200 protein-coding genes, 3 tRNA genes, 1 pseudogene and 2 riboswitches (1 of these 206 only partly in view) are annotated in these 202,452 nt (G+C 60.5%); of the genes and pseudogenes, 77 read left to right on the top strand and 127 right to left on the bottom strand.

Annotation, left to right across the window (positions count from 1 at the left end; all coding sequences use genetic code 11):
* The 3 genes from ABAC402_RS0119810 to ABAC402_RS25050 all read right to left on the bottom strand — a co-directional run.
* Positions 1–541 (bottom strand): calcium-binding protein (locus tag ABAC402_RS0119810; protein WP_031235216.1); only part of this gene is annotated, 541 nt, incomplete at its 3' end.
* Between the two features lie 345 nt (positions 542–886).
* Positions 887–1,108, bottom strand: coding sequence for a hypothetical protein (locus ABAC402_RS25055; RefSeq protein WP_023448419.1), 222 nt, complete (start codon positions 1,106–1,108; stop codon positions 887–889).
* A gap of 181 nt (positions 1,109–1,289) precedes the next feature.
* Positions 1,290–2,741 (bottom strand): sigma-54 dependent transcriptional regulator, encoded by a 1,452-nt coding sequence (locus ABAC402_RS25050; RefSeq protein WP_031235215.1) that lies wholly within the window; start codon positions 2,739–2,741, stop codon positions 1,290–1,292.
* Between the two features lie 210 nt (positions 2,742–2,951).
* Between ABAC402_RS25050 and ABAC402_RS25045 the strand changes: the two genes are divergently transcribed.
* The 10 genes from ABAC402_RS25045 (at position 2,952) to ABAC402_RS25000 (ending at position 12,903) form a co-directional block, all read left to right on the top strand.
* On the top strand, positions 2,952–4,754 hold the full coding sequence (locus ABAC402_RS25045) for a M3 family oligoendopeptidase (RefSeq protein WP_031235214.1): 1,803 nt from the start codon (positions 2,952–2,954) through the stop codon (positions 4,752–4,754).
* 120 nt (positions 4,755–4,874) lie between these two features.
* On the top strand, positions 4,875–6,140 hold the full coding sequence (locus ABAC402_RS25040) for an amidohydrolase family protein (protein WP_023448416.1): 1,266 nt from the start codon (positions 4,875–4,877) through the stop codon (positions 6,138–6,140).
* 204 nt (positions 6,141–6,344) lie between these two features.
* Positions 6,345–7,313 carry a helix-turn-helix domain-containing GNAT family N-acetyltransferase gene (locus tag ABAC402_RS25035; protein ID WP_023448415.1) on the top strand — a complete coding sequence of 323 codons (969 nt, stop codon included), beginning with the start codon at positions 6,345–6,347 and terminating at the stop codon, positions 7,311–7,313.
* 68 nt (positions 7,314–7,381) lie between these two features.
* The gene (locus ABAC402_RS25030) at positions 7,382–7,636 is read left to right on the top strand and encodes an aa3-type cytochrome c oxidase subunit IV (RefSeq protein WP_023448414.1); all 255 of its coding nucleotides are present in this window, start codon (positions 7,382–7,384) and stop codon (positions 7,634–7,636) included.
* 621 nt (positions 7,637–8,257) lie between these two features.
* Positions 8,258–9,391, top strand: a complete 1,134-nt coding sequence (locus ABAC402_RS25020) for a Re/Si-specific NAD(P)(+) transhydrogenase subunit alpha (protein ID WP_023448412.1) — start codon at positions 8,258–8,260, stop codon at positions 9,389–9,391.
* Positions 9,392–9,431: 40 nt separating this feature from the next.
* A complete protein-coding gene (locus ABAC402_RS25015) occupies positions 9,432–9,785 on the top strand; it encodes a proton-translocating transhydrogenase family protein (protein ID WP_023448411.1) in 354 nt (117 codons plus the stop codon).
* A 10-nt stretch (positions 9,786–9,795) separates the two neighbouring features.
* Complete coding sequence (locus ABAC402_RS25010; protein ID WP_023448410.1) at positions 9,796–11,205, top strand: NAD(P)(+) transhydrogenase (Re/Si-specific) subunit beta; 1,410 nt, start codon at positions 9,796–9,798, stop codon at positions 11,203–11,205.
* A 42-nt stretch (positions 11,206–11,247) separates the two neighbouring features.
* Positions 11,248–11,409 (top strand): hypothetical protein, encoded by a 162-nt coding sequence (locus ABAC402_RS39640; protein ID WP_023448409.1) that lies wholly within the window; start codon positions 11,248–11,250, stop codon positions 11,407–11,409.
* Between the two features lie 129 nt (positions 11,410–11,538).
* On the top strand, positions 11,539–12,231 hold the full coding sequence (locus tag ABAC402_RS25005; RefSeq protein ID WP_031235210.1) for a hypothetical protein: 693 nt from the start codon (positions 11,539–11,541) through the stop codon (positions 12,229–12,231).
* Between the two features lie 6 nt (positions 12,232–12,237).
* A complete protein-coding gene (locus ABAC402_RS25000; protein ID WP_023448407.1) occupies positions 12,238–12,903 on the top strand; it encodes a hypothetical protein in 666 nt (221 codons plus the stop codon).
* A 163-nt stretch (positions 12,904–13,066) separates the two neighbouring features.
* Here ABAC402_RS25000 and ABAC402_RS24995 read toward each other — a convergent pair whose 3' ends face one another.
* The 3 genes from ABAC402_RS24995 to rpsU all read right to left on the bottom strand — a co-directional run bounded on the left by ABAC402_RS24995 (position 13,067) and on the right by rpsU (position 14,370).
* A complete protein-coding gene (locus ABAC402_RS24995; RefSeq protein ID WP_023448406.1) occupies positions 13,067–13,564 on the bottom strand; it encodes a hypothetical protein in 498 nt (165 codons plus the stop codon).
* Between the two features lie 89 nt (positions 13,565–13,653).
* The gene (locus tag ABAC402_RS24990; RefSeq protein WP_023448405.1) at positions 13,654–14,031 is read right to left on the bottom strand and encodes an acyl-CoA thioesterase; all 378 of its coding nucleotides are present in this window, start codon (positions 14,029–14,031) and stop codon (positions 13,654–13,656) included.
* Between the two features lie 87 nt (positions 14,032–14,118).
* Positions 14,119–14,370 (bottom strand): 30S ribosomal protein S21, encoded by a 252-nt coding sequence (rpsU, locus tag ABAC402_RS24985; protein WP_023448404.1) that lies wholly within the window; start codon positions 14,368–14,370, stop codon positions 14,119–14,121.
* A 253-nt stretch (positions 14,371–14,623) separates the two neighbouring features.
* On the opposite strand from rpsU, the gene ABAC402_RS0119805 reads away from it, so the two are divergent.
* Positions 14,624–15,295, top strand: coding sequence for a COQ9 family protein (locus ABAC402_RS0119805; RefSeq protein ID WP_040409822.1), 672 nt, complete (start codon positions 14,624–14,626; stop codon positions 15,293–15,295).
* Between the two features lie 191 nt (positions 15,296–15,486).
* Here ABAC402_RS0119805 and ABAC402_RS24980 read toward each other — a convergent pair whose 3' ends face one another.
* The 3 genes from ABAC402_RS24980 to purE are packed head-to-tail and all read right to left on the bottom strand — an operon-like array spanning position 15,487 to position 17,344.
* Entirely contained in the window at positions 15,487–15,768 is a 282-nt protein-coding gene (locus ABAC402_RS24980; protein ID WP_023448402.1) for a YciI family protein, read from the bottom strand.
* On the bottom strand, positions 15,768–16,853 hold the full coding sequence (locus ABAC402_RS24975) for a 5-(carboxyamino)imidazole ribonucleotide synthase (RefSeq protein WP_023448401.1): 1,086 nt from the start codon (positions 16,851–16,853) through the stop codon (positions 15,768–15,770). The genes ABAC402_RS24980 and ABAC402_RS24975 overlap by 1 nt, the downstream gene beginning before the upstream one ends.
* Positions 16,853–17,344: a 5-(carboxyamino)imidazole ribonucleotide mutase gene (gene purE, locus ABAC402_RS24970; protein ID WP_023448400.1), complete on the bottom strand. Its 492-nt coding sequence runs from the start codon at positions 17,342–17,344 to the stop codon at positions 16,853–16,855. Before purE ends, ABAC402_RS24975 begins: the two co-directional genes overlap by 1 nt.
* A 255-nt stretch (positions 17,345–17,599) precedes the next feature.
* Here purE and ABAC402_RS24965 point away from each other — a divergent pair, with 255 nt between their 5' ends.
* From ABAC402_RS24965 to ABAC402_RS41210, 3 genes are read left to right on the top strand one after another with little or no spacing between them, the layout of a single operon-like run.
* A complete protein-coding gene (locus ABAC402_RS24965; protein ID WP_235079909.1) occupies positions 17,600–18,463 on the top strand; it encodes a GGDEF domain-containing protein in 864 nt (287 codons plus the stop codon).
* A gap of 1 nt (position 18,464) precedes the next feature.
* Positions 18,465–18,704 carry a VOC family protein gene (locus ABAC402_RS41215; RefSeq protein ID WP_023448398.1) on the top strand — a complete coding sequence of 80 codons (240 nt, stop codon included), beginning with the start codon at positions 18,465–18,467 and terminating at the stop codon, positions 18,702–18,704.
* On the top strand, positions 18,695–18,862 hold the full coding sequence (locus tag ABAC402_RS41210) for a VOC family protein (RefSeq protein ID WP_369751338.1): 168 nt from the start codon (positions 18,695–18,697) through the stop codon (positions 18,860–18,862). The genes ABAC402_RS41215 and ABAC402_RS41210 overlap by 10 nt, the downstream gene beginning before the upstream one ends.
* A gap of 190 nt (positions 18,863–19,052) precedes the next feature.
* Here the strand turns inward: ABAC402_RS41210 and ABAC402_RS24955 are convergent, their stop codons facing one another.
* The gene (locus ABAC402_RS24955) at positions 19,053–20,213 is read right to left on the bottom strand and encodes a deoxyguanosinetriphosphate triphosphohydrolase (RefSeq protein ID WP_023448397.1); all 1,161 of its coding nucleotides are present in this window, start codon (positions 20,211–20,213) and stop codon (positions 19,053–19,055) included.
* Between the two features lie 216 nt (positions 20,214–20,429).
* Between ABAC402_RS24955 and ABAC402_RS24950 the strand changes: the two genes are divergently transcribed.
* The 6 genes from ABAC402_RS24950 (at position 20,430) to ABAC402_RS40565 (ending at position 24,510) form a co-directional block, all read left to right on the top strand.
* Positions 20,430–20,759 carry an iron-sulfur cluster assembly accessory protein gene (locus tag ABAC402_RS24950; RefSeq protein ID WP_023448396.1) on the top strand — a complete coding sequence of 110 codons (330 nt, stop codon included), beginning with the start codon at positions 20,430–20,432 and terminating at the stop codon, positions 20,757–20,759.
* Positions 20,760–20,801: 42 nt separating this feature from the next.
* Positions 20,802–21,590 carry an exodeoxyribonuclease III gene (locus ABAC402_RS24945; protein ID WP_023448395.1) on the top strand — a complete coding sequence of 263 codons (789 nt, stop codon included), beginning with the start codon at positions 20,802–20,804 and terminating at the stop codon, positions 21,588–21,590.
* 399 nt (positions 21,591–21,989) lie between these two features.
* Positions 21,990–22,670, top strand: a complete 681-nt coding sequence (locus ABAC402_RS24940) for a hypothetical protein (protein WP_023448393.1) — start codon at positions 21,990–21,992, stop codon at positions 22,668–22,670.
* Positions 22,671–22,745: 75 nt separating this feature from the next.
* Complete coding sequence (locus tag ABAC402_RS24935) at positions 22,746–23,477, top strand: hypothetical protein (RefSeq protein ID WP_023448392.1); 732 nt, start codon at positions 22,746–22,748, stop codon at positions 23,475–23,477.
* A gap of 76 nt (positions 23,478–23,553) precedes the next feature.
* Positions 23,554–24,240 (top strand): NnrU family protein, encoded by a 687-nt coding sequence (locus ABAC402_RS24930; RefSeq protein WP_023448391.1) that lies wholly within the window; start codon positions 23,554–23,556, stop codon positions 24,238–24,240.
* Positions 24,241–24,333: 93 nt separating this feature from the next.
* Positions 24,334–24,510, top strand: a complete 177-nt coding sequence (locus ABAC402_RS40565) for a hypothetical protein (protein WP_023448390.1) — start codon at positions 24,334–24,336, stop codon at positions 24,508–24,510.
* Between the two features lie 231 nt (positions 24,511–24,741).
* Here ABAC402_RS40565 and ABAC402_RS24920 read toward each other — a convergent pair whose 3' ends face one another.
* A complete protein-coding gene (locus tag ABAC402_RS24920; RefSeq protein WP_023448389.1) occupies positions 24,742–25,680 on the bottom strand; it encodes a Gfo/Idh/MocA family protein in 939 nt (312 codons plus the stop codon).
* 207 nt (positions 25,681–25,887) lie between these two features.
* Between ABAC402_RS24920 and ABAC402_RS24915 the strand changes: the two genes are divergently transcribed.
* Positions 25,888–26,781: a hypothetical protein gene (locus tag ABAC402_RS24915; RefSeq protein WP_023448388.1), complete on the top strand. Its 894-nt coding sequence runs from the start codon at positions 25,888–25,890 to the stop codon at positions 26,779–26,781.
* Here ABAC402_RS24915 and ABAC402_RS39125 read toward each other — a convergent pair.
* Entirely contained in the window at positions 26,770–27,165 is a 396-nt protein-coding gene (locus ABAC402_RS39125) for a MerR family transcriptional regulator (protein WP_023448387.1), read from the bottom strand. The two genes, ABAC402_RS24915 and ABAC402_RS39125, sit on opposite strands and share 12 nt — an antisense overlap.
* Positions 27,166–27,237: 72 nt before the next feature.
* Here ABAC402_RS39125 and ABAC402_RS40110 point away from each other — a divergent pair, with 72 nt between their 5' ends.
* Positions 27,238–27,492, top strand: coding sequence for a hypothetical protein (locus ABAC402_RS40110; RefSeq protein ID WP_155847306.1), 255 nt, complete (start codon positions 27,238–27,240; stop codon positions 27,490–27,492).
* A 4-nt stretch (positions 27,493–27,496) separates the two neighbouring features.
* Positions 27,497–27,832 (top strand): YnfA family protein, encoded by a 336-nt coding sequence (locus ABAC402_RS24905; RefSeq protein ID WP_031235204.1) that lies wholly within the window; start codon positions 27,497–27,499, stop codon positions 27,830–27,832.
* A gap of 17 nt (positions 27,833–27,849) precedes the next feature.
* On the opposite strand, the gene ABAC402_RS24900 is transcribed toward ABAC402_RS24905, so the two are convergent.
* From ABAC402_RS24900 to glmU, 8 genes are all read right to left on the bottom strand, one after another.
* Positions 27,850–28,605 (bottom strand): SDR family NAD(P)-dependent oxidoreductase, encoded by a 756-nt coding sequence (locus ABAC402_RS24900; protein WP_023448384.1) that lies wholly within the window; start codon positions 28,603–28,605, stop codon positions 27,850–27,852.
* A gap of 34 nt (positions 28,606–28,639) precedes the next feature.
* The gene (locus ABAC402_RS24895; protein WP_023448383.1) at positions 28,640–30,037 is read right to left on the bottom strand and encodes an MATE family efflux transporter; all 1,398 of its coding nucleotides are present in this window, start codon (positions 30,035–30,037) and stop codon (positions 28,640–28,642) included.
* 487 nt (positions 30,038–30,524) lie between these two features.
* The gene (locus tag ABAC402_RS24890; protein ID WP_023448382.1) at positions 30,525–32,618 is read right to left on the bottom strand and encodes an oligopeptidase B; all 2,094 of its coding nucleotides are present in this window, start codon (positions 32,616–32,618) and stop codon (positions 30,525–30,527) included.
* 65 nt (positions 32,619–32,683) lie between these two features.
* Complete coding sequence (locus ABAC402_RS24885; protein ID WP_023448381.1) at positions 32,684–34,057, bottom strand: class II 3-deoxy-7-phosphoheptulonate synthase; 1,374 nt, start codon at positions 34,055–34,057, stop codon at positions 32,684–32,686.
* Between the two features lie 156 nt (positions 34,058–34,213).
* Entirely contained in the window at positions 34,214–35,545 is a 1,332-nt protein-coding gene (locus ABAC402_RS24880) for an O-antigen ligase (protein ID WP_023448380.1), read from the bottom strand.
* Positions 35,542–36,915 carry a glutathione-disulfide reductase gene (gene gorA / locus ABAC402_RS24875; RefSeq protein ID WP_023448379.1) on the bottom strand — a complete coding sequence of 458 codons (1,374 nt, stop codon included), beginning with the start codon at positions 36,913–36,915 and terminating at the stop codon, positions 35,542–35,544. The genes ABAC402_RS24880 and gorA overlap by 4 nt, the downstream gene beginning before the upstream one ends.
* A 277-nt stretch (positions 36,916–37,192) precedes the next feature.
* Complete coding sequence (rpiA, locus tag ABAC402_RS24870; protein ID WP_023448377.1) at positions 37,193–37,885, bottom strand: ribose-5-phosphate isomerase RpiA; 693 nt, start codon at positions 37,883–37,885, stop codon at positions 37,193–37,195.
* Positions 37,882–39,282, bottom strand: coding sequence for a bifunctional UDP-N-acetylglucosamine diphosphorylase/glucosamine-1-phosphate N-acetyltransferase GlmU (gene glmU, locus ABAC402_RS24865; RefSeq protein ID WP_023448376.1), 1,401 nt, complete (start codon positions 39,280–39,282; stop codon positions 37,882–37,884). Before glmU ends, rpiA begins: the two co-directional genes overlap by 4 nt.
* Before the next feature lie 211 nt (positions 39,283–39,493).
* On the opposite strand from glmU, the gene ABAC402_RS24860 reads away from it, so the two are divergent.
* Positions 39,494–40,204, top strand: coding sequence for an HAD-IA family hydrolase (locus ABAC402_RS24860; RefSeq protein WP_023448375.1), 711 nt, complete (start codon positions 39,494–39,496; stop codon positions 40,202–40,204).
* A 24-nt stretch (positions 40,205–40,228) separates the two neighbouring features.
* Positions 40,229–40,303, top strand: a tRNA-Val gene (locus ABAC402_RS24855).
* 153 nt (positions 40,304–40,456) lie between these two features.
* Here the strand turns inward: ABAC402_RS24855 and ABAC402_RS24850 are convergent.
* The gene (locus tag ABAC402_RS24850; protein WP_023448374.1) at positions 40,457–41,110 is read right to left on the bottom strand and encodes a hypothetical protein; all 654 of its coding nucleotides are present in this window, start codon (positions 41,108–41,110) and stop codon (positions 40,457–40,459) included.
* An 86-nt stretch (positions 41,111–41,196) separates the two neighbouring features.
* Here ABAC402_RS24850 and ABAC402_RS24845 point away from each other — a divergent pair, with 86 nt between their 5' ends.
* A complete protein-coding gene (locus ABAC402_RS24845; protein ID WP_023448373.1) occupies positions 41,197–41,412 on the top strand; it encodes a hypothetical protein in 216 nt (71 codons plus the stop codon).
* A 3-nt stretch (positions 41,413–41,415) separates the two neighbouring features.
* Here the strand turns inward: ABAC402_RS24845 and ABAC402_RS24840 are convergent, their stop codons facing one another.
* On the bottom strand, positions 41,416–43,218 hold the full coding sequence (locus ABAC402_RS24840) for a monovalent cation:proton antiporter-2 (CPA2) family protein (protein ID WP_023448372.1): 1,803 nt from the start codon (positions 43,216–43,218) through the stop codon (positions 41,416–41,418).
* Between the two features lie 192 nt (positions 43,219–43,410).
* On the opposite strand from ABAC402_RS24840, the gene ABAC402_RS24830 reads away from it, so the two are divergent.
* The 9 genes from ABAC402_RS24830 to hemF all read left to right on the top strand — a co-directional run bounded on the left by ABAC402_RS24830 (position 43,411) and on the right by hemF (position 51,375).
* Positions 43,411–43,869, top strand: a complete 459-nt coding sequence (locus ABAC402_RS24830; RefSeq protein ID WP_155847305.1) for a hypothetical protein — start codon at positions 43,411–43,413, stop codon at positions 43,867–43,869.
* A gap of 62 nt (positions 43,870–43,931) precedes the next feature.
* Positions 43,932–44,735, top strand: coding sequence for a family 16 glycosylhydrolase (locus ABAC402_RS24825; protein WP_023448369.1), 804 nt, complete (start codon positions 43,932–43,934; stop codon positions 44,733–44,735).
* On the top strand, positions 44,735–45,490 hold the full coding sequence (locus ABAC402_RS24820; protein WP_023448368.1) for a class I SAM-dependent methyltransferase: 756 nt from the start codon (positions 44,735–44,737) through the stop codon (positions 45,488–45,490). Before ABAC402_RS24825 ends, ABAC402_RS24820 begins: the two co-directional genes overlap by 1 nt.
* Before the next feature lie 32 nt (positions 45,491–45,522).
* Positions 45,523–46,338, top strand: coding sequence for an N-formylglutamate deformylase (hutG, locus tag ABAC402_RS24815; RefSeq protein WP_031235202.1), 816 nt, complete (start codon positions 45,523–45,525; stop codon positions 46,336–46,338).
* A gap of 44 nt (positions 46,339–46,382) precedes the next feature.
* Complete coding sequence (locus tag ABAC402_RS24810) at positions 46,383–47,300, top strand: bifunctional 5,10-methylenetetrahydrofolate dehydrogenase/5,10-methenyltetrahydrofolate cyclohydrolase (protein ID WP_023448366.1); 918 nt, start codon at positions 46,383–46,385, stop codon at positions 47,298–47,300.
* A complete protein-coding gene (locus ABAC402_RS24805; protein WP_023448365.1) occupies positions 47,300–48,520 on the top strand; it encodes an NAD(P)/FAD-dependent oxidoreductase in 1,221 nt (406 codons plus the stop codon). Before ABAC402_RS24810 ends, ABAC402_RS24805 begins: the two co-directional genes overlap by 1 nt.
* 133 nt (positions 48,521–48,653) lie before the next feature.
* Entirely contained in the window at positions 48,654–49,373 is a 720-nt protein-coding gene (locus ABAC402_RS24800) for a CoA transferase subunit A (protein WP_031235201.1), read from the top strand.
* Between the two features lie 159 nt (positions 49,374–49,532).
* Positions 49,533–50,180 (top strand): 3-oxoacid CoA-transferase subunit B, encoded by a 648-nt coding sequence (locus ABAC402_RS24795; protein ID WP_023448363.1) that lies wholly within the window; start codon positions 49,533–49,535, stop codon positions 50,178–50,180.
* 310 nt (positions 50,181–50,490) lie between these two features.
* A complete protein-coding gene (hemF, locus tag ABAC402_RS24790) occupies positions 50,491–51,375 on the top strand; it encodes an oxygen-dependent coproporphyrinogen oxidase (RefSeq protein ID WP_023448361.1) in 885 nt (294 codons plus the stop codon).
* 43 nt (positions 51,376–51,418) lie between these two features.
* On the opposite strand, the gene ABAC402_RS24785 is transcribed toward hemF, so the two are convergent.
* The 5 genes from ABAC402_RS24785 to ABAC402_RS24765 all read right to left on the bottom strand — a co-directional run bounded on the left by ABAC402_RS24785 (position 51,419) and on the right by ABAC402_RS24765 (position 56,420).
* Positions 51,419–52,141, bottom strand: coding sequence for a type 1 glutamine amidotransferase (locus ABAC402_RS24785; protein WP_023448360.1), 723 nt, complete (start codon positions 52,139–52,141; stop codon positions 51,419–51,421).
* A gap of 184 nt (positions 52,142–52,325) precedes the next feature.
* On the bottom strand, positions 52,326–53,459 hold the full coding sequence (locus tag ABAC402_RS40620) for a M23 family metallopeptidase (protein WP_023448359.1): 1,134 nt from the start codon (positions 53,457–53,459) through the stop codon (positions 52,326–52,328).
* A 168-nt stretch (positions 53,460–53,627) separates the two neighbouring features.
* Positions 53,628–54,842, bottom strand: coding sequence for a CCA tRNA nucleotidyltransferase (locus ABAC402_RS24775; protein ID WP_023448358.1), 1,215 nt, complete (start codon positions 54,840–54,842; stop codon positions 53,628–53,630).
* Between the two features lie 134 nt (positions 54,843–54,976).
* Entirely contained in the window at positions 54,977–55,507 is a 531-nt protein-coding gene (locus ABAC402_RS24770; protein ID WP_023448357.1) for a GNAT family N-acetyltransferase, read from the bottom strand.
* Positions 55,508–55,670: 163 nt separating this feature from the next.
* Positions 55,671–56,420 carry an enoyl-CoA hydratase gene (locus tag ABAC402_RS24765; RefSeq protein ID WP_023448356.1) on the bottom strand — a complete coding sequence of 250 codons (750 nt, stop codon included), beginning with the start codon at positions 56,418–56,420 and terminating at the stop codon, positions 55,671–55,673.
* 174 nt (positions 56,421–56,594) lie between these two features.
* Between ABAC402_RS24765 and ABAC402_RS24760 the strand changes: the two genes are divergently transcribed.
* The gene (locus ABAC402_RS24760) at positions 56,595–58,016 is read left to right on the top strand and encodes a hypothetical protein (RefSeq protein ID WP_023448355.1); all 1,422 of its coding nucleotides are present in this window, start codon (positions 56,595–56,597) and stop codon (positions 58,014–58,016) included.
* Positions 58,017–58,274: 258 nt separating this feature from the next.
* Here the strand turns inward: ABAC402_RS24760 and ABAC402_RS24755 are convergent, their stop codons facing one another.
* Positions 58,275–59,603, bottom strand: coding sequence for a dihydroorotase (locus ABAC402_RS24755; RefSeq protein WP_023448354.1), 1,329 nt, complete (start codon positions 59,601–59,603; stop codon positions 58,275–58,277).
* Positions 59,587–60,798 carry a glycosyltransferase family 9 protein gene (locus ABAC402_RS24750; RefSeq protein WP_023448353.1) on the bottom strand — a complete coding sequence of 404 codons (1,212 nt, stop codon included), beginning with the start codon at positions 60,796–60,798 and terminating at the stop codon, positions 59,587–59,589. The genes ABAC402_RS24755 and ABAC402_RS24750 overlap by 17 nt, the downstream gene beginning before the upstream one ends.
* Positions 60,799–60,861: 63 nt before the next feature.
* Between ABAC402_RS24750 and ABAC402_RS24745 the strand changes: the two genes are divergently transcribed.
* The 5 genes from ABAC402_RS24745 to ABAC402_RS24725 all read left to right on the top strand — a co-directional run bounded on the left by ABAC402_RS24745 (position 60,862) and on the right by ABAC402_RS24725 (position 64,124).
* Positions 60,862–61,701: a folate-binding protein YgfZ gene (locus ABAC402_RS24745; RefSeq protein WP_023448352.1), complete on the top strand. Its 840-nt coding sequence runs from the start codon at positions 60,862–60,864 to the stop codon at positions 61,699–61,701.
* Positions 61,698–62,282 (top strand): DNA-3-methyladenine glycosylase I, encoded by a 585-nt coding sequence (locus ABAC402_RS24740; RefSeq protein ID WP_023448351.1) that lies wholly within the window; start codon positions 61,698–61,700, stop codon positions 62,280–62,282. The genes ABAC402_RS24745 and ABAC402_RS24740 overlap by 4 nt, the downstream gene beginning before the upstream one ends.
* Positions 62,283–62,352: 70 nt before the next feature.
* A complete protein-coding gene (locus ABAC402_RS24735) occupies positions 62,353–63,096 on the top strand; it encodes a DUF805 domain-containing protein (RefSeq protein WP_023448350.1) in 744 nt (247 codons plus the stop codon).
* Positions 63,097–63,128: 32 nt separating this feature from the next.
* On the top strand, positions 63,129–63,743 hold the full coding sequence (locus ABAC402_RS24730; protein ID WP_023448349.1) for a ribonuclease HII: 615 nt from the start codon (positions 63,129–63,131) through the stop codon (positions 63,741–63,743).
* Between the two features lie 3 nt (positions 63,744–63,746).
* Positions 63,747–64,124 (top strand): VOC family protein, encoded by a 378-nt coding sequence (locus ABAC402_RS24725; protein ID WP_023448348.1) that lies wholly within the window; start codon positions 63,747–63,749, stop codon positions 64,122–64,124.
* A 135-nt stretch (positions 64,125–64,259) separates the two neighbouring features.
* On the opposite strand, the gene ABAC402_RS24720 is transcribed toward ABAC402_RS24725, so the two are convergent.
* Entirely contained in the window at positions 64,260–64,811 is a 552-nt protein-coding gene (locus ABAC402_RS24720; protein WP_023448347.1) for a hypothetical protein, read from the bottom strand.
* Positions 64,812–65,049: 238 nt separating this feature from the next.
* Between ABAC402_RS24720 and ABAC402_RS24715 the strand changes: the two genes are divergently transcribed.
* Complete coding sequence (locus ABAC402_RS24715) at positions 65,050–66,174, top strand: site-specific DNA-methyltransferase (RefSeq protein ID WP_023448346.1); 1,125 nt, start codon at positions 65,050–65,052, stop codon at positions 66,172–66,174.
* Between the two features lie 7 nt (positions 66,175–66,181).
* Here the strand turns inward: ABAC402_RS24715 and ABAC402_RS39120 are convergent, their stop codons facing one another.
* The 4 genes from ABAC402_RS39120 to ABAC402_RS24700 form a co-directional block, all read right to left on the bottom strand.
* Positions 66,182–67,153, bottom strand: a complete 972-nt coding sequence (locus ABAC402_RS39120) for an RDD family protein (RefSeq protein WP_162148502.1) — start codon at positions 67,151–67,153, stop codon at positions 66,182–66,184.
* Positions 67,154–67,620: 467 nt separating this feature from the next.
* Positions 67,621–67,962, bottom strand: coding sequence for a hypothetical protein (locus ABAC402_RS24710; RefSeq protein WP_155847304.1), 342 nt, complete (start codon positions 67,960–67,962; stop codon positions 67,621–67,623).
* Between the two features lie 173 nt (positions 67,963–68,135).
* Positions 68,136–68,549, bottom strand: a complete 414-nt coding sequence (locus ABAC402_RS24705) for a hypothetical protein (RefSeq protein ID WP_023448343.1) — start codon at positions 68,547–68,549, stop codon at positions 68,136–68,138.
* A gap of 60 nt (positions 68,550–68,609) precedes the next feature.
* A complete protein-coding gene (locus tag ABAC402_RS24700; RefSeq protein ID WP_023448342.1) occupies positions 68,610–69,689 on the bottom strand; it encodes an A/G-specific adenine glycosylase in 1,080 nt (359 codons plus the stop codon).
* A 2-nt stretch (positions 69,690–69,691) separates the two neighbouring features.
* On the opposite strand from ABAC402_RS24700, the gene ABAC402_RS24695 reads away from it, so the two are divergent.
* From ABAC402_RS24695 to ABAC402_RS24660, 9 genes are all read left to right on the top strand, one after another.
* Entirely contained in the window at positions 69,692–70,276 is a 585-nt protein-coding gene (locus ABAC402_RS24695) for a DUF721 domain-containing protein (protein ID WP_023448341.1), read from the top strand.
* A gap of 121 nt (positions 70,277–70,397) precedes the next feature.
* Complete coding sequence (locus tag ABAC402_RS24690; RefSeq protein WP_031235195.1) at positions 70,398–71,030, top strand: DsbA family protein; 633 nt, start codon at positions 70,398–70,400, stop codon at positions 71,028–71,030.
* A 6-nt stretch (positions 71,031–71,036) separates the two neighbouring features.
* A complete protein-coding gene (locus ABAC402_RS0119770; RefSeq protein WP_023448339.1) occupies positions 71,037–71,714 on the top strand; it encodes a DsbA family protein in 678 nt (225 codons plus the stop codon).
* A 96-nt stretch (positions 71,715–71,810) separates the two neighbouring features.
* The gene (smc, locus tag ABAC402_RS24685; RefSeq protein ID WP_023448338.1) at positions 71,811–75,281 is read left to right on the top strand and encodes a chromosome segregation protein SMC; all 3,471 of its coding nucleotides are present in this window, start codon (positions 71,811–71,813) and stop codon (positions 75,279–75,281) included.
* Positions 75,282–75,519: 238 nt separating this feature from the next.
* A complete protein-coding gene (locus ABAC402_RS24680; RefSeq protein ID WP_235079907.1) occupies positions 75,520–75,822 on the top strand; it encodes an AtpZ/AtpI family protein in 303 nt (100 codons plus the stop codon).
* Positions 75,823–75,886: 64 nt separating this feature from the next.
* Positions 75,887–76,648, top strand: coding sequence for a F0F1 ATP synthase subunit A (locus ABAC402_RS24675; RefSeq protein WP_023448336.1), 762 nt, complete (start codon positions 75,887–75,889; stop codon positions 76,646–76,648).
* Positions 76,649–76,680: 32 nt separating this feature from the next.
* A complete protein-coding gene (locus tag ABAC402_RS24670; RefSeq protein WP_023448335.1) occupies positions 76,681–76,929 on the top strand; it encodes a F0F1 ATP synthase subunit C in 249 nt (82 codons plus the stop codon).
* A gap of 57 nt (positions 76,930–76,986) precedes the next feature.
* A complete protein-coding gene (locus tag ABAC402_RS24665; RefSeq protein ID WP_031235191.1) occupies positions 76,987–77,688 on the top strand; it encodes an ATP synthase F0 subunit B' in 702 nt (233 codons plus the stop codon).
* Entirely contained in the window at positions 77,688–78,179 is a 492-nt protein-coding gene (locus ABAC402_RS24660; protein WP_023448333.1) for an ATP synthase subunit B, read from the top strand. Before ABAC402_RS24665 ends, ABAC402_RS24660 begins: the two co-directional genes overlap by 1 nt.
* A gap of 15 nt (positions 78,180–78,194) precedes the next feature.
* Here the strand turns inward: ABAC402_RS24660 and ABAC402_RS24655 are convergent, their stop codons facing one another.
* The 9 genes from ABAC402_RS24655 to ABAC402_RS24615 all read right to left on the bottom strand — a co-directional run bounded on the left by ABAC402_RS24655 (position 78,195) and on the right by ABAC402_RS24615 (position 87,453).
* Positions 78,195–78,623, bottom strand: a complete 429-nt coding sequence (locus ABAC402_RS24655; RefSeq protein ID WP_023448332.1) for a hypothetical protein — start codon at positions 78,621–78,623, stop codon at positions 78,195–78,197.
* Between the two features lie 103 nt (positions 78,624–78,726).
* On the bottom strand, positions 78,727–79,113 hold the full coding sequence (locus tag ABAC402_RS24650) for a hypothetical protein (protein WP_023448331.1): 387 nt from the start codon (positions 79,111–79,113) through the stop codon (positions 78,727–78,729).
* A gap of 164 nt (positions 79,114–79,277) precedes the next feature.
* Positions 79,278–80,819, bottom strand: coding sequence for an aminomethyl-transferring glycine dehydrogenase subunit GcvPB (gene gcvPB, locus ABAC402_RS24645; RefSeq protein WP_031235190.1), 1,542 nt, complete (start codon positions 80,817–80,819; stop codon positions 79,278–79,280).
* 8 nt (positions 80,820–80,827) lie between these two features.
* Positions 80,828–82,168 (bottom strand): aminomethyl-transferring glycine dehydrogenase subunit GcvPA, encoded by a 1,341-nt coding sequence (gcvPA, locus tag ABAC402_RS24640; RefSeq protein WP_023448329.1) that lies wholly within the window; start codon positions 82,166–82,168, stop codon positions 80,828–80,830.
* 11 nt (positions 82,169–82,179) lie between these two features.
* Positions 82,180–82,545 carry a glycine cleavage system protein GcvH gene (gene gcvH, locus ABAC402_RS24635; RefSeq protein ID WP_023448328.1) on the bottom strand — a complete coding sequence of 122 codons (366 nt, stop codon included), beginning with the start codon at positions 82,543–82,545 and terminating at the stop codon, positions 82,180–82,182.
* A gap of 12 nt (positions 82,546–82,557) precedes the next feature.
* Positions 82,558–83,679 carry a glycine cleavage system aminomethyltransferase GcvT gene (gene gcvT / locus ABAC402_RS24630; protein ID WP_023448327.1) on the bottom strand — a complete coding sequence of 374 codons (1,122 nt, stop codon included), beginning with the start codon at positions 83,677–83,679 and terminating at the stop codon, positions 82,558–82,560.
* Between the two features lie 108 nt (positions 83,680–83,787).
* Positions 83,788–83,879: riboswitch (glycine riboswitch) on the bottom strand.
* A 29-nt stretch (positions 83,880–83,908) separates the two neighbouring features.
* Complete coding sequence (locus ABAC402_RS24625; RefSeq protein ID WP_023448326.1) at positions 83,909–84,631, bottom strand: NYN domain-containing protein; 723 nt, start codon at positions 84,629–84,631, stop codon at positions 83,909–83,911.
* Between the two features lie 266 nt (positions 84,632–84,897).
* Positions 84,898–86,724 (bottom strand): arginine--tRNA ligase, encoded by a 1,827-nt coding sequence (gene argS, locus ABAC402_RS24620; RefSeq protein WP_023448325.1) that lies wholly within the window; start codon positions 86,722–86,724, stop codon positions 84,898–84,900.
* 72 nt (positions 86,725–86,796) lie between these two features.
* Entirely contained in the window at positions 86,797–87,453 is a 657-nt protein-coding gene (locus ABAC402_RS24615) for a hypothetical protein (protein WP_023448324.1), read from the bottom strand.
* 197 nt (positions 87,454–87,650) lie between these two features.
* Here ABAC402_RS24615 and ispH point away from each other — a divergent pair, with 197 nt between their 5' ends.
* Positions 87,651–88,628: a 4-hydroxy-3-methylbut-2-enyl diphosphate reductase gene (gene ispH / locus ABAC402_RS24610; RefSeq protein ID WP_023448323.1), complete on the top strand. Its 978-nt coding sequence runs from the start codon at positions 87,651–87,653 to the stop codon at positions 88,626–88,628.
* A 264-nt stretch (positions 88,629–88,892) separates the two neighbouring features.
* Positions 88,893–89,348, top strand: coding sequence for a ribonuclease HI (gene rnhA, locus ABAC402_RS24605; protein WP_023448322.1), 456 nt, complete (start codon positions 88,893–88,895; stop codon positions 89,346–89,348).
* Here rnhA and ABAC402_RS24600 read toward each other — a convergent pair.
* Both ABAC402_RS24600 and ABAC402_RS24595 read right to left on the bottom strand, forming a co-directional pair.
* Positions 89,345–89,737, bottom strand: coding sequence for a zf-TFIIB domain-containing protein (locus tag ABAC402_RS24600; protein WP_023448321.1), 393 nt, complete (start codon positions 89,735–89,737; stop codon positions 89,345–89,347). The two genes, rnhA and ABAC402_RS24600, sit on opposite strands and share 4 nt — an antisense overlap.
* A 51-nt stretch (positions 89,738–89,788) precedes the next feature.
* Positions 89,789–90,319: a gamma carbonic anhydrase family protein gene (locus ABAC402_RS24595; RefSeq protein WP_031235186.1), complete on the bottom strand. Its 531-nt coding sequence runs from the start codon at positions 90,317–90,319 to the stop codon at positions 89,789–89,791.
* 451 nt (positions 90,320–90,770) lie between these two features.
* Between ABAC402_RS24595 and ABAC402_RS24590 the strand changes: the two genes are divergently transcribed.
* The gene (locus ABAC402_RS24590; RefSeq protein ID WP_023448319.1) at positions 90,771–91,553 is read left to right on the top strand and encodes a PhoH family protein; all 783 of its coding nucleotides are present in this window, start codon (positions 90,771–90,773) and stop codon (positions 91,551–91,553) included.
* Between the two features lie 125 nt (positions 91,554–91,678).
* Here the strand turns inward: ABAC402_RS24590 and ABAC402_RS24585 are convergent.
* The 3 genes from ABAC402_RS24585 to ABAC402_RS24575 all read right to left on the bottom strand — a co-directional run bounded on the left by ABAC402_RS24585 (position 91,679) and on the right by ABAC402_RS24575 (position 94,112).
* A tRNA-Leu gene (locus ABAC402_RS24585) sits at positions 91,679–91,762 on the bottom strand.
* Positions 91,763–91,847: 85 nt separating this feature from the next.
* Positions 91,848–93,314: a M20/M25/M40 family metallo-hydrolase gene (locus ABAC402_RS24580; protein ID WP_023448318.1), complete on the bottom strand. Its 1,467-nt coding sequence runs from the start codon at positions 93,312–93,314 to the stop codon at positions 91,848–91,850.
* A 9-nt stretch (positions 93,315–93,323) separates the two neighbouring features.
* Complete coding sequence (locus ABAC402_RS24575; protein WP_023448317.1) at positions 93,324–94,112, bottom strand: molybdopterin-binding protein; 789 nt, start codon at positions 94,110–94,112, stop codon at positions 93,324–93,326.
* A 14-nt stretch (positions 94,113–94,126) separates the two neighbouring features.
* Between ABAC402_RS24575 and sfsA the strand changes: the two genes are divergently transcribed.
* On the top strand, positions 94,127–94,837 hold the full coding sequence (gene sfsA, locus ABAC402_RS24570) for a DNA/RNA nuclease SfsA (RefSeq protein WP_023448316.1): 711 nt from the start codon (positions 94,127–94,129) through the stop codon (positions 94,835–94,837).
* A 12-nt stretch (positions 94,838–94,849) separates the two neighbouring features.
* On the opposite strand, the gene ABAC402_RS24565 is transcribed toward sfsA, so the two are convergent.
* Positions 94,850–95,476 (bottom strand): SPOR domain-containing protein, encoded by a 627-nt coding sequence (locus tag ABAC402_RS24565; RefSeq protein WP_162148501.1) that lies wholly within the window; start codon positions 95,474–95,476, stop codon positions 94,850–94,852.
* Between the two features lie 64 nt (positions 95,477–95,540).
* Between ABAC402_RS24565 and panC the strand changes: the two genes are divergently transcribed.
* Entirely contained in the window at positions 95,541–96,395 is an 855-nt protein-coding gene (gene panC / locus ABAC402_RS24560) for a pantoate--beta-alanine ligase (protein ID WP_031235184.1), read from the top strand.
* A 314-nt stretch (positions 96,396–96,709) separates the two neighbouring features.
* Here panC and ABAC402_RS24555 read toward each other — a convergent pair whose 3' ends face one another.
* Complete coding sequence (locus ABAC402_RS24555; RefSeq protein ID WP_023448313.1) at positions 96,710–97,114, bottom strand: DUF1489 family protein; 405 nt, start codon at positions 97,112–97,114, stop codon at positions 96,710–96,712.
* A gap of 171 nt (positions 97,115–97,285) precedes the next feature.
* Between ABAC402_RS24555 and ABAC402_RS24550 the strand changes: the two genes are divergently transcribed.
* Complete coding sequence (locus ABAC402_RS24550; protein WP_023448312.1) at positions 97,286–99,130, top strand: patatin-like phospholipase family protein; 1,845 nt, start codon at positions 97,286–97,288, stop codon at positions 99,128–99,130.
* A gap of 268 nt (positions 99,131–99,398) precedes the next feature.
* Here ABAC402_RS24550 and ABAC402_RS40420 read toward each other — a convergent pair whose 3' ends face one another.
* The 4 genes from ABAC402_RS40420 to ABAC402_RS24530 all read right to left on the bottom strand — a co-directional run bounded on the left by ABAC402_RS40420 (position 99,399) and on the right by ABAC402_RS24530 (position 104,319).
* A complete protein-coding gene (locus ABAC402_RS40420) occupies positions 99,399–101,984 on the bottom strand; it encodes a glycoside hydrolase family protein (protein WP_023448311.1) in 2,586 nt (861 codons plus the stop codon).
* 137 nt (positions 101,985–102,121) lie between these two features.
* A complete protein-coding gene (mgtE, locus tag ABAC402_RS24540) occupies positions 102,122–103,621 on the bottom strand; it encodes a magnesium transporter (RefSeq protein WP_023448310.1) in 1,500 nt (499 codons plus the stop codon).
* 172 nt (positions 103,622–103,793) lie between these two features.
* Positions 103,794–103,878 (bottom strand) — tRNA-Leu (locus ABAC402_RS24535).
* A 183-nt stretch (positions 103,879–104,061) separates the two neighbouring features.
* The gene (locus ABAC402_RS24530; protein WP_031235182.1) at positions 104,062–104,319 is read right to left on the bottom strand and encodes a FliM/FliN family flagellar motor switch protein; all 258 of its coding nucleotides are present in this window, start codon (positions 104,317–104,319) and stop codon (positions 104,062–104,064) included.
* A gap of 260 nt (positions 104,320–104,579) precedes the next feature.
* On the opposite strand from ABAC402_RS24530, the gene lipB reads away from it, so the two are divergent.
* On the top strand, positions 104,580–105,431 hold the full coding sequence (gene lipB / locus ABAC402_RS24525; RefSeq protein ID WP_023448308.1) for a lipoyl(octanoyl) transferase LipB: 852 nt from the start codon (positions 104,580–104,582) through the stop codon (positions 105,429–105,431).
* 232 nt (positions 105,432–105,663) lie between these two features.
* Here lipB and ABAC402_RS24520 read toward each other — a convergent pair whose 3' ends face one another.
* The 50 genes from ABAC402_RS24520 to rpsL all read right to left on the bottom strand — a co-directional run bounded on the left by ABAC402_RS24520 (position 105,664) and on the right by rpsL (position 148,431).
* Positions 105,664–106,071, bottom strand: coding sequence for a DUF805 domain-containing protein (locus ABAC402_RS24520; RefSeq protein ID WP_023448307.1), 408 nt, complete (start codon positions 106,069–106,071; stop codon positions 105,664–105,666).
* A 69-nt stretch (positions 106,072–106,140) separates the two neighbouring features.
* Positions 106,141–107,292, bottom strand: a complete 1,152-nt coding sequence (locus ABAC402_RS24515; protein ID WP_023448306.1) for a VWA domain-containing protein — start codon at positions 107,290–107,292, stop codon at positions 106,141–106,143.
* Between the two features lie 401 nt (positions 107,293–107,693).
* Positions 107,694–109,421: a TadE/TadG family type IV pilus assembly protein gene (locus ABAC402_RS24510; RefSeq protein ID WP_031235180.1), complete on the bottom strand. Its 1,728-nt coding sequence runs from the start codon at positions 109,419–109,421 to the stop codon at positions 107,694–107,696.
* A gap of 233 nt (positions 109,422–109,654) precedes the next feature.
* A complete protein-coding gene (locus tag ABAC402_RS24505; RefSeq protein WP_031235179.1) occupies positions 109,655–110,458 on the bottom strand; it encodes an RluA family pseudouridine synthase in 804 nt (267 codons plus the stop codon).
* A gap of 38 nt (positions 110,459–110,496) precedes the next feature.
* Positions 110,497–110,937, bottom strand: coding sequence for a DUF805 domain-containing protein (locus tag ABAC402_RS0119755; RefSeq protein WP_162148500.1), 441 nt, complete (start codon positions 110,935–110,937; stop codon positions 110,497–110,499).
* Between the two features lie 112 nt (positions 110,938–111,049).
* Positions 111,050–112,417, bottom strand: coding sequence for a replication-associated recombination protein A (locus ABAC402_RS24500; protein WP_023448302.1), 1,368 nt, complete (start codon positions 112,415–112,417; stop codon positions 111,050–111,052).
* A 156-nt stretch (positions 112,418–112,573) separates the two neighbouring features.
* Complete coding sequence (locus tag ABAC402_RS24495; RefSeq protein ID WP_023448301.1) at positions 112,574–113,749, bottom strand: RNA polymerase sigma factor; 1,176 nt, start codon at positions 113,747–113,749, stop codon at positions 112,574–112,576.
* Between the two features lie 47 nt (positions 113,750–113,796).
* Entirely contained in the window at positions 113,797–114,150 is a 354-nt protein-coding gene (locus tag ABAC402_RS24490; RefSeq protein WP_023448300.1) for a YciI family protein, read from the bottom strand.
* 220 nt (positions 114,151–114,370) lie between these two features.
* Complete coding sequence (locus tag ABAC402_RS24485; RefSeq protein ID WP_023448299.1) at positions 114,371–114,889, bottom strand: SRPBCC family protein; 519 nt, start codon at positions 114,887–114,889, stop codon at positions 114,371–114,373.
* Positions 114,890–115,010: 121 nt separating this feature from the next.
* The gene (locus ABAC402_RS24480; protein ID WP_023448298.1) at positions 115,011–116,993 is read right to left on the bottom strand and encodes a M61 family metallopeptidase; all 1,983 of its coding nucleotides are present in this window, start codon (positions 116,991–116,993) and stop codon (positions 115,011–115,013) included.
* Positions 116,994–117,118: 125 nt separating this feature from the next.
* The gene (locus tag ABAC402_RS24475) at positions 117,119–119,794 is read right to left on the bottom strand and encodes a TonB-dependent receptor (RefSeq protein ID WP_023448297.1); all 2,676 of its coding nucleotides are present in this window, start codon (positions 119,792–119,794) and stop codon (positions 117,119–117,121) included.
* A gap of 168 nt (positions 119,795–119,962) precedes the next feature.
* The gene (locus ABAC402_RS24470; protein ID WP_023448296.1) at positions 119,963–121,378 is read right to left on the bottom strand and encodes a Do family serine endopeptidase; all 1,416 of its coding nucleotides are present in this window, start codon (positions 121,376–121,378) and stop codon (positions 119,963–119,965) included.
* Positions 121,379–121,487: 109 nt separating this feature from the next.
* Positions 121,488–122,780, bottom strand: a complete 1,293-nt coding sequence (locus ABAC402_RS24465; protein ID WP_023448295.1) for a TCR/Tet family MFS transporter — start codon at positions 122,778–122,780, stop codon at positions 121,488–121,490.
* Between the two features lie 110 nt (positions 122,781–122,890).
* Positions 122,891–123,937, bottom strand: a complete 1,047-nt coding sequence (locus tag ABAC402_RS24460; protein ID WP_023448294.1) for an aspartate-semialdehyde dehydrogenase — start codon at positions 123,935–123,937, stop codon at positions 122,891–122,893.
* Between the two features lie 219 nt (positions 123,938–124,156).
* Entirely contained in the window at positions 124,157–125,383 is a 1,227-nt protein-coding gene (locus ABAC402_RS24455) for an ectonucleotide pyrophosphatase/phosphodiesterase (RefSeq protein WP_023448293.1), read from the bottom strand.
* Between the two features lie 227 nt (positions 125,384–125,610).
* Positions 125,611–125,766 carry a hypothetical protein gene (locus ABAC402_RS40100; RefSeq protein ID WP_023448292.1) on the bottom strand — a complete coding sequence of 52 codons (156 nt, stop codon included), beginning with the start codon at positions 125,764–125,766 and terminating at the stop codon, positions 125,611–125,613.
* Positions 125,767–126,125: 359 nt separating this feature from the next.
* Positions 126,126–126,542 (bottom strand): 50S ribosomal protein L17, encoded by a 417-nt coding sequence (gene rplQ / locus ABAC402_RS24450; protein WP_023448291.1) that lies wholly within the window; start codon positions 126,540–126,542, stop codon positions 126,126–126,128.
* A 380-nt stretch (positions 126,543–126,922) separates the two neighbouring features.
* Complete coding sequence (locus tag ABAC402_RS24445) at positions 126,923–127,939, bottom strand: DNA-directed RNA polymerase subunit alpha (protein ID WP_023448290.1); 1,017 nt, start codon at positions 127,937–127,939, stop codon at positions 126,923–126,925.
* A gap of 81 nt (positions 127,940–128,020) precedes the next feature.
* Positions 128,021–128,410, bottom strand: a complete 390-nt coding sequence (gene rpsK / locus ABAC402_RS24440; protein WP_006273914.1) for a 30S ribosomal protein S11 — start codon at positions 128,408–128,410, stop codon at positions 128,021–128,023.
* Positions 128,411–128,419: 9 nt separating this feature from the next.
* The gene (gene rpsM / locus ABAC402_RS24435; RefSeq protein ID WP_023448289.1) at positions 128,420–128,788 is read right to left on the bottom strand and encodes a 30S ribosomal protein S13; all 369 of its coding nucleotides are present in this window, start codon (positions 128,786–128,788) and stop codon (positions 128,420–128,422) included.
* 237 nt (positions 128,789–129,025) lie between these two features.
* A complete protein-coding gene (locus tag ABAC402_RS24430; protein WP_023448288.1) occupies positions 129,026–129,610 on the bottom strand; it encodes an adenylate kinase in 585 nt (194 codons plus the stop codon).
* On the bottom strand, positions 129,607–131,004 hold the full coding sequence (secY, locus tag ABAC402_RS24425) for a preprotein translocase subunit SecY (RefSeq protein WP_023448287.1): 1,398 nt from the start codon (positions 131,002–131,004) through the stop codon (positions 129,607–129,609). The genes ABAC402_RS24430 and secY overlap by 4 nt, the downstream gene beginning before the upstream one ends.
* A gap of 116 nt (positions 131,005–131,120) precedes the next feature.
* Positions 131,121–131,600: a 50S ribosomal protein L15 gene (gene rplO, locus ABAC402_RS24420; protein ID WP_023448286.1), complete on the bottom strand. Its 480-nt coding sequence runs from the start codon at positions 131,598–131,600 to the stop codon at positions 131,121–131,123.
* A 176-nt stretch (positions 131,601–131,776) separates the two neighbouring features.
* Complete coding sequence (gene rpmD, locus ABAC402_RS24415; protein ID WP_023448285.1) at positions 131,777–131,968, bottom strand: 50S ribosomal protein L30; 192 nt, start codon at positions 131,966–131,968, stop codon at positions 131,777–131,779.
* 3 nt (positions 131,969–131,971) lie between these two features.
* Positions 131,972–132,547 carry a 30S ribosomal protein S5 gene (rpsE, locus tag ABAC402_RS24410; RefSeq protein WP_023448284.1) on the bottom strand — a complete coding sequence of 192 codons (576 nt, stop codon included), beginning with the start codon at positions 132,545–132,547 and terminating at the stop codon, positions 131,972–131,974.
* A 65-nt stretch (positions 132,548–132,612) separates the two neighbouring features.
* Entirely contained in the window at positions 132,613–132,966 is a 354-nt protein-coding gene (rplR, locus tag ABAC402_RS24405) for a 50S ribosomal protein L18 (protein WP_023448283.1), read from the bottom strand.
* Positions 132,967–132,969: 3 nt separating this feature from the next.
* A complete protein-coding gene (rplF, locus tag ABAC402_RS24400; RefSeq protein WP_023448282.1) occupies positions 132,970–133,503 on the bottom strand; it encodes a 50S ribosomal protein L6 in 534 nt (177 codons plus the stop codon).
* 39 nt (positions 133,504–133,542) lie between these two features.
* On the bottom strand, positions 133,543–133,941 hold the full coding sequence (rpsH, locus tag ABAC402_RS24395) for a 30S ribosomal protein S8 (protein WP_006273905.1): 399 nt from the start codon (positions 133,939–133,941) through the stop codon (positions 133,543–133,545).
* Positions 133,942–133,956: 15 nt separating this feature from the next.
* The gene (rpsN, locus tag ABAC402_RS24390) at positions 133,957–134,262 is read right to left on the bottom strand and encodes a 30S ribosomal protein S14 (RefSeq protein WP_006273904.1); all 306 of its coding nucleotides are present in this window, start codon (positions 134,260–134,262) and stop codon (positions 133,957–133,959) included.
* A 20-nt stretch (positions 134,263–134,282) separates the two neighbouring features.
* Positions 134,283–134,855: a 50S ribosomal protein L5 gene (gene rplE / locus ABAC402_RS24385; RefSeq protein ID WP_023448281.1), complete on the bottom strand. Its 573-nt coding sequence runs from the start codon at positions 134,853–134,855 to the stop codon at positions 134,283–134,285.
* Positions 134,848–135,162, bottom strand: coding sequence for a 50S ribosomal protein L24 (gene rplX, locus ABAC402_RS24380; RefSeq protein ID WP_023448280.1), 315 nt, complete (start codon positions 135,160–135,162; stop codon positions 134,848–134,850). Before rplX ends, rplE begins: the two co-directional genes overlap by 8 nt.
* A gap of 36 nt (positions 135,163–135,198) precedes the next feature.
* Positions 135,199–135,567: a 50S ribosomal protein L14 gene (gene rplN / locus ABAC402_RS24375; RefSeq protein WP_006273901.1), complete on the bottom strand. Its 369-nt coding sequence runs from the start codon at positions 135,565–135,567 to the stop codon at positions 135,199–135,201.
* 12 nt (positions 135,568–135,579) lie between these two features.
* Entirely contained in the window at positions 135,580–135,819 is a 240-nt protein-coding gene (gene rpsQ, locus ABAC402_RS24370) for a 30S ribosomal protein S17 (protein WP_023448279.1), read from the bottom strand.
* Between the two features lie 13 nt (positions 135,820–135,832).
* On the bottom strand, positions 135,833–136,039 hold the full coding sequence (gene rpmC, locus ABAC402_RS24365) for a 50S ribosomal protein L29 (RefSeq protein ID WP_023448278.1): 207 nt from the start codon (positions 136,037–136,039) through the stop codon (positions 135,833–135,835).
* Between the two features lie 5 nt (positions 136,040–136,044).
* Complete coding sequence (gene rplP / locus ABAC402_RS24360) at positions 136,045–136,479, bottom strand: 50S ribosomal protein L16 (RefSeq protein ID WP_023448277.1); 435 nt, start codon at positions 136,477–136,479, stop codon at positions 136,045–136,047.
* 3 nt (positions 136,480–136,482) lie between these two features.
* Positions 136,483–137,244 (bottom strand): 30S ribosomal protein S3, encoded by a 762-nt coding sequence (gene rpsC / locus ABAC402_RS24355; protein WP_023448276.1) that lies wholly within the window; start codon positions 137,242–137,244, stop codon positions 136,483–136,485.
* Positions 137,244–137,627 carry a 50S ribosomal protein L22 gene (gene rplV / locus ABAC402_RS24350; protein WP_023448275.1) on the bottom strand — a complete coding sequence of 128 codons (384 nt, stop codon included), beginning with the start codon at positions 137,625–137,627 and terminating at the stop codon, positions 137,244–137,246. The genes rpsC and rplV overlap by 1 nt, the downstream gene beginning before the upstream one ends.
* Position 137,628: 1 nt before the next feature.
* On the bottom strand, positions 137,629–137,907 hold the full coding sequence (gene rpsS, locus ABAC402_RS24345; RefSeq protein ID WP_023452147.1) for a 30S ribosomal protein S19: 279 nt from the start codon (positions 137,905–137,907) through the stop codon (positions 137,629–137,631).
* A gap of 3 nt (positions 137,908–137,910) precedes the next feature.
* Positions 137,911–138,747, bottom strand: coding sequence for a 50S ribosomal protein L2 (rplB, locus tag ABAC402_RS24340; protein WP_031235168.1), 837 nt, complete (start codon positions 138,745–138,747; stop codon positions 137,911–137,913).
* 15 nt (positions 138,748–138,762) lie between these two features.
* Positions 138,763–139,059, bottom strand: coding sequence for a 50S ribosomal protein L23 (locus ABAC402_RS24335; protein ID WP_023448273.1), 297 nt, complete (start codon positions 139,057–139,059; stop codon positions 138,763–138,765).
* A 3-nt stretch (positions 139,060–139,062) separates the two neighbouring features.
* The gene (rplD, locus tag ABAC402_RS24330) at positions 139,063–139,734 is read right to left on the bottom strand and encodes a 50S ribosomal protein L4 (RefSeq protein WP_023448272.1); all 672 of its coding nucleotides are present in this window, start codon (positions 139,732–139,734) and stop codon (positions 139,063–139,065) included.
* 2 nt (positions 139,735–139,736) lie between these two features.
* The gene (rplC, locus tag ABAC402_RS24325; RefSeq protein WP_031235166.1) at positions 139,737–140,465 is read right to left on the bottom strand and encodes a 50S ribosomal protein L3; all 729 of its coding nucleotides are present in this window, start codon (positions 140,463–140,465) and stop codon (positions 139,737–139,739) included.
* 11 nt (positions 140,466–140,476) lie between these two features.
* Positions 140,477–140,785 (bottom strand): 30S ribosomal protein S10, encoded by a 309-nt coding sequence (gene rpsJ / locus ABAC402_RS24320; RefSeq protein WP_006273890.1) that lies wholly within the window; start codon positions 140,783–140,785, stop codon positions 140,477–140,479.
* Between the two features lie 561 nt (positions 140,786–141,346).
* On the bottom strand, positions 141,347–142,540 hold the full coding sequence (locus ABAC402_RS24315) for a GNAT family N-acetyltransferase (RefSeq protein WP_023448270.1): 1,194 nt from the start codon (positions 142,538–142,540) through the stop codon (positions 141,347–141,349).
* A 77-nt stretch (positions 142,541–142,617) separates the two neighbouring features.
* Entirely contained in the window at positions 142,618–143,250 is a 633-nt protein-coding gene (locus ABAC402_RS24310; protein ID WP_023448269.1) for a glutathione S-transferase family protein, read from the bottom strand.
* Complete coding sequence (locus tag ABAC402_RS24305; RefSeq protein ID WP_023448268.1) at positions 143,247–143,753, bottom strand: MarR family winged helix-turn-helix transcriptional regulator; 507 nt, start codon at positions 143,751–143,753, stop codon at positions 143,247–143,249. Before ABAC402_RS24305 ends, ABAC402_RS24310 begins: the two co-directional genes overlap by 4 nt.
* Before the next feature lie 304 nt (positions 143,754–144,057).
* A complete protein-coding gene (gene tuf, locus ABAC402_RS24300; protein ID WP_023448267.1) occupies positions 144,058–145,248 on the bottom strand; it encodes an elongation factor Tu in 1,191 nt (396 codons plus the stop codon).
* Positions 145,249–145,346: 98 nt separating this feature from the next.
* A complete protein-coding gene (gene fusA / locus ABAC402_RS24295; RefSeq protein ID WP_023448266.1) occupies positions 145,347–147,425 on the bottom strand; it encodes an elongation factor G in 2,079 nt (692 codons plus the stop codon).
* 148 nt (positions 147,426–147,573) lie between these two features.
* Positions 147,574–148,047, bottom strand: coding sequence for a 30S ribosomal protein S7 (gene rpsG / locus ABAC402_RS24290; RefSeq protein ID WP_023448265.1), 474 nt, complete (start codon positions 148,045–148,047; stop codon positions 147,574–147,576).
* 12 nt (positions 148,048–148,059) lie between these two features.
* On the bottom strand, positions 148,060–148,431 hold the full coding sequence (rpsL, locus tag ABAC402_RS24285) for a 30S ribosomal protein S12 (RefSeq protein ID WP_023448264.1): 372 nt from the start codon (positions 148,429–148,431) through the stop codon (positions 148,060–148,062).
* 619 nt (positions 148,432–149,050) lie between these two features.
* Between rpsL and ABAC402_RS24280 the strand changes: the two genes are divergently transcribed.
* Entirely contained in the window at positions 149,051–149,458 is a 408-nt protein-coding gene (locus tag ABAC402_RS24280) for a hypothetical protein (protein WP_155847303.1), read from the top strand.
* On the opposite strand, the gene ABAC402_RS24275 is transcribed toward ABAC402_RS24280, so the two are convergent.
* The 3 genes from ABAC402_RS24275 to ABAC402_RS24265 all read right to left on the bottom strand — a co-directional run bounded on the left by ABAC402_RS24275 (position 149,455) and on the right by ABAC402_RS24265 (position 152,878).
* Positions 149,455–151,128 (bottom strand): alpha-amylase family glycosyl hydrolase, encoded by a 1,674-nt coding sequence (locus ABAC402_RS24275; protein WP_023448262.1) that lies wholly within the window; start codon positions 151,126–151,128, stop codon positions 149,455–149,457. The genes ABAC402_RS24280 and ABAC402_RS24275 overlap by 4 nt on opposite strands.
* A 336-nt stretch (positions 151,129–151,464) precedes the next feature.
* Entirely contained in the window at positions 151,465–152,304 is an 840-nt protein-coding gene (locus ABAC402_RS24270) for a TIGR00266 family protein (protein WP_023448261.1), read from the bottom strand.
* A gap of 82 nt (positions 152,305–152,386) precedes the next feature.
* On the bottom strand, positions 152,387–152,878 hold the full coding sequence (locus tag ABAC402_RS24265; protein ID WP_023448260.1) for a hypothetical protein: 492 nt from the start codon (positions 152,876–152,878) through the stop codon (positions 152,387–152,389).
* A 161-nt stretch (positions 152,879–153,039) separates the two neighbouring features.
* Positions 153,040–153,155, top strand: a riboswitch (TPP riboswitch).
* A gap of 187 nt (positions 153,156–153,342) precedes the next feature.
* Here ABAC402_RS24265 and thiC point away from each other — a divergent pair.
* Both thiC and ABAC402_RS24255 read left to right on the top strand, forming a co-directional pair.
* Entirely contained in the window at positions 153,343–155,184 is a 1,842-nt protein-coding gene (gene thiC / locus ABAC402_RS24260; RefSeq protein ID WP_031235163.1) for a phosphomethylpyrimidine synthase ThiC, read from the top strand.
* Positions 155,185–155,310: 126 nt separating this feature from the next.
* Positions 155,311–155,682, top strand: coding sequence for an endonuclease domain-containing protein (locus tag ABAC402_RS24255; RefSeq protein WP_023448258.1), 372 nt, complete (start codon positions 155,311–155,313; stop codon positions 155,680–155,682).
* A 155-nt stretch (positions 155,683–155,837) separates the two neighbouring features.
* Here the strand turns inward: ABAC402_RS24255 and ABAC402_RS24250 are convergent, their stop codons facing one another.
* The 5 genes from ABAC402_RS24250 to ABAC402_RS24230 form a co-directional block, all read right to left on the bottom strand.
* On the bottom strand, positions 155,838–156,644 hold the full coding sequence (locus ABAC402_RS24250; RefSeq protein ID WP_235079906.1) for a catalase-related domain-containing protein: 807 nt from the start codon (positions 156,642–156,644) through the stop codon (positions 155,838–155,840).
* Positions 156,645–156,869: 225 nt separating this feature from the next.
* On the bottom strand, positions 156,870–157,379 hold the full coding sequence (gene tssD / locus ABAC402_RS24245; protein WP_023448256.1) for a type VI secretion system tube protein TssD: 510 nt from the start codon (positions 157,377–157,379) through the stop codon (positions 156,870–156,872).
* 92 nt (positions 157,380–157,471) lie between these two features.
* Entirely contained in the window at positions 157,472–158,275 is an 804-nt protein-coding gene (locus ABAC402_RS24240; protein ID WP_031235161.1) for an N-acyl homoserine lactonase family protein, read from the bottom strand.
* 72 nt (positions 158,276–158,347) lie between these two features.
* Entirely contained in the window at positions 158,348–160,045 is a 1,698-nt protein-coding gene (locus ABAC402_RS24235; protein ID WP_023448254.1) for a hypothetical protein, read from the bottom strand.
* 106 nt (positions 160,046–160,151) lie between these two features.
* Positions 160,152–160,388 carry a hypothetical protein gene (locus tag ABAC402_RS24230; RefSeq protein WP_023448253.1) on the bottom strand — a complete coding sequence of 79 codons (237 nt, stop codon included), beginning with the start codon at positions 160,386–160,388 and terminating at the stop codon, positions 160,152–160,154.
* 248 nt (positions 160,389–160,636) lie between these two features.
* Here ABAC402_RS24230 and ABAC402_RS24225 point away from each other — a divergent pair, with 248 nt between their 5' ends.
* Complete coding sequence (locus ABAC402_RS24225) at positions 160,637–161,353, top strand: TIGR02594 family protein (protein WP_023448252.1); 717 nt, start codon at positions 160,637–160,639, stop codon at positions 161,351–161,353.
* On the opposite strand, the gene ABAC402_RS24220 is transcribed toward ABAC402_RS24225, so the two are convergent.
* Entirely contained in the window at positions 161,341–162,132 is a 792-nt protein-coding gene (locus ABAC402_RS24220) for a M12 family metallopeptidase (protein WP_023448251.1), read from the bottom strand. The genes ABAC402_RS24225 and ABAC402_RS24220 overlap by 13 nt on opposite strands.
* A gap of 373 nt (positions 162,133–162,505) precedes the next feature.
* On the opposite strand from ABAC402_RS24220, the gene ABAC402_RS0119750 reads away from it, so the two are divergent.
* On the top strand, positions 162,506–162,940 hold the full coding sequence (locus ABAC402_RS0119750) for a DUF1493 family protein (RefSeq protein ID WP_155847302.1): 435 nt from the start codon (positions 162,506–162,508) through the stop codon (positions 162,938–162,940).
* Between the two features lie 3 nt (positions 162,941–162,943).
* Here the strand turns inward: ABAC402_RS0119750 and ABAC402_RS24215 are convergent, their stop codons facing one another.
* On the bottom strand, positions 162,944–164,206 hold the full coding sequence (locus tag ABAC402_RS24215; protein WP_023448249.1) for a DUF3422 domain-containing protein: 1,263 nt from the start codon (positions 164,204–164,206) through the stop codon (positions 162,944–162,946).
* Positions 164,207–164,367: 161 nt separating this feature from the next.
* Here ABAC402_RS24215 and ABAC402_RS24210 point away from each other — a divergent pair, with 161 nt between their 5' ends.
* Entirely contained in the window at positions 164,368–164,700 is a 333-nt protein-coding gene (locus tag ABAC402_RS24210) for a hypothetical protein (protein WP_023448248.1), read from the top strand.
* Here ABAC402_RS24210 and ABAC402_RS24205 read toward each other — a convergent pair.
* The 4 genes from ABAC402_RS24205 to ABAC402_RS24190 are packed head-to-tail and all read right to left on the bottom strand — an operon-like array spanning position 164,697 to position 172,054.
* Positions 164,697–167,282, bottom strand: coding sequence for a glycosyl hydrolase 115 family protein (locus ABAC402_RS24205; RefSeq protein ID WP_023448247.1), 2,586 nt, complete (start codon positions 167,280–167,282; stop codon positions 164,697–164,699). The two genes, ABAC402_RS24210 and ABAC402_RS24205, sit on opposite strands and share 4 nt — an antisense overlap.
* A 21-nt stretch (positions 167,283–167,303) precedes the next feature.
* Positions 167,304–168,779, bottom strand: a complete 1,476-nt coding sequence (locus ABAC402_RS24200) for a DUF5597 domain-containing protein (protein WP_031235159.1) — start codon at positions 168,777–168,779, stop codon at positions 167,304–167,306.
* A gap of 2 nt (positions 168,780–168,781) precedes the next feature.
* A complete protein-coding gene (locus ABAC402_RS24195) occupies positions 168,782–169,615 on the bottom strand; it encodes a GDSL-type esterase/lipase family protein (RefSeq protein ID WP_023448245.1) in 834 nt (277 codons plus the stop codon).
* Between the two features lie 18 nt (positions 169,616–169,633).
* Positions 169,634–172,054, bottom strand: a complete 2,421-nt coding sequence (locus tag ABAC402_RS24190) for a glycoside hydrolase family 3 N-terminal domain-containing protein (protein ID WP_023448244.1) — start codon at positions 172,052–172,054, stop codon at positions 169,634–169,636.
* 172 nt (positions 172,055–172,226) lie between these two features.
* On the opposite strand from ABAC402_RS24190, the gene ABAC402_RS24185 reads away from it, so the two are divergent.
* Genes ABAC402_RS24185 through ABAC402_RS24175 form a run of 3 tightly spaced genes read left to right on the top strand, consistent with a single transcriptional unit; the run spans position 172,227 to position 175,601 of the window.
* Entirely contained in the window at positions 172,227–173,342 is a 1,116-nt protein-coding gene (locus ABAC402_RS24185) for an endo-1,4-beta-xylanase (protein WP_023448243.1), read from the top strand.
* Between the two features lie 3 nt (positions 173,343–173,345).
* A complete protein-coding gene (locus tag ABAC402_RS24180) occupies positions 173,346–175,031 on the top strand; it encodes a glycoside hydrolase family 43 protein (RefSeq protein ID WP_023448242.1) in 1,686 nt (561 codons plus the stop codon).
* Between the two features lie 48 nt (positions 175,032–175,079).
* Entirely contained in the window at positions 175,080–175,601 is a 522-nt protein-coding gene (locus ABAC402_RS24175; protein ID WP_023448241.1) for a hypothetical protein, read from the top strand.
* A 184-nt stretch (positions 175,602–175,785) separates the two neighbouring features.
* Here ABAC402_RS24175 and ABAC402_RS39110 read toward each other — a convergent pair whose 3' ends face one another.
* Complete coding sequence (locus ABAC402_RS39110) at positions 175,786–180,891, bottom strand: FG-GAP repeat protein (protein WP_023448240.1); 5,106 nt, start codon at positions 180,889–180,891, stop codon at positions 175,786–175,788.
* Between the two features lie 147 nt (positions 180,892–181,038).
* Here ABAC402_RS39110 and ABAC402_RS24170 point away from each other — a divergent pair, with 147 nt between their 5' ends.
* The 3 genes from ABAC402_RS24170 (at position 181,039) to ABAC402_RS24160 (ending at position 185,166) form a co-directional block, all read left to right on the top strand.
* Positions 181,039–181,698, top strand: coding sequence for a response regulator transcription factor (locus ABAC402_RS24170; protein WP_023448239.1), 660 nt, complete (start codon positions 181,039–181,041; stop codon positions 181,696–181,698).
* Positions 181,695–183,080, top strand: a complete 1,386-nt coding sequence (locus ABAC402_RS24165) for a HAMP domain-containing sensor histidine kinase (protein WP_023448238.1) — start codon at positions 181,695–181,697, stop codon at positions 183,078–183,080. Before ABAC402_RS24170 ends, ABAC402_RS24165 begins: the two co-directional genes overlap by 4 nt.
* Before the next feature lie 223 nt (positions 183,081–183,303).
* Positions 183,304–185,166: an autotransporter domain-containing protein gene (locus ABAC402_RS24160; protein WP_023448237.1), complete on the top strand. Its 1,863-nt coding sequence runs from the start codon at positions 183,304–183,306 to the stop codon at positions 185,164–185,166.
* Between the two features lie 76 nt (positions 185,167–185,242).
* Here the strand turns inward: ABAC402_RS24160 and ABAC402_RS39105 are convergent, their stop codons facing one another.
* A complete protein-coding gene (locus ABAC402_RS39105) occupies positions 185,243–186,580 on the bottom strand; it encodes a helix-turn-helix domain-containing protein (RefSeq protein ID WP_162148499.1) in 1,338 nt (445 codons plus the stop codon).
* A gap of 486 nt (positions 186,581–187,066) precedes the next feature.
* Here ABAC402_RS39105 and ABAC402_RS24150 point away from each other — a divergent pair, with 486 nt between their 5' ends.
* Complete coding sequence (locus ABAC402_RS24150) at positions 187,067–187,357, top strand: hypothetical protein (RefSeq protein ID WP_023448235.1); 291 nt, start codon at positions 187,067–187,069, stop codon at positions 187,355–187,357.
* A gap of 172 nt (positions 187,358–187,529) precedes the next feature.
* On the opposite strand, the gene ABAC402_RS39100 is transcribed toward ABAC402_RS24150, so the two are convergent.
* The 3 genes from ABAC402_RS39100 to gmd are packed head-to-tail and all read right to left on the bottom strand — an operon-like array spanning position 187,530 to position 191,058.
* Positions 187,530–189,014: a discoidin domain-containing protein gene (locus ABAC402_RS39100; RefSeq protein WP_023448234.1), complete on the bottom strand. Its 1,485-nt coding sequence runs from the start codon at positions 189,012–189,014 to the stop codon at positions 187,530–187,532.
* Between the two features lie 22 nt (positions 189,015–189,036).
* Positions 189,037–189,996 carry a GDP-L-fucose synthase gene (locus ABAC402_RS24145; protein ID WP_023448233.1) on the bottom strand — a complete coding sequence of 320 codons (960 nt, stop codon included), beginning with the start codon at positions 189,994–189,996 and terminating at the stop codon, positions 189,037–189,039.
* Positions 189,997–191,058 carry a GDP-mannose 4,6-dehydratase gene (gene gmd / locus ABAC402_RS24140; protein ID WP_023448232.1) on the bottom strand — a complete coding sequence of 354 codons (1,062 nt, stop codon included), beginning with the start codon at positions 191,056–191,058 and terminating at the stop codon, positions 189,997–189,999. It lies immediately after the preceding gene.
* Positions 191,059–192,098: 1,040 nt separating this feature from the next.
* Here gmd and ABAC402_RS24130 point away from each other — a divergent pair.
* Both ABAC402_RS24130 and ABAC402_RS24125 read left to right on the top strand, forming a co-directional pair.
* Positions 192,099–192,329, top strand: coding sequence for a hypothetical protein (locus tag ABAC402_RS24130; RefSeq protein ID WP_023448229.1), 231 nt, complete (start codon positions 192,099–192,101; stop codon positions 192,327–192,329).
* A gap of 18 nt (positions 192,330–192,347) precedes the next feature.
* A pseudogene (locus ABAC402_RS24125) lies at positions 192,348–193,205 on the top strand (serine hydrolase domain-containing protein); the annotation flags it as partial.
* Positions 193,206–194,232: 1,027 nt separating this feature from the next.
* On the opposite strand, the gene ABAC402_RS24120 reads toward ABAC402_RS24125, so the two are convergent.
* The 4 genes from ABAC402_RS24120 to ABAC402_RS24105 form a co-directional block, all read right to left on the bottom strand.
* Positions 194,233–194,607 carry a hypothetical protein gene (locus ABAC402_RS24120; protein ID WP_155847301.1) on the bottom strand — a complete coding sequence of 125 codons (375 nt, stop codon included), beginning with the start codon at positions 194,605–194,607 and terminating at the stop codon, positions 194,233–194,235.
* 90 nt (positions 194,608–194,697) lie between these two features.
* Positions 194,698–196,851 carry a sialidase family protein gene (locus ABAC402_RS24115; protein WP_023448226.1) on the bottom strand — a complete coding sequence of 718 codons (2,154 nt, stop codon included), beginning with the start codon at positions 196,849–196,851 and terminating at the stop codon, positions 194,698–194,700.
* Complete coding sequence (locus ABAC402_RS24110) at positions 196,848–198,986, bottom strand: sialidase family protein (protein WP_023448225.1); 2,139 nt, start codon at positions 198,984–198,986, stop codon at positions 196,848–196,850. The genes ABAC402_RS24115 and ABAC402_RS24110 overlap by 4 nt, the downstream gene beginning before the upstream one ends.
* Before the next feature lie 172 nt (positions 198,987–199,158).
* The gene (locus tag ABAC402_RS24105) at positions 199,159–199,503 is read right to left on the bottom strand and encodes a metalloregulator ArsR/SmtB family transcription factor (protein WP_023448224.1); all 345 of its coding nucleotides are present in this window, start codon (positions 199,501–199,503) and stop codon (positions 199,159–199,161) included.
* A gap of 154 nt (positions 199,504–199,657) precedes the next feature.
* On the opposite strand from ABAC402_RS24105, the gene ABAC402_RS24100 reads away from it, so the two are divergent.
* From ABAC402_RS24100 to ABAC402_RS24085, 4 genes are all read left to right on the top strand, one after another.
* On the top strand, positions 199,658–200,305 hold the full coding sequence (locus ABAC402_RS24100; RefSeq protein WP_235079905.1) for a DUF4166 domain-containing protein: 648 nt from the start codon (positions 199,658–199,660) through the stop codon (positions 200,303–200,305).
* Between the two features lie 14 nt (positions 200,306–200,319).
* Positions 200,320–201,747, top strand: a complete 1,428-nt coding sequence (locus ABAC402_RS24095) for a TIGR01777 family oxidoreductase (protein ID WP_023448222.1) — start codon at positions 200,320–200,322, stop codon at positions 201,745–201,747.
* Positions 201,748–201,917: 170 nt separating this feature from the next.
* Complete coding sequence (locus tag ABAC402_RS24090) at positions 201,918–202,235, top strand: rhodanese-like domain-containing protein (RefSeq protein ID WP_023448221.1); 318 nt, start codon at positions 201,918–201,920, stop codon at positions 202,233–202,235.
* A gap of 1 nt (position 202,236) precedes the next feature.
* A protein-coding gene (locus ABAC402_RS24085; protein WP_023448220.1) for a cellulase family glycosylhydrolase crosses the window boundary here: on the top strand, positions 202,237–202,452 show its start. 948 nt of this gene lie beyond the right edge of the window; 216 of the gene's 1,164 nt are visible here — the first part of the coding sequence; its start codon is at positions 202,237–202,239; its stop codon lies beyond the right edge, outside the window.

Below are 202,452 nucleotides of genomic sequence, written 5' to 3'. Positions count from 1 at the left end.
TCAGAGTCGTATAGTCGGCGACAAGCGTATCGACGCCACCACCACCATGCCACGTGAAATTCTTCTGGGCGCCGAAGACGAATAACTGGTCATCCCCTAAGCCCGTTGTTAGGTCGACCTCTTCCATATTGCGTACGACGGTACCGTCGACCAGGGTAAAGCCGCCAGAAGTCGCCGCAGTCGCCATATTGTAGGTGACCGCAACGGCCTCATCTGAAAGGTTGAGAACAGCCAGGTCCGAGCCGTCGCCGCCATCTAGGACATCAACACCACTGCCGCCTGACAACCAGTCGTTGCCCGTTCCGCCATTTAGTGTATCATTGCCCGCTTCGCCATAAATTGCATCATGCCCGCCGTTACCTGACAAGAGATCGTTGCCATCGCGGCCACTAATCGAATCAGAGGCTGACCCCGCGCTATATGTGTCATTGCCCGCGGTACCAATGTAATTGGCCTGGATGATCGAAGCGCCTGTAGGTGCGCCGATGCTTTCACCGAACGTACCCATCTTATCGTCCTTAAGACCGCGAAACTTTGCCATGATTGAGCCTCTCCTAAGCACACAGCAGGGCGCCACAACGGCGCACAGCGTTAGTCGGCCACACGCAGTGACCGTTCAGGTTGAAATATGTTGAAAAACTGCGCGCCAATCAGATAACACGCGACGCCGCAAATTACCGCCAAACACCACGCAAGACCGAAACCGCCTCGCAGCCCTCGTCACCCAGCACGCGAGGACCGCCAACAAAACTAACCAATCGAACGCTATTCGCAAGCCGTTTGTAGCCAAAAAACGAAAATATATTCGATTCGCGAAAAAGCTATGCGATTTGAAGCCTTTCGCAGGTGCTAAAAGTTCGCATTCAGAAGATACTTTCGGTTGTTATCACCCAATATACCGGATCGCCTCCACGCGCACGGTTTCCACACCGTTACCGTGTTGCCGCCGCCCAGGTGGATCAGCACGGTGGATCAGCACATTGCCGCCAGCCAGACTCAGGCGATCGGCATTGGCGACACCTCCGGAATAGGCGCTGATATCGAGACGATTGCCTCGAGCCGCCATGAAGTCGCTTACCGTGTACTTGCCGGTGCCCGCAATGCTCACGTCATCCCCCCCCAACAGCGAGTAGCTGATCGAGCTGCGGGTAAGAATTTGATGTCACCACCAAATGTCCGTTGTGCAAAATGAATTACCTATAAAGTGGCACAGAGCACATTTTCACTCAAACATGGAAAAAGCGGCGGGTCACCGACCCGCCGCATAACTTTGCCGCTCTCCAGAACCGTTAGCCCGCTTCCTTGACCAGGCCTTCCAGCCCGCAGTCGCGCACCTTGCGGTACAGGGTCGAACGACCAATCCCTAAGCGCCTGGCCACTTCCGACATATGGCCGGCATAGACGCCAATAGCGTGCTCGATCAGGTCGCGTTCAATGTCTTCCAGCTTGCGCAGGTGACCGGCCGCATCCAGGATCCGTACCGGTGCATCCGGCAGGGCGTTAATCGCCTCGTGATGCGCCTCGACCGTCGCCACGCGCGTTGCGTCTGCTGCCGGCATCGGCATGGCCTGGCCGCTGATCGCCGGGAAGTCGAAGGCCTGAAGGTACGGGCTGTCGGCCAGGACGATGGCGCGGTAGACGGTGTTTTCCAACTGGCGGACATTGCCCGGCCAGTCATAGGCGCACAGCAGTTGCAAGGCTTCGCTGGACACGCCGGTGACGCGCTTGCCTTCTTCGACATTGAAGCGACGGATAAAATGCTCGATCAGGGCCGGAATATCCTCGCGACGTTCGCGCAAAGCTGGCGCCTCGACCGGGAAAACATTGAGACGATAGAACAGGTCTTCGCGGAACCGGCCGGTCTTGACCTGGTCGGCCAGGTTACGGTTGGTCGCCGAAATGATGCGCACATCGACTTTGACCGGGCGCTTGGAGCCGACCGGATCGATCTCACCTTCCTGCAGAGCGCGCAGCAGCTTGACCTGCATGTCCAGCGGCAGTTCACCGACCTCGTCGAGGAACAGGGTGCCGCCATTGGCTTCCTGAAACTTGCCCAGGTGCTTGTCCGAAGCGCCCGTAAACGACCCCTTTTCATGGCCGAACAGGATGGACTCGACCAGGTTCTCCGGGAGAGCACCGCAGTTGACCGCGACAAATGGCTTGCCGGCGCGCTCCGACGAGCCCTGGATGGCGCGCGCAATCAGTTCCTTGCCGACGCCGCTTTCGCCCAGGATCAGGACGGGGATAGACGACTTGGCGGCGCGTTCACCCAGGCGGCGGACCATCTGCATGGTGCCCGAGGTGCCGATCAGGTCATCGAAGGATGTGCGGTTGGTGGTGTGTTTCTTCAGTCGGGTGACCTCTGCGGCCATGTCGCCCATCTGCAGGGCATTGCGCACCGACACCAGAATACGTTCCGGAGACGCCGGCTTGATGAAGAAGTCCTGGGCGCCGGCCTGCATGGCCTTGACCACCGTGTCGATCCCACCCGAAGCGGTCAGGACCACCACCGGCGTACGGATACCGGCGGCGCGAACCTCTTTCAGCGTATCGATGCCCGATTGGCCCGGCATAACCAGGTCGAGAATGACGGCGTCAATCCCGGGCAGGGTCGTCAGGCGATCATAGGCCTGGGCGCCGTTCTCGGCATGCATGACCATGAAGCCCTCGCGTTCGAGCACGGCCTGAATCAGGCGGCGTTGCGTCGGATCGTCGTCACAGATCAGGATCGTCTTGGCCATTTTCAGCACACCATCTCATTTTGAGACGCGCCCCGGGGATGCGAGGTACGTTTGTTTTGAGACAGTTGTAGCCAAAGAGGTTGAACATCGGATTGAAGGAGAGGGTTAATGTCCCGTTTCTGAACGCTTATCCCCAATCGCGCGAGACCCATATCATCCACAACGAGACGAAAAACCTTCTCGATTTCATACCGGTTTTTGGTTATGCCGATGAATATGACACACACGCCAACGAACCTCGATTCCGCCCTTCCCGTCTGGGACCTCACAGACCTCTATTCGGGGCCAGAAGATCCCAAGATCGCGCAGGACTTTGCTTCCGGCGAAGCCCACATCAAGGAACTGGCCAAGCTTCAGGGCTCATTTCTGTCGGCGCGCGGCAATCCGGAGCGCCTGGGTCTGTTGATCGATCAGGCGGCCTCCCTAAGCGAAAAGGCCCTCGAAGACATGGGCGGCGCCCTGGCCTATGCCACCCTGGCCCTGACCATCGACGGCGAAAACCCGCAGATTTCCAAACTCCAATCCGATCTCGGCGCCCAGGCCGCGATGATTTCGGCCGACAGCCTGTTCCTCAATCTGGAACTGAACAAGCTCGACGACTGGGAAATCGAACAGGCCCTTAAGGCGGTTGACAAGGCCCAGAAATGGCGGCCGTGGCTGCGCCGCGTCCGCGCCTCGCGCCCGCACGAACTGTCAGCTGACCTGGAGCGACTCATGCTGGAGCGCGCCCCGGCCGTCGCCCAATGGACGCGCCTGTTCGACGAAACCCTCGTCCGCCTGCGCGCCAAGGTCGGTAAAGAAAGCCTGACCCTGAACGAAGCCCTGACGCGCCTGTCGTCGCCGCAACCAGCCGTGCGCAAGACCGCTGCCGCCGGCCTGACGGAAGCGCTGAAGGACAACGCTCCGGTCCTGGCCCTGGCGCTGAATACGCTCGCTTTCGAAAAGCAAGTCGAAGACCGCTGGCGCAAGTACGAAGCCCCGGCCGCCTCGCGCCACCTGGCCAATGAGGTCGACAAGGACGCCGTCGATGCCATGGCCGATGCCGTCGCTGAGTCCTACACCGCCCTGTCGCACCGCTACTATCGACTCAAGGCGAAAATCCTCGGCAAGAAGCAGCTCGACTTCTGGGATCGCAACGCCCCCCTGACCCAGGAGGTGCAGAAAAAGTACGGCTGGGAAGAGTCGAAAAAGATCGTCCTCGACAGTTTCCGCCAGATGGGCCCGGAATTCGCCGACCGCGCCCAGGTCTTTTTCGACCGGCCATGGATCGACGCCGCCCCGCGCCCGGGCAAGTCATCGGGCGCCTACGCCCACCCCGTGACAGCCAGCCGCCACCCCTATGTCATGCTGAACTTCACCGGCGACCGCCGCGAGGTCCTGACCCTGGCCCACGAACTGGGTCATGCCGTCCATCAGACCCTGTGCCAGCCCCTGGGCTCCATCCTGGCCGACACGCCGCTGACCCTGGCCGAAACGGCGTCGATCTTCGCCGAGGGCCTGGTATTCGAACACCTGGTCTCCGACGCCGCACCCGATGACAAGAAGGCGTTGCTGGCCGGCAAGATCGAGGATGGGCTGAACAGCGTCATCCGCCAGATCGCCTTCCACCGTTTCGAGGAACGCTTCCATGCCGCCCGACAGGATGGTGAAGTCGCTGTGCCGCAGATCAATGCCATCTGGCTGGAGGTCATGGGCGAATCCCTGGGGCCGGCGATCAAGCTGAACGCGGGTTACGAATACTGGTGGGCCTATGTCAGCCACTTCGTTCACGTGCCTTTTTATGTCTACGCCTATGCTTTTGGCGACCTGCTGGTGTCGGCCCTGATGGAAAAGCGGCGTCAGGATCCGAACGGATTCACGCCTCTGTACAAGACCCTGTTGTCGGGCGGCGGAACCAGGACCTATACCGAGGCGCTGGCGCCGTTTGGCATGAACCCGCGCGACAAGGCCTTCTGGAAGATGGGCTGCGCCCGTCTGGAAGGACTGATCGACGGCTTCGAGGTGCTGCTTTAATTTCAGCGATGCAACTTGCTCTTATGAAGGATTTGTGATCGGCTGCCGAAAACCTCATGCCAAAAAGTGGCCGCCACGTTTCGGATAAACATGAGGCATATTAAAAGCCAGGAGCCGATCATGAAAACTATCGCCGCGCTTGCCGTTCTGGCGCTTGCCGCCACCGGCGTCCATGCCAAGACCGTCGCGGTCACCGCGGACCGCATGATCGAGGTCGAGACCGGCAAGGTCATTACTAAACCCGTCGTTGTGATCACCGACGGCCGCATCACCGCTGCCGGATCAGGTGTCGCCATCCCGGCCGGAGCCGAGCGCGTCGACCTGCCCGGCGTCACCTTGCTGCCCGGCCTGATCGACATGCACGTCCATATCGACGCCGATCCCTTGTTCAGTGGCTATACCTATCTGCAATTCTCCGATCGCTTCTGGATGACGGTCGCCGTGGCCAATGCTGAAAAGACCTTGACTGCCGGCTTCACGACCGTGCGCAATGTCGGCTCCTATGAATGGAACGATGTTGGACTACGCGAAGGTATCGACGCCGGCTATGTGCCGGGCCCGCGCATGGATACGGCAGGCTTCGCCTTCGGCGCCACCGGCGGCCATTGCGACGATACCTACTTCCCGGCCTCCTTCAATGCCAAGGAGCCGTTCAATTCTGACAGTCCGGCCGAAGGCGTCAAGGCCGTGCGAACGCTTAGAAAATACGGCGCTACGGTGATCAAGATCTGCGCTACCGCCGGCGTCTTTTCGCGCGGCAAGTCTTCCGGCGCCCAGCAACTGAGCATCGAAGAAATCTCGGCCATCACCAAAGAAGCCCATATGGACGGCCTGCGCGTTGCCGCTCACGCCCACGGCTATGAGGGAATCAAGGCGGCGATTATCGGCGGGGTCGACTCGGTCGAGCATGCTTCGCTGATCGACGACGAAGGCATCAAGCTGGCCATCAAGCACGGCACCTATCTGTCGATGGACATCTACAATACCGACTACACCCAGGCCGAAGGCGCCAAGAACGGCGTCCTGGCCGACAATCTGCGTAAGGACCTCGAACTGGCCGAGGCTCAGCGCCAGAATTTCAAGACGGCGCTAAAGGCCGGCGCGAAGATGATCTACGGCACGGATGCCGGCATCTACCCGCACGGCCAGAACGCCAAACAGTTCGCCGTCATGGTCCGTTACGGCGCCACGCCTTTGCAGGCGATCCAGTCGGCAACGGTCACGGCAGCAGAGGCGCTGGGCTGGGAAAACGACGTCGGCAGCCTGAAACCCGGCCACTATGGCGACCTGGTTGGCGTCGTTGGCGATCCGTTGAGCGACGTGACCGTGCTGGAAAAGCCGGTCTTCGTCATGAAGGGCGGCGAGGTCGTCCGGAAAGAACCGTAGACGGCTATACTGACGGAAAAGTGGTCCACAGATTACACAGATTGCACAGATAAAAGAACGGCGCTTCGCGCCAAAACAGAAAGACTCCGCGGGCATAGCCGGAGTTATGCCACTGAAAAATATGCGTAATCTGAGCATTCTGTGGATCACCCTTACCATCGGAGAACCTTGACTCGCGCCTTTGTGTAATTTATTACGTATTAAATGACGCAAGCGCTTCAAGACCTCGGAATCCTCGCGCTGGGCACCCGTTTCCGGGTGCTGAGCGAAAGCATGATGGCCACCGTCAAAGCTTTTTATGACGAGCACAAACTCGACTTCGAGCCGCGCTGGTTCCCGCTCTTTCGCACGGTCCACAAACAGCCCGGCATCGGCATGATGGCCTTGTCGCAGCAGCTCGGCGTGTCCCACGCGGCCGTCAATGCCTTTTGCAAGCAACTGATTGCAGCCGGCCTCATCAAACTCACACCCGATACCAAAGACGGCCGCATCAAACAGGTCACCCTCACACCGGCCGGTCAGGTCCTGCACACCCGACTGGAACCTGCGTGGTTCGTCCTGCGCCAGGCGCTTGAAACCGCCTTCCCCGGCCACGAAGCCCAACAAATCCTGAACCTGGTCGCCCGGCTGGAGGAGGCCGTCGATGACAAGGCCGTTCCGCGCGGGCTAAAGACCGTCCTGAAACGCGAGCGCATTCTCGATGGCCTCGACATCGTCCCCTTCAACGCCGCCGATCACGACCACCAGCGCTATTTCGAAGCGCTCAATACCGAGTGGCTGGAACAGTATTTCATCGTCGAACCGGTCGATCGCCAGATGTTCGCCGATCCGCACGGCCTGATCATAGCCCCCGGCGGCGCCATATACATGGCCGCCGTCCACGGCCAGATCGTTGGCACCTGCGCCCTGGTCAAACGTACCGACGACGTCTATGAACTGGCCAAGATGGCGGTCTCGGCCGTCTTCCAGGGCAAGGGCATCGGCACCGCCCTGGTGCGGGTCGTCGAGGATCATGCCCGGTCGCTGGGCCTGACCAAGCTCTACCTGGTCTCCTCCGTCAAATTGCCCCACGCCGTGCCGACCTACCGCAAGCTGGGCTATGTTGACAGCGCCGCGGGACTTCACGAGCTCTATCAGCGGTCGGACATCTCGCTGGAAAAGGTCCTCACGTGATTGACCAAAGGCGTGGGCTTTTGTAAGAGCGAGAAGAATCTTTGATTTGCGTAAGTCCGAGGACCCAAATGGCCGACCATCACGATCACGACAGCCACGGCGACTATGTGCGCGGCGAAATGGATATCCACCAGCACCGCGGCACCTATGGCTTGTTCGCAGCCCTCACCAAGTGGGGCAGCCTGAACCTGGCCGTGTTCCTGACCTTCGTCATTATTCTGACCTGCACCAAGCTGGGTCTGATCGCGGCGGGTGTTTGCGCTGTTGTCGTCGGCGTCGCCGGCTGGTTCCTGCTGAAGAAGAAGGCCGACCCGGCCCACTGAGTCTAAACCCGGCGAACCCAAGCGACCATCAGCAGGGGTGGTTCGCCTCTGTTCAGGCATACTCGGGACGTGATACCGGCAACCCGCTTGCTCCCGCACCGGGGATCTGAAGCCGGAAAACCGTCACTAACTTATGACGCGTATCGCGCGGTCGATGAGCTCATGAGCCTCAGAGGACTCTGTTCAGCTTGCCTTAGCCCGAAGTAAAGGTCTTTGACCACGAACATCACGAACAGACACGAACTTTTGGGCTTGCGCCCGCGCCAGGCGCCTTCATTGTCTTTAAGCCTCAAGGCAAACGCGTGATTGCGCAAAACGCGCATCGTCGGACAAATTGCGCGCATCGTTAAATGCGCCTCGCGCGTAACGGCAGAGGCCGAAGCTGCGAACCGCGCATAAACCATAGGAGCATCGGGCAACCCCTGAAGTTCGTATCTGTTCGTATCTGTTCGTGTCTTTCGTGGTCAAAATTCTTTCTTTGGCCCACCGGCACGATGTTTCACGCAACCGTCCTTTGACTCAGCCGTCGTTTGCACCTAACAAACCATAATTCACTTAAGCGACCAGCAGAGTCGCAGCGGGTAATCTTGCGTACCGCTTTGCCATATAAGGGAAAACAACGTGGCCGTTACCATCGCAATTCTCAAGGAATCGCACGCCGGTGAGACTCGCGTCGCCGCGACGCCAGACACGGTGAAGAAATGGACCGGCGCTGGCCATACTGTCCGCGTCCAGAGCGGCGCCGGCCTCAGCGCTTCGGTCAGCGACGAGGCCTATGCCGCTGCCGGCGCCACCACTACCGGCACAACGACTGAAACTCTGGACGGCGCGGACATAGTCCTGAAAGTCCGCCCGCCCCAGTCCAGCGAGATCGCCGCCCTCAAGTCTGGCGCCTCGGTTATCGCTCAACTCGACGCCTATCGCGACAAGGACGCGCTGAATGGCCTGGCCGCCGCCAATGCCAATGCCTATGCCATGGAATTCGTCCCGCGTATCACCCGCGCCCAGGTCATGGACGTTCTGTCGTCCCAGGCCAACCTTGCCGGCTACCGCGCCGTCATCGAAGCTGCCGCCGCCTACGGCAAGGCCTTCCCAATGATGATGACGGCAGCCGGCACCGTTGCCCCGGCCAAGGCCTTTATCATGGGGGTCGGCGTCGCCGGTCTCCAGGCCATCGCCACGGCCCGCCGCCTGGGCGCTGTGGTGACCGCCACCGACGTCCGCCCGGCCACCAAGGAACAGGTCGAATCACTTGGCGGTAAGTTCATCGCCGTCGAAGACGAGGAATTCAGGAACGCCCAGACTGCCGGCGGCTACGCCAAGGAAATGTCGGCCGAATACAAGACCAAACAGGCCGAGCTGATCACCAGCCATATCGGCAAGCAAGACATCGTCATCACCACGGCCCTGATCCCCGGCCGCGCCGCGCCGATCCTGGTCACCAAGGAACAGGTGGCTTCGATGAAACCAGGCTCGATCATCATCGACCTGGCCGCGCCGCAAGGCGGCAATGTCGAGGGTTGCGTCGCCGATCAGGTCGTCGACGTCAACGGCGTCAGGATTATAGGCTTCTCCAACATCGCCGCCACTATCGCCACCGACGCCTCGGCGCTCTACGCCAGGAACCTGCAGGCCTTTGTCGGCCTGCTGATCGACAAGGAAGGCAATCTGGCGCCCGACTACGAGGACGAGATCCTCAAGGCGTCGCTGGTCACCCAGGGCGGCGCGGTCGTCCATCCGAATCTCAAGGGATAACTGCCCTCAAACAGCAACGCGTTAGGGCAAAGGATAAACCATGGAAACCGTATTTCACTTCGCCATCTTCGTTCTGGCCATCTTCGTCGGATACTACGTCGTGTGGAGCGTCACACCGGCCCTGCACACCCCGCTGATGGCCGTTACCAACGCCATCTCGTCGGTCATCATCGTCGGCGCTTTGATCGCCGCGGCGTCGCAGGCCGCCGGCCCAGCCGGCGCCGATATAAACACCTGGGTTGCCAAGGGCGCCGGCGCCATCGCCTCGGCCCTGGCCGCCGTCAACATCTTCGGCGGCTTCATGGTCACCCGACGGATGCTGGCCATGTACAAGAAAAAAGAAAAGAAAACTGAAGGGGGAACACACGAAAGCCCTCAAGCAGTGAAGCGGTAGGGCAACAAAAATGGAACTCATTACTCTCGCCTACCTCGTCTCTGGCGTACTCTTTATCCTGGCCCTGCGTGGTCTGTCGTCGCCTGAAACCTCGCGTCAGGGCAATCTCTACGGCATGGTCGGAATGACCATCGCCGTCGGCGTCACCATCATCGCCCTCCTGCTCAACAACGCCCTTGATCCGGTGACCATCGTCCTGATCCTGGCAGGTATCGCTGCCGGCGGCACCATCGGCACCGTCGTCGCGCGCAAGGTCTCCATGACCGCCATGCCGCAACTGGTCGCCGCCTTCCACTCCCTTGTCGGCATGGCCGCCTGCATGGTCGCCATCGGCGCCCTCTATGCCCCGCGCGCCTTCCATATCGACAACGGCATCGACGGCATCAAGCTTCAGTCGATCATCGAACTGGCCCTGGGCTGCGCCATCGGCGCCATCACCTTCACCGGTTCGGTCATTGCCTACGCCAAGCTCAACGGCAACATGTCGGGCGCTCCGATCATCCTGCCGGCGCGCCACCTGCTCAATATCGCCCTCGGCGTCGCCATCGTCGCCCTTGTCGGCGTCATGATCGCCACCGAAGGCCGCGCCACCTGGGCCTTCTGGGGCATCTTCGTTTTGTCGCTTGTGCTGGGCATAACCCTGATCATCCCCATCGGCGGCGCCGACATGCCCGTCGTCGTTTCGATGCTGAATTCCTATTCCGGATGGGCTGCGGCGGCCCTGGGTTTCACGCTGGAAAACATCGCGCTGATCATCACCGGCGCCCTGGTCGGTTCGTCAGGGGCGATCCTCAGCTACATCATGTGCAAGGCGATGAACCGCAACTTCTTCAGCGTCATCATGGGCGGCTTCGGCGGCGATACCGCAGCGGCCACCGGTGGCAAGGTCGAAACCCGCCCGGTGAAAACGGGCTCGGCCGAAGACGCCGCCTTCATCATGAAGAACGCCTCCAAGGTCATCATCGTGCCGGGCTATGGCATGGCGGTCGCCCAGGCCCAGCACGCCCTGCGCGAAATGGCCGACAAACTGAAGGAAGAAGGCGTCGAGGTGAAATACGCCATCCACCCGGTCGCAGGACGTATGCCCGGCCATATGAACGTGCTGTTGGCCGAAGCCAATGTGCCGTACGATGAGGTCTTCGAACTGGAAGACATCAACAGCGAGTTCGCGACCGCCGATGTGGCCTTTGTTATCGGCGCCAACGACGTCACCAACCCCGCCGCCAAGACCGACCCGACCTCTGCTATCTACGGCATGCCGATCCTGGACGTCGAAAAGGCCCGCACCGTGCTGTTCGTCAAGCGCGGTATGGCAGCGGGCTATGCCGGGGTGGAGAATGAGCTGTTCTTCCGCGACAACACCATGATGCTGTTCGCCGACGCCAAGAAGATGGTCGAAGGGATTGTCAAGGGACTCTGAAGCAAGGAAAGGCAAGGAGGCAAGTCCCCTTGGCCCCATAACATGCAGTATGAATTCCTGAGGACAGAGGCCGACTACGACCAGGCGCTCAAGCGGCTTGAAGCCCTCACGGGTGCGCCCCCGGGTTCGCCCGAAGGCGACGAACTGCAGGCCCTGCTCGAGCTGATTTCTGCCTATGAGGATGACCACTTCCCCGAGGATTGACGCCCCCAGAATTCGTTACAAGGCTTGAACGCCCGCCATCATTCACCCGCCGTTCAGCCACAATTTGGCACGATCGCGTCGCTATGTTACACAGGCGCTCTAACTGGGGCGATGATCGAGGGACCTAAGGTGTTGCGTAATCTTGTCAAGACGGCCGCCGTCGCTGTGTCGGCCGCAATCGTGCTATCCGCCGTGCCGGCCATGGCGCAGGATATGATCAACCAGACTGGCAAGGCGTCCGAAGCCCTGCCCGGCCTGCAAAAATTCCTCAACCTGCCAGCCGATGAGCGCAGCCAGGTCAGTGTCTACTATAACCTGCGCATCAAGAACTGCGACACCTCGAAGGTCACCGCTACCCTGAATGCCGGCGGCAAGGAAACGCCCCTGCGCATCGCCGCCGACGGCCGCATCACCCCTTTGCCGAACCGCGACCAACTCAATGGCGGTGCGACCATCACCATGAACATGCCAAAGACCTGCACCATCGGTCCCAAGATCAAGGTTCACTCGACGCAACCGGCCGGAAAATCGTATGATGCTGCCGGCCTGGCCCTGGGCATCAAACAGGGCAATGGCGCGATGAGCAAGATCGCCGGCGCCATGGCGCTGGCCCTGAAAAAGCTGGACCGCGTCTACTTCGTCGGCGGCGGGGACGGCACGGTCGAGGTCGGCGGCCAGAAAAAGCCACTGCCCAGGACCGGTGCCAACGGCGAATATCCGGCCGGCACGCCCTTTTTCGTGCCGTCGCAGTTTCCGGGCGCCAGCCGCATCAACCTGACCAAAGCGGCCTCGACCGCTCTGTTCGACACGCCTCCGAAATAGGTTGTCATGACATTTGCAAAGGCCGCGGCGGCGGCCCTCCCCCTCGTGCTTATGGCGTCAACAGCCCTGGCTGAAACAAAAAACATTGCAGCGGAAAAGCTGTTTCCGTTCCTGGAAACCTATTACGGCATACCGGCTAATCAGCGCGATCAGTTTTCAATTGCCTATTTTTATCAGTTCGACAGCCTGGACAAAAAGCGGGTGTCCCTCGTCCTGAAGGGACCTTCCGGCGACAAGCCGCTGAGTATCGCCGCCAGTGGCCGTGTTTCACCGTTACCAACGGCTGCCGATCTGAAGGCCAAGCGCGAAATTGCGTTCACGGCACCGAAGGACGGCAAGATGGGAATCGATATCCAGTTGATTCCTAACCTGGCACCCGACGTATCGATGGACGCCGTTCCTTTGGCAATGGCGGTCAAGCAGGCCCGCGACGGCGCCAAGAAGGCGGCCGGCTTATTCAGCCTGGCCGTACCTGATTACAAGGCTGTCTGTTTCGAGGGCGCCAAAAGCGGAACGCTCGCCACCAAGTCGGGCAAGATTTTGACTTTGAAACTGCAAACCTCAGGAAAAGCGCCAGCGCCCTGCTTTTTCCCGGCCGATGCGGCTGACGCAACCCGCATCACGCTCGATCGCACACCAACGGCAATGTTCATCGTCCCTAAACAAAAATAGCACCGTGTCGCAAGGAGATGACGGTTTTCAGCCCGCGAGACGTGCCTGGAGCGGGATAAGTTTTGATGGAATCAAAACCCCGCTCTAAGTTTTTGTTTTATCGCGCAAGTTTTCCGAAAACGGGAGCGCCCGTGCGGTGGTATCCACTTTATCGGATTGCGCTCTAGGCCTGGGCCTTTATCTCTTTTTGGACTGTGATGTACATCCCCAGCCAACCCGCCCCATAGGCGCAGGCGGCGACCAGCAGCGGGCACGTGAAGACAACCCACATGGGAACCGGCAGGCCAATCATGCCGATCAGATAACCGGCATACAGCAGGACACCAACAATCCAGGACGGGAATTGCCCCATCTTTGCGACGCGCACAGCGGTGTAACCGCCGGCCAGAGTGCCGAGGCACCACGACAGTATCTTGATAGCGAAGGCCTCGCCCGGCATGGTCGCGTACAACGCCTTGAGCTGCTCCTTGTCGGCCATGTTGAGAACCGGCGGCGGCGGAAACGTGAAGTCGCCGAGCAGACGCATGGCGGTGTCGATGATGAGTCCAACAAGAAGGCCGACCAGCAGGGCCAGAACAACGACCAGGACCTGACGAGTCTTGGTTTCGTCCCACTCGGAAAGCCATTCCTGAAAACGGCTGAAGAAGGTCGATTTCACCATGTATGCTACCTCGGCCTGTTGTCGGCTTGCCTCCCTCGCAGGGGAGTTTGACGCATTCTTAACACAATTTTAATCTGGCGAAAGGGGGTTCATAACTCAACTGAACGCGGGCGCCCGGTCGCATCGATCGCCACAAACGTAAAAATGGCTTCAGTCACCCGAATCTTGGCGTCGCTGTCGCGCAGCCGGCGGTAGGCATCGACCTTGAGCTTCATCGAGGTACGGCCGATCGACATGACCTTGGCGTAGACGCTGACTTCATCGCCGACCTTGACCGGCGTCAGGAAGGCCATGCCGTCAACGGCAATGGTGGCGACACGGCCACGGGCTGTGCGCGACGCGACATTGCCGGCGGCCAGGTCCATCTGGGCCATCAGCCAGCCGCCGAAGATATCTCCCGACGGATTGGTATCAGCCGGCATGGCGGTGGTCAGAATCGCGAGGTCGTTCGGATCGAGCTGGTCCACAGGGGCTCCAAAGGAAAAATGCGCCGAAGGTCCGCCTTCAACGCCTTTTCGGAATGGTTTTCAAGCAATGACTTGGCAAGCCGTGACTTAAGCCTTGGCAGTCCGAACCGGAGCGGCACCACCTTCGCGCTGGATGCGCTTGCGAGCCAGCTTGCGAGCGCGGCGCACCGCTTCGGCCTGCTGACGGGCGCGCTTCTCGGAGGGCTTTTCATAGTGCACGTGGCGCTTCATTTCACGAAATGAGCCTTCACGTTGCATCTTCTTCTTCAGAGCCTTGAGGGCCTGATCGACGTTGTTGTCACGGACGAAAATCTGTACCAGAGGTCTCTCTCCATTCACGGTTCGGGACTGTCATAGCGGCCGCCCCTGCGAGGCCCCCTTGCGAGGAATAGCCATATCAGTCGAATAAAAAGTTAAGCCCGCAAACCGGTTGGTCTGCGGGAAGGTCGCATGGCCATACATCAGACCCAGAACCATGTCCATACGAAGCGTGCGTGAAAAGGAAGTTCTGTCAGGCTTTTTTGGTATATTGGGACCACCTGCGACATTTTCCGCCCTTGGCGGATGGTCGCACAACGACTATCCTGGCGATATGAGTTCGTACGTTCACTTCTCCGACCTGAAAGACGCTGAATCCTGTTTGGCCGACGCGGTGGCTCGGTTCGTGCCGGATATGGGCCTGAACCGGTCCAGCCTCGACGCCGGCTCCCGCCTGATCCGGATCAGCGACGGTATGCGCGATCTGATCGCACCCAACGGCGCTTCGGACATTGCCGCCATCCTGTGGCGCAGCCATGATCTGGCCCTCGATGACGTCGCCGGTACCATTGCCGGAATGAAGATTCGCGAGAAGATCGCGCATCTGCTCAATCTGCGCCTTGATGCTGCCGCGACGGATGAACGCGTTGCGCGCCGCCTGATGGGGTTCTTCGCCCTGCCCCACCACGCCGCTCTGTTCCACCGCCTGCTGTGGACGACCGCCGGCCGCATCTGGATCCTGGCCGGCGACAAGGCGCTGGACGAAAACCACTATTCCAAGCGCGTGATCGTCTGCGGCATTCTGTCAACAGCGCTGGTGACCCGTCTTAGCCAGGGCCGTGACGCGCAACTCGATCAGGTCCGGCGCAATATTGACGCTGTCATGGCCTATGAAAAGTTCAAGGCGCAACTGCCGGCCAAGCCGGAAGACCTGATGCTCAATCTCGCCAAAAGCCTGGGCCAACTTCGGTTCGGCGTCGAACCCCCGCCAGGCGCCTCCCTTTGAAGGCTTTGCGGTTCTAAGGCTGGGGCTGCCTCGTCATGAGCGGGCCTATACCAGCGAACCGGGACCTGATCCGGCCTGGGTCGCCATGACCGGGTCGGCCCAGAGCGCAATCCGCTAAAGTGGACTCCACCGCACAGGCGTCCGAGGTTTCCGTCTTGCTTGAGAAACAACCGCACCATAGCGTCAGGCAACTATTTCAACCCCGCCAGACCGTCCGCCGTCAGCGTCACGGCGACCTCGGTAAAGTCATAGTCTGCCAAACCCCTGACCGCAAAGGGATCGGTCGCGGCCCACGCCTTGACCTCATCCAGTTCACCGCGCACCAGCAGCATACCGCCGGTACGCGGCACCTTGCGCCCCGCTGCCAGCAGGTGGCCAGATTCGATGCCGGCCGTCAGCCATTCTCGGTGAGCGTCGATATGATGATCGAGGTCTTCGGTGGACACCTTGTAGGTCAGGGTTGCGATAATCATCAGGTCTTGATCCGGTTGATATGGCCCATCTTGCGGCCAGGTCTTGGCCCGTCTTTTGGCGAAAAATCCTTGCCGTAGACATAGAGGCGCGCCCGGGCTTCCGCGGACAGTCGCTCCCAGTCGAGAATATCCGCGCCAAGCAGGTTGGTCATCTCGACCGTACAGCGCGCCGTTGTATCTCCGAGCGGCCAGCCTGCGACGGCGCGGATGTGCTGCTCGAACTGGTCGCACAGGCAGCCGTCCTGGGTCCAATGCCCGGAATTGTGCACACGCGGGGCTATCTCGTTGAGCAGCAAGCGCCCGTCGTTCAACACGAACAACTCAACCGCCAGTACGCCAACATAGTCCAGCCCCTCCAGCACCTTCCTGGCGATAACATGGGCCTGCCCCACCGAATCATTGCCAATCTGGGCTGGCGCCAGGGTTGTCGACAGGATACCACCAACATGGTGGTTTTCGCCGATCGGGAAGGTCGAAACCGCTCCGTCCCAGTTGCGCGCCGCCACGACGGATATCTCTCGCGCAAAGTTGGCCTTGGCCTCCAGGATCGCCGGCCGACCATGCAAGGTGTCAAAGGCCGCTTCCAGGTCGCCAACTGACTTGATCCATACCTGCCCCTTACCGTCATAGCCTTCGCGGCGGGTCTTCAGCAATGACGGCAGGCCCAGATCGGCCACGGCTGCCTTCAGGTCATCGAGGCTGTCAACAGCACGGAAATCCACCGTCTCAATGCCATGATCACGGGCGAAACGCTTTTCCAGCACCCGGTCCTGGGTCATGCGAAGGGCTCTGGACGAAGGCGCCACGGTAGCGCCCAGACTCGAGAGAAAATCGAGACTCGCCGCCGGGACGTTTTCAAATTCGAACGTGATAACATCGCAACGTTCGGCAAGCCGAGCCAGGACGATTTCATCCGTATAGGCGGCAACTTTGGAAGTCAGCGACACCTGGGCCGCCGGCGATTCGGCGTCGGGCCCGAAGATCACAACCTTAAAGCCCAGCCGCGACGCTGCCTGGCTCAGCATCCGGCCCAGTTGGCCGTCGCCCAGAATACCGATCGTTGCCCCCAGTTCCAAAGCCTGCATCAATCTTCCACCGTATCGGGGACATTGTCGGTTTGGGTGGCGCGCAAAGCTTCGACGCGGGCGGTCAGTTCGGGGTCATTTAACGCCAGGATCTGCGCCGCCAGCAGCCCGGCGTTCCTGGCGCCGGCCTCACCCACCGCCAGAGTGCCGACGGGGATCCCCCCCGGCATCTGTACGATGCTGAGCAGCGAGTCGATGCCCTTCAAGCCATCCTTCAGCGGGACTGGGACACCCAGGACGGGCAAGGTGGTCATGGAGGCGGTCATGCCAGGCAGGTGCGCTGCCCCCCCGGCGCCGGCGATGATAACCTTGTATCCGGCAGCCCTGGCGCCAGTGGCAAATTCGACCATGCGTTGGGGCGTGCGGTGGGCTGACACAACTTTCGCGTGGTAGGCAACGCCCAGGGAATCGAGCGCGGCGGCGGCGGCCTTCATGACGTTCCAGTCGGATCGCGACCCCATGATAATGGCGACGGGCGGCGTGGCAGCCATGACAATCCTCTCCAGGCGTTGAAAGTGCGGGGTATATAGGGGAAAAGCCTGGCACTGCAAGCACCGATTTCACCCCGCCTGCGGGGCGTTTACCACCTTATCCGGCTCTGATGTTTTCAGCCTTCAAATCAACGGAAATTGCGCCTGTGACGGCATTGCGCCGCACCCGCGGTTGTGCTTTCATAAGGTGTCAGACGGGCCGTAAATAGCCTGTGCCCGCACACCTCCAGCCCTAGCACGCTTTTGATGCCAGACATGAACCCTTCCCTGCCTGCGCAAGACCAGGAACCCGTTCGACGGGCCACCACGGCGTCGATGCAGATTCTTCTGGCTCAGCATTTCGAAGCCCAGGCGGCTATACCCGCCTATGATCCCGTGCCGGCCTCCGCCGCAATACCGGTGCGCCACGCCCTCAGCATTTCCGAAGAACCGCAAAGATTGCGACCAGAAGAGGCCATCGCTGCGTCATTTGCTCGCCTCGATGCGGCCTTGCATGCAGACCCGCCGGTGGCGCCTGCTTCAGTGGAAGGGCTGCAGAATGAATGGCCCGCCTCTGCCCAGGCGCTGATCGAGTCGCTGATGATGGAGAATGAACGCCTGCGCGAACAGATCCATCAGCAGCGCCTGGACTTGCAATCGGCGCAGGACCAGGCCGACAGCGACGTATTGACACCAACCCTCAACCGCCGGGCTTTTCTGCGCGAGGTTCACCGCGCGATGGCCGACTGCAAGCGCTATGGCGAAGAGGCCTGTCTGATCTATCTCGACATGGACAATTTCAAAGCGATCAATGACGCCTATGGTCACGGCGCCGGCGATGCGGCGCTGATCTATGTCGCCGAGACCTTGAAGATCAGCGTTCGTGAGGGTGATGCCGTCGCCCGCATCGGCGGCGATGAATTTGCCATCCTGCTGCGCCGGGCGGACCTGAAATCCTCGCGTGTCAAGGCCATGAAGCTTGAGGCGGAACTGATGATGGGGACCTTTGAGTATAGGGGCCTGTACCTGAAGGCCGGCGGGTCGTTCGGTGTGCGTGCCTTTGCCGGCCAGACGACGGCGGAAGCCTGGTTGAGTGAGGCCGATGCCGCGATGTTTTTGGTCAAGAAGTCTGCCCGGTGACGTGAAGCTGCACGTTGCCGCTTTGACTGTGCTGGTGCCGGACTATGACGAGGCCATAGCCCATTATTGCGGCGATCTCGGGTTCGACCTGATCGAGGACAGCGACCTGGGCAGCGGCAAGCGCTGGGTGCTTGTGGCGCCGAAGGGTTCGTCCGAGACGCGGTTGCTGCTGGCGCGGGCTGTGAGACAGGAACAGACGGCGCAAATCGGCAATCAGACGGGGGGGGGCGCGTGTTCCTGATACTGTTCACAGACGATTTCGACCGGGATTTTGCGGCGTATCGGGCTGCCGGCGTCGAGTTTCGTGAGCAGCCACGGGTCGAACCTTACGGAAAGGTCTGCGTGTTTCGGGATCGGTTTGGGAATTTGTGGGATCTGTTGCAGCCCGCCAATCCATAAAAAAATGAGAAGAATGATTATGTCTTTCGATAAGCACGATCAGTTTGAAATCTGGTTGATGGACATGGACTATGTCCTTTGACGCTCATTACGGCAGCTGTTGACAGAAGAACCGGCAAATTCATCCGAACTATGTTCGACAATCACCAACGAAGAGACGAGAGTTTCAAACAAACTTGACGCATGTATTTCAGCCGATAAAGCTGAACAGCCTCCGATGTTCCTCGATGGCGAAAGCATCCGTCATGCCGGCAATATAGTCACAAATCACCCGGGCCCGCGCGACTTCCGAATCCTTGGCGCATACAACCTGGAACCATTCGGTCGGCAAGGTATCCGGTTCGTTCATAAACAGGAAAAACATCTCGTTCAGCGTCCGTCGCGCATGCGACCTTGTGCGGTTCAGCTTGTAATGTTTGTACATCCGTTCAAAGAGGAATGCGCGCAGCCGCGTCAGGTCGTCGAATACGCCTTTCGAAAACGCTACCATCTGGCGTTTGGCACTTCGAGCCTCTTCCCCCGACAGAATACCGTCTGCCGCCAACCGTCTCGCCGTTTCGGCCTCAACATCCTCGATCATCGTCCCGATCATCCGCCGCACCCCTTCCAGGCGCAGCATCCGGTTGTCGATATTCGGCCAGTCCTTTTGCACTGAACGCAAGGCTGGCCCGATCAAAGGCACTTCCAGCAAATCTCCGATCGTAAAGAGGTCTGCGCGCAAACCGTCGTCGACGTCGTGATTATTATACGCAATATCATCCGAGATCGCCGCCACCTGGGCCTCCAGCGAGGCGTAGCTGTCCGGCCGCAAATCCCACTGCTCGTTGAAATCGACGATCGCCTTCCACGAGGGCTCGGCCATATGGTGCCCGACCGGCCCGTTGTGCTTGACAATCCCTTCGAGCGTTTCCCAGGTCAGGTTCAAGCCGTCGAACCCCGGATACCGCGTCTCCAGTTTGGTGATCACCCGGAACGTCTGGACATTGTGATCAAAGCCACCCCACGGCTCCATACACTTGTGTAATTCATCCTCTCCGGCGTGACCGAAGGGGGGATGGCCCAGGTCGTGCGACAAGGCGATCGTCTCAGACAGGTCCTCATTCAACTTCATCGAATGGGCCAAAGACCGGGCAATCTGCGCCACTTCCAGCGAATGAGTCAGACGCGTGCGAAAATAGTCACCCTCATTGGCGACAAACACCTGGGTCTTGCCCTTAAGGCGACGAAAAGCGGTGCAATGGATAATGCGGTCCCGGTCGCGCGCAAAAGCGGTGCGGGTGGGACTTTCCGGCTGCGGATGGAGCCGGCCGAGGCTCTTGGTGACGTCTTCGGCGTAAGGTGCCAGGCTCATCAGGCGCGTCTTTCGTCAGAGCGCATACCGAAAAGTGTGGCACACTTTTCGGATAGAGATGCGCGTAAAAGCAAAAACTTAGAGCGCCGATCCGCTTCTTCCGGATCGAAGCGCGCTCTAAGCATATCGCGTCCCTATACAATAAAATGTAACATCGGCCTAAATTTTCGATGTTAAGGGGTGAAAATCCCAGCAAATACCGCCATATTACGCCTTATGAGCCACAACATAACCCTCACTGCCTCCGCCGCGAAGCACCTCAACCAACTCAGTGCCGAAGCCGGCCACGCCGTCATGCTGCGCGTCACTGTCGAAGGCGGCGGCTGTTCCGGCTTTCAGTATGTCCTGGACCTGACCGACACGGCCACGCCCGAAGATTCACAGATCACGCATGAAGGCGCCACGGCCCTTGTCGACGATGTGTCGGCACCTTTAATGGCCGGGTCGATGATCGATTATGTCGAGGAACTGGTGGGCTCGCAGTTCAAAATCCTGAACCCCCTTGCCGTCGCTTCGTGCGGCTGCGGGACGAGTTTTGCGCTGTAACAGTGCTTGCGGGAATCCCCCTGCCCGCCTAAACACGTCGGCATGAAACTCGCTACATGGAACGTTAATTCGGTCAATGCCCGCCTGCCGCTGGTGCTTGAATGGTTCGCGCAGGCCGCGCCCGATGTCTGCGCCCTGCAGGAAATCAAATGCCTGGATGAGAAGTTCCCCTATGAGGCTTTCGAGTCGCTGGGCTATAACTGTGCTGTTTTCGGCCAGAAGACGTGGAATGGCGTCGCCATTCTGTCGAAATTCCCGCTCAGCGACGTCGCCAAAGGCCTGCCCGGCGACGACAGCGACGAACAGTCGCGCTACATCGAAGCCCTAATCGAAGCACCGCACCCCGTGCGCTTCGTCGGCATCTACCTGCCCAATGGCAATCCGCTCGGCACCGACAAATACGCTTACAAGCTGCGCTGGCTGGAGCGCCTGCACGAACGCGCCACAGAGTTGCTGACGCTGGAAGACGCCACTGTCATTACTGGCGACTTTAACATCATCCCGACCAGGGCCGACTGCTGGAAAGAAAGCGTATGGCTGGACGACGCCCTTTACCAGCCGGCCGTGCGCCAGGCGTATCAGGGCCTGAAAAATCTTGGCTATACCGATGCTTTCGATGTTTTGCCGCCGGACGGCAACCGCTACACCTTCTGGGACTACCAGGCCGGCGCCTGGCCAAAGAACGAAGGCATACGCATCGACCACCATCTGCTGTCGCCCCAGGCTGCCGACCGGCTGACTGACCTGGTCATCCACAAGGATACCCGCGGCCGCAGCCATGACGAGGCCAAGCCGTCGGACCATGTCCCCGTCGTTATCGAACTGGCATGACGCCCGCAAATGGCGCCGCAAGCCTTTCGCGCCCTGGCCCTGTCGTTTCCGCAGGCGGAGGCCGCCCCACAGTCTGACAGCACCGACGCCCGTATCCGCAACAAAATTTTCGCCTCGCGCAGCGATCAAGCCATAGCTGTCCTGAAGCTGACGCCCAAACAACAACACATGCTTTGCGAGGCAAGACCCGTGATCTTCAGACCGATTAAGGGCGATTGGGGGGCAAGGGCTGGACCTGTTTTCACACCACCCGGGCTGACGAAGCGACCGCCACCAGCGAGCTTTGGATGGCCTGGCGTAATGTAGCGCCGAAGACCTTGCTCAAATTGCCCACGCAAACCGAATTTTAACGGCTTTCCAACATCTTAAGTTTTTCTTGACCATGAAGGTCCCCTATCCATGGACCATGTCGCGCGCATCCTGCTGTATTTTCTGTTCGCAGGGATTGCTCTGACCCTGATCGCTTCGGGTCTGATGTGGTGGTTCGAAGCTACCCGTCGCCTCCAACGCGCCCTCACAACCGCCCTGGGCAAACCGGCCGACGCCATCGTTTATGACCTCAGCGGCAGTAAGGCGGCGGGGCTGGACTTCACCGCGGGCGACCTGGCGGTCATGTGGAACAACGGCGCTCAAGGCCTGGTCTATGCTTTTGACGAGATCGAAGGCGCCGAGTTGATCGTCGACGAAAGAGTCGTCGCGCGCGCCCAGCGCGGTGAGCCGCGCCGCGTGCTCAATGAAACCCATGCCAATGCCTCACGCGTTACCTTGCGTCTGATGTTCGACGACGTCGAAACGCCAGAGTTTGAACTGAACCTGTTCGGCGAGGTCAGCCACAACCCGGTCCACGCCAAAACCGCCGCGGAAGCCGTCCGTCTGGGCCGAAAATGGCTTTCCCATGTCGATGCGGTGAACAAGCGAATGCCCGCAACGCCGGCAGCCTATCCGGCCGACGACGACGAGCCAGTTGCCGTTGCCCAAAGAACGACATTGCCAAAACCCGCACAAGAATCGACCATCAATGACCCTCCGCCGTGGGACGACGATGTCGAAAACGACACGGACGACGATGAAAAACACTGAATACGCGGTTAAGACTTAACGCGCCGCCGGAACTATGGTTAAATCGAAATAGTATCTCAGCTGATCAGGTTCCCCGTGCCGACCTTTCTGCCTGCCCTTGTCATTCTGTCCGCTGCCGCACTTGCCGTTCTGATTATCCTTTACCGGATCTACGAATCGCGGGTCGAGCAACCAAAGAAACTCGAAGACGAAGTCAAGGAAGCCCTTGGCGGCGCGAGGCCGGATGTCGAGTCGATCGAGCCGGTGCGCAAAGCCGCCTGCGCCATCTCCTACGCTGCCGACAAGATTGTTATCGTCCGCAACTTCGGCAAGCTTCCGACGCGCATCTATACTGTTGCCGATCTGTACGGCCTTGAAGTCTTTGTCGACGGCCGCATCTTCGCGCGCGTCGTCCGCGCCGGTTCAGCCAAGCCGCTGGATACCGGATCCTACAAGGCGATCGACGACATCGCGCCGACGGTCAACGACGTCACGGTACGTCTGATCTTCGACGATCCGATCCAACCCGATTTCCAGCTGATCCTGTGGCGCCCGGACGATGCCCTGACCGCTCGCGCCGAAGGGCCGCGCGCCGCCATGGCCCGGGCCAGAAAGTGGTTCCACCACGTCGAGGCCATTCTGCGCCGTCCGGTCCATGTCAAGGTGCCACCACCCGCCCTCCATGCGCCTGTGCCAGAGCCTGCCAAGGTAGCAGGGCCTGCGCCGGCTTCGTCCGAACCGGCGCCGGCCCTGCCTCCGGCAGCATCGTCATCGCCGAAAAAATCGGAAGGCGATGTGCTTAACGCGCCGCTTATCCCCTACATCTGACGTGCGTTTGCACGGCGCGGCTTGGCGCGGGCGAAAAAGCTGTTAACCTTGCCGCAAAGTAACCTCCGGAACGACCATGTGGACTCTGGCACTAACGTGCGCCTTCTTCCTCTGCATCCATCTGATGATCAGTGGCACCCATCTGAAAGAGCAAATTATCGGTCGTATCGGTGGTATGGCCTATTATATCATCTTCGCGATCCTGTCGGTCGTTAGCCTGATCGGCATGTGCGTGGCCTTTGCCATCGCCCAGGACGACACCCTGAATTTTGTCTTATGGACGGCCCCCCTGCCGCTGAAGATCATCGGCCTCGTCGTGAATTTCGTCGCCTTCTTCCTGGTCATCCTGGGGATTACGACGCCCTCACCGACCAACCTGCTGGCCCTTTGGCAGTTGCCTGACAAGAGTGTCTACGGCGTCATTCGGATTTCGCGGCACCCCGTCCTCGCCGGCATCGGGCTGTGGGCAATTATGCATTTTATCAGCAGCGGGAACCTGGCGAGTTGGCTGTTCTTTGGATCTCTGATCGGTGTTTGTGCCCTTGGCGCCGCCAATATCGACCGCAAACGGCTGGCCCTGATGGGCGAGACCTACGCGTCGATCATGCGCCGCACGTCGATTATTCCCTTCGTCGCCATCATAGACGGCCGCACTGCATTCGCCCCTGAGGAGTTGGGGATTGCACGTATGCTGCTGGCGCTCTCTATGTTCTCGATGTTTGCCGTGTTGCATGAAATGCTCTTTATCGTGCGAGCTTTGTGAGTGCGTGCAAAAACGGTTGATCTTGTCACAAATCTTTGAACAAATAGCCGCTAATATCTGAAAAACAGATGCGTGGGTGGGTGCGTTAGAACTATGAAGCTGTCGGCTTTTACCTTGTTGTTGTTCTTCGTGTCCGTGGCGCTTGCCATAGCCAGCCTGGTCGGCCGTTTCCAGGAGGTCCAGTATCTGACGGAGTATCAGTACTGGCTGATGACCGGAGCCTTCGGCGTCCTGGCGTTCGGGCTCATCTTCAAAGGCCAGTCGCATTAGATGTGAAGCGGCTGAAACCGATAGTCAGCCGACCAGTTCGTAGGCAAGATTTCACCAGGAACTACACGAACGTCAGGCCTCTCCTGTCCGACGCGTATCGGCCCCTGCATAAAGAGGTGGGCGAACTCACGATGCAAGCAAGCACATCGTGAAGTTCGTGTCTGTTCGTGTGGTTCGTGGTTCAAAACCTCGCGAAGGTCGAACCGTCCGCCGAATTCGCAATCTCAAGTGCTAAAACGCTACGTCCTCATCTATCGCAAAGCCCAGGACCAGCGCCTGTTGCGCCTCGACACCGCTGCACAGCGGCCGCTCCCGTTCCCCACGCACCGTGTCGAGGAAGCGGAACACACTGGTCCCCAGCGGATCGCGGGCGATATCGGCCTCGGCAAAATCAGCGTTGAGCGCGAACGGCGTCCCGTTCTCGAACTTACGGTTCAGCAGGTCGATGAATACCGTTCCCGATGGATAGACGATCCGCATGGTCCGCTCACGCATCTGTGCCATGCGTGACGCTGTGAATATCGCCTTCATGCCGTTTTCGAAATCGACCTCTGCGCTGACCTCGTCGGCGCCGACAGCGGAATAACCCTCGTCCTCACGGCGGCGCCCAACCGCCCGCAACCCGCCGGCCTCGCAGCCGGCCAGCGAAATAGCCAGATCCAGGTCATGGATCATCAGGTCCAGCACGACCGATACGTCGAGATTGCGCGTCGATGCTGTACCGTTGCGCACGGCTTCCAACTGCAGCGGAGTTTCCGGCACGCCATACAGGCCGATGGCCTCGAACACGGCACGTTCCTGGTGACCACAGGCCAGCACCAGGCCTTTCTCCTGGGCGAGCGAAACCATGGCCTCTGCATCGCGCGAAGTCACCGTCAAAGGCTTTTCGGTATAGACATGAACACCCTTTTCCAGCGCTGCCAAGGCCACCGCCGCATGGGCAAAGGCCGGCGTGGCAATGGTGACGACATCGATCGACGACAGGAAAACGTCCAGATCGTCACCGCCGAAAGCCTGAACCCCATGGGTCTCCGCCAGCGTCTGGGCGCGGGCAGCATCGAGGTCGTAGATGCCGACAAACGCAATGTCGGAAGCCTGTTTGTACTTGTTGGCGTGATAACCGCCGAATACCCCGGCGCCCGCCACGCCCGCCCGCAACTGTCTGGCCATGCCGTCCTCTTCGCTGTGTCTCATCGTTCGGCGGCCTGTCTAGACCGCTTTGCGGCAAAAATCGAATAGAAACCGCGCTGTTAATCTGTGCACAGCCCTGTGATCCTGCCACAAAGCGCTTTGTGACCTTTCGCAATCGCGTTACAAGCGAGCACTTTTGCGGTCGGCCTGAGCGGCCTCGCGGCGGATTTTCCGAGGGAGTTTTTCGTGCAGCGTCTTTTCGGGGCCTATGTGATCGTCGACTATAGCGCCGCCGAAGGCAAGAAGACGGGCGAGTCGTCTGTGTGGATCGGCGTCATGAAGCGCGATGTCCGTTTCCGCCTGTCCTATGAGGCCTATAACCCGGCCACACGCGCAGAGGCCCAAACCTTGCTGCGCACCATTCTGGGCGACCTGCACAAGCGGGGCGATCGTATCTTCCTTGGGTTTGCCTTCCCGCTCGGCCTGGTTCGCGGCACCACCGGAGGCCTGCAACTGAACGGTTGGAAGGGCCTGTGGGACTTCCTGGCCAAGAATATCGTCGACAAGGCCGACAACAGCAACAACCGCTTCCAGGTCGCCGCCAAGATCAACCGGCTGATCACCGACGAGGCCTGGCCGTTCTGGGGCGCGCCCAAGAACGCGTCGCAGAAGTGGCTGTCGACCCTGAAGCCGGCGTCGTTCGGCGACTTCCCAGAATTCCGGCTGACCGAAGACGCGCTGACCGGCAAGATCAAGAAGACGGCATTACCCAAGAGCCTGTGGCAGATGCACGGGGCCGGCGTAGCCGGTGGCGTTGCCATGTTGGGCATTGTCGCGGTCCGCTCGCTGCTCGAAACCCTGGGCGACAAGGCGCGGCTGTGGCCGTTCCAGGCCGGGTTCGGCACGCCGGAACTCGATGGCGTCAACACCGTAATTGCCGAGGTTTACCCGCCGATGTTTGAAGGCGATGCCCAGTCGGGCGAGGTCAAGGACGCGGCGGCGGTGCGGATTACCGCTGCCGCCCTGGCAGAGTTGGACGACAAGGGCCAACTCGACGCCCTGTTTGGCGCGCCCAAGGGCCTAAGCGAAGCTGATGCCGCCGCGGCTGCGGCCGAAGAAGGCTGGATCCTAGGCGCTTAAGACGCCGAAAATGTCACATGGACCGGCCGCCGGCAAACAGCCGGACTGGCAGTTCGCCATGTGCATGGACAGAGTCAAATCGAGGTCGCGTAAAGCCTCAATCCGCAGGCGGATGGCATCGCGCTGTTCCTGAAAGAATCGGAGGGTTTCGGCGCACGGCTTGCCACCCGCATCCAGCTTCAGCAAGGCCTTGATCCTTTCGAGCGGGACATCGAGATCACGCAGGCGCCGGATAAGCACCAACCGCGCCAGGTCGGGTCGGTCATAGACGCGGTGACCGCTCTCGCGCCGTTCCGCCGGCGGCATCAACCCCTGGGCCTCGTAGAAACGCACGGTAGGTACGGAACATTGCGCCTTGCGCGCCAAAACACCGATCGTGAACATGAAGTTTTTCCTTGAACCTCAACCTACTTGAGGTCCCAGACCGAGGACATCAACCCTTCGGAGTGCCTGATCATGAAAAAAACCGTCCTCGCCCTTATCACCGCCTGTCTGGGCTGCTGCGCCTTGCTCTTCCTGATACCCATCGTCTCCGGCGTAACGGTTGCCGGCCTCAGCTTTTCGGGCCTGAGCCTGGATGTCCTGTTATGCGCTCTCCCCCTTGTCGCGCTGCTTGGGGTCGGCACATATCTGCTTTTGAAAGGACGAAAAAAGACCTGCGCGCATGACGGAAGTTGCGGTTGCAAGCCGCAAAACCCGCAGGCAAGGTAACCGCATGAAATCACTTGCCGTCTATGTCCTGGCAGCGCTTTGCGAGATCGCCGGCTGTTACAGCCTGTGGGCCGTGGTGAAACTGGGCCGATCGCCGTGGTGGCTGGTGCCGGGCGCGCTAAGTCTGGCGGCGTTCGCCTGGCTGTTGACTCTGATCGATAGTTCGGCCGCCGGGCGGGCCTATGCGGCTTATGGCGCCATCTATATCGCGGCGTCGATCGGCTGGATGTGGTTCATGGAAAAGCAGCGGCCCGATCTGTGGGACCTGGGCGGGCTGGTGTTGTGCCTGGCTGGGTCGGCGATGATCCTGTTTGGACCGCGCAATTCGACAAATCTATAATTCCGGAATATTAGAATTTATTGCCCGGCGTAGTACTGCCCGCCATTGACGTGCAAAATCTGTCCCGTGACATAGCCGCTCATGGCGGAGGCGAGAAACAGGACCGGACCGACGCAGTCTTCGGGCGTACCGACGCGGCCCATGGGCACCGAATTGCGCATCGCCTCCATTCTGTCGGCCGGGGTCAGGGCGTGAAACGGCGTTCCGATCACGCCCGGCGCTATGGCATTGACGCGGATATTCTTCTTGGCCAGATCGGTCGCCATGTGGCGAGTCAGGTTATGCACCGCCGCCTTGGCCGTGGCGTAGAGACCGGAGCCCGGACCGCCGCCGTTGCTGCCGGCGATCGAGCCAAGATTGATCACCGCGCCGCCGCCGCGCGCCTCCATCAGCGGCACCGCCGCCTGGGTGCCGGAAATGACCGACCGCAAGTTCAGGTCCATGACCTGATCATAGAAGGTATCGTCCCATTCCATCAGCAGCTTGCGCGACACCAGGGCGCCAGCATTGTTGACCAGGATATCCAGGCCGCCGAGCTTTTGACCGGCCTCGGCGACAACGCCGCGGATACTGTCAGGTGCGTTCATCAGATCGGCCTGGATCAGGTGCGCTTCACCACCATCGGCGCCAATCAGGTCGGCCACGGCCTGGGCGGCATCATGGCTGGCATTGTAGTGAATGGCGACCTTGGCGCCATGGGCAGCAAAGGCTTGCGCGACCGCCGCGCCGATGCCGGTGCTGGCGCCTGTGATCAAAACCAGCTTGCCCTGCAAATCGTCGAGTATCGTCGCCTCCGTTGCAATTGTATTACTTATTAGGCGCTTCGATGGCCGGTGTCGAGAGCGTGGCCGCCTTTTTGTCGAGCCAGAAGAACCGCGCCACCAGCAGGGTGGCCGATAACCAACTCGCTACGGCACAGGCATAGATCAGGCCGGGCACGCCCTGGGCCCAGTGAAGTGCGAACAGATATCCCAGCGGCAGCATGAACATGCCGTAGCTGATATAGTGCAGAACCGGCGCGACCAAAACATCATGCCGGGCGCGCAAAGCCTGGGCGGCGACCACCTGGACGCCGTCGGGAATAAAGAACAGGCACGACAGCAACAGCGCTGTCTGGACGCCGGCGATCAAGGTGGCGTCGGAGGTATAGCCGGCGGCAATCGCCTGTGAACCGATCAAAACGGTCAGAACGACCACCATCATGAACCCGGTCGCCGACAGGAAGCTGACCCGGCCCATCCGGGCAACTCCGGCGGCATCTTTCGCGCCATAGGCCCGGCCGACCAGGACCGAGCAGCCGATCGCCAGCCCCATCGGCACCATGAAGACCAGACTGGCGAAGTTAAGAATGATCGCCCACACGGCCACGGCGGTTTCCGAAATCCGGCCGGCAAAGACGGTCAACCCGGCAAAGGCGGCAACTTCGATGAAGTAGGACGCGCCGGCAGCATAGCCGACCTGACGCTGTTCGCGGGCACCCTGCGGATCTCGCGCATGACGACCCAGCAGATCGTAGATCTTTACGTGTTTAAGCGTGAACAGATAGATCAGCAGCCCGACCGTAAGGGCCATCCGCGCCACCAGAGTCGAGATGGCCGCGCCCATGGCGCCGTCGCTGTCGATGCCAGGGACCTTGACGATGCCCGGCACAAGGACCAGCAACAGCGCGACATTGAGGACATTGCCGCCCCAGGTGAAGACCATGCCGGGGCGCGTCCGGCCCAGGCCTTCGAGGAATTCCGAGACGGCGACGGCGACCATATAGAACGGCATGGACAAGGCGAAGACCAGCAAGGGCGTGCTGGCACCGGCGGCCAGACCTGGCTGGACAGTGGCATGCAGCAACCAAGGACCACCCAGGGTCAGCAGACTCATGGATCCGAAACCGAGGATCAGGGCATAGGCCAGGGCACGCTGGAAGGTTCCGCCGATTCGGTCCGGTTCATCGGCGCCGATGAACTGGGCGGTCTTGACCTGAACGCCTACCAGTAAGCCGATAGAGGTGACCAGGAAGATGCTGGTCGGCGCCCAGGCCAGGGAGTGGTAACCCAGTTCGGCGGCGGAATAGTGGCCTACCACCAGGGTATCGGCCAGCCCCATCATCATGAAGCCCAGGCGCGACATGACGACCGGCCATGACAGACGGTAAAGGGCGGCAAACGCCGCCCTTCCCTCAGGGTTCAACAGTGATAGCAATCCCGACATGGTCGCTCCTGTAACCGAAGTCGCGGTTTAGGGCAATGACGGTCAGGAACTGGCTATGGGCAGCGTTTGACGAGCCGCACGATTGAGCAAATGCATCAGCCCACGAAGCGGCCTCAAGGTAGATTTTTTGAACCACGAACTGCACGAACAGACACGAACTTCAGGACTTGCGTGATAGGTCCGTTGGGCCTTAGAGCGCCGATCCAGTAGAATCGGATCGGCGCTCTAAACTTTTTTTGAAGCTCATTGTTATCCAAAAAGAGCGTCACACTTCTTGGGATGCGCTCTAGCACTTTCTTTGTTCGTGTCTGTTCGTGTGGTTCGTGGTCAAATCTTCTTATACCAAGCCTCATAAAGAATGACGCTTGGTATTCGCATTTTTTCAGCTCAAGCGCCGCATGGCTCCTCGCAAAAGCTCGGGCGCCCGAAGTACGTTCTCTGGCGCGCTTGCCAACCCACGATGAGTCAAGATTTTCGCGGGTTGGTATTACTCCACCTTCAACTGAATCATCATGAAGGCCATGGCTTCGGACAGTTCTTCCCAACGGCGGAAGCGGCCCGACTTGCCGCCGTGGCCGGCTTCCATATTGACGCGGTAGACCAGCGGCGCATGGCCGGTCTTCAGGCTGCGCAGTTTCGCCACCCACTTGGTCGGCTCGTAGTACTGGACCTGACTGTCCCACAGACCCGTCGAGACATAGATCGGCGGATAGGCCTGGGCTGCGACATTGTCGTAAGGCGAATAGGTCATCATGTAGTCGTAGAACGGTTTTTGTTCCGGATTGCCCCACTCGTCATACTCGTTGGTCGTCAGAGGAATCGAGGCGTCCAGCATGGTTGTCACAGCATCAACGAACGGCACCTGGGTGACGATGACGCCGTAGTCGTCAGGCGCCATATTGGCCACCGCTCCCATCAGCAGCCCGCCGGCGCTGCGGCCGAAACCGGCCACGCGTTTCCGGGCGGCATACTTCTGGTCGACCAGGTAGCGGGTCACGTCGATAAAGTCAGTGAAACTGTTCATCTTGTTCATCAGATGGCCGTCGTCATACCACTGGCGGCCCATTTCCTGGCCACCGCGGATATGGGCAATCGCCACCACCATGCCGCGGTCGAGCAAGCTTGGGACTATCGGGTTGAACGACGGGTCCGACGATGCGCCGTAAGCGCCGTAACCGATCTGGTAGACGGCCGCCGTCCCGTCTTTTGAGAAACCCTTCTTGTAGACAAGCGAGACCGGAATCTTGGTGCCGTCACGCGCCGCCGCCCACAGGCGCTCGGTGACATACTGCGTGGCGTCGTAGCCCGGCACGGGCTGGACCTTCAGGGTGCGGCGCTCTCCGGTTTTGACGTTGCTTTCATAGATAGTGTCTGGCGTGGTCAGTGATCCATAGGCATAGCGCACCCAGTCGGACGCCGGATCGGGATTGACGTTAAGACCCATGACATAGGCCGGTTCATCGCTTTGAACCGGCGTCGATACCCCCTCGCTGGTCAGCAAACGCAACCGCTTGTTGCCACCTACCCGCTCCTCGATGGCGACAAAGGCATCGAACGGCTGAAAATTCTCGATAAAGGCATCGGCGCTATGCGGCACAAAATCCGCCCACGTCGTCCGATCCCCAAACCTCTGCGTATCGGGCAAGGTCATCAACTGGTAGTTCTTGGCCCGCCAGTTGGTACGGATCACCCATCGGCCGGTGACATGGTCCGCATTGTACAGGAAGTCGCGCTCGCGCGGCGCGATGACGGCGAAATCGCCGCCGTCGGCCGGAGCGCAGCGTTGCTCTTCGCTCACCGTCGCACGAAGATAGATACAGACATATTTATCCGACGTCGTGCGGCCCAGCGCTATGTAATAGCTGTCGTCGGCCTCTTCGTAGACTAGTCGATCGGCCGACGCTTCCGTGCCGATCACATGCGCCTTGACCCGTTTGGACAGCAGGGTCACCGGGTCCTTGTCGATATAGAAAAGGGTCTTATTGTCGTCGGACCAGACGATGTCCTCGATATTGCTGACCGCAACGTCAAGCATCGCCCCGGTGGCGATATCCTTGACCTTCAGACCGTACTGGCCGCGGCCTACCGTGTCCTCAGCCCAGGCGATCTTCGTCTTGTCCGGACTAACGACCCAGGCGCCGACGCGGAAATAGCCCTTGCCCGCCGCCATCGCATTCTGGTCCAGCAGGATTTCTTCCGGCGCCGTCATCTCGCCCTTGCGCCGGGCGACCACAGCGTAGTCTTTCCCCGCGACATATCGCGTATAGTACCAATAGCCACCCTTCAGGTAGGGCACGCTGGAATCGTCGGGCACCAGGCGGGCGGTGACTTCCTTGTAGAGGGTTTCAGCCAAGGGCTTGCTGTCGGCCAGGACGGTATCGGCATAGGCGTTTTCAGCGCGTAGATAGGCCAGCATCTCCTCGTTCTGGCGCGTGTCGTCGCGCAGCCAATAATAGTCGTCGTTACGTACAGCGCCGAAGGGGGCCTTAATCTCGTAAGGCACCTTCTTCGCCACCGGCGGTTCTGCCGCCAAGGCCGGAAACGCCAGGAACAAGGCCGCAGTCATCCATATTCCGCGCATGAAAAAAGTCTCCGGTGAAGGTTTCACCGGAGACTTGCATATTCATTCCTTTATGGAAAGCTGTATCACGCCGCCTTGACGGCCTTGTCCTTCAACGCATGGAGGCGCTCGGCCACCAGGAAACTCAGTTCCAGCGCCTGGTCGGCATTGAGGCGCGGGTCGCAGTGCGTGTGGTACCGATCGCGCAGGTCCTCTTCCGACAGGGCAAAAGCGCCGCCGGTGCATTCCGTCACGTTTTGGCCGGTCATTTCCAGATGCATGCCGCCCGGATGAACGCTTTCGCCGGCGGCAATATCGACGAACGAACGGACCTCGGCCAGGATGCGGTCGAAGGGTCGCGTCTTGTAGCCATTGGCCGCCTTGACGACATTGCCGTGCATCGGGTCGATCGACCACACAACGGGCACGCCGTGCTTGCGGGTCGCCGCCATCAGCTTCGGCAGGCGTTCGGTGATCTTGTCGGAACCGAAACGACCGATCAGGGTCAGACGGCCCGGAATAGCTTCCGGGTTCAAAGCGTCGATCAGTCGAACCAGGTCGTCAGGCTCCAGGGTCGGGCCGCACTTGACGCCGATCGGGTTCTTGATGCCCTTCATGAAGTTGACGTGGGCGCCATCCAGTTGGCGCGTGCGCTCGCCGATCCACAGCATATGGGCCGAGGTGTCGTACCAGTCGCCCGAGGTCGAATCGACCCGGGTCATGGCCTGCTCGACGTTAAGGAGCAGCGCCTCATGTGAGGTGAAGACGTCGACGCTGCGGATCGAGGGGTGGCTGTCCGAGGTGATGCCGATCGCCGACATGAAGCTCAGCGTCTCGGAGATCTTCTCTGCCAGGGCCTTGTAACGCTCGCCCTGGGGCGAACCGGAGACAAAGCCCAGGGTCCACTTATGGATGTTGTACAGGTCGGCATAGCCGCCATTGGCAAAGGCCCGCAGCAGGTTCAGCGTCGCCGACGACTGGTGATAGGCCTTCAGCAGGCGCTGCGGATCGGGGATGCGCGCTTCCGGCGTGAAGTCCATGCCATTGATATTGTCGCCGCGATAGGACGGCAGGGTGACGCCATCGATGGTCTCGATCGGTGACGAGCGCGGCTTGCCAAACTGGCCGGCGATGCGGCCGACCTTGACCACCGGCCGCCCGCCGGCAAAGGTCAGGACGATCGCCATCTGCAGGATCAGGCGGAAGGTGTCGCGGATATTGTCAGCCGAAAACTCCTTGAAGCTCTCAGCGCAGTCACCGCCTTGAAGCAGGAAAGCGTTGCCGCTGGCAACCTGGCCCAGGGCCGTGGTGAGGCGGCGCGCTTCGCCGGCAAACACCAGCGGCGGGAGGCTCGCCAGTTCGCCCTCTGCCGCGGCCAGGGCCTGCGGATCGGGGTAGTCGTTCGGTATGTGCAGGGCCGGCATTTGGCGCCAGTCCTTCGGAGACCAGATCTTGTTCATTGTAACTGTATTCCACACAGTGTTCGCGCCAACGGAATGTAAGGCACGCCCACCCAAAAACCCAATTTACGCACTCATAGCCACAGTTTCAACCGCAAAACCTTTGAAGACAACGCTGTCTCTGTGAAAAATAACTGTAAATTCCGTCGGTTATAGTTAAGTTCGTAACTTTATCGGCTGACTTGCGGCCTTGAACATCAAAAGGAAGGCCGCCACCATCACCGCGCCGAGGCAATAGTACCACGACCGCCATAAGCCGTAGCTGACCAGATTGATAACGAAATAGCCCGATGCGGCGGCCAGGATATAGGGCACGGCGCGCTGGGCCACGCTCTGGGTTGCAGGCGTCTGCGCCTCTACAGAGCTGATTTCGTGGAAACCGTCGTCTTTCGCTTCGCCGTAGCCTTCCTTTGGGCCAGACAGCCAGAAGAGGACAAACCACAGCGCTCCCAGCAGTACCAGACCGGGGATGCCAAGCTCCATCCAGGCCTGGAGCGACAGGTTATGCGGATGGTTCGGGATCATCGGATCAAAGGTCCGTGCCGTCTCGTAGCCCCAGCCCCACCAAGGCTTTTCCAGAGAGCGCTCCACGGTAAAGGTCCAGATATCGATCCGCGCCGCCCATGACGGCAGGATTTCGGTCTTGATGTGCTGGAACAGGCCCGATCTGATGGCGGCATAGATGGCGACGGGCAGGCCCAGGATGGTCGCGGCGCTCAAGCCGGCCAGCAGCCTGTGCGGCTGAACCCGCCGCAAAGCTTTGGGCCAGTAGCGCACCGCAAAGAAGACGACGCCTGAGGCCGCGAGCGCCAACAGATGGGCATTTGCGTCGGAAGCGACGGCTCCGGCGATGACGGCCATCGCCAACACGCCGATATGACCATATTGGCGCCGATGCTCGAACCACATGGCCAACGGCCAGAACAGCAGCGTCAGGTAGACATTGCAGTTCAACATGTGGACGATCAGCATCTCCGGCCGAGACGCGTCGAAGAGCGGATTGTCCATGGCGGCGAAGGCGTCGTTCAAATGGGTACGCAAACTCATACGACTGAGGCTTTCCAACACCTGAACCACAGAAAGCCCCACCATCAGCCAGCCGAACCAGGTCGCCAGACGCGGCGCCTGCGCGTCCGGCAAGGCATCGAAGCCGGCAATCACCGCCCAGGACACCAGCCAGGCAAAGGTCGGGGCGAACCAGTATTTGGTGGCGAAAGCAGCTGCCAGCCCCTTGCCCTCCAGCAGATAGACGACGAATTCCGATCTCAGGAAACCGAGCAAGACCATGACACCGGTGATGGCGGCGGCGGGCCAGAAGCGCTTTATCCGGCCGAGATAGACCAGCAGCGGAATTCCCCAGATAAACAGCATGGCCGGAAGAGCGGTCGGCACAACCCAGGCAAAGACCGGAAGCCAGGTCAGGCCGAACAGCAACCAAACTTCCGCATAATGCGCCTTAACAGCCTCCCAGGCTCCTTTTGCTGTCACAGCCGCTTATCCTTGATGGTGACCAGTTCTTCCGCCGCGGTCGGGTGGACGGCGCAGGTGGCATCCCACTGCGCCTTGGTCAGCCGCGCCTTGACGGCGATCCCGGCCAACTGGATCATCTCACCCGCGTCGTGGCCGACGATATGGCAGCCGATGACGACGTCGCTGTCGGCCTGGACAATCAGCTTCATGAGGGTGCGGCTCTCGCCACCGACAAAGGCCGTCTTCATCGGCCGGAAGCGCGTCTGGTAGACATCGTAGACGATGCCCTTGGTCTTGGCGTCGTCTTCGCTCAAGCCCACCGTACCGATCTCGGGCTGGGAAAAGACCGCTGTCGGGATGTTACTGTGATCGTAGGCGACCGGATTGTCCTTCAGCGCCGTCTCGACAAAGGCCACGGCCTCGCGAATGGCCACAGGCGTCAGGTTCATGCGGTTGGTGACGTCCCCGATGGCGAAAATATGCGGAACTGCGGTGCGCGAAAAAGCATCGACCGGAATGGCGCCATGGACATCGACCTTGATATCGAGCACGTCCAGATTCAGGCCTTCGGTCTTGGGCTTGCGGCCGGAGGCGTACATCACCTTGCCCGTCGTGAAGCGTTCGCCATTGTTGAGGTGCAGGATAACAGCGTCGCCTTCGGTATGCAGCTTGATCGGATCGACACCGGTCAGGATGCTGATGCCGCGCAGCTTCATTTCGGCGGTCAGATGATCGCGGACATCGCTGTCGAAGCCGCGCAGGATCTTTTCGGCGCGGTACATCAGGGTGACGTCGACGCCCAGGCCGTTCATGATGCCGGCGAACTCTACGGCGATATAGCCGCCGCCGACAATGACCATCTTCTTCGGCAATTCCGGCAGTTCGAACATGTCGTTCGAGGTCAGGGCGTGTTCCAGCACGCCGGGGCAATGTTGTGGCAAGAAGGGCCAACCGCCGGTGGCAATCAGGATAGTCTTGGCCGTCACTTCGCGGGCCGTACCGTCCGATGACGTCAGGATAAGGGTGTGGTCGTCCTTGAACCCGGCATGGCACGGGATAAGTTCGGCACCAGCCCGGGCCAGGTTGGAGCCATAGATGCCGGACAGGCGGGTGACCTCGGCCTGATTATGGGTCTTGAACTGATGCCAGTCGAACTTACCCAGTTGCACGTCCCAGCCGAAACCGCGGGCATAGTCGATATTAGACGGCACTTCCGAGGCATAGACCATGAACTTTTTGGGGACGCAGCCGCGCAGAACGCAGGTGCCGCCCGGGCGGTCTTCCTCGGCGACGCCGACCTTCAGGCCCATATTGGCCGCCAACCGCGCGGCGCGAACACCGCCGGAGCCGGCACCTATCACAAACAGATCGTAGTCATACTCAGACATGGTTCGCCTTTATGGGTCCGCGTATGCGGCTTCGTTTGTAGTATTTGGCCACGGAGAAGACCGACTTCTGGGTTGTTCCGAATCCGCCGCGCAGCGGCATTCGAGCAAGGTTTTTCAACCACGAACCACACGAACAGACACGAACAATAAAGACACAAAAGGCCTAAGCTTTTTCAGAAAACATTGAGCACCCTTGGCACTCGTTCGTGTCTGTTCGTGTGGTTCGTGGTCAATTCTTTCTTTTCTTGTCCGAGCTTTCCGTGTTTAAAAATCCTTCTCATGGTTCGACAATCCTGACACCGTCGGGAGTCGCGATCAACGCCACCTCGGCCAGGTCCAGGAACAGGCCGTGATCGACCACACCCGTCACCGACTTCAGAGCCGCACCCAATCCGCTCGGATCCTCGATCCGCCCGCACGCCACGTCGAAGATAAGATTGCCTCCGTCCGTAATCCATGGCTGGCCGTCTTTTTTGCGCATAACGGGCAGCTTATCAATTTCGAATTCGACCAGGACGTCGCTGACCCGGTTGACCGTGCCCTTCCAGGCGAACGGTTCGACTTCGATCGGCAAAGGGAACTTGCCCAGGACCGGCACGTGCTTGGCGGCATCGGCGATAACCACGCAAGTCTTCGCCAGTTCCCAGATAAGCTTCTCACGCAACAGTGCCCCGCCGCCACCCTTGATCAGGGCCAGGCCTTCACCGACCTCATCGGCGCCGTCGACGCACAGGTCCAGCATGCCAACATCGTTGATATCTTTGATGGCCAGGCCGAGGCTTTCAGCCAATTGCGTGGTCTGAACCGACGTCGAAACGAGGGTCAGTTTCAGCCCTGCCTTGACCTCGCGAGCAACCGCCTTGACAAACCACGCCGCCGTCGATCCGGTGCCTAAGCCCACCTTCATGCCTGGTTTTACATACTTCAGCGCGGCCTCGCCGACCGCTTCCTTTTGCTCATCAACCGTCATGACATTTTTCCTTGCGCTACCGCTGCGCTGCTTGAGCGCGCTTTCGCCGCCTTCTCAGCCAGTTTGCGTTCACGGAAAGTCGCCGCCCAGCTTTCCTTCGCCACCTGCGGCGCGCGAGTCAAAGCCAGGGCATCGGGCGGCACATCCTGGGTGATCACCGAGCCCGAACCAGTGATCGCGCCCTGGCCGATGGTCACCGGCGCCACCAGCGACGAGTTAGAGCCGATAAAGGCGCGGTCTCCGACCACCGTCTTGTGCTTGAAAAAGCCGTCATAGTTACAGAAGATGGTGCCGGCGCCGATATTGGCCCCTGCGCCGACCGAACCGTCGCCGAGATAGCTGAGGTGATTGGCCTTGGCACCCTCGCCGATCGTGACGTTCTTGACCTCGACGAAGTTGCCGATATGAGCGTCCTTGCCGATGTCTGCCCCCGGACGCAGACGCGCGTACGGCCCGATCAGAGCGCCCTCGCCGACCTTGCAGCCTTCCAGGTGCGAGAACGCCCGGATGACGGCACCGGAAGCGACATGAACGCCGTCACCAAAGACCACATTGGGCTCGATCACCACGCCGGCCTCGACCTGAGTATCCCAATTGAAAAACACCGTCTCGGGCGCCGGCATGTGGACGCCATTGTCCATGAAACTGCGACGGACCCCGTCCTGCCACACCTTTTCGATGGCGGCCAGTTCGGCCTGGCTGTTGGCGCCCAGCACCTCGTGCTCCAGCGCCATGGTGACGCGCGGCTGCAAGCCCTGCGCCTTGGCGAGACCGACAACATCGGTAAGATAGTACTCACCCTTGGAGTTCTCGTTTTTGACGTTTCTCAAAAGCTGGAACAATAGTTCGCGATCGCAGGCCAGCACACCGGAGTTGCACGATTTGATGGCGAACTGCTCCTTGCTGGCTTCGCGCGCCTCGACGATCTCATTCAACCGGTCTCCGTCCAGCACCAGCCGGCCGTAGGCGCCCGGATCATGGGCGACGAATCCCAGCACGGCGATATCCGCGGCAGCCGCCAGGGTGAAGACGGGCTCAAGCACTTTGGCCGCCATCAGCGGGCTGTCGCCATAGGTGACGATAACGGTCCCGTCGAAGTCCTGCAAGGCTTCGCGCGCCACATTAACGGCGTGGCCCGTGCCCTGGGGCGGGTCCTGGACAACGATATTGGCCGAGCCGACGCGCTTTTCGGCCGTGGCGCGCACGGCCGGCGAATGGGTTCCGACCACCACGATCACCCGCTCACAGCCGACCTCGAAGGCGGCATCGATGGCGCGGTCCAGCATGGTCCGCCCGCCGATCTTGTGCAGCACCTTGGGAACCGGCGATTTCATGCGCGTACCCTGGCCGGCGGCGAGGATGACGGCGGCCCGGCCCGCGGCGGTGATTTTTTGCATGTGGGCGTCTCTTCTTGCGTTGCGCTGGCCGCCGATTTAGCCCAAAGCCAGCACAAAACAAAGCCCAATACCAACTTGCGCAGAAGAATGACCGTTACGGTGCAAGTTGGTATTTGGTTTTTTCAGCTCAGTCGCCGCATGGCTCGCCGCATTCGCGGCGACGGGCAGTCGCCCCTGCCAGGTTGCGATCGCAACCTGGAGGTAGGGTTAAATGAACCTGGACGGCTATATTCTGGCTTTCGACCTGGACGGCACCCTGGTCGACAGCGCGCCGGACATCATTTCGGCCCTGAACAAGGTGTTGCAAGAGCAAGGCATTACCCCGTTCCACCTCGATGACGCCCGCCCGATGATCGGCCGAGGCGCCATGGAACTGGTGCGCAAAGCGTTTCGACTGGCCGGACATCCATTAGCGCCCGAGGCCGAAGCGCCACTGCTGGCGCGGTTGTTGCAACTATACGAGGTCGATATCGACACCCTGACGCGGCCATTCGAGGGATTGGTGGCGGCTTTGGATGAGTTGGAAGCGGCCGGCGCCCGGTTCTGCGTCTGCACCAACAAACATACACGGCTGTCGGTGTTGCTGATCGAGAAGCTGGGCCTGACAGCGCGTTTCGGCAGCAATCGGGGCGCGGACTCGGTCGAGGACAAGAAGCCGGCGGCCGGGCATCTGCTGGCCTGTATCGACGATATGGGCGGCGATATCGCCCGGGTCATCATGATCGGCGACAGCGAGACGGATTTCCTAACAGCCCAGAATGCCGGCGTACCGTCGATCCTGGTGACGTTCGGCTATTCCGAGCGGCCGATCCGTGAGTTGTCGGCAACGGTGTTCATCGACCACTACAGCGAACTGGTGGCGGCGGTGAAAGCCTGTGCAAATTCGCTAAACCCGCTTGCCACCGGCGAAGTCGCGCGCTAGAAGCGCCCTTCCCCGATATTGGATGGACGCGTAGCTCAGCGGGAGAGCATTCGCTTCACACGCGAAGGGTCACAGGTTCAATCCCTGTCGCGTCCACCATTTCCAAGTTTTCTGCGAAAATCTGAGAATGATTTTCTTGCTTGGCGCTTAGAGGCTTCGCCTCTCGGCGGCGCGCAGCCTGCACTCCCACTTGGTCGCTAGTCGCTTCGCTCCGTCTACAGTTCCGACCTGTTAAGTCCACCCTCTTTTAGCTTATGCTTCGTCGCCTCCCGCTTCTGCGCGGACGGCGACCACCGCAATAGCCTCAAGCATTTCCGCTTGCTCATCGGGTGCGCCGACAACCATAATCGTGCTGACCTCTTCAAGGTCTTTCTCGGGCGTCGATGCAAGCTTCATTTCGACATAGCTGCCTGCTTGAGCGAGGCCATTGCGGCATCGCTGATTGTTCGTTGAATAGTAGAGGCGTTCAATCGTCGCAGCCAGATATTCGCCCAGCTTCGACCGGCCAGGATTGTCCTTTATCTGAATAGTACTCATCGCACTCTTGAGGAGAATGTGCACCCGCATCCCGTCGATCGTCACGACGGAAGGAGATGGCTCAACAAGGGCCAATCTAAAATGGCGTTCAATCTGATCAAAGGTGGTGTCCGTCAATTCATTGACGGAATGGTCCGACGTTACACGTCCGGGCGACGGAAGGTTCCATATCTGGGTGCGTCCGACAACGACTCTCGCCATAGCTTTGCCGTCGGCTTCCCAAAGATTCAGAAAGACTTCGGGACCAAATGACGGGCACAGAAGAATACGCAATTGCTTCCATGGCTGCCCCTTCTGCCATGGCAAATCGAATTTGCCGACGCCAAGCGATTCACAGATGGCATCGGGTGTGTAGGCTTCGGTTCTCATAGTTCCAGTCCTGAAATAATGTCACATACAGCATGCGAGAATCTGCGAAAACTTCCCATTCATATGTATGATGCGACCAGGAACGTATGATCGCCAACATGACCGTTGCAATGACCCACCGCGCCCCAGGGGCTGCCGCATCTGAGGTGATCGCGGATACGCTCAATAAAGGCTATTCGCAGAAGTGGCAGGAGCAATTCTTGAAAAAGGTAGCGCGGGGCATAGCTGCGGCAGAGAGCGACGACTTTGCCACAGCCGCCGACACTGAACGTGTGAAAAACAAGTATCGTAACGCCAGATAATGCTTACCCATCCTGCTTGTCTTCTCTCAGAATTCCTTCTAATTCCTCACGGCTAAGCTTGGCGAAGTTGATCAGGTCCGGCTCGCTGTCGAAGAATTCGAACGACTTCTTCAGCGTAGCAATATCGTGTTGCAGGAACAGGCGCGCCTTGCGCTCGACCTCGGCACGGTCGCGGCCCAGGGCAACCATGGCTTCGCGCGCCAGGGACAGCGATGAGTCCAGCGTCTCGCGATGGTAATAGTCGGCACCCGCCCGATCCAGTTCGTAGGCGTGGCGGCGGTTGCGGGCTCGGGCAAAGATTTTCAGCTTTGGAAAGTGCGCCCTGGCAAGTTTGACGATCTCCAGCGCGCTATCGGCGTCGTCGACGGCCACCACAAGCATCCGCGCCTCGGCTGCCCCTGCCGAACGCAGAAGGTCCAGCCGTGTTGCGTCGCCGAAATAGCCCTTCGAACCGAACTTGCGCAGCAATTCTATCTGGTCGGGATTCTTCTCCAGAACGGTGACCGGCACGCCCTGTCCGATGAGGAAACGGCCGACAATCTGACCGAACCTGCCGAAACCGGCGATGATCACCGGATGATGCTCATCGATCGTGTCGTAGTCCCGTTCCGGCAACTGACTTAGGAAGCGCGGCAGGATGAACTTGCTGTAGAGGGCCACCAGGATCGGCGTCATCGCTATCGACAGCGCGACGACCAGGGTGACGAAACGCTGGGTATCCTTGTCGATAAGGTGCAGTTGACCACCGATCAGGTTCAGCAAGACGAAGGCGAACTCTCCCCCCTGCGACAGGCCGATGGCAAGGCCTAGTCCCTGAGGGCCGCCGACGCCGAAGCGCTCGGCCAGGACGAACAGGATGATGCCCTTGAGCACCATCAAACCCAGGACGGCGGCGATCATGGCGAACGGGTTTTGGGCCAGGATGTTGAAGTCCATGCCCATGCCGACCGAGATGAAGAACAGCCCCAGCAGCAGGCCCTTGAACGGCTCGACATCGGTCTCGATCGTTCGACGATATTCTGAATTGGCCAGCACGACGCCGGCAATAAAGGCGCCGAGCGTCGGCGAGACGCCGACGAGTTCCATCAAAAGCGTAACGCCGACGACCAGGGCCAGGGAGGCCGCGGTGAAAACTTCGCGCAGGTTGGCGCGGGCGATGACCTGGAAGATAAAACGCGAACCATACCTTCCGGCGATGATGACGGCCGCAACGACAGCGATGACGGCCACCGGCTGCAGCCAGGCCGGCCAGTGCGCGATGAGGCTGTGCGAGGCATCCGCGTGGACTCCGGCCATCGCCAGCAGCGGAATGATGATCAGGATGGGAATGACCGCCATGTCCTGGAACAGCAGGACGGCGAACGAGGTTTCCCCGACCAGGGAATGGGTCAGGTTCTTTTCACGCAGCATCTGCATGACCAGGGCGGTCGAGGACATGGACAGCGCCATGCCGACGGCCAGGGACGGCTGCCACGGAAAGCCGATCGCGATGCCGACCGCCATCAGGGCCAGAGAGGTCAGCAGGACTTGCAGACCGCCCAGGCCGAGAATCGACTTGCGCAGCCGCCACAGGATGGCCGGTTCCAGCTCCATGCCGATCAGGAACATCATCATGATGACGCCGAACTCGGCGAAATGCATCACGCGTTCCGAGTCGCCGACAATGCCGGAGATAAACGGCGCGAGGATAACACCGGCGATAAGGTAGCCGAGGACCGATCCCAGCTTCAGCCTCTGCGCCAGAGGCACGACAATACAGCCCGCCAGCAGGAAGACGAAGACACTGAGCAGAAAGTTGAAATTCATGTCGCAGCAAACCTTCCCTTGAATCGCCCGGCCCAATCTAGGGCCTGGAACGGGCAGCGCAAGGCTTTGGCTTGAACGACGACGACGAAACAGTCAATATCGGTACTACGGAGCAGGTTGTCCGCACGGTTATCGCTATACCCGCGGCGCGGCGCGAGCCGCATTCTTCCGCCCGGCACAGGGAAAATGTAGATGCACAAAGCAATCACCACGGCGGTGATCATTCTTGCAGTCAGTTCCCTGGTGGCGTGCGGCAACCCTGCGTCCGATGAAAACATGATCATGGAGGGCCGGAGTATAGCCAGGCGACAGCTTTACAATCCTCCTTCCGCAAAATTTGGGCCTGCCTTTGTGGCACGCAAGGACGATGGCCGGGATTTTGCCGTATGTGGATATATCAACGGCAGGAACAGTTTGCGTGCCTATACCGGCCTCAGGCGATTTGTCGTCACAGGAAAATTCATCGATTCGAAGCCGCATTTTATCGCCGCCCACCTCGATGACGGCAATATGCGCGTAACCAAGAACAATCCACAGGATCCGGAGAACGCCTTGCGGAGGGCTACGCATTTCGAATGGAAAATCTGGAACCCCAACTGCGAATCTCCCAGTCACCCGGCGGCCTACAATGGACAACAGCCGCACGATTGACTTTGTAGGTTTTGCAGGCGCAAGACCTGCTAGCATCATCAAAACGTCAGGGAGTATATGTCATGAAATCCGTTCTCGCCGCCACGCTGGCCGTCGCCTGTTTCGCCTCAGCCGCCTGTGCCGAACCGCCCAAGGGCTATAAGCTGGTCTGGTCGGACGAGTTCGACAAAGGCACCGCGCCCGACCCGGCCAAGTGGAGCTATGACGTCGACCGCAACAAGGACGGCTGGTACAACAACGAAGCTCAGTACTATTCCGCCCATCGCGCCGAAAACAGCCGCATCGAGAACGGTAACCTTATCATCGAGGCGCGCAAGGAAGACCTGTCGATGCTCAGCGACTGGGGCGGCCAGCACTACAGTTCGACGCGTCTGGTCACCCGCGGCCGCGCAGAGTGGACCTATGGCTATTTCGATATCCGCGCCAAATTGCCGTGCGGACGGGGACAATGGCCGGCGATCTGGCTGCTGGGCACAGGACAATGGCCCAATACCGGTGAGATCGACATCATGGAATATGTCGGCCATGAGCCAACCACCATCCACGGAACGACACATTCGGCTGATACCGTGGCGAAAGGCGCCCCCCAGGGCGGCAAGACCGAACTGGCCGATCCGTGCACATCGTTTCATAACTACCAGGCCGAATGGACGAAAGACTCGATCACCTTCCTGCTGGACGGGAAGGCCTATTACCACCGCGAACGGCCAAAGAATGCTTCAAAAGAGGTTTGGCCCTATGACGTGCCGGAGTATCTGATCCTGAACACCGCCATCGGCGGCAACTGGGGCGGCCAACAGGGTGTCGACGACGCGGTCTTCCCAACAAAGTTTGAAATCGACTATGTCCGCGTTTACCAGAAGTAATGTCCGACCACTTCTCAACCGTCGCCGAGGCTTACGCCCAGTCGCGTCCGACCTATCCAAAGGGGTTGTTCCTGTGGCTGGCCCAGGTCGCCCCGGCGCGTGAACTGGTGTGGGATGCCGGTTGCGGCAACGGCCAGGCTTCGCTGGCGCTGAGTGAGCATTTCCACAAGGTCCTTGCGACCGATCTCAGTGCCGACCAAATCGCTCGGGCGCCGCAACGCGACAACATCACGTATCGGGTAGCAACCTGCTTAAGTGGCCTGGCAGACAGTTCAGCCGATCTGGTCACGGTCGCCCAGGCCCTGCACTGGTTCGATCTCGATGCCTTCTATGCAGAGGTTCGGCGTGTCTTAAAGCCCAACGGCGTCATCGCTGTGTGGACCTATGGCGTGTTCGAAATCGACGGCGCGCCTGCCATCGCTGCAGAGGTAAGCCGGCTATATGAAGATGTCGTCGGTCCCTACTGGCCGCCCGAACGGGTCTATCCTGAGACCGGCTATGCCAGCCTCGCCTTTCCGTTCGAAACCCTCGCGACGCCGGCCTTTGTCATGACGGCACAGTGGGACATGGCGCAGCTGCTCGGCTATTTCCGCAGTTGGTCAGCCACGGTACGCATGGAAAAGGCGACGGGCGTAAACCCGATTGACGCTTTTACGCCCGTTCTGGCCAAGGTTTGGGGCGATTCAGCGAAGCGCCACGCCCTGCGCTGGCCACTAAGCGTCAAGGTTGGGACGTTGAAAACTGGCCGCCCTTGACATGGCCGACGCGGAAGGGTTCAAATGAAACCATGCCCGCCCGTGCTCCGCATCCGGACAAAGTTCCGCTCTTCGACTATCACGAAGGCGACGCCCCCCTGGTCGTGGCGGCGCCCCACGTCGGCATGCATATTCCGCTGGACCTCGCCAACACGATGACCGCCGCTGGCCGAGCGATGGGCGAGACCGATTTCCACGTCCATCGTCTGTTCGACTTCGCCCGCGATCTGGGGGCGACCACCCTGTTCGCCACCCATTCGCGCTATGTCGTCGACCTGAACCGCGATCCGAACGGCGGCAACCTCTATCCGGGCAAGTTCGAGACCGGACTATGCCCCCTCAGCGACTTCGACCGCAACCCGCTGTACCCGGACGGTGATGAGCCCGACGCGGCAGAGATTGAGCGTCGTCGCGAGACCTGGTACCGGCCCTACCACGACCACCTGCGCCAGGCGCTCGACCGGGCGGTAGAGCGGCACGGACGGGTCCTGCTGATCGACGCCCATTCCATTCGGCCTGTGATCCCGTCGCTGTTCGACGGCCGTCTGCCCGACCTCAACTTCGGCACCAATTCCGGCGCGACCATGGGTGCGCACCTCCTGACCGTGCTCGATGCCTGGCGTGACGGCCTCACAGGTTACACTCAGGTTCGGGATGGCCGCTTCAAGGGCGGTTATACCACGCGGCACTATGGCGACCCGGCGCGAAACATCCATGCGCTGCAAATCGAAATTGTCCAGGATTGCTACTTGAATTCGGACACCCCTCACCTGTATGACGAGGCCCGCGCCGCACCGTTGTCGAAGGCCCTGCGCCCTCTGATCGACGCGCTTGTATTGGCGCTCTAACATTTCCATATTGATGGAAATGTCTTCTGAACGGAAGGCCCCCAATGCTCACGACCCGCGGTCACATAATCGACGGCGCCGCCTACGCTAAATCCTTGCGCGAAAAGCTTTCCGCGCACGTTTCTGATTTAAAGGAAATATCTGGCAAGACGCCCTGCCTGGTCGTGGTGATCGTCGGCGAAGACCCTGCGTCGCAGATCTACGTCAAGAACAAGGGCGAGCAGACTCAGGCCATTGGCATGGAATCGCGCACCATCCGACTGCCCGACACGACATCTGAAAACGAGTTGCTACGCCTCGTCGACGAACTCAATCGCGATCCAATAGTCAACGGCATCCTGGTCCAATTGCCTTTGCCGGCGCAGATGTCGTCGCTTAAGGTCATCGATGCCATCAACCCCGACAAGGATGTCGATGGCTTCCATGTCACCAATGCGGGCCGGCTGGCCGTTGGCCTGGATGGTATCGTGCCGTGTACGCCGCTGGGCTCGCTGATGCTGCTGAAGGACACGGCCGAAAAGTTCGGCGATCGCTTGTCGGGCAAGAACGCCGTCATCGTCGGCCGCTCCAACATCGTCGGCAAGCCGATGGCACAACTGCTGCTGGCCCAGGACTGCACCGTCACCATCGCCCACTCGCGCACTCAGAACCTGGCCGAGGTGTGCCGCGGCGCCGACATCCTGGTTGCGGCGGTTGGCCGGGCGCACTTCGTCAAGGGCAACTGGGTCAAGGACGGCGCCTATGTTATCGACGTCGGCATCAATCGGATCCAGGTCGATACGCCCGAGGGGCCGAAATCCAAAGTGGTCGGCGACGTCGATTTCGAAGCGGCCAAGGCGAACGCCATGGCCATCACGCCGGTGCCGAAAGGGGTCGGGCCGATGACCATCGCTTGCCTGCTTAACAACACCATCAAGGCGTTTTGTCTGCAGAACCATCTGGCCATTCCGGAGGGTGTCTGATGCCCGGCGGGGTCGTTATTATCGGCGCCGGCCATGGCGGTGGCGCCGCGGCCGGTTTCCTGCGGCAGTATGGTTACGGGGGCGACATCACCCTGGTGGGTGCTGAACCCTATCTGCCGTATCAGCGCCCACCGCTATCCAAGGCCTGGCTGAAGGGCGATTCCGGTCTGGACGATGTGTACCTACGAAATGCAAACTTTTATTCAGATCAAAGCATTGCGACACGGTTAAACATACGTATTAACACGATTTCAGACGGAAGTGTGATGTTAAGCGACGGCGAAACCCTGTCGTTCGACCATCTGATCCTGGCTACGGGCTCCAAGGCGCGTCCGTTCGATATCCCCGGTACCCAGACCGTCCCTCACCACTTGCTCCGCACGATCGAAGATGCCGAGCGGCTAAAGGGCGCGCTGCAACCGGGTCATCGTATTGGCCTGATCGGTGCTGGCTACATCGGTCTCGAGGTCGCCGCCTCCGCGCGGCATCTCGGCTGTGACGCTACCATCTTCGAGCGCGAACATCGCATTCTGGCCCGCGTTGCATCGCGCGTCCTGTCGGACTTCTTTACCGATACGCACACCGGTCGGGGCGTTCGGCTAATGACAGAAGCCTTCGTCACCGAACTGTCCCTGGGTGCCGGCGATGAAAAAGTGGTGCATCTGGCTGACGGTCGAACCTATGCGTTCGACCTGCTCCTGGTCGGTATCGGCGCCCTGCCGGCCGACGAACTGGCCCAGGCAGCGGGGATCGCCTGCGCCAACGGCGTGGTGGTCGACGAACAGGCGCGGACATCACGACCAAATGTCTTTGCCGTCGGCGATGTCACCTCGCGCACCCTGCCGTTTTATGACGGCCGATTCCGCCTGGAAAGCGTTCCCAATGCGCTGGAACAGGCCAAGCAGGCGGCGGCGGCCATCACGGGTCACACGCCGCCGGTGGTCGAGGCGCCATGGTTCTGGTCCGACCAGTACGAGGTCAAGCTGCAGATCGCCGGACTGCTGCGGCCCGATACCCGCGCCGTGGTCCGCGGAGATCCGGCCACCGGTGCCTTCAGCGTCTTCCATCTTGATGGCGACAATCGCCTACTGACCGCCGAATGTGTCAATAAGCCCGGCGACTTCATGGCCGCCAAACTGCTGATCGCCCGCGGCGTTGTGCTGGATGAAATCCTTGTGGCAGATGCAGAAGCGTCGCTGAAATCCTATCTGGCAAAATAGTTCTTCCGCAGCGCACAAATTTGCGCTTTATTCCCCCGGGAGAGCGACTCTACAAATTTCAACGATCGTTCAAGTTTTTCGTGACTTCACCGCGCAAAGACAGTACACGGCCTCAAAACATAAGAGGGACCCGATGCCGACACCCACCTCCCCCAAAGTCTTTCCTGACGCTATGTCTGCGCTCGAAGGCCTGATGTTCGACGGTATGACCGTCATGTCCGGCGGTTTCGGCCTCTGCGGCATACCGGAAAACCTGATTGCCGCCCTGCGCGACAGCGGTACAACGGGCTTAACAGTCATCTCCAACAATGCCGGCGTCGACGGTTTCGGTCTGGGGCAACTGTTGACCCGCCGCCAGATCGCCAAGATGATCAGTTCCTATGTCGGAGAGAATAAGGAGTTCGAGCGGCAGTATCTGGCCGGAGAACTCGAGTTGGAGTTTAATCCGCAGGGCACCTTGGCTGAGCGTATCCGTGCCGGCGGCGCCGGTATTCCGGGCTTCTATACCGCAACCGGAGTCGGCACGATCGTCGCCGATGGCAAGGAACTCAAGGATTTTAATGGCCGCCAGTACGTGCTGGAGACCGGCCTGGTCGCCGACCTCAGCATCATAAAGGCGTGGAAAGGCGATTCCCGCGGCAACCTGGTTTTCCGCAAGACTGCGCGCAACTTCAACCCGATGATGGCGACGGCCGGCAAGGTCTGCGTCGCCGAGGTCGAGGAGATAGTCCCGGTCGGCTCGCTGGATCCCGACAGTATCCATACGCCCGGCATCTATGTCGACCGCATCGTGCAGGCGATTTCTGAGAAACGTATTGAGCAGCGCACCGTGCGTGTGCGGGAGACCGTCTGATGCCCTGGACACGAGATCAACTGGCCGCAGCGCTCAAACAGCGCAGCGATAGCGCGACACAAAAAGGCGAGGCCAACTAATGCCCTGGACACGAGATCAACTGGCCGCAGCGCTCAAACAGCGCAGCGATAGCGCGACACAAAAAGGCGAGGCCATCTAATGCCCTGGACACGAGATCAACTGGCCGAGCGCGCGTCGAAAGAGTTGCAGGACGGCTACTATGTCAATCTGGGTATCGGCATCCCGACCCTGGTCGCCAACCACATTCCTGAAGGGATGACGGTCACCTTCCAATCGGAAAACGGCATGCTCGGCATGGGTGCCTTCCCGTATGAAGAAGAGGTTGACCCCGACCTGATCAATGCGGGTAAGCAGACCATCACCGAGTTGGACGAGACCAGCTATTTCTCGTCGTCGGACAGCTTCGCCATGATCCGCGGTGGTCATATCAACCTGACCATACTTGGCGCGATGGAGGTGGCCGAAAACGGCGACATCGCCAACTGGATGATCCCGGGCAAGCTGGTCAAGGGCATGGGCGGCGCTATGGATCTGGTCGCCGGCGTCAAGCGCGTGGTCGTGGTCATGGAGCATGCCAACAAACACGGCGAGTCCAAGGTGCTGAAGGCCTGTACCCTGCCTTTGACAGGTACGCGGGTGGTCAATCTGATCATTACCAATCTCGGCGTGTTCGAGGTCAAGCCCGACGGATCAGGCCTGGTGCTTATCGAACTGGCGCCCGAGGTCACGCTCGAGGAAATCGCCGCGCACACCGAAGCAGCGTATGACGTAAAGCTTAAGCCTTAGATTTCTATGTATTCGGGGCGTGCCTTACATTGGGTAGCGGCCCCAAAAGAAGACGCAGATTTACAGATTACACCGTTTGCGCAGGCGAGAGCGGGACGACGTTAGGTAGAATCCCCATCGTCCTCCAGGTGTCCCTGGGGCTCCTCGCATTAGCTCGGGCGTACCAGAAACACATGTTGGCGCGCTTGCCAACCTGCCATGCGTCCAGGTTATCGCGGGCCGGTATAAGGTCATTTTGGTTCATTAGAAGACTTTAGGATGTGGCAATTCGGCACTTTGCTGTCGCCGCATTGCAGTTTATAGCGGCGCCATGACCCAAGCCGCGACTGCAACTGATAGCCTCAACCACCGCCAGACCGCTGCCGCCGTCTGGTTTCGCACCCTGCGCGATAACATCTGCGCCGCCTTCGAGGCGCTCGAGGATGAGGCCCCCGAGACGCTCTATGGCGACGATGCCGGCCGTTTCGTCCGCACGCCCTGGGACCGCGCCGAAGGCGGCGGTGGCGAGATGTCGATCCTCAAGGGCCGGCTGTTTGAAAAAGTCGGCGTCCATATCTCAACCGTGCACGGCACGTTTTCGCCGGAGTTCGCCGTGTCGATTCCCGGCGCGGCTGAAGACCCGCGTTTTTTTGCAACCGGTATATCGCTGATCGCTCACCTTACCAATCCGCATGTGCCGGCCGTGCACATGAATACCCGCTTCATTACCACCACGCAAAGCTGGTTCGGAGGTGGGGCCGATTTGACGCCACTGATGGCCGCCGATCGTCACCAGGACGCGCCTGATGCGGTTCTGTTCCATGGCGCGTTCAAGACCGCCTGCGACCGGTTCGATCCGGGTTACTACGAGCGCTTCAAGGCATGGTGCGACGCGTATTTCCATCTGCCCCACCGCAACGAGCCACGCGGTATCGGCGGAATCTTCTACGATCACCTCAACAGCGGTGACCACGACACTGATTTCGCCTTTACCCAGGCTGTGGGTGAGGCCTTCCTCGACATATACCCGCAGATCGTGCGCAATCGAATGAGCCAGCCGTGGAGCGAAGACGAACGCGAGGCGCAACTGATCCAGCGCGGGCGCTATGTCGAGTTCAACCTTCTGTACGACCGCGGCACTTTGTTCGGGCTGAAGACCGGCGGCAATGTCGCCTCGATCATGTCGTCCATGCCCCCCGTGGTGAAGTGGCCATAGAGCGCAATCCGATAAAGTACTGCACACTTTATCGGATTGCGCTCTAGGCGTTGAGAAAACGCGAAATGGCGCCGAGGACCTGATTGCGGCTGGACGGCTTCTTCAGGGTCTCAACCGCATGGTCGACAAGATCAGCATCGATCCGGATGCCGCGGCGGCTGAGCAGCAGGTCACTGGCGAAGCGCTCGCAGAATTCCGGATGGCACTGAAACGACAGGCCCTTGCGGTCGGTGTAGTAGAGGGCGCCGTGTGGCGTAAACTCGGAACCGGCCAGCACGACGGCATTGTCGGGCTTCTTCACTACCTGGTCCTGGTGGGTGACGGCGACGCGGATGGCGCCGTCGTCGGCGGGGCGACCCAGCAGGTCGTCCCAGACATCCCCGGCCGCAATATGGTATTCGTGGAGACCGACGCCCCAGCCCTTGGGCGACTTTTCGACGTGGCCGCCATAGGCCTGGGCCATAACCTGATGGCCGAAACAGATGCCAACCACGGGCACACTAGGCTTGAGGTCGCGCAGCCAGGCGATCAGGTCGCGAATCCACGGTTCATCTTCGTAGACGCCAGACGGCGAGCCGGTAATGATCACGCCCTTCAGATCGAGATGATGTTCAGGCAGTTCGCCTTCCAGCGTGCGGAAGGTCTTGAACGTGCGCCCATCGCCGGCCAGCAGGCTGGCGAACATTGAAGCATAGGTGCCGTAGGTCTGATCCAGACCGGCCGGCGGCACACCGGTTTCCAGAATGGCGATGTATTCGTGACGCATGACCGTCCTGAAGGTCTACAAACTACACAAAGCCTGTGCAAGATCCGGGCCTTGAGACCTTAAAGATGTTCTGTTTTGCGGGTGCGTCAAGGGTGGGATAAATCACGCTTTATGACGATGCTTAGCCGGTTCGGTTTCCAATGCCTTAACTGGCGCCGTCCCGTCGGAACGGCGCCAGCAGAACCTACAACTTCTTGAAGACGGCGGAGTGAGACCCGTTACAGATATTGTGCCAGGTTTCTTTCATGCCTTGACCTTCTGCTTCGGCCTTCTTCGTCGCGTAACCGGCCTGGCTTAGACCGAACCAGCCTTTCCAGTCGCTTTTCACCGGCGACCAGGTGGTGTCGTAGCTGATCTTACCGTTCTTGGCCTTGCAGACGATGGTGTCCATCCAGTAGCCGCTGTCGGCGAAGTGGTCAAAGGCGCGCTGGAAATCGGCCTGGGCTGTCCCGTTCCAGGTCAGTTTCGAGCCAAGCGCATGCGGCGGCCAGAACAGAAGCCTGCCTTCCGGCAGGGGCTTGCCCTTAAGCGGTGTCCAAGGCCCGTTGATGTCGGTGCCGCCATCCAGGATCGGCGTGGTCATCCCGCGGGCGAAGTTCATTGGCTGGGACTTGCCATCTTTTTCCATATGGACGTGGAGGTGTGGGCCCGATGACGAGCCGGAATTGCCGACCAGGCCCAGCTTCTGGCCCTTCTTGACCTTGGGACGGGTGACTCCGGCCTTGATCTCGACATTGGGATGAACGTCCGGCCAGCGGTTGCTGTAGCTGAGCGACTTCGCGAAGCGAACGTCGCGGTTGGGACAAACGCTGGCCGGTATCGAGCCCGGAACGGCGTGGGCGTAGAGGGCGTATACGCCGTTGGTCTGCAGCACCCAGATGTGGTTGCCGCCGCCAGCCATCAAACCGGTTTTCAGGTCCGAAGCGTGCCAGGGCGGATTGGCCATCTTGGGGTCTTCATCGCCGCGTATCGGGCGTGGATTTTCGACCGCATTGGCCCAGCAGCCGACAACCTCGCCGTCCTCCATGGCATAGAAAGGCTTGCCATAAATCAGGTTGGACGTGTTTTTGGGATTCTTGGCGTCGGCATCGGCGTCGACACCGGATTTCAGACCCGACCACTTGCCATCTCCCAGCCACCGCCTGGCGCCGATATCGCGGCCGAGGGACTGAATTCCGGAGGCATGGGTGTCCGTGCGATAGCGTTCGCCGGCCGCCAGGTCTTCGGCGTGCAGTGGCATTTCGTAAGACTGGGCGTTGGCCACGCCGGCGGTCAGCAACGCGGCCAAGCACACCGCGCCGATAACGGGACTGTTCATTCGACTCTCCTCAGATAACTGGTGGGGGAACGAGACGCTACAATGTCGGGATACAGGTATTATTTGGCGCAAACGTGCACTTAAGCTGCTGTCGCCCTTGCCAAGCTATGACGGCAGCTTGGATTGACGCGTAACACAGCGAACTGCCCGGCGAAAGGCCGTCGCAGATTATTCATGAACCGCCGCCAGAGCAGAATCGATGACGGTCTGCGAAAAGTCCGCGGCCAGCCATTCGGCTTCGATCTGTTTCAGCTTCTGACCGACGGCCGGTCCCGGCGTCAGACCACGGGCGATCAAGTCGGCGCCCTTGAGCGGAAACCGCGGCACATCAAGTTCTCCTATCAACCGCAACAAAGTTTCCGGATGGCCGCCATCGTAAGCCGCAACCAGCAGTACGGCGTCCTCGACCGCGCTGCGGCCGTAATGATAAATCAGCCGCGCAACATCGCCCGCCCGGGCGTCTTCGAGCCGAGACACCACCTCGCCGGCGGCGATCAGCCGTTCGCAGATCGCCTGGGAGAATTTTAAACGTGCCTGAAACGCGCGAATGTCATCGCCCGCCAGACCATGGCCGCTGTCGGTCAGTGCCATGAAACGCCGTTCCGGATCGTCGCTTAAACCGATCATGGCCGCCAGTTCAGGCAAGCGCTCGCCGGTAACGCGCCAACCCGGCAGGATCCGCCCCAGTATGCCGCCAGCCTGCATGGCTTCGAAAGCCATCAGAGGTGACGGCAGGGCCAGTGTCTTCATCGTCTCGCTGAAGATGCGCTCGCCCGACAGGCCGTCGATCCCCGACTGGAGCGCGATACAGGCTTCCAGCGAAACCGGATCGACCTCTCGGGCATAGCCGGCGGTAAAACGGAAAAAGCGGAGAATGCGCAAGTAGTCCTCGCGGATGCGGACCTCCGCTTCGCCGATAAAGCGAACGCGACGCTCGGCGATGTCATGAAGTCCCAGCCCGGTCGGGTCATAGACCTCGCCTTCGATATCGGCATAGAGGGAATTGACGTAGAAATCGCGGCGCTCTGCGTCTTTGACCCAGTCGGTGGTGTATTTGACCACAGCCCGGCGGCCGTCGGTCTCGACATCCTGACGCAGTGAGGTGATCTCATAGGACTCGCCATTGATCACCGCAGTGATGGTGCCATAATCCTTCCCGGTCGGGACGTGCCGAATGGCTACCGCCGACAGGGCAGCTTCAGTCTCATCGGGCGCCAGTTGCGTCGACAGGTCGAGATCGCTGCCAGGGACACCCAGCAGGGCATTGCGCACGCAACCGCCGACAAATCGGACACAACCCTTCCCGCCAAGGGCTTCCAGGGCGGCAAAGACGGTCCGGATGCCAGGCGCTTTCATGCTTTCGGTAAGATCTATGCGCATCATGCCCGCGTCTTTAGCAAAGTCGGAGCGCAATGCGATAAAGTTGACGCCACCGCCCAGGCGTCCCCGTTTTCGGAAAAATTGCGCGACAAAAAAGTGTAGGGCGGAGGTTTGATTCCATCAAAACTCATCCCGCTCTAGACGACCTTGACGACCCGACCCATTAATTTCAAGTGATCGTCGCGATAGCGAATAAGCACGCGCTTGGCGTCGACAGGACCCGGCATTTCAATACCTTCGGCCAGTTCGAAACCGAATGGCTTGAAATAGGACTGCGATCCAACGAGGAGCACGGCGCGAAGGCCTTTGTTGAAGGCCGCGTTAACGGACAGGCGCACCAGGCTCTTACCAATCCCCAGTCCCCGGTGGGACGGTTCAACAACGATAGGTCCGAGAAAAACCAGCGGCTCGCGGACATTGGTTTCTTCATTGTAGATGAAGATCGGCCACAGGCGCACAGAACCCAGCAGCCGTTCATGACCCAGGGAACCCGTTGTGGCGGCAAAGCACAGGTCATGGACCGGCTCGGAGCCTTCACGCAGGCGTTCTGCGGTCTTTGAATGGCGCCCGGGACCAAAGACACGGTCTGTCAGCTCGACAACACGACGCGCAGTTTGCGGCGTTTCGAGGCCAATCACATAGTCCAAAGCGAGTGTATCCAGAGCCAAATGCGCCCCCGATGTCGATGGTCATCCCCAGCAGCATTTGCGGGAATATGTCGGATACGGGTTCAGGTCAAATCAATAAACGGCAAAAGGCGAGCAACTTGTGCGTCCGAATGTGACAAAGCGCACCAGTTAAGCGATTGTTTCCCTTGGCGTATAATCGGTTTCATGACTTGTTGAGGAAGGCCTGGAACGCCTTCATGGCTTCTGGACTGGTCAGTAGCTGGCGGAAGACCTGACCTTCGGCCTGGATCACCTGCCACAGGGCGTCGGGGTCGCGCAAAAAACCTTTGGTCTGCTGCACCGCCGCCGGCGAAAGCCGCAACAGCGACCGCGCCAGGTCCATGGCCGTTGCCTCAACGGCATCGGGCGCCACGACCCGGTTGGCCAAGCCCCAGTCGTGCGCCTGCGCAGCCGTCACTGGCTGGCCTTGTGACAACCACTCGAACGCCCGGGCATGACCAATGCGCTGCGGCAGGAGCAGGGTGGATCCCGCCTCCGGCACCAGGCCCAGTTGCAGAAAAGGCAGCCGCAGACGGGCATTATCGCCGGCCACCACCATGTCACAGTGCAGCAGGAGGGTCACACCGACCCCAACGGCCTGGCCCTGGACTCCGGCAATGAGCGGTTTGGAAAAATAGGTCAGCGCCTTGAGAAACTGGAAGACGGGTGCGGAGTCGATGGTCTCACTTTGCATCTCAGCCAGGCCCTGGGCGAAGTCGAGAATGTCATTGCCGGCGCAAAAATCGTCGCCCTCGCCCAGAATGACGGCCGCGCGTACGGCATCGTCACCACTCGCCGCCGTCAGGGCCCCGGTCAGGTCGGTGTACATGGCGCGCGTCAGAGCATTTTTCTTGGCCGGACGATTAAGCCTCAAGGTCAAAACCCCATCAGCCTGCGTTGTAACAATGTCCACTTCACGCCTCCGCTTTTTAGTTTACGTGAACGTTAACGTAAGTCGGAACGGAGTGCAACCGTGACCTGCCGGTGGGACTTGCCTTGCTATAGACATATCCTGTAGATAAGAGGCGGTATCCAACCGCGGTGAGAAGCGCGGCTGGACCTGTACAGGCAGCGGAGACCCTCGCCCATGAATCTTTCCAAGTTTACCGGCGCCCTGATGGCCGCGGGCCTGCTCCTGGCAGCCGGCTTTGGCGCCACGACGTCCTACGCTCAGACGCCCGACGATGAAGTAAAGCCGGCAGACCGCAAGGCGGCGGCGAAGGCCCAGGCCCCCAGTGCTATGGATGTGGCGCCTCAGATCGTGGCCAGCACCAAGGTGAACTGCGAACCGGTGAATGCCCGCGTGGTCGGCCCGACTGAGACCGACAAGGACGGCGCCAAGGTTAAGGCTACCATTTATGAACTGGCCTGCAAGGCCGGGCCGGGCTTTGTCGTGACAGCGATCACGCCGACGGAAACCAAGGAAGCCTTCAGCTGCAACTACCTGGTCAAGATCAAGGACATTCAGCCTGACTCAATTTCCTGCGCCCTGCCGGAAAATTTGCCCGTGCATAAGTGGATCTCCCCGATTGTTAAGACGTTCGTTCCGAGTTGCGAAGTTACCATGATACGCGTGATCGGATCGACCAAGGAACCTCCGTTGATCGACCGCTACGAATTCGGCTGCGCTGCGGGCGCAGGCGGTATCATCGACTATGCCCAGCTCGGCCAAACCGCCGGGACAGAGTACAAGAGTTGCCTGTTGCTCGACGGCACGCCCTCAGCGTGTACTTTCACGACCAAAGCGCAACTGATCGAATCGATGAAGCCGCTGGCTGCCAAGGCCAACCCCAACTGTCAGGTCACCGATGTCCGATTTGTTGGTGTCACCAAAGACAATAATGGCTATTATTATGAGTTTGGCTGCGCGACGCCGCCGGGCTTTATTGCCCTCGCCAATCTCGACACCAGCTACAACCGCATTGTTCCGTGCGCCTCGGCCATGAGCCTGGGCGGCTGCAAGTTCACCGACGCAGGTGTCGCGGCAGCCGATGCCAACGCCTACATGACTGGCGTCCTGAAGGCCGCAGGCCAGGCCTGCACCGTCAAGGACTACAACATCATCGGCACCCAGGAATCGACCAAGCGCGATTATGTCGAGTTTACCTGCCCCGAACAGCCCTTCGGTCTGATCGGCTTCGTGCCGCAACCGGGCAGCGACAGTCAAACACGCGTCTATGACTGCTTCCTTGACCAGGCCGCCCGCAAAATGTGCACCATTGTCACACCCGACAAACTGATGAAGCAATTGGATAAGCTGATCAAGGTCGCCAAGCCGGACAAGGCCTGCGATGTCAAGGAGGTGCGCTACATCGGTGAATCCAGCTCCACCGAGCAGGCTGTCCTGGCCGAGCTGGCGTGCGTCAACAAGCGCGGCTACATCGTCGTGGTCGCGCCAGACCGTCAGACCCTTCTCGAAGCGATCCCCTGCACCGTTGCCAAGGCTCAGAAGCTCGATTCGGTGTGCGAGATTCCCGGCAACGGCACCTACAGCTCGCTAGGAGACTAATACCAATCCTCGATGACATTGGCTCATCGAGGGTCGGCAAGCGCGCCAGTGTACGTTTCTGGGGCGCCCGAGCTTTTGAGAGGAGCCATGGGGGGCGCCTAGCCCGGCGTTTGAGCTGGAGAAAAGCGAATACCAAGCGTCATTCTTTATGAGGCTTGGTATAAGCCGGCCGACGACGATTGAAAAAAATAGCCCGTGAGGTTGAACCTCACGGGCTTTTTTTAACTCCCCCTCCTCAAGAGCGCAGGGCGTTACCGACTATAGCGTTTCCATAAACCGGCACGCTTCGCCCTGCGACGGGCAGACAATCTCGTCGTCGCGCATGACCACCTTGCCGCGAACAATCGTCGCCTTGGGCCAGCCCGTCACCTCCATCCCGTCGAACGGAGTCCAGCCACTGCGTGTGCGCATGTCGGCGTGTCGCAAAACGCGCCTGGCCTTCAGATCGACCAGGGTGATATCGCCGTCATAACCTTCTGCCATGCGGCCCTTGTTGGCGACGCCAAACACACGTTGGGCGCCGGCGGAGGTCAGGTCGACCAGGCGTTCCAGCGACAGTTTCCCTTGCGCGACGTGGTTCAGCATCACCGGCAGCAGGGTCTGTACACCGGGCATGCCCGAAGGCGATTGCGGATAGGGCTTGGCTTTTTCCTCCAAAGTATGGGGGGCGTGGTCCGACCCCACTACGTCGGCGACACCACTGGCAATACCGCGCCACAGGCCATCGACGTGATAGCGGTCGCGGATTGGCGGGTTCATCTGGGCCAGCCCCTTCAGCCGTTCATAGGCCTCCGGCGCTTCCAGCGTCAGGTGCTGCGGCGTGATCTCGACGGTAGCGATATCTTTGTGACCGGCGAGGAACTCGATCTCCTCGCGCGTCGTCACATGCAGGACGTGGATGCGCTTGCCAGCTTCTCGCGCCAGGCGGACAAGGCGATGGGTCGATTGCAGCGCCGACTGTGGGTCGCGGACAAAATCATGGCTGGTCCAGTCGCCTTCGCGCGCCAAAGACCGGCGCTCGGCCAGCCGGTACTCGTCTTCGGAATGGAATGTCGCGCGGCGACGTACGGCACCCAGAACGGCCGCAACGCCGGCGTCGTCGGCGATCAACAGGGTGCCCGTCGATGCGCCCATGAACACCTTGACACCACAACAGCCCGGCAGGCGTTCGAGGTCAGCCAGATGGCTGATGTTTTCGTGCGACCCGCCAACATAAAAAGCGTGATCGCAGTGCATTCGGTGATGGGCGCGCTTCAGCTTGTCGAAGACGGCGTCGTGCGTCGTCGTCGTCGGGTTGGTGTTCGGCATTTCGAATACCGCCACCACCCCGCCCATGACGGCGGCTTGAGATCCCGTCTCGAGGTCTTCCTTCCATTCCAGGCCGGGCTCGCGAAAGTGAACCTGGGTGTCGATCACGCCGGGCATGGCCAGCAGGCCGGTAGCGTCAAAGACATCAGCCGCGGAAGCGCGGCTCAGATCGCCGAACTCGGCGAAACGGCCATCGACAATGCCGATATCGCCCTTGCCCCTGCCGGCATGATTGATGATGTCGGCGTTGCGGATGATCAGGTCAAAGTTTTTCGGCATGTGCAGGCTCCCTCGCCGCTTCGGTTTTCGACGTCCTGGCCCGCCTGGTCACCGGCACATCTTCCATCACGGTATCGGAGACGCCCGGTTCCTTAATGGAATCGTTGTCATGGTCGGACCTGACGGGGGACATACCGGTCTGCGCCAGGGGTGTTGTCGGGACAGGTGTAACCGGATCGTCGTCGAGAACAACAGGTGCTTCGTCCTTGTCTTCAATGATGCCGGGTTCCGGTTTGGGCCGGGCTGTCAATGTGTCAACGGCGTCAAAGACGCTGTCGATCGTCAGATCCAGCATGTGGCAGGCCGATTGTTTCAGCTTTGGATCACCGGCACGAATCTCAGCCAGGCTGCGCGGACCGCGAATAGCATGCATGTTGGGACCCGGCGGCGCATCGGCTTCATCGGATGGACCGTAGAGCCCGAAGGTCGCGATACCCGCCGCCGCCGCCAGCCGCAGCCATATCTCGTCATTGCCAACAAAGGCAGCAGCCTTTTTCAGCACGGCACAGGTTGTCAGCAGATCGAGTTTTCCGGCCATTTCCATGACCTGAACGCGCGGCGTTGCCATCGAAAGCGCCACGGCGGTATCGCGGTCGGCCTCGGCGCCGACGATGAGCAGGTTGTGATTGGCGAAGGGACCGTCTTCACGCATCAATCGCGTCGCCAGCACAGCGAAACGCTCGGTGGGCCATCGCCGTCCCATCCAGGTTGCACCCGGCGCCATGACCAGGAAGGGGGCGGTCAGTCGACCGCTATCGAGCAAGGCTTGCGCCTTGCCGATGCGGGAGTCCGACACCGCCAGGCGCGGCACGACATCCACGTCCTGCAGCGCCAGGGCCTGGCAGATTTGACGCAGGGGGCCGGCGGCCTCGTTGGGATTGACGACGAAGCGGGTCTTGGAGCGGATCATCCGCGACACCATGCTCGGGCCGACATCAACCAGCAGCCCCCACGGTCGTCGGCTCAGCTCGGCCAGTGCGCCCAGGGATTTCAGTTTGAAGATGGCACCATCAAACGCCAGGAGTTCGTCGATGGCGGTTTCGTCCTGGAACAGCTCCGCGGACAGGGTCGTCGTGACCAGGGTAATCCGGGCGTGCGGGATCTCCTGCTTCAGGCGGGGAATTACGCCGCCCAGCGCGATCGCGCGCGCCGGTTCGCACAGCGCCAGCAGCAGAATCGGGAAGCTTGATTTCATGCTATCTACCTAGTCCGATTTACGCCTATATCAAGTCCGCGTCCCGCAATAGACGAACTGCTCATGACCTGCATCGCTCATCTCCCGCACCGCGCCCTGATCCGCATTACCGGTCCCGATTGGGCACCTTTCCTGAAAGGCCTATGCACGGCCCGTATCGACGACCTGATTCGTTCCGATGGCCAAACCTCGGTTGATAAGGCCGTATACGGGGCTTTTTTGCGGCCACAGGGCAAGATGTACGCCGACTGCCTGTTGCTGACGCGCTCTGCTGACGAGATCTGGCTGGATGTTCCTGACTCTGCGCGCGAGGAATTGCTGGCGAAACTGAACATGTACAGGTTGCGCGCCAAGGTCAGGATCGAAGCTCTGGACCAGCCTGTATTCGTGGCCTTCGATGGTCCCTCGCCGGACGGTTTCGTCGCCGACCCGCGAAGCGACATTATCGGGACCGCTGTTGCGTGGGCCTGCGGGGCCAACATTGCCGACGCTGAGGCTTCCGACTGGGCCGCCTTTCGCTACCGCCATGGTCTGGCCGAGGCCGGCTATGATTTCGAAAAAGATGAGTTGTATGCCATCGATGCCAATCTCGATCTTTTGAACGGAATCGACTTCAAGAAGGGCTGCTATGTCGGTCAGGAACTGACCTCGCGGATGAAACGGCGCGGACAGATCAAGAACCGCATATTGCCGTTCCGCTTTGGACATCACCCGCCCGACCGTGACGCCGAAATTCTCAATGATGGCAAACGCGCCGGCAATGTCCTCGCCTGTGGCCTAGGCTGGGGTTTGGCGCTCATGCGCCTGGATCGAATGGAAGGTGCGTTGTTGTGTAGCCAGTGCCCCATCGACCTCGTCATTCCCGCCTGGGTCGCCCCTCACCTCTCCGGCGAGGCCGCATGACCGGACTGATCCGCTGCCGCTGGCCGAAGGACGACGTGCTTTACTGCGCCTATCACGACGAAGAATGGGGCGTGCCTGAGTTCGACTCGCGTGCCCTTTGGGAAAAGTTGGTGCTGGACGGCTTCCAGGCGGGGCTGTCGTGGATCACCATCCTGCGCAAGCGCGACGCCCTGCGTGCGGCCTTTGCCGGCTTCGATCCCGACAGGGTCGCGCGATTCGACGACAACGATATCGAACGGCTGATGAATGACGCTGGCATTATCCGTTCGCGCGCCAAGATCCTGGCGACCATTGACAGTGCCCGCATCACGCTCGACCTGCGCGAAAAAGGCACCGACTTCAGGGACCTGATCTGGGCCATCCAGGATCACAGGCCGCGGATCAACCATTTCGAACATGGTCAGATCCCGGCGCAGACCGACACGTCGCGCGAGTTGGCCAAGCTGCTGAAATCACATGGCTACAAGTTTTGCGGCCCGGTCATTGTCTATGCCTTTATGCAGGCCGTCGGCATGGTCAACGACCACACGGTGACCTGTTTCCGGCATGCAGATGTAAGCAAGATAATGAACGGACTTTAACCCTTTTCTTTTGCCGAAATTTGACGGTCGTCAGCTACCTTCCGTCGCGTCACAGCCAGGAGGCGCTTTAATGCGACTGATGTTCGAACCGCTGCGTAAGTATTTCGATTTCCAGGGCCGCGCCCGGCGTGCCGAATACTGGCAGTTCTGGCTGGCCAATTTCATCCTGTTCTTCGTGCTCGACATCATGAGTATGGCCGCCAGTGGCGGCGGCAAGAGCATGATTGGCATACTCAAGATCCTGCTGGTGCTGGGGCTGGCCATTCCCAACCTGGCGGTCGCCGTCCGGCGCCTGCATGATACCAACCGGACCGGCTGGTGGATCATATTGCCGACTGCGACGCTGCTTATCACCCTGATGATGTTCATCGGTGTCCAGGGCGCGGCCTATATCCAGATGCTCGAGGGCGTCTCCCAGTCCTCCGATTACGAATGGCGCAGCCAATTGGCGGAGGCCGGAGCCTTCCTTGGTACCCTTTTCCTCTGGGTCATCCTGCCGACCTGTGTGGCTTCGCTGGTCATCTTCATCTTCCACGTACTTCCCGGTACGGAGGGTCCCAACCGTTTTGGTGACGATCCGAAAGGCGGCGCAGCGGATATCGCCCGCGTTTTCGATGCCCCCGAGGAAACCGATGCCCGGGCGGCCCATGCCGAACCGCACAAGCCGGTTTTCGACTTCGGCCCGGCACGCGGCGTACCATCGGTGCGGGAGGCGGCACCTTCCCCCGCATCACAGCCGCGCTATCCACCTGCCCCGACGGGCAACCCGCTGGCGCCCGGCGCCATTCGCCCGACCTTCGGCAAAAGGCGGTAGCCGCGATTCAGCAAATCAGGTAGAGGCGGTTCATGGCGGATTTTTCCCATGAACAGCAGTTTGCCGGCCTGGTCTGCGGCGTCGATGAGGCTGGCCGCGGCCCCTGCGCCGGACCGCTCTGCGTCGCTGCCGTCATTTTGGACCCTTCCCGCACGCCCGATGGCATCGACGATTCCAAGGCCTTGACGGAGGCGCGCCGTTTCCAGCTGGAGCCCCTGATCAAGGACGCCGCTATAGCCTGGTCCGTCATTACCATGTCAACGGACGACATCGACAGCATGAACATCCTGGCCGCCACCATGGAGGGCATGAGCCGTGCCGTCCTGGCGCTTGATCCCTGCGCTAACCACGCCCTGATTGACGGTAATCGCTGTCCCAAGCAACTGACTGTTCCGGCAACCGCCGTGGTCGGTGGCGATGCCCTGTCGCTGTCGATTGCCGCGGCCTCGATCCTGGCCAAGACGGCACGCGACCGCATCATGATCGAACTGGACGCCGTTTATCCGCAGTATGGCTTCAAGCGTCATAAGGGCTATCAGGCCCAAACCCATCTCGAAGCGTTGCGGGTCCATGGCCCCTCACCAGTCCACCGCAAATCGTGGGCGACCTTGCGGCAATTGTCGCTGCCGCTGGATGTTGCGGAATAGGTCATGGGCAACTTCATCCGCATTACGCCGTTCATTCACGTGCCGGATCTGGAGCAAGCGGTCGCCTTCTTCGTCGATATCCTGGGGTTTCAGCGCTATCCTCTGCCCCATACCGACTATGCCTATGTCTGGCGCGAGACCGCCGGCGTCCGTCTGTTGCAGAACAAGGGCGATGACGGCGCGCCTCCGGGCAATCGCCGCTTCGCCTACTATATCGATGTCGAGGACGTCGATGCCTTGCACGCCGAACTGAAACCCAAGCTGGACACCCTACCGCAAGGCGATGTCTTCGGCCCAAAGGACCAGCCCTACGGCCAGCGCGAACTGATGATCCTGGCGCCTGATGGCAATTTGATCGTTTTCGGACAGTCAACCGGTTAAATTTGAGCTCCTACTTCTTTTCGCGTCTTCGCGTCTTCGCGTGAGCCTTTTTCCCCGGCTGAGGTATCCCCAATTACTTAAGAAATTTCACGCGAAGACGCAAAGACGCGAAGATCGGAGCGCACGGCGGAGACTTCAGTGTGGCCATTCCTCAGTGAGAACTTCAGGCTTGCCGTCCTTGACACGGATTTCCAGCGAAGGCTTGGCCGGCTTGCCGTCGGCGAACAGCTCGTAGATCACGCTGCCGTCGCTTTCCTTACTCTCGATCACCCGCACCGGCGTCACGGTCTTCGCGGACGCCTTCGCCGCCGCGCGCACATCGGCCGGCGCATCCGCCCAGGCAATATCGCGCTGGATCTCGACGACCTTGAATGCCGCGCCGTCCTGTAGCAGATCGAGTTCGACGTCCGAACCATCCGGCCGCTTGCCTTCGACATCATAGTAGACCCGGCCATCGCGCTCCTTGCGCTTGGCCGCGGAAATCGTCATGCCGGGAATGGCCTTCAGCACCGTCGCCGTGACCCCGGGCGGCAGGTCAGCAGCCGTCATGTCGGTGATGATATCGCCGGCCGGGGCTGACATTTCCGCCACCTCGCTGGCCGAAGCCACCTCCGCCGGCTTTTCATTCGTACATCCGGCCAGTACCAACCCAGCACCGGCCGCGATACACCACATCTTCGTCTTCATATCGCTTCTCCCAGGATGGGGCACAATTCCACGCCCGAGAACGGTCTGCAATACGGAAATGAGAACAAATCGAATCCAAAAGTGAGTCCGAAAAGACTCAGCCACAAGAATTTTTCGCTACCTGATTCCCCTGGAGTCAAGCCTTAAGGTATTTTTAACGCAAAAGGATTCTTGTCTTTGAATCAAGACCTTACCTCCCGTTCGGCAAAAGGCCGACGGATTTGCCGAAAGTGATCCCATGCCGAAGCTCAAAACTGTCCCGGTTGCCCCTGCAAAGTCCCTGGCCGCCCCGCTCAAGCTCGACACCATCCACATCGGCGAATGCATCGAGGTTCTGAAATCCCTCCCCGCCGCCAGCGTCGACCTGGTCTTCGCCGACCCGCCCTATAACCTCCAGCTCGGCGGCGACCTCCTGCGTCCAGACAATTCCAAAGTCGACGCCGTCGACGATGAGTGGGATCAGTTCGCCAGCTTTGAAGTCTATGACAAGTTCACGCGCGAATGGATGCGCGAATGCCGCCGCGTTTTAAAGGACGACGGCGCCATGTGGGTTATCGGCTCGTATCACAACATCTTCCGCCTCGGCGTCGCCATGCAGGACCTGGGCTTCTGGGTCATGAACGACGTCATCTGGCGCAAGGCCAACCCCATGCCCAACTTCAAAGGCACGCGCTTCACCAACGCCCACGAAACCCTGATCTGGGCGACCAAGGCCAAGGGTCAAAAGCGCTATACCTTCAATTACGACGCCTTGAAGGCCTTTAATGAAGACACGCAGATGCGCTCTGACTGGCTCATCTCGCTGTGCACCGGCGAAGAGCGCCTGAAGGACGAGAACGGCAACAAGGCCCATCCAACCCAGAAACCGGAATCCCTGCTGTACCGTGTCCTGCTGGCCTGCTCAAAGCCCGGCCAAGTGGTGCTCGACCCCTTCTTCGGTACCGGCACCACGGGTGCTGCCGCCAAGCGACTGGGCCGTCACTTCATCGGCATCGAGCGCGACGAGACCTATGCCCGCCATGCCCGCGAGCGTATCGCCAAGGTCATCCCGACCACGGCCGAAAACCTCAATGTCGTGGGTTCCAAAAAGTCGGAGCCGCGCATTCCTTTCGGCGCCCTGGTCGAGGCCGGACTGCTGCAACCGGGCGACATGCTTTATACCCCCAAGGGTGACAAGACCGCCAAGATCCGCGCTGACGGTTCGCTGGTCTACGGCGACCTCAGCGGTTCCATTCACAAGATGGGCGCCATGATGGAGCAGTCGCCAGCCTGCAATGGCTGGACCTACTGGCGGTTCAAGACCGACGCCGGCCTCAAGCCGATCGACGATCTGCGCGCACGAATCCGCGGGGATATGAACTAACGCGCCATCATTTCTGCAGGCATTTCACGTCCGCCGTGACGCAATCCGTCGCATATGGCACGCTCCTCGCATTGGTATAACTGGCAATGCCGATATCAAAGCCATTGACGATCTTGACCGTCAGCCTCTGGCCGGGCGCAAACCTGTAGACCTTGACCGTCTCCGCCCCGATCTTTGCCAGCAGGGGATCGGTGTCGACCGGCCATTTGCCGGTCCTGGCAGTGACGATGAGGGTATGGGTCGTCGTCTGCTTGCCATCGGAATAAAGGGTGAATTCACTCTTTTCGACGGAAACCGCGCCGACCTCGGGCAACTTGTCAACCGCGTCGGCAACGCGCTGTTCAGGGGCGAACATCCCTTCGGCCTGTGGCCACCACGTCTTTAGCATCGACGGCCCTGCGATCGCCAGGCCGAGCGACGCCAGCACCAGCAAAGAAGCAACACCGGCATGGACAGCTCCTTTCGGCGCTGGGACCTCGCGGGTTTCGACGTAGACGACGACTGAGCCGGACAAGAGATCGTGGACGAGACGCCGCGCCGGCCATCCGAACAAGATCAGGTAGACCTGCGCCAGACCGATACCGAGGACCGCCGTGATGGCAACGACACTCAGCACTTGCACCACGACCGGGTCGGTTAAATCAAAATTCCAGCCATTGAGCATGGCTGGCCCCACCAGGAAGAGGGCGCGCCAGAAGGCAACGAACAGATTGAGCGGCTTGCCGTTCAGCCCCACAACCTTGATGCCCAACAGCCGCTTGCCAACGGTCTGGCCGCCACCAAAGCCGCTGCCTAAAATGCCGTGATAGAGGATGCCGATGACCAGTCCGATGTATCGGCCGTCCGCTCCCAATGGCGAGACATAGTCCATCGCCGCCCAGCCTATGACGTAGCCCAGGACGCCGAGCAGAACTGAATCAATGAACCACGCGCCGACGCGCGGCCAAAATCCGGCAAACGTTTTTGGTTTGTCTGTCATCATCATCGCCCCCAAGCCAGAGCGCAATGTACCTTACTTTGAACGCTTGGCAAGTTGGCCGCCTGCCGGGCGTTAAGCTGCGTAGAATTGGCTTAACGAACCAGCGCGTTCAGTTTGGCCTTTTTCATGAGCGCCCTCCTCACCGGTTAGCGTGCTTAGTCGCAGCGGCCACCGGCAACGGTCGCCTGCCGCACCAAGCCTTGAGCACTTGCGTCTTCGTTTCGCCTCGAACATTGCGTCCGGTAAACACATGGCGCAACCCTTGCGCCGAAGACGTCAATGACCTTGCGGATGCGGGCTCGCGCGACTCTCCGCTAGTCAATGGGCGGTCACTGAGATCGAAGTCGTCGATCGAAATAACGATACCCCGGGGATGCGATCGCAACTGCGACCGGAGCGATAACCAAAACGGCAAGGCCAGTGAGAACAGCAGGTTGATGAGCAACTGTCGATTCCCAGGATGCTACTCAGCGCGCAGCTACCGATGTCCGGCCCTCAGATCCTTCCAGCCTGAACCAGCAGGTGACCGTCAACAGACGCCCGACTGCACTCTCACCTCGGCGCGTTTGCGTACCCACCACCCATTTGCTGACGCTTTTCACGGCAACGCGGACGAAATTCTGGTCGACCATGTCGTTGTCCTCCGCCGCGCAATCGCTCAAACGGCCGGAGGGGGAAATGACGCACGTGACCTCGAACGATTTGCCCTGGTCTGCCAAGTCGAGATCATCGCCGGACGGCTGATAGTGCGCTGGTTCAGGCTGGTAGATGATCTCCAAATCGTCGATCCCGACCAGGCTTTGCGCCATAACTATGGCCGGACAGGTCAAGGCCAAGGCGGACAGGGCGCCAACACTTGCTGAAAAAAGTGCTTTGAATTTCAATTGCATCATAGCCACTCTCGCGAGTCACACTGAGTTACAAGACGGATACCTTCCATTTTTTGACTAATGCGTCAAATTATAATTGACGTACCTGTCAATTATCTTGTGCTGGCGACGGCGACCACATCTGCTGTCTCGTTGCCGTCACTGCGATTGAACCGGACAGTGACGATGAGCGGACGGCCGGCCGTCGACTGACCCCCGACGGTTTGCGGCGCCACAATCCATTGGCTGACATTGGCCAATGCGATGTCGATGAATTTCTCATCATAGAGTTCGTTCTCGCCGGCTTCGCAGGCCGAAAGTCTTCCATTTGCCGCGATCGTACAGGCAATATCGAAAGACTTGCCATCGTCTTCCAGGTCAAAGGTCGTACCTTCCGGCTGATAGCCGCTGGGTGCCGGCTGATGGAGGATGCGGATATCACCAAAGTATGCCGGCTCGGTCGCAACCGCGGAACCGGCCAGACCCGCTGCGGCAATTGCCGCCGTCGCCATCCACACGCGCTTCATAATCCATCTCCTGAATACTACATCGAAAATAGCGATCTCAGGCCCTTAAACCGATGCGACTTAGGCAGGGGTATGATCAAGACTTAGTAAGGACTTCAGCGCTTTGGTAAACACCGTCGGCAGGGCCTTCACGTGCTCTAACGGCAAGGCCTGCCAACCATTGTGGTGACGCAAGAAGTCGGCAAAAGCGCTGCTCCCGACCCGCGCGATCCAGACCTGCTGGGTCAATGCAAAATGCGTAAACACATGTTCATAGCGCCCGGCATCGGAATAGCCTAAGTCAAACATCGGTTTTACATCGTCGATCTGCCACGGCTCTGCGCGCCATTGCGTATGCGGCAGTCCCAGCATACCGCCCAGCAGGCCCTTAGCTTCACGCCGCTCGACAATCACCGAGACACCATCGGTAACGACGAACACAACACCGTAGCGGCGCGGCTTGGTGACCTTGGCGGCCTTTACCGGATAGCTTTCCGCCTTGCCGTCACGAAAAGCGTCGCAGGCCGCATTCAGGGGACACAACAGGCACAGAGGTGATTTCGGGCGGCAAATCTGGTTCGCCAGGTCCATCAGCGCCTGGGGCCAGTCGCCGGCTCGCTCATCCCTTACCCATCTTACTGCGGCTTCACGAACGAAAGTGCGGCCCGCAGGCAGGGGTGTTGGGATGGCGTAAAGCCGGGCCATGATCCGCTCGATATTGCCGTCGACGACATTGGCCGGCCGGTCGAAAGCGATCGCTGCCACAGCCGCGGCCGTATAGGGCCCGAATCCTGGCAGTTTGAGCAATTCCGCCTCGCTGTCCGGGAATCGCCCGGCGTGGTCACGCTCGACCGTGCGCGCACATTCGAGTAGCCGCCGCGCCCGGGCATAGTAACCAAGCCCGGCCCATTGTGCCATGACCTCGCCGTCCGCCGCCGCCGCCAAATCCGCGACCGTCGGCCACAGCTCCAGGAACCGGGCATAATAGGGCGCAGCATGGGCGGTGGTGGTCTGCTGTAACATTACCTCTGACAGCCACACCCGGTACGGATCCCGCCCACCGTGTCGCCACGGCAGGTCGCGGCCATGGTTGTCGTACCAGGCCAGGAGCTCGGCCCGTAAACGCGAGACAAGGGCCGCATCCTTCTCTATAATTGCCATCTATGAAACGCTCTCTGCCGTCGATCGAAGACTCCCTGCGAATCCTGCGCACCAACCGTACCCGGCGTGCGCCCAAGGCGCCACCGCCGGTACAGAAGCAGGTTCAGCCCATCCTGAAAAGCCTTGAAGCGCGCTTCAAGGGCCTGGATGACCCGGCCCACAAGCTGCAACGGCGGTGGCAGGAAATCGTTGGCGATAAGCTGGCCCGGCTGTGCGAACCGGTCCGCGTCATCAAGGGGCGCCCTGGAAGCGCTGCTGGAAGCCCCCCCGGAAGCCCCCATGGCGGCGCGCTCGAAATCCGCGTCCAGGGCGCCTATGCCCCCTTGATCCAGCATCAGTCGGGTGCCCTGATCGACCGCATCAACCTGTTCCTCGGCGGGAAGTCGGTCGAGCGCCTGCGCATTATTCAAGGACCGCTGGCGACCAAACCACGTACGCCTCCGCCGCCGAAACCCCAACCCCTGACGGCCGCTGAAGACCTCGCCCTGCAGCAGGAACTGGGCGACGTCAGCGACGAAAAAGTCAGGACGGCGCTGCTAAAGTTGGGCCGCTCGGTGCTGCGCAAGCAAAAGCTGACGCGGTCCTGACGGGCGTGCCATAAATTGAGCGTAATCCGTCGCTTTAAAATGCTGTTGACAAAGGGAGCGGCGCACTGTTCTCACAACATAAAGTCGCGGCCGGTCCGCATTCTCAAAACGGGGCTTCCTTATGCACATGTATTTCACCCCCAGCCGCCGCCTGACGGCGATTGCCCTTCTCGCCGGCACGGCTCTGGCCATCGCCGGTTGCAGCAAGACGCCCGACGCGGTTACGGCCGACGACATGAGCAAGGGCGGCGATAATGCCAAGGTAACTTTGATCGAATATGCCTCTGTGACCTGCGTCCACTGCGCTGATTTCAACGAAAAGGTTTTGCCCCAGCTTGAAGAGAAGTACATCAAGACCGGCAAGATCAAATACGTCTATCGCGAATTTCTGACCCCGCCGAACGACGTCTCAGCCGCCGGAACGCTGTTGGCCCGTTGCGCCGGCAAGGACAAGTATTTCGAGGTCATCGACGCGGTCATGCGGTCTCAGAAGGAAATGTTTGCCGATGGCACCGCCGCTAATGCCAAACCCGTCCTGCTGAACATTGCAAAACAGGTCGGTCTTTCGGAAGCGCAGTTCAATGCCTGTATCACCGATCAGAAAGGTCAGGAGCGCCTGCGCAACAACATCGACAAATACATGAAGGAAAGCAACATCGAGTCGACGCCCACTTTCTTCATCAACGGCAAGAAGTTCGAAGGCAAGACCGTCGCCGATTTCGAAAAGGCTTTTGCTGATTTGGGCGTGAAGTAAACGGTGATGGCAGGCCTGTATCTGAAACACGCGTTGGCGGCCGTCATGCTGGGCATAGCCGCCCTGGCTTTGCCCGCAGCAGCTGCGACGCCGGCCAGGCCGAAACCGGTCCAGGCACATGTCATTCCTGCCGCCAAGCCGAACCTTCTGCCCGACATGTCGCTGGGCGACCCCAAGGCACCGATTACCCTTGTCGAATATGCCTCCGCGTCTTGCCCGCACTGCGCCCACTGGAACGAGGAAGTGTGGCCGGAATTCGAAACCAAGTATGTCAAGACTGGCAAGGTCCGCTACATCTTCCGCGAAGTGCTGACCAGCCCGCAGGAATACGCCATGACAGCCTTCATGATCGGTCGATGCGCTGTCGCCCGTAGTCCGGATCCCACCAGTTCGGCACCCTATTTCGCCGTACTGGACAGCTTTTTTTCCGGACAGTCGACCTACTTCAAAACCAATCTGCTCAGCCATGTCATGGCCGAGGTCACGGCCAAAACAGGCATGACCCAGGCTGACATGCAGGCGTGCATCGCCGACGAAAAGGGGTTTTCGGCCTTTTTCGCCAATATGAATGCCCACACGGAAGCTGATGGCGTCGCATCGACTCCGACCTTCTTCGTCAACGGCCGGCGTATCGATGGTCACGAGATGCACGATCTCGACGCTGCCATTGCTGCAGCGAAGTAGGTTTGCTTTCTGCGGGGCCCAGCCTAGTATAGCCGTAAAGAATCGGTAAACTTCCCGCCTTGGGGGTACCATTTCCGCTTTTTTTGGGCCCCGTCCTTGCAGTTTCAAAAGATTAAGCTTTCCGGGTTCAAGTCCTTCGTCGATGCAACCGAGTTTCGCATCGACCCCGGCTTGACGGGCATTGTCGGCCCCAACGGCTGCGGCAAGTCCAACCTGTTGGAAGCCCTGAGATGGGTGATGGGCGCGACCTCGGCCAAGGCGATGCGCGGCGCCGGCATGGACGACGTAATCTTTGCCGGTTCGGACAAGCGGACGTCGCGCAACTGGGCCGAAGTCACCCTGACCATCGACAATTCCGACCGCCTGGCGCCGCAGCCCTTCACCGATCAGCCCATCCTGGAGGTCGCCCGCCGCATCGACCGTGGCGCCGGTTCGTCCTACCGAATCAACGGCAAGGAGGTCCGCGCCCGCGACGTCCAGCTTTTGTTTGCCGATGCTTCGACCGGCGCCAACTCGCCTGCCCTCGTCCGGCAGGGCCAGATTTCGGAACTGATCGCAGCCAAACCGCAGAACCGTCGCCGCGTCCTGGAAGAGGCCGGCGGGGTCTCCGGACTGCACAGTCGCCGCCACGAGGCCGAACTACGACTAACGGCCGCCGAATCCAATCTGTCGCGCCTGGACGACATTGCCCGGGAACTGGATAGCGCTTTGTCGCGCTTGAAGCGCGAAGCCCGTCAGGCCGAAAAGTACAAAAAGATTTCGGCCGAGATCCGCGCCCTGCAAAAGGCCATCCTGCATGCTAAATGGCTGGAGGTCCGAAGCCTTCTGGAAGGCGCAGTCAGCGACATGCAGACCCAGTCCCAGCGGGTCGAGGACTCCGGCCGCGCGGCCACCATCGCCCAAACCACGGCGCTGGACGCCAACGAGGCCATCGCGCCGCTGCGCGAAGAAGAGGCCATCGCCGCCACGGTCAATCACCGTCTGACGGTCGAGAAGGAACGGCTCGACCTCGAAGAAAAACAAGCCGCCGCCGAAATCGAACGGCTCAAAAACGAACTGGGCCGGTTGCGAAGTGACTTCCAGCGCGAACTGGACCTGTCGTCAGACGGTTCGATCCAGTTGGAACGCCTGCAATCCTCCCTCGCCCGCGTCCAGGCCGAGATCGCCGAGGCGCCGTCGCGCGAACCGGAGCTGCGCGCCGCTGTCGATGCCGCCGAAGCCGAACGCCGCCAGGGCGACGCCGCCATCGAAGCCGTGGCCGCCGAGCAGGCCGCTCAGGTCGAGCGGCAGCGGCTGGAATCGGCCCGCCTGACCGAAGCCAAGGCCCGCTTCGACCGCATCGCCGCCCAGCTCCAGACCGCACACAACGAACGCAATGCGCTCGGCACCTTCGACTACACCGCCGTCGACCGATTGAAGGCCGAGGCCGCCCAGGGCCAGACCGAGCTCGATGCCGCCCGCAAAAACGCCGAAGAGCTGGAAGCCGGCCGGGTCGGCCTGGTCAATGCCGAGGCCCAGGCACGCAAAACCTTGCGCGAACTGGAAGACCAACTGGGCCGGATGACTTCCGAAGCCCGCGGCCTGTCGCAGATACTGCAGGGGGGGCAAAAGGCCAATAAGCCCGTGCTCGACGAGGTACGTCCCGACAAGGGTTACGAACTGGCCCTGGCTGCGGCGCTTGGCGACGACCTCAATCTCACCCTGTCTAAGAAGAGCGGAGACGCCCTCGCCTTCTGGAGCGAGGATTTCGAAAGCCGCGCCGCCCACATAGACCTGAAGTCGCTTGGCGTGGCGCCCCTGCGCGACCACGTCCGCGCCCCCGCAGCCCTGGCTCTGCGCCTGTCGACCGTCGGGGTCATCACGGCGGCCGATGCTGAACGCCTGCACGGCCAGCTTCCCGTCGGCGCCCGCCTGGTGTCGAAAGAGGGCGACCTGTGGCGCTGGGACGGGCTGATCGTCCGCGCCAAGGCCCCCAAGCCCGCCGCCGTACGCCTGGCCCAACGCAGCCGTCTCGATGAGCTCGAAGCCGAGATCGCCATGCTCAAGCCGCGCTTCGCCGAGGCCCAAGCCACACAGACGACGGCCGCCGAGGCCCAGCGTAAACACGAGGACATCCTGCGCCAGGCGCGTAACCGCCTGCCCGACCTGGAACGGCTCGTCCGCTCCAAACAGATGGCGCTGGAAGAGCGCCTGCGCGCCCAAACCCATTACGATGCCCGTCTCGAAGGTCTGGAGGCATCGCTGGCCCGCCTGTCCGGCGACCATGGCGAGATGGAGAACCTCTACCGGCTCGCTGTCGCCTCGCAATCGGAGGCCCTCGACACAGGCCGGATGAAATCCACATTGGACGCCGCCCGCCAGATCGCCGAAGGCAAGCGCCAGTCGGTGATGCGCGCCCGCGCCGAACTTGACCAGGAGATGAGCAACCGCGCCGCCCGCGAAAGCCGCGAACGCACCCTGACCCGCGAACTGGGTGACTGGACCCGCCGGACTCAGGATTCGGGCACACGCCTGATAAAGCTGGAAAAGGACCAGGAAGCCACGCGCGCTAATCTCGAAAAGGCCCAGGCGGCGCCGCAGCAGTTCGAATCACGCCGCATCGCCCTGGTCGATCAACTCGACATGGCCCAGAAGCGTCTTTCCGCTGCCCGCGACGCCCTCAATGCCGGCGAAACTGCCCGCCGCGACGCCGACATCAACCTGCGCACCCTCGAGCAGGAAGCCTCCTCCGCCCGCGAAGAACGCGCCGGCGCTCAGGCTCGCCTCGAAGGCATCCAGGGCAAGGCTGCCGACCTCGAGGCGGTGATTCTCGATCAGACCGGCGGCACGCCCGACGACCTTGGTCGTAAACTCAAGGAAGAAGCCATCGCCACCCCGGCCGATGCTTCAGGTGCCGAATCACTACTGTCGGGCCTGGAGCGTGAACGCGACGGCCTTGGCGCCGTCAACCTGCGCGCCGAGGAAGAGGCCGCCGAATACGAAAGCCGGTTGGACACCCTGGGCCGCGAACGGGCCGACCTGATCACCGCCATCGCCAAGTTGCGCGACGGCATCGACGAACTGAACGCCGAAGGCCGCGAACGCCTGCTGGCGGCGTTTGAAATCATCAACGCGCACTTCAAGACCCTGTTTGTCAGCCTGTTCGGCGGCGGTTCGGCCGAACTGCGCCTCGTCGAATCGGAAGATCCCCTCGAAGCCGGGCTGGAAATCTTCGCCTGCCCGCCAGGTAAGCGCCTCAGCACCATGAGCCTGATGTCGGGCGGCGAACAGGCCTTGACCGCCACCGCCCTGATCTTCGGCGTCTTTCTGGCCAATCCGGCGCCGGTTTGCGTGCTCGACGAAGTCGATGCCCCGCTCGACGACGCCAATGTCGACCGCTATTGCCGCCTGCTGGCCGAGATGCGCACCCGCACGCGGACGCGCTTCATTGCCATAACGCACAATCCGGTCACCATGTCGCGCATGGATCGGCTCTTCGGCGTTACCATGGCTGAACGCGGCGTGTCGCAGTTGGTCAGCGTCGATCTGTCGCAGGCCGAAGCCTTGGTGACGGAAGAGGTCGCTTAGTTTTATGTTTTGGGCGCAAATTTGTGCATGTGCGAAGCCGAATAAGCGAAATTTGCCTGCAAAACTGAGAGAAATCGTAACAGATTCCTCGTCTTCAAGCCGGGTTGCACCACAAAAATAGTGGCATTGGCGATTTGTCGCCCCCCGTGCTTGACCTTTGTGAGGGCTTTCAGTAGGTTCCGCCGCGTTCAAGCCGGGGGTGGTTTTTTCGACTGCCTCTGCCTGTGTGGTGCTGACCGTGACAGATGAACCTCCCAATGGGTCCTCGCCGGATGACGAGCTGAAGGACCTTGATGACCGCCTCAAGGCGGCCGAAGCGCGTCAGCGCAAGACGGTCGACCACGGTGCGGAAGTCGGCGCCAACCAGGGCTACCTGGCGCTTGGCGAACTCATGGGCGGCATCGGTGGCGGTCTGGGACTGGGCTGGCTGGTCGATACCTACCTTTTGGGCAGTACGCCCTGGGGCATGATCGCCGGCGCAATATTGGGCATGGTCGTCGCGGTCTATCTGATCGTGAAACGCGGCCAGGCTGAATCCTGAGGCGCCTGCCTCATCCGTGACATTCCACCGGTTCGCGCCGGTACAAAAAGAGGTTGAGGGCTTTATGGCCGATCCGTTGCACCAGTTCCAGATCCAGAAGGTCGCCGAGCTTCCGTCCTTCACGGTTGGCGGTGTCGTGGTCGATATGTCGATCACCAACTCGGTCCTGGCCATGATGATCGCCGTCTCAGTGACCTTGCTGTTCTTCACCCTGACCACAGCCCGCGCCAGCATCATTCCCGGCCGCGGCCAGGTCATGGCCGAAGGCTTGTTTACGCTGATCAACGACATGACCGAATCGATCATCGGCCACGACGGCAAGAAATTCATGCCGTACGTTTTCACGCTGTTTCTGTTCATCCTGAGCTGCAACCTGCTGGGCATGTTCACCTACTTTACCGCCACCTCCCAGGTGGCGGTGACGGTGACCCTGGCGGCAATGACGATCCTGGTCGTCATCGGCGTCGGGGTGCTCAGCCACGGCCTCGGCTTCTTCAAGATGTTCGTACCGTCGGGCGTGCCCTGGTACATTCTGATCATTCTGGTGCCGATCGAAGTCATCGCCTTTGTGATGCGGCCTGTGACACTGACCTTGCGTCTTTTTGGCAATATGCTCGGCGGTCACATCGTTTTGAAGGTGTTTGCCGGCTTTATCGTCACCACGGCCGCCATGGGTATCGGCGGCTGGGCGATTGGCCTTGCATCGCTCAGCACTATGGTCGCGCTGACGACCCTCGAATTCCTGGTCGCCTACCTGCAAGCCCTCGTGTTTGCCGTTTTGACCTGTGTCTATCTCGGTGACGTGGTCAACATCGGCCACCACTAATCCTTTAATCCTACCGCTACGGAGCTACCCCAATGGACGTTCAATCCGCTACCCTCTTTGCCGCCGGCCTCAAGTACATCGGCGCCGGCCTGGCATCCTTCGGCCTGATCGGTGCCGGTATCGGCCTCGGCATCCTGTTCGGCAACTACTATGCCGGCGCCCTGCGCAATCCGTCGGCCGCCAAGGCCCAGCAGACCAACCTGTTCATCGGCATGGCTTTGACCGAAGCCCTGGGTATCTTCGCCTTCGTTATCGCGCTGCTGATCCTGTTCGGCAACTAAGCCCATCCCGTTGTAAGCCCGCGCCGTTAACAGGACGCGGGCCTTCAAGGACCTGTCATGACTGCAGTCCCCACTTCCGCTGCCCCGAACACTGAGGGTGACGTCGCCACCTCTGCACCGGATACTGCTCCGGCGACCACAACCGTGGTTTCCCTTGTGCCGGGCCATGGTGACGACACCCACGCAGCAGGTGGTCAAACCGGCGCCCACGGTGCCGGTGACCACACGACTGGTACCGTAGGGACAACCGAGCATGCTAAAGACCACGGAAGCGGCGGTCTGCCGCAGCTTCAGACGGAGCACTGGGCCGGTCAGATCGTCTGGCTGCTGATCATCTTCACCGTATTCTACACGCTGATGGCGACCGTGTTCACGCCGCGTCTGCGCAAGGTGATTTCGAACCGTGGTTCGACCATCGCCGAAGACCTGGCCAATGCCCGCGCCAATCGCGACGAAGCCGAGGCCCAGGCCAAGGACGCCGCCGCAGAGACCGCCGCAGCCCATACCGCCTCGCGCAAGCTGGCCGCGGAGGCCCTGGCGCGTTCCAATGCTGAGATCGCGGCCCAGACCGCGGCCGAGGATACCAAGCTGAATGCCCGTCTGTCGGAAGCGGAAGCCCGCATCCGCGCCGCGCGCGACACTGCCATGGCCCACGTAACGGAGATCGCCGGTGAAACCGCCCAGGTCCTGGTCGAAAAACTGACCGGCAAGCCGGCGACGGCGGCCGCCCTCAAATCGGCCTTCGGAAAGGTATCGTAATGTTCAACCTCGCTGAAACCGAAACCTGGGTCCGTATCGCCCTCGTTATCTTCTTCCTGATCCTGATCGTGGCCAAGGTGCCCGGCAAGGTCTGGGGTGCGCTGGGTGACACCGGCAAGGCCGTCCGTGCCGAACTGGACGAGGCCGTGCGCATCCGTCAGGAGGCCACCGACCTGCTCAACACGATCAAGGCCCAGCGCGTCGCCGCCGAGCAAAAGGCGCGCGAACTGATCGCCCTGGCTGAAGAAGAAGCGGCGCGCCTGGCCAAGGAAGCCCGCGAGAAGCTGGCGGATTCGATCCAGCGCCGCGAGGCATTGGCCGAACGAAAGATCACTCAGGCGGAAGCCAAGGCGACGGCCGACGTCAAGGCGGCGGCTGTCGATCTGGCAGCACAACTGGCGCAGACCATCCTGGCCGACCGCACAGCAAAGATGGCCAGCGACGCCTCCGTGGATACGGCCATTGGCCAGATCCAGGGACGTTTGAACTAGGGGATATATAACCTTTCAGTTATAAAGGCCCGGAGCTCGCTCCGGGCCTTTTCTTGTTTTCGGCGCCCGGTCATGCCCCATAGCGGTGATGATCCAGACAATCATTCCCATAAGCAGCAGGTAGGCAATTTCGACGAACGACGGCAGCAACGTAATCCAACTCGTAGTCTGCGTCTTTTGGGCGCCAATATAGGTATTGGTGGCCTCGTAGAGACCTCCGTAAACAGCCCACCCCAGTGCGCCATAGCCCATGACGGTCAGAAGCAAAGACTTGGCTTTGGTCCGGCCTTTCAAAGTCACAGCGATAATCACTGAAGCGATCCCGGCAATCACAACCATCATGGTAGACACTTTCGCCACAAGGGTCATGTCCAGAAACACTTCCCATGGCGACGCTGACGCCAGTGTTTCGGCAATCACAGCTAAGTCTATAGTCGTCACCATCACTCTCCCCGACTGTTACCGTCAGGCTATCACGCTTTCGGAGAAAAACAAAAAGCCCCGCCAGACGGACCGGCTGGGCTTTTCAAATCCTATGGTCCGGCAATCAGGCCGCGGCGGGTTGCCAACGGCGGCGGCTGAAACGCATGCCCAGGATGGCCTTGAACTCCTGCCGGATGCGATTCATGAAACGCAAACGGCGCCCCAGGATGTGACGCTCCATACGCAGTGTGCTCAGCCACATCAGGGCGACGACCTTGGCACCAGGTCGCAGCATGGCGCGTACGGGACCAACCAATTTCGGAAAGCGGCGGCTGAGGCGCACGAACCGACGTTTCACCCATACCGAACTGCGCAAAAGCAGGATCAGGCCGAACATGAAAAAGGGAACGCCCATGGGCCCCGGCAGGGGCGCAATCGCAATGCCGAACAACATCAGCAGGATGCCGGCAATGCTCGTCAGGATTTTCAACAACGCAGAAAACGGTTTCACGTGACAGACCTTAAACTTGCACGCCGGATATAGGGATCACCCCCGCAGTGCACAAGACGGAAAACCCTCCATTTTGCTAAATGCGCGCAAGACTCGCTTTTAGACAAAACGGAGGGCCGAAATAAGGCTTACCAAAAAGACATGAATATCGACTGAACGCCGGATTAGCTGAAGATCAGGCGAGGTTGTCTGGCGGCGCGGGTCTCATCCAGTCTTTTCGCAGGCGCGAGGTACGGCGCCCCCTTAAAGCGCGCGACGTCGCCGTTTCGCGCCGCACCGGCCAGAGCTCTCAGGACCGCAATAAACCGGTCCATTTCGGCGCGTGATTCCGTTTCGGTAGGCTCGATCAACATGGCGCCGTGCACGACCAGGGGGAAGTACATGGTCATCGGGTGGAAGCCTTCGTCGATCATCGCCTTGGCGAAGTCAAGCGTAGTGACGCCGGTACCTTCCAGCCAGGAATCATCGAACAGGGCTTCGTGCATGCACGGCCCGTCCGGGAAGGGCACGCTCATCAGATCCGACAGCGACGCCTTGATATAGTTAGCGTTCAGCACGGCATCCTCGGCAACCTTTTTGAGGCCGTCGGCACCATGGCTTAGCATGTAGGTCAGGGCGCGGATATACATGCCCATTTGGCCATGAAACGCGCACATACGACCGAAGTTCGCCGCGCTATCCGCTTCGCCATGCTCCTCGATGACAAAGCCATCACCCGCCGACACCACCCACGGACGCGGCGCGAAGGGGGCCAGGGCAGCCGACAACACCACCGGACCGGCGCCGGGGCCGCCACCGCCGTGAGGCGTCGAAAAGGTCTTATGGAGATTGATGTGCATGGCGTCGACGCCGAGATCGCCCGGACGGACCCGGCCAACAATGGCGTTGAAGTTTGCGCCGTCACAGTAAAAGTAAGCGCCGGCCTCATGGGTCAGGCGCGAGATTTCGAGAATATCGCGTTCGAACAGGCCGCAGGTATTGGGGTTGGTCACCATAATGGCGGCGACGTCTGACCCGAGTTTCGATGCCAGGTCAGCGACATCTACGCGACCATCGGCGGTCTGGGCGACTTCCTTGACCGTATAGCCAACGAAAGCGGCGGTGGCCGGGTTGGTGCCGTGGGCGGAGGTCGGGACCAGCACCGTGCGCCGATGGCCCTGCCCCCTGGCCTCGTGGGCGGCCTTGATCGTCAGCAAGCCGCACAGTTCGCCATGGGCGCCCGCCTTGGGCGACAGGGCAACCGCCGGCATGCCGGTCAGGGTCTTCAACCAGTGCGCCAGGCTGTCCATCAGGGCCAAGGCGCCCTGGACGGTCGATACCGGCTGCAGCGGGTGGATGTCGCCGAGACCGGCAATTCGCGCCATCTTCTCGTTGAGACGCGGATTGTGCTTCATGGTGCACGAGCCCAGCGGATAGAGGGCCAAGTCGATGGCGTGGTTCTTCTGCGACAGGCGGACATAGTGCCGAACGCACTCCGGTTCGGTAAGGCCCGGAAGATTCAGATCGTCGCCGCGGACCAGACCGTCCAGGTCGGACGTGTCTATGGCGATATCGGCGAAATCGACGCCGGTGCGGTGATAGTCATCCCACTCGAAGATCAGCTTTTCGGACTGGAGCAACCCACGGCCGCCCAGCAGGGTGTGAAACGAGGTAGCTTCGACATCGAAATCGGGAGCACTGGGTCGGCCAACTGTGTTCATCTTCATATCACCCATCACAGCACCGCCTTCAAAGCTTGTACAAAAGCATCCATATCTCTGTCGCTGACCGTTTCGGTGGTGGCGACGATGAGGTGATTGTCGAACTCCGGAGCGACGCCCAGGCGCGATACGGGCACCCCACCCAGCACGCCCTGAGCGGCCAGCGCCTCGACGACACCGGCGGCCGCCTTGGGCAGTTTGACGGTGAACTCGTTGAAGAAACGCGGTGTCACCACCTCGACACCCGGAACGGCCGCCAGACGGTCGCGGAGGGCATGAGCCTTGGCATAGTTGATCCTGGCAACCCGTTTCAGCCCTTCCTGACCCAGCAAACTCATATGGATACTGAAGGCCAGCGCACACAAACCTGAGTTCGTACAGATGTTTGAAGTAGCCTTGTCGCGGCGGATATGCTGCTCGCGCGTCGAGAGTGTGAGCACAAAGCCGCGCTCGCCATCGGCATCAACCGTTTCGCCGCACAGTCGGCCCGGCATCTGGCGCAGGTACTTTTCCTTAACCGCAAACAGCCCGACATAGGGGCCGCCAAACGACAAGGGCACACCAATCGACTGGCCTTCGACGGCGACGACATCAGCGCCCATCTCGCCGGGTGATTTCAACAGGCCCAGCGACATGACCTCGGTCACCACCACGATCAGCAATGCGCCTGCAGCCTGGGCTGCGGCGGCGATCTGGGTCAGGTCGGTGGCGGTTCCGAAGACGTTCGGCGTCTGGACGACGACACAGGCCGTATCGGCGTCGATGTGGTTCAACACCTCGGCTTCGTCGTCGATTGCGAGGTCGCACGCCTCGGTCGTTATGCCGACGGCGTGGGCCAGGGTCTCGACCGTTTCGCGATAATGCGGATGCAGCCCGCCCGACAAAACCGCCTTGCTGCGTTTGGTGACGCGTGTAGCCATCAGCACGCCTTCGGCGGCGGCGGTCGAGCCATCATACAGCGAGGCATTAGCCACCGGCATGCCGGTCAGGCGCGCTACCTGGGTCTGAAACTCGAACAGGACCTGGAGCGTGCCCTGTGCGATTTCCGGCTGATACGGCGTATAGCTGGTCAGGAATTCCGAGCGCTGGATGATGTGGTCGACGGTCGCTGGAATATGGTGGCGATAGGCGCCAGCACCGACAAAGAACGGCACCTTCGCCGGGCTGACGTTTTGGGCGGCAAAGGCCTGGAGCTGGGCCTCGACCTCCAGTTCGCCGGTATACACCGGCAAATCGACCGTTCCCGAACGACGGGCCGGCTGCGGTACATCAATAAACAGGTCGTCGATCGAACCGACGCCGATCTTGTCCAGCATCGAGACCCGGTCGGCCTCGCTCAACGGCAGATAACGCATACAAAAACCCCTTACAGCGTGCCCAGATAGGTTTCGTAGGCGTCGCGATCCATCAACGCGTCCAGTTCGGCCGGGTTGGTCAGCTTGATCTTGGCGATCCAGCCTGCGCCTTCGGGCGAGGCATTGACCGTATCCGGGCTGCTGGACAGGTCGGTATTGGCGTCGATGACGTCACCCGACACCGGCGCATAGACGTCGGACGCCGCCTTGACGCTTTCGACCACGGCGAAGCTGTCACCCTTTTTTAGCGCGGTACCCGGTGCCGGAACCTCGACAAACACCACATCGCCTAAAGCGTTGGCGGCATAGGCGGTGATGCCGACCAAGGCGGTGTCACCGGTTACTTCGACCCATTCATGATCCCTGGTGAATTTCATCTGATGGCCCTCTCAAGCTTTCGGTTTGCGGTGATAGCCGTTCGCAACGAACGGCAGAGTGACGATTTGCGCGGCATACGACTTGCCGCGGACTTCCAGTTTCAGCCTGGCTCCGACATCGGACGCGGCCGGTGGCACATAACCCATGGCGATGGAATACCCCAACGACGGCGACGGCACGCCTGACGTGACGATACCCAGTTCAGCACCGTCTTCGCTGAGGATTTTCGCGCCTTCACGCGCCGGCGGGCCTTCCAGGACGCGGATGGCGACCCGGACCCGAGCCAGGTCACCGGCCAATTGCTGGCGAATGCGGTCTATGCCGCGGATATCGCCTCGGGTTAGTCGCGATTTCTGCATGGCAAAGCCAAGACTGGCTTCTACCAGGGTGTAGCCCGCATCCATCTCATGGCCGTAAAGCGGCATGCCGGCTTCGAGGCGCAGGCTGTCGCGCGCCCCAAGACCGATCGGCTTGACCACGTCGTGCGTTAACAGGAGGTCCCACAGTTCGCGGACGATGGCGTTGGGGACGCTGATCTCGAAACCGTCTTCACCGGTATAGCCCGAACGCGAGATGAAGGCCGTCTGGCCCAGCAAGTCAAAACTTCCACATTCCATGAAGTATAGCTCGCACGCCGCCGGGCAGACCGCCTGTATGACGTCCTTCGCCTTGGGGCCCTGCAAAGCCAGCAAAGCGCGTGCATCCAGCACCTCGAACTGGCTGTTGCCGATAGTCTCACGGGCCAGGATTTCAAAGTCCTGATCCTTGCAGGCGGCATTTACCACCAGCAGGAAACCCTCGCCTTCCGGACGCGACACCATCCAGTCATCGAGGATCCCGCCCTCAGCATTCAGCAGCAGAGAATATTTCTGCTTACCTGGAACTAAAGTGGCAAAATCCGTCGGGGTCAGGGCTTCCAGGGTGGCGACGGCGTCGGCACCGATCAAGCGCGCCTGGCCCATGTGCGAGACATCGAACAGGCCCGCACTTTCGCGTGTCCATTTGTGCTCGGCCAGGACGCCGTCATACTGGACCGGCATGGTGTAGCCAGCGAAGGGCACCATGCGTGCACCGAGTGCGACATGACGATCGTAGAGGGCTGTGGATTTTAGCGACAGGGTGGAATCGGGCATGGGGTCTCGCAGATCGTCTGAACACGTGTCTGCCCCCGCTGTCCTTATGGCCTGAGAGATTTGCTCCTTCGGCGAACGCTTATACAGCGCTACTTTCCAGCGTTTGGTGGCTCGGTTGCGGTCCGTTTGCCTGAGCGTTTCCGGGGCGGTTGCGCCTTCGGCGTCGGGGGACGAATCCCGATCTCTCCCGCATGAGCGAAGGTCTTCTTGCGTTAACGTCTGCGAAGAGTCAACCGTTATTGACGACTAACCTCAGGTGCTGTTTCACGCGGACTTGAGGCGGGTCATAGGCTTCTGGCCGTCCGATACGTTCGGGCTGGCGCAGGAAGCGTTCCTTGTACTTGGCCATTTGCGGCAACAGAGACGCCTCCAGATGGGCGATCTCGATCTCCACGCAGGCATGGGCCAGACGTTCGATATGGCGATTGGGATGGCGTCCGGGCGGCGACACCAGGATCAGTTTCTTCTTCGGGAAACGCTCACGGATATAGCGCGCCGTGGCGGCATGGTCGCCATCAGCGGTGACCAGATAACACACGTCGAACAGGTCGTCTTCGGCGTCGGCGGCGATCGACAGCGCCAAGTTGACGTCACCCTGCTTTTCAATATGGATCTGCCACTTGTGGCCACACGAATTGCAGCCGTCCGTGGCATGGACGAAATGGCCCATGCGGCAGATAACACCCTGCCCTTCCAGGGCCTTGCGGTAGTCTTCGTGACGTTTCAGCTTGGACTTGTTCTGCGGTCGGAAGGCGGAACACCAGACGACGCGCTTGACGGCCTCGGACCTGGGCGCAATGGCACGGGCCAGAGCCTTTAGATTCAACCACTTCAGATAGGGGCGTTTGTAGGCGTCGACGGCATGATAGAGGTTGAAGCCGTCGAAATAGAAGGCGGCGCGCTGGCGAAACAGCGGCAAATGCCAGCCCGATGTCTTGCCGCCCTTCGCCATTTTAACGCCCCTCTAACGCTCGCGTAACACTAAAACCCAAGTCCGGGGATTTGTCAGCAAAAGAAAAGAAAAATTAGCCACGGATGTCACGGATGCGCCGCTTTGCGGCGTCACGGATCAGCACGGATTTTATGGTATACGGACACATCGCGCGAATTGGCCTCTTAGGAAGGCGCTTCGCGCGAGAATTTCAGGTGCATGAAATCCGTGCTGATCCGTGACGCCGGCCAACGGCCGGCGCATCCGTGCTATCCGTGGCCAAAACCTTACATCTGATCCGGTGCGCTCAAGCCCATCAGATCCAGGCCCAGTTCCAATTGCCTCAGAACCACCTGAACTACGCCGAGCCGCGACGTCTTCACCGCCTCGGCGTCACCGGCCAAAACCGGACAGGCAGCATAGAATTTCGAGAATGCCTGTGCCAGCCTGTAGACATGATCGGCCAGGATGTTCGGCGCACGCTTTAGATAGGTCTCTTTCAGCGCGCCATCGAATGCGTCCAGCAACAAGACCAACTCACGCTCCGCCGGCTCACCGACCGTCACAGCACCGGGAGCCAAGCCCTGCTCCATCGCCTTGCGCAGGATCGACTTCATCCGCACTGCCTGGTATAGCAGATACGGCCCCGTCTTGCCTTCGAAGGTCATAAACCGGTCGAGGTCAAAAATGTAGTTGGTTAGCCTATGGTTGGACAGTTCGGCAAATTTCAGCGCCGCCACAGCCACCTTGTGCGCCGTATCGTTGAATTCCGCCGCCGAAAGGCCTTCGCCCAACTCCTGCTCATGTAGCCTGGCAACGGCCTTCTCAACCGCCTCCGACACAAGGACATGCAGTTTCAGAGTCCCGCCGTCACGCGTCTTGAACGGCGTTCCATCCGGGCCGTTGACCGTGCCGTTGGCAGCGTGCTCGAGCGTTCCCTCTGCGGCGTAACCCGCCAGGTAGGCCGTCCGGAACACCTGTTCGAAATGCTTGGCCTGACGCTGGTCAACAACATAGAGGCTGAGGTCCGGCTGATGTTCGGTCTTACGTTGCACAACTGTTGCCACATCGGTGGTGCCATACATGGCGGAACCTTCCGAAGAGACGACGAGCAGTGGCGGCGGATCGGCAACCTCGACGACCGAACCGTCTTCCAGCTTCTTCTTCTGGGTTTCGCCGGGCCGTGCGACGTGGACGACCTGAGCACCCTGGTCCGCGACCAGCAGGCCCTTGGCTCTAAGGTCTTCAATCATCGGTTCGATGTACGGATCGGCATCGGACTCGCCGTTCCACAGGTCGAACTCCACGCCCAACAGAGCATAGTCGCGTTTCAGCGCTTCACGGCTGACCACCACAAAGTGCTGCCACAGGGCGCGATAGCCTGGCCGCCCCTGCTGCAACTCACGCGTCGCCTTCCGCGCCGCGTTCAAAAACTCAATATCCTTGGCTTTGATGCGCTGGCTGGTCTTGGGGTAGATGCGGCCGAGATCGGCCAGCGTTACCGGCGACCCGGATGGATAGGGGCCCGAAAACGCCGCATCGAAATAGGGCAACTCCGGCATCTCTTCCGACACGCCGACGATCAGTTGCCCCATCTGCAGGCCCCAGTCGCCAAAGTGGGCGTCGCCGATCACGTCATCGCCCAGGAAACGCATGATACGCTTCAGGCTTTCGCCGATCACCGCCGTCCGCAGGTGGCCGATATGCATTTCCTTGGCGACGTTAGGCCCGCCGAAGTCGATGATCACCTTGCGCTTTTGCGCCACAGCCGGCGCTCCCAGCCGCCTGTCCCCGGCAATCACGTTGACACGCTCGCTCAAGGCCACATCGTTGAGTTTGAAGTTCAGAAAGCCTGGCCCGGCGATTTCCAGGCTGTCGAGGCGCACGTCATCGCTCAACCGAGCCTGAATTCGGGTGGCGACCTCACGCGGGTTGGCCTTTGCCGCCTTGGCGACGGCTAACGCTCCGTTACACTGGAAATCGGCCAGGTCAGGGCGATCGGATGGCTGAACCCGGCCGGCGGTAACATCGAAACCCTCTGCTGCAAAAGCCGCGCCGGCAGTCGCGGTCAATTGGCTTCGGAAATCGTTGGAGGGAATAAAGTCTTCAGCCATGGCTCAGGTCCGATCACAAGGTCGGGCCCTGATACAGGGCGCGTTACGCCCTGACAACTCTGTTGGGCGTCGTTATTTCCGTTCGACCGCCGTGGTATAGCGGAAGTGCTTGCCGTCGCGGTTGAAAGCGATCATCTGCGGCGTGACCTCGAAGCCGACCAGGACTTCGAAGTTTGAGCCCGAAACCGTCACGTCGGCTCGCGGAATGATAATGCCTTCGATCGGTACGTTGACGTCGAGTTTCTGCTCGCCGGGACGGAAGGTAACGGGCAACTCGAAATACTGCTTGGCCAGGACGGTCGTGTCACGCTCGGTAACGGCAACCCAATACTTGTACACCTTGGTTTCGCCCACGGCCATCGGCCCGCGGCCAAGAGAGAAGCCGACGCTCATCCCGACCTGAATCGGCGCCTCGCCCTTGTAGGCGCAGTCAGAGGTCACACCGTTGATTTCACCCGTCCATATGGCGGCAGAGGTGGCTTCGCGATTGTCCTTGAACTCATGATAGCGCGCGGCATCGTAAAGCACCTTGACAAAGGGGCAAGGCCCCTCGGCCTTGACGGCCTTCAGGCGCAGATCGCGGTCAGCCCACTCGTCTTCCTTCTTCTGCGCATCCTCGGCGGTTTCCTCGCCACGGCCACGCTGCTGGGCCTGGACGGCAAACGCGCCGGCATTGATCATGAGGCCCAGGCAAACGCCTGCGATAAGATGACGCGCGCGAAGGGACATGAGCTTCAAGAATCCTGTGTGAATACGGGGCCATCGGCCGACCCCTTACCGCCTTGGTAGCGTAAGACGAACGCTTGTCAAAGCGGTTTATCGGCCAGTTGCGGCGAAATCACGGCGCAACCCCGTCACCTGTGACACCGGAGGCACGGCCTTTTTCGCCTGCGCGGCGATTACTGTCGTTTGTGGTAAAGACATCTATGGCGAAGACCGGCAAAACACCTTATCTAGAACCCATGACCGTCCTTACCGTCCATCTCGCCACGCCGCGCGGATTTTGCGCCGGCGTCGACCGTGCCATCCAGATCGTCGAACGCGCCCTCGAACTGTACGGCGCCCCGGTCTATGTCCGCCATGAGATCGTCCACAACAAGCACGTGGTCGACCGGCTGAAGGCCATGGGCGCTGTCTTCGTCAAGGAACTGGACCAATGTCCGCCCGACCGGCCGGTGGTGTTTTCGGCCCATGGCGTGCCCAAGTCGGTGCCGGCCGAGGCCCAGTCACGCCAGATGTTCTATCTCGACGCTACCTGCCCGCTGGTCTCCAAGGTCCATGTCGAGGCCGAACGCCATTTCATCGAAGGCAGCGAGATTTTACTCATCGGCCATGCCGGCCATCCGGAAGTCATCGGCACCATGGGGCAATTGCCCGACGGCGCCGTGACCCTGATCGAGACCGTGGCCGATGCACAAAACTATGTGGCGCGCGATCCCGAAAACGTCGCCTTCGTCACCCAGACCACCCTGTCGGTCGACGACACGGCCGACATCGTCGCCGCCCTGCGCGCCCGCTTTCCGTCGATCAAGCTGCCGCACAAGGAAGACATTTGCTACGCCACCACCAACCGCCAGGACGCGGTCAAGGCGGTGGCAGCCGACTGCGGGCTAATGTTGATCATTGGTTCGGCCAAGTCGTCCAACTCCCAACGCCTGGTCGAGGTCGCATTAAAGGCCGGCACGCCGGCCGCCTATCTGGTCGACGACGCCTCGCATGTTGACTGGACGTGGTTCGAGGGTGTGACGTCGGTGGGCGTATCGGCGGGCGCCTCGGCGCCGGAAAACCTCATCAGCGATTTGATCGCGGCGATCAGCGCCCGCTATGAGACGGAGGTGATCGAATCGTCGGGTGTGCGCGAGACGGTGACCTTCAAACTGCCCAGGGTCTTGACAGACGCCTGACGTCTAACCAATGAAAATTTTGCCATAACAATATCTTATACTCCCCCGTTATACGGGGCAGGTGGATCATGGGCCATAGCCCATGAGTCGGTGGGGGGATTTGGCCCGCCAGAGTTTGCGCCACGAAGGTCCATCTCCAGCAGCGCAAGACGCCTCCACGGTCAGCCAACCACCGTGCTTTCCAAAGTGGCTATCCACAGATAAGCCAGATAAGCCAGATAAACGCACTCGTCTCCGGCGCGACTCCTCGGTAAGCCTTATTCTATGTCCACTCTTCCCAAAGTCACCATCTATACCGACGGCGCGTGCAAGGGTAATCCCGGCCGAGGCGGCTGGGGTGCCATCCTCATCTCGGGTGAACACGAGAAGGAGTTGTACGGCTTCGACGCGGAGACGACCAACAACCGCATGGAGTTGATGGCCGTCATCCAGGCTCTGGAAGCTTTGAAGAAGCCGTGCGAGGTCGAACTTCACGCCGACAGCCAGTATGTCCTGAAGGGCATCAAGGAATGGATCCACGCCTGGAAGAAACGCGGCTGGAAGACGGCGGACAACAAGCCGGTCAAGAATGACGACCTGTGGATGCGACTGGACGCTGCCACCCAGCGCCACAAGATCAAGTGGCACTGGGTCAAGGGACATGCCGGCCACGAATTAAACGAACGCGCCGACCAGTTGGCCAACCGCGGCATTAACGAGGCCCGCAGCCAGCGGGTTTAGTCGCCGAACTCGAAGATATCCAGAAAGTCGAAGCCCTTCTTTTTCTTCCTGTAGGGCGCGCCGTGCTGGCCGTGCTGGGCATAGTATTTGCGCTTATCGTCGTCATCGTCATCGTCGTCGCGGCGGGAATAGCGCTCCTGCTCGCGGTATTGCGGCTGCGGCGGTTGTTGATAGACCGGCTGTTGTGGCGGGGGAGCGGCCGGCCGTTGCGGCGGCGCCTCGATCGCGCCCTCGTCACGCGCCAGGGCCAGCAGCTTTTCCAGTTCACCGCGGTCCAGCCACACACCGCGGCATTGCGTACAGACGTCGATCAGAATGCCTTCGCGCAGGACTTCCCGAAAACTGCCGCGGCAGACGGGACAGGACATGGTGGAAACATCGGCAGGCATGGTGGCTCCTCTTGTTGACTTCACTTCGACATTGGGTCGCACTTGCGAAAATCAAGGTATCTGCGTCAATTCAGACGCAAAACGACAGGCGTTCTCGACATAGTGATCCGCCGACCGACGCAGACCGGCGATCTGCGCCGGCGTCAGTTCGCGCACCACCCGCGCCGGCGAGCCCAGCAACAAGACTCCATCCGGATAAATCTTGCCCTCCGGCACCAGGCTGCCGGCGCCGACCAGGCTGTCGCGACCGATCACCGCCCGATTCAGAACAACCGCGCCGATTCCAATCAGCGAATTGTCGCCAACGGTGCAGCCGTGCAACACCACCTTATGACCGACCGTAACGCCCTCGCCGACCGTCAGCGGTGATCCCGGATCCGAATGCAGTACGCTGCCGTCCTGAACATTGCTGCGGGCACCGATCGTCATGGGCTCGTTATCGGCGCGAAGAACACAGTTAAACCAGACACTTGCGTCTTCTCCCAATCGAACATCACCCATAAGGTCGGCCGACGGTGCGATCCAGAACCGGCCAGAAGCCGGCAATGCAGGCCCCACCTCTCCAAGCCGATAAACCGTCATGACACATGCCTCTTTTCATTTTTTTTTCGCGAGTGCGAGATGACCCAACCCGCTTTTTTAAGAAGTCAGTAAGATAATTGCGAGAATCTGATAGCGTCAGAGCGGGGGAATCACCACCCCCACTGTCGGCACCATTTTAAGGTTCATTCCTTAGAGGTAAAAGTGGCAATAAGGCCCCGTCGAGTAATGACTGAACCGGCTCGCATCATGGCTTGCCAGCAAGGTCGTCGTCGTGATCGGTTCCATGAACCTGTCACAACCCGACAAATCCAAGGGGAAGCGTCAATACCAATTGGTGTTTCCCCGCCGCCCCCTGCCAACGACGGCGGCACTTCTGACAGCCGTCGATTCTCCTCCCCCATCGTAACCGAAGGCGAGCCTCTAAGGGCCTCGCCTTTTTTCATGCCCGCATGCGGCCAGACACCGCACGGGTCATTTGTAGGAGCCCACCATGACCAAGCGATCCGCTAAACGCTTTCTCCGTGAAGGAACCCTGGACGCCGAGCAGTATGCCTCGGATACCAAGGTGCGTCGCTTGAGCATACACGCCGGCGGCGTCAGTTCCTCCTGGTCGCCCATGGCTGGCCCGGCCAACGAAGACCGCAGCCAGTCCTACGTCAAGACCATCAAGCCCAAGTCCGAGGGACAGATAGCCCTGCTGGCCGCCATGGACGAAAAGAACCTGGTCATGGCGCTGGGGCCTGCGGGCACTGGCAAGACCTACCTGGCCATCGCCAAGGCCGTCGAGGCACTGGAAGCCGGCAAGGTCGGCCGCATCGTTCTGTCGCGCCCGGCGGTCGAAGCCGGTGAGTCGATCGGCTACCTGCCCGGCGACATGGAGGACAAGCTGGCACCCTACCTGCGCCCGTTGTATGACGCCCTCACCGACCGGCTCAGCATGAAACGCGTCAAGGCGCTCATCCAGGAGGGCCTCATTGAGATCGCCCCGGTCGGCTATATGCGCGGCCGCACGCTTAACAATGCCTTTGTCGTCATCGACGAAGCCCAGAACTGTACCTACGTGCAACTCAAGATGCTGCTGACCCGGCTGGGCTGGAACTCGACCATGGTTGTCACCGGTGACCCGGCCCAGTCCGACCTGATGCAGGGCCTGTCCGGCCTGGCCGATGTCGCCGACAAGTTTGAGGCTGTTGAAACTATTGCCGTGGTGCGACTGAAGGACAAGGACATCGTCCGTCACCCTCTGGTCGCCCAGATGCTCGGCGTCCTGTAGGCGCGTCCGACGCCAATGCGGAAAAGGCCCGGAGTTCACACGCCGGGCCTTTTTTGGCGACATCCGGAAAAAGAGGTGCCTGGCTCACTGACCCAACTCACGTCGCACACTTCGTTTTCCAAGGCTGGTGCGGGCAGCCGGACTCGAACCGGCACGGGTCTCCCCGACGGATTTTAAGTCCGTTGCGTCTACCATTCCGCCATGCCCGCCTTAACCAGGCCGTCTTATAACCGGGAGAACCAATTAGTCGAGTGCCATTGTATTCGCCCGGCGTCAAAACCTGATTGAACCCGATCAGTTTGCCGGCGCCACACCCTTGAACTTCACGTCAGTCGCTGCAATCAGCCACACCGTCGCCGCCCACGCCGCCACGTTCTGGTCCATCTTGACCGGGTCGATTCGTTCCAGGACATCGTCGGGCGTATGGTGGGTGTCGAAATAGTCCATGCCATCCTGGTTCAGGTCCATCACCGGCACGCCGGCATTGAACAAAGGCGTCGTGTCGGGGCCACCGCCGGTCGAGACCGCCTTGTCCACAAAGATACCCAGCGGATACAGGACATTGCCGATCTGTTTGGTGAAATCCGTGGAATCGGTCGCTGGCAGGCTCAGACTATAGACGACGCCGGCACCGAAGTCGGACTCGGCCGCGATAATGTGGTTGGGAAACTCCGCCCTGTAGGCCGTGGCATAGGCATTTGCGCCCGTCAGGCCGCGGTCATTGGGTTGCGACACCTCTTCGGAGCCCCAGAAGACGACCCGGATGGTGCGGTCCGGCCGAACCTTGGAATCGAGAATGGTCTTGGCCGCCGCCATGGTGATGGCCACCCCTGCCCCGTCGTCGATTGCGCCCGTGCCCAGATCCCAGCTATCGAGGTGACCGCCGATGGTGATGATCTCCTGCGGCCGCTTGGCACCGGTGATTTCGGCAATGACGTTCTGCGACTGACCGGTACCGAGGAATTTCGGTGTCGACAGCATTTTCAGCCGGATCGGACCCGCCTTGCCGTCTTTTTGCAGCTTGAGAACGCGTTCCAGTTGCTCGGCATCAGGCGGCGAGATAGCCATGGCCGGTACACCATCAGCCCCCAGGAAGCGCGTCCCGCCCGTATGGGGAAAACGGTGATCGTGGGTGCCGAGCGAGCGCATGATATAGCCGACAGCGCCCCTCTGACGGGCGATTTCCGGGCCCTGGCGCCGGACCGAACCGGAATTGACGCCGTAGCCGACACCGGTCTGGGTAGCGACCGTCGGCTGCAGAATGACGACGATCTTGCCCTTCAGATCGATGGTCGAGGTGTTGAACCTGTCATAGGTTTCAAACAGCACCGCCTCGGCCTCAACGCCTTGCGGCGGTGTCGTGCCCGACCCGCCCAGGGCCGTGGCGATCAGTTTCTGCGGAAATGGCCCGACCATTTCGAGTTGCTCGTCTCCGCGCTGCCAGATTTCGAGCGGGAAGGTTTCGATGCGGACATTGTCGAAGCCCATGGCCTTGAGTTGTTCCGCCGACCATTGCGCCGCGGCCGTCTCCGAAGCCGAACCTGCCGGACGGGCGCCGAAACGCGTCGTCAGCTCGGCGACGAATTCATAGGCATTGTTGTCCTTTAGCGCGGCGTCGCGCAGGCTCGCCGCCTGTTCTGCGGGTGCCAGGGCCGAAGGGGCCGCTGCGACCGTTGTCGCCTTCTTTGGCCTGGCCCAAACCGGAGTGGCGGCAACGGCCAGGCCTGCCGCGAGGGCAGCGGCGAAGTGGATCGGTTTCATTCAGGGCTCCTAAACAGTAAGTTCCTCGAGACTGGCCAGAGGCTGGCGCTGCTGGGTCTCGGCAACAATAGGTTCTAGACGTTTGATCAGCTCGGTTGTGGCAGCATCGAGGTCATTCTCGTCCTGGCCTCGGACCACCAGGTGGGTACCAAACTCGCCTGGCAACAGGCCGTAAGGGTAGCTGCCCAGCGACAGGTCGGGGTAACGGTGGTCGATGTCGCGCAGGACGTCGGCCGCCCAGCTTTCGCCAACATAGGTCAGTTTGATCGTGCGCGACAGCACGCGCCGCCCGGTGCGCAGACGCGGCGCCACATCCTCGAGCATCGCGGTCATGATCTTGGGCACCCCGGCCAAAACAAAAACATTGCCCAGTTGGAAGCCCGGCGCCGCCGAAACCGGGTTCTTGATCAACTCGGCGCCGTGGGGGATCCGCGCCATGCGGCGGCTGTTGTCGTTCAGTTCCCAGCCCATCTTTGCAGCCCGGTCAACCAGCAGCTTCAGTGCCGCCGGGTGTTCGCTGATCTGGACGTTGAAGGCCCTGGCGATGCAGTCGGCGGTAATATCGTCGTGGGTCGGGCCGATACCGCCGGTGGTAAAGATGTAGTCGTAGGCATCGCGCACGGCGGTGACGGCTTCAATGATCTGGGCCTCGATGTCGTGCACCATGCGCACCTCCCTCAGGTCGATGCCCAAGGCATTGAGGAATTTGGCAATTGTGTTGACATTGGTGTCGGTGGTACGGCCGGACAGAATCTCATCGCCGATTATAATGATGGCGGCAGTAGGATTGGCGCTCATGACAGGGACTTCCGGTGGATCATCTGATCAAATTTAATGCGCTTATCAAAGGCCGTTTGCAGACGCGATACAAGCGATTCTTCGCCGACATCGAACTGGATACGGGTGAAACCGTTACAGCACACTGCCCGAACCCGGGCAAGATGCTGGGTCTGCTCGCGCCGGGCACCGAAGCCCTCGTCACCTACCTCAACACTCCGGCCAAAAAACTGCAGTACCGGCTGGAGGCGCTCAAGGAACGCGGCTGCTGGGTCGGGGTCAATACCCAGTGGCCCAACCGGTTGATTGCCCGCGCCATCGAAGCCGGCCTCATTCCACAGTTGGCCGGCTATAATGCCATAAAGCCGGAAGTCAGATATGGCCGAAATTCACGCATCGACCTGCTGGCCAGCGGTCACCTTGCCCGCCCCGATACCTATATCGAGATCAAAAATGTCCACCTGTCGCGCTCGGCGGGCCTCGCCGAGTTCCCCGACTGCGTTACCTTGCGTGGCGCCAAACATCTGCTCGAACTGATCGACATGGTGCACACAGGCTTTCGCGCCGTCGTCGTTTTTTGCGTCCAGCGTCACGATGTCACCACGTTCGCCATCGCCCGCGACTGCGATCCGGGCTTCGGCAAGGCCTATGACCTGGCCTGCGAAGCCGGGGTCGAGTTCATCCCGGTCGCCTGGGAGGTTTCGCCCGAAGGCCTGCGCTTTCACCAAGAACTGACGTTCATTTAGAGATCCTGGTCTTTAAGACGCCTTGGCACACCAGGCGTCGCGCACGCCCAACTGGCCGCACAGGGCCGCCGCCTGGGCCTGGGACGTAACCGGACCGACCTTCAACCGGACCATGGATTGACCGGCGGCGGTCGTGATCGATTGATAGGTCGGGCTGTAGCGTTCGACGCCGGGATATCTGGCCTGAAGCGTGAGCCAGGCCTCCTTTGCCGCCGCCATCGAGCCGAAAGAGCCGACCTGAATCGCCCGGCCGGCCGGCGTTTCGGGCTTCGGCACAGCCGCAGGCTCGGCGGCAGATACGGCAGGTGTTTCCGTTACCGGCGTCTCCGCCGAAGCGGCACTGGGCATGTCCAGCGGATCGACCACGGCGATCTGCAGCCTCTGCTGCGCCGCGTCCCTGGTCTCCTGTTCCACGCCGATCACCAGATCCTTGGCCGTCGTTACCGCCAGCTCGATATCTTCCCTGTGCAGCTTTTTGCGGTCGGCAGCTGGCCGGTCGCCGCCGGCATCGACATCGGCCGTCTTGATCCTTTCGAAAGTCTCGCTCAAATTGGCGTTATCGCAGGCGCAGAGACTTCCCAGCGCGGCCACTGCAGCGCACAAAATTACGGCTTTACGGAGGGGGGCGGTATGGGTCATAAACCAATTATGCCCACGGCCGTATAAAATACGGTTAGGAGCTATGGTTAATGCCGGACGTCCCATGCCCGATTCTGCTTTCCCGTTAACCCGCGTGACGACGGTTGCAGCGCTCTGCGCCACTGTCGCCGCTTTGCGCCAGGATGGCGCCAAAATCGCCTTCGTGCCGACCATGGGTGCCCTGCATGAGGGCCATCTGGCTTTGGTCCGCCATGCCAGGACCCGCGCCGACAAGGTGGTGGTATCGATCTTCGTCAACCCGCTTCAGTTCGCGCCATCCGAGGACCTGGACCGCTACCCGCGCAACGAAGCCGGCGACATCGCCCTGCTGCAAAGCACAGGCTGCGACCTGGTGTATCTGCCGACCGTGGATGTACTGTACCCGCAGGGTTTCGTAAGCCGTATCGAGATGACAGGCCCGGCCATGGGACTGGAAACCGACGTCCGGCCACAGTTTTTTTCCGGGGTCGCTACCGTGGTAATGAAGCTGTTCAACCAGGTGCGTCCTGACCTGGCGGTGTTCGGCGAAAAGGACTTCCAGCAGTTAGCCGTTATCCGCGCCATGGTCCGTGATTTCGACCTGGGGCTCGAGGTCGTCCCTTACCCGACGATGCGCGAGGCTGACGGCCTGGCTATGTCATCGCGCAATGCCTACCTGTCGAGAGAGGAACGTGCGATTGCGCCCAGGCTGCATGCAGAGCTGGAGGAAATCCGTTCTGCGGTTTTGTCGGGTGCAGACGCGGAGGCCGTCATTGCCGGCGCGAAGGACGCGCTGACAACAGCTGGTTTTGGCCACATCGACTATGTTGCCTTGCGCGACGCCGAAACCTTAGGTGAAATTCGAGCGGGCCTGCCGCGCCGCCTGTTGGCCGCCGTGTGGCTGGGCAAGACGCGGCTGATCGACAACATCGCGGTTTAGAACGGCATGTGTTTTGATGGCATCAAAACCCCGCTCTAATGCCAGCCCGCGATGACCTTGACTCATCGCGGGCTGGCAAGCGCGCCAGTGTACGTTTCTGGGGCGCCCGAGTCGATGCGAGGAGCCACGGGGGGCGCCTAGTCCGGCGCTTGAGCTGAAAAATAGCGAATACCAAGCGTCATTCTTTATGAGGCTTGGTATAAGTTTTTGTTGTGTCGCGCAATTTACCCGAAAACGGGAACGCCCGTGCGTTAGCCTCCACTTTATCGGATTGCGCTCCAGCCCGAATCTGCCGCTCCGCGGCAACCAGGTTTCTACCACACACCCGCCTCTTTCAGCGCGCGCGCCAGTTCCGGCGTCATGTCGCCCTGGTCGCCCGTCGGCAGGTCCCTGGGCGCATCAGCCGGTTTGAGATAGCGCCAGCCCTGGAAAGGCCGGCGCGGCTGGGCCTCGGTCAGGATGTTCTTCGTCTTGAGCCCGATCAGCCAGTGGTCCTCAGCCTCGACATAATCGAACGACACGATCTCACGTCGGCACAGGATAACGCCCTTGACCACCCAGTACAGCGACCCGCCGTTGATCAGCTCCTCCCAACGTGTCGGGCGATGACGCGTATGGATGCAGGACACCTCAGCAAGACCACGCTCGTGCTCCCAACGCAGAATATCTTCCAGGCTGTCGGCGCCGACTGCCAGCTTCATAATGTGGATATCAGTCATCACTGCCTTATGGAAAACCTGGTAAACGGGTCTTTAGCCTTTTACGCGCAATCTACCCGAAAGCGGGGACGCCCGCGCGGCTGAGCCACACTTTTCGGATTGCGCTCTGAGTCTTTAGGCGCAATCCTATGGGAAGATAAAGACGGAAACGCGTAAAGGTACCCAAAGCGTATGGCGAAAGACGACCTCCTTCCACGGACTTCTCTGCAGCAGGCGCTGGAGAGCCTGTTCGGCACCGTCCAGGGCGAAAGTGCCAGCCTGATTTCGCTGCCCGGCGGTTCACGCCTGTTCAATACCGGCGACGAATCCGACCACCTCTACCTGTTGCGCTCCGGCCGGCTTGGCGTTTTTCGCCACGATGAAGATCACGACGAACTGAGCCTGATCGGTATCATCAAGCCAGGGGAGCCGGTTGGCGAAATGTCCTTGCTGGCGGGGACGGCTCACAGTTACACCGTCATGGCCTTGCGCGATTCCGATCTTCTTGCCATGCCGCGCGATAGTTTCCTGACCCTGATCGATTCGCGACCGGACCTCCTGTTGGCCTTGTCACGCAAGGTCATCGAGCGCGTTCGCCGGGACGTCCCGGCATTAACGCCCAATGTCTTTGCCTTCTACGCCATCTGCAACCAGCCGATCCGCCCGATGGTTGAACGCGTCGCCGTCCAGATCCGCGCCCTGGGCTACAAGGTCGCCGTACTCGACAAGAGCTTCCATGGGACCACGCCCGAAGCCTTCTCCAACATCGAGGCCGAAAACGACTATGTCCTGCATGCGGCGGAACGCCATGAAGCCCACTGGCGGCTGCTAAGTTCGCGCCAGGTCGACCATGTCTTCCTGTTGGCCGACGTTTGCGAACAACCCGACGCCATCGAGGTCGAGGGCGAAAAATCGCTCCTGCATCGCGCGCCCGATCTGGTGCTGATGTATCCGTCTGACCGCGCCAGGACCCACCATGCCAACGGGCGCACGCGCGCCTGGCTGGATCAGGTTAAGCCGACGCGCTGGTTTCACATGTGTCCTGATGATATCCATGATCTGGGCCGGCTGGCGCGGATCATCGCCGGCCATAGCGTCGGCATCGTCTTTTCCGGCGGCGGCGCGCGAGCCTTTTCGCAGATCGGTGCCATCCAGGCCCTGCGCGAAGCCCACATCCCAATCGATTTCGTCTGCGGCTCATCGATGGGCGCCATCCTCGCCGCCACCCTGGCCTTGCAGTGGGACGATGCCGAGATAGAAGGGCGTATCCGCGATGCCTTCGTCGACTCGTCACCGCTGGACGACGTCACCTTTCCCTTCCTGGCCATGACCGGCGGCCGCAAGGTCGACGAACGCTTGCAGAAACACTTCGGCGAGATTCAGATCGAGGACATGCCCTTGCCCTATTTCTGCCTGTCGTCAAACCTGACCACGGGCACGCTGAAGGTTCACAAGACCGGTTCGCTGCGCAAGGCGTTGCGGGCGTCAATTTCGCTGCCGGGCGTTATGCCACCGGTGATAGAGGACGGCGAAGTCCTGGTCGACGGCGCCGTCATGCGTTCCTTCCCGGCGACCATGATGCGCAATGCTCATCTCGGCACGGTGATCGGCGTCGACGTCACCCGGGCGCGCGGTGTCGACCCGAAGGCGCTGAGCGTGCCGAAGAACCTCGCCGGCTGGTTCGCCCGCGGTGACTGGCGGCGTGGTCCGCCGATCGTTTCAGTGTTGATGCGTTCGGCCACCATCACTACGGCGGCCGACCTGGCCCAGTCGCGCGCCGCAACCGACCTGCTTATCATTCCGGAACCCGCCGGCGTGGAGATCCGCGACTGGAAGGCCTACGACAGGGCGGTGGAGAACGGCTACCAGACGACGGTGGCGACCCTGGCCCAACTGGATTCGCCGGTGACGACGCTACGCAAGCATGGCGTCAGTCTCCATCCCAACATTCCGGCCTTCACGCCGGATGACAGCTATGTCGAGCTGGCGTCACAGCCCCCGCAAAAGCAGGGAACGAAGTTCAGTCTGTTTGGCTGAATACCAGAGCGCAATCCGACAAAGTGGACCCCACCGCACGGGCGCCCCGTTTTCGGAAAAATTGCGCGACAAAACAAAAACTTATACCAAGCCTCATAAAGAATGACGCTTGGTCTTCGTTTTTTTCAGCTCAAGCGCCGCATGGCTCCTCGCAAAAGCTCGGGCGCCCCAGAACGTTCTTTGGCGCGCTTACCAACCCACGATGAGTCAAGGTCATCGCGGGTTGGTATTAGAGCGTGATGGCGATTCTACCTGAAGCCATCCCGCTCTAGTCCTTGAGTCCGCCCAGGCGCTTCATGATGAGCCACACCGAAACCGAGACGAAGAAGATGCCCAGCGCCGCCGAGATAATCGACAGGTTGCGGAAATCCTCGGTCATGCCAAGCCGCGCCACGGATGGATCCTGATACTTGAACCAGGCCGCAGCGCCAACGCCCAGACACGCCAGGCCGATCACCGAGATGAATATCCACCACATGGTGCGGGCAATCATCTTGCCCCAGCTGGCGCCTTCCTCGTGCATCTCTTCCGAGGACAAGGCGATACGGTCGCCATCCAGCGTCCAGGCGTTGTTGTCGTCTTCATAGGTCGCCGCACTCAGCAGGCTGCCCTGCTGCTCGGGCTGAACCGTATCTGACCCGCGATAACCTTCGGGCAGCGGCCGCTGAAGCTGTTCGCGCCAGTGGGCCGATTGCGCCGGACGGCCAATTTCGGGCTTCACAGGTTCGGGCTTTAATGGCTCGACCTTTAACGGCTCGGGCTTCACAAGCACGGGTTTGGCGAAAAGGTCTGGTACGGGCGCGGACGCCAGGTCGACGGCCTTGGGACGCGGTACTTCAACCACATCCGCGACGGCCGCGGGTTGCGGCTCGACCCTGGCGCCAATCGGCTTGGCATAAGGATTAAGTGCCGTGATCACCGGTGCCGGCATGGCCGATGGCGACACGACAGGCTTGAATGGGGTAAAGCCGCCAATCGCCGGCTCGTCTTCGATCACTTCGGGTTCGGGTTTCGTCGCAATGGATTCCGGACGGCTTGAAATTTCGATCGGCGTCGATTGCGACGACTGCGGTGCGATCACGCTGTGATTGATAAATTCTTCCGGCGCAGGCGTTGACACAGGCGCAGGCGCAGGCGCAGGCGTTGGCGCAGGCGCCGGACGTGCCATCGGAGACCCAAGGGGCCGGCCCAGGGCGCCGCCACCGTAGGGCGAATACAGCCGCATGAGAGCAGCGGCTGCCTCGGCCTTGCGTATCTTTTCGGCCTCTTCGCTGCTGGGCTGAGCAGTCGCCGCAGCCTGGTCGCGGGTAGCCTGATCCCGGGCAGCCTGGTCGCGGGCTTCACGCTCGCGCGCCTCTCGCTCCCTGGCTTCACGCTCCCTGGCTTCACGCTCCCTGGCTTCCCGCTCCATGGCTTCACGCTCCATGGCTTCACGTTCGCGCGCTTCGCGCTCGCGGCGTTCATCTTCAAGGCGGGCCTGCTCGAGACGCGCAGCTTCAGCGCTGGCACGCTCGCGCTCCAGACGCTCCTGTTCGAGCCGGCCCTGTTCGCGTCGCGCCGCGTCTGCCGCCGCTGAGGCGGCGCGTTCAAACTCCAGGCGTTCCTGCTCCGCACGTGCGGCTTCAGCGGCGCGCTCACGGTCCAGGCGTTCCTGTTCAAGACGGATCTGTTCCAGCCGCATGGCTTCGGCTGCCGCCAGACGTTCGCGCTCCAGATTTTCCTGCTCAAGGCGGGCTTGCTCAAGACGGGCCCGTTCAAGATGGGCCTGCTCAAGACGGGTATATTCAAGACGGGTATGCTCAAGATGGGCCTGCTCAAGACGGGCCTGCTCCAGACGGGCCAGTTCCAGACGCTGCAGTTCCATTAACCGGGCTTCATCGGCGGCACGAGAGGCCGCCAGGGCCTGGGACTGACGCAGGGCTTCGTCGCGCAGGCGCTGCTCCTCCTGAGCGCGGGCAATCGCTGCCGCCACCTCCGGGCTCATCTGCGGTTCAAGATCCGCACTACCGGCAACACTGGCATAGGGGCTGGTCGTTTCTTCACGGACCGGCGTTTCGCGCATGGCGCTGGAAGCCACCAGGCCCTCCGGCAAGCTCTCAACGACCCGTTCCATCGGCTGGGCAAGCGGTTGAACCAGCGGCTGCGACGCAGGCATTCCGAAGGTGGCCGGGGCAGGACGGGCATAGGGCGACAACATGTCCGCCGGCAAGGCCGACGGCTGCGTCACGTGCGGTGTCACGGTCGGCATGACGGTCGGTTCAGGCGCCTGTTGGACACCGACGGGGTAGGCCGACAGGATGCCACCGCGGTCCGGTGAATTCAGTTCCGAAGTTTGAACAGCGGCGCCCCCGGAGTCTTCAACGGGACGCACGAGCAGTGTCGGCGCATTGCCGGACGCTTCGTCCGGAGTCAGGAAGAGGTTTTTTTCGGCGGCGCGGCGGCGGATCAGCGGTGCCAGCACATAGGTCTGGCCGTTGAACTCTGCGGAGCGCCAGGCATCCATGGCCAGGGCGGCCTCAGTCATGCGACCTTCGTTGATCCGCTTCAGAACGGTTGACTGACCGAAATTGTCGGCGCCGATATTGAAGCAGAAGGACACCAGGGCATCGAACTGGTTCTGGTTAAGGGGCACCAGCACGAGGTTGTTCAGGGTGTCGACGATCGGCAGGAGGTCGAAGCGCAGCAGCGCATCGGCATCCTCCTGGGTAACCTTCGCCCCTTCGCGGGCCGAAAAGGTATGCCCATAACCAAGAGTCCAGCGGCCATCCGGCAGCCGGGCTGCGCTCGATCGCAACCCCTCGAAACTCTTGATCAACTCGACCCCGGCGCGGGAGACCTTTTGACGCGCTCTCATCCCAATGACCCTAACCTAGCCTTACAGCGAGTGAAACTAACCCACCTCTGACCCAAAACAAGACGTTTTGCGCCACTTACGCCCCGTCGTAGCAAACCACAGACCGTTTAACACTGACAAGTGTCTTCTGCTTTATTTTAAAGGAGCACGAGGGCCGCCAGGCCCAGAAAGCTGAAGAAACCCACCGTGTCGGTCACCATGGTGACGAAGATGGGCGATGCTACCGCCGGATCGCGACCCATTTTCGACAAACCCAGCGGCATCAGCGTGCCCGCCAGGGCCGCGGCGGTGAAGTTAATGACCACCGCCCCCCACATGACCAGTCCCAGTCCCAGCGCACCATGCCAGTCTTTTTGAATTTGGGTATTCCACATCAGCAGGGTGGCGATGATCGACAGGACAAAGCCCAGTGCCGCGCCGTTTATCCACGCCACGCGCACCTCACGCCACAGGGTGCGCCAGGCATTGGCCACCGTCAGCTCGCGCGCCGCCAGGGCTCGAACATTGACCGTCAGCGCCTGGGTACCGGAATTGCCGCCGATCGAGGCGACGATCGGCATCAAGGTGGCCAGGATGACAAGCTTCAGGATCTGGTCCTGGAAGGCCGAGATGATCCAGGTCGAGCAGAAGGCCGTCAGCATATTGACCGACAGCCACGGCAGGCGCGACTTCAACATGTCGAAGGTACTGGCATCGCGGCCCTCGTCATCGGAAACCCCGCCCAGGGCCAGCAGATCTTCGCGATGCTCTTCCTTGATGATGTTGACGATGTCATCGACGGTGATCTGGCCGACCAGCCGCCCCGAGTTGTCGACGACGGGCGCCGAGATCAAATGGTATTTCTCGAAGATATAGGCGACCTCTTCCTGGTCCTGATCGATAGCGATCTCGGTCGTTGGCTCCATCAGGCTGGCCAGGGTCACTTCACGCCTGGATCGCATCAGCACCGATACCGCGATGGCGCCGATCGGCTTGTGCGACGGGTCGATAACGTAGATGTCGAAGAACAATTCCGGAAGGTCGTCGCCGGCCTGACGCATATGGTCCAGGGTGTGGCCAACATTCCAGAAGCTCGGTGCCGCCATGACTTCGCGCTGCATCAGGCGGCCGGCGGTTTCCTCTTCGTAGGTCAGGGCCGTGGCCATGGCCTCTCGCTCGGCCAGGGGCATGGCAGCCAGGACGGCCTTTTGCTGGTCCTCTTCCAGGTCTTCGAAAACGGCGGCAGCATCGTCGGAGTCGAGTTCCTGCAGCACTTCGGCCAGGTCAGCGGTGGGCAGGGTCTCGATGACCTCATCGCGGATGTCGTCATCCAGCTCCGGCAGCACTTCGGCGAGGGCGTCGGCCGGAATCCACGGGATAACCTCTTCGCGGTAGTCTTCCGAAAGGAAACCCAGCAAGTCGGCGATGTCGGCCGGACGCAGGGCGTCGAGAAGTTCGCGCAGGCGCATGCCGTCGCCGCGGTCAGCGGCGTCGATAACCAGGGTGATATACTGCGGATTTAGGGCGTAGTCGTCCTTGAGGGCAAAGTCTTCGATGTCCTCTGGGGTGGTCAGGATGGCGTCAGCTTTCAGTATGACGTCTTCGGCTGAAAGCCTGGAGCTATCTGGCTTCTGCGGGGTGTCCGATGTCTGGCTCATAGCCCAGTCCCCCTTTTCAGCGCGCGATAGCGTTTCCTTGTTTGCCCATGCCGGATCTCCGTCTGCCGTGGGAACCAGCGATGGCTTGCCGAGCCGTAGCAAACCGGGGCTTTACCGACGGCCTTTGCTACGCTTAGAAGAGCCAGCGTTCGCGCATTTCGTTCACGAAGGCTGGTGCGGTCGAGAAGACTCGAACTTCCACATCTTGCGATACAGCGACCTCAACGCTGCGCGTCTACCAATTCCGCCACGACCGCACGTCATCCGGAGAGGCGGGCAGATAGCAACTGTTTCAGGCTTTGTGAAGTCTTTAATTCAAGCGGTCGCGGAATAATTCCTCCAGGCTGTACGCAGCCTGGCAAGGACGTCGGAAAGCAGGACCAGCCCCCCGCCTTAGGACGAGCCATCGGCGCCGTCCGTGCGGCGGTGTCTGAGCGCGATTATGAACCTATCGCCATAAAGTCGTAGACATTGGCCGACTTGGTGACGACGATCGAAATCTTTTCCTCGAATATCTGGATTTCGCCACGGGCCACCGGATGATTGTTGGCCAGGATCCACACCTCATCATGCTCTCGCGCATCCAGCGGAATAACGGCGCCGCGGCCCATCCGCAGAAGTTGCTGCATCGGCAGGACCGAACGCCCGAGAAGCACAGAGATTTCGACCGGAACCGCACCTACCTGAGACGACGTCACGCGTTACCACCCTCACCAATACCGGCTAAAGACCTACACTAGGCCCTTGCCTCTTAAAACTTTATAACTCAGAGACTGTTTTGAAAATGTGTATGGTTGAGCCGAAATGCCTGGTTTCGAGAACCGGAGCGGAACGTACCGTGCTCAATGAGCGAAGCGTTAGCACAACTAACACGTAGTACGTGGGCACCGGAAGCGCAGAGAACGGCCCTTTGCAGGCCGACCGTACATATTTGTAAACAGTCTCTCAATGGGGTGTCATGTTTTATGATGGGTTAACGCAACCAGGTTTCCACAGCCAAATCGACGCCAGCCCGCCGCAATGGGTCGTGGCCCCCGCCACTGTCCCCTATCCGGAGGCGGTCGACTTCATGGAGAGGCGCGTCGCCGCCATCCTGGCGGGTGAGGCGCCGGAAATGGTGTGGCTGGTCGAACATCCACCCCTCTATACCGCCGGCGTCTCGGCCCGAGCGGACGACCTGATTGCGCCGGAGCGCTTTCCCGTCTTTGCCACCGGGCGCGGCGGCCAATACACCTATCACGGTCCGGGTCAGCGGGTGGTCTATGTCATGCTGGACCTCAACCGCCGCCACAAGGACGTCCGCCGTTTCGTCCAGGCTTTGGAACAGTGGATTATCGACACCCTGTGGCAGTTCAATGTCGAAGGCCATATCCGCGACGGCCGCGTCGGCGTCTGGGTCGAGCGCAAGGATAAAGGTTATGCTGTGTCTCCGGATGACCTTGTGTCAGCCGGCAAGGGTGAGCGCCCGCCCGAGCTTATGCGCGGCGCCCCACCCAATCTGCAAGCAGATTGGGACACGCCTAACGAGAAGGGCGAATTAGAAATTCGCCCTGGGGCGCCTGAGCGCACCTACCAGGAAGACAAAATAGCCGCACTGGGTATCAAGCTAAGACGGTGGGTCAGTTTTCACGGTATCAGCCTGAACGTCGAACCCGACCTGTCGCATTTCGGAGGCATCGTCCCGTGCGGCATTCGTGAGCACGGCGTCACCAGCCTGCTCGATCTCGGCCTGCCCGTGACCATGGATGAGGTCGACTACGCCTTGATGCGGAGTTTCACAAAGCTGTTCGGGCCCGTAGAGGCAGAATAAACTGCCCACAGATTACGCATATTATTCAGTAACTTATACCAAGCCTCAAAAAGAATGACGCTTGGTATTCGTTTTTTTTTCAGCTCAGGCGCCGCATGGCTCCTCGCAAAAGCTCGGGCGCGCAGTCGCGCTTGCCAACCCACGATGAGTCAAGGTCATCGAGGGTTGGTATTAATCTGTCCAATCCGTGGACCCGCCTACCTTAACGCACCGCTTCGCGGTTGGCTCGGAATTAGGCCACTGATTTCGTACGAAACAGCGTCTTGCCGTAGCGGTTGTCACCCCGTTCACCGGGCATGACACAGAGATCGACAACCGCCCACAGGACCACCAGGCCGGCCAGGAAGTCAAAGAAACCATTGGGCTGCGGCCACACCATGACGACGGCCAGAAGGATCACCACCGCCCACCAGCCCGAGCGGCCGCGGTCGTGCAGCCGCTTGGCCAGGACGCAGGCGCCCATGAAGACAACCGCAGAATAGACGACAATGCCAGCGACGAATTCGATCGGCCCCTGAAAGGCCGATTGATAGACGGCAACCCCAACCAGCAACAGGGCCGCGGCAATGGTAAAGGGCACCTGCCCGATCCGCCCGTTGGCGGAGAAGAACAGTTCGGCCCAGTCTGTCTTCGGATTCATGCAGCGCTCCGTTCGTCGTCAATCCCTGAGGATTTGTTATACCAAACCCGAGCGGACGACCAAGCGAAACTACAGCGACAGGCGGGTCTTGTTGATCGACTTGAAAATGCCGGCCATGGTCGCATTCAGCTGGTTGGCATTGGTCAGGTCGTAAAAGTATTCCGGCGCACTGGCGCATTGGCGCAGCATGTTGGAATTGCCCTGGATGATCTTGACGGTATAGATAGTGATACCCTTGGCCTTGGCGTTCTGGCAGGCCAGGGCGGTACGCTTGTCGATGACGCTGGAGTTCCAGCTCGTTTCGCTCTTGGTGTTGTCACCGTCGGTCACGACGATCATGAATTTCCGCGCCGAGTCGCTGCCGAATGCGCTGGCATCGGTGAAGGGCTGGTTCGGTGACAGCACTTCGACGCCCCACTGCACGCCCATGGTAATGTTGGTGTAGCCACCAGGCTGGAGGGTTTTAATGAAGTTGCGCGCCGAAGTGATGTTGTCACTCAGGCCCTGAACAGGCTTCAGGCTGCTTTCCTCGCACTTGCGAAGCGGATAAAGCGATTTCACCTTGATCTTCTCCGCTGGATCAGCGGACACATCGTAATTGGAAAGGCGATCGCGGTCGACAACGCAGTTCCCTGCCCCCGTCAACAGGCCCTGGCCCGTCACGGCAGTTACGGTGGCAGCGTTGAGACGGACCTGGGTGTTGAAGGGCACGACAGCAATCTTGCTGCCCGACAGGTTGTTGCCGCTGTCGTCCAGCAGGCTGGCCATGGCGGCATCGACCGACGATTTGAGGTTGGGCATCTTGTTGGCCTCAGCCATGGACCCGGTGGTGTCGAGGACAAAGGCAATTTCGAACATGTCTAGCGAGGTCTGCGCCTGGGACACTACCGACACCGGGTAACTGTCCTTGCCAAAAAAAGCACCGAAATAGGAGGTCACTGTGGCGTTGACCGTATAGGTCTGGCTAATGACATTGTCACTGACGTCACGGTTCAGTTCGCCAGCGACGCCATAGACGCCTGGCCGGGCGAAGTTTTCGGCAAACGCCTTGTCGGCGGCCAACGCGCGGCTCTCGTCAGAGGCCGACTTCATCGCCATGGTGCGCAGGACGGCGGAATCGGCAGCGTCCTGCAACTGACGGCGGGCAGAATCGACCCGCGAAAAGTCGATCGCCGCGCCGACGAAGCCCAGGACGACAAAGGAACTGAGCGCGAAAATCATGAGGACGTTTCCGCGTTTATCTGCGCTCAGGCGGCGCAAAAAGCTTTCTAAACGATAAGAACGGCGTGCCAGGGTCGTCACGGCGATGATCCTCGGTTGCAAATGGAACTGTGTCCGAAAACGGGACACCTGATCCTGGTTTTGCAAACCGCGTACCGCGCGTTAGGGACTTGTTAACCGTAACCGAAATCGTCACATAAAAAAGCCGCCCCTCACGGGGCGGCAAATTTCCAGAGCGGGATGAGTTTTGATGGAATCAAGATACCGCTCTACGTTTTTGTTTTGTCGCGCAATTTTTCCGAAAACGGGAGCGCCCGTGCGGTGGTATCCACTTTATCGGATTGCGCTCTATAAGGCTTGTCACCTGAGGCTTGGTCAGGGACACGTTGAGATGGAAGGCGTTATTCAGTCAAACGGACCTTCCTGATGGCCTTCATGATCTTGGCCATGGTTACCGGAAGCTGATCAGCGTTGGACAGATTATAGTAGTAGCTGGTTTGCGAGGCACAGGTCTGCAAGGTGCTGGAGTCGCCCTGCTCTACCCGCACTGTGAACAGGGTAATGCCCAGGGTCTTGGCATTGGCGCAGGCCAGGGCCAGGCGGGCATTGATCTGCCCATTGTTGGTCGTCCAGCGGTTCTGTGTATTGATACCGTCGGTCAGGATGACCATGTATTTTTGGACGGATTTGTCGGTAAACGCCGAACCTTCCACGAACGGCGCGGTTGAGGACAGGACCTCCATGCCCCACTGCACGCCGATGGTGACATTGGTATTGCCGGCCGGCGTCATGCCAGCGGCGTAGGTACGGGCCGCGGCAATGTCGAGGGTCAAGGGCATGATGGGCAGCAGCGAGTTGGTGGCGCACTTGGCTGCCGGATACAGTGTACTGGCATTGCTCGACACCGGGGCATCGGCCGTCACATCAAAGGACTGGGTCCGGTCAATGACGCAACCGGTCCAGTTGTTGGTACCGACACCCAGAAGGTCGTCGTTGCTGGTGATCGTGTTGTTGTCCTTGATCACCGTCGTTGAACCGGAGCTGTACCCCCCTGCCGTCGGCGTCGCATAGGTTACTGAGCCGTTATAGCGGCTATAGTTGTTGGGCGCGCTGTAGTAGGCCTGATAGGTGTAATAGTCACCATTGCTGTTTGTACTGTTGAGTGTCAGGGTCGAACCGTTGACGCGGTAAACAACCTGACGATAGGCGATGTAGGTATAGTTGTATGTATTGCCATAGTAACGATAGGTCTGATTTGACGTATAGTATGATGTAGAAAAGACACCGAAATAGGAGATGCCATTGCTCGTCCAGCTACGCGTAGAGTTTCGATTGTTGGCGACGCACGACGTGTTGGAACCGCACATCGCCGTAACGTTTTCCGAGATAATCTGACATTGGCCGGAGGAAAAACCCGAGCAACTGTAGGTCGGACTTACCGAGACGAAGTTGCCGGTGTAGTTGATCATGCCCGCGACGTTTTGCAGCGACACCTGGGTGTCGAACGGCACCAGGGCGACCTTGGTCTTGGCGTAGTTCTTGCCGGTGGAATCAAGCAGCGAAGCCAGCACCGCGTCAAGGCTCGATTTGAGATATGTCATCTTGCTGTTCGACGACATCGAACCGGTGTTATCGAGAACGAAGGCGACTTCGGCCGTACTGGTGCTGACGCCCGACTTGGCGACGGCGTCGATATCGACGGTATCTATTCCGACCAGTCCCAGCAGATAGGTCGGCACTCGCGCGGTCGCGGCATAGGTCACGGTCATGATGTTGTTGGACGTCGACGCGCTGAGCGTGGCAGATGCCGTCGCCAGTGTATCGATTGACTTGGCGCTGCAAAAACCGTTCTGCAGTCCGCCCGAATCCTTGATGTTGCCGCAGAACGCCTTTTTGGCCGCCGCCGCCCGTGTGGTTTGGGTGGGTGTCGCTGACGAATCCAGCGTCCCGGCGATGGCGCCGGCATCGACCGCGTCCTGAAGTTTGGCGCGTGCCGCCTGAATATTGGCAAAGTCGAGCCCACCCCCGACCGCAGCAACGATCGGGATAACGGAAAACGCGACGACCATGGTGACATTGCCACGGATATCCGAGGTGAACTGACGGAGGTAGCGACTAAACTTAGTCATGTACGGGGTCATGGGACGCGCGCCTTGGGGCTGAATGTATGGCTTTTTCCGGAAAGTTGATTCGGCAACTTCCAGAAAATTAGCACCCGGCGATTAAAAAATAAGAAAAGAAATACGTTAAGAAAACAAGCCGAAATATTAAGAAAACTACGTGTTCATGATTATCAAATTTTTTCTATAATTTATTGTAAATTGCCTAATCTATAGTTAAATCTTTGGCAGATGTATTAAGGTTAAAGCCCTGCCAGCGAACGCAGTTCGTTGAAATCTGCGGGAACCGGCGCCGACAGGGTCATCTCCCCCCCTGACGGGTGAGGAAAGGTCAGGGACAGGGCGTGCAGCATCAGTCTCTTGACACCTTGCCCCCCCAGACTGAGCGCGCCGCCATAGCGGACGTCACCGGCAATCGGCGCCCCCAGGTGCGCCAGGTGAACGCGAATCTGGTGCATGCGCCCGGTGTGGGGTCGGCAGCTTAGCAGGACGGCGTCATCGCTCCGCTTCAGGACTTCGAAGGCGGTCTGCGCCGTCTGGGCGTCCGGATGATCGGCCGGGCACACCCGCGACCAGGCTTCGCGACCAACTTCTTCGCGCCGCAATGCGGCATCGACGGTGAAACGATCCGGCAGATCGGCGCCGGACACGATAGCCAGATAGGTCTTATCGAAGGCGCGCCGGATCATCGCCTTGCCGAGAAATGAGACCGCCGGTTGCGTCTTGGCGACCAGCAGAATACCAGAGGTATCGCGGTCGAGCCGGTGCACCAGTTTGGGACGCTTGCCGTTGGACTTCGCGAAGCCCCACATCATGTCGTCGAGATTGTGCCCATTACCCCGCCCGCCCTGGCTTGACAGACCCGACGGCTTGTTGAAGCCCATGATCTCGGCGTCTTCATAGATCACCATGGACTTTACCCAGGCGATGTCCTCCGGCGACAGGTTGCGCGGCTGCTTGGACGCCGGGACAAGTTTCGGCGCCTGTTTGGGCCGCGGGGCGCGGCTGGCCATCGCCTTCAGGTGTTGCGGGGAGTATTTCGCCATGGCGCGTAGCTACAGCGCCATGTCACCAAGGTCAAAACCTATTCGAAAATCTTTGCCTTGTCGTGGGCGTCCACCTGCGTCGGCCGGGTCAGCATGTAGATGAGCGGAATGACGCCAAAGCCGAACCCGATCAATATCCAAAAGCCGCTGCGGTTGTTATCGTGGAGGCGCCGGACAACCGACGCCAGACCGGGCAAGAACCAGGCGAGTGCAAGGATGTTCAGGAAGCGGAAGCCCGAAATATAGGCGAGCACTTCAAGAACGATACCGGCAATCAGGCACGCCAGATAAAACCACCAGTATTCAGAACGAGATGCCCGTCCCTGGAACTGGGCATATTTGTTCACACAGGCCTGGACGGCTTCAGAAAGGCTCAATCCTGTGCGGGGCGCCGGACCATAACGATTGACACCAGTGGTTCGCGCGATAATCAGCGGCAGGAAGGCCGGCACGACAGATACCATGATGATGAGCAGCAAAAGCCAGATCGACGACGTTCCCATAGAACTTTTCCTTTTTCCGCAGCCCATAGTTACGCAGATTCGTCAGGGTGTCCAAATCCTGCCTCCCACCGGGAAAGCAGAATGCAACCTACCCCTCCCCGCGCGCCTTCTGCTTGGTCGCCCGAAGCTGCGCCCAGTATTCCAGCCGCTGCTTGACCTTGGCCTCGTGGCCATCACCGACCGGGTCGTACAGTTTCGGCCTGGCCAAACCGTCGGGGAAATAGTTCTGACCCGAGAATCCATCCGGATCGTCGGGATCGTAGATATAGCCCGCGCCATAGCCGATATCCTTCATCAGCTTGGTCGGCGCATTGAGGATGACCGCCGGCGGATCGAGATGGCCGGTCTCACGCGCCAGCTTCTGCGCCGCCTTGAAGGCGGTATAGACGGCATTGGATTTCGGCGCCGAGGCCATGTGGACGACCGCCTGGGCCAAGGCCAACTCGCCCTCGGGCGAGCCCAGCACTTCGTAGGTATCCCGCGCCGCCTGGCACATTAGCAGCGACATCGGATCGGCATTACCGATGTCCTCCGACGCCATGCGGATCAGCCGCCGGGCGATGAACAGGGGGTCATCGCCGCCGTTCAGCATCCGCGCCAGCCAGTACAGGGCCGCGTCCGGATCCGACCCGCGCACCGACTTGTGCAGGGCACTGATCAGGTTGTAGTGGCCCTCGCGGTCCTTGTCATGGTTGGGGCGGCGCTTTTGAAGCTGCGCCAGCAACGCCTCCGACGACAGAGGCGTCTCGAAACCCATATGGTCCAGCGCCTCGATCAGGCTGAGGATATAGCGGCCATCGCCATCACTGAGCAATTTCAGCGTGTCATAGGCCTCGGGCTGCAGCGGCAGTTTGCGACCCATATGATCTTCGGCCTTGGCGATGATCTGATCCAGAGCCGCGTCGTCCAGCCGCTTCAGCACGAAGACCTGACACCGCGACAAGAGCGCGCCGTTGAGCTCAAACGACGGGTTTTCCGTCGTCGCCCCGATCAAGGTGACCACCCCGGCCTCGACGAACGGTAAGAAGCTGTCCTGTTGGGCACGGTTGAAGCGGTGGATCTCATCGACGAACAGCACGGTGCGCTGCCCCATCTGATGGCGTTGTTGCGCCTGTTCGAAAGCCTTCTTGAGATCGGCGACGCCGGAAAAGACAGCCGATATCTGCTGGAACGCATAGCCGGCAGCTTCTGCCAGCAGCCGGGCGATGGTGGTCTTGCCAACGCCCGGCGGTCCCCACAGGATCAGGCTGGGCAGGAATCCACGCGCGATCAGCCGCGAGATGGCGCCGTCGGGCCCCAGCAGATGGTCCTGGCCGACGACCTCATCGACGCTTTTGGGCCGCAGCCGGTCGGCCAGCGGCTTGGCGGCGTCATCGACCTGCGCCAAAGGAGTGTTATGGGTGGACTTGGCGGTCGGCGCGACATGGCCGAAAAGGTCTGTATTGGGGGCGGGCATGACACAGGTATAGAACCATCCCCCGGGGTTTCAACGCCTACTTGGACCTATCGACGAGGAATATGGCAGTGGGGATAGCCGGGGGCGGCGGACACGAGAAAAACTGGCGGCGCACGATCCTGGTGGGTCCGGGTTAGGCGAAATCAGCTCCTGCTTTCACGTCGCGGCCGACTTCTGCCTTTGGAGCCACGCCACATCGGCAGCATTTCTGGCCAGGCCTATGGCCTGCGCGTAGGCGGTTTGCGCCGCGGCCTCATGTCCGGCCTTGCGCAACAGGTCAGCCTTGGCCGCGAAGTAGGGTTGGTACATGGTCAGAGCCCCCTCCAGCGCCGTCAGTTCCTGAAGCGCAAGCTCAAGAAAACCCGCCTCGGCCAGGGCGACGGCCCTGTTCAGGCGAATGACCGGATTGGCATCGAATGTGATCAGGGCATCATACAGCATCAGGATTTGCCCCCAATCGCGGGCCGCCGCCTGGCTGTGCAAAGCCATGATGGCCGCTTGAATCTGGTAAGGGCCAGTTTTGCCAAGCGTCAGAGCGCGATCCAAACAGGCTTCGGCTTCTTTCAGTTTTCCCTGATCCCACAATAGGTGATCCTGGGCTTCCAACGGCACGACGCCGGCTCCGGCGATTCTGGCCCGGTAACGGGCGTGCGCAAACAGCATCAGCGCCAACACGCCCAGGACCTCCGGCTCATCCGGACGAAGGGTTTCTATCATCCGCGCCAGGTAGATCGCCTCTTCGCACAGATCAACGCGCACCGAAGTAGCGCCCGAAGACGCGCAATACCCCTCATTGAAAATCAGATAGATGACCTTAAGCACACTATTGAGCCGTTCATCCCAATCCTGAGGCTCAGGGACACGAAAGGGAATGCCGGCTTGCGCAATCTTGGCCTTGGCCCGACAAAGACGTTGCCCCAAGGTCGTCTCGGCATCCAGAAAGGCATTGGCGATTTCCGTCGTCGTCAGGCCGCCCAGGGTCCGTAACGTCAACGCAATGCTTGACTTGGGCTCCAGGGCCGGATGACAGCAGGTAAAAATCAGACTGAGCCGCTGGTCGGTCACCCCGTGACTTTCAGAGGCGACATCACCTTGTGACAGCAAACCAATATCCTGGCTTAGCCCTTCGTCGCGCCTGGCTTTGCGCAGGCGATCAATAGCCTTACGGCTGGCCGCGGTATGGAGCCAGGCGGCCGGATTGCTGGGAAGTCCGTTGCGTGTCCAATGCGTAAAGGCCGAGGCCAGCGCCTCCTGAAGCGCCTCCTCGGCCTGGTCAAAGTTACGAAACTTCGCCATCAGACTGGAGAGGACGCGCCCCCGGTCCTCACGCATAAACTGCGCGATAGCCGTCTCAACCTCATGAGAACCGGGGGCTTTTATCAAAGTCCGTAGTCCGCCAGGGGCCTGACCTCGACAGTACCATAGGCAGCCGAGGGAATCATGGCGGCAAACCGCAGAGCCTCGTCAAGATCGGCACAGTCGATGATGTAATACCCGCCCAGCCGTTCCTTGGTTTCGGCAAACGGGCCATCCATGGTCTCAGTCTTGCCGCCTCGGACCCGCACGGAGGTCGCCGTGTCGACATCCTGCAAACCATCTCCGGCGACATAGACGCCGGCGGTCTTGAGGGCCTCATTGAGGGCGCCATAGCCTTGCATCATGGCTTCGAATTCGGTGGTCCCATAGGCGGGTTCGAGAGATGGGTCTGAGTAGATCAGTGCCATATACTTCATAGGGTGTCTCCAGTTTTGAAAGGATTACAGGTTGAAAGGGCTGAGACCCGGGTGCATCACCGGGATCGACAGGGCAGGCATAAACGCGATTTTGTCACGTTGAAAAGGCAAGTTGAGAAAGATGGTGGTCAAGGGCTTGGCCTACAGGCAGGTCGCTGGAACAACAGTCATATTGCAGCTTCCCGTTTCGTAAACTGTATTTTTGCACATAGGCCGAAAGCTACGCCTGGCCCGATACGCGAGACAGGTTTGACAGGCCGGTTTCCAGGGTCTCTCCCAGCATCGCGTCCATAAACACCCCCATGACCCGCATAACGGGGTTCATCCCAAGGTCCATGGTCATTTGCCAAACGACCTCAGATCCGCCCGCGACAGGCATCACGGACACAGCCTGGCGCGGTTGGCCCAAGTCACCCAGATCAATGGCGTAGGTGACAGAGTTTTTCGTCACACGGGTTACAGTCTGAGATCCCTCGCCGTCCTTGCCGGCAAAATGGAATCCCGATCCGACGCCCGATGTTGGACCGAACGGTTGCGTCTTGAGATTGGGATCACGGGTGCGATAGGGGTTGATGCGTTGGTACCCTTGCTCAGAGGCGAGCATCGCGACAATCTCCTCCGGTTGGGCCTTGACCGTCGAACGGCGCTCAACGGTGACCTGGTGCGGCAGAAGAAAGGTGGCAGCGATCGCCGCAACGCCAATGCCGCAAACCATCAGTGCGAGTTTAATGGGCTTCATATCGTCACATCCTCCAATGGGAAGGCTCGGTTGCCTTCGACAGGGTGACGAACGCCACTTGGAAATTTCGACATGCCGCCAAGATTTTTTTTGAAATTTTCAGATTCTGCGGCACAGAGAGTCAGTCTGCGTTTCGCCTCACTCCGCTTTCCGATGTGATTCTCTTTGCCGGCTTGGACTCTGTCGCTGTGAAGATCGGCCGCAGCCCATCCGCCTGGCTTTCGATGCGTTCCAGCCTGGGATAGCGCAACCCATCATGGTAATCGAGCGTGACGATGCGGAAGCGCTCGCCGTCCTGAACCCACAGTTCGATCGTCTTGTCGGTCCCGTGCGCCGCCACCAGGGCCGCCTTCAGCCGGTCGGTCGTGAAGGCGCGGCCGTCTATGGCGACGAGTTTCATGCCGCCGGCCAGGCCCAGCTTGAAGGCCGGCCCATCCCACATGACACCGCGCACCGTCCCGTCCTTGGCGACACTGAGGCCCGGGCCGTACATAAACCCGACGACACCGCGCCTGGTGTCATAGGACGTGATGTAGTCTGTTGGCGTATCGCTATAGACCAGACGATAACCGGCCCGGGCAAGGCTGTCCAAAGGCGCACCACCGCCGGTGCGGGTGATGCGGTCGGTGAGAAACGTCGCCCAGTCATACGGATAGACACCGTTCAATGCAGCCACTACGTCATCGAAAACATAGGTCACCGGATCCCAGGTGCCGTCTTCGACGCCGAAGAAACCGCGGGCGAAATCGTCGAGCGATTTTTTGCCCCCGGTCTTCCCACGGATCAGCGTATCCGCCTCCAGCCAGATCAGGGCACCTTCGAAGTAATAGTCTTCCGACCGCTGCCAACTGAGCCACGACTTGGGTTCACGGTTGGAGATGATCGGGTCGTAAGTGGTATCGACCAGGTTGCGCCACTGCCGCGCCGGCAGGTTGTCGTACGTCGCCATGGTGACGGCGAGCTGCTGCAGGGTCTGATCGAAGGTGTAGAGCCCTGCCCGCCCCTCCAGCACCCAGGTCCAGTAGGTGGTCGCCCCCTCGTACACCCACAAAAGGTCGTCCTGCATCGGCGCCTGGAAGTCGCCGGTGAACTGGCCCTGCGGCCGGCGGAACTTGCCGTCCCAACTGTGGATGTATTCGTGGGCCAGGATATTGCGGCCGAAGCCCTTGCCCGCCACGTCGCGGAAATAGCCGGGCTCGACGCCGTTCTCCGACGACCGGTGATGCTCCAGGCCGATGCTGACCGTGTTCGATGAGGTGACCAGGAAGTCATAATGGTCATAGTGTTTCGAGCCAAACAGCTTGTAGGCCTCCTGGACGACACGGCGGTGGATATCGACGACGTTGTCGGGGATCTCCAGGTCCTTGGGGTCGTCAGCGACGATGTTGAGGCGAACCGGCACCTTGGCCCCCGGATCGAGGTCGTAGGTGCGAAAATGGCGGCCGGCGATCAGCGGTGAATCGATGAAGTGGTCGTAGGCGATCGGCTTGAAAGTGACGACATCGCCCGTGCGGCTTTGCGTTTCCAGGGCGGCAGCGTATTGCCAGTCCTTCGGCAGGGTCAGGATGAGCTGGATGGGGATGCGGCGCGTGAACCAGCCGGCCGGATAGAGGCTCTGCCCGACCCATTGCAGGGCCAGCATGGACTCGGTGTGGACAATGTCACCATCGCTGGCCTGGACCGGCGAAAGGTATTGGAACTCGGCGACCACCTCGGACACGCCCTGCGGCACTTCGACATGGAAGGCGTTGACCTCGACGCCATCGCGCGTCCAGGGCAGTACCTCGTCGGCGGCGGTCACCCGCAGCCCGGCGATCTTGGTCAGATCGGTGTCGGCGGGTGAATGGTGACCGGGCAGCCACTTCGGCACCAGCAGGGTCAGGCGCCCAGCCTGGGCCACGGGAATGACTTCCCGGATGCGGATGATGTGACGGTCGGTGTCACTGGCGTCGACATGGAGCTGGATCGTGCCGGGATAGTCGACATCCTGCGGCGCCGGCAGGCCTGGCGGCAGGGCCGCCGGCATGGCGGGAGGCACGGATTGCGCCTGGGCGGTCCCGACCCACAGCATCAAAGCCATACCGAATGCCGCGAACGCTTTCATCTGCACCTCCAAAGGTTTCAGGAGGAACTTTTCACGCGGATCCGTCTTTGTAAAGAGCCGGAAACGGATACAAAAAAGCGCCGCCGGCTGAACCGGCGGCGCCCTTTGTCGGATATCAGACGTCTTTAGAAGTTGAAACGAACGCCGGCAATGTAACGCTTGCCGAACTTTTCGTACTCGATCGGATATTGATCGGTATCGCCGTAGCGGGCCGAGCCGTCATTGGTCAGGTTGACACCGTCGAAGAAGACTTCGAAGTTCTTGTTGATCTGGTAGCGGACCGACAGGTCGACTTCCAGGTCCTTGTCCCAATAGATGTCGCCATTGCCGTTCGGAACCATCTTGCCGGCAACCGTGGTGTAGCTGCCAACTTCCTGAAGCCACGGCGTGCGATACTGGGCTGCCAGGCGAACGGTCAGGCCGTACTTTTCGTAGATAGCCTGAACGTTGTAGACCGAGTCCGAGGTCCCGGACAGGCTGATCGTGCGCGCGCCAAGGTTCAGTTCTGACTCGGTGAAGGTAGCCGAAGCGCGAACGCCAAAGCCGCCGAGCCATTTCGGAAGGCCATTGCTTTCGACCAAAGATTCGGCGGTCGTCGAAGCGAACAGTTCAAGGCCTTGAATGTGGCCGTCGCCGCCGTTGATAACCGTCGAGTAGGCGTAGTTCGTCCGGTCGAACCCGGTCACATCCAGATCGTCCTTGCCGTAGGTGGTGGACGTCGACAACAGCACGTCGCTGATGTCCTTGTAGAAGACGCCAGCCGAGAAGAAGGTGTCGTTGCTGCCGTAATATTCGAGATAGGCGTCCAGGCCAACCTGCTTTTCCGGATTGGCATCGGGGTTGCCGCCGGAGATCGTGTCGGCAGTGTCGTCAATGGTGAAGTTCGGGCGCAGATCGTCGAAGTCGGCGCGCGAGGCCGAGGTCGTCAGGCCGAAACGCGCCTTCAGGCGGTCCGACAGGTTCCAGTTCAGGTGCACGCTGGGGTAAACCAGGGTTTCATCCGACGAGGTTTCCAACAGACCGTTATTGGTGCTGCCGACGAAGGTGTAGGCTTCACCGGTGTTGCTGATCGACTCGACACGAGCGCCGTAGACGATGTTACCCCAGTCGAACTGCGTCGTCGCCATCAGGTAGGCAGCCGTGATGTCCTCACTGACTTTCCAGTAGTTGGCCAGGTTCTGGGTCAGGGCCGTCGTACCACGCGAGGTCGCGATGGCGTTCAGCACCGCGTCCTTGTTGGAGTAGCGGAAGGTATAGCCGAGATACTGCTCACCCAGGTAATCGCCATCCTGCGCGAACTGGCTGTAGGTCAGGGTGCTGCCCGAGGTCGAACCGCTGAAGCCATATTCCAGGTTTTGCTTTTCGCGAGTGGTGTAGAGACCGCCGAACTCGACCTTGGTTTCGCGACCGAACAGTTCGGTCTGGTAATCGAAATCAACCTTGCCGGTCCACGCCTTGGTTTCTTCGGCCGCCTCCAGCATAGAGATCTGGTTCAGCGGCATGGCGAAGTCTTCGATGTTCATCACCCGGTCGCCCTTGGTGCGCGCCGTCGTGGTGCCCGTCGTGCGGAACAACTGAACGAAGTTCGAAGTGGTATCGCGGAAGTCGTAGTCAACAGTCGGACGCGAAGCGAAGTTGCTGCCGCTGCGGAAACGGATTTCCGCCGGGTTATCGCCGCGGTTTTCGGTCCAAGTGTAGTTCAAACGCCACGAGGCATCCAGGCCGTTACCGAAATGATGCTCGCCACCCACGGTGTTGGTCGACATGGTGTCGTGGTTGTCGCGGTAGGTGATACGCGCGTTCGTGCGGACGCCGTAAACCGTGCCGCGCTTGGGATCACTGGCCGTGAAATTGGCGTCGCTGTTATAGGCCACGCCGGCCGCATTCGTGCCTGTCTCGAGGTTAAAGATGAACTGGTCACGCAGTTCGTCGTCATAAAAATCCGAGTAGATGGTCGACGCGAAAATCGTGTTGTCGGCATTCAGTTTATAATCAAGGCGCAGCGAGGCCGAGGTGTTTTCACGGTACAAACGATAGTGCTTGTTCTTGGTATCGACGGCAAAGCGCTTCGACGTATCCACGGCACGCGGCGTGGCATAGGGGTCGGTTTCCCAGTTTTCCGTCGCCATTTCACGGCTGTAAAAGGACGCCTGGGCGACAACGCCCAGCTTGCCGTCCAAGAAGATGTTGGAATAGACCAGCGAGGCATCGATTTCCTGACCGTCGCCCAGTTCGACATGGCCCAGGCCAAGCTTGCCGGTGATCTTCTGGCCCTTATAGTCGAAGGCGCGGCGCGTGCGGATGTCAACATTGCCGGCGACCGTGTCACCCGGCATGGACGGCACGATGGCCTTCTGGATCGTGACTTGCGAAGCGATGGCCGAAGGAATGTTGTCGAAGCGTGTCTGGCGGCCTTCGGGCGAGACGACCGACAGGCCGTCGAAGGACAGGGTCGTCCAGTAACGCGGGGCGCCGCGCAGGTTGACATAGCGGCCCTGGCCCTGGTCACGCTCGATACCGACGCCGGGCAGGCGCGAAACGGCCTGGGCGATGTTCTGGTCAGGCAGGTCGCCGATGGCGTCAGCCGACAGGACGGTGACCAGCGAATCCGAGTTCTTTTGCGTCCGCATGGCGGCTGCCTGGCTTTCGGCCAGCGGACGGCGACCAATAATGGTCACTTCCGTGGTTTCTTCAACCTGAGCCTGTGCCTGAGCTTCCTGGGCTTGGGTCTGACCCGCCACGATAAAGGACGCGCCGGCCATCAGCGCCAGGCGCAGCGCGCCTTTCTTATTCAACAACATTCTCGGTATCCCCAGCTTTGCATGCGCGCACCATGCGCACCCGCCGTGGCTCGCACGCCACCGTATGCATTGCCGTTAGCCGGGGACTGTGACAGTTCTGTAAAACCCGCACCTTGCAATGCACAAGAAGCGGGCGCGTTGCAGATTGGTCACGTTTTCGTGCGGCTGTTATCTGAACTGTGCCGTAATAATGCGGCCGCCGCGCTGGATGCTGATCCGCCACGACCGCGCGCCTGTTTTCAGCACGGCGTCCAGTTCACTGGAGCTGTCGATCGGCTGGCCATTCACCTCGCGAATAATGTCGCCCGGTTGCAGACCGACGCCCGCGGCATAGGTCCGCGCCGACTCCAGCGAATAGACCATGACACCCTTGGGGGCGTCGAAGGGATCGACGCCGATCTCATCGGCGACGGCGGGCGATAGATTAACCACCTTGGCGCCAGCGAACGGGTTTTCGCCCTTGATCAAACGTTCGTCGCGCGGAGGCGAATCCGACGGCGGCGCCGCCTTGACACTGGCGCGGAACGGCTTGCCGGAACGCAGCCCCTCCACCTTGGCGGTCTGGTTCAGCGACAGGAGACTGATCTGGTAGCGCAGGCCGCCGCCATCATTTACCGGCTGATCATTGACGCGCAGAATGACGTCCCCTGCCCTGACCCCGGCCTGGTCGGCGGGAGAGCCCTTGTAGACGTCCGACACCAGCACGCCTTCCGGCCGGTCCATGCCCAGCGACTTGGCGATGTCAGAGGTGACAGTGTCACCCTTGGCGCCCAGCCACGGCCGCTTAACCGAGGTTGCCCCGCCGGCAGCGCTGTCGACGACGCGCTTGACGAGGGCCGAAGGGATGGCAAAGCCGACGCCCGACGACTGACCCGACCGCGACAGAATCATCGAATTGACACCGATCAGCTTGCCGTTCATGTCGACCAGGGCGCCGCCCGAATTGCCTGGGTTGATGGCAGCGTCGGTCTGGATATAGCTGCCCTCACCATTGGTGCGGTTCAGCGCCGAGATGATGCCGTTGGTCACCGTCTGGCCGACACCAAACGGGTTGCCAATGGCCAGAACCAGGTCGCCGACCTCCAGGTCGCGGCCCTCGTCCAGTTCGATGGTCGGGAAGTTTTCCCCGGGCGCTTCCAGCTTGAGCACGGCGAGATCGGTGCGCGGGTCGGCCAGCAAAAGCCTGGCCGGATACTCGCGACGGTCGTTCAGCACCACCATGAAGGTCTGGCCGCCGGCGACCACGTGGTTGTTGGTGACGACAATCCCGTCCTTGCGCACGATCACGCCGGAGCCCAGCGATTCCTGGGTGCGCGATTCCGGCACGCCGGAGCCAAACATCTGCCAGAACGGATCGACCTGCTGGCGCACCCTGGCCTTGGCGTAGACATTGACGACGGCGGGGGCGACCGTGCGCACGACCGGCGCAAACGAGGTCTTCATGCCGACGGCCGAACTCGGCACCTGGCGCGGCTCATTGCCGAAACCGGTACCTTCGAACGTTTTGGTGTCTTGCGAATGGCCGGGGCCGCAGGCGACCAGCAGGGCGAGCACCGGCAAGAGGGAGATAAGACGCGATTTCATGTGAAATCCCCTGGAAACGATGGTCCCACATTTAAGAATTAATGCGGCGGTATCAAGGCTTGGTGAAAGCCGGTTTCTGCCACATTGCCGGCTAGGGAAGCCGGTTTCGTCAACTCGGCTTGCCCTCGCCGCCAGGCTCGACCCTGAGTGATTGTTTGACGCCACCGGCCAGCCAAAGCGACAGCACCATGAACAAAGCCGCCAGCCAGAAGGCCGCCCCGCTCAGCCACATCGGCACCGAGTCATGGGTAACAGCTGACAGGGTAAGACCAAACAAAATGGGGGCAAAAATGGTCGACATGGCCGACAGGCCCATATTGGCGCCCTGCAAAGTCCCCTGCTCTTTCGGATCAACCTTGGATGACATCAGGGCCTGGATGTTGGGCGTCGCCAGGCCCCACAGGGCGCCGATTGGAATGGTGGCGATAAACCACTCCCAGCTTGGCGCCAGGCCGTAGCCGATAAACGCAATCATGCCGCAAAACAGACCCAGATACATGGACTTCAGTTCGCCTAGCTTTTTGACGAATATCCCGGTCAGCCCCGCCTGAACGATGGCCGAGCAGATGCCGACAACGGCCAGCATCAATCCGACCTGCGTCGGCCCCCAGCCGAAGCGATAGGCGCAGAACAGCACCGTCGTCGTCGGAAAGACCGACTGCGCAAACATCATGAGCAGATACATCACCGAAAGCCGCAGGACCTGGGGCGACTTGGCCAGGAATTTGAACGCGCCCAGCGGGTTGGCGGTACGAAAGCTGAAAGGCTTGCGCTTATCCTTCGCCAGCGATTCCGGCAGGACAAACCAGCCGTAGAGAAAGTTGCACAGGCTGAGGGCTGCGGCAAAGAAGAAGGGGTATCGCGCATTGCCCTCGAATTGCAAGAACCCCAGCCCCATGGTTTCCAGCGCCGGCCAGTGCAAGCCGCCGCCGAGTATGCCGCCCAGGCTGGGACCGACAACAAAACCGATACCGAAGGCGGCGCCCATCATGCCGAAAACGCCCGCGCGCTTTTCCGGCGGGGTGACATCACTCATATAGGCGTAGGCGGTCGAGATGCTGGCGGAGGTCATGCCTGAGATGATGCGGCCGACCAGCAGCCACCACAGGCCGGGGGCAAACGCCATGAACAGGAAGTCGAGCCCGGTACCCAGGTTCGAAGCCAGCACGACCGGCCGGCGGCCTATACTGTCAGACAGGCCGCCCTGGATCGGTGAAAAGATAAACTGCGCAAGCCCCCAGGCAGAGCCGAAGATGCCGATCCACAGGCCAGCCGCCGACACCGAACCGACGAACTCTTCGATAAGGTGCGGCAGGACGGGAATAATCACCCCGATCGACAGCATATCGAGAAAGACGGTCACCAGAATGAAGGGCGCAGCGGCCCTGAGCTTATCCGACATATGGTGTGTCCCCTGCGGCGATGCCCGTCCTTAGAGGAATTTATGGCGACGGGATAGGCCCTGTTCCGCCAGAAGACGTCAGCAGTCTGTCGCCCAGGGCCATCCCGGCCTCATCGGCGCTGCAACAGGACCTCGGCAATCTGGATGGCGTTGAGCGCGGCGCCCTTGCGCAGATTGTCACCTGTCACGAACAGCACCAGGCCATGCTCGACCGTCGGATCGGGACGGATGCGGCCGACAAACACCGGATCCCTACCCGACGCCGCCAGAGGGTTGGGCACATCGCTCAGCACCACGCCTGGCGCCTTGCCCAACAACTCCAACGCCGTGGCGACGCAGAGCGGACGTTCGAACTCAGCATTAATCGACAGCGAGTGGCCGGTATAGACCGGCACGCGTACGCAGGTACCTGAGACCGGAAGATTCGGAATATCCAGAATTTTGCGACTTTCGTCCCGCAGCTTCAGTTCCTCCTCGGTATAGCCATCCTTACCCAGACGATAGTTGAGCGGCACGACGTTGAAAGCGATCGGGACCGCCCATTTTTCAGGCGCCGGAAAGGCGACAGCCTCGCCGTCACGGGCCAGGGCGGCGCCACCGTCCGGCACGGCGCGGATCTGGCGCTCAAGCTCGGCAATGCCGGCGACACCCGCGCCCGACACCGCCTGATAGGTGCTGACGACCAGCCGCTTTAACCCGGCAGCGTCGTGCAGCGGCTTCAGCGCCGGCATGGCCGCCATGGTGGTGCAGTTGGGATTAGCGATGATGCCCTTGGGGATCGACTCCAGGGCATGGGCATTGACCTCGGCGACAACCAGAGGCACGTCCGGGTCGTCGCGCCAGGCCGAAGAGTTGTCGATGACGGTGGCACCTGCTGCTGCGACCTTCGGCGCCAGTGCGCGCGACGTTGCGCCGCCAGCCGAGAAGAAGACGATGTCCAGACCGTCATAGTCTGCCGTGGCGGCGTCCTCGACAACGATCTCCTGGTCGCGCCAACTCAGCCGCGTCCCCGCCGATCGCGCCGAGGCGAACAGGCGCAGGGAAGCAAGTGGGAAGTTACGCTGCGCCAACAGGGCGCGCATCATCTCGCCGACCAGTCCGGTAGCGCCGACAATACCCACATGGGGCGGATGGAAAGAAGAAATGGCCGGTTTCATAATAGGCGTCTCCTGAATGTGCGGAGGCGCGGGATTTTGCCGGTCAAAAACGGAACGGCCCCGCGCATCGGCGGGGCTTCGGTTCGAACGTCGCGTCAGACGTGACGCAAACCCGAACACACCCCGCCGGAGCGGGTTGTTGTCGGGATCATGGTCTGGATCAGGCTGGCGGACATGGGATTATTCCTATGGGCGCATGCTGATCGTGTCAAGCTGGCATCAATGGCGGCGTAAAGCCGGCCGGAACGTGCCGAGCCTGCCATCCGACGCTTCGGGTCGCAGGTCAAGCAACTCCATTTCCAGGCTGTAGACATCGACATTGTCGAAGGTCTTAAGCTTAACTCCGGGTTTGATCCCTGGACCGTTGGCGACGAACAGCGCTTGCATCTCGACCGCCGCGGGATCGTAGCCATGGCTGCCGCCCTGAAGTTTAGGCATCCAGCCGTCCTTCGAAGGCGCCACGATAAAGCTCCCGACATCGGCCAGACAGATGATTGCCGGCACCCGGCTATGGTGGCCATAGCGGAACCGCGCCGGAATGTCGGCCTTGCGCCAGCAGGTCATGTGATCGTGCGGTTTCAACAGTGCCGCCTCGACCTCGGCCTCGCGGCCCGGCTTGGGATTGAAACCGGCCACCTGTCCGCCCATCATGTCAGCGCTGTCTGGCGGCAACAGGTCCGCCAGCTTGATAAAGGTCTCCGGCCGGTGCTTGGCCATGCCGTGGTCCGAGACGATGATGATATTGACCTTGCCGTCCAGACCGCGCGCCTTCAGGCCATCGAGAAGTTGCCCGATCGAGGCATCGACCACGGCCATGGCCGTATCGACCTCCGGAGCATCGGGGCCGAAATCATGGCCGGCGTGGTCAACATCGGAAAAGTAAAGGGTGATAAATCCGGGCCGCTGCCCCGCCGGCAGGTCGATCCACGACATGACCTGCGTGATACGGTCGCCGTGCGGCATATCGTCATTGAAAGGCAGCCAGTAGCTGGGCCGGACACCTCCCTGGGGCGCCTCGGAACCCGGCCAGAACAGAGTCGCAGCCTTCATGCCCTGCGCCTCGGCGCTGATCCACACCGGCTTGCCACCCGCCCACCAGAATTCGTCCTGCACCGCGTCCGGGTTGGACATCCTGAAGGTCACACCCGGTTTGGCGGTATCGCGCATGGTGTTGTTAACGATCCCGTGCTTGTCGGGCCGCAGCCCGGTCACCAGGGTATAGTGGTTGGGAAAGGTCAGGGAGGGAAAGGACGGCCGCATAGGACCGGTAGCGCCGGTATCGGCCAGCCGTTTCAGGTTCGGGGTCACGCCACGGTCGAGATAGTCAGCGCGAAAGCCGTCGATCGACACCAGAATCAACAGCGGTGTCTCGGCCCTCTGCGGCGGTACCGACGCGCAGCCGGTCATCAGCCCCAGAACCAGCAGCAGCCAAGCCAGACGACCCATGGTGCACCCTCGAGCGCAATCCGATAAAGTGGACGCCACTATTCGGAAAAATTGCGCGACAAAACAAAAACTTAGAGCGGGATTTTGACTTCATCAAAACTCATCCCGCTCCAAATACAGATTTAGAAACCTATTCCTGCCACAGATTTGCGACGAATTGAATGCAGCCCAAAAGAAAACCCCCGGCTCCAAGGCCGGGGGTCCAATGTCTTCAGGAGTCGAAACCGTCAATCGCTGGTGCGGATACGGTCAAGTACGGGAGAACTGAAAAGCAGTACGCCCTCGCTCGACGCTTCCAGCGTCAGCGAGTTACTTGTGGCCATATCGCCGGACGCTTCTTGCGTCTCATCGATGGGGGCTTCCAACAGGGCTTCGTCGGTCATTTAGGCCTCCTTCAGGTGCGCGGTGAACGGAATCGCGGCCTGAGTCTGAGCGGCCGCACCATGACGCTAACAGCTATTTCGCAGTTGCGGAAATAACGGTTGCTGACGAAACATCACAGGCGCGTTAACTGATACCAAGCCTCATAAAGAATGACGCTTGGTATTCGCATTTCTTCAGCTCAAACGCCGCATGGCTCCTCGCAAAAGCTCGGGCGGGCAGTCGCCCTTGCCAATCCACGATGAGTCAAGGTCATCGTGGATTGGTATGAGATGACCAAAACCTGAAGACGCATCGATGCGGTACAAAAAAGCCCCCGGTCGAAACCGGGGGCCCTTTTCGCTTTGCCTGCAAGTGAGGCCTATTCTTCGTCGCCGGCCGTTTCCAACACCGGGCCCGAGTCCAGACCCTTGGCGGCTTCGTCGCGATCGACAAACTCGATGATCGCCATCGGCGCGTTGTCGCCGTGACGGTAGCCAGCCTTCAGGATGCGGATGTAACCGCCGTTGCGGTCGGCATAACGCTTGGCAATGACGTCGAACAGCTTGGCGACCTGCGGCACGTCACGGACGCGCGAGATGGCGATACGGCGGTCGTGCAGCGAGCCCGACTTGCCGAGCGTGACCAGCTTTTCGACGAAGGGACGCAGTTCCTTGGCCTTCGGCAGGGTAGTGACAATTTGTTCGTGCTTGATCAGCGAGGCGGCCATGTTGGCGAACATGGCGATGCGGTGCGAAGTGGTGCGACCGAGTTTGCGGTGACCGTGACCGTGACGCATGAGGTTTCTCCATAAGACCGCGTGGCACCTTGGCTCGGCGCGGCCCAAAATCGAGCCCAAAGGCAAAGGTCGAAGGGCCGACGGCCCCTGCCCGCTTCGGACGTCCGGGAAATCCCGGAAGTTACTGCGACAAGGTTTTGGTCTTTCGCAGTAAGTCAGAGAACCAAAAATGGACCTCCTAAAAATAGGGAAAGCCGGAAGGGTGTCCCCATCCGGCTCTCTATTCTTTTGTCGACGGCCTCAGATTGTTTTGAAAATGGGGCAGGCTGAGCCGAAAAGGTCTGCTTTCGAGAACCGGAGCGGAGCGTACTCAAGTACGTGAGCACCGGAAGCGCAGAAAACGGGCCTTTGCAGGCCAGCCTCACCCATTTGCAAACAATCTAGATTTGGTCTTCGAACTTCTTGGCTAGATCTTCGACGTTTTCTGGCGGCCAGTTCGGGATGTCCATGCCGAGCGACAGATTCATCGAGGCCAGCACTTCCTTGATTTCGTTGAGCGACTTGCGGCCGAAATTCGGCGTACGCAGCATTTCGCTCTCGGTCTTCAGGATCAGATCGCCGATATAGACGATGTTGTCGTTCTTGAGGCAGTTGGCCGAACGGACGCTGAGTTCCAGTTCGTCGACCTTCTTGAGCAGGGCCGGGTTGAACGGCAGTTCCGGCTTGCCCTCTTCCACGACCGGAGCTTTCGGCTCTTCGAAGGTAATGAAGATCTGAAGCTGGTCCTGCAGGATACGAGCGGCAAAAGCGACGGCGTCAACAGGCGTGACGGCGGCGTTGGTTTCAACGTCCAGGACCAGCTTGTCATAGTCGAGCGATTGCCCCTGACGGGTCGGTTCGACGCGATAAGCCACCTTCTTGACAGGCGAGTAGAGCGCGTCGACGGCGATGAGGCCGATCGGCGCATCTTCCGGACGCAGACGGTCGGCCGCAACATAGCCCTTGCCGTTCTGCACTGTGAACTCCATGCGCACCGAGGCGCCTTCGTCCAGTGTACAGATGACGTGATCCGGGTTCAGCACTTCGATATCGGCCGGGACATCGATCTGGCCGGCCGTAACGGGGCCGGCGCCGGAGGCGCGCAGCACCATCCGCTTCGGGCCTTCCGCGTGCATACGCAGGGCCAGTTGCTTGATGTTCAGGATGATGTCGACCACGTCCTCACGAACGCCTTCGATGGAGGAGAATTCGTGCACCACGCCGTCGATCTGGACGGAGGTGACGGCCGCGCCTTGCAGCGAGGACAGGAGGACGCGACGCAGCGCGTTGCCGAGGGTCACGCCGAAACCACGCTCCAGAGGCTCCGCGACAAGACGCATCTTGCGCGAAGGATCTGTGCCTGCTTCGACTTGTGGCTTCTCGGGACGAATAAGCTGTTGCCAGTTTCTTTCGATCATTGACGTCCCTTTAAGAACAGGAAATGTCGCCCCGCCAATAGCCGGAGGCCGGACGGAGCGACGAAAAATCTGATAGGTGAATTAAACGCGACGACGCTTCGGCGGACGGCAGCCGTTGTGCGGAATCGGAGTCACGTCACGAATAGTCGTGATGGTGAAGCCCACAGCCTGCAAGGCGCGCAGTGCCGATTCACGGCCCGAACCCGGACCGGCAACGCTGACTTCGAGCGTCTTGACGCCATGTTCGATGGCCTTCTTGCCAGCGTCTTCAGCAGCGACCTGGGCAGCGTACGGGGTCGACTTGCGCGAACCCTTGAACCCCATGGCGCCGGCCGACGACCACGACACGGCATTGCCCTGTGCGTCGGTGATGGTGATCATGGTGTTGTTGAACGAAGCGTTGACGTGTGCCACGCCGGAGGTGATGTTCTTGCGTTCGCGCTTTTTAACGCGGGAAGTGTCCTTGGCCATGGGCTATCCTTACTTCTTCTTGCCGGCGATAGGCTTCGCCGGGCCCTTGCGCGTACGTGCATTGGTGTGGGTGCGCTGACCGCGGACCGGCAGGCCCTTACGGTGACGCAGCCCGCGATAGCAGGCCAGGTCCATCAGACGCTTGATGTTCATCGAAACTTCACGGCGCAGATCGCCCTCGACCGTATAGTCCCGGTCGATGGTTTCACGAATCTGCAACACTTCCGCGTCCGACAGCTGGTTGACGCGGCGGGCGTCTTCGATGCCGACCTTGTGCACGATCTCCTCGGCCTTCTTGGGACCGATGCCATGGATATATTGAAGCGCGATGATCACGCGCTTGTTGGTCGGTATGTTGACACCAGCAATACGGGCCACGAGGTAATCTCCTGAAATGCGCCATCAGCGCACCTGTAAAACGAAAAGAGGACACGTAAGCCTCCCTGAACCTGCCGTCCGGCCGGATCAAGGCGCATACGCGTCATTTCGCGGAAGCTTGCCCTTATAGAAGGGTTTTCGCTCCCGTCAATGGGTTATTCCGCAAAAAAAGCAAGTCTTTTTTTACGGTCTCACAATCCGGCCCCGCATAAAGGACCCGGAAATTCAGCCCGACGGTCAAGCCGTCGTGGCGGATTCGTTCTTGCCCAGCACGGCTTCGATGCGGGCGGCAATGTCGTCGACTGCGCCCATGCCGTCTATTTCATAAAGCTTGCCCTGCGCCGCGTAGTAGGGCAGGAGCGGCGCCGTCTGAGCGTTGTAGGCCGCCAGCCGAACCTTGTAAGATTCCGGGTTGTCGTCAGCCCGGCCTTCTTCTTCGAAGCGCCTGGCGATCCTGTCGATCAGGCCCTGCTCGTCGACCTTCAGGCGGACGACCTTGTCGATCTTGGCGCCGCGGCCACCCAGCATCGCGTCCAAAGCCTCGGCCTGGGCTACGGTGCGTGGGAAACCGTCAAAGATCGCGCCACCGGCGGCTTCAGTACGTGGCAGATTGTCCTTGATCAGGTCGATGACGATGGCATCCGATACCAGGCCGCCGGTATCCATGATGGTCTTGACCCGTGTCCCCAGTTCGGAGCCGGAGGCGATGGCCGCCCGCAACATGTCGCCCGTCGAGAGCTGAACCATGCCGCGCGTCGCGACCAGACGCTTGGCCTGCGTCCCCTTCCCCGCCGCCGGCGGTCCGAACAGGATGATGTTCATCGCAGAGCTCCCCGACTCTTGGCAGCACCAGCAGCCGATTTGCCGCCCGTTTTCAATTTTGATTTGCGGATCAGCCCGTCATACTGATGCGCCAGCAGGTGCGACTGGATCTGGGCTACCGTGTCCATGGTCACCGTAACCACAATCAAGATCGACGTGCCGCCGAAATAAAAGGCGTTGCCCATGGTCGAGATCAGGATTTCCGGCAAAAGACAGACGATGGTGATGTAACCGGCACCGACGACCGTGACTCGCGTCAAGACGTGATCAAGATATTCGGCTGTACGCTTGCCCGGACGGATGCCTGGAAGGAAGCCGCCATACTTGCGCAGGTTCTCCGCCGTCTCCTCCGGATTGAACACCAAAGACGTGTACAGGAAACAGAAAAAGATGATCAGAAAGGCGTAGAGCGCGGTAAAGATTGCATTGCCGTGGGTCAGGGTGCCGGCCACCTGGCCGACGATCTGTAACCACTGCGGCTGGTCCGCAGCGTTGTTCTGGCTAAGAAAACTGGCCACCGAGGTCGGCATCAGCAGCAGGGACGAAGCAAAGATAGGCGGAATGACACCGGCCGTATTGACCTTCAGCGGCATGAAAGAGCTTTCGCCGCCTACAATCCGGTTGCCGACCTGGCGCTTCGGATACTGCACGCGCAGACGACGCTGGGAACGCTCCATGAAGACGATGAAGACGACGCAGGCCAGCAGCAAGATCAGGATACCGACAAGAGCCGGTACTGGCAGATCTCCGGTCGACCCCAGGCTGAACATTGTCCCGATCGTGCGCGGCAGGACCGCGACGATCCCGGCAAAGATGATCATGGACGATCCATTGCCGATGCCGCGCGCCGTGATCTGCTCACCCAGCCACATCAGCAACAGAGTACCTGCCGTCAGAATTATCGTCGCCGACGCAATAAAGACGGGCTGGCTCAAACTATCAAGGACGAAGCCGCCATTGTAGAGGGAAAATGCAATACTGAAGGCCTGAACCAGGCCCAGAATGACGGTCAGATAACGGGTGTACTGGTTAAGTTGCTTACGCCCGGCTTCGCCGCCTTCTTTACGCAGCTTTTCCCATGGGCCGTAGACCGAACCCATCAACTGCACGATGATCGAGGCCGAGATGTAGGGCATCAAATTCAGGGCGAACACGGCCATCTGTTCGATGGCACCGCCACCAAACATGTTCATCATGCCGAAAATGCCGCCCTGGTTCTGTTCGAAAAAGGACGCGTATGCCGCCTTATCGATGCCCGGCAGAGGCACAAATGTGCCGAGGCGGTACACGATCAAAGCGCCGAGTGTGAAGAGAAGCCGCTTGTGCAGGTCGGTGGCCTTGGAAAAGGCCCCGAAATTCATATTGGCCGCAAGTTGTTCAGCAGCAGATGCCATAAAGTCCTCAAAACCCAGGTAGTCTTATCAAATGGGAGAGGACAGCCGAATGCGCGTTTCCCGCGACCTTCCAACCGCCCTCGCCCCATATGGGGTAGGCTTAATGAAAGGTCAACTTAGGCTTCGGCTTTAACCGGGCGCTTCTGGATCAGTGTGCCGCCCGCCGCTTCAACGGCCTTGACGGCCGAGGCCGAGGCTGACCAGACGGTCAGGTCAAGCTTGGCTGTAAGATTGCCTTCGCCGAGCACACGGACACCATCCAGCTCGCGGCGGATGACGCCGGCCGCCACCAGGGCCGCGCCGTCGACCGGCTTGGAAGCGTCGATCTTTCCGGCATCGACGGCGTCCTGCAGACGCCACAGATTGACTTCGGCCAGCTTAAGGGCGAACGGGTTATTGAAACCGCGCTTGGGCATACGCATGTACAGCGGCATCTGCCCGCCTTCGAAGCCCAGCAGGCTGACGCCGGTACGCGACTTCTGGCCCTTGACACCGCGACCGGCGGTCTTGCCCTTGCCCGAACCCGGACCACGGCCGACACGCATGCGGTTCTTGGTAGCGCCTTCGTTGTCGCGAATTTCGTTCAGCTTGGTCATGTGCCTAAATCTCCATTTTGTATGCCCTGCCGCTTCGCTGCTTGAGGGCTATATACGCAGGGCGACGCCCTACTCGGCTTAAAACGTCTGGCGGCTATGGCGCCAAATTCTCTAAAAGTCAAATCGAGGCGCAGACACCTGCGCCTCGATCTGTAACTCGCAATGTAATCTGACGATTACGAGACGATTTCCACCATGTGCTGGACCTTGGCAATCATGCCGCGGACGGACGGCGTGTCTTCCAATTCGGAGACGCGCCCCATCTTGTTAAGACCCAGGCCAGCCAGAGTGGCGCGCTGGTCCTTGGTGCGGCGGATCGGCGAACCGGTCTGCCTGACTTTGATCGTAGCCCCATTCTTGTCTGACATGACTTAGCTCTCCAAAGCTTCCGGCGACGACGCGCCATCGGTGCGGCGCGACAGCAGGTCGGCGACCTTTTTGCCACGCTTGGAAGCGATCTGACGCGGCGACGACTGGACCTTCAGCGCTTCGAACGTTGCACGCACCATGTTATAGGGGTTGGACGAGCCGATCGACTTGCCGACGACGTCCGAAACGCCCAGGGTTTCGAGCACAGCGCGCATCGGACCACCCGCGATGACGCCGGTGCCCGGAGGGGCGGCGCGCATCTGGATCTTGCCAGCGCCCCAACGGCCGTAGCCGTCGTGATGCAGCGTGCGCGACTCGCGAAGCGGAACGCGGATCATCGACTTCTTGGCTTCTTCGGTCGCCTTGCGGATCGCTTCAGGCACTTCACGCGCCTTGCCGTGACCGTAGCCGACGCGGCCCTTCTGATCGCCAACAACCATAAGTGCGGCGAAGGAGAAACGACGGCCACCCTTGACGGTGGCAGCGACGCGGTTGATAGCGACGAGCTTTTCGACGAATTCCGAGGGCTCCTCGGTACGGTCGCGACGGTCGCCGCGGTTTTCGCTGGGACGGGCCATGCAGGATTCCTTACGAGCGCATCCCGAAAAGTGTCAGCACTTTCCGGTTACGATGCGCGACCACGTTAAAAGTTGAGACCGGCTTCACGCGCGGCTTCCGCCAACGCCTTCACCCGACCGTGATAGATGTAGCCACCGCGATCGAAAACCACGTCCGAGACGCCCTTTTCGATGGCACGCTGAGCGACCAGCTTGCCGACTTCGGTCGCGGCAGCCTGATCCGAGCCCTGCTTCTTGCCGCTTTCGAGCGACGAAGCGGACACGATCGTGACACCGCTGGCGTCGTCGATGACCTGGGCATAGATGTTCTTGTCCGAACGGAAGACCGACAAACGCGGGCGGCCGTTGGAGAGCTTCTTGAGACGGGTGCGGTTGCGTTCCGCACGGCGCGCGAGCAGCTGACGAGGAGAGAGGGCCATAGCTTACTTCTTCTTGCCTTCCTTGCGGCGAACCTTTTCGCCGGCGTATTTAACACCCTTGCCCTTATAGGGCTCGGGGGGACGGATCTTGCGGATCTTGGCGGCCAACTCACCGACGGCCTGCTTGTCGATCCCGATGATCTTGACTTCGGTCTGCTTCGGCACTTCGAACCTGATGCCTTCTGGCGGCACGATGTCGACATCGTGCGAGAAGCCCAGTTGCAGCGACAGGTTTGGCCCCTTCAGAGCGGCGCGGTAACCGACGCCGACCATTTCCAGGCTGGTTTCGTAACCGTCTGTGACGCCCTTGACCATGTTGGCGATCAGCGTCCGCGACAGGCCCCACATCGCCTTGTGGCGTTGGGTTTCGCCACGCGGGCTGATGTGCAGAACATTGCCTTCCTGACGGACTTCGATTTCCTCGACGACCTTCCAGGACAGTTGGCCTTTGGGGCCCTTGACGGCGACATCCTGTCCCGAGAGCGTGATATTCACGCCGTTCGGTACAGTAATGGCCTTCTTGCCGATACGAGACATAATTTTACCTTTGTGCCTTAAGTGTTCAGCCGACGCGTCTTAGTAGACGCGGCAGAGAACTTCGCCACCGACGTTTGCGTCGCGGGCAGCTGTGTCAGACATGACGCCCTTCGGCGTCGACAGGATCGAGATACCCAGGCCGTTCTTTATCGGCTTGAGGTCCTTGATCGACGAATAGACTCGGCGGCCCGGCTTGGACACGCGCGCAATTTCCGCGATGACCGGCTGACCGTCGAAATACTTCAGTTCGATTTCGAACTGCGGGAACTCACCCGGGGTCTCCAGGACTTCATAGCCGCGGATATAGCCTTCGTCGCGCAGCACGTCCAGGACGTGGGCACGCAGCTTGGAGGCCGGGGTCAGCACCTTGGAGCGGCTGCGCATGGCGCCGTTCTTGATGCGCGCGATCATATCGCTGAGGGGATCGTTAACGAACATGAATGTACCCTCCCCTTACCAGCTGGCCTTGGTCAGGCCCGGAATCTGGCCTTCATTGCCCAGCTTCCGGAGCGCGATCCGGCTCATATGCATCTTGCGGTAATAGGCGCGCGGGCGCCCGGTGATTTCGCAGCGGTTGCGGATGCGGACCGCAGCCGAGTTGCGCGGCAGCTTGGCCAGCTTCAGGCGGGCTTCGAAACGCTCCTCAAGAGGCAGTGTTTCGTCATTGGCCTTGGCCTTGAGGGCTTCGCGTCTGGAGGCATATTGCGCCACCAGTTTCTTGACCATCTCATTGCGGTTGACAGCGGATTTCTTTGCCATTGTGTCTCTCTACCCGTCCTTTACGCGGTGAACGGGAACTGGAAGTGCTTCAGAAGCGACTTGGCTTCCTTGTCACTCGTGGCCGTGGTGCAAACGACGATGTCCATGCCCCACATCTGGTCGATCTGGTCGTAATTGATCTCCGGGAACACGATGTGCTCCTTCAGACCCATGGCATAGTTGCCGCGACCGTCGAACGAATTGCCGTTCAGGCCACGGAAGTCCTTCACGCGCGGCAGGGCGATGGTGATCAGGCGGTCCAGGAACTCGTACATACGGTCTTTGCGCAGGGTCACCTTGGCGCCAACCACCATGCCTTCGCGCAGCTTGAAGCCGGCGATGGATTGACGCGCGCGCGTCGGAGCCGGCTTCTGACCGGTGATGGCCGCCAGGTCCTTAATGGCCGAATTGACCTTCTTGGAGTCGGCAGTGGCCTCGCCGATACCCATGTTGACGACGATCTTGTCGAGCTTGGGGACCTGCATTTCGTTCGTATAACCGAACTCTTCCTTCAACGCGGCGCGGATCGTATCAAGATAGACCTGCTTGGCGCGCGGAACGTAAACCGTTTCCGGGGTTTCAGTATCAGCCATTGATGACCTCTCCCGTCGTCTTGGCAACGCGGACCTTCTTGTCGCCTTCGATCTTGAAACCGACGCGGGTCGGCTTGCCGTTGGCGTCGATGTGGGCGACGTTGGAAACGTGCAGTGACGCTTCCTTGTTGATGATGCCGCCGTTGGGATTGCCCTGGGACGGACGCGTATGGCGTTGAACCATGTTTACGCCCTGGACCAGCACACGCTCGTTCTCAGGGAGGACCTTGGTGACGGTGCCGCTACGGCCCTTGTCCTTGCCGGTCAGGACGACAACCGTGTCGCCCTTCTTGATCTTGGCAGCCATTAGATGACCTTCCTTCTATTCGTCTTCGAGGTCATTTCAGATGACCTCGGGGGCAAGCGAGATGATCTTCATATGGTTCTTGGCGCGCAGTTCACGCGGCACAGGCCCGAAGATACGCGTGCCGATCGGCTCGCTCGACTTGTTGACGATAACGGCGGCGTTGGTGTCGAAACGGATAACCGAACCGTCCTTGCGTTGAATGTCCTTGGACGTCCGTACGACAATGGCGCGCAGAACGTCGCCCTTTTTGACGCGGCCGCGCGGAATCGCTTCCTTGACCGAAACCACGATCAGGTCGCCCACCGAGGCGTAGCGGCGCTTGGAGCCGCCCAACACCTTGATGCACATGACCCGGCGCGCGCCCGAATTGTCGGCAACTTCCAGGTTAGTTTGCATCTGAATCATATCAAACGTCCTTTAGTTGGCTTCGCGGGGAATAACTTCCCACGTCTTCAGCTTCGACTTCGGCGCGCACTCGATGATGCGGATGCTTTCGCCGGCCTTGTACGTGTTGTTTTCGTCGTGAGCATGGTAGCGCTTGGACTTGCGCACCGTCTTTTTGAGGACGGGATGCAGGATGGTGCGTTCCACTCTTACGACCACAGTCTTGTCGCCCTTGTCGGAGACGACCAGACCTTCGAGAATGCGCTTGGGCATGGTCTAAATCCTCTTAGGCGGACTTGGCAGCGGCCTTTTGAGCCGTTACCAGGGATTGAATGCGGGCGATGTCCTTGCGGATCTCACCGACGCGGTGGGTCTTTTCGAACGAACCCGTCGCCTTCTGGAAGCGCAGGTTGAACTGCTCCTTCTTCAGGCTCAGAAGTTGCTCATGCAACTGGTCCGGGGTCATGACGCGAAAGTCAGCAATCTTGGTCATTTAACTTACTCCGCGGCCGCAGCAACACCGGCGTCGAGACGGGTCACGACACGGGTGGAGACGGGCAGCTTGGCAGCGCCGAGACGCAGCGCTTCACGCGCGATGTCGTCGGGCACGCCGTCGATTTCAAACAGGATACGGCCCGGGTGAACGCGTGCGGCCCAATAGTCGACAGCGCCCTTGCCCTTACCCATCCGCACTTCAGCCGGCTTGCCGGTGACGGGAAGGTCGGGGAAAATACGGATCCATACGCGGCCCTGACGCTTCATCTGACGGGTGATGGCGCGACGTGCGGCTTCGATCTGACGGGCGGTGAGACGCTCGGGCTCAACGGTCTTAAGGCCGTACGAACCGAAGTTCAGGGTGTAACCACCCTTGGCGTTACCGTGGATGCGGCCCTTGAACGCCTTGCGGTACTTAGTCCGCTTGGGGAGCATCATGACTTAGTTCTCCTTGTTGCGGTCGCGGCGCGGGCCGCGGTTGTTGCGATCGCCACGCTCGCCGCGTTCCGGACGGTCGTTCGACGACGGACCAGCCGCTTCCTGCGCCCAACGCTTGTCCTGGGCCGAGGGATCGTGCTCCAGCACTTCACCCTTGAAGATCCACACCTTGACACCAATAATGCCGTAGGTCGTCAAAGCTTCGGCGAAACCCATGTCGATGTCAGCACGCAAGGTGTGCAAAGGCACGCGGCCTTCGCGGTACCATTCCATCCGGGCGATTTCAGCACCACCAAGGCGGCCCGACAAGTTCATCCGGATACCCTTGGCGCCAAGACGCATGGCCGACTGGATCGAGCGCTTCATGGCGCGACGGAACGCGATGCGACGTTCCAGTTGCTGGGCGATCGACTCGGCCACCAGTTGCGCATCGACTTCCGGCTTGCGGACTTCGACCAGGTTCAGGAACACTTCGCCGTCAGTGATGACCGAAACGTCCTTGCGCAGCTTGTCGATATCGGCGCCCTTCTTACCGATCACGACACCCGGACGGGCGGCGTAGATGGTAATGCGGCACTTCTTGTGCGGGCGCTCGATGATGATGCGCGACACGCCGGCGGCGTTCAGCTTTTCCTTCAGCATCTTGCGGATTCGCAGATCCTGGTGGAGCAGCTTGGCGTACTCCTGGCGCTGGGCGAACCAGCGGCTGTCCCAGGTGCGGTTGATGCCGAGGCGAAGGCCGATCGGATTGGCTTTCTGACCCATTACGCAGCCTCCTGGCCAAGTTCACGAACGACGATCGTCAATTCGGAAAAGGGTTTCATGATACGCGAAGAACGGCCGCGGGCGCGTGAAGCGAAGCGCTTCATGACCAGCCCCTTGCCGACATAGGCCTCGGCGACAACCAGGTTGTCGATGTCGAGGTTGTGGTTGTTCTCGGCGTTCGAGATCGCTGAATAGAGCGCCTTGCGGACGTCCTTGGCGATACGTTTGCGCGAGAATTCCAGCTCGTTGAGAGCGCGCTGGACCCTGAGGCCGCGAATAGAGGCAGCGACAAGGTTGAGCTTTTGCGGCGAGATGCGCACGGAAACCAGCTTGGTGCGGGCTTCGTTAGCGTTGACGCGGCGCGGATTCTTGGTCTGCGACATGTTACTTCCTCTTCGCCTTCTTGTCGGCGGCGTGACCGGGGAAGTTGCGCGTCGGCGAGAATTCACCGAGCTTCATGCCGACCATGTCCTCGTTGATGAGAACGGGGACATGCTTCTGACCGTTGTAGACACCGATGGTCGCGCCGACAAATTGCGGCATGATGACCGAACGGCGAGACCAGGTCTTGACGACTTCCTTGCGACCCGAATTGAGCGCGGTTTCCACCTTCTTCAGAAGATGGCCATCCACGAACGGGCCTTTCCAAACGGAGCGAGCCATGGTTTAGCGAGCCTTCTTAACGTGACGCGAACGGATGATGTACTTGTCCGTCGCCTTGTTGGTACGAGTCTTGCGGCCCTTGGTGGGAACGCCCCACGGGGTAACCGGATTACGGCCGCCCGAGGTCTTGCCTTCACCACCACCGTGCGGGTGGTCGACGGGGTTCATGGCAACGCCGCGAACGTGCGGACGGAAGCCCATATGACGCGAACGGCCAGCCTTACCCAGGTTGATGTTCATGTGGTCCTGGTTGGACACGGCACCGACTGTCGCCATGCACGAGTCGAGAACCATGCGCAGCTCGCCCGAACCGAGACGTATCTGAGCGTAGCCGGCGTCGCGGCCGACCAGCTGAGCATAGGCACCGGCCGAACGTGCCAGCTGACCACCCTTGCCGGGCTTCAGCTCAACGTTATGGATGATCGTGCCGATCGGCAGGCTGCGCAGCGGCGCCGCGTTACCTGGCTTCACGTCGACCTTTTCCGAAGAAATGATCTGGTCTCCGGCCTTGAGGCGTTGCGGGGCCAGAATGTAGGCCTTCTCGCCATCAGCATAAGAGATCAGTGCAATGAAGGCAGTACGGTTCGGATCGTATTCCAGGCGCTCGACGGTACCAACGACGTCAAGCTTGCGACGCTTGAAGTCGATGATCCGATACAGGCGCTTGGCGCCGCCGCCGCGGAAGCGCACGGCGATGCGGCCACCGGCGCCGCGGCCGCCGGACTTCGTCAGGCCTTCGACCAGCGACTTTTCCGGCTTGCCCTTGTGCAGTTCCGAACGGTCCACCAGGATCAACTGGCGACGGCCCGGCGACGTTGGGTTGAAATGTTTCAATGCCATTGTGCGAGCCTTCCCTTACAGACCGGTCGAGACGTCGATGGACTGACCTTCGGCCAGCGTCACGATCGCCTTCTTGATGTCGCTGCGACGGCCCTTGATGCCCTTGAAACGCTTGGTCTTGCCCTTGGTGACAATGGTGTTCACCTTGGTGACCTTGACGTCGTAGATGGCCTCGACGGCGGAAGCGACTTCGTCCTTGGAGCTGTCGAGCGCGACCCGGAAGACAACCTTGTTCTGCTCGGAGAGCAGGGTCGTCTTTTCGGTGATGTGCGGCGCCAGCAGGACGTCGAAATTGCGGATGGTAGCAGCCATGACTTAGGCCTCCCCACCGACCAGGGCGTCAGCCGAGGTCGTCTTTACGGAATCAGCGAAGCGGGCTTCGATAGCTTCAACCGCCGCCGTCGTCAGCACCAGCTTGTGGCGGCGCAGGATGTCATAGACATTCAGGCCTGCCGTCGGCAGCACGTCGATGTTGGGGATGTTGCGCGAAGCGAGCGCGAAGTTGGTGTCGACCTCGGCGCCCGTGATGAACAGGGCGTTGACAAGGCCCAGCTTCTCAAAAGAAGCCCGGAGCGAAGCGGTCTTCGGCGAGTCGACGACGGCCTGATCCAGTACGATCAGCGAACCATCCTTTACCTTGGACGACAGGGCGTGACGCAGACCCAGGGCGCGGACCTTCTTGGGCAGGTCGAAAGCATGCGAACGCACGACCGGACCGAAGGCGCGCGAACCACCGACGAACTGCGGCGCGCGGCGCGAACCGTGGCGAGCGCCGCCGGAGCCCTTTTGCTTGTACATCTTCTTACCCGTGCGAGAATTCTCGTTGCGGGTCTGAACCTTGTGGGTGCCGGCACGGCGCTTGGCCAATTGCCAGTTGACGACGCGGTGCAGGATGTCAGCCCGAATTTCCGAGATCCCGAAAACGAGATCCGAAAGTTCAACCGAACCCGCTGACGTGGCGTCGAGTTTAAGAACGTCGAGTTTCATGATTATTCAGCGCCCTCTTCAGCCGGAGCCTCTTCTGCGGCAGGCGCCGCAGCGGCGTTGGACTTGATCGCGCCCGGGAACTTCAGGCCGGCCGGAGCCGCCTTCTTCACGGCGTCGCGAATCTTGACATAGGAGCCTTCCGCACCGGGAACGGCGCCACGGATGAACACCAGGCCGCGCTCAGCGTCGATGCGGGCAACCGTTAGGTTCAGGGTGGTGACGGTTTCAGTTCCGTAGTGACCGGCCATCTTCTTGCCGGGGAAGGTACGACCGGGATCCTGGCGCTGCCCCGTCGAACCGTGCGAACGGTGCGAAACGGACACGCCGTGGGTCGCGCGCAGCCCCCCGAAGTTCCAGCGCTTCATGGCGCCGGCGAAACCCTTACCAATTGTGACACCCTGGATATCGACGCGCTGGCCTTCGACAAAGTGATCTGCGGTAAACTCGGCACCGATATCGATCAGATTGTCTTCCGAAACGCGGAATTCCGTTAGGACAGCCTTGGGCTCGACCTGAGCCTTTGCAAAACGAACGCGCTCGGAATTCGACGTGTTCTTGGCTTTCTTGGTGCCGGCGCCCAACTGGAGCGCGACATAGCCGTCCCGGCCTTGAGTACGCTGGGCGACGACCTGACAGCCGTCAAGCGACAGCACCGTCACCGGGACATGCATACCTTCGGCGTCGAAGAAGCGCGTCATACCCAGCTTTTTAGCGAGCAAACCTGTACGCATAAGACCGCCCCTTAAATCTTGATCTCGACATCGACACCCGCCGACAGGTCGAGCTTCATAAGCGCGTCCACGGTCTGCGGGGTCGGATCGACGATATCGAGCACGCGCTTGTGCGTGCGGATTTCAAACTGTTCGCGCGACTTCTTGTCGACGTGCGGCGAACGGTTGACGGTGAAGCGCTCAATCAACGTCGGCAGGGGTATCGGCCCCCGGACGGTCGCGCCGGTTCTCTTGGCCGTGTTAACGATTTCGCGCGTGGAATGATCCAGGACGCGGTGATCGAAGGCCTTGAGCCTGATGCGGATATTCTGACGATCCATATCGCTCGTATTCCAATAAGGGTGGTTGCGTTACCGCGTCCAGTGAACCATTTCAAAGACCAGGCCCGTCGAGGTTACCCTCGCCGGAAGCGATATCCGCAAAAACAAAGCCCAACACCGAGTAGTCCCCGATGCGGGCCGTTGAACAGGAACCTCACTCCCCAATCGTTTGGGGCTGCCGAGGCGTCTGAATTTTGTGCCTTGCGAACCGCGTCTGACGCGTACGCGTCACAGCCGATCCAACAGAGTGCGCGTATATGACCGAACGACTCAGCAAGGTCAAGCCCGAAAGTGCGAAAGGGCCAAGAAATAAGCCTTCGAACGATCGAAACATAGCGCGTGCACCCCATAGCGGATCGCCGGGCCGGATGCAAATTGGTATGGGACTTTGCGCACAGATATCGTAGGCGCGTCACCTTGTCAGGTCATCGAGAAACTACGGCTATAGGGGGTTTGTTTATAGCCACTTTGCAAGCGGCGCGCCTGTCGCCGCTGGCCCGGTTCGCAAAGAGGGCTTCGAGCGCAATCCGGTAAAATCTGCAGCACTCTTCGGATTGCGCTCTAGCCAACGACGGTAACGGTGGCGAGGACGGCTGTGCGCTTCAGGAAGCCGGTATAGATCCGGGATATCCCCGCCCGCATAAGGGCGCGCCGGCCCAGATCGGTCAAGGCGCGCGCCCACCCGGCGAGGTTGGTCTCAGTGGCACGGATCACCTTGACGCGACGGCGCAGACTGGTTTTTGCCCGCTCGAAACGTTCTCGCGGCAGGAACAGCCCGGCTGCATCCAGGGCGCGGCTTTGCAGCGAGCGCTGGAGCTCGATCTCGCCTTCCAGGCAGACAGCGCCAGGAACCGTCATCGGCGACTTATAGTCTTCGCCGCCGGTGCCAAAGTCGAAACGCTTCAGGCCCAGGGCTTCCGTATTCTTTATAATGGCTATGGTCAGCAGGATGCCGACCGAATAGCGGCCGTAGTCCTGATCATAGGCCGGAAACCACAGGTGGACGTCTTCGCCCTGGACCAGGGCGATCTCAACGGCCACCAGGCGGCCGTCATGGCGAAAGACGCCGCAGCGCAAACCGAAGTCGGGTAAATCGACGGCGGCCAACTGGTCGAGCATTGCGCGGGTCCAGCGGCAGCCGAACACATCGTGCATGCCGGAACGACGGTACTGGTCGCGCTTCAGGCCGATCACCCAGTCCATAAGCTCGGGCGACACCTTTTCCCAGGTAAAGGCGAATCCGCCGAAATCCTTTTCGACATTGCGCATACAGCGCGACACATTCTTGAAGAACTTGTGGTTGGCTGCGTCCTGGGTCTCCCACCAGTGGTCGAAGCCGTTGGTGGCGTCGGCAACGCGGCGGGTCAGGCCCACGTGGGCGCCACGGCCGGTCGGGGTACCGACCATGCCCTGGAACTCCAGGCGGCGCGTGTGGGTCAGACGCATAAGCCGGTCAAAGTCGGCGACAAAATCGCAGGCGCCTACAACGGCATGGTAATCGCTGAGCGGCGCGCCCATCGGCAAAAGGATATCACCGCGCTTCTGAAAGGCAAAATAGCCCGTGACACGGCCATCTTCATGGAATCGGGCGATAGCGCAATTTGGCACAGCCGCAGCGATGCTGCGAACATATCGAATATCGAAATAGGGACCGGTCAGTTCCGGCCGCAACGCTACGAAACCCCTCCAAAGAGCTTCATCGGCGGCGGTCAGGTCATTGGCCTGGACCAGATCGATATGCTGCGTCACCGTCATGCTTCGCCTCGGATTGAAACACTGTTACCTGTGTGGGGTGTAACACAGCAGGGTTTATGCCGGACTAAGTGAGGTGGTTAATCTTCTTTTGGTCCAATGAAAACCTGGGATATTGTCTCGAAAATCGGCAAGGCTTCGCAAATGTCGCTATGGGCCAGGAGCGCCGGGCGACCGGACCAGTCGATGGCAGGACCATGGGCCTCACGGGCATGGCGGATGGCGCAACCCAGCGCAATATCGGCATGACCAAGATAGTCGCCGAATAGCCAGCGTGTCGTGGCGTCGGCGCGGATCGTTTCCAGCACATCCAGAACTTCGCTGACCTGGGTTTCGAGCCGGCTCAGCCAGACATCGGAGGTTACCTTGTGCAGCACCTTTTCGTAGAAGAGCGCGACGCACTTGTCGGAAAAGCCGGTTGTCAGAGCGATGTAATAGAGTGCCTTGCGCCGTGCCTCACCGGACGCAGGGATCAGGGCGCGGTCTGGTCCGACCTGTTCGTCGGCCCAATCCAGGATACAGGCACTGTCTATGACCACACCACCGTCATCGAGGACCAGAGTCGGCACCCGGCGCAGCGGATTGAACGGTTTGATCTTGTCGCCCTGGCCGAAGGTCGACCACGGCCGGTGCTCGAACACCATGCCGTAAAGCGTCATGGCGATGCCACAACGGCGGACGAAGGGGGAATCATACTGGCCGATCAGAATCATGGGCGCCTCCTTGAACCAGCTAAAGATGTCTTGAGTCTATCCGCCATTGAACGTTTATCCAGCGCGACATCCAGACGCCCGACAATCTCCATAACATCCGCCCCAACCTCAGCCGACAGCCCGTCATAGGCTGCGCAGATCGCCGGCTCAGCGGCTTTCAGTCGCGCAACATCCACATGCCCGGCCTCCGTCAGATAGACCAACCGCCGCGGCCGATCATCATAGTCGATGTCGAAATACACCAGGTCCAGGGTCTCCAGTTGCGACAGCAGATGGATGACCAGCGGATGTGACAGCTTGATCTGGTCGGCGAGTTGAGTAACGCTCAAGCCCGGCGTATCGCTCAACAACCGCAGGGTCGAAAAGGCCCGCGCCGGCGCGCGCAGCCCGGCCGCCTGCAGGTAGGCCTGGATGTCGTCGACAAAGGTCTCCGACAACCGCTTGAAACGGTGCGCCAGAAAGGCCTTGCCCAGGGAAGAGATATAGTCGGACATGCGCAGCATGCTACAACGTCGAAATCGTCGAGGAAAGGCATAAGGCCAGGGGCCGCAGGCCCCTGGACCCAGAAACTCGACAGCGTTGATCGAGGCAGGTGATAAACGAAAATACAAACTCAAAGACCCTTCCCGCTTCTTCAGCGGGAAGGGTCTTTTAGTTTGTATCTCTGCTTACCGCTTAGCCGCGTTCAGCACCATCAAGTATCGGGGGTCGAGGGGGCCCGTTCGTCGCGGGAATCGCCACACTGTGGCGATTCCATCCGATTTGCTCTCTGAGAAAATCGGCGCTCCTCACCCCCCTCGCCTTTTACTATTCGACGATCTTCGACACGACGCCGGCGCCGACGGTGCGGCCACCTTCACGGATAGCGAAGCGCAGTTTCTCTTCCATGGCGATCGGGGTGATCAGTTCGACGTCCAGTTCGGCGTTATCGCCCGGCATGATCATTTCCACGCCTTCCTTCAGACGGACGATACCGGTCACGTCGGTGGTGCGGAAGTAGAATTGCGGACGGTAGTTGGTGAAGAACGGCGTGTGACGGCCGCCTTCTTCCTTGGTCAGGATGTAGGCTTCGGCCACGAACTTGCTGTGCGGCTTGATCGAGCCCGGCTTGCACAGGACTTGGCCACGTTCAACGTCTTCACGCTTGGTGCCGCGCAGCAGCAGACCGACGTTGTCGCCGGCCTGGCCCTGGTCCAGCAGCTTGCGGAACATTTCGACGCCCGTACAGATCGTCTTTTGCACCGGACGGATGCCGACGATTTCGACTTCTTCGCCAACCTTGACGATGCCGCGTTCGACGCGACCGGTCACGACCGTACCACGGCCCGAGATCGAGAACACGTCTTCGACCGGCATCAGGAACGGCAGGTCAATCGGACGCTCCGGTTGCGGGATGTAGGCGTCGACGGTCGCCATCAGGGCCAGGATCTGATTCTCACCGATGTCCGGGTTGACGCCATCGGTCGCGGCCTTGGCCGAACCCATGGTGATGGGGATATCGTCGCCCGGGAACTGGTAGGACGACAGAAGTTCGCGCACTTCCATTTCGACCAGTTCCAGCAGTTCGGCGTCGTCGACCAGGTCGACCTTGTTCATGAACACGACGAGGGCCGGAACGCCGACCTGACGGGCCAGCAGGATGTGTTCGCGGGTTTGCGGCATCGGGCCGTCGGCAGCCGAAACCACCAGGATCGCGCCGTCCATCTGGGCAGCGCCGGTGATCATGTTCTTCACATAGTCGGCGTGGCCCGGGCAGTCGACGTGCGCATAGTGACGGTTGACCGTCTCATATTCGACGTGCGCCGTGTTGATCGTGATGCCGCGCGCCTTTTCTTCGGGCGCGGCGTCGATGTCGGCATAGTTCTTGGCGACCGCGCCGCCCGACTTTGCCAGGATCATCGTGATCGCAGCCGTCAGCGTCGTCTTGCCGTGGTCAACGTGACCAATGGTGCCGATGTTGCAGTGCGGCTTGTTACGGTTGAATTTTTCCTTGGCCATTTCACAAATCCCGCCGGTAGCGGGCCTTCATTTGCTAGGGTTGATCTGTATAAGGTTGCGGCCCGTAGCACAGTCCGTGCGACGGGCCAAGAGGGTTTTTAGGCGTACTTCTTGATCACTTCGTCGGCAACGTGCTGCGGCACGGGCTCGTAGTGGTCATAGGTCATGGAGAACTGGGCGCGGCCTTGCGACATACCGCGCAGGGTGTTCACATAACCAAACATGTTGGCCAGCGGCACGAAGGCGTCGACGACGATGGCGTTACCGCGCATGTCCTGCCCCTGGATCATGCCACGACGACCGTTCAGGTCACCGATAACCGAACCCAGATATTCTTCCGGGGTAACGACTTCGACCTTCATGATCGGTTCCAGCAGACGCGGACCGGCTTTGTCGCGCAGTTCCTTGAAGGCAGCGCGCGCAGCGATTTCGAACGCCAGGACCGAGGAGTCGACGTCGTGATAGGCACCGTCGGTCAGAGTGACCTTGAAATCGATCAGCGGGAAGCCGGCGAGCAGGCCGTTTTCCTTGGAGGTTTCAAAGCCCTTGACGACGCCCGGGACGTATTCCTTCGGAACGTTACCGCCGACAATGGCGGATTCGAACACGAAGCCTGAGCCGGGCTCACCCGGTTCGACCGTCACCTTGATACGGGCGAACTGGCCGGTACCACCGGTCTGCTTCTTGTGGGTGTAGTCAATGTCGGCCTTGCGTGTGATCGACTCGCGATAGGCAACCTGCGGCGCGCCGATATTGGCTTCGACCTTGTAGGTCCGCTTCAGGATGTCGATCTTGATGTCGAGGTGCAGTTCGCCCATGCCCTTCAGGATGGTCTGACCCGACTCGTGGTCGGTCGAAACAGTGAAGGACGGATCTTCGGACGCCAGCTTGGCCAGCGCAACGCCCAGCTTTTCCTGATCGGCCTTCGACTTGGGTTCCACGGCGATTTCGATAACCGGCGCCGGGAATTCCATACGTTCCAGGATGACCGGCGCCTTCAGCGGATCACACAGGGTGTCTCCGGTCCGGGTGTCCTTGAGGCCGGCCAGGGCGACGATGTCGCCGGCATAGGCTTCTTTAATGTCCTGACGGTCGTTGGAGTGCATCAGCAGCATGCGGCCGACACGCTCTTTCTTTTCGCGTGTCGTGTTCAGCAGGCCCTGGCCGGTTTCCAGCTTACCCGAATACAGGCGGCAGAAGGTCAACGAACCGACGAACGGGTCGTCCATGATCTTGAAGGCGAGCATGGCAAGCGGTTCGTCGTCCGAAGCCTTGCGGACGACGTCTTCTTCGGTCTTGTAGTCGATGCCATGGGTCGGCGGAACGTCTGACGGTGACGGCAGGTAGTCGACAACGGCGTCAAGCAGGGTCTGGACCCCCTTGTTCTTGAAAGCCGAGCCGCACAGGATCGGGTAGAAGGCAGCGTTCAGAACGGCCTTGCGGATGCACTTCTTCAGCACTTCTTCCGACGGCTCAACGCCATCGAGATAGGCTTCCATGGCTTCATCGTCGAGTTCAACGGAATTGTCGATCAGGTACTGACGCGCTTCCTTGGCCTTTTCGAGCAGATCGGCCGGGATTTCTTCGTCACGATAGTTGGCACCCAGGGCGTCGTTGTCCCAGATCACCGCCTTCATGCGGACCAGGTCGACCAGGCCCGAGAGGGTGTTTTCCGAACCGATCGGGAATTGGATCGGCACGGCCTTTGCGCCGAGACGGTCGCGGATCGACTGGACCGACTTGTCGAAATCGGCGCCGATCTTGTCCATCTTGTTGACGAACACGATGCGCGGCACCTTGTACTTGTCAGCCTGGCGCCAGACGGTTTCGGTCTGCGGCTCTACGCCGGCATTACCGTCGAGCACGGCGACTGCACCATCGAGGACGCGCAGGTTGCGTTCGACTTCGATGGTGAAGTCAACGTGGCCCGGGGTGTCGATGATGTTCAGGCGCTTGCCCAGCCAGAACGTGGTGGTGGCAGCGGACGTGATGGTGATACCGCGTTCCTGCTCCTGCTCCATCCAGTCCATGGTGGCGGCGCCGTCGTGGACTTCGCCGATCTTGTGGCTCTTGCCCGTGTAGTACAGGATGCGCTCGGTGGTCGTGGTCTTGCCGGCGTCGATGTGCGCCATGATACCGAAATTTCGGTAGTCTTCGATCTTGTGTGTGCGGGGCATGGGAGAGCCTCAATACCTAAACGGGTCGGATAAAACAGATTTCAGTTGCAAGTAGCGCGGGCGGTTTAAACCAAACCGTCCGCGCATACAAAGCAAATTTTTTGCGCCTGCAAAATGCCGGTCAAGAGACCGGCGCCAGGCACCGCAACTACCAGCGATAGTGCGAGAAGGCGCGGTTGGCTTCGGCCATCTTGTGCGTGTCTTCACGCTTCTTGACGGCAGTACCACGATTGTTGGCGGCGTCGAGCAGTTCGGCGGCCAGCTTTTCCGTCATGGTGTTTTCGCCGCGCTTGCGGGCAGCGTTGACCAACCAGCGGATGGCCAGGGCGCGACGGCGGTCGGGGCGCACTTCGACGGGGACCTGATAGGTCGCACCACCAACGCGGCGCGAACGCACTTCGATCGAGGGGGAGACGTTGTCGAGAGCAGCGTGGAAGGTTTCGATCGCGGTTGCGTCTTTCTTCTTCGCGACCAGGATGTCGAAAGCACCATAGATGATGTTTTCGGCAACGGCCTTTTTGCCTTCGTACATGACGTAGTTCATGAACTTGGTGACGACCAGATCACCGAACTTGGGGTCCGGCAGGACGTCGCGCTTCTCTGCGCGGTGACGACGTGACATGTGGTCTGCTCCTTACTTCGGACGTTTCGTGCCGTAGTGCGAACGGCGTTGCTTACGGTTCTTGACGCCTTGCGTGTCGAGCACGCCGCGCAGGATGTGGTAACGGACGCCGGGAAGGTCCTTGACGCGGCCGCCGCGGATCAGGACCACGGAGTGTTCCTGAAGGTTGTGGCCTTCGCCGGGGATGTAGCACACGGCTTCGATCTGCGAGGTCAGACGGACCTTGGCGACCTTACGCAGAGCCGAGTTGGGCTTCTTCGGGGTCGTGGTGTAGACGCGCGTGCAAACGCCGCGGCGTTGCGGGCAGCCCTTCAGGGCCGGCACCTTGTTGCGCTTGGGCTTCGGCTGGCGAGGCTTGCGGATAAGCTGGTTGACTGTGGGCATCGTAGAAGATGTCTCTCTGGATGTGGAAGCCTGTGCCGTTTGGCCGAAGGACTTCGGTTAGCATATGTACCGTTCTTGAAGGCCACCTCAATCGCTCCTGATCAAAACAAACGCAAAAGCCGCAACCTGCGCTATGGAGGTTACGGCGGGGACACAGCCCCTTGCATTGAATAGATCGGGAAAGCTTTTGAGGGCCGCCTCGAAAATGATCGCCGGGCTATAGAGGACAGGCCCTACCCCGTCAAGCGCTAATCAGTACGACTGTGATCGTTTGATTCTTGAGAGGGGCGAGGCTTGCCAGCGACGACTGCTCCCTGCTTGGATGGGGTCTTGTCGGACGAACCAACCTTCGAGACGGCCTGCTATCGGAGGAACGGGACTTGTCAACACCCCGGAGAATCCCCTTCGGATGTCACAAGCGCCTTCCTCTCCACGAAGTGGAAGTGGAACCGTGAAGCGCTGGAGGGGTATCTTGCATAAGCACGATCGCCGTGCGTTTTCCGAACAAGATGCGCCTCCCCCCTTAACAAACCTGTAGCCTAATTCAGCTACAACAGGCCTCATGAGGGCGGCGCCTGTCAAAATCCGAAACCTGATGCCCCTGGCTGGCTGGATTTTCATGTCCATCTGGATGAGCTTCCTCTTCCTGATGACGTGGGTCTTCCTTCGCGACGGCGGCTTCGGCCAGTTCTCCCAGCCGGTAGAAACCGGCGTCGTCCTGCTGTTCTGGGTCTTCGGCGCGGCCGGCAGCGCCCACGCGTTCAAACCGCCTCTGGTTCACGCCACCATCGCACATGACGACATTACCGTACACCAAACTTGGCCATGGAAAACCGAAACAGAACGCTTTCGACCCAACGACATCGAACCGCCTGCCATCCACACGTCCAAAGACAGCGACAGCGACAATTTTTTCCGACTGGTGCTGACGACGCCGAAGGGACTCGAAGTTACCCTGAGCGAAAGCAACGATCGCGACAGGATCGAAACACTCCACAACCAGGTCATGGCGCACTTTCGCCGTTAATGCGCCTTGACCAACACCTGCAACGACTTTGGCGCCAACTGCACCCTCGCCTGACCGGACTTGTCGCTCGTCACTTCCGGCGCCGCGGCCGCATCCGGCGCCTTGAAAGCCTGACCTAAGCGGGCATTCTTCACGCCCGCATCCACCGTCACGGACTGCATTGCATCCGACACATTGATCGCCACCACGACCGTTTCCTTGGTATCCGTCCGCGAGAAGGCCAATACTGGATCGCCGGCCTTGGACAATAGCTTGAAGGTCCCCGTCGCCAGCACCGGATGGGCTTTGCGGACAGCATAGATGGCGCGGTAGTATTCCAGGATCGACGACGGATCGCCAGTCTGACTGGCGACATTCTGACTGGCGAAATTGATCGCCGGATCGCGGTACGGCATCACGGTCGAGAAGCCGGCCGCCGCAACTTTTGTCGATGTGCTACCGCTTCGCTGCTTGAGCACTTCCCCGGTCCACGACATCGGGGAACGGATGCCGGGATCGTTATAGGTCCCGCCATTGCTCATGCCGATCTCTTCGCCGTAATAGCCGAACGGTGTTGCCGAAACCAGGATCGAGACCGCTGCCGCTACCTTGTAGCTGGCGTCGCCATTGACTCCGAACTGGTTGGTCAACCGGTCGCCGACATAGGCGTCATGGCTTTGCAGGGCCAGCGGCATCAGATCGCGTCTGGGGTCTTCGAGGAAGGCAATGACCTCCGGCGCGATGACACCGTTCTTGATGCCGGCGATCAGGTGTTGCTGCACGCCATAGGCAAAGGCGGTGCAGACGTCGAGATAAAGTTCGCGGCCCTCCGATACCTCGCAGATCAGGTAGCGGTTATCGTATTCGTCGACGACGTCTTTGAAAGCTTTTACGATTGTGGGATTTCCGGAATTATTGAAATAAGCCGCCTTGCCGTCTTCCAGCAGCATGGTCACCGCATCCAGGCGGAAGCCATCGACACCCTTGTTCATCCAAAAGCGCATCGAGTCCTGGAGATAGGCGATGACCTTCGGATTGCGCAGGTTGAGGTCCGGCATGGTGGTATCGAAGACGCCGTAATAAAGCCCCTCCCCGCCGGGCACGACTTTTGGCACGGGCTTCCAGGGATCGCTCCAGTAAGCGCCGCTGACGCCGCGCATATTCTGGTCGTACCAGCCGGGGTTGCTATCCGCGAACAGGTACCAGTCACGATAGGGACTGGATTTCGATTTGGCAGCGTCGAGGAAGATGGCGTTGCCACTGCCCGAGTGATTGACGACGAAGTCAATGATGACGCCAATGCCGCGCTTGTGAGCCTCGTCAAGGAATTCCTCGAAGTCGGCCATGGTGCCGTAGTCGGGATCTACGGCGCGGTAGTCGTTGACGGCATAGCCATGGTCGCCGTCCTGGGACGGGTTCATCGGCATGAGCCAGATGCCGGTAATGCCCAGGTCCTTAAGGTAGTCGAGTTGCGAGGTCAGGCCCTTGAAGTCACCGATGCCATCGCCATTGCTGTCCTTGTAGGAGCGGACAAAGATCTCCGTGAAGGCGGCCGTTCTGTTCCAGTCTTTCGGCAGGGCGCTGGCCTTGTGCGTCGCAGCCACGGCTGACACATCGATCCGGGCGTGGGCCGTTCCGGCCGCCAGGGTGGACATAAGCGCGATGGCGCCAAGATAAGTCTTGAGTTTCATGGTCGAGCTCCCTGCCCTGTTTGTTGCCACCTTTTTGCCACGGGCGAGCCGCAAAGCCTACTTGAATACGTATGCGCAGCCGGGGTTACGGTGCGCTTACCTGTCTGCAGATGCACCTTTGCCCATGGCGGGCCGGCTTGTCAGGGAACACCGCCCGGCACGTGGGCGTCGTGACAGCCACTTTGAAAAATGCACGTCTTGCAGGATATGAAACTCGAAATTACGGCGTTGTGCGGCGCCGCCAGAGACGGTCTGTGACGAAACAGCGGCAAGCGCAGCGCCGGCCAGTGGACGCCAAGCGCCAGGACATGGCATACCACTTTTGGCGTTTTGGTCTTATCGATTACCGCCAATAAGGTCGCCGATCCCGCCCAGGACCGAGCCTTCGCCCCGATTGGGGCCCGCGCCGCCGGCAACCGCCGCGATCCGGCCAGCCAAGCGCGAAAAGGGCAGTGACTGGATCCATACCTTGCCGGGACCGGTCAACTGGGCGAAGAAAACACCTTCTCCGGCGAACAGCATCGACTTGATGCCGCCGGCCTGGATCAGGTCGAAATCGACTGTATCTGTAAACGCAGCGATACAGCCTGTATCGACGTGCAGTTGTTCGCCGGCTTTCAGTTCGCGTTCGACGACCATGCCACCGAACTGGACAAAGACCCAGCCGTCGCCCTCGAGCTTTTGCATGATGAAGCCTTCGCCGCCAAAGAGGCCAGTCATGATGCGCTTTTGAAAGGCGATTCCCAGCGATACGCCCTTGGCCGCCGCCAGGAAGCTATCCTTCTGACAAATCAGCCGCCCGCCGACATCCGACAGCTTCAGTGGCACGATGGCGCCTGGAACGGGCGCCGAAAAAGCGACACGGGCCTTGCCTTGGCCGTTGTGGGTGAAGACGGTGGTGAACAGGGATTCGCCGGTGATCAGACGTTTGCCGGCGCCCAGCAGTGCGCCCATGAAGCCGCCGCCCTGCTGGCCCGAGGCGTCGCCGAAGACTGTTGTCATGCCGACCGAGGCGTCTTTCCAAACCATGGCGCCGGCTTCGGCGATGGCGCTTTCGCCGGGATCGAGTTCGATCTCGACGAACTGAAGTTCCTGGCCCTTGATTTCGAAGTCGATATCGTCGGCGACGCTTGAGCTGCGGTGATGATGGGTGGTGGGAACAGATGAGCCGAACATGCGAATCCTCCTGCGATTGGACCAGGGAAGATGTAGCGAGCGGCGCGGCAAAAGAAAGGCATTCGGCGTGAATTTTTGCGCCTCACTGGGTCCTGTAATGCACGCGGATATCGCGGTAGTGCGGGCGGAAGCTCCACACGCGTCCGCCGGACTTGGTCAGTACGACCGTGTCGTCACCATCCCAGCGGATGCGGACAAAGGCGGCTTCGTCGAAACTGGCCACGGCCGGGACATTGCCGGCGCTGCTCGGAGCATAAACCATGACGCGGCGGTTGGGCGCGGCGCCGGCACAGGTAACGAGGACGGATTCCAAGACATAGGCGCCGTCGGGCGACATTCGGGTCTTGCTGTCGCTGCGGCTGCACATTGGGGACATGGCGCGATCGTAAAGGGTATAAATCCCTGCAATGACGGCGATCAGGGAAATAGCGACGGCTATGCCGGCGAACCAGTACCAGTGGTGCTTCTCGCGCGGGTGGGCATAGCCATGGGCGTGATGATACTCGTCGTAGGCACCGACCTTGAGATGCAGGTCCACTTCGTCGACCGGCCGCGAAATGTGTCGGGCGGGCATGATTTAACCTCGGTGGCGATAAACGCCCTGGGGACAGACTGTGGATAAGTCTGAGCCTCAGACCTTAAGGAAGCGTCAAGGCGAACACTCGGGGTTTGCGGCGGTGCCCAACAACCCCATTTGTTTTCCTTGACCTTCCCGCCTTTGCTTCTATGCTTGGCGTTAGTTCACCGGGGTGTCCGCGCGTTTGAGGCGGGCTGAGACGAGGCGCCAGTGCCTTAAACCCGCCGAACCTGATCCGGGTCATGCCGGCGAAGGGAGTTGGATACGCCCATGCTCTCAAGCAGCGAAGCCATAGAGCAACCAAAATGCTCTCAAGCAGCGAAGCCATAGAGCAACTAAAGTGCTCTCAAGCAGCGAAGCGATAGAGCAACTAAAATGGGCGCCCGCATTCTACGCGCATGATCCCTTTAATTAGCCCTCAAGCCGCGAAACGGCAGGGCAACACAATGAAGGGATTCACCATGAACAAGCCACTCGAACACAAGACCATCACCGTCGAATCCTCTCCTATTCCGGGCTCGCACAAGGTCTATCAGACAGGCACCCTGTACCCCGACATCCGCGTGCCGTTTCGCGAAGTTCGCGTCCATCCGTCGGCCAAAGAAGTGCCGCTGACCATCTACGATTCGTCCGGTCCCTACACCGAGGCGGGCTTCACCCCCGATATCTCGAAGGGTCTGCCGCGCCTGCGCGACGCCTGGATTCGCGGCCGTGGCGATGTCGAGGAAATCGTCGCCCGCGAGGTCAAGCCCGAAGACAATGGCAATGTTTCGCTGGGCGCCCTGGCGCCGCAGTTCCCCAACCTGCCCAAGGTGCTGCGCGCCAGGGACGGTCAGTCGGTGACGCAACTGGAATATGCCCGCCGCGGTATCATCACGCCTGAGATGGAATACATCGCCATCCGCGAAAATCTTCGTCGCGCCGAGGACGCCGAGGTCATCCGCGACGGTGAGGATTTCGGCGCCGAGATCCCCGACTTCATCACGCCGGAATTCGTCCGTGACGAGGTCGCCCGCGGCCGCGCCATTATCCCGGCCAATATCAACCATCCCGAAGTCGAGCCGATGATCATCGGCCGCAACTTCCTGGTCAAGATCAACGCCAACATCGGCAATTCGGCCGTCACCTCCGCCATGGAGCAGGAGGTCGAAAAGATGGTCTGGGCGATCCGCTGGGGTGCCGACAATGTCATGGACCTGTCAACCGGGCGCAACATCCACAACATCCGAGAATGGATCATCCGCAACTCTCCCGCCCCCATCGGCACCGTGCCGATCTACCAGGCGCTGGAAAAGGTCAACGGCGTCGCCGAGGACCTGACGTGGGAGATCTATCGCGACACGCTGATCGAACAAGCCCAGCAGGGCGTCGACTACTTCACCATCCACGCCGGCGTTCGCCTGGCCTATATCCACCTGACCGCCAAGCGCGTCACCGGCATCGTCTCGCGCGGCGGCTCGATCATGGCCAAGTGGTGCCTGGCCCACCACAAGGAAAACTTCCTCTACACCCACTTCGACGAGATCTGCGACATCATGCGCGCCTATGACGTCTCGTTCTCGCTGGGGGATGGCCTGCGTCCCGGCTCGATTGCTGACGCCAACGACGCCGCCCAGTTCGCTGAACTGGAGACTCTGGGCGAACTGACCCAGATTGCGTGGAAGAAGAACGTCCAGGTCATGATCGAAGGCCCCGGCCACGTGCCGATGCACAAGATCAAGGCCAATATGGATAAACAACTCAAGACCTGCGGCGAAGCCCCCTTCTATACGCTTGGGCCACTGACCACCGACATCGCGCCGGGCTACGACCATATCACCTCGGCCATCGGTGCCGCCATGATCGGCTGGTACGGCACGGCCATGCTCTGCTACGTCACGCCGAAGGAACATCTGGGCCTGCCTGATCGCAAGGACGTCAAGGACGGGGTGATTGCCTACAAGATCGCCGCCCATGCCGCCGACCTGGCCAAGGGCCATCCCGGCGCCCGTATGTGGGACGACGCCATGAGCCGGGCGCGCTTCGAATTCCGTTGGGAAGATCAGTTCAACCTGGGGCTCGATCCGGAAACGGCGCGGGCCTTCCATGATGAGACCTTGCCCAAGGAGGCGCACAAGACGGCGCATTTCTGTTCGATGTGCGGACCCAAGTTCTGCTCGATGAAGATCAGCCAGGAGGTGCGCGAGTTTGCCGCCAACATGACCGATAACGAACGCGCCGATATCGAGGCGGGCATGGCCGAGATGTCGCACAAGTTCAAGGAACTGGGCAGCGAGATCGACGTCAAAACCCGTGCGGAGTGAAACATGACTTGCTTATCCTCCCCCGCTTGCGGGGGAGGTGTCGAGCAAGCGAGCCCTCTTTCGGGCGACGCGCGTCGAGACGGAGGGGGCGTTACAGACTCCGAACGAATGTGCTAAATTGACCACATGCGTATCGGAGCCAAGACAGGCTTAGCCAAGAAGTTCCGCAAGGAGATGACCCATGCCGAGGTCTTGTTATGGCTTGGGCTGAAGGGGCATTCGAAAGAAGGCATCACCTTCCGGCGACAACATCCCGTCGGCCCGTACATCCTCGACTTCTACTGTGAGAGAGCCAAACTGGCCATTGAAGTCGATGGCGAAAGTCACAGCCGCGGCAATCAACCCGAAAAGGATGAAGCTCGCGACAAATGGTTGGCCGAGCTTGGGATCGAAACCCTGCGCATTCCCGGTTTTGAAATCATGGCCAATTCCGCGGATATATCGGAAGGTATAGTTCAATTGGTTCGCGAAAGGCTCGGAATTTCAGCGCCCGAATAGCCCCCTCCGGCTCGACGCATTTCGCCATTGGCCTTCGGCCTGGCTCACTTGCTCGCCACCTCCCCCGCAAGCGGTGGAGGATAGGTAGAAACATCTGCCGTCAGCCCACAAGAAGGCAGGCTGAAGGCAGAGGGAGAGACTTGTTACCAATCCGATTAAGCCAGCGTTCTCACCTTCGGTTCGCGGTCGAAATACCGCGTGCCTGCCGCTGCGACGAAATCGTCCAGCAGGACGACGCCCTCGTCGTGTTCGACGCCGGCCTTTTTCAGCAGCGGATGGCTTTCGGTCGTATGGCCGATCGCCTTCAGGTGCACAAAGGCATTGGTCAGCCATTCGACGGCGGCACTTTCCTTCAGCAGCGCCGTCGTTCTATCCTCCGACAGCACCACCGCGACGCCGTCGTAGAGTTGTGACGGCGATCCGGCCAGTTGCCGGTCGGCCTTCATCACCTTGCCATCGGACAGCTTGGCACCACCGACCTTGGGCGCAACGATGACCGCCTTGGCGCCGGCATCGGTGATGGCCTTTTTTAGTTTCACGAAGGCTGCCGCATCGGAACCATCGGCGATCAGGATGCCGAAATGGCGCCCCTTAATCATCGGCTTGGCGTTCTTCTGGATCGACAAAGCGTCCGAAGGCGGCAAATCCACCGGCTCGCGCGCCGCCGGGTTCGTCTTCGGCAGCGGAATGTTCAGCCTGTCCGCCACCCGCTGCGCCAGGCCGTCATCGAAATTGCGAAAATTGGCCACCATGAGAGCCTGCACGGCCGCGATGCCGACCTTCGACAGCTCGAACACGAACGCCGAAGCTATATGCGCCTGTTCCGACGAGGGCTGCGACAGGAAGAACGGCCGCGCCCGGGAATAGTGGTCGGCAAACAACTCCAGCCGACCCGCAGCTTGACGCCCTGCTCGTCCTGGCCCTCCGCCGCAGCGACGGTCTTGAAACCGGTCATCGGGCATTCGCGCGGACCGGTCGGTTCGCCGTTATCGGCCGGAGAGTTGGGCTCGCAATTGGCGCGGCCCCTTTTTCGGCACTTTCTGTTGGGTCTCGCCGCCAAAGCCTTAGCCGCTATCGAGAATCTTTTCCGTGGGATCGCACTCGCTGAGATTATGGGCGGACCATAGCCAGGGCACCTGAAAGGGCGCCCTGGACGCGTGCTCCGGAAGATAAGGACGCGATAAGGTCTATTTCGCCCCCCAGTCATCGTCGGCCGTGATGGACCCCTCGACATGCGTGATGGTCATTTTCTGATAGCTGATGGTGATATCGACGACCGGTTCGACCGCATCGCTGTCGCCCGTACGGTCATGGATATTGACCGACGTGATCTTGGCGCCGCTGAATTCCAGTGTGGCGGTATGCCCGACAATGCCCGACGGAAGAGTTGACCAGTTGGTGTATTTGAATTGACTTAGAACCTCTCCGTTAACGGCCGCATTGACCAACATCGGCGTCGCCTTGGACCAGCGCAGGGTAAAGGTGACCGGCGGCTGGAAGCGGCGCGTTGAGGCGCCGGGCGCGCTGTAGTCGAAAGCGATGACCGTGTTCAGGCCTTCCTTGCCCTTGGCCGTGACGTCGCCCTTGATTTCGCCTTGCTTGCTACCCTTTATCTGAAGAAAGCCGGCATCCGCCGCAGCGGCCGTCGACATGACCATTCCGGCCATGATCACCAGGACTCCTGCCCATTTACGCATCTGTACCCTCCCGCGATTGGTTTTGTTACACGAAAATGCCATGGTCGCTGCAGCGGCACAACCCGGTTATCACAGGTATCGGCTCGCGAAGCTCAGTCGGCTGCCTTGGGGAAGGCCGGCAGCTTGGCGATATCGCGCGGGTCGTGCTGGATGATGACTGTGGCGTTCAGGTTTTTGGCGATCTTCTTGAAACGGTCCAGAGAGGCCAGGCTGTCGGCACGGTCGGTGTTGAAACCCGGGACTTCGTTGCCGTCATAGGCTTCATGAAAATGGGCCAGGTCGCCCGAAATCAACACATAACCATTGGCCTTCAGCTTCACCAGGAGACTGTGGTGGCCATCGGTATGGCCCGGCATGTTCAGCATGACCACGCTACCGTCGCCAAAGACATCCTTGTCGGCCGGAACAGGTTCACTCTTGCCCGTGCCAGACACCCAGTGAACCAGAGGATCGTCGGCCTTGTTGGCCGCCTTGATCTTGTCCCAGTCGCCCTTGCCCAGCAAAAGGGTCGCCGCTGGGAATGAACTCGCCTGACCGGTATGGTCGCCATGGATATGGCTTATGCCGACATATTTGACGGCATAAGGTTTCACACCCAATTGCGTCAGTTGGTCGATGAGGCTGGTCTTGACGATGGTCGTGCCGTCATCACGCCTGGCGCCCTGGTTGAAGCCGGCATCCCACAGGAGATAATCGTTCCCGTGCTGCACCAGGTAACAACTGGCGACAAATGGTTTTTTCACGCCGTCGAAGGTGTGGGCGTCGGAGAACCACGCCACATCGCGTTCGCCCATATCGCCGCAATCCAGCCGGGTCAGCTTGACATCCGTCGACTGGGCCTGAGCGAAACCGGCGGACGCGAACGCAAGAACCAGGGCAAGGGTAAGCGACTCCATGGTCTTCTCCATCGTTGTTTCCCGACAGGTGCAGTATCGCTGCCGTCACGTCAAGCTGGAGACGAACGCCCCTTACCTAAGCCAACGGGCGCCCAGGCCGTCGCCGCCGTCCTGCATTTCCACCGAAACGCTGGTCTCCCCTTGCTTGGTGACGATCAGACGACGGTCCCACAAAATGAAGACAGCCTTTCCGCTGTCATCGAACCTGCTCCTGATGGTGCGTTGAATCCTGAGGCTCTCCGCATCCTTGATCGCCACGCGAAAATAGGCATAGGCACCTTCATTGTCTTCTTTTTTGTTGCGATAGAAATACAAAACGACATTGCGAACATCATCAGGCCCCAGCGCGACCTCTTCGTACCTCGGAAGCCGTGGCGTAAAAGAAGGCGATCCGCGCTCAATTACATACGACGGAACCGTTTCCCAAACCTCAGCGTGGTTCCAGAAGGACGTCGTCCCGATTTCGTCGGGCGAGAAACAGGTCATGCGTGTCGCATGTATAGTCGCGCCGAAAAGCTTCGGCGGGGCGACACCACCACACCAGCCGCTCAGGAAATAAGGCTGACCGTTGTTATAATTGCCGTCGACGAGGGTTTCATAAAATATCTCACCGGCTTTGAGCGTGCCTTGTTGATCCGGTTGATCCAGCATCGGGTAACGCTTCTTGGAGGTTTCGAGCAGCCGGACCTTGCGATGGAAGCGACCTTTGAAGGTCAGCGTAACGCCTTCCGTCGCCGCCTTACTGCTGTCTATCACCAGGCTGTTCGGATCGAGATCAAGTGTGCCAAGCCTCCAGAGGTCCACAGGCCGCGCTGGTGCCCCCGCGATGGTGTCATCGACGCTGGTGGCCTTATCTGCCAACTCAGGGTTTTCAGCAACCAGATCGACATAGCCCTCGTAGATAAAGCGACTGCCCTTTTTGGTAAAAGCCAGATCCAGCCAGGCCATCCGCAGAACATCGACCTCGCCTTCCTTTCGCGTCATGTTGCCGAGGGTCTCGTTCGAAAAGCCGAGCGCGATCGTCGAATTTCCCTTCCTCAGGCTCCATACAAATCTGTTGTCCAACATGGAGGACGGGAAGGCAAGCAGTTCGGCTGTCATGTCGCCCGGCGCCGGCACCTGGGGCGTCATCGACGGCACGCCGCCCTTGTAGTCGGCATAGACCTTACTCGCACTCCGTATGCTGCCAGAATCACCGTCGGTCTGCGGAAAGCGGTAAAATGCGTCCCCCTCACCGTACCCCTGGGTGGAGGTGTACATTTTAATTTCGCCGGTTTGGTCCTTGCCGAAGCACAAGGCCTGTTTTTCGACCTTGTTGTTATGCAAAACGACGAACGCCGAGCCGCACCAGTCCTCGTATCCCGTTCGGGCGCCGGGTGTCTGAGGCAGGAACCGCCGGTACATCTGGGTCCCCTTGTACATCTTCGCGTTATCAAACGCGAAGTCGGCGTCCAGGGTCGCCGCTTGACGGAAACGAACCGGTACGCTGAGCACGACCTGGTTCTTGGCCAATCCCAAAAAGCCGTCCTTCAACGGGCCATCGACGATGGTCACCTCGCCAGTCACTTCAAAGTCAGGCGCCAGGGCCCGCGCGACGTTGATCTGCAAGGCCGCCTGTCCGGCGCGCTCGCGCACAAGGGTCATGTCGGCAAACGGCTTGCTCGTCGCCAGGGGTTCGCCGGTGGAAAAGCGCCCGTTTTGGGAAAAAGCAGGTCCAGCGGCGAGCAGCGCGCAGGTGGCCAACACGACGGCCAAAGATGTACGGATCATGATTTTTTCCCCAGAGGTAGCCCATCAATAAATCGGGCTCGATGTCGGCATTGGGTGAGCAATCTAGCGTTCGCCTTTTGGGCGATCAAGCGCAAACGCCGTAACGTCAAGCCACCCGGCGCCGCGGTGACACAGTCGTGTTGTAGATGACATGAATGGCCGGCGCTTCGGGATTGACGGGCAGTGCCGTGCCGCGTTCGTCGTACAGGAACTCGTCGATCGCGAAAATCTTAGGCTTCAGCCGCTTCTGAATAACCAACTCCGGGCGCGGATACCCCGCCAGTTCGACCCAGCAGCAGTCAAAAAGCTTGTCGGAAAAAGGTTTGGATGGGCTGCGCGCCACGCCGGAAGGTCCTGTGTACTTGGAAACGCGGCCTTCTGCGCGAGCTATGTTTTTAATTTGTTCCAGACATAAGGCCTCCGTCAAGCGAAATCTGCCCCAGGCTTACACTCTGGCAGAAACAGGCCTTAAACGCCCCGGATCGAGTCGCAGACAAATTCCCGTGAAATGGAAAAATCACGACAGAAAACACCCCCAAAAGTGGTATTCACGGAACCGGCCAGGGTGGGTCTGATCAAGGGAGGCATTTCATGTCGGTAAAGCAGCGCGTAACGGCAATCCAGCAGGCCCTGGCGGCCAAGGGGTTCAGCCCCGGCAATATCGACGGCGTGTGGGGCCGCCGCACCGACGCTGCCGTCAAGGCGTTTCAGGCCAAGGCAGGTTTGCAGGTCGACGGCATCGTCGGCCCCAAGACGGCCGATGCGCTGTTTGGCCATGCGGTGCCGGCAGCGGAACCGCTCGACGACGTCAGTCTGATGTGGTTTCAGGAGGCGCGACGGCTTCTGGGCGTGCGAGAAGGTTCAGGCAGCGCTAACAATCAGATAATTCTGGACTGGGCTACGGACGCCGGCATCCCCTACAAGAGCGACGATATTGCCTGGTGCGGGCTGTTTGTCGCCCATTGCATCGGTTCGACCCTGACGACGGAAGCCCTGCCCGCCAATCCATTGGGCGCGCAAAACTGGCTGCGGTTCGGCGCCCCGTGCACCGTGCGGCCGGGCGCCGTCCTGGTGTTCTGGCGTGAAAGGCCGACCAGTTGGAAGGGCCATGTCGGCTTCTATGCCGGCGAGGACAATGTCGCCTATCACATCCTGGGTGGCAATCAGTCGGACAAGGTCAGCATCGCCCGAATCAAGAAGGATCGCCTGCTGCCGAATGGCGTGCGCTGGCCGGCGACGGTGCCCTTGAGCAGTGGCGGTCCGGTCAAGGTCGCGGCCAATGGGGGGCTTTCGCGTTACGAGGGCTGATCCAGGCCGTGGAAACGACGTTCGATGGCAGCGTCCTGGATTGAAATGGCGCATTTCTGACCGACTTTGCGGCAGCGCGGTGGCAGGTTGGCGAACTGCGGCAGGCAGGCCTTTTCGGCAGCCTTGCCTTTGGCAGTCAGGGTGAAGATGCGACCCCAGCGTGGGTCTTCCTTGTGGCGCGGCGTCTGGCTGGCCAGGTAGTGCATCAGCGAGCAGGGGTCGTAGTCCGAGGTCAGGCGCATGGCCTTGGTCGGAAAGGCGTTGCGGACATCATTGCAGACGGGGTCGAACTTGAGCCCGCAAGTATCGAGGTGGGTTTGAAGGAAGGGCTCGATCGTCAGGAAGTTGGCGCGGTCGGTGCGCTGATGCTCGTGCGCCAGGCCCAGGGTGTGACCGAATTCATGCAGGATGGAACCGTAATTGGCGCCAGGCTGGATATTGACCTGGTTGCCGATCGGGAGATAGCCAACCGTGGCGGTGGTTGCGTTTCGGTTCAGGTTGATCTGCACGGAGTCGATCCGGTCGCGGGCGATGAAGCGGACTCCGGACCTTTGGTACCAGTCGTCCATGGCCTTGCACACCTTGTGGGCGGCAGAGGCGGCCGGCCATTTGGCCCATCCGGTGCAGTCCTTGCTTTTTGTACCGGCAGTTTTGAGCAGGTCCGGTGTCAGGTGATACGGCACCGTGGCGTTGGGCCAGGGCCTGGTACTCTTCATCACCGAGGCGGCATCGGTAGCCGAAGGCAACAGGAGGATGAGGAGGACAGGCCAGATTTTCATGCTGGATTACCATAGCGCGATTGTGGAAATGTGGGCAAGCTGGCGCCGAGCTTGATCCATTTGACATCGTGACTGAGCCAGGAATGGTGGGTCGTTGGGAAGGCGTCGGGATCGCCCATGGAACAGGTGGTGACGTCAACCTCGTCCGGTTTGTTGGCGTATTCCTAGGTCAGCCCGGTTCGCTAGGCGGTACAGAATTTTCATATGACGTGCGGCACCGCTCAAGCAGCCGTCTCCGTGGATTGGGATTGGGGTCATGAGGCAGGTGTAGCCAGTTAGCGCCGTGCGGTCATGGTTTGGAACACTCGAAACGGATTTTTTGCTTTTACGACCTGGGTTGCCGTTCGAATGCGGCGGTGCCATTAATCGGCTTATGACCGCGCCATCCCCTGAACTGGAAGCCTTTGTCAAAGAGTATGGCGACGTCCCCCCTCCCGACGCCGACCTGTTCAAAATTCTGGGACTTGACGGTGACTGCTGCGACGAATTTTTGGAGGCATTTCGCGAACGGTTCGGCGTCGATATGACGCCGTTTCTTTGGTACTTTCATCACGACGAAGAAGTCGGCTCGCGGCTTGGCCGCCTTCTGTTCAAAGCGCCCGCCCAGCGCGTTCAGCACATACCCATCACATTGAATCTACTGCAGCAAGCCGTCGATGCCGGACAATGGCCCATCCAGTATCCGCCGCATACCTTACCGCGACGCCGTTGGGACTTGTGGTTCGCGCCGCTGGACGCGATCCTCTTCGGACTGGTCGTCGTGGGGGTGATTTTGGGCTTTAAATGGCTTTTCGGACTCTTCTGGTGACAGCTACTCGGCCTGTTCCTCGATCCGCTTTTTGCGGTGATAGATAAACAACCACGCCAGGCCCACGATCACGGCAATCATCGGTCCGTACAACCAATGTGCTACTTCCTTGGAAACCACGGAATCCACCACATACTTCAACAGGCTGAAGACGTAGTAGCTGACCGCAAACACCGATAACCCCTCGACCAGGCCCGACAGCTTGATCTGCAGTCGTGCCCGCAAATCCATGCTCTTCAAAAGATCCTGGTTCTGAGTTTCGAGCGAAATCGAGATTCGCGCCCGCAAAAGATCGCTGACCCGGCCGATCCGCGCCGAAATCTCATCCAGTCGCCGCGACGCCGCATCGCAGGTCCGCATCGCCGGCCGTAACCGCCGCTCAATGAACTCCTGCATGGTCGAAAAGCCCTCGACCCGGCTCTCACGCAAAGACACCAGCCGGTCTTCGGCCAGTTGCGCGTAGGCCCGCGTCGCTCCCTGGCGGAAACTGACCTCGTTAACCCGCTGCTCGACCTCAGCCGACAAGCCCATCAACCGTTCCAGAATCTGTTCCTGGGAAGCCGACTGGCTGGCCATGTCCGACGTCACCGCCGCCAGCCGCGCCTCAGCTTCCTTAAGCCACCCCATTAACCCACGCGCCACCGGAAAGCCCAACAGGGCCAGCTTGCGATAATGCCCGATCTCGATCAGATTCTGGAGAAGACGCGACAGCTCGTCATTTTGCAAACCGCGGTCATGGACATAGATCCGCCCTGCCCCGCCCTCATGCATCCGGAAATCCGACCAGATCCGCGCCTTGCCACCAAAGACGTCGCAACACACCGCCTGCGTCAGGTCGATCGACGCCTGAAGCTGCGCAGGCTCTGGCTCATACGAGAACACAGCGATCTCTACGCTGCGGAACACCGTCCCCGGCGCCTCGGACAACCAGGCGAAATCCGCCGTCTTCAGGCTGCAAAAACCCAATCCGTTCTGCGTCGCCGCATCCGGGTCGACCTGCGTGGTGAACTTGAGATAGGTCGAAAACTCGCCGTGACGCTCCCAGATCATACCGCCGGTCTTGCCAATGTCGTGGAGGGTCCAGCCCTCGGCGCCGTGATCGCCGGGCAGGCCGTCGATCCAGGCCCGCTCGGCCGCCCGCTCCTCGTCCGTCAGCAGATAGACCCAGCTGCGCACCACGGCCGGTGCGGCGAAGACGGGAATGACACGGGCATGCATCAGGTCGCTGAGCGAGGCGCGCAGGGGATGGTCGGCAGGACGGGACATGGACTCAACGGGTGTGGCTGTTTGATTGACCAAGGTATAGCAGGCGCAACCCTGACACGGCGTCACTTCCTGTATCCTGTTGCAACAATTGTCAGACCAGCCCCAGACCGGCATGGGTTCCTTACCGGCGCAGCAATACCCTGCCCGGTGAGAGGTGACTGATGCCAAAACGCAAACTTCCCGGAGCCATCGCCTTCACCCGGTGGACGAGTCTCGGCTGGCAGACGGCCCAGATGATGGCGGCCTCAGCCCAGGTAATCCGCCATCGTGTGAACCGCATGGCGATGGCGCAATTCCCACTCAGCCCTAAGGACAGGACCGAATTTATGCTGATGGGCCAGGAAAAGGCCGCCGCTGCCGCTGAGTCCATTGCCGCGTTGTCGTTGGGCGTCATGCGCCAGGACTCACCGGAAACCCTTAGCCGCAAAGCCATTAAGCCTTTCCACAGCCGCGCCGTGGCCAATGCCAGGCGATTGAAGAAGACCCGAACCTAATTCTGATAGCTGCGCGACGGCCCAAGATAGGACGGCTTCAGCCCACCCGTATCCAGGACAAGCTTTTGCAGCACGACATTACCGTCGATGCGGAACACCTTGATCGTATGCGCGCCCGCCTTCAAACCCGGAAACGCGGCTTTCAACACGTGGATGTTGTTCTTGACGGCCTCGTTCCAATCCGGCGCATCCGGCTTCAGATCAAAACTCAACACCTGAACCGCCCCACCATCGATCGAGACACCGATCCGCAACCCGCCCTGCCCCTGCGTATCCAGGGTCGGCGCCAGATAGAGGTGCAGCGTCGCGTCAGCGTCATTCGCCGTGGTGACATCGTATTCCAGCCGCATCGGCGACTTGGCCGCGGGGTCCGACGGCGGCGCGTTCTGCGGCAAGCTGATCACGGCGCCAACGGTCCGGCCCAGATCCGGCACCAGTTCCCAGTAGACATCGCCTCCGATCTCGCTGAAGGCTCGAGTGAAAAACTCGGCATCAATCGAGACATAGCCGTGTTCGTCGGTATAGCTGCCGCCATAGTGGCGCGGAATCTCGATAACCGGGACATCGCTATAATCGGCCTGTGCCGGTTGCCGAGCGGGCACAACGCCGTTGACGGGCAGGCGCGTGACGGTCGGCATAATGTCCTTGTCAGGCTGCTGCCAGTTATCGTAGCCGATATGGGTCTGCGACATCATGTGGTTCCACTTTCCGCCCAGCAGCGCATGGAATTCGGCGCTGATAGCCTTGTCGCGTTCGAAAGCCTGCTCGGCAATATCGGCTGATCTGTTTGCCGCCGCGGCATCGCCCTTGGCGACATAGGCCTGGTTGTCGGCGACGGCATTGTAGAGCTCATAGACATTGGCCGCCGCAGCGATCGGATGGTGGACCAACTGGAAATAGGCCGCATCAGACTCCGGCCCCAACTCCGCCCGGACCTCTTTTGACGCCGCCAGCATGTCCTGCCAGTCGCGCGTCATCACCTTGAAATCCGGGTTCGCAGAAAACACGCCGGCATCCAGCAACTCCGGCTTGCGCCGCGCCAGCCATTTCGACGAGTCGGTCAGAAGGTAAGAAATCGTATTCGCCTGCTCGGCGCCGAACTGCTGCTCGGCCCAGTTGGCCGGATAAGCATAGAGGGCATTGACGTCCATAGCCTCGGGGTTCCAGGCCATGTCGAGGAAGAAGTCGAGCGGGAACTCCATCGGCTTCAGGTCGCCAACATTGACGATCCACAGCCGGTCGGCGCCGGACGCGTAGGCCAGGTCCATCTGCTGCCAGACCTTTTCGATCTGGTTGGTGTTCAGCCACTTGTAGTTCCGCGGTCCCCCGACATAGTCGAAGTGATAATAGACACCATGACCGCCCACGCGAGGCCCCGCCCCCGCTTGGGGCAAACGCCGGATCTGGCCCCAGTTGTCATCCGCGAACAAAAGCGTCACGTCCTCGGGCGCCTTCATACCGTGGTCGTAGTAATCCTGAACTTCTTTGTACAAAGCCCAGACCTGCGGCGTCTGGGTCGCCGGTTTGCCCGTTACCTCTTCGATAATCTTGCGCTGGTCAGCCACGATGGTCTCTAAAAGCGCTGTCGCCGTGCCTTCGGTCATCGGCTCGTCACCATCGCCTCGCATGCCCAGCGTAATCACCTGTTCATGGCCGCGCGCTCTTTCCATCCCACCGCGCCAGAATGTGCGCAGGTTCTCAGCGTTGCTGCGATAATCCCACTTGCCGGACATCAGCCCAGCGTCCTTCTGGCGCTGCCATTCGACATGGGCGCGCGCCATCGGTTCGTGGTGCGAGGTACTGAGTACTACGCCGTAACGGTCGGCCATCTCCAGGCTCTTCGGGTCGTCGTCGGGAAGCGACTTGCCCCACATGGCCGGCCACAGGAAATTGCCCTTCAGACGTAGGTTCAGTTCAAAGACATGGCTGTAGAACTCGGCATTAATGCCGCCGAACTTTTCGCGCGCCCAATTGCCCAGCGCCGGCTCCTCATCATTGAGGAAGAATCCGCGGTATTTGACGACCGGCGCGTCCGAGCGCACACCGGCCAGAACCGTCACATCGGCCTGGCGCACTACCGGCACATCGGCCCACCAGTACCACGGCGATACGCCGATTTTTTCGGAAACATCATAGGTACCATAGACGGCGCCGCGAGGATCAGAACCCGTTATCACCAAGGCCATAGGCAGGCCCGGCATCGGCCCGACAACAACCTGCTGAACATATCCTTCCCATTTTTGAGAAATATCCATCAGGTCCAGTTTGCCGTCGCGCACCAGGCCGTCGATGACCGGCTGCCCAGCCTGGCCGATGATCACCACCGGCCCGCTCACGCCGTTCAGGTTATGAACTATGGCCGGTTTGACTCCTGAGACCCGTTCCAGGTCGGCGGCAAAATCCCTGGCCACCTGTTGTACCGGCGCGGCGGAACTCGCATCGACATACACCGTGGCCGGCTTGCCGCCGGAGATCAGGGCAAAGCCATCCTGCTTGCTCTTGCACACCGCCACCGGGCCTTCGCAGGCCAGCGCCGCCACGGGCGCCAGCCAGACCATCGCCGCCAGCCAAATCGCCTTCATGATACACTCCCAGCTCTGTTCTTAATTATATTTATAGAGTTTCAGCCTCTGCACACCCCATGTATCCGGCGGCAGACGCAGATGCCGTCCCTGGTGGGTCTGATCGCCATTCAGCCACCTACCCGGCACGAAGACGCCGTTTTCATAGGTACCTTCAACGACCTGTTCCATCCCGATCCGTTCCTTGCCGGTATCAGCAAAGGTCAGGGTGACGCCAGAGCCGGCGACGACAAACTCGTCCTTGCCGGTCTGAATGATCATCGCGCCATGGCTATTGGGGTTTTGCTTGTCCCTGGCCGTCCACGGATCGATAAAGGCGGCCGTAAAGCGACAGCCGCCCAGTTCGAACACCTGCGGCGTGGTATCGATGACCCCGTCATAGTTGATAGGCGCCCGCAGCCCGCGCATCGTCTCTTTACCGCGCTGGGCATTGATCAGGGGCGCCAGGCTGTCCAGCAGCGCATAGGCCGAAATCAACGGATCGCCGTCGGGGAGGTTCTCGATCGAAAACGGCGAGAAGCCGATCGCATCCAGTTCCCCTATGGCATAATACGCATTGGCAGAGGCCACCGCATCACCGGCATAGTGGGCCTCGGGGATAAACAGCGGATTGCCTTTAAAAGCATAGGGCTTCACCCGCTCGACGAAATCCGGAAAATAGATGTCCGGCGACAGCATGTCGACACTGGGTGCCACGCCCTTCCAGATATCGAACAGGTGTGGCAGCGGTCCGGCCGACGGATATTCGCCCGGCAACTTGCCCGGCCGGTTCAACGCCGCATTAACATACATCGGCAGGTCGTACTGCGCCTTGCCGGCCTTGGCCATGGCCTCGACGAAGCGTGCATAGCTGCGCGCCTGGAAGCGCTCCTCCGTATCGCGCGTCACCATGAATTGTTTGGTCGCCAGGTCGGAGTGATCGCGCGCCGACGGCAGCATCCCGATCTCGTTCTCGATCTGCACCATGATGACCACGCCGCTGGTGTCCACCTGTTTCAGATGGGCCATGAAGGCCGAAAACGCCTTCACATCGGCCATCAACAGATCCTCATCGAACGGCGTCAGGATATCCTGCGCAACGCCTTCCGCCGACCGTGCCCGGGTAAACCGCTTCTGATCCGTCTTGACCCAGGCGGGAGCATAGGTCGACATCGAATTCTTCCACGCCCCGAACCACAGGATGACCAGCTTCAGGTCGCGTGCCCTGGCCTCGGCCAGCAGGGCGTCGGTGACGGTAAAGTCGAAACGGCCTTCGACCGGTTCGATCTGGTCCCATTCTACCGGCACCAGCAAAGTGTTCAGGCCAATGGCCTTAGCCTTGTCGAACACCGGGGCCATCTGTTTCGGATCGGATACCGACGAATTGCCGACCTCACCACCCAGGATCAGGAACGGCTTGCCGTCGACCATCAATCCCTTATCGCTCAACCGAGCCGGCAGGGCCTGAACACCAGACGCGAGCAACGCGCCCACAAGGATCAGCGCCGGCAGTTTCATCATTATCTTCCTCGGCTCATGGCCTTGTCAATGGACGCCAGGGCGATCGGGGTCATGGTGGCATAGCCGGCCGCATTGGGATGGACCGAGTCCGCGCCCAGAGTGGCCTTCAGACCACCCTGCCCGTCCCCCAGCGCTGGCCAGTAGTCGGCATAGACGTGGCCGTGGTTGGCGCAGAACGTCTTGATCCACGCATTCAGAGTCTGGATCTCGCTCGAGCGGTTGCCCAGGGCCGGGCGCCAGGCAAAGCTGGTCGCTGGCGGCACTGAGCCCATCACCACGCGGATGTTGTTGGCCCTGGCCATGGCGGCCATGGCCATCAGGTTGTTACTCGTCGTCACGAAGTCGTACGGATCGAGGTTTTCGGCGACATCGTTGGTACCGGCCATGACGTGCACCACCAGAGGCTTCAGCGCGATGACATCCGGCTGAAAACGTACCACCATCTGGGCCGTGGTCTGGCCGCCGATGCCGCGCCCGATCAGGCCGTTCTTCGGGAACACCTCACCGGCCTGGACGGGCCAGGCATCGGTGATCGAGTCGCCCATCAAAACGGCACGACGGTTGAAGGCCGCTAGCCGGATAACTTCGCGGTTGGCCGCCTTGTAGCGGTGCAGATTGGCCCAGTCCTGACCAATCCACGCGACCTGCGGCGATGGCGGTGCGACGGCCTCGACCTGATCGCGCAAGGCGACCGGGTCAGTCGCCAATTGTGGTTCGTTAACCGACAAGAGCACATTGACAGGCAGGGCTTGGGCCCCTGCCGTCTTCGCCAAACCCAAAGACGCACCCGCCAGGATGGCCCCGCCAAGAATACCGCGCCGTACCACGCTCATCGCCTACTCCGCCCGTTGTCAGGCGACCGTCAGGGTCACCGTCTTCAGGTCGACACTATTCGGACCGGCGGAGATCGTAAAGGTCCCAGGCTCGACAACACGCTGCATGTCCATGTTGTAGAACTGCAATTCCCGCGGCGTAAGCAGGAAGGTCACAGTTTCGCTGGCGCCCGGCGCCAGAGTAACGCGCTTGAAGCCCTTCAGTTCCTTGACCGGGCGGGTGACCGATGAGAAATCGTCGCGGACATAGAGCTGGACGACCTCGTCCCCGGCAACAGCGCCGGTGTTCTTGACGGTAACCTGAACCCGGACGCTGTCGGAGATGCCGATCGTGGATTGCGACAGGGTCGGGGTGCCGATGTCGAACGTGGTGTAGGACAAGCCAAAGCCGAACGGGAAAAGCGGCTTGGTCTCGCCAGCGAGGTAGCCGCGGCGGGCGGTGGGTTTGTGGTTGTAATAGACCGGCAACTGGCCGACGCTGCGGGCAATCGTCACGGGTAACTTGCCGCCCGGATTGGCCCGGCCGAACAGGATGTCAGCAGCGGCCCAGCCGGTTTCCTGACCCAGGTACCAGCCCTCGACCAGGGCATCGGCCTTTTCCGCCAGCAGGTTGACCGACAAGGGACGTCCGTTGAGCAGGAAGACGACGGTTGGCTTTTTCAGCGCGAAGATGGCGGCGGCCAGGTCGTTCTGCTGGCCCATCAGGTCCAGCGAATCGCGGTCGCCGAGGTGGTTGTCGGCCCAGGCCTCGCGCGAAGTCTGTTCGTTGTCGCCCAGCACCATGATGATGGTGTCGGCCGACTTGGCGGCTTCGACGGCGTCGGCGATCAGCTTGGCATTGACGGCCGGGTCAGTGAAGTTGACCTGATCCTGACCCCAGATGCGCTGCTCGGTGATGCGCACGGCCTCGCTGTAGGCGACCGCAAAACCCTGGGCCTTGCCCTCGGCCTGCAAACCTTCCAGAATCGACACGACCTTGCGCGGGATGTCGGAATAACCGCCGATCGGCGTGTCCCTGGCGTGGGTGCCCAGCACCAGCACCTTGCCGACTGCCTTGCCATCCAGAGGGAGGATTCCGTTGTTCTTTAGCAGGACCACCGACTTTTGCGCCGCCAGACGCGCTAGAGCGACAGCGTCCGGCATGGCGGTCAGGGAGTCGGCCTTTTTGGCGTCGGCGTAGGGGTTTTCGAACAGGCCGGCCTGGAACTTCCATTCCAGGATGCGCTTCACCGGTTCATCGATCTCGGCCTGGCTGACGCGGCCGGACTTAACCAGGTCGACCAGCTTGCCATAGGTCTGGTTGTCCGGGGTTTCTATGTCGACGCCGGCCTTGATTGCGCGGTAGGCGGCTTCGGTCACATCCGGCACCAGCTTGTGTCGGGTGATCATTTCATTGATGGCGAAGTAGTCGGACACCGTCATGCCCTTGAAGCCCCACTCGCCGCGCAGGATGGTGGTGAGCAGCCATTTGTTGGCATGCGACGGCACACCGTCGATTTCATTGTAGGACGGCATGACCGCCGCGATCTTGGTTTCCTTGATGATCTTTTCGAACGGCGGGAAGAAGTCTTCGCGCAATACGCGCTCGGATATCTGCGCCGGCCCGACATTGGTGCCGTTTTGCGGCTCACCATGGCCGGTCATGTGCTTCAATGTCGCCAGCACCTTGTCCTTGGCCAGAGGCAGGGTGTCACCCTGGAAGCCCACCACGGCCGCCTTGCCCATTACGCCGCACAGATACGGGTCTTCACCGTAGGTTTCCTCGATCCGGCCCCAGCGTGGATCGCGGGCGACGTCGACGACGGGAGCCAGGGCCAGGTTGGCGCCGCGGGCGCGCATTTCACGGGCGCAGACGCTGAAAATCTTTTGTGCCAGGTCGGGATCGAAGGACGAGGCCAGGCCAATCGACTGCGGGAAGCTGGTGGCGTCGCGGGCGACGAAGCCGTGCAGCGACTCCTCGTGCATAATCATCGGGATGCCGAGGCGGGTCTGTTCCATCGCCCACGTCTGGGCGGCATTGATATAGGTGGCCGTCTCAAACGCGTTGCGGTTGGCGACTGCGCCATTGTCGCCGGCGCCGGTCGCGACATTAACGCCGACGCGGTCGGACGGACGCGCGATCATGCCCAGCCCATTGGGGTAAACCTTGGTCGCCTTGGCCGGGTCGAAGTCGCCCTTCTCGCTCTGGATCGCCCCTTTTTGCTGCCAGACGCACAGCATCTGCGCGACCTTTTCGTCCAGGGTCATGCGGCCGATCAGGTCCTTGACGCGATCGGCAATCGGCCGGGTTGCGTCCTGGTAAGGCAGGAGGTCCTTCTTGACCTTCTTCTTTGGCGCAGCGGCGGCGGCGGTCGCCGCGCCGACGGTGAGGGCAAAGGACGAGGCGCCGAAAAGGCGGCGGGTCAGATGGGTACTGTGGCGGGGGCTTTGCGGCTTCATCTTGGTAACTTCCCTGTTTTATGCTCGGTCCTTGGTGAACCGGTTGGTCTGACCATAAACGCGCCCCCGGCGAATTTCCAGTATGGAATCATCGAAGCAGCGAGCTTGACGGCGCTGTGGATCAATGACAGTGTTAGCGGTAACACCAAAAAAAGACAACAGGGAGAATTTCATGTCTGAAAACTTTGCCGTGAACCGCCGCGCCGCCCTGGCCTCCGTTGCCGCGCTTGGCGCCGCAGCCGCCCTCCCGGCCTTTGCCGACAACGCAACACCGTTGAAAGACCTGGCCGCCGCCAAGGGCCTGCGATTCGGCAATGCCATCGGCATGGGCCCGTTCCGGGACCCCAAGGTCAAGGCGCTGATGATCGCGGAATGCAACGTCCTGGTCATGGAAAACGAACTTAAGATGTACGTCACGCACAACAACAATGCGACCGACTACAACTTTGCCCCGGCCGATGAATTGCTGGGCTTTGCCGAAAGCCACAATATCCCGATGCGCGGCCATAACCTCTATTGGGCACGCGACGAATTCACCCCACAATGGCTCAAATCTTACGATTTCGGGCCTAAGCCCAAGGTCGAGGCCGAGCGCCTGCTGCGCGACTATATCAAGGTCGTCACCACCCGTTACGGCGAGCGCATCTGTTCCTGGGACGTGGTCAACGAGACCATCGATCCGAAAACCGGCGAGGTCCGCGACAACGTCTTCACGCGCATTTTGGGCATGGACACCCTGCGCATCGCCTTCGAGGCGGCGCGCGAACACCTACCCAAGACCGAGTTGGTCTACAACGACTATATGAGTTGGGAAGCCGGCAACGAGGCCCATCGCGCCGGGGTTCTGAAGTTGCTGCGCTGGTTCCGCAACGAGAAGATTCCGATTGACGCCCTGGGTGTCCAGTCGCACATCGGCAACGGTTTCGATCTGCTGGGCGGCCAGGTCAATCAATGGAAAGACTGGCTCGACGCCGTGGTGGCGCTGGACCTCGACCTGCATATCACCGAGTTCGACGTCGACGACCAGCGTATTCCGACGGGCGATATCGAACAGCGCGACGCCATCGTGGCCACCGTCGGCCGCATCTATCTCGATCAGATGTTGAGCTATAAGCAGACGAAGGACGTAGTATTCTGGGGCATGCCAGACCACTACAACTGGCTGCAAGACTTCACGCCGCGCGAGGACAAGCTGCCGCTGCGTCCGACGCCGTTTGATGCCAATTTCGAGAAAAAGCCGCTGTACTATGCTATCGCGGACTCGTTCAAGAACGCCCCCGCGAGGTAAATCATGCGCCGTACCATCGCCCTCACCGCCTTGGCGGTCATCCTCAGTACCGGCCAGGCCGCCGCCCAGTCGCAGGCCGTCTTCACCGATACCGTCCTGCGCGGCAGCCACATGGTCGATCAGTCCTACCCGTTGGATGTGCCGGAAAAGCCGGGCTACTACCGCAACCCGATCCTGCCGGGCTATTCCCCCGACCCTTCGATCCATCGCGTCGGCGATACCTACTACATGGTCAACTCGACCTTCGCGCATTTCCCCGGTATCCCCGTTTGGAAATCGACCGACCTGGTCAACTGGACGCAGATCGGCAACGCCATCGATCGGCCGGGCATGCTGGATTTCAGCGGCCTGGGCATATCGCGCGGCGTGTTCGCGCCGGCGATCTCGTACCACGAAGGCACCTTTTACATCGTCAATACCTGCGTCGACTGTAAAGGCCAGTTCGTTATCACCGCCACCGATCCGGCCGGTCCGTGGAGCGATCCGGTATGGCTGCCGTTTGGCGGTATCGATCCGTCGATCTTCTTCGATGACGATGGCAAGGCCTATATCACCTGGAACGACGGTCCGATCGGCGAACCGGAGTATGACGGGCACCGCGCCATCTGGATGCAGCAGTTCGATCCCAAGACCCTCAGCATGGTCGGCGAGAAGAAGATGATCGTCAACGGCGGGGCGGATTTTTCGCAAAAGCCGATCTGGATCGAAGGCCCGCATATCTACAAGATCAATGGCTGGTACTACCTGATGCCGGCCGAAGGCGGCACCGCCGAAGGTCACTCCCAGGTCGTCTTCCGCACGAAAAACGTGTGGGGTCCATATGAGCCGTGGGAGAAAAACCCGATCCTGACCCAGCGCGATCTGCCGCGCGACCGGCCTAATCCAATCACCTCGGCCGGCCATGCCGACCTGGTGCAGACACCGCAAGGCGAATGGTACGCCATCTTCCTGGCCGTGCGCCCCTACGGCGATGATCTCTACAATACCGGTCGCGAGACCTTCCTGCTGCCCGTCAAATGGGTCGACGGCTGGCCGGTGATCCTCGACCGTGGCAAGGTCATTCCCTTGTCGGAAAAGCGCCCAAAGGGCCTGGGCGATGCGCCGCAGGCCAGTCCCCATTACCAGGACATTTCGGGCTATGATCCACTGAAATGGCTGTCGATTCGGGGCCCGTCGGATGGTTTCCTCAGCGTCAGCAACGGCGGAAAGGTCTTGACCCTGAAGGCGTTGTCTCAGCCGATCGGCGACGTCAACGCCAACCCGGCCTTTGTCGGTTTGCGCCAGCAGAGCAACTTCACCGCCATGGACACGAAGGTGGCGTTTACGCCGAACGAAGGCGATCGCGCCGGCCTGCTGGCGGTTCAGTCGGATGATGCCTGGGTGTTTTGTGGTGTCACCAAACGTAACGGCGTGACGGAGATCGCCTTGATCCAACGTGCCAGTGCCGACGATCCGCGCGACGGGGTCGTCCTGAACGCCCAGCCAGTCGACGCGAAGGACGGCGTCCATGTCACCTTAGGCGTCCGCCGTGAAAAACTGTACTGCATGTACAACCCGGCCGCCGACCACATGAAGACCGACAAGAAGCGCCTCGCCTGGGACGCAGACGCCACAGTGCTGAGCACACGTAAGGCCGGAGGCTTTGTTGGTACGATTATCGGGCCCTATGCCTATAGCCAAAAGCCGTAACCGGATGTAGCTTCCTTGGAAACGACAAAAAACTCCAGGGAGTTACCAATGCAACGTCGCGATTTTCTTATGGGCGCAATGTGCGCCCTCGCCTTTACCGCAGCGCCGGCCTTTGCCGAGGATAAGCTGATCAACGACCCGAGCTCTGGCTGGCAGGTCTATGGTCAGCAGACCAACAAACGGGTCAGAGACTCAGCCGTCCAGGGCGGTTATGCCATCGAGGTCAAGATTCCAGCCAAGGGCGCCAATTCATGGGACAGTTCCGCCCAGACTGACATTACCGGCGACATCAAAAAGGGCGACAAGATCCTGGCGGCTGTCTGGCTGAAGTCCAAGACCGAGGATGGTCAGCCAGCGCGGCTCAACATGCGGCTTCAGGTCAATGCTGCGCCCTACAATGCGCTGGTTGAAAGTTCGCAGACCGTGGGTGCAGAGTGGCAATTGTATTCGATCCAGACTGTGGCGACGCAGGACTATGACAAGAAGACGACCGTGCTGGTCGTGCATCTCGGCGGCGCCAAGCAGACCGTGTATATGGGGCCGGCGTTCGTCCTGATCCCGGGGGAATGATACCAGGCAACGATGATGCTGACTCATCATTGCCTGGCAAGGGTGACCGCCCGCCCGAGCCTTTGCGAGGAGCCATGCGGCGTTTGAGCTGAAAAAAAGCAAATACCAACCGCAAAGTAGGCGCAGTATGTGTCTATCATTTCAGTGGTTGGCATTAGCCCCCCGGGATCCGTCGAAGGCGCAGCTACCAGACGATATGGCTCAGCAGGCCAGGGTCGGACGCCAGCATCGAGATGACCGTGACCGAGTTTCCACCGCCCAGATCGATGACCGTGTCGGCGCCGGACTGATAGATGCTGGCCGTCGTCTGGGCGTGGTAGGCGCTCAGATCCAGCTGGTCACCGTCGGCGGCATTGAAGTCCATAACGCGATCGGCGCCGCTGGCCAGACCGAAGACGAAATCATCCGCGCCCGCCCCGCCGGTCAGCCCGTCATTGCCGCCACGACCGACGATTTGATCGTGACCACCGCCACCCATAAGGATGTTTGACCCGGAACTGCCAATGAGGAAATCGTCGAATTCTGACCCCGTCAGATTCTCGATGGAAGCTAGCGTATCGGTTCCCGCGCCGCCGGTAACCTGAGCAAGCCCGGGCATGGACAGGCTGACCGAAACCCCCGCCGCCGCCAAACCATAGTCGACCGTATCCGTTCCGGTACCGCCATCTAGCGCATCATTGCCTGCGTCCCCGGTCAGAAGGTCCGCGCCAGAACCGCCCGTAAGGGCATCGTCGCCCGTCCCGCCGGTTATCGTGTCGTTACTGCTTCCGCCGTCCAGTGTATCATTGCCGTCGCCGCCGTCCAGCGTGTCCGCCCCCGTTCCGGCCAGCAGGAAATCGTCGCCCAGTTGCCCGGTCAACACGTCCGTGCCGCCACCGGCATCTATCGTGTCATTGCCATCGCCGCCGTCAATCTGGTTGGCGGAGGTCGATCCCGTCAGATTGTCGGCAAAGGCCGAGCCCGTAACGTTTTCGACCGAGACAAGCGTGTCGGTTCCGGCGCCGCCGGTCACCTGGGCCGCACCGGACAGGCTGAGGTTCACAGTCACAGCGCCCGCTGCCGCGGCATAGTCGGCCGTATCATAGCCGGTACCGCCATCCATCAGGTCGTCGCCGGCATCGCCCGCGATGCTGTCATTGCCTGAGCCGCCCAGCAGCTGATCGTCGCCAGCGCGCCCGGACAGGTCATCATTGCCGCTGCCGCCGGTCAGGCCATTGGCGGCGCTGTTACCCAGCAAAACATCGTCGCCCGAGCCGCCGATCGCGTCTTCGATCACGGTCCGGGTTGCCTCCGTCAATCCGCCCGTTATCGCAGCCACGACATTGGAACTGTTCGACGTCAGGGTGACGGTCGTCCCCCGTCCAAGCTCAGTGACCAGATTGGCGTAGACGCCCGTGACATCGGCCGTCACAGCGAAGATCGGGATGATATTCGCCGCTTCCAGCGCGGCCTTCAGTTGCGCCACAAAGGGATAGTCCTCGCCAAGTCCATTGCCATCGATAATGGCATCGCCATCATTCGGCGTGGTGATGCCCGCCGCCGCGCCATCACCCGCGACATGGAAGGGGGCGTCGGTGAACAGGATGACAAACCGTGCGGATTCCGTGCGGAAACCCGCCTCGGCAGAGGTCAGGGCCAGATGCATCAGCGACTCGATCTGTGCCTCGGGGGCGTCCACGCCATTGCGGATGGACAGGCTGTTATAGGTGCTTTCAAAGGCGGTCACATCCGAGGTCAGAGATTGAGCCAGGTGGTAGACCCACTCGCCAGGCGCGCCGAACGGCGATATCGGCTTGTCGACAAAGTCGGAAACGCCGAACCGACTGTCGGCCTGCACGGCACGCAAGGCCGTGACAATGGCAGGCACCAGGGCGCGCACATTGGCGATGTCGTCGCCGAAGGAGCCGGTCAGATCCTGCAAAAACTGCACGTCCAGCGGACCGGATACGGTACCGCCCTGCCCCAGCTCGCAGACTTCGTTTTCGATCTCGGACTCGGTTTCACCGGACAGATCGATATAGTTGTCTTCTGTGCCATCATGACAATCAATCGTGTCATGACCCAAGAAGTCCTCTATTTCCGCCCAGCCGCCGTCAACCAGATAGACGTCATCGCCACTGCCGCCCGACAGGGTGTCATGGCCGGACGTACTGACCAGATCGTCATGGCCGTCACCACCAAGTTCGAGGTCATCACCGCCGCCACCATTGAGCACGTCGTCTCCGGCACCGCCTTCCAGGATATTATTGCCCGTATTGCCGGTCAGGGTGTGCCCTGAACCCAGAAGCCGCGCCACCTCCACATTGGCCTGAAGGACATAGTCGAAGGTCGCAATAACGGTATCGTACCCGGCGCCCGCCGACTCGACGACCACGTCCATAGAACTGTCGATCAGGTAGGTGTCATCACCGAGACCACCCGAGAGACGATCACCTCCGGCGCCGCCATCCAACAGGTCGTTGCCGTCACCGCCATAAAGGCTGTCATTGGCCACAGTACCGACCAAAACGTTATCGAGGGCGTTGCCACGGCCGACACGCGCACCGCCAACCAGGGTCAGATTTTCAACATTGGAGCCAAGGGTCCAGTCGACCGACGCAACGACCCTGTCGGAGCCCCCGGCCAGAAGCTCGGTCGTCCGGTCCGCAACGCTATCGACATAATAGGTATCATTGCCGGCCCCGCCGCTGAGGCTGTCCGCGCCCAGACCGCCATCCAAAACATCGTGACCGGTGGTGCCGGTGATCAGATTGTCGAGACCGTTGCCCGTTGCGTGCCGAGCCGCTCCCGCCAGCACCAGCCGTTCGACCTGATCGCTCAGCACGTATCCATCGACCGTGGTCGTCACCGTGTCAGTTCCTTCCAGGGCCGACTCGAGCACCACGTCACCGGCATTATCGACCAGGTAGCTGTCATTACCCTTGCCGCCCGTCAGGCTGTCAGCCCCGGCGCCACCGTCCAGCACATCACTGCTGGTTGTGCCGAACAGGCTGTTGGCCAGGGCATTGCCCGTTCCCCGCCGCGCCGCGCCGCTGAGGCGCAGGGTTTCGATATTGGCGCCCAGCGTGTAGTCAACCGTTGTGGTGATGACGTCCGTGCCTTCGCCCGAGGCCTCGACGACCAGGTCTGCGACGTTGTCGACCTTATAGCTGTCGTCCCCCAGCCCGCCTATCAACTGGTCCGAACCGGCGCCACCATCCAGCGTATCGGCGAATGCCGTACCCGTGAGGATATTGGCCAGGCTGTTGCCCGTCCCCGCCCGCGCGGCACCGGTCAAAACCAGATTTTCGAGATCGGCGCCCAGGACCCAACTGCGTGAGGCATAGACCGTGTCCGTTCCGCCGCCGACCAGTTCGGTAACGACGTCGTTCACCGTATCGACAGAGTAGGAATCGTTGCCGGCCCCACCGACCATGGTGTCGCCACCGGACATTCCGTTCAGCGCATCACCTCCGTCCGTCCCGGTCAGGGCATTGGCGAGACTGTTGCCGGTGCCGGCAAGGCCCCATCCCTTAAGGGTCAGGTTTTCAAGATTTGCCGCCAGCGTCCAGTCGACCGAGGCCACAACCTCATCAAGGCCTTCACCAGCGACTTCGATCGTCGCGTCACCGGCGTCATCGACATAGTAGGTGTCATCGCCGGCGTTTCCGGCCATCTCATCGGCACCCTGGCCACCATCGACCAGATCGTTACCGCCGCCCGCCGCCAGGGTGTCATTACCATCAAAGGCATAGATGGAATTCGCCGTGTCGTCGATCTTGCGCGTGCCACCATAACCGGCCGTCATGAGGTCATCGGACTGGGTGCCATAGATGTTGAGATCCGGCTGCCACAGGTCGCTGGCATAGACCACGCTGACCGACTCGGTAGAACCCGGCGCGCCAACCACCAGGTCGGCGCGACCGTCACCGTTCATGTCGCCGTTGACCGCCACGGCCGCCCCGGTCAGGCTGCCAGAGCTGCCAACAATCTTGGCTCCGCCGGCGCCTTGCGCGACCAGCGACAGGTCGACCACCTCGCCTGCGCCGCCCCACACCAGATAGACAGCGCCGGCGTCGTATCCGCCTTCACTGTTGTGCGGGGTGCCGATGACCAGATCGGCGACGCCGTCCTGGTTGAAATCCGTGCCGCCGCTCACCGAAGCGCCAGCAAGATCGCCCGCCTGTTCCGCCACAATCGCGAAGCCACCGATACCGGCCTCGACGTCGGACAGGAACACCGCGTCGCCCGTCGCCTTGCCGAAGACGACATAGGCCTTGTCACCGGCCTGTGTCGTGATCAGCAGGTCGGATAGACCGTCGCCATTAACGTCGCCAATCGCGGCAATGCCGGCGCCGGCGCCTTCGCCGGCCAGGCCGGTAATCTTGTAACCGCCAGTGCCGGCGGCAACCAGATCCAGATTGACCTGGGTTGTGGTCGACTTGCCCCAGACGACATAGACGGCCCCGGCATCTGTGCCGCCGCCATCATTGCCCGTCGCTCCCACCACCACCTCGGCCTTGCCGTCGCCATTGAGATCAGCCAGGCTGGCCAGGGTGATGCCAGCTTCGTCACCGGCGGATTCCCCTACGATCTTGAAGCCACCCGTTCCGGCTGCCACATTGACCAGTTGAACGGCCGACGCCGAGGTCTTGCCCCAAACGACATAGGCGCTGCCGGCGTCGGCGCCACCGGCGTCATTGCCCGGCGCGGCGATCAGGATCTCAGAGCGCCCGTCACCATTCAGGTCGGCGATGGCGGCCATGGCCAGGCCGGCATGGTCGCCGGCGGCCTCGCCCTTCATGACCCAACCGTCACCCCCGCCGGAAAACGGATCGCCCAGGTCGACACCGCCGCCGGGCAGGCCCCAGATAACAAAGCCGGCGCCGGCATCAACAACAGCGCCTTTTTCCATCAATGGCGCTCCGATCAGGATCTCTCCGCGAGCATCGCCATTCATATCGGCGACGCTGCCGACGGCCGCGCCGGCCATGTCGCCGGCATTGACGCCATCGATGATCATGCCGTTGATGGCATCCGGAAGAACGTCGGACGTGCCGCCCGTGGCCAGGCTGAATCGGACATAGATGCGACCGGCATCAATGTCCTTGTCGTCATCCCCTGCGCCGCCGACGATCAGGTCGGCCACGCCGTCGCCGTTGATATCATTCAGGCCCGACACCCAGCGCGCGCTGGGAAACGTCAGCGGCGTCAGCGACACGGAGCCCGGTTCGTCAGCCAGCAGTTCATAGGCTTCATCCGCCTCCGTCAGCAAGGTGGACAGGTACAGTTTGGTCACGGGAAGGGGCATGGGAAATCTCCGGTTGGGGCCTTTATCGCTGTGCAATGCCTCGCCAACCTGAAGCCAACCTGAAGACGCGATGTTTTCCTGATGATGTGACAGAGTTGCCTTTGCCTACCGTCGCGCCTAACGTCCGGACTCGATGGAGAGATCGCCATGCGCCTGTTGCTGATTGAGGATGACGCCATGCTGGGCAGCGCGGTCCGCGACGGGCTGACGCCGCACCATGCTGTCGACTGGGTCAGGACGCTGGCCGATGCCGCCCTGGCGCGCAGCACCACGACCTATGACCTGGTCCTCCTGGACCTGGGCCTGCCCGACGGTTCCGGTCTGGCCTGGCTGACCCAGTTACGGCGTTCCGGCGACAGCACGCCCGTGCTTATCCTGACCGCACGCGACGCCGTCGGCCATCGCATCGAAGGCCTCGACAGCGGCGCCGACGACTACCTCGTGAAACCCTTCGACCTGGACGAACTGATCGCCCGGTGCCGCGCCCTGCTGCGGCGCGCCTCGGAACATGTCGCCCTGCGTGAAGTGGCGCCGGGCGTTGATTACGACCCGCAGGCCCGGCGCATCCTGTATCATCATCAGGCCGTGTACCTGTCGGCGCGGGAAATGGCGGTGTTCGAGCGCCTGGTGGCGGCACGCGGCGGCATTGTCAGCAAGGGCCAGATCGAAGAGTCACTGTATGACTGGTCACGCGACATCGACAGCAACACGGTCGAGGTCCACATCTCGTCAATCCGCCACAAGATGTCGCGCGACGTTATTCAGACGGTGCGCGGCATGGGCTATCGCTTGGCGACCCAAACATGAAGACCTATTCCCTGCACCGCGCCGCCCTGCTCAGCTTCCTGCCGGCCCTGCTGCTGATCGTCGCCGTCAGCCTGGGCGCAGCTTTTGTCTCGGCCTCGCGTGAGGTCAACCGCGCCGCGGACGCTGAAATGTCGCATCTGGCGGGCACCTTGAACCTGCTGACCCGGCATGAGGCTCTGGAAGGCGAAGACATCGCAGCCACTCTGGGCAGCCGCGTCGAGCAGGTCCAGACCCTGGCCGAGGAACGCATCGCCTTTCGCATCTGGGGCAGCGGAACGCTGGTTGCGACCTCCGCCAATACACCGGACTCGGTCTTCGACCCGGCACCGGCCGGCGAAGGCTTTCGCACCGTCAACGGCGCCAACGGAAAATGGCGCATGCTGACCCTGGTCGACAAGGCCGACAATGTTATCGTCGAAGTGGCCCAGGACATGACGGCGCGGCGTGAGGCCGTTTTCGAGGTCGGCGCCAGCGTGGCCCTGCCCTTGCTGGTCATGCTGCCCCTGGTTCTGGTCGCCCTGTTCCTGGGGCTGGGTCGCGTCCTGGTCCCGTTTCGCGCCCTGTCCGAGGACATAGCCGCCCGTGATGCGGCGCGGCTCGACCCGCTGGTTCCGGCGGTGCTGCCGCGTGAGATATCGCCGCTGGTGACCTCGCTCAACAGCCTGCTCGGACGGCTATCCCAAAGCCTGCAGCGCGAACGCGACTTTACCGACAATGCCGCCCACGAACTTCGCACGCCGCTGGCCGCACTCAAGACCCGGGCCCAAGTGACATCGAAGCTGATCGAACCCGACGACCGGGCGCGCGCCTCGATGGACGAACTGCTCCAGATCGTGGATCGCACGGCCGCGGTGGTCGACCAGATGCTGAGCCTGGCACGGCAAAAGACGCAGCACGCCGTCGGCCTGTGCGATGTCTCCGGCACCGTGGCCGCAGCCGTTGACGCCGTACGCCACAGCGCGGCGGCGCGCGACCACGCCTTGTCCGTGGCGATTACACCGGGCGTGCGTCTGCCGGTCGATGGCGCCGCCATCACCGCCATTGTCCGCAATCTGGTGGAAAACGCGGTCCTGCACACGCCTGAAGCCACGCAGGTGCACATATCCCTGGCTCAGACCTCAAGCCATGTGACCCTGAGCGTTGCCGATCAGGGGCCCGGCATTCCGGCTGACAAACGCGATTTCATCACCAGCCGCTTCGCCCGCCTCAATACCCGGGCCCCTGGGAGCGGACTGGGTCTGGCCATTGTCAGTGACATCTGTCAGCAGACCGGCGGTGTGCTGACGATCGACGACAACCTGCCCGCCGGCACCCGGTTTCAGGTCACCTGGCCGGTGGCACTTTTCCTCGGCCAGGATAACGGCCGTCGAACCACGGCTTAGCCGGGATTACCGACCCAGCACCACCTTCCAGTGCTACGTGGAGCGGCCCGCACCCATGCTGGCCGCCGACGATCGCCCGCGACCAACCGGGCTAAACCACGCCCTGGGACACGATCCGGATGGGTCACTCGGCCATCATAAATCGTTCGGACTAACCGGTCCGGACGACGCGTCGAGATAGCCCCGATAGGCTGGAGGTCCATTTTTGGGAGCTCTAAATCACATGAAACTTCATCGACTTATCATCAACTGCAGTGTCACCACGGCCATTCTGGCTGGATCGTCTGCTCTCGCCGGAGAATCCGCCCAGGACTACTTCTTCGGAGATTCTGATCTGGAGCAGGGAAATTTCCAGGTTCTGGCGCAGACCGTCGGCGCAGGCCATCCACTCTATAGCTGCGGTACGGTACTGTGCCGCGATTCGAATGGACCGAACTGGGCTGAATATCTGTCACCCGGTGTTCTGCCGGCTCTTGCGGCCGCGGCACCCGGGACTTCGCTGAACTTCGCCGTGTCGGGCGCTCATATGACCGATCGCGGCGATCCGACTTTGCCGGAACCCACCGGCGTCGGCCAGCAGATTTCCTGGTTCTCGGCGCTGCAAGCGAACGGCACGATCAAGGTTGGCGGCGGTGACCGCTTCTTTGTACACGCCGGGACAAACGACATGCTGCGTCTCTTCGACGGCGAACCGGCCGATGTCGTTCGGGCCGATATCGTCGCTGCAACGACCGACCATGTCAGGGTCTTGTCCCAAGCTGGTGCCCGCACCATTGTCGTCGCCAAGGTCCAGCCGGTTCAGTACCTGCCCTTCCTCGCCGGCGACAGTTATGCCCCCCTACGGCAGTTGGCCAGCGAGTTTGTCACGCAGACCAATACGGATCTGATCGCCGCCCTCGTCGGTGTGCGATCCACACTGCCCACCGGAACGCAATTGATTATTGTCGATCAATCTGCGTTTCTCGACCTTCTGCGCCGGGATCACCTTCGGTTAGGCTTCTCGAACTTCGAGGATGCCTGCGCCGATGTCGCCACGGGTAACCTCTGTTCAAGCGATCTGCAGGCGCAGAATCGCTATGTCTTTTTTGACAGCAATCACTTTACAACTGCGGGACATGCCCTGTTGGCGGACTGGTACAGGGCGACGCTGAGCGCTGCTTCAGGTGATGCCGCCTTGGGCAGCGGCCGCCTGGTGGACGCCGTCGACCTGGGCGCCGACCGGATCGAAGCGGAGGACATGGCGGCGCGCGACGCGTTGGAAAGCGACGACTCCCGAGTCTTCAGCTATGGCGCAGCGATCAGCGGAACGGCGCGTCTGAACAAGGCGGCGGTGACCCAGAACGGCCTGCTGGTCGGGCTACAGGTGCCGGTCAGTGACCGGGTCGTGGTCGCCGCTTCGGCAGCCTATCTGGAACAGGACGCCAGCCACAGTGCCAGCAACACCTTTGCCACCCGGGAATGGTCAGTGTCGGGTTCGGTCAGGACGAATCTGGGGCCGGCACAGTTGAGTGCGGTTGCCAGCTACGGCAGGGACACTGTGCCGGCTTTTCGGCGCGATGTCGGTGCGCTTGGCCTCGTGACGGCAGGTAACACCTGGGGTGAACGCTACGGGTTGTCGGCGCAGTTAAAAACAACGTCGGCGGACAAAGGGCGCTATGCGACATTTCTGACCCGGCTCAGTTACCGTCATGTCAGGATTGATGGGTTTGAGGAAGACGGGGCGGAGGGATTGAACCTGGCCTATGCCCGTCAATCGTCGGACCGCCTCATGCTGGACAGCGAAGCGAAGTTCGGACTAGATCCAACGCGCTGGGGCTGGGTGACGGCGGCGCCGTTCATTGTGGTGCGCGACCGCGTCTTACTGACAGGGAAATCGCGCAAGATCGAATCGACGTTGCTTGGCGATCTGGCTGATCCGGCGACCGTTACCGTGCGAAACATCGCCAACACGGGCTTGACCCTTGGCGGCGGTGCCGACCTGCACCTTGGACAACGCGTCGCCCTCGGCTTACGATACGAGCACGCCCTGTCTGGCGACAACAACGGCACGTCTTCAGCTTCTCTACGCGTGGCTATGAGGTTTTAGAGCGGGATGGCTTTAGGTAGAATCGCCATTTCGCTCTAAGCTTTTGTTTTGTCGCGCAATTTGTCCGAAAGGTGCTTCACACCTTGTCGGATGGCGCTAAGGCGACATCTTTGCCGGTCGCAACGGACGTGTCGGTAGCGACCTCGTCCGTTGCGGCATGGCTTGCCGCAGCCGCGCGATACTTTGTCGGCGTTTGGCCCGTGTGGCGGCGGAAGGCTTCGTTAAAGGTCGACTTGGCATTGAAGCCGACCGTTTCGCTGATTTCAAGAACCGTCGCGGTGCCCGAGCGCAGGTGAAGACAGGCCTCTTCGATACGGAGGGCATTGACGTAATCGTAAAAATTGGTGCCGCGCCGTGTATTCAAGGCCTGGCTGATCTGATGATGCCGCGTAGCGGAGGCGGCCGCCAGATCGGCCAGGCTAAGAAAAGGATTGCGCCAGAGCGCATTCGAACGCATCGCGGCGTCGAGCTTGGCCAGGACGCGCTCGCAATCGGCCTCGGTCATGGCTGAGCGGGCATAGCGTGCGGTTCCGGCGTCTGACACAGTGTCTAACCCAGTGTCTGGCCCAGTGTCTGGTTCCGCGTTAGGCGCGTCTGCGAGCGCGGCGTCGGGGCCAGTCTTGGCGTGGTAAATCGCCCTGCTCTGAGCCCACCGGTCGTGACGCACATGCAACGCGCAGAACGCCAGGGACAAAAAACCAGCCAGCATGGAGAAGACCGCGTCGGGCAGGCTCGGCAGGTCGGCTACCGTCAGGCACTGATCGATCAGGGTGACGGCGACGGGTACGAGGCCAACGGCCAGAAGCCAGCGCGTCCAGCTTAGGTCCAGCCCTTCGATGTTGGAGTATTCTGACCGCAGCCAACGATCGTGTCGACGCAGGTCGCACCACATCCTCCAGCCGGCGGCGGCCAGCAGCCCCATCCAGATCATCCAGAACACGAGAATCCCGATTATTGCGAGCATCAGGTGTAGCGACGGGTTCATAGCGGCGGAATTGTCCGCACCCAGGTCGTGTCGCAGGTTTGGACTGAGCGTTAGCAAGGGAATGAGACAGACAACGGCCAGCCCTGCGAGCCAGAATCGGCGCCAAAGCGGGCGTCCAGGCGGTTCGGCGAGCGACGCGCGCGTCAGTGCCTGAACATAGCCCTGAAGCGCTATGGGCAGGAAGGGCCAGTGCACACTTTCCAGGCCCACGAGGACGGGATGGCGTTCAAAAACACCCAGGGCGTCCAGGGTCGCACATAACAGATGGAAACCGAGGAGCAGGATGAGCAGGATCAACCAGCGACGGGAAGCGATCAGCGCGTTGTTCTCGTGGGGGATCGAAGTGGCAGCGACCAGACAGGCCAGGCCACTGAGGCTGATGCCCATTCCCGCCGCGCCCGATAAGGCTTCCCATAGCCCGAATTGCACAGCGAATCTCCCCGGTCGCAGCCATTGATAACCTACCGGCGCCGCGAAGACCCGGCAAGTCTGTGCGACAAAGCATGCGAGGGACAGAGCCGCAACGCGAACGCAGACCGCCGTGAACATTCCGGTCAGGTCAAGACGCGAAAGCTCGTCCGGGCCCATGGGACGGGACGACGCCGGCAAGTTTACGCGCCAAAAACGCGTCATCCTTGTCGCAATTGAAAGACCGAACATGACCGCCATATCACGCCGAAATGTCCTGGCCGGCACCGCTGGGCTGTGGCTTTCCGGATGCGCCACCGTGGATGGGGCTGGTAGCCTGTCGCAAGACCACAACCTGCAATTTACGGTGCGGGGCGAGACAGGGCCATCCGTCGTGATGTTGCATTGGCTCGGCAGCGATCTTGAGACCTGGTCTAACGTGATCGGGCCGATCGGATCGACGGCACGGGCCATGGGCTACAACCGCCCGGGCTATGGCCATAGTCCATGGCGCCGGGCGCGCGCGCCGAATTTGATGGCAGCGAACGTGCCGAGCAAGTCGTGGCGGCGTGCCCACCCTATCGCGGCCCAACCATCATCCTGCGTGCGCTCAACCTCGAAGGTCCAACCAGCAGCGCCTATGCGTCCGCACGGCGCGACCTGATGGCGGAGGTGGCGCGCCGCGATCACGGTGAGATCGTCGATGCCCCGACCGGCCACTTTATCCAAAACCAGCGCCCCGATCTCGTCATCGGGGCGGTCAATCGGGTGATCGCCGGCGAGTTGGGCATACGGTAACAGGCGCACTATTGCCAACATGTCAGGAACGCGTGCTCGAGGCCAGGGCTCGTCGTGCGGCAAGACGACAGCTGTGAGATGCAAGCCTGGGTCAGCCCATGGTCCTGCAATCCCGCATTAAAGCCGGTTGGGGAATATGGCTCCCGCCCCCGTATTCATTACCGCCTGGAACTCAGGAGCCCAGATCGCTTACCACAGGATGCGTCCACTCGCCGCTGACCGCAAGGTTCTCGATGGGATAATCAATCATCATTTGACGCTGTTCGGGCGAGTTCGCCCATTGCCCTTCCTTTATGTACGCGCCGGCTTTGTCAGTGATATGCACGACGTGCCGGACGTTTGGAATACCGGCAAAGGGACAGCCGCCCGTGGGCGAGAAGTAATAAACCGTTTCGATCTGTCGCGAGAAATGGCAAACTCCGGTTCCAAAAGTGCCAATACCGAAGGCCAGATGTTGCGAGTCGATGAGCGCCATGATGTCGTCCTCGACCGTACTGCTTTGGCTCGAAAACGGAATCGCGGCTGCCTTCAGGCGCGCCTCAAGCACGTCGATGACGGGGTTTCCCTTATCTTCATAAACGAGGCGGATGCGCTTAATCCCCTTCTCCCTGACCAATCGATCAATGACCAGTTCGTAGAATGCAAGGGGGGGCTGGATGTAACCGGCGTGAATCCATGTCGAGAAGATGTCGCCAGAACGGATATGTATGGCCAGCTCATCCTTCGGCCGGCTTGGAATCTGGGTGATATCAATGCCCGTATAAAGCTTGCTGACATGATTGCGGACCAACTCGTAATAGCTCTGCGATGTGCTTTTCGTGAGTGCGGTTTTAAAATGATTGCGGAAAAAGAAGTTCCCTCTAAGAAACGCGCCGCCTCCGGGAAGAGAAGTATCACTCGGCAATACGTCGACTTGCCCGACTCTGATGGGTGCCGATAGACGAATTAACTTTCCCGGCGACGCACGGACATATTTCAAACCAAGATGATGGGCGACTTCGATCGCCGTTGCATATTGGATAACGCTATTTCCGAAGGCCCCGCTATTGTTGATGTCAAGACCAATCAGCGTCCCATCCAAGTCTTCCGGCGTCGCGGCAACGAGTTCGTATCCGGCGCTTCCGCCGCTGTCGGGGTCAATATCCTTGACGGGAAAACCAAATCCCAGGTCGCCGCGAATCTTGACTATGCGTTCAACGGAGTTCTGAATGAGCACCTCGACGTACCATAGATGGAACGGAACTCGCTCATGCAGTTGCAAGCGGATGTAGCGCGCTTTCACTTGTCCGCCGAGCGGCAACGAGAGCGGAGATTTATCAGGTCCATAACCGAAATAGACCATGCCCGCATGAACGGCTTGCCAATCGTTGCCGTCTAGAGAAACCGCTACAGACACTGTGCGCGCACGCTCAAACAGAATATCGCGTCGATTGTACAGATTGATGGTATCGATCGGATAAACCGCGTGCAAATCGACCTGCCACCAGGGCGAGTCCTCTTCGGAGGTATGAAAACCGAATGTCCGCTCGTCATCCTTAACCAGAGCTCCTGCCGCACCAAGACTGCCGGACCAATGGGACAGCGAACTCTGCGACGCCGTCTTGCCAGGCGCCAGATTGACAAGTGATTGCGCAGACGAGGAAGAGGGAGAGGTCATTTCAGATCTTGATTTGCAAGGGTTACGCGGCGGACGCGACGATATTGTTAAGGAACCAGTTATAGGTTTGCGAAATCCCATCCTTCAAGCTCGTTTGCTGTGCCCAGCCAAGGTTTCGCAACTTATCGCCGCTCATGAGTTTGCGCGGCGTACCATCGGGTTTGGACAGATCATGGACGATCCGGCCTTCATAACCGATAACTTCGCAAACCAGCTTCGTGAGGTCCAGGATGGAGATGTCCGTGCCGGAGCCGACATTGACATGTTCATCCCCTGAGTAATGTTTCAGCAGGAAAACCAGGGCATCTGCGCAGTCCTCGCAAAACAGGAACTCGCGCAGCGGTGTGCCTGTTCCCCAAACCACGACTTCACCAGCCTGGCTCACCTTGGCGGCATGAACCTTGCGCATAATGGCCGGCAGCACATGGCTCGAATTCAAATCGAAATTATCGCCCGGACCGTAGAGATTGCTCGGCATGGCCGAGATATAATCCCGTCCATGCTGCCGCCGGTAGGCCTGTGCCAGTTTTATACCGGCAATTTTCGCAATGGCGTACCATTCATTGGTTGGCTCCAGTGCCCCCGTCAGAAGCGCGGATTCGGAAATGGGCTGTTCGGCATATTTCGGATAGATACAGGACGAGCCGAGAAAAAGGAAACGGCCTACGCCGGCCTCGTGCGCAGCCTGAAAAACATTGGCCTCGATGATGAGGTTGTCATATAGAAAGTCTGCCGGAAAGCTGTCATTGGCGAGAATGCCGCCAACCTTGGCGGCCGCCATAACCACGGCATCCGGCCGGCTTTTACCAAGAAACGCCTCTACGGCATCCTGCCGCTTCAGGTCCACAGTCTGACGGTCAGCTGTGAGTATCTCACATCCTTCCTGTTGGAGACGGCGTACGACGGCGCTGCCGACCATGCCCCGGTGCCCGGCGACAAACACTCGCTTGCCCTGCAAGTCGAAGACAGCAGCATCGGGCACTCAAGCCTCCTTCATAACAGTTGACGTCCGCATCACTTTCAGATCCTCGCGCACCATCTCAGACGCGAGCTCTCGGGGTGTGGTTTTATGCTCCCAGCCAAGCTTCTCCCGGGCTTTTGCCGGATTGCCAAGAAGCAACTCCACCTCTGTCGGACGGAAATAACGGGGATCCACCTCCACCAGACACTTTCCCGTTTCGGCGCAATGGCCTTTCTCGTCGACGCCCGTGCCGCTCCATTGTATCGTCACACCGACTTCCTGGAAGGCCCACTCAACGAAGGTCCTGACGGGGGTGGTTATCCCTGTGGCAAGGACATAGTCGTCCGGCACATCCTGCTGCAACATCAGCCACATGCCACGAACATATTCGCGGGCATGTCCCCAATCGCGTTGCGCATCCAGATTTCCCAGATATAGTTTTTCCTGACGCCCGAGCTTGATTGCGGCGACGGCACGCGTGATCTTGCGGGTTACGAAGGTCTCGCCCCGCAGAGGGCTTTCGTGATTGAACAATATGCCGTTGGACGCGTGCATTTTGTAGGCTTCGCGGTAATTAACAACGATCCAGTAGGCGTAAAGCTTCGCCACGGCATAAGGTGAGCGGGGGTAAAACGGCGTTGTTTCGCTTTGCGGTACCTGTTGTACCAGACCGTAAAGTTCTGAGGTCGATGCCTGATAAAAGCGGGATTTGCTCTCTAAACCCAGGATTCGAATGGCTTCCAAAAGCCTGAGTGTCCCGATCCCGTCGGCATTAGCCGTATATTCCGGTGTTTCAAAGCTAACCTGAACATGACTTTGCGCGGCGAGATTGTAAATCTCGTCCGGTTGCGTTTCCTGCACGATGCGGATCAAATTGGTGGAATCCATCATGTCGCCATAATGGAGGAAAAAACGCGCGTTGGTTTCGTGCGGATCCTGATAAATATTCTCGATGCGCCCCGTATTAAACGACGATGACCGACGCTTAATACCGTGCACGATGTAGCCTTTCTCAAGCAGAAGTTCGGCCAGATAGGCACCATCTTGCCCGGTGACGCCCGTTATCAATGCGGTTTTGGTCATTATGACTCCTTGAGGACCTTAATCGTCGTTCGCGCGGAGATTACCGGGGGCGAGGTATTTAATCTAAAGCATCTGTGAAAGTTGAGTATCCGTCGAGACGACATCGTCCCGGACCTTTCGCGGGCGCCCTTTGCCGGGTCGCTCAACCCATCGAATCAACGCGTGTTGCACCTGATGCGAGAGCGAGCACTGCTGGCGGCTCCAACCAAGCTGCGCCCATCACCAGACGCTTATGACCTCCTCGCCCTGCCCCTCCCTGAACCGCTTACCATACCAGATCCTGCACGGGGCAAACGCGGTGCGCGCGGCATAAAAGGCCTCCAAAAAGATTTTTTTGACGCAACGCAACAACAATGTCAACAAGCGACTCTGCCTGTAGGCTGGAGACAAAGGTGGCCGGTTTCTGCGTCTGGCGATACCACGGCATGCTCACATCCCATTGATTCATAAAGAACAACCAGACCTGAGAAAGGGTTGGGAGACAAGACTGCTCCTAACCTCGGCCTCCCCGCCAGCAGCCCACCGCTCATGCGGCGCAATGAAGAGCGTCCCCATTCCAGCGGATCGCCGGCAATCGCGAGGGAATACCCGAATTGATGTCGATAATGCCTCTGACACCTTTTCTTCTTTACGGACAAGCAAAGCCTACACGTCCACGATTAAGAGTCGGTATCAAAACAACGGTTTTCCTTTTCTTCTTCGCGTCTTCGCGCCTTCGCGTGAAATATTGCGACCGTTCAGACAGCATGTGGCGGCGGACAAAGACCTTCAAGAGGTCTCACGCGAAGACGCGATGGCGCGAAGGAAATGCGGCCAGATCAAGCGCCTAGACGCCTTCCATATGGTTTTTCAAGCCAAGCCAGATGGACAGCGCCAGGCGATCAAACTTCGCGGCACCCACGCGACTTTGAGATCGACCTGTCAATGTCAACTCTGACACCTGTTCCTGCGACTTGGATCAGGCAATGAAAGTCATCAGGTTTCAAGTCTAACCCCGTAAGGACAGCGTAAACGTAACAACACCAGCAAGGGGCCAGCCCATGACCACGCAAAAGATCCGATCGACCCTTTTGGCCATGGCCATAAGCCTCGCAGCCGCTATGACCGGTCTTTCAAACCCTGCCCTGGCCGAAGGTCGTGCAGCGCGCAGCGTGATAAACGTTGAAGCCAAGGCGGGTCGCTTTTCCGGCGCCGTCATCATCCTGAAAAACGGCAAGCCGATCGTGGATCATGGCTGGGGCCTGGCCGACCGGGCCACGGGTAAACGCTAGAAGACCAGCACCCCCACCCGATATGCCTCCTTGACCAAGCAAATCACCGCCCTTCTGGTGTTTCAGGAAGTCCAGGCCGGACGGATCGACCTGAACGCCCCCCTGTCGCGGTATATCAAGGATGCACCGGCCTGGGCCAGCACAGTCACGATCGAGCATCTCCTGCGCCACACATCGGGCCTGCGCGAGGCCGACACCGGCGAATCCTATGATTTCCCCTTCCACCCGGCTTCCAGCGCAGCAGAACTCGCCCGTCCCCGCAACCAGGCGACACGGATATGCCATGACGCACCGGTCGCAGCCCCCGGCACGCAATTTCAATACGGAGATTGCGAGTATTTCTGGCTGGGCGCCGTCCTTGAACAGCTGACCGGCCAATCCTGGGACCAGTTGGCCCAGGACAGGGTCGCCCGCCCCCTGGGTCTTAAGTCGTGGGTGGCCGCCAAACCTGGCCGCGACACAACGGCCCGCGGCTATGTTGTCGGCGATAAGCTTGAGCCGGCGCCGGGGCTTTGGGCCTATTCCACCGCAGCCGGCATGACGGGCACGCTGAAGGATGTCGCCCGTTTTGAACGCGCGCTTGTTCACAGCGAACGTCTGGATCCCAAATGGACCGCGCAGATGCTGGAAGGCCGCCCTGAATTCCAGTCCCACGCCATGGGCTCATGGAGCTACACCCTCCCCTTCGATGGCCAGGATATCCGCTTCGTCGAACGCCAGGGCTGGGTCGGCGGCATAAGGCTGATGGTGATCAGCGTGCCCGACGAAGACCTTGTGCTGGCCATGGTCTCCAACGATCCCGACACCCGGTTCGATGGCGCCTGGAATCCGGAGGGTTTCGTCAGCCGCGTCATCCGGGCAAGTCGCCTGCCATAATGGCCCTGACGCCTTTTCCCGCTCCCTCGCATCACCAATCACAGATACCTCCCCGCGCCTCTTGCGTGGGGTGAGCGCAGCCGAGATATATCCCGGCAAGCGTAAAGATCACCTGCAGCGTAACGCAGCGAAGCGGAGCGAAATGGTGGTGGGGCGATTTTCTTCCGGAAACGCCAAAGCCATAGCAAAGGACGTCCTTCTTCCTTCTCCTCCCCATTTCTTCAATGGGGAGGTGGCGAGCAAGCGCGCCTTCTTAGGCGAAGCGAGTCGAGACGGAGGGGTCCTCTTTCCGGTCAACCTCCCAAGCCATCAGCATCCCGCGCGAAGCGCCTTCCCATTTCCGACGATTCCCCGACGATTCAAGCGTTTACGCAGTCCATCTGGCTTATCTGGCTTATCTGTGGACTAAAAAAACGACACTTCAGCGGCTTGGTTGCCGGGCGATAGTCTCGGCCATCGTCGCGGCGGAAACTCGGCAAAGTGTTGTCCACAGATAAGCCAGATAAGCCAGATGGACAGCGCCAACACGACCAAATTTCGTGGCCCTCACTCAATTCAAAGATGGTCGTGTCGATAATGACTCTGACACCATTTCGCTGTCGGCATTGGCCCCGGGCTTGCCTTCGAGCTGGTCAAGGGCGCCGGTGGAAAAGGCGGCCCGGCAGCAGGCGTACCTGACTTGCCAGGAAGGCATGCGCCGCATCGAATGGAGACGCACCTGCGGGAGGTGGCGCGGCCGACACATATTCGCCAAGCGCCGGAGCGGCAAGATACGCGGGCAGCCCCGCGAGGGTGGCCTTGAGCAGGGCGCGCCGGCTGAAGTCGTTTCCTGCGCAGCAAGTTTTCATGAGACACACGTCCGTAAACAAGTCTGTGACTTCGGCAATCAAGAGCCAGGCACGTCATCGGTTAGCCTCTACCCCGGTTTCCCCACCAGCAATCCCCGGCCATGCGGCGCGATATACAAGGTCCCCCACTCCAGCGGATCGCCGGCGATCGCCCGGAAGCTGCGGAACTGGTGCCTTCCTCAAAATCCTTCCGGAACTCCCGTGGCCCCATCAATCTTGGTGATAGTCCACTTCCTCATATCGTCGTATTCAAATTTGACATCAAAATTAAACTCGTTGTCTACGATAAGCAAAATGACGGCTTTAGGCTTACCTATTTCCTGAAACAGATTTTCGCTTATTTCATTCAGCCTATCCCATGCCGAGTCATGCTGAAATGGACTAACTAAATTGACCACCCCGTTCGACACGCAAGACGCATTAGACCCAAGCCTGTTTCCCTCATGGGAAAAACGAAAATATGCCTTTGTCCACGACGAATCCACCTCCATCGCAAGCTCAATAAATGTCTTTGCGAGCTCAATTACCAATTGCGAACGATCGTCATCCACCAACAAGACCTCCTTGGGCCACCCACCCAGATTCTCAAATCAATAAGTTTGCCCACCACTAACCACTAAGGGAGTCAGAGACAATATCGCCCCCTACCCCGGCTTGCCCACCAGCAACCCCCGCCCATGCGGCGCGATATACAGCGTTCCCCACTCCAGCGGGTCACCGGCGATCGCCCGGAAGCTGCCGAACTGGTGCGCGTCGTCATTGATCCGCACCCACGACTTGCCCTCGTCGTCCGAACGCCACAGCCCTTCCTTCCCGTTGACCTTGCCGGCCAGATACACCGCCGGATAACCGTCCTTGACCTTGGCCGCGCCGAAGCCGACACACCAGGCGACATCGACATCCTTGACCTGGCTCATCGCGCTGTCCGCATCGCGCGAATGCAGCAGCCCATAGGGCGCCGCAAACCACAGATCCCGCATCCGCGTCGGCATCACGGCCAGTTGGGCAGATTGCCAGCCCTCGACCTTGGGCAGGCCCGACACAATCGGCTTGAACGTCGCGCCATGATCGACGCTGATCAGGATGTTGCCGGCAAACCGGTCGTGGACATAGAAGACTCCGTCCGCAACCTTGTCCGAGATCGGCGTCAGACCCTGATCCCGGCCCAAAGGCCAGCCGGCTGATTCCTTCCAGGTCCGCCCCTTGTCCGTCGAATAGTAGGCGCCTTCCTTTTCCGGCACCCACAACAGCGACGTCGCCTTGGCCGAGACATTGATAATGCCTGAACCCTTCCACGGCTGACCATCCGCCGGCCGCCGATAGGGTGACGCCGGGAATGCCGTCCAGCTCGCCCCCGCATCCTCGGAATACATGCCGTGATTGCCGCTGTTGGTGGTCCGGGCCACAAAGGCCGGCGCCTGGCCGCCGTAATCGACCGAGTAATTGGTGTCGCTGGCCGGAGCAAACAGACCCGTCGATGGCGTCACCGTCAGGTCGTCCCACGCCGCCCCGCCGACATCACCCAAAGCCGCTAGCACCACCGCACCACCGGTCGGCGACGTCATCTGGATCGTCGCGGTTTCTTCCAGATCCTTGATGTTAAAAGCAAAGCGCACCGTCTCGCCCGTCCCGGCCTTGGTCAGGTTTTCGCTCATCCACAGGCCGTAGCCGGTGCCGTAGATCATCTCGTCGCCATTGAACGGATTGATCTTCACGTCCGAAATCCAGTGGCCCATCTTGTCCTGGCCCTTGAGATAGCTGATCAGCCACGGATAGCTTGAGGCGTCGTGCTTCGACTTATCTTCCAGGGCGATCCAGGTCCCCCCGCCATCGCGCGACACGAAGACGTCATCGCCCGGCCACCACCGGTTCAGCGTCGACACCACCACCGTGCCGTCGGGGCCGACATCGATGCCGGAGAAGCCGAAGCTGGCGCCGCCGACCGGCTTGATTGGCGAAATCTCGCGCCATTTGCCGGACGGATCGCGCTTCCACACCCCGCCCTGGGTGGCATAGCTGGGGTTGACCACGTTCTTGCCGTCGCCATGCGCGAACGTCACATACAGCGAACCGTCGGCGGCGAAGACCGCGTGCTGCGGCATCTGGGCCGGCGTGCCGTCGACCGGTTGCCAGGTCGCGCCTTTATCGCTGCTGACGAACAGCCCCGCCTTGGCGTCATAACCACCGGCAAATATGGCGCCAGACACCGGATCGATCAGCACCAGGCTGAGGTGTGTCGCCGGGCCATTGACCTTGCCAAACGACTTGCCGCCGTCCGTGCTCTTCCACAGCCCGTCCTGGTTGGAACCGTACCACAGGACATTGCCGTCTTTCGGATCGACCACCAGCCGGTCGCCCGAGCCACGGCCATCAGAATTGCCACCGACCTTGATGTCCAGAGCCGTCTTCTGCCAGGTCTTGCCCTGGTCGTTTGAGCGCAGGATCGCCCCCTTCCCCGCCCAATCGGCCAGGTAAAGCCCGCACGCCGCATAGACCTTGTTCGGATCGCTGGGGTCGATGGCCATCGACAAGACGCCCATCAGGTCGGCTTCGTCGTGCCCCAGATGATCCAGCAGGGCGATCCAGCTTTTGGTCGCGAAATCGTAGCGGTACATGCCGCCGATATCGGTGCGCGTATAGAGGATGTTCGGCGCCTTGGGATGGTACAGGAAGCCGTCGACATAACCGCCACCGCCGAACGGAATGGTAGCCCATGAATACGGCGCCTCGGCCGCCTGGGCGCCAGTACCGATCAGGCTCAATGCGGCCGAAGCCAGCAGAATTTCACGTCTGTTCATTGTGGTCTCCCTACCATAATGCCGCGCCCATCGGGCGCTATGTATAACACGCCATGCTCACGCGGATCACCGGCAATGGCGCGCATCTGACCGAAGCGAGTCGCATCCGTATTGATCCGTGTCCAGTGGCCGCCTTCGTCGTCCGAGCGCCACAGGCCTTCCTCGCCGCCCACCTTGCCCCACAGGAATATCGACGGATATTTGCGGCTTTTTTCGGACCTGCCAAAGGTGACCTGCCACGCCTGATCGACTCCGGCGAGCGCCACTGGCTGGCCGTTACGGATTCGGTAAAGCGCCGCCCCCGAAGCCAGCCACAGCTCCTCTTCATAGCCCGGCACCGTCCGCAACTGCCCATTGCCCGCGGGCAAGCCGCCGGTAAGTAACCCGAACGCCTGGCCGCGATCACGCGATACCAAAACCTGTCCGACCGCCCGATCCAACATATAGAAGGTGGCATCATTGACCTTGTCGGCGACCGCCTCCTGGCCGCGTTGCGGTGCCGGCCAGCCCTTGGACAAGGTCCAGGTCTTGCCACCGTCGCTGCTATGATAGGCCGGATGGTTTTCCGGCACCCAGATCATCGTCTTGCCCTTGGCCGAAATGGCGATCTTGCCGGCGCGGTTGTTGTTCCAGTCTTTCGTCTGCAAGGGCGGCGGCTCGGCCGGCAGGGGCTGCCAGCTATCGGCGCCATCATAGGAAATATAGCCGCTGATGTTTTCGTTGTCGGCGCTGCGCACGATGATGTTGGGCGCCAGGGCCGCAAAGGCAACACCCTGGTTGGTTTCGTGCGTTGGCGAAAACAGCCCGCGCGACGGCGTCTTGCTGAGGTCATGCCAGGCCGAACCGGACACATCTCCCGCCGCCATCAAAACCTTCGGTCCCTTGGGCGGGCTTTCCAGCCCCAGGATCACTGTTTCCTCGAAATTCTCATTCTCGAAGTCGAAAACGACCGTCCCACCCGCTTCCAAGGCCGACAGGTTGCGCGTCATCCACACGCCGTAGCCCGTACCGTAGAGCAGTTCGTCACTGTTGAACGGGTTGATCTTCAGGGCATCCATCCAGTGGCCCATCTCCTTGCGCGCCGCGGAATCCTCGTCATCGCCCTTCATGTAGTTGAGCAACCACGGATGGCCATCGGCCTTGTGCTCGGCCTGGTCCTTGAAGGGTTTCCACGTCGCCCCGCCATCGCGCGACAGATAGATATCATCGCCGCCACCGCTGTAACGGTTGGTCGTCGCCACCACGATCGTGCCGGGTCGCTGGCGGTCGAGATCAAGACCCGAATAGCCAAACGTCAGTGCCTTCGTCGGCTTGGCGGGTGAGATATCGGTCCAGACATCCCCTTTCAGCTTCCACACGGCGCCGTCACTGACATCCCACGGCCCCAGCGCATCGGCAAAGGTGACATACAAGCTACCGTCCGCATCCAGCGCCATCTGATGTGGGATCATCTTGGGCGAGCCCTCGATCTTGCGAAAGGTCTCGCCACCGTCGTCGCTGCGATAGAGCCCGTCGCCGGTCTCACCCGAACCGGCATAGATGGTCTTGCCGTCGATCAGCACCGTGGTCACCGCCTTGGGGACAAACGCCGCCACCCGGCTGAAACTCCTGCCACGATCCGTGCTCTTCAACAGACCATTCTGCGGCGTCCCCAGCCAAAGGATATCGCCATTACCGGGATCGACCTGCAGCCGTTCGCCGGCCCCGCGTCCCATGGCATTACCGCCCAGCTTGATGCCCTTCAACGTGGTCTTTTGCCAGGTCGCGCCCTGATCCTCAGACCGGATCACCCCACCATCCGGCACACGATCGCTCAGATAAAGCCCGCACGTCGCATACAGCCGCTGCGGCGCATTGGGATCGACCGCGAAGGTCATGACGCCGAAACAGTCCCAGTCGTCCCGGCCAAAGCCGTCCATCAACGGCACCCAACGCCGGTTGCCGTAGTCATAGCGATAGGCACCGCCAACATCGGTCCGCGCGTACAAAACATTGGGCGTCTTGGGATGATAGAGAAAGCCGTCGACAAACCCACCGCCTTCGAACGGTATGGTTTTCCAGGTGTAGGGTTCAGCCTGGGCGTTACCGGCAAACAGCGCTATTGCGCTCGCTAGCGTGAGTGCCGTCCAGTTCATCCTCACAGTCCCGTATTTTTTATCATGTGAAAGGTTTTTCACACCCGAAAGGACGGGTCAAGGTACGTAGTGGAGTGGAGTGAACCGCCCCCCTCCGCTTCGACGCGCTTCAGCCTACGGCTTTCGCTTGCTCAGCACCTCCCCCGCAAGCGGTGGAGGATAAAGGAAAGGATCAGCCATCCCTCTCAGGCGTCGGCGGCCCATCCGAAGTCGCACCCGACTTCTTCTCGCTCTCGCGCTTCAGGGGGCCGCGCACATGGCAAACCTCCTGCACATACCCATCCAGTTGATTGAAGATATGGTCAGAGACGATGCTGTAGTGGATGAACTTACCCTTCTTTTCGCCGGTGATAAGCCCGGCATTCTCCAGGATGCTCAGATGCTTTGACAGGGAGGGTTTGGCCATGTCAAAACGCTCGGCGATCTCGCCGGCCGTCATGGTCGCCTTGCTGAGATAGGCGAGGATTTTCAAGCGCGGCTCCGAGGCCAGGGCCTCGAATGTTTTGACCATTTTCATGAAAGATGCGTCCGGATGGCGCAGCCTCGACATTTCGTTGTTCAGCCGGTTGACGAAACAAAAAGGGCGGCGTAACGATTAGCTAGTTAGCTAAATATATGGTGACCTTGCTTACAAGTCAAGGATTGCCGGCGGCCCAAAAAGGGGAATGGCCATGGGTGCCAAGGCTATAGATTTCAGGGGGCATAGTGGGGAAGACGGGGAAAAAGACAGCGCGCTCAAGACTCTGATGGGGTCGGACTGGTACCGCCTGCATCCTGCGGTGCAGGCGCGCTTTCTGCATGAGCCAAAGGTTAGCGAACCAATCCTCTATGAGGGCGTGATGGAAAAGGTTCATTGCTCGAAGGCCGGCTGGTTGTTTGCGCAGGCGACCCGGCTGATCGGCAATCCGCTGGCGCCTCATCGCGGCCGCAACGTGCCGATGCAGGTCCATCTCATCAAGCGCCCGGGTCAGAGCGGCGTCTACTGGCAGCGCAGCTACTTCTTTGACAAGACTCCGTTCGTCGTCACCTCGGCCAAGCGCGAAAATGCCAGACACCAGCTCTGCGAATATGTCGGCTTCGGCTTTGGCATGCGGCTACGTACCTATGCGCGCAACGGCGCACTGCATTTCGTCAGCGAACGCTTCTTCTGGGAAATCGCCGGGGTGCAGATCCCCCTGCCCCACTGGCTGTCGCCCGGCCGTACCCACGTCAGCCATACCGACCTCGGCCACGGCACATTTCGTTTCACGATTGCCATGGACCATGCGCTTCTGGGCCGGACCTTCTATCAGACCGGTGTCTTTCACAAAGCGTCTTAAAGATCGGAACTATCATGGAAGCCCTGTTGCTGATGATGACGATCCAGGGCTGCCTGGGCGCTTTCGACACGCTCTATCACCACGAATTCAGCGAGCGCCTGCCGTGGAAAGCTTCTGCTTCGAAGGAACTGTGGATCCACGGCGTGCGCAACTTTTTCTACGGCCTCATCTTCGCCTCGCTGGGTTGGGTGGCCTGGGGCGGCGGACTGGCCTGGATCTTCGCCGCCATGCTGGTCGGCGAAGTTCTCCTGACCCTGTGGGATTTCGTCATCGAAGACCAGAGCCGCAAGCTGCCGGCCAGCGAGCGCATCACCCACACCATCCTGGCGATTAATTACGGCGTCATTCTCTGTTTACTGGCGCCGGTGCTGCTGGGCTGGGCGGGCATGCCTCACGGCTTCCACGTGCAATCCCACGGACTGTGGTCGTGGATCATGACCTTGTTTGCCGTCGGCGTGACGGCCTGGGCGGTGTTCGACTATCTGCGCTCGCGCCGTTTTCGCGCCCCGGCGGATGTACCGCCGCTGCATCTGGCGCAACCGAACCAGCGCGTGCTGATCACCGGCGGTACCGGCCTGATCGGATCGCGACTGGTCCAGGGCCTGATCGACGATGGCCATGAGGTCACGGTCCTTACCCGCGACAAGGCCAAAGCGGTCAGGTTCCGCGGCCGGCTGACCGTGATCGACAACCTGACGCAGCTTCGGGCCGTCGATGTCATCATCAACCTGGCGGGTGAATCCTTGAGCAGCGGCCTGTGGACCACGGCCAAGAAGCGCAAGCTGTACAGCAGCCGGCTGGACCTGACGCGGGATCTTGTCGACTGGATTGCCGCCGCCGCCGAAAAGCCCCGCCACCTGATCAACGCCTCGGCCATCGGCGCCTATGGCCACAGCGACAGCCTGGAATTCCGCGAAGACTCTGCTCCCGGCGAACCAGATCTGGCCCTGGACCTGTGCCGGCAGTGGGAAGCCGTCGCGCAGGATGCCACGCAGCATGGCGTCAAGGTCGCTGTGCTTCGGTTGGGCATCGTCCTGTCACTGGACGGCGGCGCTCTGGCCCAGATGCTGTTCCCGTTCGAATTCGGCGGCGGCGGTCCGATGGGCATTGGCCGGCAATGGATGTCGTGGGTCCATATCGACGATGTCGCCGGCCTGGTTGGTCACATCATCGATCAGGGTCTGGTGGGACCGATCAATGCCGTGGCGCCACAGCCGCGACAAAACCGCGACTTTACCCGGAGCTTAGGCCGCGCCATGCACCGCCCGGCGATCATGCCCCTGCCTGGCTTTGCCCTGAAACTGCTGCTGGGTGAGATGGCGCAAACCATCCTGCTCAACGGCCAGAAGGTCGTCCCGGCCCGCGCCCTGGCCTCAGGCTACGCTTTTCGCCATCCGGACCTCGACGGTGCGCTGCATCATTTGCTCGGCGGCAAGATGTGATGTACGACCGTCAGACTGATTTGAAAATGGGTCAGGCTGAGCCGAAAAGGGCTGGTTTCGAGAACCGGAGCGGAGCGTCCTTCAGTACGTGAGCACCGGAAGCGCAGAAAACGGACCTTTGCAGGCCAGCATCACCCATTTTCAAATCAGTCTGGCAAAGGAGTCTCCGCATGGTTCAAGTCTACAATATGCCCCCAGAGGAACTGGCGCAACATCTCGATGCCGGTGACGTCCTGCTGATCGACGTCCGTGAAGAAAACGAATTCGCCGACGCCCGTATCGACGGCGCCGTCCTGGCCCCGCTGTCGACCTTCGATCCCTCGGCCCTTCCCGATCCGCACGGCAAACGCGTGGTACTGCAATGCGCCGGCGGGGTGCGCTCAGTGCGCGCGCTGGAAGCCTGCCAGGCCGCAGGTCTCGACATCACCGACCATCTGGCGGGCGGCATCAAGGCCTGGCACGCCGCCGGTCTCCCGATCGTGCGCTGACATGAAGCGCCTGCTTGCCACGGTTGCCGCCCTGCTCTGTTTGGCCAGCCCCGCCCTGGCAGGCGACATCACCTTCTGGGACGCGCCGCAATATGGCGGCAACAGCTTCAACGGCGCGCCGCCCGACGAGGCCTATTTCCGCGCGTTGAAGGCGACCGGCGCCGCCTGGGTGCGCCTGACCTGGAGCAAGTGGAAGGGCGAGCGCCAGGACTTTCTC

The sequence above is a fragment of the Asticcacaulis sp. AC402 genome (genome assembly GCF_000495835.1).
GTDB lineage: Bacteria > Pseudomonadota > Alphaproteobacteria > Caulobacterales > Caulobacteraceae > Asticcacaulis.
The sequence above is the reverse complement of the archived record's forward strand: the minus strand, read 5'-3'. Positions and strand labels throughout refer to the sequence as shown.

Bases quoted from the DNA above. Each gene is read 5' to 3' on its own strand.
- ABAC402_RS25050 (WP_031235215.1), bottom strand. From the start codon at position 2,741: ATGGCCAAGACGATCCTGATCTGTGACGACGATCCGACGCAACGCCGC.
- ABAC402_RS25045 (WP_031235214.1), top strand. From the start codon at position 2,952: ATGAATATGACACACACGCCAACGAACCTCGATTCCGCCCTTCCCGTC.
- ABAC402_RS25040 (WP_023448416.1), top strand. From the start codon at position 4,875: ATGAAAACTATCGCCGCGCTTGCCGTTCTGGCGCTTGCCGCCACCGGC.
- ABAC402_RS25035 (WP_023448415.1), top strand. From the start codon at position 6,345: ATGACGCAAGCGCTTCAAGACCTCGGAATCCTCGCGCTGGGCACCCGT.
- ABAC402_RS25030 (WP_023448414.1), top strand. From the start codon at position 7,382: ATGGCCGACCATCACGATCACGACAGCCACGGCGACTATGTGCGCGGC.
- ABAC402_RS25015 (WP_023448411.1), top strand. From the start codon at position 9,432: ATGGAAACCGTATTTCACTTCGCCATCTTCGTTCTGGCCATCTTCGTC.
- ABAC402_RS25010 (WP_023448410.1), top strand. From the start codon at position 9,796: ATGGAACTCATTACTCTCGCCTACCTCGTCTCTGGCGTACTCTTTATC.
- ABAC402_RS39640 (WP_023448409.1), top strand. From the start codon at position 11,248: ATGCAGTATGAATTCCTGAGGACAGAGGCCGACTACGACCAGGCGCTC.
- ABAC402_RS25000 (WP_023448407.1), top strand. From the start codon at position 12,238: ATGACATTTGCAAAGGCCGCGGCGGCGGCCCTCCCCCTCGTGCTTATG.
- ABAC402_RS24995 (WP_023448406.1), bottom strand. From the start codon at position 13,564: ATGGTGAAATCGACCTTCTTCAGCCGTTTTCAGGAATGGCTTTCCGAG.
- ABAC402_RS0119805 (WP_040409822.1), top strand. From the start codon at position 14,624: ATGAGTTCGTACGTTCACTTCTCCGACCTGAAAGACGCTGAATCCTGT.
- ABAC402_RS24980 (WP_023448402.1), bottom strand. From the start codon at position 15,768: ATGATTATCGCAACCCTGACCTACAAGGTGTCCACCGAAGACCTCGAT.
- ABAC402_RS24975 (WP_023448401.1), bottom strand. From the start codon at position 16,853: ATGCAGGCTTTGGAACTGGGGGCAACGATCGGTATTCTGGGCGACGGC.
- purE (WP_023448400.1), bottom strand. From the start codon at position 17,344: ATGGCTGCCACGCCGCCCGTCGCCATTATCATGGGGTCGCGATCCGAC.
- ABAC402_RS24965 (WP_235079909.1), top strand. From the start codon at position 17,600: ATGAACCCTTCCCTGCCTGCGCAAGACCAGGAACCCGTTCGACGGGCC.
- ABAC402_RS24955 (WP_023448397.1), bottom strand. From the start codon at position 20,213: ATGAGCCTGGCACCTTACGCCGAAGACGTCACCAAGAGCCTCGGCCGG.
- ABAC402_RS24950 (WP_023448396.1), top strand. From the start codon at position 20,430: ATGAGCCACAACATAACCCTCACTGCCTCCGCCGCGAAGCACCTCAAC.
- ABAC402_RS24945 (WP_023448395.1), top strand. From the start codon at position 20,802: ATGAAACTCGCTACATGGAACGTTAATTCGGTCAATGCCCGCCTGCCG.
- ABAC402_RS24940 (WP_023448393.1), top strand. From the start codon at position 21,990: ATGGACCATGTCGCGCGCATCCTGCTGTATTTTCTGTTCGCAGGGATT.
- ABAC402_RS24930 (WP_023448391.1), top strand. From the start codon at position 23,554: ATGTGGACTCTGGCACTAACGTGCGCCTTCTTCCTCTGCATCCATCTG.
- ABAC402_RS40565 (WP_023448390.1), top strand. From the start codon at position 24,334: ATGAAGCTGTCGGCTTTTACCTTGTTGTTGTTCTTCGTGTCCGTGGCG.
- ABAC402_RS24920 (WP_023448389.1), bottom strand. From the start codon at position 25,680: ATGGCCAGACAGTTGCGGGCGGGCGTGGCGGGCGCCGGGGTATTCGGC.
- ABAC402_RS39125 (WP_023448387.1), bottom strand. From the start codon at position 27,165: ATGTTCACGATCGGTGTTTTGGCGCGCAAGGCGCAATGTTCCGTACCT.
- ABAC402_RS40110 (WP_155847306.1), top strand. From the start codon at position 27,238: ATGAAAAAAACCGTCCTCGCCCTTATCACCGCCTGTCTGGGCTGCTGC.
- ABAC402_RS24905 (WP_031235204.1), top strand. From the start codon at position 27,497: ATGAAATCACTTGCCGTCTATGTCCTGGCAGCGCTTTGCGAGATCGCC.
- ABAC402_RS24895 (WP_023448383.1), bottom strand. From the start codon at position 30,037: ATGTCGGGATTGCTATCACTGTTGAACCCTGAGGGAAGGGCGGCGTTT.
- ABAC402_RS24890 (WP_023448382.1), bottom strand. From the start codon at position 32,618: ATGCGCGGAATATGGATGACTGCGGCCTTGTTCCTGGCGTTTCCGGCC.
- ABAC402_RS24885 (WP_023448381.1), bottom strand. From the start codon at position 34,057: ATGAACAAGATCTGGTCTCCGAAGGACTGGCGCCAAATGCCGGCCCTG.
- gorA (WP_023448379.1), bottom strand. From the start codon at position 36,915: ATGTCTGAGTATGACTACGATCTGTTTGTGATAGGTGCCGGCTCCGGC.
- rpiA (WP_023448377.1), bottom strand. From the start codon at position 37,885: ATGACGGTTGATGAGCAAAAGGAAGCGGTCGGCGAGGCCGCGCTGAAG.
- glmU (WP_023448376.1), bottom strand. From the start codon at position 39,282: ATGCAAAAAATCACCGCCGCGGGCCGGGCCGCCGTCATCCTCGCCGCC.
- ABAC402_RS24860 (WP_023448375.1), top strand. From the start codon at position 39,494: ATGAACCTGGACGGCTATATTCTGGCTTTCGACCTGGACGGCACCCTG.
- ABAC402_RS24850 (WP_023448374.1), bottom strand. From the start codon at position 41,110: ATGAGAACCGAAGCCTACACACCCGATGCCATCTGTGAATCGCTTGGC.
- ABAC402_RS24845 (WP_023448373.1), top strand. From the start codon at position 41,197: ATGATCGCCAACATGACCGTTGCAATGACCCACCGCGCCCCAGGGGCT.
- ABAC402_RS24840 (WP_023448372.1), bottom strand. From the start codon at position 43,218: ATGAATTTCAACTTTCTGCTCAGTGTCTTCGTCTTCCTGCTGGCGGGC.
- ABAC402_RS24830 (WP_155847305.1), top strand. From the start codon at position 43,411: ATGCACAAAGCAATCACCACGGCGGTGATCATTCTTGCAGTCAGTTCC.
- ABAC402_RS24825 (WP_023448369.1), top strand. From the start codon at position 43,932: ATGAAATCCGTTCTCGCCGCCACGCTGGCCGTCGCCTGTTTCGCCTCA.
- ABAC402_RS24820 (WP_023448368.1), top strand. From the start codon at position 44,735: ATGTCCGACCACTTCTCAACCGTCGCCGAGGCTTACGCCCAGTCGCGT.
- hutG (WP_031235202.1), top strand. From the start codon at position 45,523: ATGCCCGCCCGTGCTCCGCATCCGGACAAAGTTCCGCTCTTCGACTAT.
- ABAC402_RS24810 (WP_023448366.1), top strand. From the start codon at position 46,383: ATGCTCACGACCCGCGGTCACATAATCGACGGCGCCGCCTACGCTAAA.
- ABAC402_RS24805 (WP_023448365.1), top strand. From the start codon at position 47,300: ATGCCCGGCGGGGTCGTTATTATCGGCGCCGGCCATGGCGGTGGCGCC.
- ABAC402_RS24800 (WP_031235201.1), top strand. From the start codon at position 48,654: ATGCCGACACCCACCTCCCCCAAAGTCTTTCCTGACGCTATGTCTGCG.
- ABAC402_RS24795 (WP_023448363.1), top strand. From the start codon at position 49,533: ATGCCCTGGACACGAGATCAACTGGCCGAGCGCGCGTCGAAAGAGTTG.
- hemF (WP_023448361.1), top strand. From the start codon at position 50,491: ATGACCCAAGCCGCGACTGCAACTGATAGCCTCAACCACCGCCAGACC.
- ABAC402_RS24785 (WP_023448360.1), bottom strand. From the start codon at position 52,141: ATGCGTCACGAATACATCGCCATTCTGGAAACCGGTGTGCCGCCGGCC.
- ABAC402_RS40620 (WP_023448359.1), bottom strand. From the start codon at position 53,459: ATGAACAGTCCCGTTATCGGCGCGGTGTGCTTGGCCGCGTTGCTGACC.
- ABAC402_RS24775 (WP_023448358.1), bottom strand. From the start codon at position 54,842: ATGATGCGCATAGATCTTACCGAAAGCATGAAAGCGCCTGGCATCCGG.
- ABAC402_RS24760 (WP_023448355.1), top strand. From the start codon at position 56,595: ATGAATCTTTCCAAGTTTACCGGCGCCCTGATGGCCGCGGGCCTGCTC.
- ABAC402_RS24755 (WP_023448354.1), bottom strand. From the start codon at position 59,603: ATGCCGAAAAACTTTGACCTGATCATCCGCAACGCCGACATCATCAAT.
- ABAC402_RS24750 (WP_023448353.1), bottom strand. From the start codon at position 60,798: ATGAAATCAAGCTTCCCGATTCTGCTGCTGGCGCTGTGCGAACCGGCG.
- ABAC402_RS24745 (WP_023448352.1), top strand. From the start codon at position 60,862: ATGACCTGCATCGCTCATCTCCCGCACCGCGCCCTGATCCGCATTACC.
- ABAC402_RS24740 (WP_023448351.1), top strand. From the start codon at position 61,698: ATGACCGGACTGATCCGCTGCCGCTGGCCGAAGGACGACGTGCTTTAC.
- ABAC402_RS24735 (WP_023448350.1), top strand. From the start codon at position 62,353: ATGCGACTGATGTTCGAACCGCTGCGTAAGTATTTCGATTTCCAGGGC.
- ABAC402_RS24730 (WP_023448349.1), top strand. From the start codon at position 63,129: ATGGCGGATTTTTCCCATGAACAGCAGTTTGCCGGCCTGGTCTGCGGC.
- ABAC402_RS24725 (WP_023448348.1), top strand. From the start codon at position 63,747: ATGGGCAACTTCATCCGCATTACGCCGTTCATTCACGTGCCGGATCTG.
- ABAC402_RS24720 (WP_023448347.1), bottom strand. From the start codon at position 64,811: ATGAAGACGAAGATGTGGTGTATCGCGGCCGGTGCTGGGTTGGTACTG.
- ABAC402_RS24715 (WP_023448346.1), top strand. From the start codon at position 65,050: ATGCCGAAGCTCAAAACTGTCCCGGTTGCCCCTGCAAAGTCCCTGGCC.
- ABAC402_RS39120 (WP_162148502.1), bottom strand. From the start codon at position 67,153: ATGACAGACAAACCAAAAACGTTTGCCGGATTTTGGCCGCGCGTCGGC.
- ABAC402_RS24710 (WP_155847304.1), bottom strand. From the start codon at position 67,962: ATGGCGCAAAGCCTGGTCGGGATCGACGATTTGGAGATCATCTACCAG.
- ABAC402_RS24705 (WP_023448343.1), bottom strand. From the start codon at position 68,549: ATGAAGCGCGTGTGGATGGCGACGGCGGCAATTGCCGCAGCGGGTCTG.
- ABAC402_RS24700 (WP_023448342.1), bottom strand. From the start codon at position 69,689: ATGGCAATTATAGAGAAGGATGCGGCCCTTGTCTCGCGTTTACGGGCC.
- ABAC402_RS24695 (WP_023448341.1), top strand. From the start codon at position 69,692: ATGAAACGCTCTCTGCCGTCGATCGAAGACTCCCTGCGAATCCTGCGC.
- ABAC402_RS24690 (WP_031235195.1), top strand. From the start codon at position 70,398: ATGCACATGTATTTCACCCCCAGCCGCCGCCTGACGGCGATTGCCCTT.
- ABAC402_RS0119770 (WP_023448339.1), top strand. From the start codon at position 71,037: ATGGCAGGCCTGTATCTGAAACACGCGTTGGCGGCCGTCATGCTGGGC.
- ABAC402_RS24675 (WP_023448336.1), top strand. From the start codon at position 75,887: ATGGCCGATCCGTTGCACCAGTTCCAGATCCAGAAGGTCGCCGAGCTT.
- ABAC402_RS24670 (WP_023448335.1), top strand. From the start codon at position 76,681: ATGGACGTTCAATCCGCTACCCTCTTTGCCGCCGGCCTCAAGTACATC.
- ABAC402_RS24665 (WP_031235191.1), top strand. From the start codon at position 76,987: ATGACTGCAGTCCCCACTTCCGCTGCCCCGAACACTGAGGGTGACGTC.
- ABAC402_RS24660 (WP_023448333.1), top strand. From the start codon at position 77,688: ATGTTCAACCTCGCTGAAACCGAAACCTGGGTCCGTATCGCCCTCGTT.
- ABAC402_RS24655 (WP_023448332.1), bottom strand. From the start codon at position 78,623: ATGGTGACGACTATAGACTTAGCTGTGATTGCCGAAACACTGGCGTCA.
- gcvPB (WP_031235190.1), bottom strand. From the start codon at position 80,819: ATGAAGATGAACACAGTTGGCCGACCCAGTGCTCCCGATTTCGATGTC.
- gcvPA (WP_023448329.1), bottom strand. From the start codon at position 82,168: ATGCGTTATCTGCCGTTGAGCGAGGCCGACCGGGTCTCGATGCTGGAC.
- gcvH (WP_023448328.1), bottom strand. From the start codon at position 82,545: ATGAAATTCACCAGGGATCATGAATGGGTCGAAGTAACCGGTGACACC.
- gcvT (WP_023448327.1), bottom strand. From the start codon at position 83,679: ATGCCCGATTCCACCCTGTCGCTAAAATCCACAGCCCTCTACGATCGT.
- ABAC402_RS24625 (WP_023448326.1), bottom strand. From the start codon at position 84,631: ATGGCGAAGGGCGGCAAGACATCGGGCTGGCATTTGCCGCTGTTTCGC.
- argS (WP_023448325.1), bottom strand. From the start codon at position 86,724: ATGGCTGAAGACTTTATTCCCTCCAACGATTTCCGAAGCCAATTGACC.
- ABAC402_RS24615 (WP_023448324.1), bottom strand. From the start codon at position 87,453: ATGTCCCTTCGCGCGCGTCATCTTATCGCAGGCGTTTGCCTGGGCCTC.
- ispH (WP_023448323.1), top strand. From the start codon at position 87,651: ATGGCGAAGACCGGCAAAACACCTTATCTAGAACCCATGACCGTCCTT.
- rnhA (WP_023448322.1), top strand. From the start codon at position 88,893: ATGTCCACTCTTCCCAAAGTCACCATCTATACCGACGGCGCGTGCAAG.
- ABAC402_RS24600 (WP_023448321.1), bottom strand. From the start codon at position 89,737: ATGCCTGCCGATGTTTCCACCATGTCCTGTCCCGTCTGCCGCGGCAGT.
- ABAC402_RS24595 (WP_031235186.1), bottom strand. From the start codon at position 90,319: ATGACGGTTTATCGGCTTGGAGAGGTGGGGCCTGCATTGCCGGCTTCT.
- ABAC402_RS24590 (WP_023448319.1), top strand. From the start codon at position 90,771: ATGACCAAGCGATCCGCTAAACGCTTTCTCCGTGAAGGAACCCTGGAC.
- ABAC402_RS24580 (WP_023448318.1), bottom strand. From the start codon at position 93,314: ATGAAACCGATCCACTTCGCCGCTGCCCTCGCGGCAGGCCTGGCCGTT.
- ABAC402_RS24575 (WP_023448317.1), bottom strand. From the start codon at position 94,112: ATGAGCGCCAATCCTACTGCCGCCATCATTATAATCGGCGATGAGATT.
- ABAC402_RS24565 (WP_162148501.1), bottom strand. From the start codon at position 95,476: ATGACCCATACCGCCCCCCTCCGTAAAGCCGTAATTTTGTGCGCTGCA.
- panC (WP_031235184.1), top strand. From the start codon at position 95,541: ATGCCCGATTCTGCTTTCCCGTTAACCCGCGTGACGACGGTTGCAGCG.
- ABAC402_RS24555 (WP_023448313.1), bottom strand. From the start codon at position 97,114: ATGACTGATATCCACATTATGAAGCTGGCAGTCGGCGCCGACAGCCTG.
- ABAC402_RS24550 (WP_023448312.1), top strand. From the start codon at position 97,286: ATGGCGAAAGACGACCTCCTTCCACGGACTTCTCTGCAGCAGGCGCTG.
- ABAC402_RS40420 (WP_023448311.1), bottom strand. From the start codon at position 101,984: ATGAGAGCGCGTCAAAAGGTCTCCCGCGCCGGGGTCGAGTTGATCAAG.
- mgtE (WP_023448310.1), bottom strand. From the start codon at position 103,621: ATGAGCCAGACATCGGACACCCCGCAGAAGCCAGATAGCTCCAGGCTT.
- lipB (WP_023448308.1), top strand. From the start codon at position 104,580: ATGTTTTATGATGGGTTAACGCAACCAGGTTTCCACAGCCAAATCGAC.
- ABAC402_RS24520 (WP_023448307.1), bottom strand. From the start codon at position 106,071: ATGAATCCGAAGACAGACTGGGCCGAACTGTTCTTCTCCGCCAACGGG.
- ABAC402_RS24515 (WP_023448306.1), bottom strand. From the start codon at position 107,292: ATGATTTTCGCGCTCAGTTCCTTTGTCGTCCTGGGCTTCGTCGGCGCG.
- ABAC402_RS24510 (WP_031235180.1), bottom strand. From the start codon at position 109,421: ATGACTAAGTTTAGTCGCTACCTCCGTCAGTTCACCTCGGATATCCGT.
- ABAC402_RS24505 (WP_031235179.1), bottom strand. From the start codon at position 110,458: ATGGCGAAATACTCCCCGCAACACCTGAAGGCGATGGCCAGCCGCGCC.
- ABAC402_RS24500 (WP_023448302.1), bottom strand. From the start codon at position 112,417: ATGCCCGCCCCCAATACAGACCTTTTCGGCCATGTCGCGCCGACCGCC.
- ABAC402_RS24495 (WP_023448301.1), bottom strand. From the start codon at position 113,749: ATGCGTGAGGACCGGGGGCGCGTCCTCTCCAGTCTGATGGCGAAGTTT.
- ABAC402_RS24490 (WP_023448300.1), bottom strand. From the start codon at position 114,150: ATGAAGTATATGGCACTGATCTACTCAGACCCATCTCTCGAACCCGCC.
- ABAC402_RS24485 (WP_023448299.1), bottom strand. From the start codon at position 114,889: ATGAAGCCCATTAAACTCGCACTGATGGTTTGCGGCATTGGCGTTGCG.
- ABAC402_RS24480 (WP_023448298.1), bottom strand. From the start codon at position 116,993: ATGAAAGCGTTCGCGGCATTCGGTATGGCTTTGATGCTGTGGGTCGGG.
- ABAC402_RS24475 (WP_023448297.1), bottom strand. From the start codon at position 119,794: ATGTTGTTGAATAAGAAAGGCGCGCTGCGCCTGGCGCTGATGGCCGGC.
- ABAC402_RS24470 (WP_023448296.1), bottom strand. From the start codon at position 121,378: ATGAAATCGCGTCTTATCTCCCTCTTGCCGGTGCTCGCCCTGCTGGTC.
- ABAC402_RS24465 (WP_023448295.1), bottom strand. From the start codon at position 122,780: ATGTCGGATAAGCTCAGGGCCGCTGCGCCCTTCATTCTGGTGACCGTC.
- ABAC402_RS24460 (WP_023448294.1), bottom strand. From the start codon at position 123,937: ATGAAACCGGCCATTTCTTCTTTCCATCCGCCCCATGTGGGTATTGTC.
- ABAC402_RS24455 (WP_023448293.1), bottom strand. From the start codon at position 125,383: ATGGGTCGTCTGGCTTGGCTGCTGCTGGTTCTGGGGCTGATGACCGGC.
- ABAC402_RS40100 (WP_023448292.1), bottom strand. From the start codon at position 125,766: ATGACCGACGAAGCCCTGTTGGAAGCCCCCATCGATGAGACGCAAGAA.
- rplQ (WP_023448291.1), bottom strand. From the start codon at position 126,542: ATGCGTCACGGTCACGGTCACCGCAAACTCGGTCGCACCACTTCGCAC.
- ABAC402_RS24445 (WP_023448290.1), bottom strand. From the start codon at position 127,939: ATGATCGAAAGAAACTGGCAACAGCTTATTCGTCCCGAGAAGCCACAA.
- rpsK (WP_006273914.1), bottom strand. From the start codon at position 128,410: ATGGCCAAGGACACTTCCCGCGTTAAAAAGCGCGAACGCAAGAACATC.
- ABAC402_RS24430 (WP_023448288.1), bottom strand. From the start codon at position 129,610: ATGAACATCATCCTGTTCGGACCGCCGGCGGCGGGGAAGGGGACGCAG.
- secY (WP_023448287.1), bottom strand. From the start codon at position 131,004: ATGGCATCTGCTGCTGAACAACTTGCGGCCAATATGAATTTCGGGGCC.
- rplO (WP_023448286.1), bottom strand. From the start codon at position 131,600: ATGACCAAGCTGAACGAAATTCGCGACAACGAAGGCGCTACCAAGAAC.
- rpmD (WP_023448285.1), bottom strand. From the start codon at position 131,968: ATGTCAGACAAGAATGGGGCTACGATCAAAGTCAGGCAGACCGGTTCG.
- rpsE (WP_023448284.1), bottom strand. From the start codon at position 132,547: ATGGCCCGTCCCAGCGAAAACCGCGGCGACCGTCGCGACCGTACCGAG.
- rplR (WP_023448283.1), bottom strand. From the start codon at position 132,966: ATGGCCCTCTCTCCTCGTCAGCTGCTCGCGCGCCGTGCGGAACGCAAC.
- rplF (WP_023448282.1), bottom strand. From the start codon at position 133,503: ATGTCTCGTATCGGCAAGAAGGCCATTACTGTACCGAACGGCGTGAAT.
- rpsH (WP_006273905.1), bottom strand. From the start codon at position 133,941: ATGTTCGTTAACGATCCCCTCAGCGATATGATCGCGCGCATCAAGAAC.
- rpsN (WP_006273904.1), bottom strand. From the start codon at position 134,262: ATGGCAAAGAAATCCGCTGTCAACCGCAATGAGATGGTCAAGAAACTG.
- rplE (WP_023448281.1), bottom strand. From the start codon at position 134,855: ATGGCTGATACTGAAACCCCGGAAACGGTTTACGTTCCGCGCGCCAAG.
- rplX (WP_023448280.1), bottom strand. From the start codon at position 135,162: ATGGCTGCCAAGATCAAGAAGGGCGACACGGTTGTCGTCCTGACCGGC.
- rplN (WP_006273901.1), bottom strand. From the start codon at position 135,567: ATGATTCAGATGCAAACTAACCTGGAAGTTGCCGACAATTCGGGCGCG.
- rpsQ (WP_023448279.1), bottom strand. From the start codon at position 135,819: ATGCCCAAGCGCATTCTCGAAGGTCTGGTCGTCTCCGACAAGGGCGAC.
- rpmC (WP_023448278.1), bottom strand. From the start codon at position 136,039: ATGACCAAGATTGCTGACTTTCGCGTCATGACCCCGGACCAGTTGCAT.
- rplP (WP_023448277.1), bottom strand. From the start codon at position 136,479: ATGATGCTCCCCAAGCGGACTAAGTACCGCAAGGCGTTCAAGGGCCGC.
- rpsC (WP_023448276.1), bottom strand. From the start codon at position 137,244: ATGGGTCAGAAAGCCAATCCGATCGGCCTTCGCCTCGGCATCAACCGC.
- rplV (WP_023448275.1), bottom strand. From the start codon at position 137,627: ATGTCGCAGACCAAGAATCCGCGCCGCGTCAACGCTAACGAAGCCCGC.
- rpsS (WP_023452147.1), bottom strand. From the start codon at position 137,907: ATGGCTCGCTCCGTTTGGAAAGGCCCGTTCGTGGATGGCCATCTTCTG.
- rplB (WP_031235168.1), bottom strand. From the start codon at position 138,747: ATGGCATTGAAACATTTCAACCCAACGTCGCCGGGCCGTCGCCAGTTG.
- ABAC402_RS24335 (WP_023448273.1), bottom strand. From the start codon at position 139,059: ATGGCTGCTACCATCCGCAATTTCGACGTCCTGCTGGCGCCGCACATC.
- rplD (WP_023448272.1), bottom strand. From the start codon at position 139,734: ATGAAACTCGACGTTCTTAAACTCGACGCCACGTCAGCGGGTTCGGTT.
- rplC (WP_031235166.1), bottom strand. From the start codon at position 140,465: ATGCGTACAGGTTTGCTCGCTAAAAAGCTGGGTATGACGCGCTTCTTC.
- rpsJ (WP_006273890.1), bottom strand. From the start codon at position 140,785: ATGGATCGTCAGAATATCCGCATCAGGCTCAAGGCCTTCGATCACCGC.
- ABAC402_RS24315 (WP_023448270.1), bottom strand. From the start codon at position 142,540: ATGACGGTGACGCAGCATATCGATCTGGTCCAGGCCAATGACCTGACC.
- ABAC402_RS24310 (WP_023448269.1), bottom strand. From the start codon at position 143,250: ATGATTCTGATCGGCCAGTATGATTCCCCCTTCGTCCGCCGTTGTGGC.
- ABAC402_RS24305 (WP_023448268.1), bottom strand. From the start codon at position 143,753: ATGCTGCGCATGTCCGACTATATCTCTTCCCTGGGCAAGGCCTTTCTG.
- tuf (WP_023448267.1), bottom strand. From the start codon at position 145,248: ATGGCCAAGGAAAAATTCAACCGTAACAAGCCGCACTGCAACATCGGC.
- fusA (WP_023448266.1), bottom strand. From the start codon at position 147,425: ATGCCCCGCACACACAAGATCGAAGACTACCGAAATTTCGGTATCATG.
- rpsG (WP_023448265.1), bottom strand. From the start codon at position 148,047: ATGTCACGTCGTCACCGCGCAGAGAAGCGCGACGTCCTGCCGGACCCC.
- rpsL (WP_023448264.1), bottom strand. From the start codon at position 148,431: ATGCCCACAGTCAACCAGCTTATCCGCAAGCCTCGCCAGCCGAAGCCC.
- ABAC402_RS24280 (WP_155847303.1), top strand. From the start codon at position 149,051: ATGTCCATCTGGATGAGCTTCCTCTTCCTGATGACGTGGGTCTTCCTT.
- ABAC402_RS24275 (WP_023448262.1), bottom strand. From the start codon at position 151,128: ATGAAACTCAAGACTTATCTTGGCGCCATCGCGCTTATGTCCACCCTG.
- ABAC402_RS24270 (WP_023448261.1), bottom strand. From the start codon at position 152,304: ATGTTCGGCTCATCTGTTCCCACCACCCATCATCACCGCAGCTCAAGC.
- ABAC402_RS24265 (WP_023448260.1), bottom strand. From the start codon at position 152,878: ATGCCCGCCCGACACATTTCGCGGCCGGTCGACGAAGTGGACCTGCAT.
- thiC (WP_031235163.1), top strand. From the start codon at position 153,343: ATGAACAAGCCACTCGAACACAAGACCATCACCGTCGAATCCTCTCCT.
- ABAC402_RS24255 (WP_023448258.1), top strand. From the start codon at position 155,311: ATGCGTATCGGAGCCAAGACAGGCTTAGCCAAGAAGTTCCGCAAGGAG.
- ABAC402_RS24250 (WP_235079906.1), bottom strand. From the start codon at position 156,644: ATGCCCGATGACCGGTTTCAAGACCGTCGCTGCGGCGGAGGGCCAGGA.
- tssD (WP_023448256.1), bottom strand. From the start codon at position 157,379: ATGCGTAAATGGGCAGGAGTCCTGGTGATCATGGCCGGAATGGTCATG.
- ABAC402_RS24240 (WP_031235161.1), bottom strand. From the start codon at position 158,275: ATGGAGTCGCTTACCCTTGCCCTGGTTCTTGCGTTCGCGTCCGCCGGT.
- ABAC402_RS24235 (WP_023448254.1), bottom strand. From the start codon at position 160,045: ATGATCCGTACATCTTTGGCCGTCGTGTTGGCCACCTGCGCGCTGCTC.
- ABAC402_RS24225 (WP_023448252.1), top strand. From the start codon at position 160,637: ATGTCGGTAAAGCAGCGCGTAACGGCAATCCAGCAGGCCCTGGCGGCC.
- ABAC402_RS24220 (WP_023448251.1), bottom strand. From the start codon at position 162,132: ATGAAAATCTGGCCTGTCCTCCTCATCCTCCTGTTGCCTTCGGCTACC.
- ABAC402_RS0119750 (WP_155847302.1), top strand. From the start codon at position 162,506: ATGACCGCGCCATCCCCTGAACTGGAAGCCTTTGTCAAAGAGTATGGC.
- ABAC402_RS24215 (WP_023448249.1), bottom strand. From the start codon at position 164,206: ATGTCCCGTCCTGCCGACCATCCCCTGCGCGCCTCGCTCAGCGACCTG.
- ABAC402_RS24210 (WP_023448248.1), top strand. From the start codon at position 164,368: ATGCCAAAACGCAAACTTCCCGGAGCCATCGCCTTCACCCGGTGGACG.
- ABAC402_RS24205 (WP_023448247.1), bottom strand. From the start codon at position 167,282: ATGAAGGCGATTTGGCTGGCGGCGATGGTCTGGCTGGCGCCCGTGGCG.
- ABAC402_RS24200 (WP_031235159.1), bottom strand. From the start codon at position 168,779: ATGAAACTGCCGGCGCTGATCCTTGTGGGCGCGTTGCTCGCGTCTGGT.
- ABAC402_RS24195 (WP_023448245.1), bottom strand. From the start codon at position 169,615: ATGAGCGTGGTACGGCGCGGTATTCTTGGCGGGGCCATCCTGGCGGGT.
- ABAC402_RS24190 (WP_023448244.1), bottom strand. From the start codon at position 172,054: ATGAAGCCGCAAAGCCCCCGCCACAGTACCCATCTGACCCGCCGCCTT.
- ABAC402_RS24185 (WP_023448243.1), top strand. From the start codon at position 172,227: ATGTCTGAAAACTTTGCCGTGAACCGCCGCGCCGCCCTGGCCTCCGTT.
- ABAC402_RS24180 (WP_023448242.1), top strand. From the start codon at position 173,346: ATGCGCCGTACCATCGCCCTCACCGCCTTGGCGGTCATCCTCAGTACC.
- ABAC402_RS24175 (WP_023448241.1), top strand. From the start codon at position 175,080: ATGCAACGTCGCGATTTTCTTATGGGCGCAATGTGCGCCCTCGCCTTT.
- ABAC402_RS39110 (WP_023448240.1), bottom strand. From the start codon at position 180,891: ATGCCCCTTCCCGTGACCAAACTGTACCTGTCCACCTTGCTGACGGAG.
- ABAC402_RS24170 (WP_023448239.1), top strand. From the start codon at position 181,039: ATGCGCCTGTTGCTGATTGAGGATGACGCCATGCTGGGCAGCGCGGTC.
- ABAC402_RS24165 (WP_023448238.1), top strand. From the start codon at position 181,695: ATGAAGACCTATTCCCTGCACCGCGCCGCCCTGCTCAGCTTCCTGCCG.
- ABAC402_RS24160 (WP_023448237.1), top strand. From the start codon at position 183,304: ATGAAACTTCATCGACTTATCATCAACTGCAGTGTCACCACGGCCATT.
- ABAC402_RS24150 (WP_023448235.1), top strand. From the start codon at position 187,067: ATGGCGCCGGGCGCGCGCGCCGAATTTGATGGCAGCGAACGTGCCGAG.
- ABAC402_RS39100 (WP_023448234.1), bottom strand. From the start codon at position 189,014: ATGACCTCTCCCTCTTCCTCGTCTGCGCAATCACTTGTCAATCTGGCG.
- gmd (WP_023448232.1), bottom strand. From the start codon at position 191,058: ATGACCAAAACCGCATTGATAACGGGCGTCACCGGGCAAGATGGTGCC.
- ABAC402_RS24130 (WP_023448229.1), top strand. From the start codon at position 192,099: ATGACCACGCAAAAGATCCGATCGACCCTTTTGGCCATGGCCATAAGC.
- ABAC402_RS24115 (WP_023448226.1), bottom strand. From the start codon at position 196,851: ATGAACAGACGTGAAATTCTGCTGGCTTCGGCCGCATTGAGCCTGATC.
- ABAC402_RS24110 (WP_023448225.1), bottom strand. From the start codon at position 198,986: ATGAACTGGACGGCACTCACGCTAGCGAGCGCAATAGCGCTGTTTGCC.
- ABAC402_RS24105 (WP_023448224.1), bottom strand. From the start codon at position 199,503: ATGAAAATGGTCAAAACATTCGAGGCCCTGGCCTCGGAGCCGCGCTTG.
- ABAC402_RS24100 (WP_235079905.1), top strand. From the start codon at position 199,658: ATGGGTGCCAAGGCTATAGATTTCAGGGGGCATAGTGGGGAAGACGGG.
- ABAC402_RS24095 (WP_023448222.1), top strand. From the start codon at position 200,320: ATGGAAGCCCTGTTGCTGATGATGACGATCCAGGGCTGCCTGGGCGCT.
- ABAC402_RS24090 (WP_023448221.1), top strand. From the start codon at position 201,918: ATGGTTCAAGTCTACAATATGCCCCCAGAGGAACTGGCGCAACATCTC.